198 protein-coding genes and 2 pseudogenes (1 of these 200 cut by a window edge) are annotated in these 230686 nt (G+C 33.1%); 103 read left to right on the top strand and 97 right to left on the bottom strand.

The window, feature by feature from the left end:
• The 5 genes from ACFX5F_RS05745 to glyA all read right to left on the bottom strand — a co-directional run.
• Positions 1–1511 carry the 5' portion of an ATP-binding protein gene (locus tag ACFX5F_RS05745; RefSeq protein WP_379850777.1) on the bottom strand. It extends 286 nt beyond the left edge of the window, so 1511 of the gene's 1797 nt are visible here — the first part of the coding sequence; its start codon is at positions 1509–1511; its stop codon lies off the left edge, out of view.
• A gap of 10 nt (positions 1512–1521) precedes the next feature.
• Positions 1522–1974, bottom strand: coding sequence for a response regulator (locus tag ACFX5F_RS05740; RefSeq protein ID WP_379850775.1), 453 nt, complete (start codon positions 1972–1974; stop codon positions 1522–1524).
• 43 nt (positions 1975–2017) lie between these two features.
• A complete protein-coding gene (locus tag ACFX5F_RS05735) occupies positions 2018–2578 on the bottom strand; it encodes a helix-turn-helix domain-containing protein (protein WP_379850773.1) in 561 nt (186 codons plus the stop codon).
• A gap of 201 nt (positions 2579–2779) precedes the next feature.
• Positions 2780–3373, bottom strand: coding sequence for a MiaE family protein (locus ACFX5F_RS05730; RefSeq protein ID WP_379850771.1), 594 nt, complete (start codon positions 3371–3373; stop codon positions 2780–2782).
• A 156-nt stretch (positions 3374–3529) separates the two neighbouring features.
• Entirely contained in the window at positions 3530–4804 is a 1275-nt protein-coding gene (gene glyA, locus ACFX5F_RS05725; protein ID WP_379850769.1) for a serine hydroxymethyltransferase, read from the bottom strand.
• A gap of 107 nt (positions 4805–4911) precedes the next feature.
• Between glyA and fahA the strand changes: the two genes are divergently transcribed.
• The 12 genes from fahA (at position 4912) to argH (ending at position 18315) form a co-directional block, all read left to right on the top strand.
• Positions 4912–6195 (top strand): fumarylacetoacetase, encoded by a 1284-nt coding sequence (fahA, locus tag ACFX5F_RS05720; protein ID WP_379850767.1) that lies wholly within the window; start codon positions 4912–4914, stop codon positions 6193–6195.
• A gap of 138 nt (positions 6196–6333) precedes the next feature.
• A complete protein-coding gene (locus tag ACFX5F_RS05715) occupies positions 6334–7518 on the top strand; it encodes a hypothetical protein (protein WP_379850765.1) in 1185 nt (394 codons plus the stop codon).
• A gap of 470 nt (positions 7519–7988) precedes the next feature.
• Positions 7989–8606 carry a GNAT family N-acetyltransferase gene (locus ACFX5F_RS05710; protein ID WP_379850763.1) on the top strand — a complete coding sequence of 206 codons (618 nt, stop codon included), beginning with the start codon at positions 7989–7991 and terminating at the stop codon, positions 8604–8606.
• Positions 8607–8610: 4 nt separating this feature from the next.
• Positions 8611–9804 (top strand): argininosuccinate synthase, encoded by a 1194-nt coding sequence (locus ACFX5F_RS05705; RefSeq protein ID WP_379850761.1) that lies wholly within the window; start codon positions 8611–8613, stop codon positions 9802–9804.
• Positions 9797–10774 (top strand): N-acetyl-gamma-glutamyl-phosphate reductase, encoded by a 978-nt coding sequence (argC, locus tag ACFX5F_RS05700; protein ID WP_379850759.1) that lies wholly within the window; start codon positions 9797–9799, stop codon positions 10772–10774. Before ACFX5F_RS05705 ends, argC begins: the two co-directional genes overlap by 8 nt.
• A gap of 82 nt (positions 10775–10856) precedes the next feature.
• Positions 10857–11993 carry an aspartate aminotransferase family protein gene (locus ACFX5F_RS05695; RefSeq protein WP_379850757.1) on the top strand — a complete coding sequence of 379 codons (1137 nt, stop codon included), beginning with the start codon at positions 10857–10859 and terminating at the stop codon, positions 11991–11993.
• Between the two features lie 88 nt (positions 11994–12081).
• Positions 12082–13278 (top strand): glutamate-5-semialdehyde dehydrogenase, encoded by a 1197-nt coding sequence (locus ACFX5F_RS05690; protein WP_379850755.1) that lies wholly within the window; start codon positions 12082–12084, stop codon positions 13276–13278.
• Positions 13279–13349: 71 nt separating this feature from the next.
• Positions 13350–14120 carry a glutamate 5-kinase gene (proB, locus tag ACFX5F_RS05685; protein ID WP_379850753.1) on the top strand — a complete coding sequence of 257 codons (771 nt, stop codon included), beginning with the start codon at positions 13350–13352 and terminating at the stop codon, positions 14118–14120.
• A 72-nt stretch (positions 14121–14192) separates the two neighbouring features.
• The gene (locus ACFX5F_RS05680) at positions 14193–15140 is read left to right on the top strand and encodes an N-acetylornithine carbamoyltransferase (RefSeq protein WP_379850751.1); all 948 of its coding nucleotides are present in this window, start codon (positions 14193–14195) and stop codon (positions 15138–15140) included.
• On the top strand, positions 15130–15915 hold the full coding sequence (argB, locus tag ACFX5F_RS05675; RefSeq protein WP_379850749.1) for an acetylglutamate kinase: 786 nt from the start codon (positions 15130–15132) through the stop codon (positions 15913–15915). The genes ACFX5F_RS05680 and argB overlap by 11 nt, the downstream gene beginning before the upstream one ends.
• Complete coding sequence (locus ACFX5F_RS05670; RefSeq protein WP_379850747.1) at positions 15912–16982, top strand: M20 family metallo-hydrolase; 1071 nt, start codon at positions 15912–15914, stop codon at positions 16980–16982. Before argB ends, ACFX5F_RS05670 begins: the two co-directional genes overlap by 4 nt.
• Before the next feature lie 52 nt (positions 16983–17034).
• On the top strand, positions 17035–18315 hold the full coding sequence (gene argH / locus ACFX5F_RS05665) for an argininosuccinate lyase (protein WP_379850745.1): 1281 nt from the start codon (positions 17035–17037) through the stop codon (positions 18313–18315).
• 87 nt (positions 18316–18402) lie between these two features.
• On the opposite strand, the gene ytxJ is transcribed toward argH, so the two are convergent.
• Entirely contained in the window at positions 18403–18792 is a 390-nt protein-coding gene (gene ytxJ, locus ACFX5F_RS05660) for a bacillithiol system redox-active protein YtxJ (protein WP_379850742.1), read from the bottom strand.
• Positions 18793–18935: 143 nt separating this feature from the next.
• Here ytxJ and clpB point away from each other — a divergent pair, with 143 nt between their 5' ends.
• Complete coding sequence (gene clpB, locus ACFX5F_RS05655; protein WP_379850740.1) at positions 18936–21542, top strand: ATP-dependent chaperone ClpB; 2607 nt, start codon at positions 18936–18938, stop codon at positions 21540–21542.
• Positions 21543–21687: 145 nt separating this feature from the next.
• Here clpB and ACFX5F_RS05650 read toward each other — a convergent pair whose 3' ends face one another.
• Entirely contained in the window at positions 21688–22155 is a 468-nt protein-coding gene (locus tag ACFX5F_RS05650; protein ID WP_379850738.1) for an OsmC family protein, read from the bottom strand.
• A 198-nt stretch (positions 22156–22353) separates the two neighbouring features.
• Between ACFX5F_RS05650 and ACFX5F_RS05645 the strand changes: the two genes are divergently transcribed.
• Both ACFX5F_RS05645 and ACFX5F_RS05640 read left to right on the top strand, forming a co-directional pair.
• Positions 22354–23223 carry a DUF808 domain-containing protein gene (locus ACFX5F_RS05645; RefSeq protein ID WP_379850736.1) on the top strand — a complete coding sequence of 290 codons (870 nt, stop codon included), beginning with the start codon at positions 22354–22356 and terminating at the stop codon, positions 23221–23223.
• Between the two features lie 437 nt (positions 23224–23660).
• A complete protein-coding gene (locus tag ACFX5F_RS05640; RefSeq protein WP_379850734.1) occupies positions 23661–24956 on the top strand; it encodes a serine hydrolase domain-containing protein in 1296 nt (431 codons plus the stop codon).
• Positions 24957–25002: 46 nt separating this feature from the next.
• Here ACFX5F_RS05640 and ACFX5F_RS05635 read toward each other — a convergent pair whose 3' ends face one another.
• A complete protein-coding gene (locus ACFX5F_RS05635) occupies positions 25003–25284 on the bottom strand; it encodes a hypothetical protein (RefSeq protein ID WP_379850732.1) in 282 nt (93 codons plus the stop codon).
• Between the two features lie 261 nt (positions 25285–25545).
• Here ACFX5F_RS05635 and ACFX5F_RS05630 point away from each other — a divergent pair, with 261 nt between their 5' ends.
• Positions 25546–26433, top strand: a complete 888-nt coding sequence (locus ACFX5F_RS05630) for a carbon-nitrogen hydrolase (protein WP_379850730.1) — start codon at positions 25546–25548, stop codon at positions 26431–26433.
• A gap of 2 nt (positions 26434–26435) precedes the next feature.
• Positions 26436–27479, top strand: a complete 1044-nt coding sequence (locus tag ACFX5F_RS05625; protein ID WP_379850728.1) for an agmatine deiminase family protein — start codon at positions 26436–26438, stop codon at positions 27477–27479.
• A gap of 82 nt (positions 27480–27561) precedes the next feature.
• Here the strand turns inward: ACFX5F_RS05625 and ACFX5F_RS05620 are convergent, their stop codons facing one another.
• Entirely contained in the window at positions 27562–29814 is a 2253-nt protein-coding gene (locus ACFX5F_RS05620; protein ID WP_379850726.1) for a M1 family metallopeptidase, read from the bottom strand.
• Positions 29815–30122: 308 nt separating this feature from the next.
• Between ACFX5F_RS05620 and ACFX5F_RS05615 the strand changes: the two genes are divergently transcribed.
• The 3 genes from ACFX5F_RS05615 to ACFX5F_RS05605 all read left to right on the top strand — a co-directional run bounded on the left by ACFX5F_RS05615 (position 30123) and on the right by ACFX5F_RS05605 (position 32235).
• The gene (locus ACFX5F_RS05615; protein ID WP_379850724.1) at positions 30123–30974 is read left to right on the top strand and encodes an aldose 1-epimerase family protein; all 852 of its coding nucleotides are present in this window, start codon (positions 30123–30125) and stop codon (positions 30972–30974) included.
• 24 nt (positions 30975–30998) lie between these two features.
• Positions 30999–31547, top strand: a complete 549-nt coding sequence (locus ACFX5F_RS05610; protein WP_073206278.1) for a GNAT family N-acetyltransferase — start codon at positions 30999–31001, stop codon at positions 31545–31547.
• Between the two features lie 136 nt (positions 31548–31683).
• On the top strand, positions 31684–32235 hold the full coding sequence (locus tag ACFX5F_RS05605; RefSeq protein ID WP_073206281.1) for a DUF3575 domain-containing protein: 552 nt from the start codon (positions 31684–31686) through the stop codon (positions 32233–32235).
• A gap of 7 nt (positions 32236–32242) precedes the next feature.
• Here the strand turns inward: ACFX5F_RS05605 and ACFX5F_RS05600 are convergent, their stop codons facing one another.
• Positions 32243–32473: a VF530 family protein gene (locus ACFX5F_RS05600; RefSeq protein ID WP_073206284.1), complete on the bottom strand. Its 231-nt coding sequence runs from the start codon at positions 32471–32473 to the stop codon at positions 32243–32245.
• Positions 32474–32542: 69 nt separating this feature from the next.
• Between ACFX5F_RS05600 and smpB the strand changes: the two genes are divergently transcribed.
• Entirely contained in the window at positions 32543–32995 is a 453-nt protein-coding gene (gene smpB / locus ACFX5F_RS05595; RefSeq protein ID WP_073206287.1) for an SsrA-binding protein SmpB, read from the top strand.
• A gap of 89 nt (positions 32996–33084) precedes the next feature.
• A complete protein-coding gene (locus ACFX5F_RS05590; protein WP_379850721.1) occupies positions 33085–34134 on the top strand; it encodes a Fic family protein in 1050 nt (349 codons plus the stop codon).
• A gap of 39 nt (positions 34135–34173) precedes the next feature.
• Here the strand turns inward: ACFX5F_RS05590 and ACFX5F_RS05585 are convergent, their stop codons facing one another.
• Entirely contained in the window at positions 34174–34815 is a 642-nt protein-coding gene (locus tag ACFX5F_RS05585) for a protein-L-isoaspartate(D-aspartate) O-methyltransferase (RefSeq protein WP_379850719.1), read from the bottom strand.
• A 144-nt stretch (positions 34816–34959) separates the two neighbouring features.
• Here ACFX5F_RS05585 and ACFX5F_RS05580 point away from each other — a divergent pair, with 144 nt between their 5' ends.
• The 7 genes from ACFX5F_RS05580 (at position 34960) to ACFX5F_RS05550 (ending at position 42061) form a co-directional block, all read left to right on the top strand.
• Positions 34960–35925, top strand: a complete 966-nt coding sequence (locus ACFX5F_RS05580; protein ID WP_379850717.1) for a Gfo/Idh/MocA family protein — start codon at positions 34960–34962, stop codon at positions 35923–35925.
• An 83-nt stretch (positions 35926–36008) separates the two neighbouring features.
• On the top strand, positions 36009–36896 hold the full coding sequence (locus ACFX5F_RS05575) for a 3-hydroxyacyl-CoA dehydrogenase family protein (protein ID WP_379850715.1): 888 nt from the start codon (positions 36009–36011) through the stop codon (positions 36894–36896).
• Between the two features lie 74 nt (positions 36897–36970).
• Positions 36971–38191 carry a DUF1015 domain-containing protein gene (locus ACFX5F_RS05570; RefSeq protein ID WP_379850713.1) on the top strand — a complete coding sequence of 407 codons (1221 nt, stop codon included), beginning with the start codon at positions 36971–36973 and terminating at the stop codon, positions 38189–38191.
• Positions 38192–38221: 30 nt separating this feature from the next.
• A complete protein-coding gene (locus ACFX5F_RS05565) occupies positions 38222–38884 on the top strand; it encodes a YggS family pyridoxal phosphate-dependent enzyme (RefSeq protein WP_379850711.1) in 663 nt (220 codons plus the stop codon).
• A gap of 74 nt (positions 38885–38958) precedes the next feature.
• The gene (locus ACFX5F_RS05560) at positions 38959–40320 is read left to right on the top strand and encodes an exonuclease domain-containing protein (RefSeq protein ID WP_379850709.1); all 1362 of its coding nucleotides are present in this window, start codon (positions 38959–38961) and stop codon (positions 40318–40320) included.
• A gap of 42 nt (positions 40321–40362) precedes the next feature.
• Positions 40363–41280 (top strand): tRNA (adenosine(37)-N6)-dimethylallyltransferase MiaA, encoded by a 918-nt coding sequence (gene miaA / locus ACFX5F_RS05555; protein ID WP_379850707.1) that lies wholly within the window; start codon positions 40363–40365, stop codon positions 41278–41280.
• A 40-nt stretch (positions 41281–41320) separates the two neighbouring features.
• Complete coding sequence (locus ACFX5F_RS05550; RefSeq protein WP_379850705.1) at positions 41321–42061, top strand: acyl-[acyl-carrier-protein] thioesterase; 741 nt, start codon at positions 41321–41323, stop codon at positions 42059–42061.
• A 54-nt stretch (positions 42062–42115) separates the two neighbouring features.
• On the opposite strand, the gene ACFX5F_RS05545 is transcribed toward ACFX5F_RS05550, so the two are convergent.
• The 13 genes from ACFX5F_RS05545 to ACFX5F_RS05485 all read right to left on the bottom strand — a co-directional run bounded on the left by ACFX5F_RS05545 (position 42116) and on the right by ACFX5F_RS05485 (position 54903).
• A complete protein-coding gene (locus ACFX5F_RS05545) occupies positions 42116–42829 on the bottom strand; it encodes a response regulator transcription factor (RefSeq protein ID WP_073206317.1) in 714 nt (237 codons plus the stop codon).
• A gap of 3 nt (positions 42830–42832) precedes the next feature.
• Complete coding sequence (locus ACFX5F_RS05540; RefSeq protein ID WP_379850703.1) at positions 42833–44416, bottom strand: sensor histidine kinase; 1584 nt, start codon at positions 44414–44416, stop codon at positions 42833–42835.
• Between the two features lie 59 nt (positions 44417–44475).
• Positions 44476–45072 carry a dephospho-CoA kinase gene (gene coaE / locus ACFX5F_RS05535; RefSeq protein ID WP_379850701.1) on the bottom strand — a complete coding sequence of 199 codons (597 nt, stop codon included), beginning with the start codon at positions 45070–45072 and terminating at the stop codon, positions 44476–44478.
• A 1-nt stretch (position 45073) separates the two neighbouring features.
• Positions 45074–46072: a glycosyltransferase family 2 protein gene (locus ACFX5F_RS05530; protein ID WP_379850699.1), complete on the bottom strand. Its 999-nt coding sequence runs from the start codon at positions 46070–46072 to the stop codon at positions 45074–45076.
• A gap of 123 nt (positions 46073–46195) precedes the next feature.
• The gene (locus tag ACFX5F_RS05525) at positions 46196–47002 is read right to left on the bottom strand and encodes an enoyl-ACP reductase FabI (protein ID WP_379850697.1); all 807 of its coding nucleotides are present in this window, start codon (positions 47000–47002) and stop codon (positions 46196–46198) included.
• A gap of 115 nt (positions 47003–47117) precedes the next feature.
• Positions 47118–48308, bottom strand: coding sequence for an enoyl-ACP reductase FabV (gene fabV, locus ACFX5F_RS05520; protein WP_379850695.1), 1191 nt, complete (start codon positions 48306–48308; stop codon positions 47118–47120).
• Between the two features lie 96 nt (positions 48309–48404).
• Positions 48405–50057, bottom strand: a complete 1653-nt coding sequence (gene recN, locus ACFX5F_RS05515) for a DNA repair protein RecN (RefSeq protein ID WP_379850693.1) — start codon at positions 50055–50057, stop codon at positions 48405–48407.
• Between the two features lie 55 nt (positions 50058–50112).
• Positions 50113–50997, bottom strand: coding sequence for a type IX secretion system protein PorD (porD, locus tag ACFX5F_RS05510; RefSeq protein ID WP_379850691.1), 885 nt, complete (start codon positions 50995–50997; stop codon positions 50113–50115).
• Complete coding sequence (gene coaBC / locus ACFX5F_RS05505; RefSeq protein ID WP_379850689.1) at positions 50990–52231, bottom strand: bifunctional phosphopantothenoylcysteine decarboxylase/phosphopantothenate--cysteine ligase CoaBC; 1242 nt, start codon at positions 52229–52231, stop codon at positions 50990–50992. The genes porD and coaBC overlap by 8 nt, the downstream gene beginning before the upstream one ends.
• 7 nt (positions 52232–52238) lie before the next feature.
• Complete coding sequence (locus tag ACFX5F_RS05500; RefSeq protein WP_035671643.1) at positions 52239–52556, bottom strand: DNA-directed RNA polymerase subunit omega; 318 nt, start codon at positions 52554–52556, stop codon at positions 52239–52241.
• 4 nt (positions 52557–52560) lie between these two features.
• Positions 52561–53355, bottom strand: coding sequence for an outer membrane protein assembly factor BamD (locus tag ACFX5F_RS05495; RefSeq protein ID WP_379850688.1), 795 nt, complete (start codon positions 53353–53355; stop codon positions 52561–52563).
• 131 nt (positions 53356–53486) lie between these two features.
• Positions 53487–54374, bottom strand: coding sequence for a 4-hydroxy-tetrahydrodipicolinate synthase (gene dapA / locus ACFX5F_RS05490; protein ID WP_379850687.1), 888 nt, complete (start codon positions 54372–54374; stop codon positions 53487–53489).
• Between the two features lies 1 nt (position 54375).
• Entirely contained in the window at positions 54376–54903 is a 528-nt protein-coding gene (locus tag ACFX5F_RS05485; protein ID WP_379850685.1) for a DUF6913 domain-containing protein, read from the bottom strand.
• Positions 54904–54950: 47 nt separating this feature from the next.
• Here ACFX5F_RS05485 and ACFX5F_RS05480 point away from each other — a divergent pair, with 47 nt between their 5' ends.
• Positions 54951–55751 carry a 5'-nucleotidase C-terminal domain-containing protein gene (locus tag ACFX5F_RS05480; RefSeq protein WP_379850683.1) on the top strand — a complete coding sequence of 267 codons (801 nt, stop codon included), beginning with the start codon at positions 54951–54953 and terminating at the stop codon, positions 55749–55751.
• 164 nt (positions 55752–55915) lie between these two features.
• Positions 55916–56827, top strand: a complete 912-nt coding sequence (locus tag ACFX5F_RS05475; protein ID WP_379850682.1) for a bifunctional metallophosphatase/5'-nucleotidase — start codon at positions 55916–55918, stop codon at positions 56825–56827.
• On the opposite strand, the gene ACFX5F_RS05470 is transcribed toward ACFX5F_RS05475, so the two are convergent.
• The 7 genes from ACFX5F_RS05470 to rpsF form a co-directional block, all read right to left on the bottom strand.
• On the bottom strand, positions 56813–57505 hold the full coding sequence (locus ACFX5F_RS05470; protein ID WP_379850680.1) for a lysoplasmalogenase family protein: 693 nt from the start codon (positions 57503–57505) through the stop codon (positions 56813–56815). The two genes, ACFX5F_RS05475 and ACFX5F_RS05470, sit on opposite strands and share 15 nt — an antisense overlap.
• Positions 57495–59498: an NAD-dependent DNA ligase LigA gene (gene ligA / locus ACFX5F_RS05465; RefSeq protein WP_379850678.1), complete on the bottom strand. Its 2004-nt coding sequence runs from the start codon at positions 59496–59498 to the stop codon at positions 57495–57497. Before ligA ends, ACFX5F_RS05470 begins: the two co-directional genes overlap by 11 nt.
• Before the next feature lie 159 nt (positions 59499–59657).
• Positions 59658–60131: a DUF6495 family protein gene (locus ACFX5F_RS05460; protein WP_379850676.1), complete on the bottom strand. Its 474-nt coding sequence runs from the start codon at positions 60129–60131 to the stop codon at positions 59658–59660.
• Between the two features lie 137 nt (positions 60132–60268).
• Positions 60269–63430, bottom strand: a complete 3162-nt coding sequence (locus tag ACFX5F_RS05455) for a TonB-dependent receptor (protein WP_379850674.1) — start codon at positions 63428–63430, stop codon at positions 60269–60271.
• A gap of 96 nt (positions 63431–63526) precedes the next feature.
• Positions 63527–63967, bottom strand: a complete 441-nt coding sequence (rplI, locus tag ACFX5F_RS05450) for a 50S ribosomal protein L9 (RefSeq protein WP_073206364.1) — start codon at positions 63965–63967, stop codon at positions 63527–63529.
• 65 nt (positions 63968–64032) lie between these two features.
• Positions 64033–64329, bottom strand: coding sequence for a 30S ribosomal protein S18 (rpsR, locus tag ACFX5F_RS05445; protein WP_073206367.1), 297 nt, complete (start codon positions 64327–64329; stop codon positions 64033–64035).
• Positions 64330–64334: 5 nt separating this feature from the next.
• On the bottom strand, positions 64335–64676 hold the full coding sequence (gene rpsF, locus ACFX5F_RS05440; protein ID WP_035671622.1) for a 30S ribosomal protein S6: 342 nt from the start codon (positions 64674–64676) through the stop codon (positions 64335–64337).
• 166 nt (positions 64677–64842) lie between these two features.
• On the opposite strand from rpsF, the gene ACFX5F_RS05435 reads away from it, so the two are divergent.
• Positions 64843–65538 (top strand): LytR/AlgR family response regulator transcription factor, encoded by a 696-nt coding sequence (locus ACFX5F_RS05435; protein WP_379850671.1) that lies wholly within the window; start codon positions 64843–64845, stop codon positions 65536–65538.
• A gap of 10 nt (positions 65539–65548) precedes the next feature.
• Here ACFX5F_RS05435 and priA read toward each other — a convergent pair whose 3' ends face one another.
• From priA to nadC, 4 genes are all read right to left on the bottom strand, one after another.
• Positions 65549–67999 carry a replication restart helicase PriA gene (gene priA / locus ACFX5F_RS05430; protein ID WP_379850669.1) on the bottom strand — a complete coding sequence of 817 codons (2451 nt, stop codon included), beginning with the start codon at positions 67997–67999 and terminating at the stop codon, positions 65549–65551.
• Positions 68000–68081: 82 nt separating this feature from the next.
• Positions 68082–68516: a DUF2147 domain-containing protein gene (locus tag ACFX5F_RS05425; protein WP_379850667.1), complete on the bottom strand. Its 435-nt coding sequence runs from the start codon at positions 68514–68516 to the stop codon at positions 68082–68084.
• A gap of 125 nt (positions 68517–68641) precedes the next feature.
• A complete protein-coding gene (locus ACFX5F_RS05420) occupies positions 68642–69553 on the bottom strand; it encodes a YihY/virulence factor BrkB family protein (protein WP_379850665.1) in 912 nt (303 codons plus the stop codon).
• A gap of 3 nt (positions 69554–69556) precedes the next feature.
• Positions 69557–70414 (bottom strand): carboxylating nicotinate-nucleotide diphosphorylase, encoded by an 858-nt coding sequence (gene nadC / locus ACFX5F_RS05415; RefSeq protein WP_379850663.1) that lies wholly within the window; start codon positions 70412–70414, stop codon positions 69557–69559.
• Positions 70415–70788: 374 nt separating this feature from the next.
• Between nadC and ACFX5F_RS05410 the strand changes: the two genes are divergently transcribed.
• The 3 genes from ACFX5F_RS05410 to rlmH all read left to right on the top strand — a co-directional run bounded on the left by ACFX5F_RS05410 (position 70789) and on the right by rlmH (position 72412).
• Positions 70789–71181 carry a RodZ family helix-turn-helix domain-containing protein gene (locus ACFX5F_RS05410; protein WP_379850661.1) on the top strand — a complete coding sequence of 131 codons (393 nt, stop codon included), beginning with the start codon at positions 70789–70791 and terminating at the stop codon, positions 71179–71181.
• Positions 71182–71283: 102 nt separating this feature from the next.
• Positions 71284–71775, top strand: a complete 492-nt coding sequence (locus ACFX5F_RS05405) for a CIA30 family protein (protein WP_379850659.1) — start codon at positions 71284–71286, stop codon at positions 71773–71775.
• Positions 71776–71938: 163 nt separating this feature from the next.
• A complete protein-coding gene (rlmH, locus tag ACFX5F_RS05400; RefSeq protein ID WP_379850657.1) occupies positions 71939–72412 on the top strand; it encodes a 23S rRNA (pseudouridine(1915)-N(3))-methyltransferase RlmH in 474 nt (157 codons plus the stop codon).
• 33 nt (positions 72413–72445) lie between these two features.
• Here the strand turns inward: rlmH and ACFX5F_RS05395 are convergent, their stop codons facing one another.
• Positions 72446–73066 (bottom strand): hypothetical protein, encoded by a 621-nt coding sequence (locus ACFX5F_RS05395; protein WP_379850655.1) that lies wholly within the window; start codon positions 73064–73066, stop codon positions 72446–72448.
• A 5-nt stretch (positions 73067–73071) separates the two neighbouring features.
• Positions 73072–73893, bottom strand: coding sequence for a dihydropteroate synthase (gene folP / locus ACFX5F_RS05390; protein WP_379850654.1), 822 nt, complete (start codon positions 73891–73893; stop codon positions 73072–73074).
• A 147-nt stretch (positions 73894–74040) separates the two neighbouring features.
• Between folP and ACFX5F_RS05385 the strand changes: the two genes are divergently transcribed.
• The 9 genes from ACFX5F_RS05385 (at position 74041) to ACFX5F_RS05345 (ending at position 81456) form a co-directional block, all read left to right on the top strand.
• Complete coding sequence (locus ACFX5F_RS05385; protein ID WP_379850652.1) at positions 74041–74589, top strand: DUF1599 domain-containing protein; 549 nt, start codon at positions 74041–74043, stop codon at positions 74587–74589.
• Positions 74590–74598: 9 nt separating this feature from the next.
• Positions 74599–75699 (top strand): BT_3928 family protein, encoded by a 1101-nt coding sequence (locus ACFX5F_RS05380; protein ID WP_379850650.1) that lies wholly within the window; start codon positions 74599–74601, stop codon positions 75697–75699.
• Positions 75700–75964: 265 nt separating this feature from the next.
• Positions 75965–76462, top strand: coding sequence for a TlpA family protein disulfide reductase (locus tag ACFX5F_RS05375; protein WP_379850648.1), 498 nt, complete (start codon positions 75965–75967; stop codon positions 76460–76462).
• A gap of 72 nt (positions 76463–76534) precedes the next feature.
• Positions 76535–77287, top strand: a complete 753-nt coding sequence (gene tpiA / locus ACFX5F_RS05370) for a triose-phosphate isomerase (RefSeq protein WP_379850646.1) — start codon at positions 76535–76537, stop codon at positions 77285–77287.
• A gap of 109 nt (positions 77288–77396) precedes the next feature.
• Positions 77397–78257, top strand: a complete 861-nt coding sequence (gene prmA / locus ACFX5F_RS05365) for a 50S ribosomal protein L11 methyltransferase (protein WP_379850645.1) — start codon at positions 77397–77399, stop codon at positions 78255–78257.
• Positions 78258–78268: 11 nt separating this feature from the next.
• On the top strand, positions 78269–78628 hold the full coding sequence (locus ACFX5F_RS05360; RefSeq protein ID WP_379850643.1) for a class I SAM-dependent methyltransferase: 360 nt from the start codon (positions 78269–78271) through the stop codon (positions 78626–78628).
• A gap of 289 nt (positions 78629–78917) precedes the next feature.
• Positions 78918–79193, top strand: a complete 276-nt coding sequence (locus ACFX5F_RS05355; RefSeq protein ID WP_379850641.1) for an ATP-dependent Clp protease adaptor ClpS — start codon at positions 78918–78920, stop codon at positions 79191–79193.
• Positions 79194–79503: 310 nt separating this feature from the next.
• Positions 79504–80751, top strand: a complete 1248-nt coding sequence (locus ACFX5F_RS05350) for a sterol desaturase family protein (protein ID WP_379850639.1) — start codon at positions 79504–79506, stop codon at positions 80749–80751.
• A gap of 33 nt (positions 80752–80784) precedes the next feature.
• Complete coding sequence (locus tag ACFX5F_RS05345; protein ID WP_379850637.1) at positions 80785–81456, top strand: lysoplasmalogenase; 672 nt, start codon at positions 80785–80787, stop codon at positions 81454–81456.
• Between the two features lie 46 nt (positions 81457–81502).
• On the opposite strand, the gene ACFX5F_RS05340 is transcribed toward ACFX5F_RS05345, so the two are convergent.
• Positions 81503–81916, bottom strand: coding sequence for a DUF6691 family protein (locus ACFX5F_RS05340; RefSeq protein WP_379850635.1), 414 nt, complete (start codon positions 81914–81916; stop codon positions 81503–81505).
• A 3-nt stretch (positions 81917–81919) separates the two neighbouring features.
• Positions 81920–82477, bottom strand: coding sequence for a YeeE/YedE family protein (locus ACFX5F_RS05335; RefSeq protein WP_379850633.1), 558 nt, complete (start codon positions 82475–82477; stop codon positions 81920–81922).
• Positions 82478–82670: 193 nt separating this feature from the next.
• On the opposite strand from ACFX5F_RS05335, the gene ACFX5F_RS05330 reads away from it, so the two are divergent.
• The 3 genes from ACFX5F_RS05330 (at position 82671) to ACFX5F_RS05320 (ending at position 85455) form a co-directional block, all read left to right on the top strand.
• A complete protein-coding gene (locus ACFX5F_RS05330) occupies positions 82671–83123 on the top strand; it encodes a 2-dehydro-3-deoxyphosphooctonate aldolase (RefSeq protein ID WP_379850631.1) in 453 nt (150 codons plus the stop codon).
• Between the two features lie 155 nt (positions 83124–83278).
• Entirely contained in the window at positions 83279–84097 is an 819-nt protein-coding gene (gene kdsA, locus ACFX5F_RS05325) for a 3-deoxy-8-phosphooctulonate synthase (protein ID WP_379850629.1), read from the top strand.
• Positions 84098–84363: 266 nt separating this feature from the next.
• On the top strand, positions 84364–85455 hold the full coding sequence (locus tag ACFX5F_RS05320; protein ID WP_379850627.1) for a PAS domain-containing sensor histidine kinase: 1092 nt from the start codon (positions 84364–84366) through the stop codon (positions 85453–85455).
• 39 nt (positions 85456–85494) lie between these two features.
• Here the strand turns inward: ACFX5F_RS05320 and ACFX5F_RS05315 are convergent, their stop codons facing one another.
• The 14 genes from ACFX5F_RS05315 to dnaK all read right to left on the bottom strand — a co-directional run bounded on the left by ACFX5F_RS05315 (position 85495) and on the right by dnaK (position 109577).
• A complete protein-coding gene (locus ACFX5F_RS05315; RefSeq protein WP_379850625.1) occupies positions 85495–86886 on the bottom strand; it encodes a M20/M25/M40 family metallo-hydrolase in 1392 nt (463 codons plus the stop codon).
• Between the two features lie 141 nt (positions 86887–87027).
• The gene (locus tag ACFX5F_RS05310; RefSeq protein WP_379850623.1) at positions 87028–89124 is read right to left on the bottom strand and encodes a glycoside hydrolase family 97 protein; all 2097 of its coding nucleotides are present in this window, start codon (positions 89122–89124) and stop codon (positions 87028–87030) included.
• A 142-nt stretch (positions 89125–89266) separates the two neighbouring features.
• On the bottom strand, positions 89267–91567 hold the full coding sequence (gene bglX / locus ACFX5F_RS05305; RefSeq protein ID WP_379850621.1) for a beta-glucosidase BglX: 2301 nt from the start codon (positions 91565–91567) through the stop codon (positions 89267–89269).
• Positions 91564–92271: a carboxylesterase family protein gene (locus ACFX5F_RS05300; RefSeq protein ID WP_379850619.1), complete on the bottom strand. Its 708-nt coding sequence runs from the start codon at positions 92269–92271 to the stop codon at positions 91564–91566. Before ACFX5F_RS05300 ends, bglX begins: the two co-directional genes overlap by 4 nt.
• 6 nt (positions 92272–92277) lie before the next feature.
• Positions 92278–93666, bottom strand: a complete 1389-nt coding sequence (locus ACFX5F_RS05295; RefSeq protein WP_379850617.1) for a glucoamylase family protein — start codon at positions 93664–93666, stop codon at positions 92278–92280.
• Between the two features lie 75 nt (positions 93667–93741).
• Positions 93742–94644: a LamG domain-containing protein gene (locus tag ACFX5F_RS05290; protein ID WP_379850615.1), complete on the bottom strand. Its 903-nt coding sequence runs from the start codon at positions 94642–94644 to the stop codon at positions 93742–93744.
• 18 nt (positions 94645–94662) lie between these two features.
• Positions 94663–96117, bottom strand: coding sequence for a RagB/SusD family nutrient uptake outer membrane protein (locus tag ACFX5F_RS05285; RefSeq protein ID WP_379850614.1), 1455 nt, complete (start codon positions 96115–96117; stop codon positions 94663–94665).
• Positions 96118–96121: 4 nt separating this feature from the next.
• The gene (locus tag ACFX5F_RS05280) at positions 96122–99130 is read right to left on the bottom strand and encodes a SusC/RagA family TonB-linked outer membrane protein (RefSeq protein WP_379850612.1); all 3009 of its coding nucleotides are present in this window, start codon (positions 99128–99130) and stop codon (positions 96122–96124) included.
• Positions 99131–99371: 241 nt separating this feature from the next.
• Positions 99372–102116, bottom strand: a complete 2745-nt coding sequence (locus tag ACFX5F_RS05275) for a helix-turn-helix and ligand-binding sensor domain-containing protein (protein ID WP_379850610.1) — start codon at positions 102114–102116, stop codon at positions 99372–99374.
• 97 nt (positions 102117–102213) lie between these two features.
• A complete protein-coding gene (locus ACFX5F_RS05270) occupies positions 102214–103398 on the bottom strand; it encodes an acetate/propionate family kinase (RefSeq protein ID WP_379850608.1) in 1185 nt (394 codons plus the stop codon).
• Positions 103399–103484: 86 nt separating this feature from the next.
• Positions 103485–105578 (bottom strand): phosphate acetyltransferase, encoded by a 2094-nt coding sequence (gene pta, locus ACFX5F_RS05265; protein ID WP_379850606.1) that lies wholly within the window; start codon positions 105576–105578, stop codon positions 103485–103487.
• Positions 105579–105631: 53 nt separating this feature from the next.
• The gene (gene corA, locus ACFX5F_RS05260; RefSeq protein ID WP_379850604.1) at positions 105632–106702 is read right to left on the bottom strand and encodes a magnesium/cobalt transporter CorA; all 1071 of its coding nucleotides are present in this window, start codon (positions 106700–106702) and stop codon (positions 105632–105634) included.
• A 215-nt stretch (positions 106703–106917) separates the two neighbouring features.
• Positions 106918–107520, bottom strand: a complete 603-nt coding sequence (locus tag ACFX5F_RS05255) for a hypothetical protein (protein ID WP_379850602.1) — start codon at positions 107518–107520, stop codon at positions 106918–106920.
• 170 nt (positions 107521–107690) lie between these two features.
• Positions 107691–109577 (bottom strand): molecular chaperone DnaK, encoded by a 1887-nt coding sequence (gene dnaK, locus ACFX5F_RS05250; protein WP_379850600.1) that lies wholly within the window; start codon positions 109575–109577, stop codon positions 107691–107693.
• Positions 109578–110314: 737 nt separating this feature from the next.
• Here dnaK and ACFX5F_RS05245 point away from each other — a divergent pair.
• The 3 genes from ACFX5F_RS05245 (at position 110315) to ACFX5F_RS05235 (ending at position 112497) form a co-directional block, all read left to right on the top strand.
• Positions 110315–110683, top strand: coding sequence for a VOC family protein (locus ACFX5F_RS05245; protein WP_379850598.1), 369 nt, complete (start codon positions 110315–110317; stop codon positions 110681–110683).
• 117 nt (positions 110684–110800) lie between these two features.
• Positions 110801–111475 carry a GNAT family N-acetyltransferase gene (locus ACFX5F_RS05240; protein ID WP_379850597.1) on the top strand — a complete coding sequence of 225 codons (675 nt, stop codon included), beginning with the start codon at positions 110801–110803 and terminating at the stop codon, positions 111473–111475.
• 296 nt (positions 111476–111771) lie between these two features.
• Positions 111772–112497, top strand: a complete 726-nt coding sequence (locus ACFX5F_RS05235) for a DUF6629 family protein (RefSeq protein WP_379850595.1) — start codon at positions 111772–111774, stop codon at positions 112495–112497.
• Here the strand turns inward: ACFX5F_RS05235 and ACFX5F_RS05230 are convergent.
• The 3 genes from ACFX5F_RS05230 to ACFX5F_RS05220 all read right to left on the bottom strand — a co-directional run bounded on the left by ACFX5F_RS05230 (position 112489) and on the right by ACFX5F_RS05220 (position 114914).
• Entirely contained in the window at positions 112489–113094 is a 606-nt protein-coding gene (locus ACFX5F_RS05230; protein ID WP_379850593.1) for a GNAT family N-acetyltransferase, read from the bottom strand. The two genes, ACFX5F_RS05235 and ACFX5F_RS05230, sit on opposite strands and share 9 nt — an antisense overlap.
• Before the next feature lie 222 nt (positions 113095–113316).
• A complete protein-coding gene (locus ACFX5F_RS05225; RefSeq protein WP_379850591.1) occupies positions 113317–113673 on the bottom strand; it encodes a hypothetical protein in 357 nt (118 codons plus the stop codon).
• Positions 113674–113735: 62 nt separating this feature from the next.
• Positions 113736–114914, bottom strand: coding sequence for an AIR synthase related protein (locus tag ACFX5F_RS05220; RefSeq protein ID WP_379850589.1), 1179 nt, complete (start codon positions 114912–114914; stop codon positions 113736–113738).
• A gap of 410 nt (positions 114915–115324) precedes the next feature.
• Here ACFX5F_RS05220 and ACFX5F_RS05215 point away from each other — a divergent pair, with 410 nt between their 5' ends.
• The gene (locus ACFX5F_RS05215) at positions 115325–115606 is read left to right on the top strand and encodes a DUF4242 domain-containing protein (protein ID WP_379850587.1); all 282 of its coding nucleotides are present in this window, start codon (positions 115325–115327) and stop codon (positions 115604–115606) included.
• 92 nt (positions 115607–115698) lie between these two features.
• Positions 115699–116067, top strand: coding sequence for a VOC family protein (locus tag ACFX5F_RS05210; protein WP_379850585.1), 369 nt, complete (start codon positions 115699–115701; stop codon positions 116065–116067).
• A gap of 408 nt (positions 116068–116475) precedes the next feature.
• Here ACFX5F_RS05210 and ACFX5F_RS05205 read toward each other — a convergent pair whose 3' ends face one another.
• The 3 genes from ACFX5F_RS05205 to ACFX5F_RS05195 all read right to left on the bottom strand — a co-directional run bounded on the left by ACFX5F_RS05205 (position 116476) and on the right by ACFX5F_RS05195 (position 118645).
• The gene (locus tag ACFX5F_RS05205; RefSeq protein ID WP_379850583.1) at positions 116476–116955 is read right to left on the bottom strand and encodes a hypothetical protein; all 480 of its coding nucleotides are present in this window, start codon (positions 116953–116955) and stop codon (positions 116476–116478) included.
• Positions 116956–117071: 116 nt separating this feature from the next.
• The gene (gene capB / locus ACFX5F_RS05200) at positions 117072–118334 is read right to left on the bottom strand and encodes a cysteate-C-fatty acyltransferase (protein ID WP_379850581.1); all 1263 of its coding nucleotides are present in this window, start codon (positions 118332–118334) and stop codon (positions 117072–117074) included.
• A gap of 155 nt (positions 118335–118489) precedes the next feature.
• Entirely contained in the window at positions 118490–118645 is a 156-nt protein-coding gene (locus tag ACFX5F_RS05195) for a hypothetical protein (protein WP_379850580.1), read from the bottom strand.
• 14 nt (positions 118646–118659) lie between these two features.
• On the opposite strand from ACFX5F_RS05195, the gene ACFX5F_RS05190 reads away from it, so the two are divergent.
• The 3 genes from ACFX5F_RS05190 to ACFX5F_RS05180 are packed head-to-tail and all read left to right on the top strand — an operon-like array spanning position 118660 to position 120370.
• Positions 118660–119148 carry a DUF2157 domain-containing protein gene (locus ACFX5F_RS05190; protein ID WP_379850578.1) on the top strand — a complete coding sequence of 163 codons (489 nt, stop codon included), beginning with the start codon at positions 118660–118662 and terminating at the stop codon, positions 119146–119148.
• 7 nt (positions 119149–119155) lie between these two features.
• Positions 119156–119563, top strand: coding sequence for a GDYXXLXY domain-containing protein (locus tag ACFX5F_RS05185; RefSeq protein WP_379850576.1), 408 nt, complete (start codon positions 119156–119158; stop codon positions 119561–119563).
• Between the two features lie 21 nt (positions 119564–119584).
• Positions 119585–120370 carry an NYN domain-containing protein gene (locus ACFX5F_RS05180; protein ID WP_379850574.1) on the top strand — a complete coding sequence of 262 codons (786 nt, stop codon included), beginning with the start codon at positions 119585–119587 and terminating at the stop codon, positions 120368–120370.
• On the opposite strand, the gene ACFX5F_RS05175 is transcribed toward ACFX5F_RS05180, so the two are convergent.
• Positions 120367–122751, bottom strand: a complete 2385-nt coding sequence (locus ACFX5F_RS05175) for a hybrid sensor histidine kinase/response regulator (RefSeq protein WP_379850572.1) — start codon at positions 122749–122751, stop codon at positions 120367–120369. The two genes, ACFX5F_RS05180 and ACFX5F_RS05175, sit on opposite strands and share 4 nt — an antisense overlap.
• A 134-nt stretch (positions 122752–122885) precedes the next feature.
• On the opposite strand from ACFX5F_RS05175, the gene ACFX5F_RS05170 reads away from it, so the two are divergent.
• The 5 genes from ACFX5F_RS05170 (at position 122886) to ACFX5F_RS05150 (ending at position 130081) form a co-directional block, all read left to right on the top strand.
• On the top strand, positions 122886–124394 hold the full coding sequence (locus ACFX5F_RS05170; RefSeq protein WP_379850570.1) for an FMN-binding glutamate synthase family protein: 1509 nt from the start codon (positions 122886–122888) through the stop codon (positions 124392–124394).
• 1633 nt (positions 124395–126027) lie between these two features.
• A complete protein-coding gene (locus ACFX5F_RS05165) occupies positions 126028–126612 on the top strand; it encodes a non-canonical purine NTP diphosphatase (RefSeq protein WP_379850568.1) in 585 nt (194 codons plus the stop codon).
• A gap of 197 nt (positions 126613–126809) precedes the next feature.
• On the top strand, positions 126810–128789 hold the full coding sequence (locus ACFX5F_RS05160; RefSeq protein ID WP_379850566.1) for a DEAD/DEAH box helicase: 1980 nt from the start codon (positions 126810–126812) through the stop codon (positions 128787–128789).
• Between the two features lie 87 nt (positions 128790–128876).
• Positions 128877–129644 carry a carboxypeptidase-like regulatory domain-containing protein gene (locus tag ACFX5F_RS05155; protein ID WP_131479272.1) on the top strand — a complete coding sequence of 256 codons (768 nt, stop codon included), beginning with the start codon at positions 128877–128879 and terminating at the stop codon, positions 129642–129644.
• 305 nt (positions 129645–129949) lie between these two features.
• Complete coding sequence (locus tag ACFX5F_RS05150; protein WP_379850564.1) at positions 129950–130081, top strand: hypothetical protein; 132 nt, start codon at positions 129950–129952, stop codon at positions 130079–130081.
• 267 nt (positions 130082–130348) lie between these two features.
• Here the strand turns inward: ACFX5F_RS05150 and ACFX5F_RS05145 are convergent, their stop codons facing one another.
• Positions 130349–131809 carry an aminoacyl-histidine dipeptidase gene (locus ACFX5F_RS05145; RefSeq protein ID WP_379850562.1) on the bottom strand — a complete coding sequence of 487 codons (1461 nt, stop codon included), beginning with the start codon at positions 131807–131809 and terminating at the stop codon, positions 130349–130351.
• Between the two features lie 108 nt (positions 131810–131917).
• Between ACFX5F_RS05145 and ACFX5F_RS05140 the strand changes: the two genes are divergently transcribed.
• Positions 131918–132979: a DUF3810 domain-containing protein gene (locus ACFX5F_RS05140; protein WP_379850560.1), complete on the top strand. Its 1062-nt coding sequence runs from the start codon at positions 131918–131920 to the stop codon at positions 132977–132979.
• Positions 132980–133054: 75 nt separating this feature from the next.
• Here ACFX5F_RS05140 and ACFX5F_RS05135 read toward each other — a convergent pair whose 3' ends face one another.
• Both ACFX5F_RS05135 and ACFX5F_RS05130 read right to left on the bottom strand, forming a co-directional pair.
• The gene (locus ACFX5F_RS05135) at positions 133055–134275 is read right to left on the bottom strand and encodes a 3-oxoacyl-[acyl-carrier-protein] synthase III C-terminal domain-containing protein (protein WP_379850559.1); all 1221 of its coding nucleotides are present in this window, start codon (positions 134273–134275) and stop codon (positions 133055–133057) included.
• Positions 134276–134513: 238 nt separating this feature from the next.
• On the bottom strand, positions 134514–135818 hold the full coding sequence (locus tag ACFX5F_RS05130) for an NAD(P)/FAD-dependent oxidoreductase (protein WP_379850557.1): 1305 nt from the start codon (positions 135816–135818) through the stop codon (positions 134514–134516).
• Positions 135819–136102: 284 nt separating this feature from the next.
• Between ACFX5F_RS05130 and ACFX5F_RS05125 the strand changes: the two genes are divergently transcribed.
• Positions 136103–136606, top strand: coding sequence for an RNA polymerase sigma factor (locus ACFX5F_RS05125; protein ID WP_379850555.1), 504 nt, complete (start codon positions 136103–136105; stop codon positions 136604–136606).
• Entirely contained in the window at positions 136603–137214 is a 612-nt protein-coding gene (locus ACFX5F_RS05120) for a DUF8845 family protein (RefSeq protein ID WP_379850553.1), read from the top strand. The genes ACFX5F_RS05125 and ACFX5F_RS05120 overlap by 4 nt, the downstream gene beginning before the upstream one ends.
• Before the next feature lie 29 nt (positions 137215–137243).
• On the opposite strand, the gene ACFX5F_RS05115 is transcribed toward ACFX5F_RS05120, so the two are convergent.
• Both ACFX5F_RS05115 and ACFX5F_RS05110 read right to left on the bottom strand, forming a co-directional pair.
• A complete protein-coding gene (locus ACFX5F_RS05115; RefSeq protein WP_379850551.1) occupies positions 137244–138053 on the bottom strand; it encodes a lysophospholipid acyltransferase family protein in 810 nt (269 codons plus the stop codon).
• A gap of 93 nt (positions 138054–138146) precedes the next feature.
• A complete protein-coding gene (locus ACFX5F_RS05110) occupies positions 138147–138791 on the bottom strand; it encodes an NUDIX hydrolase (RefSeq protein ID WP_379850549.1) in 645 nt (214 codons plus the stop codon).
• Between the two features lie 91 nt (positions 138792–138882).
• Here ACFX5F_RS05110 and ACFX5F_RS05105 point away from each other — a divergent pair, with 91 nt between their 5' ends.
• Complete coding sequence (locus ACFX5F_RS05105) at positions 138883–139317, top strand: DUF4268 domain-containing protein (protein WP_379850548.1); 435 nt, start codon at positions 138883–138885, stop codon at positions 139315–139317.
• Positions 139318–139387: 70 nt separating this feature from the next.
• Here the strand turns inward: ACFX5F_RS05105 and ACFX5F_RS05100 are convergent, their stop codons facing one another.
• From ACFX5F_RS05100 to guaA, 11 genes are all read right to left on the bottom strand, one after another.
• Entirely contained in the window at positions 139388–139798 is a 411-nt protein-coding gene (locus ACFX5F_RS05100; protein ID WP_379850546.1) for a hypothetical protein, read from the bottom strand.
• Positions 139799–139808: 10 nt separating this feature from the next.
• Positions 139809–140753, bottom strand: coding sequence for an NAD(P)H-dependent flavin oxidoreductase (locus ACFX5F_RS05095; RefSeq protein ID WP_379850544.1), 945 nt, complete (start codon positions 140751–140753; stop codon positions 139809–139811).
• A 15-nt stretch (positions 140754–140768) separates the two neighbouring features.
• Positions 140769–142379 (bottom strand): S8 family serine peptidase, encoded by a 1611-nt coding sequence (locus tag ACFX5F_RS05090; RefSeq protein WP_379850542.1) that lies wholly within the window; start codon positions 142377–142379, stop codon positions 140769–140771.
• Positions 142380–142506: 127 nt separating this feature from the next.
• Complete coding sequence (mnmA, locus tag ACFX5F_RS05085) at positions 142507–143694, bottom strand: tRNA 2-thiouridine(34) synthase MnmA (RefSeq protein WP_379850540.1); 1188 nt, start codon at positions 143692–143694, stop codon at positions 142507–142509.
• A 60-nt stretch (positions 143695–143754) separates the two neighbouring features.
• Positions 143755–144468 carry a toxin-antitoxin system YwqK family antitoxin gene (locus tag ACFX5F_RS05080; RefSeq protein ID WP_379850537.1) on the bottom strand — a complete coding sequence of 238 codons (714 nt, stop codon included), beginning with the start codon at positions 144466–144468 and terminating at the stop codon, positions 143755–143757.
• A gap of 179 nt (positions 144469–144647) precedes the next feature.
• Positions 144648–146552 carry a membrane protein insertase YidC gene (gene yidC / locus ACFX5F_RS05075; protein WP_379850535.1) on the bottom strand — a complete coding sequence of 635 codons (1905 nt, stop codon included), beginning with the start codon at positions 146550–146552 and terminating at the stop codon, positions 144648–144650.
• A 65-nt stretch (positions 146553–146617) separates the two neighbouring features.
• Positions 146618–148231, bottom strand: coding sequence for a CTP synthase (gene pyrG, locus ACFX5F_RS05070; RefSeq protein WP_379850533.1), 1614 nt, complete (start codon positions 148229–148231; stop codon positions 146618–146620).
• Positions 148232–148312: 81 nt separating this feature from the next.
• Complete coding sequence (locus ACFX5F_RS05065; RefSeq protein WP_379850531.1) at positions 148313–148546, bottom strand: DUF3820 family protein; 234 nt, start codon at positions 148544–148546, stop codon at positions 148313–148315.
• Between the two features lie 81 nt (positions 148547–148627).
• A complete protein-coding gene (locus tag ACFX5F_RS05060) occupies positions 148628–149029 on the bottom strand; it encodes an OsmC family protein (protein ID WP_073206598.1) in 402 nt (133 codons plus the stop codon).
• Between the two features lie 47 nt (positions 149030–149076).
• The gene (locus tag ACFX5F_RS05055; RefSeq protein WP_379850529.1) at positions 149077–151044 is read right to left on the bottom strand and encodes a LysM peptidoglycan-binding domain-containing protein; all 1968 of its coding nucleotides are present in this window, start codon (positions 151042–151044) and stop codon (positions 149077–149079) included.
• A gap of 132 nt (positions 151045–151176) precedes the next feature.
• Positions 151177–152706 carry a glutamine-hydrolyzing GMP synthase gene (gene guaA, locus ACFX5F_RS05050; RefSeq protein WP_379850527.1) on the bottom strand — a complete coding sequence of 510 codons (1530 nt, stop codon included), beginning with the start codon at positions 152704–152706 and terminating at the stop codon, positions 151177–151179.
• 206 nt (positions 152707–152912) lie between these two features.
• On the opposite strand from guaA, the gene ACFX5F_RS05045 reads away from it, so the two are divergent.
• Positions 152913–153440 carry a hypothetical protein gene (locus ACFX5F_RS05045; RefSeq protein ID WP_379850525.1) on the top strand — a complete coding sequence of 176 codons (528 nt, stop codon included), beginning with the start codon at positions 152913–152915 and terminating at the stop codon, positions 153438–153440.
• Positions 153441–153515: 75 nt separating this feature from the next.
• On the opposite strand, the gene ACFX5F_RS05040 is transcribed toward ACFX5F_RS05045, so the two are convergent.
• Positions 153516–154178, bottom strand: a complete 663-nt coding sequence (locus ACFX5F_RS05040; RefSeq protein ID WP_379850523.1) for a hypothetical protein — start codon at positions 154176–154178, stop codon at positions 153516–153518.
• A 112-nt stretch (positions 154179–154290) separates the two neighbouring features.
• Entirely contained in the window at positions 154291–154863 is a 573-nt protein-coding gene (locus ACFX5F_RS05035) for a hypothetical protein (protein ID WP_379850522.1), read from the bottom strand.
• 295 nt (positions 154864–155158) lie between these two features.
• Here ACFX5F_RS05035 and ACFX5F_RS05030 point away from each other — a divergent pair, with 295 nt between their 5' ends.
• Genes ACFX5F_RS05030 through ACFX5F_RS05005 form a run of 6 tightly spaced genes read left to right on the top strand, consistent with a single transcriptional unit; the run spans position 155159 to position 161008 of the window.
• A complete protein-coding gene (locus ACFX5F_RS05030) occupies positions 155159–155569 on the top strand; it encodes a RidA family protein (RefSeq protein WP_379850520.1) in 411 nt (136 codons plus the stop codon).
• Between the two features lie 45 nt (positions 155570–155614).
• Positions 155615–156871, top strand: a complete 1257-nt coding sequence (locus ACFX5F_RS05025; RefSeq protein WP_379850518.1) for a voltage-gated chloride channel family protein — start codon at positions 155615–155617, stop codon at positions 156869–156871.
• A 60-nt stretch (positions 156872–156931) separates the two neighbouring features.
• Complete coding sequence (locus ACFX5F_RS05020; RefSeq protein ID WP_379850516.1) at positions 156932–157936, top strand: DHH family phosphoesterase; 1005 nt, start codon at positions 156932–156934, stop codon at positions 157934–157936.
• 6 nt (positions 157937–157942) lie between these two features.
• Positions 157943–158593: a gliding motility-associated peptidyl-prolyl isomerase GldI gene (gldI, locus tag ACFX5F_RS05015; protein ID WP_379850514.1), complete on the top strand. Its 651-nt coding sequence runs from the start codon at positions 157943–157945 to the stop codon at positions 158591–158593.
• Between the two features lie 20 nt (positions 158594–158613).
• Entirely contained in the window at positions 158614–159738 is a 1125-nt protein-coding gene (locus tag ACFX5F_RS05010) for a peptidylprolyl isomerase (RefSeq protein WP_379850512.1), read from the top strand.
• A 52-nt stretch (positions 159739–159790) separates the two neighbouring features.
• Positions 159791–161008 carry a peptidylprolyl isomerase gene (locus tag ACFX5F_RS05005; RefSeq protein WP_379850510.1) on the top strand — a complete coding sequence of 406 codons (1218 nt, stop codon included), beginning with the start codon at positions 159791–159793 and terminating at the stop codon, positions 161006–161008.
• Between the two features lie 189 nt (positions 161009–161197).
• On the opposite strand, the gene ACFX5F_RS05000 is transcribed toward ACFX5F_RS05005, so the two are convergent.
• Positions 161198–161638 (bottom strand): hypothetical protein, encoded by a 441-nt coding sequence (locus ACFX5F_RS05000; protein ID WP_379850508.1) that lies wholly within the window; start codon positions 161636–161638, stop codon positions 161198–161200.
• A 1137-nt stretch (positions 161639–162775) separates the two neighbouring features.
• Positions 162776–163213, bottom strand: coding sequence for an IS200/IS605 family transposase (gene tnpA, locus ACFX5F_RS04995; protein ID WP_379850506.1), 438 nt, complete (start codon positions 163211–163213; stop codon positions 162776–162778).
• Between the two features lie 453 nt (positions 163214–163666).
• Here tnpA and ACFX5F_RS04990 point away from each other — a divergent pair, with 453 nt between their 5' ends.
• From ACFX5F_RS04990 to tamL, 8 genes are all read left to right on the top strand, one after another.
• Positions 163667–163990 (top strand): nucleoside triphosphate pyrophosphohydrolase family protein, encoded by a 324-nt coding sequence (locus ACFX5F_RS04990; RefSeq protein ID WP_379850504.1) that lies wholly within the window; start codon positions 163667–163669, stop codon positions 163988–163990.
• Positions 163991–164030: 40 nt separating this feature from the next.
• The gene (locus ACFX5F_RS04985; RefSeq protein WP_379850503.1) at positions 164031–165503 is read left to right on the top strand and encodes a serine hydrolase; all 1473 of its coding nucleotides are present in this window, start codon (positions 164031–164033) and stop codon (positions 165501–165503) included.
• Positions 165504–165738: 235 nt separating this feature from the next.
• Positions 165739–166176 carry an acyl-CoA thioesterase gene (locus ACFX5F_RS04980; protein ID WP_379850501.1) on the top strand — a complete coding sequence of 146 codons (438 nt, stop codon included), beginning with the start codon at positions 165739–165741 and terminating at the stop codon, positions 166174–166176.
• Between the two features lie 4 nt (positions 166177–166180).
• Complete coding sequence (locus tag ACFX5F_RS04975) at positions 166181–166495, top strand: hypothetical protein (RefSeq protein ID WP_073206651.1); 315 nt, start codon at positions 166181–166183, stop codon at positions 166493–166495.
• A 361-nt stretch (positions 166496–166856) separates the two neighbouring features.
• On the top strand, positions 166857–167657 hold the full coding sequence (locus ACFX5F_RS04970; protein ID WP_379850499.1) for an NIPSNAP family protein: 801 nt from the start codon (positions 166857–166859) through the stop codon (positions 167655–167657).
• Between the two features lie 167 nt (positions 167658–167824).
• Positions 167825–169507, top strand: a complete 1683-nt coding sequence (locus ACFX5F_RS04965; RefSeq protein WP_379850497.1) for a Na/Pi cotransporter family protein — start codon at positions 167825–167827, stop codon at positions 169505–169507.
• Between the two features lie 227 nt (positions 169508–169734).
• On the top strand, positions 169735–174708 hold the full coding sequence (locus ACFX5F_RS04960; protein WP_379850495.1) for a translocation/assembly module TamB domain-containing protein: 4974 nt from the start codon (positions 169735–169737) through the stop codon (positions 174706–174708).
• Positions 174709–174715: 7 nt separating this feature from the next.
• Positions 174716–177007, top strand: coding sequence for a translocation and assembly module lipoprotein TamL (gene tamL / locus ACFX5F_RS04955; RefSeq protein WP_379850493.1), 2292 nt, complete (start codon positions 174716–174718; stop codon positions 177005–177007).
• A 210-nt stretch (positions 177008–177217) separates the two neighbouring features.
• On the opposite strand, the gene ACFX5F_RS04950 is transcribed toward tamL, so the two are convergent.
• From ACFX5F_RS04950 to ACFX5F_RS04915, 8 genes are all read right to left on the bottom strand, one after another.
• The gene (locus ACFX5F_RS04950; protein ID WP_379850491.1) at positions 177218–180268 is read right to left on the bottom strand and encodes an efflux RND transporter permease subunit; all 3051 of its coding nucleotides are present in this window, start codon (positions 180266–180268) and stop codon (positions 177218–177220) included.
• Positions 180269–180460: 192 nt separating this feature from the next.
• On the bottom strand, positions 180461–181411 hold the full coding sequence (locus tag ACFX5F_RS04945) for an efflux RND transporter periplasmic adaptor subunit (RefSeq protein WP_379850489.1): 951 nt from the start codon (positions 181409–181411) through the stop codon (positions 180461–180463).
• Positions 181380–182615 (bottom strand): TolC family protein, encoded by a 1236-nt coding sequence (locus ACFX5F_RS04940; RefSeq protein ID WP_379850487.1) that lies wholly within the window; start codon positions 182613–182615, stop codon positions 181380–181382. The genes ACFX5F_RS04945 and ACFX5F_RS04940 overlap by 32 nt, the downstream gene beginning before the upstream one ends.
• Before the next feature lie 28 nt (positions 182616–182643).
• A complete protein-coding gene (locus tag ACFX5F_RS04935; protein ID WP_379850485.1) occupies positions 182644–183666 on the bottom strand; it encodes a YncE family protein in 1023 nt (340 codons plus the stop codon).
• A 151-nt stretch (positions 183667–183817) separates the two neighbouring features.
• Positions 183818–184234 carry a PepSY-like domain-containing protein gene (locus tag ACFX5F_RS04930; RefSeq protein WP_379850483.1) on the bottom strand — a complete coding sequence of 139 codons (417 nt, stop codon included), beginning with the start codon at positions 184232–184234 and terminating at the stop codon, positions 183818–183820.
• Between the two features lie 126 nt (positions 184235–184360).
• Positions 184361–185506 (bottom strand): serine hydrolase domain-containing protein, encoded by a 1146-nt coding sequence (locus tag ACFX5F_RS04925; RefSeq protein ID WP_379850481.1) that lies wholly within the window; start codon positions 185504–185506, stop codon positions 184361–184363.
• Positions 185506–186807 (bottom strand): PorY family sensor histidine kinase, encoded by a 1302-nt coding sequence (locus tag ACFX5F_RS04920; protein WP_379850479.1) that lies wholly within the window; start codon positions 186805–186807, stop codon positions 185506–185508. The genes ACFX5F_RS04925 and ACFX5F_RS04920 overlap by 1 nt, the downstream gene beginning before the upstream one ends.
• Positions 186804–187484, bottom strand: coding sequence for a response regulator transcription factor (locus ACFX5F_RS04915; protein ID WP_379850477.1), 681 nt, complete (start codon positions 187482–187484; stop codon positions 186804–186806). Before ACFX5F_RS04915 ends, ACFX5F_RS04920 begins: the two co-directional genes overlap by 4 nt.
• Positions 187485–187756: 272 nt before the next feature.
• Between ACFX5F_RS04915 and ACFX5F_RS04910 the strand changes: the two genes are divergently transcribed.
• Positions 187757–189184, top strand: a complete 1428-nt coding sequence (locus tag ACFX5F_RS04910) for an L-serine ammonia-lyase (protein WP_379850475.1) — start codon at positions 187757–187759, stop codon at positions 189182–189184.
• 22 nt (positions 189185–189206) lie between these two features.
• Here the strand turns inward: ACFX5F_RS04910 and ACFX5F_RS04905 are convergent, their stop codons facing one another.
• Complete coding sequence (locus ACFX5F_RS04905) at positions 189207–189581, bottom strand: hypothetical protein (RefSeq protein ID WP_379850473.1); 375 nt, start codon at positions 189579–189581, stop codon at positions 189207–189209.
• Between the two features lie 293 nt (positions 189582–189874).
• On the opposite strand from ACFX5F_RS04905, the gene ACFX5F_RS04900 reads away from it, so the two are divergent.
• Positions 189875–190924, top strand: coding sequence for a glycosyltransferase family 9 protein (locus tag ACFX5F_RS04900; protein WP_379850471.1), 1050 nt, complete (start codon positions 189875–189877; stop codon positions 190922–190924).
• Between the two features lie 109 nt (positions 190925–191033).
• Here ACFX5F_RS04900 and ACFX5F_RS04895 read toward each other — a convergent pair whose 3' ends face one another.
• On the bottom strand, positions 191034–191780 hold the full coding sequence (locus ACFX5F_RS04895; RefSeq protein ID WP_379850469.1) for an NUDIX domain-containing protein: 747 nt from the start codon (positions 191778–191780) through the stop codon (positions 191034–191036).
• A gap of 158 nt (positions 191781–191938) precedes the next feature.
• Between ACFX5F_RS04895 and ACFX5F_RS04890 the strand changes: the two genes are divergently transcribed.
• From ACFX5F_RS04890 to ACFX5F_RS04840, 11 genes are all read left to right on the top strand, one after another.
• A complete protein-coding gene (locus tag ACFX5F_RS04890) occupies positions 191939–194416 on the top strand; it encodes a glycoside hydrolase family 3 C-terminal domain-containing protein (RefSeq protein WP_379850467.1) in 2478 nt (825 codons plus the stop codon).
• Positions 194417–194527: 111 nt separating this feature from the next.
• On the top strand, positions 194528–195346 hold the full coding sequence (panB, locus tag ACFX5F_RS04885; protein WP_379850465.1) for a 3-methyl-2-oxobutanoate hydroxymethyltransferase: 819 nt from the start codon (positions 194528–194530) through the stop codon (positions 195344–195346).
• Between the two features lie 77 nt (positions 195347–195423).
• The gene (locus tag ACFX5F_RS04880; RefSeq protein WP_379850463.1) at positions 195424–195774 is read left to right on the top strand and encodes a four helix bundle protein; all 351 of its coding nucleotides are present in this window, start codon (positions 195424–195426) and stop codon (positions 195772–195774) included.
• A gap of 69 nt (positions 195775–195843) precedes the next feature.
• The gene (locus ACFX5F_RS04875) at positions 195844–196533 is read left to right on the top strand and encodes an RluA family pseudouridine synthase (protein WP_379850461.1); all 690 of its coding nucleotides are present in this window, start codon (positions 195844–195846) and stop codon (positions 196531–196533) included.
• 75 nt (positions 196534–196608) lie between these two features.
• The gene (locus ACFX5F_RS04870) at positions 196609–197937 is read left to right on the top strand and encodes an aldehyde dehydrogenase (RefSeq protein WP_379850460.1); all 1329 of its coding nucleotides are present in this window, start codon (positions 196609–196611) and stop codon (positions 197935–197937) included.
• The gene (locus ACFX5F_RS04865; protein ID WP_379850458.1) at positions 197928–198665 is read left to right on the top strand and encodes a nitroreductase family protein; all 738 of its coding nucleotides are present in this window, start codon (positions 197928–197930) and stop codon (positions 198663–198665) included. Before ACFX5F_RS04870 ends, ACFX5F_RS04865 begins: the two co-directional genes overlap by 10 nt.
• A 34-nt stretch (positions 198666–198699) precedes the next feature.
• A complete protein-coding gene (locus ACFX5F_RS04860) occupies positions 198700–199470 on the top strand; it encodes a DUF2189 domain-containing protein (RefSeq protein WP_379850456.1) in 771 nt (256 codons plus the stop codon).
• Between the two features lie 279 nt (positions 199471–199749).
• The gene (locus tag ACFX5F_RS04855; RefSeq protein WP_379850454.1) at positions 199750–203664 is read left to right on the top strand and encodes a PAS domain S-box protein; all 3915 of its coding nucleotides are present in this window, start codon (positions 199750–199752) and stop codon (positions 203662–203664) included.
• A 97-nt stretch (positions 203665–203761) separates the two neighbouring features.
• Complete coding sequence (ypfJ, locus tag ACFX5F_RS04850) at positions 203762–204613, top strand: KPN_02809 family neutral zinc metallopeptidase (RefSeq protein ID WP_379850452.1); 852 nt, start codon at positions 203762–203764, stop codon at positions 204611–204613.
• Positions 204614–204785: 172 nt separating this feature from the next.
• The gene (locus ACFX5F_RS04845) at positions 204786–206075 is read left to right on the top strand and encodes a DEAD/DEAH box helicase (RefSeq protein WP_379850450.1); all 1290 of its coding nucleotides are present in this window, start codon (positions 204786–204788) and stop codon (positions 206073–206075) included.
• 331 nt (positions 206076–206406) lie between these two features.
• Positions 206407–207696, top strand: a complete 1290-nt coding sequence (locus ACFX5F_RS04840) for a hypothetical protein (protein ID WP_379850448.1) — start codon at positions 206407–206409, stop codon at positions 207694–207696.
• A 118-nt stretch (positions 207697–207814) separates the two neighbouring features.
• Here the strand turns inward: ACFX5F_RS04840 and ACFX5F_RS04835 are convergent, their stop codons facing one another.
• Both ACFX5F_RS04835 and ACFX5F_RS04830 read right to left on the bottom strand, forming a co-directional pair.
• Positions 207815–208513 carry a pseudouridine synthase gene (locus ACFX5F_RS04835; protein ID WP_379850446.1) on the bottom strand — a complete coding sequence of 233 codons (699 nt, stop codon included), beginning with the start codon at positions 208511–208513 and terminating at the stop codon, positions 207815–207817.
• A gap of 135 nt (positions 208514–208648) precedes the next feature.
• Positions 208649–208768: pseudogene (locus ACFX5F_RS04830) on the bottom strand (magnesium chelatase subunit ChlI family protein); the annotation flags it as partial.
• Between the two features lie 46 nt (positions 208769–208814).
• Here ACFX5F_RS04830 and ACFX5F_RS04825 point away from each other — a divergent pair.
• The gene (locus tag ACFX5F_RS04825) at positions 208815–210323 is read left to right on the top strand and encodes a recombinase family protein (RefSeq protein ID WP_379850444.1); all 1509 of its coding nucleotides are present in this window, start codon (positions 208815–208817) and stop codon (positions 210321–210323) included.
• Between the two features lie 32 nt (positions 210324–210355).
• Here the strand turns inward: ACFX5F_RS04825 and ACFX5F_RS04820 are convergent, their stop codons facing one another.
• A complete protein-coding gene (locus ACFX5F_RS04820) occupies positions 210356–210607 on the bottom strand; it encodes a helix-turn-helix domain-containing protein (RefSeq protein WP_379850442.1) in 252 nt (83 codons plus the stop codon).
• 127 nt (positions 210608–210734) lie between these two features.
• Between ACFX5F_RS04820 and ACFX5F_RS04815 the strand changes: the two genes are divergently transcribed.
• A complete protein-coding gene (locus tag ACFX5F_RS04815) occupies positions 210735–211265 on the top strand; it encodes a hypothetical protein (RefSeq protein ID WP_379850440.1) in 531 nt (176 codons plus the stop codon).
• Positions 211266–211353: 88 nt separating this feature from the next.
• Positions 211354–211752, top strand: a complete 399-nt coding sequence (locus tag ACFX5F_RS04810) for a hypothetical protein (protein ID WP_379850438.1) — start codon at positions 211354–211356, stop codon at positions 211750–211752.
• Positions 211753–211861: 109 nt separating this feature from the next.
• On the opposite strand, the gene ACFX5F_RS04805 is transcribed toward ACFX5F_RS04810, so the two are convergent.
• A complete protein-coding gene (locus ACFX5F_RS04805) occupies positions 211862–212449 on the bottom strand; it encodes a recombinase family protein (protein ID WP_379850436.1) in 588 nt (195 codons plus the stop codon).
• 277 nt (positions 212450–212726) lie between these two features.
• Here ACFX5F_RS04805 and ACFX5F_RS04800 point away from each other — a divergent pair, with 277 nt between their 5' ends.
• The 4 genes from ACFX5F_RS04800 to ACFX5F_RS04785 all read left to right on the top strand — a co-directional run bounded on the left by ACFX5F_RS04800 (position 212727) and on the right by ACFX5F_RS04785 (position 218003).
• Positions 212727–213962 (top strand): DUF3800 domain-containing protein, encoded by a 1236-nt coding sequence (locus tag ACFX5F_RS04800; RefSeq protein WP_379850434.1) that lies wholly within the window; start codon positions 212727–212729, stop codon positions 213960–213962.
• 176 nt (positions 213963–214138) lie between these two features.
• On the top strand, positions 214139–216907 hold the full coding sequence (locus ACFX5F_RS04795; RefSeq protein ID WP_379850432.1) for a TrlF family AAA-like ATPase: 2769 nt from the start codon (positions 214139–214141) through the stop codon (positions 216905–216907).
• Positions 216908–217096: 189 nt separating this feature from the next.
• Complete coding sequence (locus ACFX5F_RS04790) at positions 217097–217375, top strand: hypothetical protein (RefSeq protein ID WP_379850430.1); 279 nt, start codon at positions 217097–217099, stop codon at positions 217373–217375.
• Complete coding sequence (locus ACFX5F_RS04785; RefSeq protein ID WP_379850428.1) at positions 217356–218003, top strand: hypothetical protein; 648 nt, start codon at positions 217356–217358, stop codon at positions 218001–218003. The genes ACFX5F_RS04790 and ACFX5F_RS04785 overlap by 20 nt, the downstream gene beginning before the upstream one ends.
• A 384-nt stretch (positions 218004–218387) precedes the next feature.
• On the opposite strand, the gene ACFX5F_RS04780 is transcribed toward ACFX5F_RS04785, so the two are convergent.
• Both ACFX5F_RS04780 and ACFX5F_RS04775 read right to left on the bottom strand, forming a co-directional pair.
• A complete protein-coding gene (locus tag ACFX5F_RS04780) occupies positions 218388–219074 on the bottom strand; it encodes a cyclic nucleotide-binding domain-containing protein (RefSeq protein ID WP_379850426.1) in 687 nt (228 codons plus the stop codon).
• Between the two features lie 1287 nt (positions 219075–220361).
• Positions 220362–221789, bottom strand: a pseudogene (locus ACFX5F_RS04775) (YifB family Mg chelatase-like AAA ATPase); the annotation flags it as partial.
• Positions 221790–222022: 233 nt separating this feature from the next.
• On the opposite strand from ACFX5F_RS04775, the gene ACFX5F_RS04770 reads away from it, so the two are divergent.
• The 4 genes from ACFX5F_RS04770 (at position 222023) to ACFX5F_RS04755 (ending at position 228310) form a co-directional block, all read left to right on the top strand.
• A complete protein-coding gene (locus tag ACFX5F_RS04770) occupies positions 222023–225013 on the top strand; it encodes an amidohydrolase family protein (protein WP_379850424.1) in 2991 nt (996 codons plus the stop codon).
• A 4-nt stretch (positions 225014–225017) separates the two neighbouring features.
• On the top strand, positions 225018–226319 hold the full coding sequence (locus ACFX5F_RS04765; RefSeq protein ID WP_379850422.1) for an amidohydrolase family protein: 1302 nt from the start codon (positions 225018–225020) through the stop codon (positions 226317–226319).
• Between the two features lie 4 nt (positions 226320–226323).
• Entirely contained in the window at positions 226324–226701 is a 378-nt protein-coding gene (locus tag ACFX5F_RS04760; protein WP_196849711.1) for a PH domain-containing protein, read from the top strand.
• Between the two features lie 283 nt (positions 226702–226984).
• Complete coding sequence (locus ACFX5F_RS04755; RefSeq protein ID WP_379850420.1) at positions 226985–228310, top strand: ammonium transporter; 1326 nt, start codon at positions 226985–226987, stop codon at positions 228308–228310.
• Between the two features lie 160 nt (positions 228311–228470).
• Here ACFX5F_RS04755 and ACFX5F_RS04750 read toward each other — a convergent pair whose 3' ends face one another.
• Positions 228471–230318 carry a CocE/NonD family hydrolase gene (locus tag ACFX5F_RS04750; protein WP_379850418.1) on the bottom strand — a complete coding sequence of 616 codons (1848 nt, stop codon included), beginning with the start codon at positions 230316–230318 and terminating at the stop codon, positions 228471–228473.
• Positions 230319–230686 lie beyond the last annotated feature (368 nt).

Below are 230686 nucleotides of genomic sequence, written 5' to 3'. Positions count from 1 at the left end.
TCTGAAGTGATGCTTATTTTAGGTATTTGCGTTTCTTGACTATAGTTAAGCGAATTACTGACGAGATTTATAAACAGTTGCTTAATCTGGAAAGGAATAGCCTTGATAGTCGGCAATTTTCCAATTTGAATCACTGCGTTTCTCTCCTCCACATTTATTGATAAATCTAGCAATGTTTCGGCTATAATTTTGTTTAAATCTGTTTCCACAAAAACTTTATCTCCTTTTACAGTTCGGGAATAGTCAACTAAGTCAATGAGCAATGTTTGCATTCTGTTAGCTGCCACTCTGACTTTAGAAAAATAGTCCCTTCCTTGCTGAGAAAGTAGATCAAATTCTTTTTCTTCTAGTCGAGATATAAACATTTGAATCTTACGAAGTGGCTCCTGCAAATCATGGCTTACAATATTGTTAAAAGATTCGAGCTCCGTATTTATATATTTTAATTCTTTATTATTTTCCTCTAGTTCAAGAGTCTTTTTATACTGATTTGTAATATCATAATTCACTCCTATTTTGATCAAATCTCCATTGCCATCCTTAGTAAAACTGCCAACACCCATGATATATTTCACCTCATTAGTCGCGGTTAAAAACCGGAATACAATAGATGTAGATTGATGATTTATCAGTGATTCTCTATGAACTTTTGTCACATATTCCAAATCATCAGGATGAAAATATTTAATCGTATTCTCTAGATTAGGTTCAAATGCGTTGGGCTCAACTCCCATAAGTCGATACAAATTATCTGAAAAAGTATAGGTGTTAGTTTCTAAATTAACCATCCAGTGCCCAAAACCAGCCGTTTTTTCAGCGGTGTTAAACGATTCATTTAGTAACTTTAATTTATCGTTTGCCTCTTTAAGGGCTTCAATGTCAATATTGGTTTTATTAAATGAAAGCAACAAAATTAAAAGTGACAGAATAATTAGTAAAAAAGCGGTCATTAATGAATCCTGAAGCTCAAATTGATGATTTGAATTTTGAAATTTAGCTTTCAATCTTTCTGAATTAATGACTTTGTACACGAACAATTTCATCATTTCAGTGTAATCATTACTTCTCTTCAACTTCAATTTAAGCCCTAATTGATCTACATTATTACTTTTAGCGGCAATTAATGTTTCTCTGAATAATTTGAACCTGTAATTAATGAGTTTTTCAAGTGTTAGAATATCTTTTTTTCTTAAGGGATCGTTAACCGTTAAGACCTTCAATTTTTTTATTCCCTCTTCAATAATTCCTCGGTTCAAAAACCGATTTTGTAAATAGGACTCGTCTTTAGTAATTATATAATTTCGTAAACTGTAGTCATAACTGTTTATTATGGATAAAAGCTTTTCTAGTTCCAGTTGAGTATCATTGGATTTTGCAATTAGCTCCAGTGTTGAAGTAAGTTTTTGCATTTGTGAAAAAAACTTAGACCCAAAATAGCAAACAACAAGAATAGCAACACCCAAGGCTAATTTAAACACTTGAGAATTTTTAAATAATTTTAAAAATTTCATTAATTTTTTATTAAATGCTAAAGAAAAACGTTTCTATATTTAACCCTGACGTGTGAAATTGCCAATTCATATTTATTACTTCCTTAATTACTTTTTTCAATGTTGAAAAGTCATTTGGTTTTTTTATATAAATATTTGCACCTTCTATAAAGGTATCTTCAATGTCTTTTTCTGACGACGATGTAGAATATATGGCGACAGAAACATCTTTAAAACGAGTATTTGCCCTAATTTCTTTCAAACATTCTATTCCTGTTTTCCCTGGCATATTTAAATCTAAAAATAAAATATGAGGCAACTTGATATCCGGTAGCACTAAATAATCCATTAAACCATTACCATTTGTAAATAAGGTCAGCTTATTATCCATCTTAAGCTCCATTATAGCTTCGCTAAAAAAAGCACGATCATCTTCGTCATCGTCAGCTAAAAGGATATGCATTGGATCTTTATGTGCAATCATATTGTATATGGTGTATTATATATTTGATTTATTCTTATTTAATTTATTCTGTATTTGATAATTTCCTTCTTTTGTCGATGACTCTTTTAAACATGGAAGGAGTTAATCCCGTCACTTTTTTAAATTGCGTTGACAAATACGCTACACTGCTATAATTTAGTTCATAAGAAATCTCTGTTAAACTTAATTTTTCTTCTATAATAAGCTTTTTCGCTCTTTCAATTTTCTGAATAATAATAAAGTTCTCTATAGATGTATAGGTATATTCAGAAAAAACATTCGTTATATAACCATATCTATAGTTCAATTTATCTGACAAATATTGAGAAATCGTTGTGTTAGGAAATTTGTCTTTATTGTAAACGATTTCAATTATTGCATCTTTTATTTTCTGTATTAATTGTGCTTTTGGGTTATCGATAATATGAATAGCAAATCTGTTGAGCGAAGTTTGAAGTTCATCAAAACTTTCCTCAGAAATATCATCACTAATTTCAATTTGACCTAAATCCAGTAATTGATAGCTTATATTTAATTTTTCTAACTGATCCTGTAATATTGTTCTGCAAGCAATATTTCCATCATAATTATAATTGATCTTCATTGCAGGTACTAATTATTAGAGTTGAATTTAAAAATATAAATGTATATTAAAAATTATAAATTGGTACCAAATTACTACTATTTAAAACCAACATTATACTATTTAAAACCAAAATCAACTATAAATAGCTGATTTTTAATTGATTTAAAGCGTTTTAAAAAAAAGATTCAATTCATAAAATTAATAAAAAAATTAAGAATTTTAGCCGTGTATGGTTTCGTTTTTTCCGTAATTTTCAATGATAGATGCCTCAAATTCGATCCATTCTCTCCATCGCTTTTCAACATCTACTCCTACTCCATACTTTCTGGCATACGTGATAAATGTTGTGTAATGTCCCGCCTCACTTTCCATTAAATCCCTGTAAAAGATAGATAATTCTTCATCTTGAATATTTTCTGAAAGCAGTTTGAAACGTTCACAACTTCTAGCTTCAATCATAGCGGAAAATAATAACCGTTCCACCAAACTGGAAACTCGGCTCCCATTTCCACTTTTTTTCATATACAAATACAATTCATTCACGTAATCATCTTTTCTTTCACGCCCCAACTTTAATCCTCGTTTGATAATGATATTATGCACTTGTTCAAAATGATCTATTTCTTCTTTGGCCAAAGCCAATAAATCCTGAACTAAATCCTGGTGCTCTGAGTTATTAGTGATAATTGTAATGGCGTTTGTGGCTGCTTTTTGTTCACACCAAGCATGATCCGTCAAGATTTCTTCAATATTTTTTTCTACAATATTCACCCATCTTGGATCAGTAGGTAATTTTAATCTTAGTACAGACATGACAAAATTTGTTTAAAGTTTGAAAAAAAATAGAGTTTAAAGTTTCATTAAAAATGAAAAAGTTTAAAGTTCAAAATTTTGTGGTACCTTTTCGAAACACAAAACTTTAAACTTTAAACCTTTAAACTTTAAACTTTAAACTTTAAACTAAAAAAATTAATATACGAAGATAGCTCTTTCGCTCATCATTTCGTTTACTTCATTAGCCACTTCTTCGATAATATCTTCATTAGTGTGATTCATTAGTACTCTGTCAATAAGTTCCACAATAGTTTCCATATCTTCTTCAACAAGACCACGAGTGGTAATAGCTGGAGTTCCTACACGGATACCTGAAGTTACAAATGGTGATTTATCATCAAATGGAACCATGTTTTTATTTACTGTGATTTCTGCTCTTACTAATGCGTTTTCAGCATCTTTTCCAGATATATTTTTGTTTCTTAAATCAATTAACATCATGTGATTATCTGTTCCGCCAGAAATAATTTCATATCCCCTTTTTACAAAAGCATCAGCCATGGCATTAGCATTTTTTTGTAATTGTAAAGCATAAGTAAAAAATTCATCTTTCAATGCTTCACCAAAAGCTACTGCTTTAGCAGCAATGATGTGCATTAATGGACCCCCTTGATTTCCAGGAAAAACAGCTAAGTCTAATAAAGAAGACATCATTCTTATATCGCCTTTGGGAGTAGTTAAACCAAATGGGTTTTCGAAATCTTTTCCCATTAAAATTAAACCTCCACGAGGTCCACGTAATGTTTTGTGAGTAGTCGTTGTCACAATATGGCAATGCGGTAATGGATCGTTCATCAAACCCTTAGCAATAAGACCCGCAGGGTGAGAAATATCAGCCAATAAAATAGCACCAACACTATCCGCAATTACTCTGAAACGCTCAAAATCCATATCACGAGAATAAGCCGAAGCTCCTGCAATAATTAATTTTGGTTGCTCTCTAGTCGCTATTTCTTGAATTTTATCATAATTTAATCTTCCTGTTTGCTTATCTACACCATAAAAAGAAGGTGTGTATAAACGTCCTGAAAAGTTTACAGGAGAGCCATGAGTTAAGTGTCCACCATGTGACAAGTCAAAACCTAAAATTTTATCTCCCGGTTTAATACAAGCATGATAAACCGCTGTATTGGCTTGGGAGCCTGAGTGTGGTTGTACATTTGCATAAGCAGCACCAAATAATTCTTTGGCTCTATCGATAGCAATTTGTTCTATAACATCAACTACTTCGCAACCGCCGTAGTATCTTTTGCCAGGATATCCTTCTGCATATTTATTAGTTAAAACAGAACCCGCTGCTTCCATTACTTCGTCACTTACGAAGTTTTCTGAAGCTATAAGTTCTAATCCGTGAATTTGTCTTTCTTGTTCTTCTAGAATAAGGTCAAAAATTTGTTCGTCGCGTTGCATTTCTTTGATTTTCGTTAATATGATGCAAAAATACAAAAAAACGTTTGGTAAATAGTTAGATTATAATATATTTGATGAGTAATTTTCAACAAAATAATTAACACATCATGCCTATAACAGCTAACGATACTAATAGAAAATCATGGCTAGAAGTCCTAGAAAACAGTGACTTTCCCATACAAAATATTCCTTTCGGGGTCTTCCTCACTAAGGAAAATGTCGTAACAGTGGGAACACGAATAGGCAATTTTGCAATCGATTTGGGTGCTTTACAGCAATTAAACTACTTTGAAGGCATTGAATTAACAGATGATATGTTCATGCAGGACACTTTAAATGATTTTATCTCTGATGGCCAAAAAACATGGAGATTGGTTCGAAATCGTATTGCGGATTTATTCGATGAAAAAAATCCAAAACTAAGAGACAATATAAAAGACAGAGATATTATAATCTTCAAAATGGAAGATGTAGAAATGCAATTGCCAGTACTAATTGGTGACTATACGGATTTTTATTCCAGTAAAGAGCATGCAACTAATGTAGGAAAAATGTTCCGTGATCCAGAAAATGCTTTATTGCCAAACTGGCTTCACATTCCTGTAGGTTATCACGGTAGAAGTTCTACTATCGTTCCATCTGGAATTCCAGTTCACAGACCAATGGGACAAACATTGCCGGCTGGGGAAACTACACCTGTTTTTGGCCCTTCCCGTTCAGTTGATTTTGAGTTGGAAACTGCTTTTATCACCACCGATGTCAATATCATGGGAGAAAACATTCCCGTAACGGAAGCTGAAGATTACATTTTCGGAATGGTTTTATTGAATGATTGGAGCGCACGTGATATTCAAAAATGGGAATATGTACCGCTGGGTCCATTCCTAGCAAAGAACTTTGCAACTTCAATTTCTCCTTGGATCGTTACTATGGATGCTTTGGAACCTTTTAGAACTAAAGGTCCTAAGCAAGAACCAACTCCGCTTCCTTATTTACAACAAAAAGGTAAGCATTCGTTCGACATTAATTTAGAAGTTGCTATCCAACCTGAACACGCAGAGCCTACGGTTGTTTCGCACTCTAATTTTAAATATTTATACTGGTCAATGTGTCAGCAATTAGCACATCACACCTCTAATGGTTGTCGTGTAAATTCTGGTGATATGATGGGATCTGGTACCATTTCAGGCCCAACCGAAGACAGTTTTGGGTCAATGCTGGAATTAACTTGGGGCGGAAAAAATCCTATCAAGCTAAAAGACGGATCTGAACGTAAATTCATCAATGATAATGATACCGTAATCATAAAAGGATTTTGTCAAAACGGACATGTTCGTATTGGTTTTGGTGAAGTTTCCAGTAAGTTACTTCCTCCATTTGTGAGAAAATAATAAATTAAAAATGCATATTTCAAAACCTAACATTTATTCTATTTTTGTTAGGTTTTTTTTTATGACAATTTTAAAAAATATTTCAATCAAAAAATAGAATTAAGACTTCAAAATACATATTTTTAATTTTTTATCCTCATGAAAAAAATTATACTTTTCTTATCTTTCTCAATCCTTGTTTCTTCTTGTGGCGTCAAGCAAACCCAAAATTTATTGAGTTCAGGAAATTATGATCAGGCAATTGATAATGCCATTTCTAATTTGCGAACCAATAAAGATAAAAAAGGAAAGCAAGATTATGTTTATTTGCTCGAAGAGGCTTTCGCCAAAGCAAAAGAACGAGATCTAAATGTCGTAAATTTATTGGCAAAGGATGCAAATCCTGTACAAATGGAAAAAATATACAATACCTATTTACAATTGAATAACCGACAGGAAAAAATCAAACCTTTGCTTCCTTTAAGATTAATTAAAGAAGCTCGAAATGCCATTTTCCCCTTTGACAACTATAACAATCAGATCATAGAAAGTAAAAATGATTTGTCCGCTTATTTATATGCGAATGCAAAAAAATTAATGACAACTTCTGACAAGATGAATTTCCGTAAGGCGTATGATGATCTGGATTATTTAAATCAAATAAATCCAAATTACAAAGACGTTTTGCAATTGATGGATGATTCGAAATACAAAGGTTCGGATTATGTTTTTGTCAATACAAAAAACGAAACAAATATGATTATCCCAGCCCGTCTGCAAAACGACTTACTGGATTTCAGCACTTACGGGCTGAATGATAAATGGACCGTTTACCACAATAACAAACAAAGAGGAATTGATTACAATTACGGAATGATGATTAATTTCAGACAGATTTATATTTCGCCTGAGCAAATAAAAGAGAAAGAATTTGTAAAAGAGCGCATCATAAAAGATGGTGTTAAAAAACTTATAGATGCTAATGGAAAAGAAGTCGTTGATGAGAAAGGTAAAGTTGTAATGGTAGATAATATTAAAACTGTAAATGCTAGTATCTACGAATTTAGACAATTTAAGTCTTGTCAGATTACCGCTAAAGTGGATTATGTAAATTACAGAAGTAACCAACTTTTGCAGTCCTTTCCAATAACCAGCGAATATATATTCGAAAACATTTATGCTACGTTTAAAGGAGACAGACGAGCCTCTGACGATAATTATTATTCCTATTTTGACAAAAGAGCAGTAGCTTTCCCTAGCAACGAACAAATGGTTTATGATACAGGTGAAGATTTGAAAGCCAAAATAAAAGAAGTTATTTCTAGAAACCCGTTTAGAAACTAATCACAGAATGATCGATTTATAAACCTCCGTGAAAATCAATTTCTCACGGAGGGTTATTATTTTAAAAAATACAACAATACCTTAATTTTTTGTTAGAAAATGTAAAACCGGTATTGTGTTATAAAAATTAGTGTACTTTTGCACTAATGAATAACACAAGTATAAATATAACTCCTATCTCACGGACAAACAAACCGACTACTTCTCCCGAAGTACGGATGCTATTAGTATAGTTTCCACAAGTCTTTTGTTTTATTTTTATTCATTTTTCATTTTACCGTTTTGAAATCACATTTATTTCCCATTGGATTAGTATATTCCAAAATCAATATTAATTTTTCATTAATATCTTGTTATTCAATTTATTGGACTATAAATTTGTATTTTAGTTTTTTAATTCAGTGCGAGAGAGAAAGTATTTCAGAACAAAATTATAACTCATTTTATAAATCAAAAATTCAACTCTTGAAATGAATATATCAATAATTATAACTCAGGAAGAGCACTATAAGTATTCACAAGAAATATGTGAAACCATTGAATTATCAGCCTTATTGAGAGGTACTGGTATTGCAAAGAGAACTCCTGAATACATTCAGAAAAAAATGGAAAGCAAAGATGCCGTTATCGCATTAGACAACGGAAAATTTGCTGGTTTTTGTTATATCGAAAGTTGGGAACACGGTAAATATGTGGCGCATTCAGGATTGATTGTTCATCCTGATTATAGAAATTTAGGTTTGGCAAAACAAATCAAATCAAAAGTCTTTGAATATTCTTTAGAGAAATATCCGGATGCCAAAATATTTGGAATTACAACTGGATTAGCAGTAATGAAAATTAATTCTGATTTAGGTTATAAACCAGTTCCATTTTCGGAATTGACGACTGATCCTACCTTTTGGGCCGGATGTAAAACCTGTACCAATTTTGAAATCTTGCAAAGCAAAGACAATAAGATGTGCTTGTGTACCGGGATGTTGTTTGACCCAAAAGAAAAACCAAAAGATCCACCAAAACATCCATTTAACATAAGAGTCCTCAATAGATTAAAATCAATTAAACAAGCGCTTTTCTTAAAAAAATAATAGTATGAAAAAAGTTGTATTAGCATATAGCGGAGGATTAGATACCTCATATTGTCTAAAATATTTGAAGAACGAAAAAGGATATGAAGTTCACACCGTTCTTATTAATACTGGCGGATTTGACGAAGCTGAATTAAACGCCATTGAAGAAAGAGCTTATGAATTAGGAAGTGCACAACATACTAATTTAACTATTGTAGATAAATATTACGATAAAGCCATAAAATATTTGATTTATGGAAATGTGTTAAAAAACAATACATATCCATTATCCGTAAGTGCAGAGCGTGTTTTTCAAGCAATTGAAGCGATTAAATATGCGAAATCTGTTGGTGCTGAAGCAATTGCTCACGGAAGTACTGGAGCAGGAAATGACCAAATTCGTTTTGATTTAATTTTCCAAACCATTGCTCCCGAAATTGAAATTATCACTCCTATTCGTGATTTAAAATTATCAAGACAGGAAGAAGTAGATTATTTAGCTAAAAACGGAGTTCATTATTCTTGGGAAAAAGCACAATATTCCATTAATAAAGGATTGTGGGGAACAAGCGTAGGTGGTAAAGAAACATTGACCTCAAATCAATCTTTGCCAAGTGAAGCGTATCCTTCTCAATTGCAAAAAATGGGTGAAGAGAAAGTGACACTTCAATTTGAAAAAGGACAGTTAGTAGGTATCAACGGGACATTGGACATTCCAACAAAAAACATCGTTGCATTAGAAAAACTGGCAAGTGCGTATGCAATTGGTAGAGATACACACGTGGGCGATACCATTATCGGAATTAAAGGAAGAGTTGGTTTTGAAGCTGCGGCACCTTTAATCATCATCAAAGCACACCATTTATTAGAGAAACATACGCTGGGTAAATGGCAACAATACTGGAAAGAACAACTAGGAAATTGGTACGGAATGTTATTTCATGAAGGACAATTCTTGGATCCTGTAATGAGAAACATCGAGGCTTTCCTAGAAGACACTCAAACGACTGTAAACGGCACCGTTATCGTTTCTCTAAAACCATATCACTTTACTTTGGACGGAATTGAATCTGAAAATGACTTGATGAATACAAGTTTTGGACAATATGGAGAAATGAACAACGCTTGGACATCTGACGATGCCAAAGGATTTATCAAAATTCTGGGGAATGCCCAAAACATATTTTCATCTGTAAATAAACTGACACATGATTAATATTGGAATAATTGGCGGTTCAGGTTACACTGCAGGGGAACTCATCAGAATATTGATGTTCCATCCCAATGCTACACTTGATTTTGTTTACAGTACGACAAACGCTGGAAAACCACTTTCGGTTGCGCATCATGATTTGATGGGCGATATCGAAATGAATTTTACCGATACTGTAAATCCAAATGTGAATGTTGTTTTCTTGTGCTTAGGACACGGTAAATCAAAATCATTTTTAGAGAATAATCAATTTGCGAGTCATACCAAAATCATCGATTTAGGAAATGATTTCAGATTGACAAAAGACAAAGACTTCGATAATAAATCTTTCGTTTACGGTTTACCTGAATTGAATAAAGCGGTTATCAAAAATGCTCAGTTTATAGCAAATCCAGGTTGTTTTGCAACGGCTATTCAATTGGCATTATTGCCTTTGGCTAAAAATGAAATGCTTACGACTGATGTTCATATCAATGCTACAACCGGAAGCACGGGAGCTGGAGTTACACCTTCGGAAACGACACATTTTAGCTGGAGATCAAATAATATGTCGCATTACAAAGCCTTTGAGCACCAACATTTGGGCGAAATAAACCAAAGTGTCAACCAATTACAAGCCGATTATACAAACGAATTAATTTTTGTACCCAACAGAGGTGATTTTGCCAGAGGAATTTTCGCAACATTATACACAACAATCGAAGAAAGTTTGGAAGATGTAGTTGCAAAATATGAGGCTTTTTACAAAGACCAGCCTTTTGTAACGGTTACTACCACTGGAATCAATATGAAACAAGTAGTTCAAACGAACAAGTGTATTATTAGTTTAATGAAAAAAGGAAACCGGTTATTGATTACTTCAGTAATTGATAATTTAACAAAAGGAGCCTCAGGACAAGCTATTCAAAACATGAATTTAATGTTTGGATTGGATGAAACCACAGGATTGCATTTGAAGCCAAACGGATTCTAAAAATTTGTTTCAAGTTTAAAGTTTAAGGTTGCGCACGTAACTTGAAACTTGAAACCTTAAACCATTTAAACAAAAAAAGAAAATGAACTTATTTGACGTTTACCCATTATACAACATCACTCCTGTAAAAGCACTAGATTGTATTATTACAGATGAAAACGGAGTAGAATATTTAGATTTATATGGTGGTCATGGAGTAATTTCCATTGGACACACACAACCTGATTATGTTGCCAAATTAAAAAATCAATTGGATAATATTGGTTTTTATTCCAATGCGATACAGAATCCATTGCAAGTAGAATTAGCAGAAAAATTAGGGAAACTTTCCGGATTAGAAGACTACACTTTATTCTTGTGCAGTTCTGGAGCTGAAGCCAATGAAAACGCGTTAAAATTAGCCTCTTTTCACAACAATAAAACGAGAGTAATTGCTTTTGATAATTCCTTTCACGGAAGAACTTCGGCGGCAGTTGCGGTAACAGATAACAAAAAAATTGTTGCACCAATCAATGCACAACAAATCGTTACTTTTTTGCCACTGAATAACATCGAGTTGGTAGAAAACGAACTAAAAAAAGGAGATGTTTCTTCTGTTATTATTGAAGGAATTCAAGGAGTTGGCGGTTTAGACCAAGGTACAACTGAATTTTTTCAGGCATTAGAAAAAATATGCGCAGCATATGATGCCGTTTTGATTTTGGACGAAGTGCAATCAGGATACGGAAGAAGCGGAAAGTTTTTTGCCCACCAACATCATGACATCAAAGCAGATATTATTTGTCTGGCGAAAGGAATGGGTAACGGATTTCCTATTGGTGGAATCTTGATTTCTCCAAAATTCACAGCGAGTTATGGATTATTAGGAACTACTTTTGGTGGTAACCATTTGGCTTGCGCCGCTGGAATAGCAGTTTTGGATGTGATTGAAAGCCAAAAATTAATGGATAACGTAAATGACGTTTACGCTTATTTTTTAGAAGCAATCCAACAAGTTCCGGAGGTAATTCAAGTAAAAGGAAGAGGATTAATGCTAGGTGTAGAATTTGATTTTGACGTAAGTGATCTTCGTAAAAAAATGATTATCGACAAACATATTTTTACAGGAAATGCAAATAATAAAAACCTATTAAGAATTCTTCCTCCATTGACAATCAATAAGGAAGCAATTGACACCTTTATTATCGCTTTAAAAGAAACATTGACGGAATTGAAATAGTTTTTTAAACATATAAGCCACATAAGCTCTTAAACTTATATGACTTATATATTTAGATTTTTTTCTAAAATAGTAAAACCAAAAACTAATGAACCACTTATTACTAATAGAAAAGCGAAATGCAGTTTTAAGTCGCATGGGCGAACTTCTTGAAGAAGAAAGAGCTAACCTTAAAACGGTGAATCAACAGGATATCAATAATTATTCTGGGGATGACTTGGCCATGGAAAAACGTTTATTGGTTGATGATGCCAAAATTGACGGGATGATTTTATCCCTGCAGCAATTAGCAAGTCAAGAAGATCCTGTTGGTATGGAGCGTTTTAATTTCGACCATGAAAACGGAATGAAAATCATCAATAAAACTGCAGCTTTTGGAACCATAATGATAATTTATGAATCCAGACCCGATGTTACTGTCGAAGCAAGTGGAATCGCTTTTAAATCCGGAAATAAAATTCTATTGAAAGGCGGAAAAGAATCCTTACTATCCAACTTAAAGATTGTGGAATTGTGGCATCAGGCTTTACAAGAAAACAATATTGCTTCAGAATGGGTGGAATATTTGAATTATAATCGGGAAGAAACGCAGTCTTTTTTGGAGAAACCAACACAAAAAGTGGATTTAATTGTTCCTCGTGGTGGTGAGCAATTGATTGCTTTTGTAAAAAAACACGCAACCTGCCCGGTGATTATAAGTGGTCGAGGAAATAATTTTGTTTATGTAAATAAGGAAGCCGATTTGAAAAAAGCGCTTGATATTATTATTAATGGAAAGACCTCAAACATATCTGTTTGTAATGCTTTAGATAAAGTTTTAATTGATACAAATATTGAAAATTGGGAAGCTTTTGCAAAGATATTAATTCAGGAATTACAACACAGAAATGTTACCGTTTTGGGAGATGAAAGTATTTCAAAAATGGCAAACGTTCCTCAGATTGAATCCGATTTAATTTGGCACGAAGAGTTTTTAGATTATAAAATTGTTATTGGAACAACCAATTCGGATCAAGAAGCAATTGACAAAATAAATAAATATTGTGGCGGACATTCGGCTTCGATAATCACAAAAAACGATACAATTGCCCAGGAATTCATGGAAAATGTAGATACAGCAGCCGTATATCAAAATGCCTCCACCCGATTCACTGATGGAGGACAATTTGGTTTAGGTGGCGAATTGGCGATAAGCACGGACAAATTACACCAACGTGGACCCATTGGTTTGCAACATTTAGTTACTAATAAGTGGTATATTTACGGGAATGGACAAATTAGATAATAGTCGTAAAGTCGAAAGCATAAAACATTCAAATAAATAAGCGAAAATTACATTGGAATAATTTTTTAAAAATGAATAATCCTAAGAAAAAAAGAATTTTATTAAAGTTAGGAAGCAACACGTTAACCAAAGAAACCAATCACATTTCGAGAGGAAAGATTGAAGACATTGGGATGCAAATAGCCGCTTTACAAGACGATTACGAGTTTATCATTGTGAGTTCGGGTGCGATTGCTGCAGCCAAACAATTTGTAAAACTGGAAAATCAAGACAAAGATGTTTTTGTAAAACAAGCATTGGCTTCGATTGGTCAGCCTCATCTGATGCGCATTTATCATGAAAATTTCAGTGATTTAGGATTGCTGATTTCACAATGTTTACTTTCTTATTCTGATTTTGAGAAAGAACAGTCCAAAGTGAATATCGTGAACACCATCAATGTTTTGGTCAAAAATAATTACATTCCTATTATCAATGAAAATGATACCGTGGCTACGGATGAGATTCGGTTTGGTGATAACGATAAATTAGCCGCTTTAACGGCCGTTTTATTAAATGTTGACATTCTTATCATTGCTACCAATACAAACGGGATTTACACCAAAGCATCCATCAATGATGCCATTCCTGAAACAATTTCTCTAGTAACCGATTTAAAAGTATTAGAAAAAGAGATTGGGGATTCGAAATCCTCGCACGGAACTGGCGGAATGCAATCTAAAATAGAAGCATCGGCAATTGCCAAAGCAGCCAATATAGAAACTTGGATTGTCAACGGATTGGAAGATAATTTTATTTTGAAAGCTTTAAAAAACGAAATACCTTTTACGAAAATAATTTAATTCGAATATTGGATTTTTAGATTGTTAGATTTTGGACAATTCATAATTCATAATTCATAATTCATAACTACAATGAACTACATCTCCATACAAAACATAGATTCGCTCGATAAATGGGTGAAACAAGCTTTAAAAATCAAGGAAAAACCACTTAAAAACAAAAAACTGGGTAAAAACAAAACCTTAGGAATGCTGTTTTTTAATTCGAGTTTAAGAACGCGTTTGAGTACGCAAAAAGCAGCTTTGAACTTAGGAATGAACGTCATGGTAATGAATTTTACCAGTGAAGGTTGGACATTAGAATTTGAAGATAGAGCTATCATGAACTCAGGTGCTTCGGAACATATAAAAGAAGCGGCAGCAGTAGTTTCTCAATATTGCGATATAATTGCTATCAGAGCTTTTGCCGGATTGGTAGATAAAGAAAAAGACAATGCCGAAACCGTTCTTATGGGTTTCTTAAAATATGCGACTGTGCCAATTGTTAATATGGAAAGTGCGACAGGACATCCATTACAATCGCTAGCCGATGCAATAACTATGGCCGAACACAAAACAGAACACCGTCCAAAAGTAGTTTTGACTTGGGCACCACATCCTAAAGCTTTACCTCAAGCGGTACCCAATTCCTTTGTGCAAATGATGCAGTTACAAGATGCAGACTTTGTCATTACGCATCCGAAAGGGTACGAATTGAATCCTGAAATCACGAAAGATTCCAAGATTGAATACGACCAAGACAAAGCTTTCGAAAACGCCGATTTTATTTATGCCAAAAACTGGAGCAATTATAACGAGTATGGTCAGATTACAAATTCCGACCCAAATTGGACTGTAACTGCCGACAAAATGAAACTGACAAATAATGCTAAATTCATGCACTGTTTGCCGGTAAGACGCAATGTAATTGTTACTGATGAAGTGATTGACAGCGAAAATTCAATTGTTATTGAACAAGCCAACAATAGAACCTATGCCGCACAATTAGTGTTGCAAAAAATATTGAAAAATGGAAAATAAAAAGCCGGTAACGATAATAAAAATTGGAGGAAACATTATTGATAATCCAACGGAATTAAAACAATTTTTATCTGATTTTTCTAAGATTGAAGGAAATAAAGTACTCGTTCACGGTGGTGGAAAATCAGCTACCAAAATGGCAGAAAGCATTGGTTTAATACCTCAAATGATTGATGGAAGACGCATTACTGATGCCGCTATGCTTGATGTAGTTGTGATGATTTATGCAGGTCAAATCAACAAAAATATCGTTGCTAAACTACAAGCTAACACTACCAATGCGATGGGGTTTTCTGGTGCTGATGGCAATTTAATTCAATCCGATAAAAGAAATCACCCAACAATCAATTATGGTTTTGTGGGCGATGTCAAAAAAGTAAATACACAATTATTAGAAACGTTGCTTTCAACTGGTATTGTTCCTGTATTTTGTGCGATTACACACGATGGAAAAGGACAGTTATTAAATACGAATGCAGATACAATTGCCAGTGAGTTAGCGATTGCTTTATCGGAAGTTTTTGATGTAACTTTAAATTATTGCTTCGAAAAATCTGGCGTTTTATATGATGCCGAAGACGATTCTTCCGTAATAGAGAACATCAATCAAGAATTATATTCCAAATTAAAAGCCGAAAAAGCGATACATTCCGGTATGATTCCTAAATTAGACAACTGTTTCAATAGTTTGTCCAAGGGAGTTCAAAAAATAAAAATTGGTCATCATCGAATGTTGCAAGACAAGACGGCATTGTACACTACAATTACACTATGAAGAGTATAGAAATCCTCACACAAGAAGCCATTGAGCTATTAAAAGCACTGATTGAAACGCCTTCCTTTTCAAGTGAAGAAGACAAAACAGCACTTTTAATTGAAAATTGGTTCAATCAAAATAATATCTCTTTCGAAAGAGAAAACAATAATGTTTGGGCTTTCAATAAACATTTTGATACCACCAAACCTACACTTTTACTAAATTCACACCACGATACCGTAAAACCAAACCAAGGCTATACCAACGATCCTTTTGAAGCCATCGTAAAAGCCGGTAAATTATTTGGACTTGGAAGCAATGATGCCGGAGGTTGTTTGGTTTCGCTTTTAGCCACTTTTGTTCATTTTTATTCGAATGAAAATCTGCCTTACAATATTGTGATAGTCGCTTCAGCCGAAGAAGAAAGCAGCGGAAAAAATGGATTAAACAGCGTATTGAAACATTTATCGGAATTGGAATGTGCCATTGTTGGAGAACCTACTTTGATGCAATTGGCCGTAGCCGAGAAGGGGTTATTGGTACTCGATGTCATCGTAAAAGGCACCGCTAGTCATGCAGCACACAACAATCCCGACAATCCTATTTACAATGCGATACCCGTTATCGAATGGTTTAACAGTTATCAATTCGAAAAAATATCGGAGGTTTTAGGCCCTGTAAAAATGACCGTAACGCAAGTAACAGCCGGAAAACAACACAACGTAGTTCCTGCGGAATGTCATTTGGTTATCGATATCAGAGTGAATGATTGCTACAATAATCAGGAAATTTTAGATACCGTAAGAAAACATTTAACTGCTGAAATTAATCCGCGTTCGATGCATTTGAATGCGTCATCTATTCCAGTTGCACACGGATTAGTACAAGCCGGAATCGCACTGGGAAGAACCACTTACGGGTCGCCTACCCTCTCGGATCAATCGGTTTTGAGTTGTCAATCCTTGAAATTAGGACCTGGTGAAACCCTACGCTCACATTCGGCAGACGAATTTATATTTATAAACGAAATAGAAGAAGGAATTCAATTGTATATCAAAATACTAACTGATTTTTTCAAACAATAAAAAACAACCCTATCAGGGTTCAAAACCCTGATAGGGTAAAAATAAATATCTTATGAAACTTTGGGAAAAAGGAATACCAACCGATGAACAAATCGAACATTTTACCGTTGGAAACGACAGAGAACTGGATTTAGTTCTGGCCAAATATGATGCCTTAGGTTCTATCGCACATGCAAAAATGTTGGGTCAAATTGGGCTTTTAACAGACTCCGAAACCGTCTCTTTAGTTTTGGCTTTGGAAGAAATAATAAAAGACGTGGAGAATGGAAAATTCGAAATCGAAGACAGCTTTGAAGACGTACATTCCAAAATCGAATATTTACTGACCGTAAAACTGGGAGACGCCGGAAAAAAAATTCATACCGCCCGTTCTCGTAACGACCAAGTTTTGGTAGATGTTAATTTATATCTTAAAGATGTAGTTAAAGAACTAAAAGAGCAAGTAAAAAGCCTTTTTGATTTGCTAATGGAATCAGCAGAAAAGCACCAGAATGTATTGTTACCAGGATACACGCACCTTCAAATTGCTATGCCGTCTTCTTTCGGAATGTGGTTTTCTGCTTACGCCGAAACTTTGATTGATGATATAACGATGTTGAATGCTGCTTTGAAAATTGTGGACCAAAACCCATTAGGATCAGCCGCAGGTTACGGAAGTTCATTTCCTATCAACAGAACATTCACCACACAGGAATTAGGTTTTGAAACATTAAAATTCAATTCGGTTGCCGCTCAAATGAGCCGTGGAAAATCAGAGAAAATGGTCGCTTTTGCTATGAGTAGCGTAGCTGCTACCCTATCGAAATTCGCGATGGATGTTTGTTTGTATATGAGTCAGAATTTTGCTTTCATCACTTTGCCTTCGCATCTTACAACAGGTTCGAGCATCATGCCGCACAAGAAAAACCCAGATGTATTTGAATTGATCCGTGGAAAATGCAACAAAATTCAAGCCTTACCTTACGAAATTACGTTAATCACTAATAACCTTCCAAGTGGTTATCACAGGGATTTACAATTGTTGAAAGAAGGATTGTTTCCAGCAATTCAAAACCTAAAAGCCTGTTTGGATATCGCAATTTTTGCAATTAAAGACATTAAAGTAAAAGACAATATACTTGCTGATCCAAAATACAATTATTTGTTTACCGTTGATACTTTAAATGAAATGGTGGTTGCGGGAATGCCTTTTAGAGATGCTTATAAAGCCGTTGCAGAGCAATTAGAAAATGGTACTTTTAAATCTCCAAAAGAAACCAAACATACGCACGAAGGAAGCATCAACAATCTATGTTTGGATGCCATAAAAAATAAAATGAACGATTCTTATTAATTCAAAACCACAATAATTGTTACAAAAAAAATCCATTCGCTTCAACGAATGGATTTTTTTATATTTCAAATTTAAATCTGTTGGTTTTTAAACTCTTTTATCTAATTCTTCTGTATCTATATCGCTGTGTGAAACATTATAAATGGCTTTTCCTTCTTTAACTAATATTAATTGTGGGGATTGATGAGTCACTCCAAAACGACTTGCAATTTCATTAGAAATAGCTCTATATTCTATTAAATCTAAAAAATAAGGTGTAACTTTATCTGAGCTATTAAACTCATTTTCAAACTGTTTCAGCGCCATCCTACTTACACTGCATCGGGTACTGTGTTTAAAAATCGCCACAGGCTTTTCATTCGACATAGCTATAATTTCGTTAAGTTGCCCTAAATCGGTTAGTTCATTCCAAGTGATTTTTTTTTCATTTAAATCTTTGTCATCTGAACTGTTAAAAACATTTTTAAAAAAACTCATAATTGTCCTGTTTTAAGACATTTTGACTTTGATACATGATAAAAATCATGAAATTTCTGTCAATTTGTCGCTAATATTGTATTGGAATATATATTGAATATTGATTCGCAAAGTTAGGTAAATAACATAAACAATATAAAGTCATGAACATAAATAAATTCACCATCAAATCACAGGAGGCCATTCAGCTTTCACAGCAATTGGTTCAAACTTTAGGCCAGCAGCAAATTGAAAACGAACATATTTTCAAGGCAATTTTTGAAGTCGATGAAAATGTAGCTCCTTTTATTTTGAAAAAATTAAATGTAAATGTTCCGCTATTTCTTCAAATATTAGACAGCACGATTCAGAGTTTCCCGAAAGTTTCCGGTGGCGAAATAATGCTTTCCAGAACCGCTAACACAACTTTGAACGAAGCAGAAATTATTGCACAAAAAATGAACGATGAATTCGTTTCCGTGGAGCATCTGATTTTGGCGATTTTTGATTCAAAAACTAAGGCTGCCCAAATCCTAAAAGACCAAGGCGTAACCGGAAAAGGATTGAAAGCCGCAATAGAAGAATTGCGAAAAGGAGAAAGAGTAACATCTGCCTCTGCCGAAGAAACCTATAATTCATTAAATAAATATGCCAAAAATCTTAACGAACTTGCCAGGTCTGGAAAACTGGATCCGGTTATTGGTCGTGACGAGGAAATTCGTAGGGTATTGCAGATTTTAACCCGAAGAACTAAAAACAACCCAATGCTCGTGGGAGAACCTGGAGTGGGGAAAACTGCTATCGCTGAAGGTTTAGCACATAGAATCGTAGATGGAGACGTTCCTGAAAACCTAAAAGATAAAATTGTTTATTCTCTTGATATGGGAGCATTAATTGCCGGTGCCAAATACAAAGGAGAATTTGAAGAGCGCTTGAAATCCGTGGTGAAAGAAGTTACTTCTGCCGAAGGTGATATTGTTTTATTCATTGATGAAATCCATACTTTAGTGGGTGCCGGAGGTGGCGAAGGCGCTATGGATGCGGCTAACATTCTGAAACCTGCCTTAGCTCGTGGAGAACTTCGTGCTATTGGTGCGACAACATTAGACGAATATCAAAAATACTTTGAGAAAGACAAAGCACTTGAAAGACGTTTCCAAAAAATAATGATCGAAGAACCGAATACGGAAAGCGCCATTTCGATTTTACGTGGTATCAAGGAAAAATACGAAACACACCATAAAGTTCAGATAAAAGATGATGCTATTATTGCAGCTGTCGAATTATCACAACGCTATATTACCAATCGTTTTCTTCCAGATAAAGCCATTGATTTAATGGATGAGGCAGCTTCAAAAATACGCATGGAAATCAATTCAAAACCAGAAGAACTCGATGTCTTGGATCGAAAAGTAATGCAATTGGAAATCGAAATTGAAGCCATTAAAAGAGAAAAGGACGAAAGCAAACTCAAAGTTTTAGGAATGGATTTGGCTAATCTCAAAGAAGAAAGAAACGAAATCTACGCCAAATGGAAATCAGAGAAAGATGTAGTTGATAACATTCAAGCAGTAAAAACAGAAATTGAAGATTTCAAACACGAAGCCGAGCGTGCCGAACGTGATGGTGATTACGGCAAAGTAGCTGAAATTCGTTACGGTAAAATCAAAGAAGCCCAGGAACGATTGGATGCATTTCAAAAACAATTGGCCCAAGATCAGACTGGAGGAACTTCCCTTATAAAAGAAGAAGTTACCCGTGAAGACATTGCCGAAGTCGTGGCCAAATGGACCGGAATCCCAGTAATGAAAATGCTTCAGGGCGAACGAGAAAAACTACTGAAACTGGAAGATGAATTGCATCAAAGAGTCGTAGGACAGGAAGAAGCCATTCAGGCCGTGAGTGATGCGGTTAGAAGAAGCCGTGCCGGACTTCAGGATATGAAAAAACCAGTGGGAACATTCCTTTTCCTCGGAACTACGGGAGTCGGCAAAACCGAATTGGCAAAAGCCTTAGCAGAATATTTATTTGACGATGAAAATGCAATGACTCGTATTGATATGAGCGAATACCAGGAGCGACACAGCGTAAGCCGCTTAGTGGGTGCGCCTCCTGGATATGTGGGTTATGAAGAAGGCGGACAATTGACAGAAGCCGTTCGTAGAAAACCGTATTCCGTAATTTTATTGGATGAAATTGAAAAAGCGCATCCTGATACGTTTAATATCTTGCTTCAAGTTTTGGATGAAGGACGTTTGACAGATAACAAAGGCCGTTTAGCCGATTTTAAAAACACGATTATCATCATGACTTCTAATATGGGAAGCCAGATTATTCAAGAGAAATTTGACAACTTAAATGGAAGCGTAGAAGCCGCAACCGAAGCTGCAAAAGTGGAAGTTCTTGGACTATTGAAACAAACGGTGCGTCCGGAATTCATAAATCGTATTGATGAGATTGTAATGTTTACGCCGTTAACCAATGAAAACATTACAAAAATCGTTGGTTTACAACTGAAAAGCGTGACAAAAATGCTAGCGCTCCAAGGCATCACTATGGACGCCACTCCAGAAGCTGTCGCCTATTTAGCTGAGAAAGGATATGATCCGCAATTTGGAGCCAGACCGGTAAAACGTGTCATTCAAAGAGATGTACTCAATGAATTGTCCAAAGAAATTCTATCTGGAAAAATAACTACAGACAGCATTGTTCTAATCGATGCATTTGATGGAAAATTAGTTTTTAGAAATCAAAGCGAATTAGTTTCTTAAGAATCGAGAATATTTAAACTTATGAAAACACTGGTCGAAAGGCTGGTGTTTTTTTATGCCATCTCATTTTTTTAGGAACAAACCGGCTGATTTAATTGCTATTCATAATTAGTATCCCAAAAAAAAGTAAAAATGCGTTCCAACTTTAATTTGCGGCCGCAATTTCACAAGTTGGAAAATGCAGAATGGGAAAATTACACGAATTGGCTATAAAACAAAGTTGGTTTGCTTTTTTATGCAAGCTAAGTGCCTCCTCTACTTTTTCTTTATTACTAATACGAACTTTAGGATTGAGTTTAATTTCAATAAAACGTCCGCTACCGTCGGCCAAGACCTCCAGAGTTGCCTCTGCTTCGTCTGTATAAGACACCACATCGATGCCATTTTGTTTACAAACATATAAGTAAGACATCATGTGACAGGAAACCACACTGCTCAATAACAGGTCTTCAGGATTGTACAAAGCAGGATCTCCTTTGAAAGCTTTAGCAGCCGAAACATGTAGAGCAGCCTTACCGTCAATAGTTATGGTATGACTTTTAGTATATGTCGTCGCTTCCTTTTTGGAAAAAAGCCAATCTAATTTGGCTTTAAATACATGTTTGAATCCCATAATTATTTTTATTTCAAAAGTAAATAAAAACAGCACCAATAATGTAGAAAGATTTTGTGTGAATATTAACTAAAAATTCACCCATTAAATAAATAGAGTAAATAAAAAAAGTTTTAGCTTCGCAGGAATTAACAAAACACGCAGCTTAAATTTTGGTAAAGCAATACCAAAATCAACGCAGTTTAAAAAACAATCAAAATGGCATCAGGTTTTTTCGCACTATTAGATGATATCGCAGCAATCATGGATGATGTTGCAGTAATGAGTAAAATTGCAGCCAAAAAAACGGCAGGTATTTTAGGCGATGATTTAGCCGTAAATGCCGAAAAAGCTTCCGGATTTATTTCGTCAAGAGAACTTCCTGTATTGTGGGCAATTGCAAAAGGTTCTTTCCTTAATAAAGTAATCATTTTACCCATCGCCTTTCTGTTGAGTGCTTTTTTACCGATTGCTGTTATAATAATCTTAGTGCTAGGCGGACTTTATTTAGCCTACGAAGGTGCCGAAAAAATATACGAATACTTCTTTCCGCACGAGCATGCAAAGCACGAAATTTTAATGGAACCGATGACCGAAGAACAAATATTAGCTTTTGAAAAGGGAAAAATAAAATCAGCCATCGTAACCGATTTTATTTTATCAGTAGAGATTGTAATTATTGCACTGGGCACCGTAATTGGGAAACCCATTTTATCACAAATTCTTGTTGTTTCCATCATTGCAATAATAGCAACGGTAGGCGTTTACGGGATTGTAGCCCTAATTGTAAGAATGGATGAAGCAGGTTTAAAACTTATTCAACTGAGTTCCAAAGAAAAAAGTTTTACAAAAACGATCGGTACTATTCTGGTACAAGCACTGCCAAAAGTCATCAAAAGTCTATCCGCTATAGGCACTATCGCCTTAATCTTAGTAGCAGGTGGTATATTTGTGCATAACATTGATTTTTTACATGATGTATTACCGCAGTTACCTTCCATTGTAACCGAATTTATAATCGGACTTATAATCGGTGGAATTGTTTTGGGAATTGTAACCCTGTTCAAAAAGATCATTGGCAAAAAGTAAGCAGCAATTCAATACACTTTAGTCGTATACATAATTTAAAAACAAGGAGAACATCAGTCGAAAGGCTGGTGTTTTTTTATGCCTTTTTTTAGGAGCAGAACTATTCTAATTTTTCAACACGAGTTGTCCCGCTGTCCGCTATATCTTTTTATAAACGCAACCCTATCGGGCTACATTTATAAAAAGGATACTTGCTCCCATCGGGGCTATTTTAGACTTTTTATTTTCCTAAAATCAAAAGAAAAAGACAAAAATAACAAATCCTACTTTTAGTGAAATAAATTGTCACACACTTTTCAAAAATAGCCAAAGAATAAAAAGTTCTTCGATGATTTGTAATAAAAATATTATTTCTATATTGGTTTGTAATTAAAATCATCTAAAAAAGGGTAGATAGAAGCACTTTTTTGCCACAATGTAATACATTTTAAAAAGACGTGAACGAAATCAAAAAAATATTACCGAAATACTCCAATGCTGAAATTGAAAAATTTGACAATGAAGATAAATTTATGGATGCCTATGTTATACTTCTAAAACAGTCTATTGAATTAATTTATAGAATTGTTGGATTAGAATACGGTGACATTGATGGTGTACCAAAAAATATCCATAGACTATTTAAAACCAACAAAATAAACCAACAAAACAAACCAACAAAATATAAAAAAATAATGCTTCTCCTTGCCTATTTTACTGTTTGCAATATAACTTATTCTCAAGCTGAAAAAGTTGATGTTGCGATAAAAGACCTGATGCAAAAAAATAGAATTGTTGGTTTGCAATTAGCCATAATTAAAGATAATGTGATTGTTAAAACAAGTCATTACGGATTAGTATCTGTTGAAGATTCAATTGCGGTTGATAGCCAAACTATTTTTAGCATTAATTCTATTACTAAAGTATTTACAGGAGTTGCGATTATGCAATTAGTCGAAAATGGCAAATTAAATCTTGACGAACCTATTTCAAAATATTTGGATAAGCTGCCTAAAACTTGGCAAAATATTACCGTAAAACAAATAGTAACTCATCAATCGGGACTTCCTGAAATTTGGGATTCACAAGGAAATATGTTCTCCGAAAATAGTGAAACTTTATTCCAAAAAATAAAAGAATTGCCTCTTATTTTTAAACCTGGAAAAGAATTCAGAGACAGTCAAGCGAATTACCTGCTCCTTGGAATGCTTATTGAAAAAATAAGTGGACAGTCATTTGAAAAATTCATTACAGAAAACCAGTATAGAAAAGCGGGAATGAAGAATTCCATCAAAGCTGGGATTGGAGATTTTTACAACATAATTAAGCACTCTGCAAAGCCCTATTCTTATTTTAGAAATAATGTTCTAACCAATGTGTATCAACCGATACCTTCAAATTTGTATCCAGCCGGCGGAATCTATTCAACGGCAACTGAAATGGCAAAATGGGTAATCGCATTACAAAGTAATCAATTAATTAATGCCGAAAATCTTAATACGCTTTGGACTCCAATACGATTAGGTAATGGAGAAATATATCAAAAAAACGGTTTTCTGAATCAAAGTTCGATTGGTTTTTATTCTTCTTCAAGAGTTAAAAAACCAGTAATTGCTTCGTTAGGTGGTAATAGAAATGCCCTGTACATTTATCCAAAAGATAATGTTTCAATAGTGATTTTGACAAATTTAGTGGGTTCTCGTCCCGAAAATTTCATTGAAGAAATAGCAAACTTATACCTAACAGAGGAATAATAACCTGTAAAAAAAAATGACTTTTCCTTCACAGGCAATTAGGACACTAAAACAACTTATAGATTCTGTGAATTGGAATCATCACACCTTGCTTTAGCATCACATTTTTGTCTGTAACACCCCAAACTGTAGTGTCTACCATTTTTTTGGATTCGGTATCTTCAAATAAAATTTTAATTTTTGAATGCTCTAAATTACCCAATGATAAAGCCCTATTGATTTCACTTATTCTAGTTTTTATTTCGTCAACATCGTCAAGAACATCTGTTTGTGGGAATTTAAGAAGAGCGATGTCTTCTTTATCGATTATTTTGAATTCTTCTGTCATAGTTGTAAAAATTAAATTAATTGTAAATTACATTATAACAACAAAGCAAAAACTTAACCAGTTTTATCAACTATAAAATAAGATACAAAAATAAAACCTCCTAATTTTTTTAATGCCAATTTTATATTAATTTTTTCTCTAGCTTAATTCGTGAAAATTCAATACAATAAACCTACAGACAATTTAAAACCTAAAAAACGCGTTGCCCCTATTTTCTACTCTTTATAAAATTCACTATTTTTGCAGTCTAAAATTTTAGTCATGCCAAATAAGAAATATAAAATAGCGGTCATTCAACTGAATCTTAATGATATTGCCGAAAACAACCTGAAAAAATGTATCAGTTGGGTTCGTGATGCCGCCAACCTTGGTGCCGAAGTTATTTCATTACCGGAATTACACAGCAGTCATTATTTTTGTCAAAGTGAAGATGTAGATAATTTTGCTTTGGCAGAACCATTGTACAGCACTTCGTTTATTGCTTTTAGCGCTTTGGCAAAAGAGTTAGGCGTGGTAATTATTGTTCCTTTCTTCGAAAAAAGAATGGCAGGAATTTACCATAACAGCGCTTATATAATTGACACGGATGGTTCAGAAGCTGGATTGTATCGTAAAATGCACATTCCGGACGATCCTCATTTTTATGAAAAATTCTATTTCACCCCTGGTGATTTGGGTTTCAAAACGATTCCGACTCAAAAAGGAAAAATTGGGACACTAATTTGTTGGGATCAATGGTATCCTGAAGCAGCTCGTTTGACGGCTTTACAAGGTGCTGAAGTGTTGTTTTACCCAACAGCAATTGGCTGGCATCCAGCAGAAAAAGACGAATATGGTGTAAACCAACATGGCGCTTGGATGAGTGTTATGAAGGGACATGCGGTTGCAAATGGCGTATATGTTGCTGCAGCAAATAGAATCGGTTTAGAACAATACTTGCCTGATACGGCAGGAATCCAGTTTTGGGGATCTTCGTTTATCGCGGGACCACAAGGCGAAATTTTGGCGCAAGCCTCACACGACAAAGAAGAAATTCTGATTGCCGAAGTAGATTTAGATTTACAGGAAAATGTACGTCAAAATTGGCCGTTTTTCAGAGACAGAAGAATTGACGCTTTTGGTGATATTACAAAAAGAGCAATCGACTAATTATGAGTACGACCAACAATAGAAGATTTCCTGCTGAGTGGGAAAAACAACAAGGTATTTTACTTTGTTTTCCACATAACGGTAAGGATTGGCCAGGAAAATACGAGGCCGTTCAATGGGCTTTTGTAGAATTCATCAAAAAAGTAGCCACTTTCGAGCCCGTATTTTTAGTGGTTGCCAATGAAACCCAAAAAGAGAAAGTCAATGCCATGCTGGAAACAGCTGATGTTGAACTAGCAAATATTTCTTATATCATTCATAAAACCAATAGAAGTTGGATGCGTGATTCGGGTCCAATTATCGTTAAAAACGGTGCCGAAAGAGAAGCTTTGAACTTTAATTTTAATGGTTGGGCGAAATATAAAAACATTCAATTAGATAAATTTGTTCCTGCGAAAGTGGGCGAATTTCTAAATATTCCCGTTACTCAAGTACTATACAAAGGAAAACCGGTAATTGTAGAAGGTGGAGCCATTGACAGCAACGGAAGAGGAACTTTACTGACTTCGGAAGAATGTTTGATGCATCCTGATATTCAGGTTCGAAATCCAAATTTCACCAAAGCAGATTACGAAGCGGTTTTCAAGGAATATCTTGGAATTACGAATGTGATTTGGTTAGGCGACGGAATCGAAGGTGATGATACCCATGGACATATCGATGATTTATGCCGATTTGTAAACGAAGATACTATTGTGACTATTGTAGAAACAGATCCAACGGATAATAACTACAAACCATTACAAGACAATTTAAAACGCTTGCAAAATGCCAAACTGGAAAACGGAAAATCTCCTGTAATTGTTGCTTTGCCAATGCCAAAACGGTTGGAATTTGACGGTTTAAGATTGCCTGCCAGTTATGCCAATTTTTTGATTTTGAACAATTGTGTTTTGGTTCCTACTTTTAGCGACAGTAATGACAGAAAAGCTTTAAACATCCTTTCAGAATGTTTTCCCGATAGAGAAATCATCGGCATTAGCGCTACTGATTTCATATGGGGCTTTGGAACATTACATTGTTTGAGTCAACAAATTCCAGAATAAAAATAAAGCATTTAGATTAAATATAAAGCATAAAAAAACGCCAACTTCACAGTTGGCGTTTTTTTAATAGAGTATTCAAAAATTATTTATCTCTTGTGAATAAGAAACTTTGACCGGGTACTTCTAAATTAAACTCAGTTTTATTTTCATTAAACTGAATGGTAAACCCACCCTGATTAGCCGAGAATTTATCCTTTCCAGCAGGCGTAAAAGTTAAATTTGATTGACCTTCAGATTTCCCTGTTAAAGCACCTTTCTCTTCAGAAAAAATAATTTTTACTGGAATTTGTTTACTTGAAAATGTACCTAAGTAAGCATCCAAGATTACATCTTTCTCTAATTCTCCTTTTCCGGCAGTCCAAGTATCATTATCTGAATTTATATCCGGGAATACGTGATTTGGATCCAATGTTACAGATTCGATTTCTTCATTTATAGTAGTTTTGAATGACCAGCTTTTATTGCGTTCCCAAATTTCTACAGGAAGAGTCACTCTAGTAACTTTACCAGATTTAGACTTAATGTCTAAAATAGAAGGAAAAGGCATTTTTTCTAAATTCTCAATAGTAATAACAGCTCCTTTAGTTGGATCATTTTTCACATATTTCACTTTAGAAACTGCTTGATCAAAACGCCAGTTATTAATAATCCAGCCTCTCCAAAACCAGTTTAAATCTTCTCCGGCTACATTTTCCATCGTACGGAAAAAGTCATCTGGTGTTGGATGTTTGAAAGCCCAACGCTCAGTATACGTTCTAAAAGCATAATCAAAACGTTCTTTTCCTAAAATTTGCTCACGCAACATTGTAAGACCTGAGGCTGGTTTGTAATATGCTAAGATACCTAAGTTAGCTTCTTTTAATCCATCTGGAGCAGAAAAAACAGGCTCCAAATCAGGATTTGTCAATCTGTTTGAAGAACGATGCAAATCTGAAGCTGGTTGTTTGTATTCTCCATTATTAAAATCAACTGAACTCAATGAGTTAATAAATGTATTGAATCCTTCGTCCATCCAAGCAAATAATCTTTCGTTTGAACCTACAATCATAGGAAACCAACCGTGACCAAATTCGTGATCTGTTACGCCCCATAAATCGCCTTTTTTAGATTCCCATCCACAAAAAACAATACCAGGATATTCCATTCCGCCTTCGTTACCTGCAACATTTGTAGCTGCTGGATAAGGGAATTCAAACCAACGTTTTGAATAATTTTCAACTGATGTTTTAGTATATTCTGTCGCACGACCATACCCATCCTGACCTTCACTTTCTACTGGATAAGCAGAGATGGCAATAGATTTTTTTCCGCTTGGTAAATTAATTTTGGCAGCATCAATAATAAAAGCAGCAGAAGATGCAAAAGCAACGTCTCTGGAATTTTTAATTTTAAACTTCCAAGTTAATGTAGCTTTTCCGGCTGGTCTAGAGCTTGCATTGGTAACTTCCGCAGCAGTACGAATCATAACCGTTTTGTCACTTGCAGCAGCTTGAGCCCAACGTTTTTGCTGTTCAGCAGTATAAACTTCTGAAGGGTTTTGTAAATCACCTGAACAAACTACAATATGATTTGCAGGTGCTGTAATCGAAACATCAAAATCTCCATATTCTAAATAAAACTCCCCTGCACCTAAATAAGGTAACGTGTTCCATCCTTTTACATCGTCATACACACACATTCTTGGATACCATTGCGCAATAGTAAAAATTTTACCGTTTTTAGTATCTAAAACGCCTGTTCTGTCTGAACCGTATTTTGGAGAAATATAAGAAAAGTCAATTTTTACTTTAATTGAAGTACCATTACCATTTAATTCTTGTGGCAAAATAATTTGCATACGAGTATCAACAATAGTAAATTTCGCTTCCTTTTCAACAGATTTCCCACCTATAGTTGCAATAACTTTGATAGATTTGATTTTATGACCTCCATCAAAATCTTCGCCGTCAGCTCCATTACGACTTCCGCTTACTGGGATAACTGAAATTCCACGAGAATCTTTTTTAAATAAATTTTGGTCAACGTTCATCCAAAGAAAAGCTAATTTGTCAGGGCTGTTATTGGTATAATTTAACGTTTCGGTTCCAATGATTTCACTGGTTTTATCATTTAAATTTGCGGTTAACTGATAATCAGCTCTGTTTTGCCAATACTTTGCTCCGGGCTGGCCACTTGCAGAACGCGTTTCTGTTCCATTTTTAGTATAAAAACCTGGTGCAAATGCATCATGATAGTCGTACTTTGATACGTTTGTTTTCGTGTCCTGAGCCTGTAGCGAGGAAACTCCACAAAATAAAGCTAAACAGAATGTAGCTTTAAAGAAATTGTTTTTCATAATTTGATTGATTTTTTATTTTTTTATTTTTTTGATTACCGATAAGTATAAAAGTGAATCCTTTTGTTACACTCTCTGTTGATATTAATCGAAGATTTATTGCTTCTCGATAACGTGAGAGTTATCTTAGTCAAATTACAATCAAATAAATATTATAATAAAAAAATAAAAAATAACTCATATTATAACAAGAAAAGAGAATTATTGAAAAGCCAATTGCTATTTAATTTAAATAGATTTTACCTGATTTATATTTTTAAACAAATTTTAAAATATATTTACATTTTAAAATTTAAACATAAACGGCTTTGAAAACAGTAATTAAAAATGCCTTTTTAACCGCTACAATAAATAGCTTTGGTGCGGAATTATGTTCGCTGAAAAACAAGGATAATAAAGAATACATCTGGGAAGGAAATCCTGAATTTTGGGGCAAGCACTCTCCTATTTTGTTTCCAATTGTTGGCACGTTAAACAGTAATTCTTATCAATATAACGAAAAAGTATATAATTTATCACGACATGGTTTTGCACGTGATATGGATTTTAAATTAGTCGATCAAAAAGAAAATTCTGTTACTTTCTCGATACATTCATCTGAAGAAACAGTAAAAGTTTATCCGTTTGAATTTGAATTGCAAATCATTTATACTTTAGATAATTATAATTTAAGCATTGAATATAAAGTTATAAACAAGGGCAATTCGAAGATGCCTTTTTCTATTGGGGCTCATCCCGCTTTTGCTTTACCAGGAAATTTTGAAGATCATTCCATTCAATTTGACAAAGAGGAATCTTTAGAGTATTATCTTTTAGAAAATGATTTAATTTCAAATCAAACAAAAAAACTAGAAACACAAGAAGGACAAATTCCGTTGACATATGAATTATTTAAAAATGACGCTTTAATATTTAAAACATTAAACTCAAAGTCACTAACTATTTTAGAAGATAGAAATCCGGTTTTAAGAGTAAACTTCAAAGATTTCCCAAGTTTAGGAATTTGGACCAAAATGAATGCTCCATTTCTTTGCATAGAGCCCTGGTTTGGTTATTCAGATACAAATGAGAATTCAGGAAATCTTTTTGAGAAGGAAGGGATTCAAGTCCTTGAAGAAAAAGCAACTTTCAGATCAGAATTTAGTGTTGAAGTTCTATAAATTATTAAAATAAATTAACAAGATATGTTGACTATAAATTTCACTCCATTTCCCATTTTAGAAACCGAACGATTACTGTTGAGAAGAGTCAACGAGAATGATGTAGACGAAGTTTTCGCTTTGCGTTCTAATCGAGAAACCATGAAATATATTCCAAGACCATTAGTAAAAACGGTTGAAGATGCTTTGGAACACATAGCAATGATTGATACAAAAATTGAAACTAATGAAGGAATCAATTGGGCAATTACATTAAAAGATGATCCGAAGCTAATAGGGATTATAGGTCATTACAGAATTAAACCTGAGCATCACAGAGCGGAAATTGGTTATATGTTGCATCCGGAATACAATGGAAAAGGTATTATTACAGAGGCCGTTCAAGAAGTGGTAAAATATGGTTTTAATGAAATGAAGCTGCATTCTATTGAAGCTGTTATTGACCCTGAAAATCAAGGATCAGAAAAAGTTTTGCAAAAATGCGGTTTTATTAAAGAAGCTCATTTTAAGGAAAATGAATTCTTCGAAGGACGCTTTTTAGATAGTGTTATATATTCTATTTTGAATAAATAGCGCTTTGAATCTTTACTAAATCATTACAGATTATTTATTACAAAAAACCGTATTAATACCTATTTGAAAGAATAATCTTTACATTTGCAACCAAAAAAATGTTACACCATTGAAAAAGCATTATTCAACCTTCATTATGAAAAATTTATTATTAGTTACTATCTTTTTATTTTCTATCCATTCCCAAAGTCAAACCTATGTAAAAGTAAATGCTTTGACTACTTTATTGGGCGTGCCAAATGTAGGTATTGAAACTAGTATTGGAAAAAAATCAACTTTACAATTAGATCTTTTAGCCTCACCTTGGAAATCCGTAGATGGTAAGCCACTTCAATTTTATATTTTTATTCCTGAATATCGTTACCATTTTAAAGAAAAATATAACGGTTTTTATGTAGGAGCACACATAGGAGCAACTGCATTTAATTTCCAAAAATGGAACTATCTAAATACTGACATGTATGAAAAGGGGTTTGGTTACGTTATAGGAGCCACAATTGGATATCAAGCTAAAATAAATGATAAGTTTCTATTAGATTGCTTTTTAGGAGGTGGAAACCAGCAGGGATTTTACCATGGCTATTATTTAAGTACCGGAGAACGCTACGAGACTGCTCAACATTGGAATAAAAGTGGCGAATGGTTACCTTACCGAGGTGGTGTTATGGTTTCCTATCGTATCCAATAAACGGAAACTATTTGGCAAATTTAGACAAAGACTGAACATACAAATCCTCAACTTGTTTTCTTGCCCAATCTGTTTTTCGTAAAAAAGTTAAAGAAGATTTTATACTGGGATTATCTGTAAAACATTTAATTTTGACTAATTCTCCTAATGTATCAAATCCATAATAATCTACTAATTGTTCCAGGATTCTTAGCAGGGTTGTTCCGTGAAGGGGATCTTTTGATTTTAAATTTTCCATTTTGCAAATTTAAGTATTTATATAAAAACAATTGGTGTTTCGTAGATTTGTTTCTACCTTTGTATTCCTATGCTGAAAACAATAAATATCTACAATAAAAGAGCCAAATTCGACTACGAAATAATCGAAACATTTACTGCTGGAATTGTTTTAGCAGGCACTGAAATTAAATCCATTCGATTAGGAAAAGCTAATATTACGGAGAGTTTCTGTGAATTTAGCAATAATGAGCTTTTCGCAATCAATACTTATATTGAAGAATATACTTTTGGTAATCAATTTAACCACAAAGCGAGAAGCGAACGTAAGTTACTTTTGAACAAAAGAGAATTGAAAGGGTTAATTAAAAGTGTTCAAGCAAAAGGACTAACAATTGTTCCTTTGAAATTGTTTACTAATGAAAAAGGAATGGCTAAACTACAAATTGGTCTTTGTAAAGGGAAGAAAACCTATGACAAACGTGAATCCCTAAAAGAACAAGATACTAAAAGAGATCTTGATCGAATCAAAAAAGCATTTTAAATAAAAAATGAAGTTAAAAATAGTTACACTTTTTTATTTATAAAAAAAATGACTAAATTTGTCAAGACAATTTTAAACTCAATCTAAAAATGAAAACACTACTCAAAAATGCAAGAGAACAAAAAGGACTCAAAACCAGAGAAGTGGCTCAACTTTTAGGAATTGATCAAGCCTTAATTAGTAAATTTGAAAGTGGCAACAGAAAACCCACCAGAGAGCAAGTTATAAAACTAGCATCGTTATTGGAAATTGATTTAGAAACAATAATGGTAGCTTGGCTAAAAGAAAAAATTCTTTATGAAATAGGTCAAGACGAATTTGCACTGAAAGCATTACTAGTTGCTGAGGAAGAGATAAGATATCAAAGTAAATCTTCAAAGAAAAAAATATCTACGACGTTACAAAAAATCTTAGATGAAATAGATGCTTTAAAAACGAAATTGGATGGTTTTCGTCAATTCGACAGCTATCGCATCGCTCAGGCATTAGAACTAGAATACACTTTTGAAAGTAACCGTATCGAAGGAAATACGATGACACTTAGAGAAACTGATTTGGTTATCAATGAAGGTTTGACTATTTCAGGAAAAAGTATGCGGGAACATCTTGAAGTGATCAATCATCAGGAAGCGATTGCCTATATCAAAGATTTGATGAAAAAGAACACTTCCATAAATGAACGAGAAGTCTTGTCAATTCACAATCTAATTTTAAGAGGTATCCTACCGGAAGATGCCGGTCGCTATAGAAAAGTGCAAGTGATGATTCAAGGAAGCAGTCATATGCCACCGCAACCGCTACTGATTGCCAAAAAAATGGAAGATTTTTTCATTTGGTACGAATCCAATAAAAACAACCTGCATCCGATCGTTTTAGCTGCCGAAATACACGAGCGTTTGGTCACTATTCATCCATTTATTGATGGAAACGGCAGAACTTCACGTTTAGTCATGAACTTAATTTTATTGCAACATGGCTACATTATAGCCAATATAAAAGGTGATTATGAAAGTAGAATGCAATACTATCAGGCACTAGAAACAGCTCAAACAAAAAATAATAAAGAAGATTTTTTGCTGTTTATCGCTGAAATGGAAAAACAAAGCTTAGAACGTTATTTAAGTATTATTGGTCAATAAAAAACCCGTCTCGTAATTTAAGCGAGACGAGTTTCTGTTTTAATTTTTATCTTCTAATAATGGTACAAATCGAAACTCTCCAAATTCATGTTTCTCAAATTGAGTTTCATTTTTTCTGATTAACAAAGTCATAATTTGCACCTCTTCTCCTAACGGAATAACTAGTCTTCCTCCTACTTTCAGTTGCGCCATCAAAGGCTTCGGAATGAACGGAGCTCCTGCAGTTACGATAATACTATCAAAAGGCGCATAACTTGGTAATCCTTTATAACCGTCACCAAAAGAAAGATGTTTGGGACGAATACTTATTTTTGGAAATAAATTGGATGTTTTTTTAAATAATTCATTTTGTCTTTCCACACTATAAACCTTGGCTCCCATTGTGCACAAAACTGCAGTTTGATAACCTGAACCCGTTCCAATTTCTAATATTTTGTGTTCTTTTTTTACTTCTAATAATTGAGATTGAAAAGCTACGGTGTATGGTTGAGAAATAGTTTGACCAGCACCAATAGGGAATGCCTTGTCCTGATAAGCATAATCCTCAAAACTGGAATCTAAAAATAAGTGTCTTGGGATTTTTTTTATTGCATCCAAAACATTTATATCAGTAATTCCTTTTTGTTCCAAAATGCTTACTAATTGATTTCGAAGTCCTTGATGCTTGGCTTTATCTTTCAAAATTTGATGTTTTATTTTGGTAAAAATAGAAAACAATTTCTAATATTAAATAAGGAATTTTAAATATTAAATTGGTTAAATAATTGTTTGATATCGTTAAAAAAGTAATCAATTTATTGCTATTTTTGTACAAATTAAATCATTATGCTGAAAATTGGAGTGTTAGGTGCTGGTCATCTGGGTAAAATACATTTGCGTTTATTACAACAATCTGAAAAATATGAATTAGTTGGTTTTTATGACCCAAACCAAGAAAATGCCGAAAAGGTTTCTAAAGAATTTGGCTACAAACATTTTAGCACCATAGCTACCCTCATTCATGCTGTTGACGTTATTGATATTGTAACCCCCACTCTTTCTCATTATAAGTGTGCCAAAGTCGCCATCAAATCAGGCAAGCATGTTTTTATAGAAAAACCGATTTCAAATACCGTTGAAGAAGCCGAAGAAATTATTGCTTTAGCAAAAGAATACAATGTTAAAGGACAAGTTGGACATGTAGAGCGTTTCAACCCTGCATTTATTGCAACTAAAAACATGATTGAGAACCCAATGTTTATTGAAACCCACCGATTAGCGGAATTCAATCCTCGTGGTACGGACGTTCCCGTAGTTCTCGATTTGATGATACATGATATCGATGCTATTTTAAGCGTCGTGAAATCTAAAGTAAAAAGCATCAATGCAAGCGGAGTTTCAGTGATAAGTGATACACCTGATATTGCTAACGCCCGAATCGAATTCGAAAATGGATGTGTTGCTAATTTGACAGCCAGCAGAATTTCGATGAAAAACATGCGAAAATCTCGTTTCTTCCAAAAAGATGCTTACATCTCTGTAGATTTCTTGGAAAAGAAATGCGAAGTGGTAAAAATGAAAGATGCTCCAGAAGTTCCTGGTGATTTTGACATCATTTTACAAAACGCTGAAGGAGTAAAAAAACAAATTTACTTTTCAAATCCAGATGTGGAACAAAACAACGCAATTCTTGACGAATTAGAGTCATTTGCTGATGCTATTAGTAATGATACAACTCCTTTTGTAACGCTAGAACAAGCGACTGAAGCATTAAGAGTTGCCTACCAAATTATTGATTGTTTTAAAAAATAAATAAAAATTCATTTAAAGTTTAAGGTTTAAAGTTGCTCAAAGGAATTTTAAACTTTAAACTTTTCAACTTTAAACCAAAAAAAATGAAAAACATAGCCGTAATCGGAGCAGGAACAATGGGTAACGGAATTGCTCACACATTTGCCCAAAGTGGTTTTACCGTTAAATTAATAGATGTTTCCGAAAAATCTTTAGACAAAGGAATGGCTACTATTGCTGCCAATTTAGACAGAATGCTGGCAAAAGGAACCATAACTGAAGAAGATAAAGCAAGAACAATTACCAATATAATCACCTATACTGACATAAAAGATGGTGTTGTAGGCGTAGATTTAGTTATTGAAGCAGCTACCGAAAATGTAGAGTTAAAACTAAATATTTTTAAGCAATTGAACGACGCTTGTTCTCATAATACGATTTTGGCAACTAATACTTCCTCCATTTCGATCACTCAAATCGGAGCAGTTGTGGCACATCCGGAGCGTGTTATAGGAATGCACTTTATGAATCCGGTGCCTATCATGAAATTGGTAGAAATCATCCGTGGTTATACTACTTCTGATGAAGTGACTAAAACTATCATGGATTTATCGGAAAAATTAGGAAAAACGCCTGTTGAAGTAAACGATTACCCTGGATTTGTAGCCAATAGAATTTTGATGCCCATGATCAATGAAGCTATTGAAACTTTATACAACAAAGTTGCTGGAATTTATGAAATTGACACCGTAATGAAACTAGGAATGGGTCACCCAATGGGACCTTTGCAATTAGCTGACTTTATAGGTCTTGATGTATGTTTGGCCATATTAAACGTAATGTACGATGGTTTCAAAAACCCAAAATACGCACCGTGTCCTTTATTGGTAAATATGGTTCGCGCAGGAAAAATGGGTGTGAAATCTGGCGAAGGTTTCTATGATTATTCTGAAAGCAAAAAAGCAGAGAAGATTTCTAAACAATTTATATAGTCTCAATATTAAAAAGTCGAAAGTCTTAAAGTTAATTTCTTTAGACATTCGACTTTAGGACTTATGACATAATTATGGCTATAATAGTTCCTTTTAAAGCAGTACGTCCTACTCGTGATAAAGTCTGCCTTGTCACCTGTCGTTCTTATGAAGAATATGTGAATGCCGAGTTAGCAGCACAATTAGATTTTAATCCATTGTCTTTTTTGCACATTCTAAAACCGGCCTATACCAATCAGGAAACTGTTTCTTTTGAAAAAAGATACAGACAAGTACATCAAAAATATCAGGAATTCAAAAATGAAATTATTTTAGTTAAAGATAATAAGCCTGCTATCTATATTCATAAGATTGTTACCAAAACACATTCTTTCACCGGAATTATTGTGGGAACAAGTGTGGAAGATTACCGCAATAATGTCATAAAAAAACACGAAGATATCCTAGCTTTCAGAGTTCAGTTGCTTAAAGATTATATGAAATATGCAGAGTTCAACACAGAGCCTGTTTTAATGACATATCCTGATAATAAGACAATAGAAAACTGGATTTATAACTGCACGCAAAAATTAGCCGATTTTGAATTCTCCACTACCAAAAAAGAGATTCATTATTTATGGAAAATTGAAGATTCATTAGAGATTAGTTGGTTGCAAAATATATTTGATAAAACAGAAAGTCTATATATTGCTGACGGACATCATCGTACGGAAGCTTTAAAATTATTATCTGAAGAAAATAAAGACCCAGAAAACACTGCAAAAGATTATATTCTAAGTTATTTAATTTCCGAAAATAACGTTAAGATTTATGAATTTAATCGACTGGTAAAAGATTTGAATGGTTTCTCAAAAGAAGATTTCATTAAGGAACTGGCTAAGAATTTTATTATTGAAAATAAACATAAACAACCTTTTCAGCCTTCTGAAAAACATCAGTTCGGAATGTATCTTGACAATGATTTTTATAGCCTAATTTTACGAAAAGAAAATAAAGTTTTCGAAACTGCTTTGGAAAGTTTAGATACACAAATTCTGTACAAAAAAGTACTTTTACCTCTTCTTGGAATCGAAGATTTACGCAATGACGAACGCATCGAATATATCTCGGGAAAGCAATCCATTTTAGAAGTAAAACAAAAAATTGATCAGGGAGAATTTGAAGTTGGTTTTATTCTCTTTCCTTCAAATATAGCAGAAATTAAAGCTTTGGCTGATAACAATTTGATTATGCCTCCAAAAAGCACTTACATCGAACCGAAGTTTAGAAGTGGTTTAGTGATTTACGAACTGTGATTTCATAAAAATAAATTAAAAGATTAAAAAATGTCGATAGCTCAAAACTTACTTTCTATAAAAGCCACATTACCGGAACACGTAACCTTAGTGGCTGTTTCTAAAACCAAACCACTTCCTGACTTGATGGAAGCTTATGAAGCAGGGCAACGCATTTTTGGAGAAAACAAAATCCAGGAAATGGCAGAGAAATGGGAACAGATGCCGAAAGACATACAATGGCATATGATTGGTCATGTTCAGACGAATAAGGTCAAATTTATGGCGCAATTTGTGAGCCTGATTCATGGAGTAGATAGTTTAAAATTACTGCAGGAAATCAACAAACAAGCACAAAAAAATAACAGAGTTATTGATTGCTTATTGCAAATATATATTGCCGAAGAAGAAACTAAATTTGGTCTTGACAAGCAGGAACTAGCTTCACTCCTATCTTGTCATGAATTTCAAGAAATGAAAAATATTACAATTGTAGGATTAATGGGAATGGCGACTTTCACTGATAACAAAAACCAAATCAAAAAAGAATTCACACACTTGAAATCTATTTTTGATGGATTGCACCCACTGAAAACTGAAAACTGTAAACTGAAAACTATTTCCATGGGAATGTCTGGGGATTATCAGCTCGCAATAGAAAGCGGAAGTACTATGGTTCGAATAGGAAGTAGTATCTTTGGGGGAAGAAATTAATTTTTAATTTCAGATTAACGATTTTTGATTTTAGATTTTTCAAAACCTGAAACCTTAAACAATAAATACAAAATTTGTACGCAATACTCGACATAGAAACCACTGGAGGACAATTCAACGAAGAAGGAATTACTGAAATCGCTATCTACAAATTTGATGGCCATGAAGTGGTGGATCAATTCATAAGTTTGGTTAATCCCGAAATCCCAATTCAGCCGTTTGTAGTTAAACTGACTGGAATCAATAATGAAATGTTGCGCTCTGCTCCAAAATTTTTTGAAGTAGCCAAACGCATTATTGAAATGACGAATGATTGCGTAATTGTAGCACACAATGCTTCTTTTGATTATAGAATTCTTCGAACTGAATTTAGACGATTAGGCTATGATTTTGAGGCAAGAACACTTTGTACCGTTGAATTGTCAAAAAAATTATTACCGGAGCAACCTTCGCATAGTTTGGGCAAACTGGTGCGTGCCCTTGGAATCCCAATGGCAGATAGACACAGAGCTAGCGGTGATGCTTTGGCAACAGTGAAATTATTTAAAATCCTTTTGGAGAAAGATTTAGAAAAAGAAATTGTAAAAGATTTCATTAAGCTAGAAATCGAAAAAGGAATCGCTCCCAAATTACTAGACATTATATCAAATTTACCCGCAAAAACCGGAACTTATTATATTCATAACGAAAAAGGCAATCTGATTTATATTGGCAAAAGCCTAAATATAAAAAAACGTGTCAACCAGCATTTCACGGGAACTACAACTAAATGCAAAAAAATTCAAGCAGAAGTTTTCACGGTAACTTACGATGAAACAGGAAGCGAATTGATTGCTCTATTGAAAGAGAGCGAAGAAATAAAAATCAATAAGCCTATTCATAACCGAGCGCAAAGGAAGAGTATTTTCCAACTGGCTTTGTATGCGGAAAAAGATGAAAAAGGATATTTGAATCTGAAATTGCAGAAAGCAGACGGTCGTAAAAAAGAAATCACCTCATTTACTTCGTTGCAAGAAGGAAAAAATGCATTGTTTAGAATTACTACGACTTACCATTTGTGTCAAAAATTAACGGGTTTATATGTCTCCAAAACAAACTGTTTTCAATACACTATAAAAGAGTGTGACGGTGCCTGCATTGGACAAATTACTCCCGAAGAATACAACACAAGAGTTCAAGGTTTCATTGACAAAAACAGCTTTGAAAATCAAAATATGGTATTAATTGATAAAGGGCGAACCATCAACGAGCGAAGTGCCATATTAATAGAAAACGGAATTTATAGAGGATATGCATTTTATGATTTGAATTGTCAAATTCACAATATTGAAATCCTTAAAAATATTATTATACCAATGCAAAATAACAGGGATACTAAAAATATCATTCAAAGTCATGTTCGAAAAAGTAAAACATTGAAAATAATCAACTTTTAAGTTTTATTTGAAGTTAATTTTAGCCATTCGTTATAACAAAATATGAAATACTTAATTACTATAGTTGGCCCTACCGCCATTGGAAAAACTTCTCTGAGCATTGTTCTAGCAGATTATTTCAAATGCGAAATTATTTCCTGTGACAGCCGACAGTTTTTCAAGGAAATGACCATTGGAACAGCAGTTCCCAACAAATCAGAATTAGCGGCTGCGAAGCACCATTTCATTCAAAATAAATCCATTTTTGAAAATTACACAGTTGGCGATTTCGAGAAACAAGCTATGGCTAAACTTGATGAATTGTTTTTGACAAATGACTATGTGATTTTAGTGGGTGGATCTGGTTTGTATGTTGATGCCATTCTAAAAGGTTTTGATGAGTTTCCTAATATTGATTCTTCAGTACGTTTAGCAGTAAATTCAAATTACGAAAAATTAGGAATTGGTTATTTACAACAAAAATTAGAGTCATTAGATCCCGATTATTTCGAAAGGCTAGCAAAGGAAAATCCACAAACTTTGCAAAACCCGCAACGAATGATGCGTTTTGTGGAAGTTTGTATAGGTTCAGGAAAACCGTATTCTTCTTTTTTAAATCAAAAGCAAAACAGTCGAAACTTCACTACCATCCTTATTGGTTTAGAGGCTGATAGAAAGATAATTTATAACCGAATCAATCAACGTGTTGATATAATGATGAACGAAGGTCTTTTGGCTGAAGCCAAAAGTTTACTTCCAAACAAAGAATTGAATGCACTGCAAACCGTAGGCTATAGAGAATTATTCAGTTATTTTTATCGTGAAATTTCATTGGAGTTTGCGATCGAAGAAATAAAGAAAAATACAAGACGATTTTCTAAACGACAACTGACTTGGTTCAAAAGAAATCAAAATACCAAATGGTTTGATTTTGAAACACCTTATGACGTTATTGTAAATTACATCAATTCAAAAAAGTAAATAAATCTAAATCTAAGAATACAAATTTATAATTATATATATGCCAATAGCACCGAATTTTACGTCCATTTTAAGTAAAGACTGGGAAATCAATTTTACACAATGTGCGCCAAATGGCTATTTAAAATATACAGACTTATGTAATATTTTACAATTAACAGCTGCCGCACATTCAGAGATTGGAGGGATTAGTTTTTTAGATATGCAGGAATTCAATCAGGCCTGGGTTTTAAGCAGGATACGAGTTGAAATCGAAGCTTTACCTAAATGGGGTGATATTGTAACGGTAAAAACGTGGATTAACTCTTTAGAAAATTCTCGTTCTGTACGTGCGCTGGAAATGTATGTTAATGGAAAGAAGATTATAGGTTCTGAGACTTTCTGGGCCGTTTTTAATACCCAAAAGCGACGTCCTGAAGCATTGACATTACCTTTCGAACATTTTGAATTGTACCCTGATACAAGAGCTACAAAGCATGGTTTTTCAAAAATTAATTTGAATCATAAAAAAGAGATTGTTTTTGAAAAAACGGTATTCTTATCCGATTTAGATATTGTAAATCATGTAAATAATGTAAAATATCTGGAATGGTGCTTGGATTTGGTTGACGAAAAACTAATTCTAAACCAAAAAATAGAAAGTTTCGAAATGAATTTTCTGAAGGAGTTATCTTTGAAAGACAACGTAATCATTCATGAGAGTTTGAATGAAACAGAAACTACTTTTAGCATTACAAAAGAGGATAAAACCAGTTTCGCTTTACAATTAAATTGGAAATAAACTACGTAAATAGTTCAAAAAAAAGATGGCTCCGATTTCTCGAAGCCATTTTTATTATGCTACTTTATTTTTTACAACGAGTCTAAATCCCTCACCATGAATATTTAATATTTCAACATCTTCATCTAATTTAAGATATTTTCTTAGCTTAGCGATGTATACATCCATGCTTCTTGATGTAAAATAGTTGTCATCTCTCCATATTTTTGTTAAGGCCAATTCTCTTGGCATCAAATCATTTTCGTGAAGAATCAACATTTTCAATAACTCATTTTCTTTCGGAGACAATTTAATAGGCTCTTCATTGTTAAATGTTAAAAAACGAAGTTTTGAATTAAAATGAAATTTTCCAATGTTAAATTCAAATTGTGCTTGTTCTGCTTTAGTATCTGAAGATTTTCTTTGAATAATCGCTTTGATTTTCATCAAAAGCACTTCAGAATCAAAAGGTTTGTTCAAATAATCATCAGCACCAGCTTTATATCCTTTCAAAACATCCTCTTTCATAGATTTTGCTGTTAAGAAAATAATTGGCACTTCATTATTCTTTTCTCTGATTTCTTTTGCTAGTGTATAACCATCTTTATATGGCATCATAACATCCAAAATACATAAATCAAAAGTATCTTTTTTGAATTTTTCGAATCCTTCCATTCCATTTTTAGCTAAAGTGACATCAAAATCATTTAGCATCAAATAATCTTTTAGCACTGCACCAAAATTCAGGTCGTCTTCAACTAAAAGTATTTTTTTATTTACATTTTCCATATTTTAATTTATTAATGGTAATTTTATTATGAAGGTACTTCCTTTTCCCTTTTCACTTTCTACATAAACTTGACCATTATGGTCCTCAACAATTCTTTTTACATAAGCTAAACCTAAACCATGCCCTTTTACATTATGCAAATCACCGGTATGCTCTCTATAAAATTTTTCAAAAATCCTTTTCTGAGCAGTTTTACCCATTCCCAGTCCATTATCCTTTACCTTAATGATGACCATATCTTTTACATTTTCTGTAAAAACGTCAATTTTTGGAACATCAGGAGAGTATTTAATCGCATTTTCTAAAATATTCACCAATACATTTGTAAAATGTACATCATTTAATAAAACAGTCATTCTAGTAGCATCATAATGCGTTGTAATTGTTCCTTCTCTGTCTTCCAAAATCAAATTAACATGCTCAATTGCTTCGTTGATGATTTCTTCTAAATTACATGACTCTTTAGCTATATCTAACTCTTTTTTCTCTAATTTAGAAATTCGCAAAACATTTTCTACTTGAGCGTGCATTCTCTTATTCTCATCTCTAATCATTTGAAGGTACCGAAATACCTTTTCTTTATCATCAATTATTTTTGGATTTTTAATCGCATCCAAAGCTAAATTGATTGTTGCAATAGGCGTTTTAAATTCATGTGTCATATTATTAATGAAATCTGTTTTTATCTCAGATATATGACGTTGCCGAATCAATTGATTCAATGCACTTGAATAAGCAATAAGAATGATTAGCGTAAATATTATCGACAGTATCGTTATACTAACGAGCTCCGATAATAAAAATTTCTTTTTATGAGGAAATGTAACCAGCAATTGATATTTACTATTTCCCTCGTTATCCGTAAAAATAGGGATTGAATAAGTGGCATTTTTATCATATTTAAAATCATCCGACTTTACCTTTGTTGCCAAATTATTACTATAAATCCCAAATTCGAATTTTGTATTTACACCGCGCTCCTCTAATTCTTTTTTTATTAGTTTCTGCAATATTTCTTTTGAAACTCTTTCTTCTAAGGGCATTGCTGAGGCAATATCTTTAAAAAATATTTCAAATTGAGCATTGTCTAAAATATCCAAATTTCCAGACTTTTCAATTCTAACATCTGGAATTAAACTTTGTTCAACACCTAAATTATCAATATTGTTGTTATTATAAACTTCAGTAACACGCTTGGAATTAAAATTCTTAAATCTTTCCGTATCAAACTTCTTATCAAAGAACGAAGAAGATATTTTATAATCCTCAGATATAATGCTGTTAGAATATATTATTGTTTTATTCGTTTTTGGATTTTTTTGAACGTAATAGAACTCTAATAAGTCATTTTTTTTAGGAATTTTTCCTGTACTGTCTTTATAATGATTGTACTTGTCATAAAAACTGTAAGCTTCTTGTTTTTGAAGTTTATCAGCAACATTACCAATAACTTGTTTGACATGAAATTTGAATTGCTCATCATTATTTTTGAATGATGTATTAAACCAGTAAACTTGAACCAATATTATCCCAATCAAGGACAAGCTCATTAATAATACCAGTAATCTAAAAAAAAGTTTATTCATCGAAACAAAATTAGTATTTTAACAATATATTAAATAATACATTAACCAAACATTAACATCTAAGTAACATTTTGTTTAATCTTTAATAATTTAAGAATTTTAACAATTTCTGACTTAGTTTCTTCAATATTTGTGTTTTTAATGACAAAATCACTTTTTGAAATGCGTTTTTCGTCATTCCACTGCATATTAATTCTTTTTAAAACCTGCTCCCGTGTGGTTTTATCTCTATCAATAACCCTTTGAATCCTTGTTTCTAATGGTGCGATGACCGATATTATTAAATCACAATTTATATAGCCGCCACTTTCAAACAAAATGGCTGCTTCGTAAATTACAAAAGGAGCGTCTTTATGATTTAATAGCCATTCCTTAAAATGTTTTTTTACGGAAGGATGAACAATTGCATTCAATTGTTCCAGTTTTTCAGGATTACTAAAAACTATTTCGGCAAGTTCATCTCTCTTTAACGTATCATTTTCAAAAACTGTATTACCAAATACAGTTCTAATAGCATTAATAACTTCTAAGGATTGCATCAGTTTCCTTGCTTCATCATCAGCAATATACACAGGAACTCCTAAAGATAGAAATTCATTGGCAATTGTAGTTTTCCCACTGCCAATACCACCTGTTAACCCAATAATTTTCGTCATATTACACTTTAAAGAATAACTCTGGAAAAGCTTTCTGTGGTTTTTGCTTCAGAATGATGATTTTTATAAATGATTCTAAAAATCCTTTTCCGTAACCATAGAATTGCTTCCAAACAGCAATTAGAGATAAATAGCCTATTTTTAGGCTCTTATTCTGGTAAGTAGACACCAAAAATAATACCAAAAAATAGCCAAAATAAAATTTAAGCAGTAAATCATGATTAAAAATCAATAATACTATTGCTAAAATAAATCCTATTAAAAAGAAGGTTGGAAAGAAAAAAGTAATTTTATTATATTTTGGGTACCAGCTATTTAAAATGGGTCTTGCTTTTCCAAATTTGTTCACCTGGACAGAAAACTTATCCCAGTCTATTCTTCGCTTGTGGTATACAAATGCTTTAGGAAAAAGTTTAGTTTCAAAACCCAAATTCCATAATCGTATGGATAAATCTGGATCTTCTCCTGGGTGAATATTTCCAAAACCTTTTGATGCTTCAAAAGCTTTTCGAGATAATCCCATATTAAAACTTCGAGGCTGAAACTTATCTATTTTTTCTGAACCACCTCTGATTCCTCCAGTTGTAAGGAATGAAGTCATGGCGAAATTGATCGCTTTTTGAATATCTGAAAAACTATCCAAGGCTTTATCTGGCCCTCCAAAACAATCAACATAGTTTTGTTTCAAAGCATTATCAACTTCTGTTAAATAATGTTTTGGAATAATACAATCCGAATCAAAAATGATAAAGTAATCGCCTCTAGCCTTTTTCATTCCATAATTTCTCGAATCTCCAGGTCCTGAATTTTCTTTGTAGTAGTAAGAAATATCTAATTTATCCCCATATTTTTGAGCAACATGTTGGCATCTTACGGTTGAGCCATCTTCAACAATCACAATTTCAAAAATTTCATTATAGTCGGATTGTGATAAACTTTCTAAAAGTTCATCTACCTCTTCTGGACGATTGTAAACTGGAATGATTAAGGAAAACAACATACTCTTGAATGTGGTATTTAGGTATTAATTGTATTGATTTGAAAATTTTAACAAATATAATCTTTATCCATAGAAAAAACCGTCAAATAGCTGTTTATGGTTCTAATGTAAATATTTTTAAATCTACTCAAACATCTCCATTACTTCCTGGCTTACTCCCATATTTGAGAACCCGCCATCGTGTAATAAATTTTGCAAAGTTACTTTTCTGGTTAAATCAGAAAACATAGATACAGTATAATTAGCGCAATCTAAAGCAGTTGCATTCCCTAAAGGTGACATTTTTTCTGCAAAAGCTGTAAACCCTCCAAAACCTTTTACACCCTGACCTGCTTTTGTGGCTGTTGGTGATTGGGAAATAGTATTCACTCTCACTTTTTTATCTCTACCAAAGAAATATCCAAAACTGCGGGCGATAGATTCTAAATACGCTTTATTATCCGCCATATCATTATAGTCCGGAAAAACACGTTGCGCTGCCATATATGACAAAGCGATGATACTTCCCCACTCATTCATGGCATCTTTTTTATACAAAACCTGCATTACTTTATGAAAAGAAACCGCAGATACATTCCAGCCTTTCTCCGTGTAATCATAATTCTGATTGGTGTAATGGTTTCCTTTTCGGACATTTACGGACATTCCAATCGAGTGCAAAACAAAATCAATTTTTCCGCCTAAAATTTCAATTGCTTTATCTACCAAATTTTCCAGATCAGTCACAGATGTTGCATCCGCAGGTATAATTTGGGAACCTGTTTTTTGAGCAAGTAGATTTATAGTTCCCATTCTCATGCCAGCCGGCGCATTCGATAGAACAAAGACTCCTCCTTCCTCATACACTCTTTCTGCCGTTTTCCATGCTATAGAATTTTCATCTAATGCGCCAAAAATAATTCCTCTTTTTCCCTTAAGTAAGTTGTACATACGACAATTAATTTAAATGTGTTTTAAAAATAATGCACCTTAATTTCGAAATGAATAAAACCATTGTGAAATTAAGATGCATTACGGAAACTAAATATTTAATTTAGTAATAGAATTAACCGATACTTTCGATGTTTACTACTTCGTTTGTATCCGCTTTATAATTTACTCCATCGACGTCAAATCCAAATAAATTGTAGAAATCTTTTCTGTATCCTTCTAAATCACCAATTTTAGATAAGTTTTCAGTAACAGCATCAATCCATAATTTAGCCACTTTTTCCTGAACATCAGGACGCATTTCTAAATCGTCGATACGAATTCTTCCTTTTTCGTCGGTTGGAATTTTCTTACCAGTGAATAATCTTTCCTGGTATAAACGTTGAATTTGCTCAATACAACCTTCATGAATTCCTTCTTCTTTCATTATTTTATACAATAAAGAAATATAAAGCGGAATAACAGGAATCGCAGAACTTGCTTGCGTAACCAATGCTTTATTTACAGAAACAAATGCTTTTCCATCAATATCAGCTAGACTGTCAGTGATTGCAAATGCAGTCGCTTCAAGATGGTCTTTAGCACGGCCAATAGTACCTTTTCTATAAACTGCTTCCGTCAATGATGGACCAATATATGAATAGGCAACTGTTGTAGCACCTGGAGCCAATAGATTTTCAGCTTTTAAAGCGTCAATCCACATACCCCAATCTTCACCGCCCATCACTGCAACAGTATTTGCAATTTCTTCTTCATTACAAGGTTCAATTGAAATTTCTGAAACTTTCCCTGAATGAAAATCAACGGTTTTATTGGTAAAAGTACTTCCGATAGGTTTCAAAACAGATCGGTGCAAAACACCTGTAACCGGATGCATACGAACCGGAGAGGCTAAACTGTAGATTACTAAATCAACTTGACCTAAATCAGCTTTTATTAAATCTAATGTTTGTTTTTTAATTTCATTTGAAAATGCATCGCCATTAACACTTTTTGCGTATAAACCTGCTTTTTGTGCTTCATTTTCAAAAGCAGCAGAATTATACCAACCCGGTGAAGCTGTTTTACCTTCAGAAGGTGCTTTTTCAAAAAATACACCAATAGTTGCTGCATCAGAACCAAAAGCACTTGTAATTCTCGAAGCCAAACCAAAACCAGTTGAAGCGCCAATTACTAATACTTTTTTAGCTCCTGCAATAGGACCTTTTGATTTAATATATTCAATTTGATTTTTAACATTTTGTTCGCATCCCTTTGGGTGAGATGTCGTACAAATAAATCCTCTCATTCTAGGTTCTATAATCATATTTTGCAATTCTTAAATTTATTATCCTTGAAATTATTTTTTGGTAATACCACACAATTCCTTTTTCTTAAAAGGAAACAAATATAAAGCTAAAAATTAATTCAGCAAGGCTTTTGCGTGATTTAAGGCCGAATCAGAAACGACTGTTCCTGATAACATTTGGGCTATTTCGACAACACGTTCCTCATTGCTCAATAACTTTAATTCAGATTGTGTGTCTTCGCCAACAGTCGATTTGAATACTTTGAAATGTGCATTTCCTTTTGCAGCAATCTGTGGTAAGTGAGTAATGGCAAAAATTTGCATTTCATGACTCATCTCTTTCATGATTTCTCCCATTCTAATTGCAATCTCTCCCGAAACACCAGTATCAATTTCATCAAAAATTAGTGTTGGTAATTTTGAGTATTGTGCAAGTATCGCCTTTACAGCAAGCATAATTCTGGACATTTCTCCTCCAGAAGCCACTTTCTTTAACAATCCAAAATCTGTTCCTTTATTCGCAGAAAACAAAAACTGAAGTTCGTCTTTTCCGTTAGGCAAATAAGTTGAAGTTTCATTAAGTTCTATTTTAAAGCGTACATTTGGCATTCCCAAAGTTTCTAAAATACTGATTAATTTTTGAGACAAAACAGGAATTGACTCCAATCGATTTTTATGAATGGCATCCGAAAAATCGTCTAACGCTCTCGTTTTTTTCTGAATTGAATTGGTCAATGCAGTAATTTCTTCTTCTAAGTTTCCTAATTCTAAAACTGAATTTTCTAAATTGGTTTGAATTCCTAATAAATCGTCCACTGTAGAAACCTGATGTTTCTTTTGCAGATTAAAAATAACTTGCAATTTTTGACTAATTAAATCCAATTGTTGCGGGTCATTAATAAGTTTCTCTGAGCATCGGTTTAGCTCGTCCGAGATATCATCAAATTCAATTGTTATACTTGTAACCCTTTCTAATAAGGAATGATATTCAGATGAAAAAGAAGCGATTTTTTGTAATGCGACTTTGATCTCTTTCAAGTTATGCAGCACTCCTATTTGTTCTTCATTGGCTATAGCCAAAGATTTATCTATTGATTCTTTTATAATCTCAACATTATTCAATTTTTCAAAATCAGCTTCAAGAACTTCTTGTTCGCCAGATTTCAACTGTGCCGCAACTAATTCATCTAATAAAAAAGTATTGTATTCTTGCTCCTTTGCTGCTTCGCTTTGTTTTTTAACCAGCGAATTAAGTTTCGATTTATCTGATTTATAGCTTTTCAAAAGATTTTGATAATCCAAAATAGTCATTTGATTATTGGCAATTGCGTCTATAATTTCGAACTGAACATTTTCATCCGAAAGTTCTTGAGTTTGTTGCTGGGAATGAATGTCAATCAAAAACAGACTCAATTCCTGCAGTTCCTGAAGATTTACAGGACTGTCATTGATAAAAGCTCTTGATTTTCCCGAAGGCAGAATTTCACGTCTAATTATTGTATCCTTTTCATAATCTAAATCATTTTCTTCAAAAAATGGGAGCAAATTATATTTAGAAATTTCAAAATGCGCTTCAATAACACACTTTTCCTCTTTGTTTTTTAAAGAAGTCAGTTCGGCTCTTTTTCCTAAAACTAGGCCTAAAGCCCCTAAAATTATTGATTTACCCGCACCAGTTTCCCCGGTAATTATTGAAAAACCTTTGGAAAAATCAATAGTTAATTTTTCTATAAGCGCATAATTTTTTATCGAAAGAGAGGTAATCATTTGATTTTTTTTTTTGATGAAGAATAATGAGTATTTCGCAAATTGAAAAAACCAATTAATACTTAATTAATGCCCATTTAGTTGAGTTCAAAGGAGATACTTTATTCAAATTTTCGACCAAATCCGTAATTGATATATTAGGGCCACCTGAGAAAATAGAAACTATCTCATCTGATTTAGCATCAAAAAATACGCGTGTTAGAAATGCATTTGGCCTTGATTTATTCAATTTGGACAAATTAAATAAAGATGCTTTTACTTTCTCTTTTGAAGCTTTTAAATCCTGACTCATCAAATCTAATCCTGAATGATAATCGAATAAGGTTTGTCTAATGTCAACAAATGTTGGAGATAATAAATCGTTTATTAAAAAGTAACGATTTTGGTTACCATCACTTTGAGTCCAACCTTTGTAACCGCCTTGTTGTGCAATATTTGATATATTTTGCGCCGTTTCAAAATAAGGATTCCCGGATTGCAATACGAAAGTCTCAGCATCCATCCCCAATATTATATTGCTATAAAAAGCTAATACAGACACTAAATTTGAATCGAAAGAAGTTGGATTGAAAATTAAATTCTCAAATTCAGTATATCGAAAACTGAAGTCTTTATCATTATAATTTAAGACAGGAGAGGAATAAGATGAATTAAAAACAGGTCTTGATGATTGTACTTGTATGGTTGCCGTGAATTGATCTGAAGTGTTAGACAGAACAGTGATGTACATTGAACAGTTAACTTTTTCGTTTTGTTTAAAAGTTTGCCCTGTCCAATCTGTTTTATTTACAAATTCGCTTACCGAAGCTTCTAAAGTTTTAAAAACTTGTTGATTGGCATTACTTAATTTTTGTGAATTTACAGTCACCGTACAATTTAACTGTTGCGCTTGTGAAAACCCAAAAGTAAGTAATAAAAGAAAAGTAATTATTTTATACATAAAAATGTGTTATTACTTTGTTTAATATATCATCAGCCACTGCTTCCTTAGATTTCAAATCCATTGGTTCAATATTAAAGAACTTATCTATAAAGGTAACTTTATTTGTTGCCTTTCCAAAACCAGCTCCTGAATCTTGTAATGAATTTAAAACAATCAAATCTAAGTTTTTTTTCTGAATTTTCAACTTCGCATTCTCAATTTCATTTTCAGTTTCCAAAGCAAAACCAATTAAAAACTGATTTTCTTTGATTTCCCCTAACGAGGCTAAGATATCCTTTGTTTTCTCCAATTCAATGGTAAAATCATCTGCACTCTTTTTTATTTTTTGCGTACCTACAATTTTCGGTCTGTAATCTGCTACAGCGGCAGCGGCAATCGCAACATCAGCATCAGCATAATATTGGTGACAGGCGTCATACATTTCCTGAGCAGAAACTACAGGAATCACTTTTATCAAAGGATTGCTTACTTTACAATGAGTGGGACCAGTAACCAAAATTACCGAAGCACCTAAATTTGCAGCGCTTGAAGCAATATCAAAACCCATTTTTCCCGATGAATGATTTCCAATAAAACGCACCGGATCTATCGCTTCGTATGTGGGACCAGCAGTAATTAATATTTTTTTTCCTTTTAATGGTAACCTACTTTCTAAATCAGCTTCTATAAATGCAATAATATTTTCCGGTTCCGCCATTCTTCCTTCTCCTGAAAGTCCACTAGCCAATTCTCCGCTTTCAGCAGGAATTATAGTATCACCAAATTGAGTCAAGGAGAAAAAATTAGCAATGGTAGATGGATGTTTATACATATCCAAATCCATAGCAGGAGCGTAATATACGGGGCATTTCGCTGATAAATAAGCCGCAATCAAAAGATTATCACAGGTACCATTTGCCATTTTAGACAAGGTATTTGCAGTAGCTGGAGCAATAACCATTAAATCAGCCCAAAGAGCTAATTCAACATGATTATTCCATTTTTCATTCTGCTTCGCCAGTTCGCCCTTTGGGCTCGGGTCATCGTCTTGATTGTAAAAGCTTGAAAAAACAGGATTTTTAGATAACGTAGACAACGTTAATGGCGTTATAAAATCCTTAGAAGCAGGTGTCATTATCACTTGGACATGTGCACCTGCTTTTATGAAAAGTCGTACTAATGAAGCTGTTTTATAGGCTGCAATTCCACCAGAAATACCTAGTAAAATTTTCTTACCGTTTAAAACTGACATTGTACTATTATTTATTTGAATCTCTGTGGTAGATTTTACCATCTAACCATTCTTGAACAGCTAAAGCATGTGGCTTTGGCAATTTTTCGTAAAATTTAGAAACCTCAATTTGTTCTTTATTTTCAAAAACTTCTTCAAGACTGTCATTATATGTAGCAAATTCTTCCAATTTTTCTGTCAATTCCTTTTTGATTTCAGAATTGATTTGGTTTGCTCTTTTAGCCATAATTGTTATCGCTTCATACACATTACCAGTAGGTTCTTCAATAACGTTTTTATTGTATGTTATTGTATTTACCGGAGCATTCGTCTTTTTTAAATCCATGACTTTATTTATTAAATTTTTGTAAATCTTTTTCAATTCGAGCTAACATTTCGTCCGCTGTCTTTTTATATTTTGAATTCGCATTAAACTTTACAAGATTTGAATGTGCTGTTTTTGCAACATTTAATCTTTCTTCCATTTTTGCAGGAATACTGTTAATTGCTAATTGGTAAGCAGAATCATATTTATAAAACAAGGCATCTTCCTTGTATGTTGTACCAGGATAATCGCCTAAAAAATTATCAAAAGCTACTATTGCAGACTTGTAATCTGAAATAGTATTATAACCTTTAGCATTTTCATACACCTTTTTTTCAATCTTTTCGGTTAGCACTTTTACAGTTGCATTTGCCTCAGCTAAATATTCAGAATTAGGATAATTATCTATAAATGCTTGCAATTTCTCAATGGCTTTAAAAGTGTCCTTCTGATCCAAGCTATATACTGGCGAAAGCATTGAATAGCTTTTTGCACCTAAGTAAGCAGCTTCTTGTATTTTTTCACTTTTTGGATACCCAGATACAAAACTTTCAAATTGATATCCTGCTAAATAGTATTGTTTGGTTTTGTAATACGATTGAGCAAACATGTAAAACAACTTTTCAGCTTGTGGTTTCCCTCTGTAAGCGGGAGCAATTTGCTCAAAAATACGTATTGCTTTGGTATATTTACCTGCCTCATACAATTTAGTTGCCATATCAAATTTTACAGCAACATCTTCGGTTTTCAATGCTTTTTGATATTCATTGCAAGAACTAAAAACAACAACAAGAAGCAATAGAGATATTATTTTTTTCATTTTTTTACTTTTTTCCTGATTTTCATAGTTTATTTTAACATAAAAAAATCATACCGAAGTTTCGGTGGCAAATTTAGTTATTAATTTAGCTACTTCAAAATATATTTTTATTTAAAAAAACATAAGGTTTATTACCCAATTTTATTGACTTTTTTAACAAACTGGTCAATTCGTTCCGTTAATGATTGATCTACTTTTATCAATGGCAAACGAACAACATTTTCAGCTATTCCCAGTGACAGAAACACTTGTTTGATTCCCGCAGGATTTCCCTGTTCAAAAATCATATCAATACAGTCATCTAAAATGTATTGCGTTTTGAATGCTTCATCTACTTTTCTATTCAAACCCAACCGTATCATTTCAGAAAATTCTTTAGGAAATCCTTGTCCAATTACGGATATAACGCCAGATCCTCCCGCCAAAACCATAGGTAAAGCAATCATGTCATCTCCAGAAATTACCAGAAAGTCTTTTGGTTTATTTTTCAATAATTGCATCGCTTGTACGATATCCCCTGCTGCTTCCTTGATGGCCACAACATTTTTAAAATCATTTGCCAAACGCAAAACAGTTGAAGGTAACATATTACTAGCCGTTCTTCCTGGAACATTATATAAAATTACTGGAATTGGAGACGCTTCGGCGACTGCTTTGAAGTGTTGATAAATACCTTCTTGCGTTGGTTTATTGTAATAAGGTGAAACAGAAAGAATTGCTACAAATGAAGATAAATCTCTAGTTTTAAGCTCCTCGACAACTTTCATCGTGTTATTTCCACCTACTCCTAAAACTAAAGGTAAACTACCATTATTTGCTTCAATAACCGTTTTAATAACTAAATCTTTTTCCTCTTGAGACAATGTAGCATTTTCGGCAGTTGTGCCAAGCACTACCAGATATTCAATTCCGCCATCGATTGAAAAATTTACAATTCTTTTCAATGCTTCTGTGTCAATTGAAAAATCTTCTTTAAATGGAGTCACAAGGGCAACACCAGTTCCTATTAATGATTGCATATTATTGTATTATATTTTGTTTGAATAATTTTAGATACCTGAATAATTCAGCTGTGAAAACCTTATAATTTTTGACATTTGTATCAATGGTCAAATGATTTAATTTTTTATCAACTGTTGAAAAACCAACTTTAAATGATGCTTTTGAATTATGAGTAATAAGCATTAATATTGCTTTTTCCACATCATAAAAGCTGATCAGTAAATCAAATTTTTCATTGATAAAATCATTTAAGTTGGGATTTATAATTTCGCCCTTCCAATTCAGATGTTTATCGCTGAAACCAACTTGTGAATTTACTTCATTTGACTTAAATCTGTCTCCGTAAACTATAACTTTAATACTTTTCTTTTCAATTCCGATTGCTATTAACTCATTAATCAGGTCCTCCTTTTCTGTGAAATGACTTGCATCAATAAGCAAACCAACAGTTTCTATTCCAACTGAAAGTATATTACTTTTTAAATCATGCAAACTGTTTTTTAATTTATTTTTTACGTATAAACCCTTTATATAATTTAAAAACATACTACTTTTACTTTGTTACAAAATTAATTAATTAAGTCGCATTTAAAATGGTAAATCTAAAAAAGTATAACGATGTTTTAAAACTTTTTGTTATATTCTTAACATTTTTTTTTATTGTTTCCTGTAGTAAACAAAATTATCACGTTTCTAAAATAGAAGGGAAACGAATTCCTATCACTGAAAAGGGAAATCTCGTTGCTATTCCAAGCGAACAGGCAAAACAAATTGAAAACTTCATCAAACCGTATCGAGAACATATTAATAAAGATTTAGACAGTGTTCTTGCCTATTGTCCTGTAACATTGGACAAAAGCTCAGGTAAATGGCAGACAACTATTGGAAATTTAATTGCTGATGTTACCCTGAAGCGAGGCAATCTAGTCTTCAATACCCGAGAAAAAAAGAATATCGATATCTGCTTACTCAATCATGGAGGTATTCGTTCTATTCTTCCAAAAGGGAATGTTACGGCAAGGACGGCTTTTGAAATCATGCCTTTTGAAAACACTATGGTTGTTATTGCTTTGAAAGGAGAACAAATTCTTGAATTGGTTGACTATTTTATCGCAGAGAAAAAACCACATCCGTTATCCGGAATCACTTTTACCATTGACAAAAACAATACAGCCAAAAATATCTTAGTTCAAGGAAAACCTATTGAAAAAGACAAAATATATTACGTGGGTACCAATGATTATTTATCAAATGGCGGTGATAACATGAATTTCTTTAAAAAAGGAGTTCAGAAATTTGATTTGGATTACAAACTGCGAAATATTCTGATTGATTATTTCAAAGAAATAGATACAATTCCTGTGGTAAATGATATCAGAATTACTGTTGAATAAAAGTTTTGAATAGCTAAAAAATAGTTCCATAAATATACAGCCCTAGCCCCGAGTGAAGTGAAAATCTTTTTTATTCGCCTTTTCGGCGGATAAAAAGATTGCAGCGGAAAGCGGGACATGAGCGAAGCGAACTGACGAAGTAAATAGCTCCAAAAAAATAAAAAATGAAAAGAAGAGATTTTATAGAAAAAACAGCTGCCAGTACGGCATTATTAAGTTTAGGTTTGTCATTGAGCAGTTTTGAATCTAAGGAAACGAAACACCTGACGATTTTGCATACCAACGACGTGCACAGTTATATTGACCCATTTCCTGCAAATCATCCCAGAAACCCAAATATGGGTGGTGTTGTTCGAAGAGCGGCATTGATTGAAACAATCAGGAAGGAAAATCCAAATGTATTATTACTTGATGCCGGCGATATTTTTCAGGGAACTCCTTATTTTAACTATTATGGCGGCGAATTAGAGTTCAAATTGATGAGTATGATGAAGTATGATGCTTCAACTATAGGCAATCATGATTTTGACAATGGAGTTGAAGGATTGTATGCCCAAATGCCTCATGCTACGTTTGAATTCGTATCAGCAAACTATGATTTCAAAAATACCATGATGGATGGTTTTGTGAAGCCTTATAAAATTTTCAATAAAAACGGAATTAAAGTGGGCGTTTTTGGACTTGGAATAGAATTGGATGGTTTGGTAGATAAAGCAATGTATAAAGAAACGGTATTTAACAATCCTGTTGACGCTGCACAAGATATGGTTCGTATCTTAAAGAAAGAAAATCAATGTGATTTAATTATTTGTTTGTCACACTTAGGATATAACTACAAAGACGAACCCAATAAACTTTGTGACTTAAAATTAGCTGCAGTTACACAAGATATTGATTTGATAATTGGTGGACACACTCATACTTTTCTAGATAAACCTACTGTTGTAAAAAATCTTGCTGGCAAAGACGTTTTAGTAAATCAAGTGGGTTGTTACGGAATTAATTTGGGCAGAATTGATTTTTATCTGGATAATAATAAGCAGAATATATCTAAAGGAACATCAATTATCGTTTAATTTTCTTAAAGACCTGTCATTTGCGATAAAGTAATTTACCATAAAAAAATACGAAAATACCTGAGTACTTATTTCGATTAGACTAAAAGCGGAAAGTGGTAGGTAAAATCCATTTAAAACATAAAAAATATCCGAAAGCAAAAAACACAACGACATTAGAAGTAAATTTAGAAAAACAAAATTGCTTTTTGAAATATATTTTACAACAGATATGCAAATCATAATACTCAGTACGATACTGTAAACTATAATAAGCGAAAAATCTGTTTTCATCTTCTCAAATGGCAAGCTTAAAATAGTAATCGATAAAACTACCATCACGATTATTATGCTTATCATGGATATCAAATCTAAAGTTCCTAACTTAATTTTTTTTATACTAGGAATAAGATGTATGATGAGAAGTAAATAAACAATCAAAAAACTAAGTACAACGCCAATTTCTGAATCCTCATAGTCCATCAAAATAAAGACATCTCCTATAAAAGAAAAGAGAAAAATTCCTCCTTTAATTAAGTCAATTTTATAATTATTTGTAGTAAGATAATAGATAAAAATTGAGGATACTACCAGAGATTTTGCGTAAATTAAATACGAATCTGGTCCTGCTAAAGTAAATACTATAGAAAGAATACTAGCTATAAAATATAATATTAGTGATGGTGTATTAGCTTTCATTTATCAGTTTCATAAAATCACCTTCAGAAATTATTGGAACATTTAATTTATTTGCTTTTTCTAATTTAGCAGGTCCCATATTATCTCCTGCAATCACATAATCTGTTTTTGCCGAAATAGAACTTCCTACTTTACCTCCGTTATCTTCAATAGCTTTTTTCAAATCCTCCCTTGAATATTTTTCGAAAACGCCAGAAACTACAAAGGTTTTTCCAGAAAGCTTATTGGTTGCATTTGGATTTATTTTTTCAACAATTTCAAATTGTATTCCGTAGCTTTTTAATCTTTCAATAATAATTCTATTTTCTATATTTTCAAAAAAATCAACCACACTTTGTGCTATTCTATCTCCAATTTCATCCACTAAAACCAAATCCATCAGTTTAGCCTGACTTAATGCGTCAATACTTTTATAATGTTTGGCTAATTTCTTAGCAACAGTTTCTCCCGCAAATCGTATTCCGATAGCATAAAGTACACGTTCGAAAGGAATTTTTTTGGAATTGGAAACTCCCTTTATCAAATTCTCCGCCGATTTTTGAGCCATTCTTTCCAAAGGTAGAATTTGTTCCACCGTCAATTCATACAAATCTGCATAATTTTGAACCAATCCGTTATTGAAAAGCAGCGCAACTGTTTCGCCACCAAGTCCTTCAATATCCATAGCTTTTCGTGAAATGTAATGTTGAATTCTTCCAATAATTTGCGGTGGACAACCATAAAAATTAGGGCAATAATGATTGGCTTCCCCTTCGCCTCTTATTAATTCCGTTTGGCATTCCGGACAATGGGTGATGTATTTAGTTGACTCCGAATTTTCGGGGCGCTTTGTAAAATCTACGGCAATAATTTTAGGAATAATCTCCCCTCCTTTTTCAACAAAAACAGTATCACCAACACGAATATCCAATTTTTCGATTTGATCTGCATTGTGCAGCGAAGCACGCTTTACGACAGTTCCCGCTAATTGCACCGGTTCTAAATTGGCAACTGGCGTAATCGCACCAGTTCTTCCAACTTGGTATGAAATTGAAACTAGCTTCGTTGAAACTTGTTCTGATTTGAATTTATAGGCAATCGCCCATCGTGGTGATTTAGCAGTAAAACCTAATTCATCCTGATAATGAAAAGAATTTACTTTAACCACTACTCCATCCGTTTCATAAGGCAGTTGATGTCTGTGAACGTCCCAGTAATCTATAAACTCAAAAACCGCTTCTAAATTACGAGCCAATTTTGCTTCTTTCGGCACCTTGAAACCCCATTCTCTAGCCGTTTCTAATCCATCAAACTGAGAAGTGAACGGTAATTTATTTCCAATTAAAAAATATAGTAAGCAATCCAGGGGTCTTTTTGCAACTTCGGCACTGTCCTGCAATTTCAAACTTCCCGAAGCCGTATTTCTTGGATTAGAATACGGTAATTCGCCAATTTCTATTAAGTCTTGATTCATTTTTTCGAAGCCGGAAAATGGTAAAATAATTTCCCCTCGTACATCAAATCTCTCAGGAAAATAACCTTTTAATTTTAATGGAATTGATTTTATTGTTTTTATATTATTGGTAACGTCATCTCCCTGAAAACCGTCTCCACGAGTCACAGCCCGTTTTAATTTCCCGTTTTCGTAAGTAATACTAATCGATGCACCATCATATTTTAATTCGCAGGTATATTCTAATGGAACATCTCCTAATACTTTTTGGATTCGTTTTTCCCAGTCCGCCAATTCATCTTTAGAATAGGAATTATCCAAAGAATACATCCTATGTTCATGAGCAACTGTTTGGAAATTTTTAGTAATTGCTCCTCCAACTCTTTGTGTTGGTGAACTTTCATCAAAATATTCCGGGTGTTTATCTTCTAAATCCTGTAATTGCTTTAATTTCAAATCAAATTCAAAATCAGAAATTGTTGGTTTATCTAACACATAATAATTATAGTTGTGTTGATTTAATTCCTCTCTTAATGTTTGAATCGTATTTTGAATGTCCATAGAAAATAAAAATTGGCTATTTTAGCTTTAGAAATAATCTACTAAAATAGCCAATTTAATAGAAACCCACATCAAAAAAATATTTTTCTTCCGATCAAATGAAAAGTGGGTTCCTGACAACCAAAATTTAAATCTTATTGGGAAGAAATAGCAATAATATTACGACTCTATAATCGAATTTATTTGTTTGTACAATAGACCATCACTCAAAAAAGCACCTTGCTGAATTAGTGCAAAAATTGAAGTGTTTCGCTCCTCTGTAAATTCTTTTTTTCCAGTTTTCATTTCAATGGTCTCTGTAAACATATTATCGCTAAGCCATTGCAATCCCTCTCTAGTCAAAAAGTCAGTTTCTGGAACTAGTGATTTTAAAACTATAGATTGAACGTGAGTATCAAAGCACTCAAAAAGGAAAATATGGTTCTTCGAAAAATGCTCTAAATAAGCTGCTTTTGAGAGAACTCCCTCCCAAATTAAATCAGAAAATACGTCCAATTCCTGTTCGGCCACTTCTGGTTTTTCTGCTTTAATTTTGTCCCATTCGGCTTTGTCAATTGCTTGAGTAGCTAAGAATGTGCTGAATTCCTGATTCAACTCTTCAAATTGTTCTTTTGTTAATCTTGAATATTTCATTGTTGTAATTTTTGCCACCAGGGCGCTGAGACATAAAGTTTTTTCGGCATTTAATTTCCGATGCAAATTTAGATTTTTTAAACCAAAAAAAAGCCTTCTTTTTCAAGAAGGCTTTCAAAATTTTTTATAATACTAATTTAGAATATATATCTAATTCCAAATTGCGCTTGCCATCTTGAAGCTAAACTAGCATCATAGTTGAAAGTTTTAGTTTGGGTACCATTAAATGTATATGTTGGTACATTTGTACTTTGATTAACTGAAACGCCTATTAGTTGAACACTTGTAGGTACTTGAACCAATCCCCAATCAGAATTCAATAAATTTCCTACATTCAGTACATCAACGCTAAATTGAATGGTATTCTTTTTATCTGAGGCGGAAGAGATTTTAAAGTTATAATCTTGCATTAATTTAAGATCCCATTTTCCTCTCCAAGGCGATAACGCTCCATAACGCTCTGCATACTGTCCTCTTCTGCCGTTTAAGTAATCGTCCTGACTGATGAATTTATCAAAAGCGGCACCTTGGCCCGCTCCAGAAAAAATCATAGTATTGATTTGAGCAGTTGTAGGAATAAAAATTAAATCATTAGCACCAGAACCATCATTGTTAATATCACCTCCATAAGTATAATTAAAACGACCTCCCTGAGCATATTCAAAGAAAGTAGATACAGTAGTAGCCCACTTATCATTTGCTCCGTATTTCCATTTTTTAGAACCAACTCCTATAAAACGGTGTGTATCTCCATATTTAGAATTTGAAAGAACATCGTTGTTTACATTCCCTAAAGCAGGATTGAAATTAAAAGCATCGCCCGTGATCTCTGCCTCTATAGAATTCACGTCTTTAGATTTCAAATAGTTATACGCTAAACTAGCAAATAAACCATTGTCAAAAGTCTTTTGTACTTTCACAGAACCGTTGAATGCACTACCTTTTTTAGAATTAGTCAAAACATAAGCGTGTGCTCTTGCAGGAAAACCATATTCATTCCAAGTACCATAGTCATTAGATCCATAAATTGGTCTGTTGTCTGCACCTACTAATTGGCTTGTTGGTTTTTTCAATCCCCAATCTTGAACATGAACAGCATTTAAATCCTTGTTATAAGACATATCTACTGTAAAAATGTAATTGTTTTCTAATTTATGATCGATACCTAAACTTGTTCTCCAAACTTGAGGAAATTTAAAATCCTTATTAACCACTTCATAGAAAAATGGATCTGTACCTCCTACTTGATTTCCAACCCAAACAAACGGAAGTTTCCCTGTAAAAATACCAGAGCCTCCACGTAATTGTGTTACCTTATTTCCATTTACATCCCAGTTGAACCCAACTCTAGGTGACCACAATAATGCGTTTCCAGGTAATTTTGTAGAATCAAAATTTACAACACTGCCATCTTTTGGATTATAATAATTAATTGTAGGAACGTATCCTTCAGAATTATCTGTGTCAATAAATTTCTGAATTAACTCAGATGTATTGAAATACAAAGGCTTATCAGCTCTTAATCCATATATTAATTTAAAATTATCATTGATATTCCATTCGTCCTGAACATAAAATGCTAATTGACCCACAGTAGTTTCAGCTAAATTCCAGCCACCATCAGTACCATCTTTTAATTTATTTTTTGCATCGAAAGTAGTTTGCGCCGCTGCAATTGCTGAAGCATAATACCCGTTTGCGATATTTGCATCGAAGCCAGCCATATCTACACTACCAAAAACATCAAAACCATATCCCTTTAAATTAAATGAATTTTTGAAAATGAATTTTTCAAAAGAGAAGCCTGCTGTGTAAGTATGATTTCCTTTTACAAAATTTAAGTTGTCTGTTATTTGAATTACTTTTTGATCTAATTTATTGTTGATTGAGAATGGCTCATGACCTGCAATAATATAAGGAGAACCATCTTTTGTTATGGTAATAACCGGAGCTGGAGCAGAAAATGGTTTTCTAAAATCATTAAAATGCGTGTATCCTGCCTGCAATTTATTTGTTACTGTTTCACTAACTTTAGAGTTCAATTCAACTAAAAAAGATTGAATTTGATTATTAATTTGGTAGCCTGATTTTTCAAATTGCATTGTATTTGCGTCAGGTCCTCTTCGGAAAATTGCAGTAGGATGCGCTGGTTTATCTTTTGAAGCATCTAGAAAATTATAAATAACGGCTAATTTATTATTATCATTTATATTCCAATCAAATTTGATAATTCCTTTGTTCGAATTTGAATTATGAGTAAAACCTTGATAAGCACCAGTATTATATCCTAACTTACCTAATTCTGTAGAAACATGCATTAAATCAGTAGCTGAAACTCTCGACTCATTTACCCCAGTTGTACTATTCCCATCATTAGCAATAACACTTGATCCTAAATCACTTCTTTTATCAATTTCATAATTGGCAAAAAAGAATAATTTATCTTTAACAATTGGACCTCCTATACTGAAACCGGCTTGCGTTTGTTCTAACGAAGGAACAAATATTTTTTCTCCTTTAACTTTACTTCCAGTTAAATCTTGGTTTCTATAAAATGAGTAAGCCGTTCCATGAAACTCGTTAGTTCCAGACTTTGTAACTGCATTAACAGAAGCTCCTGTAAACCCAGATAAAGTTACATCATAAGGAGCAGTAGCTACCTGAATTTGATCAATAGCGTCTAATGAAATAGGTTGTGAATTTGTTTGCCCTCCAGGAGTGGCTGCATCTAATCCGAAAGGATTATTAAACACCGCACCATTCAAAGAATAACTGTTATATTGGTCATTTCTACCACCAAACGAACCACCACTTGCTGAAGGTTCTAAACGTGTAAAATCCTCAGCAGATCTTGAGATAGATGGCAAAGCTGCTAATTCTCTTCGACCAATTGTAGTTTCGGCACCAGTTCTTCCACTTGCAAAAACTTTGTTTTTAGCACCTGTAACTTTTACTTCCTCAAGCTTTTGACTTTCATCTTGTAAAATAACGTCCATACTAAATGCTTTACCTAATTCAAGATAAACATCACTAAATTCTTGATTTTGAAATCCTACGTAAGTAACTGTAATTTTATACGGCCCACCTATTCTCATATTCAACAAGTTGAACCTTCCGTCTGCGTTTGACAATGCAGAGTATTTAGATCCTGAAGGAGTATGAATTGCCAAAATTGTTGCTCCCGGGAGCAATTCAGTCGAAGAACTCCGTACCGTTCCCTTAATACTAGATGTAGTCGTTTGCGCAATCATCGAATGAAGAGAAAGCACAAAAAACAATAAACTAATAACTTTTTTCATATTTTTTGTTTGATTTATTTTTGGCAAAATTAGGCAAAAAAAAACCACTCCTAGGAGTGGTTTTTGATAATTTATTAACAAACTGTTAACTAAAAATTATTTTTCAGCAACAATTTCATAAGGTAATTCAACTATCACATCTCTGTGTAATCTAACGTTAGCAGCATATTTTCCTGTACGTTTAACGATTCCACTAGTAATAAATTTTCTGTCAATTACTTGACCACCTTTTGCTAATGCTTCAGCGATATCAATATTCGTAATTGAACCGAATAATTTCTCACCACCTGCTTTTGCGAAAATTTTAATCTCAATAGCTTTCAAAGCTTCAGCCAATGCTTTTGCATCGTTTACTACTTTTTCTTCTTTATGAGCTCTTTGTTTTAGGTTTTCAGCTAACACTTTCTTTGCAGAAGAAGTAGCTAAATGCGCGTGACCTTGTGGGATTAAAAAGTTACGACCGTAACCATTTTTTACCGTTACAATATCATCTTTAAAGCCTAAATTTTGAACGTCTTGTCTTAATATAAGTTCCATGTTGTTGTCCTTTGTTATAGAAGTTAGGTTTCATGTTTCAGAAAACCAACAACCGAGTTAATTTATTATTTTAGTAAATCAGCCACATATGGCATTAATGCTATGTGACGTGCTCTTTTTACAGCTACAGACACTTTTCTTTGGTACTTTAATGAAGTTCCAGTTAAACGACGAGGAAGAATTTTTCCTTGTTCGTTTACGAATTTTAATAAGAAATCAGCATCTTTATAATCAATATATTTGATACCTGATTTTTTGAAACGACAATATTTTTTTTGTTTGTTTGTTTCTATGTTCAAAGGAGTAAGATATCTGATATCTCCGTCTTTTTTTCCTGAAGCCGATTGTTGTAATGTTGCCATGATAATTAAGCTTTTGTAGATTTTAATTTAGTTCTTCTTCTTTCAGCCCAAGAAATAGCGTGTTTGTCTAAACTTACAGTTAAGAAACGCATTACTCTTTCGTCACGTCTAAATTCAGTTTCAAAAGCAATAAGAACTTCTCCTGCTACTTTAAATTCAAACAAATGGTAGAAACCACTTTTTTTGTTTTGAATTTCGTAAGCCATCTTTTTAAGACCCCAGTCTTCTTTCGATACCATTTCAGCTCCACGACTAGTAAGAAAATCTTCAAATTTGCTTACTGTTTCCTTTACCTGAACTTCAGATAAAACGGGATTTAAAATGAAAACAGTTTCATAATGATTCATAAATATGTATTTATTTGTTAAATTGGGTGCAAAAGTAGCGAATTAATTGATATAAACAAGTACTTTTTTGCTTTATTCGTTAAACGACAAAAATAAAAACATTGGCGGTAGTTTTTTTTAAAATTTAATGTTAAATTTACTAATCCAAATCTAAAATAAAAAAATTATGAAACTTAATTGCGTAATAGTTGATGATAGTTCCATTCAAAGAATGATTATCGCAAAGTTAGTCAATAATCATACAAACTTACATTTAATTGGGGATTTTTCGAATGCAATTGAAGCAAGAAGTTGTATGTCTGTTCACAATGTAGATTTAATATTTCTCGATATTGAAATGCCCGTAATCAGCGGTTTTGATTTTTTAGACGGTCTAAAAATTAAGCCTCAAATTATTTTCATTACCTCTAAAGCAGAGTATGCAATGAAAGCCTTTGATTATGATGCAACAGATTATCTTCAAAAACCAATTGCCATAGACCGATTCAATGCTTCTGTGCGAAGAGCAATGGATTTATATTTGCTTAAAAAAGAAAATAAAGAAGAAGAAGGCGATCATATTTTCATTAAGAGCAATTTGAAAAAGCTGAAGATTTACACTTCAAAAATAAAATGGATTGAAGCTTTTGGTGATTACGTGAGAGTTGTAACCGAAGAAGACAGCAATCTGGTCCTTTCTACCATGAAATCTTTTGAAAACGATTTGTCTAAAGAAAAATTCATCAGAGTACATAAGTCATATATTATCAATATTGACAAAGTGGAGCGCTTTAACAGCAAGTTTGCTGAGATTGGAATTACAAAAATACCTTTAAGCAGAAACAAAAAAGAAGATTTAGTTAAAGCCTTATCATTTGCATAAAAAACTACTTTTAATAAAAATCGACGTTCAAGGCAACCTTTATAGCTCTGTATTGAGCAACAGCCTCAAAACTATTCAGAATCTTTTGAATTGTCTTTTTAGTGCTTATTATGGACGCCTCTTGTGGAATTTTGATAATTATTGTTCTTATAAATTCATTTCTGATTCTACTGATTGCTGGTTCTTCAGGACCTAACACCGGCATGATCAGATTTTGTGTCATCACTTGATACAACCACATAGAACCTTCTTTTAATTTATCGAAATCGCGCTGTTTTAGTGTTAGTTTAATGATTCTAAAATAAGGTGGGTATTTATAAATTTGCCTATCATACAACTGTTCCTTATACATTCCTAAATAGTCGTTATTAGTCACTTGCTGAATGGTATTGTGATTAGGGTTATAGGTTTGTATAATCACTTTCCCTTGTTTTTCAGAACGTCCGGCACGGCCAGCTACTTGCGTCATCATTTGAAAACTTCTCTCAAAAGCCCTGAAATCAGGATGATACAACATATTATCCGCATTCATGATTCCTACCAAACTCACATTATCAAAATCCAATCCTTTGGCAAGCATTTGCGTTCCTACAAGAATATCAATTTCTCTATTCTTGAAACTATCGATAATTTTCTCGAAACCAAACTTCCCTCGTGTTGTATCCTGATCCATTCTTCCCGTTTTTGAACTTGGAAAAATGGAAAATAATTCTTGTTCAATTTGTTCCGTTCCAAAACCTTTTGTAGCCAAATCAACACTGGAGCAGGAATGGCAATGCGTCGGTTTTGCCATTGTATAACCGCAGTAATGGCAACGCAATTGGTTTTTATGTTTATGATAGGTCAAACTTACATCACATTGTTGACATTGCGGTACATGACCACACGTTATACATTCTATTATAGGAGAGTAACCTCTTCGATTTTGAAATAAAATTACTTGTTCTCCTAAGGCTAAGGCATTGGTAATTTCCTCAATTAAAACATCGCTAAAATGTCCTGTCATTTTTTTGCGAAAATATTTATCCTTTAAATCTACCAATTCAATATTGGGCATCATCACATTTCCAAATCGCTCCGAAATTTCGACTAATCCAAATTTTCCCGACTTGGCATTAAAATAAGTTTCCAAACTTGGTGTTGCAGAACCCAATAAAACCTTTGATTTATGCGAATGAGCCAAAACGATGGCCGCATCACGTGCATGATAACGGGGCGCAGGATCAACTTGCTTAAAAGTCTGTTCATGTTCCTCATCTACGATTATGAATCCAAGATTATGAAAGGGCAAAAATAGGGCCGACCTCGCTCCTATCACCACTTGGGCTTTTTCGGAATTTTGTAAAACCTGATTCCAAACTTCGACACGCTCATTATTGTTATATTTCGAATGAAAAACAGCTACTTTATTTCCAAAATAAGTTCTCAGCCTTCCCACTAATTGAGTCGTCAAAGCAATTTCAGGAAGTAAATATAGTATTTGCTGTCCAGAATCGAGATATTCTTCGATGAGTTTGATGTAAATCTCCGTTTTACCGCTGGAAGTTACCCCGTGTAAAAGACAAACGTCTTTTTGAGTAAAATTTTCTTTTATTCCATCAAACGCTTTTTTTTGCGCAGTGTTTAATTGAAGTAGTTCATTCGTTATTTTACCTTTGAAATTTACGCGGTCTTCTTGAATAAAATAATCCTCAAATATTTCCTTCTCTATTAATGCCTTAACAATCGCAGCCGAAGATTTAGTAGCTTCGACCAGTCTTTTTACCGTTAATGGCTTCTTTTCAGTAGCACTCAATTGAAAATAGCTCAAAACAATTTCCTTTTGTTTTTTGGCATTTTTAAGTGTTTCAAGCAATTCACTTAATCCGGCATTGGAATCGTATTTAGAATGCAAGCGCACGTACCGAACTAATTTGGGCTTATAGCTTTCAAGCATTTCTTCCTGAAGCACCAATATATTTTTATCTATCAATTTTTGAATAGTAGGAAAGATGTTTTTCTTGTTTAAAATTGATATAATATCTTGAACTGTTAGTGAATTTTGTTGTTGCAAGGCTTGGTAAACCAGATATTCATCATCAGAAAGGAGGTTTTCGTCAACAAATAAATCTTGCTTTTGAGAAATTACCGTTTCGCTTTCCAGCAAAAGAGCACTGGGCATTGCACCGCGATAAACGTCGCCAATGGCACACATATAATAGGAAGCAATCCATTGCCAATGTGCAATTTGGATTTCGGTTACAATAGGTTTTTCGTCAAGAATTTGGTGAATTTCTTTTGCCTCGTATAATTCCGGTTTATTTTCGTGAATTTCGATAACTAAAGCCGTGTAGATTTTATTTTTACCAAAAGGTACAGCCACCCGCATTCCTTTTTTTATATAATGGAATTCGGCTTCAGAAATACTATAAGTAAAGGTTTTGGCAAGCGACAGCGGTAAAATTACTTCTACGAAATACATGTTTTTTAGTTTAATAGTTTAAAGTTTCAGGTTTAAAGTTTTCGATTCCGATTACTAAACCTGAAACTTTAAATAAACATTACTAATTTTTAACTCTGTACCAGTATTGTGTTCTTCCAAATAATGAAATTCCTACGAATCCACGAACTTTAAGTTTATCTTTTGATTCTAAAGAGATGAAACATTTATAGGTTTTTCCGTTTTTAGGATCTAAGATTTTTCCATTTGTGTATTCGTCCCCTTCTTTTGTCAAACCTTTTATGATAACCATCCCAAGAATGGGTTTATTTTTATCACTTCCCGTACAATTGGCACACACGTTATTTTTGTGTTCCAAGTCTAAAATTTCAGCCACTTTTCCGTAGATTTTTCCGGATTTTTCATAGATTTCTACTATTGATTTTGCTTTACCGGTTTCGTCATCGATGGTTTTCCATTTTCCGATAACGGTTTGATTTTGAGCATAAAAAATAGTTGTAAAAAATAATGCTGCGATAATTAAAATGTTGTTTTTCATAATGTGTTTTTTTTTAGCCCTGATGGAAGCGAAAATCCTTTCTAGTCCTGAACTTGTTTCAGGATCCTGAAACAAGTTCAGGACTAGAAAGATTGAAGCGAACAGCAGGAAATAGCTCCTAAAAACTATTCTTCTTTTTTAATTTTTAATTTGTTTACTGTAGCGTTTAATTCGAATCCCAGAAGTAATATCATACAGTTGATCCAAATGTAAAACATTAGGATTAATAATGTACCTATTGACCCGTACAATTCATTATATTTTGAAAATCGTATTACCCAAATTCCAAAAATATAGGAATCCAAAAGAATCAGAATCGTTGTAAAAACCGAACCAATTGAGATAAAAGCTCTGTTTTTGTCATGTTTTGTACCAAATTTAAACAGTATGGAGGTGGTGGCCAGTATCATGAGAATTACGAATGCATATCTCCCTAAAATAATCAATTGATTGACATCGCTAAAAACCGTTTTTTGAATAAATACCTCGAAAACTACAATTGTTGAAATGGTTACTATCAACAACAATGACAACAATAACGACATGCCTAAAGCGACTATGTATTGATGTATAAATCCTCTTTTGACAAGGACATGACGGGAGGATTCAAAGCCTCCAAGAATTCCATTCAATCCATTTGCCATCAAGAAAATAGACAATATAAAACCAGACGATAATAATCCCGAATGACTGTTGTGAAGAATATCATTGATGATTTTATAAATGGCATCATAGGTATTTGGCGGAACTCCTTGCCTCACAAATTGAAGAAAGTCATTTTGAAAACCTTCGATGGGAATGTATGGAATAAGATTTAATATGAACAGTGCAAAGGGAAATAATGCCATAAAAAAACTAAATGCAATGGCACTCGCGTGATAGGTCAAGGCACTTTCTACAATTCCCAATCCGTACAATTCTAATAAATCATATAAAGACAATCCTTGCAGCCAGGGGAGTTTTATCTTTTTTAACCCTTGGGCAAGATTCCGTATTACGGGAATTTTCTGCAATCTATTTTCTATTTCTGCTGACATAAACTAAATTGCTTTTAAACTCAAATCCATGTTATATACAGAATGTGTTAATGCTCCGGATGAAATATAATTCACACCACATTCCGCGTAATGACGGATCGTTTCTTCATTGATATTTCCTGAAGATTCCGTTAAGCATCGATCTCCGATTAAGGCCACTGCTTTTTTAGTATCTTCATAATTAAAATTATCTATCAAGATTCTATAAACACCTTCACTTTCCAAAATCTCTTTGATTTCTTTCAGGTTTCTGGCTTCGACAATGATTTTTAAATCTAAATTATTCTCTTTGAGATACGCTTTGGTTTTGGCTATTGCCAAAGTAATTCCACCTGCAAAATCATTGTGATTATCTTTCAACATTACCATGTCGTACAAAGCAAAACGGTGGTTTTCGCCTCCGCCAATTTTCACTGCCCATTTCTCACAAGCCCGGAATCCCGGAGTTGTTTTACGAGTATCAAGAATTTTAGCTTGTGTTCCTTCCAAAAGCTTTACATAAGTCTTAGTTTTAGTAGCGATAGCAGACATTCTTTGCATCGAATTGAGAACTACCCGTTCCGATTTCAAAATGGATTGGGAACTTCCCGAAACATAAAAAACAATGTCACCTTTTTTTACTGGCATCCCATCCTCAATGAAAGTTTCTATTTGCAAATTCGGATCCACAAATTGAAAAACCATTTTGGCAAAAGCCACACCTGCAATTATACCATCCTCTTTTACAAGCAACTTGGCTTTCCCTGTTGCTATCGCTGGAATACAAGCCAAAGAGCTATAATCGCCAGGACCAATATCTTCCCGAATGGCATTCTTTATTAGTATTTGTAACTCGTTTTCGAACTGTGCTTCGCTAATCATTTTATAAGAAATTTATTGGAAGGCTAAAGTAAGATATATTTTGTGGATTTGAAAATATGTGCGCTTGGTTCTTAACAAAAGAAACAAATAAATCTATTTTTAACAAAGCATCGTCCAGTGCGAAAGATGAATCTGAAACGGAATATTGAATTAGCGATTCTGCATATCAACATTCCACATAAAATAAAGAGATTAAAACGAATTAATCAGAGCTATTACTTTGGAATAAATTATTAAAATCTTATATTTGAGTTGTAAATATCAAAAAAAAACTGACTATGAAATCTTTTTTAATCCTCCTTTTTGTATCCACACTACTATTAATTTCTTGCAAAAAAGAAATCGAACCACAAAATAGCATTACTCCAACAAATATGGTTCCATTTACGGAGGTTGGTAAACAGATGCGAAATGAAGCAGCAATGACGTCCCAGGCCAAGCAAAACTCAAATGTAGTCAATCAAAATCAAGCAGTAACAGCTCCGATTTCTGTTGCCAAAGGGATGAATCCTGCGCATGGTCAACCTTTACATCGTTGCGATATAGCCGTTGGAGCACCGTTAAATTCTCCTGTTGCCGTTACTAAAAATACACCATCAACGCAGCAAATAACTCCCCAACAAAGTCAATCGGTCGCAACTGATCCGGCAAATACTGCTACAAGTACAGTAATTACAACGCCCACTCCTGAGGGAATGAACCCACCACATGGTCAAACCAACCATAGATGTGATATTGCTATTGGTGCACCGTTGCCAAAATCTTAAAGCGCTAGAGAAATTTTAAAAAATTTGAATTCACAACAATTGATTTCAGTCAAAATAAAACTGGAGCTTTCGCTTAAAGCATAATTTTAAAAAATAACCACGATGGAACCTCTTTTGATTTTCGAATTTAATTTAAACAATGACATCAGTAGTTGGAAAATTGTCAATGACGTAGTGATGGGTGGTAAATCAGAAAGTAAATTCTACCTTAATCAGGACGGAAATGGAACTTTTGAAGGCAAAGTAACCTTAGATAATAACGGGGGATTTTGTTCTGTGAAATATAATTTTGAACCAATTACCCTAAACAAAAACAAACGTATTTGTATCCGTCATAAAGGAGATGGCAAAAAGTACCAATTTAGAGTAAAGACCAATCTTGGTGATTCCCAATCTTATGTATATTCGTTCCAAACCTCTACTGACTGGCAAACCACTGAGATTCCAATTTCCGAATTGCATCCCACTTTTAGAGGTCGTAAATTAGATATGCCGAATTACGACGGCTCAAATTTAGAAGAAATTGCCTTCTTAATTGGGAATAAAAAAGAAGAGAATTTTCAATTACTTATTGATAGAATTGAGGTCTTATAATTTAAAAACTTCAAGAGACCCAATTGATCCTCTGTAAAAGTTAAATCACCATTCAGAATCCATTAAAAAAAATTAGGAAATCTATTATTTAAATGTTCCTTCCAAAGATACTATTCATAAAACCTCATAATATTCTATCTTTGCGACTCTGAAATTCCATAAAATGAACATTAAATTAATTGCTATTGGGAAAACCGATAACAAAGCTTTACAGTCCTTAATAGACGATTATACCAAGCGTTTGTCGTTTTATATTAAGTTTGATTTGGATATTATTCCTGATATCAAGAACGTTAAAAACTTATCTGAAAGTCAACAGAAAGAAAAAGAAGGTGAACTGATTTTGGCAAAAATAACGCCGACAGATCAACTTATTTTATTGGACGAAAACGGAAAAAACTTTTCCAGCGTTGGATTTTCAGAGGAATTACAAAAAAAAATGAACTCCGGCGTAAAGACTTTAGTTTTTGTAATTGGCGGTCCTTATGGATTTTCGGAAACTGTTTATGGCAAAGCACAAGGAAAAATATCGTTGTCTTTAATGACTTTTTCACACCAAATGGTTCGGTTGTTTTTTATTGAACAGTTGTATCGCGGATTTACAATTTTGAGAAACGAACCGTATCATCATCAGTAAAAAATTGTTTCAGGTTTTCTTTGTTTAAAGTTCCTAATAAATAAATTCTTGATTACTTTTCATATCTAATTTTAAACTTTCAATAAAAATTTTATCTTGAATATAACTTCCAAAACTTAAATCTTTATCAAACCTAAATAAAAAGGTAGTTGCAACATCTTTGGGTAAAACGTTGTTAATTAAATCTTGTAGTCTTTCCTTTTTGAAAACTTGATTTTCAATTAAAATCTCATTATTCTTATTGAAAAATATGATGGTTCCAATTGGTTTCTCTAGTTTGTAAAACACATTCGTAAAAGGAATAAAGGCTAAGTTTTTACCAATAGTATCAGCGTAGGAATAATAATTTTGGGCTTTTTCATTTTTATGCGCTTTTTCTTCACGCTTTTTTTGTTGCAGTTTTATGACTTCAGGAATTACCAATCTCAAAGGCAAACGTCTGTCTATGTTGAAAATCCAATTGGTTGAAATAATTTCGTTTTTCCGGTTTACTTCTGCCAAAGTATCCTTTTCCTTTGTTCTAAAAAAAATATAGATTGGCGAATGATCTTCTACATTTTTGACAATAGTTGTATGCGATTTCGGCAATAGAATATCTTCTTTGTTTCCACACGAAACAACTATAAAAAGTACAATCAGAGTAAGGTATTTCATATTTATTAATTGATTTTATTAAATAAAGTAACGCATTCCATTGCTTCTTTTACATCGTGAACACGAAGGATTTTTGCTTCTTTTGATAATGCTAAAGTATTTAATATTGTTGTTCCGTTTAAAGCTTGTTCGATACTGGTATTTAAGGTTTTATAAATCATTGATTTTCTGGAAATTCCAACTAAAAGTGGCAACTCAAGCATGTTAAACAATTCCATTTTTTGAAATACTTCATAATTTTGGTCTAATTTTTTGGCAAAGCCAAAACCAGGATCGATAATTAAATCATTGATTCCAAAACTTCTGGCTATAGAAATTCGTTCCGAAAAATAGAACAACATTTCTTTTATAATATCATCATAAACAGTTAACGTTTGCATGGTTTGAGGCGTTCCTCTCATATGCATCATAATGTAAGGAACATTATATTTTCCGATTACCTCAAACATTTTATCATCTAAATGTCCTGCCGAAATATCGTTAATGATTGCAGCACCATTTTCTATACTTGCTTTCGCCACTTCGCTCCTAAAAGTATCAATGGATAGAATTGCTTCTGGAAAATGTTTCAGAATTAAATTAATAGCTGTAACAATTCTTGAAATTTCTTCCACCTCAGATACGAACTCGGCATTTGGTTTACTGGAATAGGCGCCAATATCGATAAAGGTAGCACCCTCGTTTACCATTTTTCCGACTTGAGATAGTATCTCGCTCTCATTTTTATACTTTCCCCCGTCAAAAAAGGAGTTGGGAGTTACATTCAAAATCCCCATTACTTTGGGAGTAGATAAGTCAACGAGTTGCCCTTTGCAATTAATATTCATTATTTTAGTGTTCAGTTACAGTAAACCGTTATCAAAAAATTCTAGTTTCAAAATCATTAATCCTCATTCAACATTATTTCTCGTTCATTCTTAATTTAAAAAAAATATGCTATTTTTGAGGAAATTTTAGACAAATATACATCAATAATGAAGAATACTTCAAAGGAATACGATAACGTAATTGCGATTTGTCGTTCACTGTTTATCAATAAAATGAAAGATTACGGATGTGCTTGGCGTATTTTGAGATTGCCTTCATTGACTGATCAAATTTATATAAAAGCGCAAAGAATCAGAAGCTTACAAGAAAATGACGTTCGTAAAATTGACGAAGATGAAACAGGCGAATTCATCGGGATTATCAATTATTCCATTATGGCTTTAATCCAATTGGAATTAGGCGTTGTTGATCAACCTGATTTAGATGTTGAAAAAGCAACTGAATTGTACGATGCCAAGGTAAAATCAACCAAAAATTTAATGGAAGATAAAAATCATGATTATGGTGAAGCTTGGCGTGACATGCGTGTCAGTTCGCTCACTGATTTGATTTTGCAAAAACTACTTCGTGTCAAACAAATTGAAGATAATAAAGGAAAAACATTGGTTTCAGAAGGAATTGATGCTAATTATCAGGATATGATTAATTATGCTGTTTTTGCACTTATTCTAATGGGATTTGGAAATAAAAATTAAAATAAAACTATGAAAAATATATTTACTCAGTTCTCGCGGATTTTCGTTGGATTATTATTTATTATTTCAGGATTAATAAAACTGAATGATCCTATTGGTTTTTCTTATAAACTGGCGGAGTATTTCAGCGAACCGGTTTTTAACATGCCCTTTTTTGTGCCATTTGCATTAGCAATAGCTTTATTTTTAGTTACTCTTGAAGTTGTGTTGGGTGTAATGTTACTCATTGGTTACAAATCAAAATTTACGATTAACAGTTTGTTATTATTGATTGTTCTTTTCACATTCTTAACCTTTTATTCTGCTTACTTTGACGTAGTAAAAGATTGTGGTTGTTTTGGTGATGCTCTGCATTTAACCCCTTGGCAATCCTTTACCAAAGATGTGGTTTTGTTATTTTTTATACTGATTCTATCTTTTAATAAAAAATTGGTTAAACCGTTATTTGGAAATACTATTCAAAATATTTTGGCCTTTGCAAGTATAGTTTTATGTGCATTTATGGGATATTGGGTTATCAACCATTTGCCACTGAAAGATTTTCGTCCGTATAAAGTAGGGACTAATATCCAAAAAGGGATGCGAATTCCAGATGGCGCTCCAAAAAGTGTAGTCGAAATGGTGTTTGTCTATAAAGTAAATGGTGTTGACACCGAATTTACCGAAAAGGATTTGATGAAAATCCCAGCTGGAGCCACTTTTGTAGATAGAAAAGACAAAGTAATTACAGAAGGTTACATCCCTCCTATACATGATTTTGCGATGGAAAAAGACGGATTAGATTATAAAGGTGAATTTTTACAAGAACCAAAATTGGTTATCATGGTATCTTATGATTTAATTCATGCTGACAAAGCAGGCTTAATGAAACTCGAAAAATTAAACTTGGAAGCAAAAGTAAAAGGCTACAAAGTAATAGGTATGACGGCTTCAACCCCAGAGGATATCGAAAAGGTAAAAAAACAATTTGGATTCACTTTTGATTTTTATTTCTGTGATGCAATCGCTTTGAAAACAATCGAAAGAGCAAATCCAAGCATTGTAGTTCTAGAGCACGGAACTATTCTTCAAAAAGTACATTATAATGACATTTCAGATTTGAAATTTTAATATTTTTTAAAGTCTAAGGTTTAAAGTTATAAACACTTTAAACCTTAGACTTTTCTTCTTTTGACTCAAGAAACATTTAGGGAATAAGTGCTTTTTGAGTTTTCAATAAAAAAAACGTTTACAAATTGCATTTTAAATTTATTGAAGTCAAATTTTTATTAACTATAACGATATTATATTTGGATTTTTGATTTCTGCTTTCAAAAATTGTAATTCTATATATCTCTTTCCATTTCTTTGTTTAACTTTACTAAAATTAAAAAAAATGAAAAAAATATTCGCTTTATTCATAGCTTTCGTTGCGATTTCTTGCACGAATGCACAACAAAAAACAGCCTTTTCAAAAGAAGCTTTATCAGAAACATTATTAGCAACCAATGATAGCCAAGTTGCTTTTAAAGATATCTTAAAAAAATACAAAGGCAAAACTTTGGTAGTGGAAGTTTGGGCTTCTTGGTGTGGCGACTGTGTAAAAGCAATGCCAAAAATTAAAGAATTACAAGCAAATAATCCAGATGTGGCCTACGTATTCATTTCAATGGACAAAGCTGCAGATAAATGGAAAACAGGTATTGAAAAACACGAATTAAAAGGAGAACATTTCATGGCGAATGATCAAATGAAAGGTGTATTTGGAAAAGCGATTGATTTAGATTGGATTCCTAGATATATAATTATTGACAAAACAGGGCAAATTGTTCTATATCGTGCAATAGAGACGGATTTTGACAAAATAAATGAAACTTTAAAAAAATTGAAATAATAGTCCGTCGACGATTATTTTGATGACATAAACAGCGAAAAAACTAAAACTAAATAAAAAACACTAACTAAAATGAGAAAGAAGATTGTAGCAGGAAACTGGAAAATGCATAAAAATGCAGAACAAACTGAAGATCTACTGAATGAGCTAATCGCTAAAATACCAACAGATACAAACGCACAAGTTGTAGTAGCCCCTACTTTTGTGAACTTGGCTTCTGCTGTTGATCATTTAGAATTTACGAATATTGACGTTGCTGCACAAAATATGCATGAAGCAGAAAGTGGCGCTTTTACAGGTGAGATTTCTGCAGATATGTTACAAAGTGTAGGCGTAAACACTGTTATTCTTGGACATTCTGAACGCAGAGCAATTTTTAATGAAACTGATGCTTTAATCGCCAGTAAAGTAAATACAGCGCTGGAGCATGATATGACTGTTATTTTCTGTTTTGGAGAAGAATTGAAAGACCGTCACTCTAAAAATCATTTTAATATTGTTGAGAATCAATTGAAAGATGGTTTATTCAGTATTGAAGCTTCAGATTGGAAAAATATTGTTTTAGCATATGAACCAGTATGGGCAATTGGAACAGGTGAAACTGCTTCACCGGAGCAAGCGCAAGAAATGCACGAATTCATCAGAGAAACAGTTCGTAAAGCTTTTGGAAGTGATATCGCAGAGGATGTGTCTATCCTATATGGCGGAAGTGTAAAACCAGAAAATGCAAAAGAAATTTTCTCTAAACCAGATGTTGACGGGGGTCTTATTGGTGGAGCTGCACTAAAAGCAGATGATTTTGTAGCAATTGTAAACGCTATTTAGAAAAATAAATAAATTTGAAAAAGAGGTTTGAAAGTATTCAAACCTCTTTTTTTTTGGTTTTCATTATTCAATGGAAATAGATAATACTACCTTTGCAAAAAAAATAAACATGTCAAACATTTATATAGGCTACCATTTTACTATCGAGCCAAAAGACTCGAGCGATAGCGAACAGGCGAAGCAATTGGGTTCAGAAATATTAATTGCCGAATTGGGAGAAAAAGCATTTGAAAGTTTTACAGAAACTGAAACTGGAATATCTGCTTTTGTTCAAAAGGATTTATGGGATGAAAATATTCTTGATAATATCTATATTTTACAATCTGAGGAATTTAAAATCGAATATACTTTTGAAGAAATCGAACAAGTAAATTGGAATGAGGAATGGGAAAAGAATTTTGAAGCAATAGATGTGGAAGGGAACTGTCATATCCGTGCGCCTTTTCATCCAAAAACTGATGCCGAATTTGACATTCTAATTGAACCAAAAATGAGTTTTGGAACGGGTCATCATGAGACCACGCATATGATGGTTCAACATTTATTAGAAATAGATATTACCGGAATGAAAACCCTTGATATGGGTTGTGGAACAGCAATATTGGCTATTCTTGCAGAAATGAAAGGAGCACAACCAATTGACGCCATCGATATTGACAACTGGTGTTATTTGAATTCAATAGAAAATGCAGAACGCAATAAATGTAAACATATTACAGTTTATGAAGGAGATGCATCATTATTGACAGGTAAAAAATACGATTTGATTATCGCGAATATCAATCGAAATATTTTGTTGAACGACATGCAAAGTTATGTGGATTGTTTAAATGACAAAGGAACCTTGCTTTTAAGCGGTTTCTACGTTGAGGACATCCCATTTATCGATGCTTCTTGCACCGAAAAAGGTTTAACTTATGTTAAAAAATTAGAAAGAAACAATTGGGTTTCATTAAAATACGTAATTTAGCAGTAACTTTTATGGACACTAACAGAAGAAATCATTGGGACATTGTTTATGAAAAAAAACTACCCAACGAAGTAAGCTGGACACAAGAAAATCCTAAGACCTCCGTTGATTTTATCCGAGAAAATAATTTAGATAAATCGGCGAAAATTATTGACATAGGAGGTGGCGACAGTAGACTCATTGATTATTTATTGGAAGAAGGTTACGAAAATTTAACTGTTTTAGACATTTCATCAAAAGCATTAGAACGAGCAAAAACTCGTCTAGGAAATAAAGTAACAAAGTTACTTGGATCGTTTCAGATATCACTGAATTTATACCCAATAGCCATTACGATATTTGGCATGACCGGGCAACATTTCACTTTTTGACCACGGAGGATCAAATAAATAAATATATTGCAATTGCTCAAAACTGGATTACAGGATTTTCAATTGTAGGAACCTTTTCTGATAAAAGACCTACTAAATGTAGCGGTCTTGAGATAAAACAATATACAAAAACAGCTCTTGAGAACCAATTTAACAGCAATTTTGAAAAGGTGGAATGTAGTAATGAAGACCATAAAACGCCCTTTGAAACAATACAGAATTTTATATTTTGTATGTTTAGGAAAAAATAAATCAACTGTATTTTTATTTAAACCCAAATTATGTAAAAATGAGTACTAAAGAAAAAGTAAGAGAAAAAGTTAGCAAAAAAGAAGTAACATCTATTAACAACGAAATAGTCGTATATAATGATGATGTAAATACTTTTGATCACGTAATAGACACACTAATACGTGTTTGTCAACATACCGCAGAACAGGCGGAACAATGTTCTTTAATAGTACATTATAATGGAAAATGTACCGTAAAAACTGGTCCCTATGATAAGCTGAAGCCGCAATGCACACAACTACTTGAAGCGGGATTGAGTGCTGAAATAGTTTAATTATTGGTTTTAATGCCATATAAAAATTATTAATTCAAAATTCCAAGTTTAAAATTCGTTGAAAACATCGAGAATTAAGCTTGGAATTTTCGATTTTGAGCTTTAAACTTCAGTATTTTTTTGATTACTGTGAAAAGCAAACTTTTGAAAATATTTTTTCACAACAAAGACCAATTTATTTAAAAAGGGCAACTTCTTTTATTTTTATCAAAATCTAATTGTCCAATATTATACCGTATAAATAAATTATTTACAATACCCCTAAAAAATTTACAGTTTTATTATATATTTGAAAAAATAATAAGAGTAAATGGAAGAATACGGTAAAATTTTAGTTTTTGTGATGCCCATTTTTTTAATTTTAATCCTGTTAGAAAAACTATACGGGCACTACAAGGGAGAAAATACATCTCCTAATATGGATTCTATTTCTAGCGTAAGTTCAGGAATGGTAAATTCCGTTAAAGACGTTTTGGGCCTAAGTATTACTCTAATATCGTATGATTGGATTGCTTCAAAAATTGCCATATTCCATTTAGAGGCTACTACTATCGCTTATATTGTTGGTTTTATAGCTATTGATTTTTACGGATATTGGAGCCATCGTTTGTCTCATCAAATTAATTTTTTGTGGAATAAACATGCCATTCATCATAGCAGTGAAGAGTTTAACTTAGCTTGTGCTTTACGTCAGCCTGTATCAAGTTTCGTCAACTTATTTACCTTTTTATTGATTCCCGCAGCACTTTTGGGCGTTCCATCAAAAGTCATTTCTATTACGCTTCCTATCCATTTGTTTCTACAATTTTGGTATCATACGAAACACATAAAAAAAATTGGTTTTCTTGAAAACATTCTTGTTTCGCCTTCTCATCACAGGGTACATCATGCTATAAATCCAGAATATATGGATAAAAACCACTCTCAGATATTTATAATTTGGGACAAGTTATTTGGAACTTTTCAAGAAGAATTAGAAACGGTTCCTCCTGTTTTTGGCATAACTAGGCCAGCCAAAACATGGAATCCAATTCGGATTAACTTTCAACATTTGAGTTTATTGATTACTGATGCCTGGCGTGCGGAAAATTGGAAAGATAAATTTACCATTTGGTTTAAACCAACGGGGTGGCGTCCTGAAAATTTTGAAGAAAAATATCCCGTACATAAAATTACAAATGTTTATGATTTTGCAAAATATGGTACAAATCATTCCACAAAATTAATGGTTTGGTCCATGACTCAAGCCTTAATCACCTTATTATTTATCACCTATCTTTATAATTCTATTGCAATAATTGGTTTGCCAAATGTATTTGTATATGGCGCTTTCATCTTTGTTACTGTTTATAGTTATACGGAATTGATGGACACAAGGAAGATCTCAATATTCTGGGAAAGCATACGATTTATTTTTGGCATTGGGATTATTTCATTTTTTGGTGACTGGTTTGGTATGAATCAACTATTCCCTTATGCCAATTATATCATTATCGGATATCTTACGTTATCCTTAATAGCCTCCCTCTACTTTGTCAGTGTGAATTTCGAAAAATAAACAGTAGTTGTAGCATAATCTTAAAAACATTTCATGAGAAGTACCTTATCATTCAAAGCCTATATTGCAATTAGTTTCGTTTATCTTTTATTAATTATTATGGGCAGAGAAGACATATCTTGGTTTATAAAACCATTTTTGATACCTTTTCTTTTTCTTGCCGTTTATTCTTGCGGAGATTTCCCTTCTAAAAAATTCCTTTTAACAGCTTTAGTATTTTCTTGGATTGGAGATGTTGTTTTACTTTTTGCTGATAAAGGTGAATTGTATTTTATAATCGGATTGGTTTCTTTTTTATTATCTCACATTGCTTATATCTTATTATTCAGCAAACAATTACGAATATATTCAAATAGAAACAAGGCCATATTTTGGGCAGGCATCACTGCAATTATAGTCTACCTAATGGTAATGCTTGCTATTTTATTACCAAGACTGGGTTATCTAAAAATTCCTGTTATTGTGTATGCAATCGTTTTATCTACGATGCTTTTAGTTGCTTTTAAAGGGTATTTAAAATGGAACGGTCCCGCAAATATCTATATTTTATTAGGAGCAGTTATTTTTGTTTGTTCCGATAGCATACTGGCTTTTAATAAGTTTTACGAACCTCTTAAATTCAGTTCTCTACTAATTATGTCCACTTATATCACCGCTCAATATTTAATCGTTGTTGGTATTTTAAAATTAAACAAAAAAAAATAGCACTCTCTTTTTTGAAAATGCTATTTTGAATAACGCTTTAGGATGATTAATGAGGTAGTTTATCCTTGAATAATCCATATATAAAAGTTCCTAACAAAGCACCGAAAAAGATGATTAGGACACTCCAAAAACCAGCGCCAAGAAGAATGAATATGGGCCCGGGACAAGAACCTACAAGTGCCCAACCCAGTCCGAAAAATATTCCGCCAATCCAATAACGGGTAGAACCTTTTTCTTTGTCCTGAATTTCTATTGGTTGCCCTTTTATGTCCTTTATATTGTTTCTTTTTATAAGTTGAATACCAATGACTCCTGTAGCAATTGCCACAGAAATAATTCCGTACATGTGAAACGATTGAAATTGAAACATTTCATAAATTCGATACCACGAAACTGCTTCTGATTTGGTGAGCACAATTCCAAAAACAAGTCCTACAAGTAAATATTTTAATACGTTCATATTCTAAAAAATTAATGGTAATAAAAAATGCGCCATAATTAACCCTCCAATAAAAAATCCGATAACGGCTTTCAGTGACGGAAGCTGTAAATTACTCAATCCTGATATGGCATGACCTGAAGTACAGCCACCTGCATAACGGGTTCCAAATCCGATTAGAATTCCACCAATTAATAGAATAAGAATGCTTTTTGGAGATTGCCAAATTTGGCTTCCAAAGAGTGCATCCGGCATCAGCTTTCCGTTTGGAGCATCGATTCCTAATTGTGCTAACTGGGCAATAGTTTTTGGGTTTATACCAACATTTGAAGGATCACTCATAAAATGAACTGCTACAAAACCACCCAACATTGCACCTAAAACAACCACTAAATTCCAGCGCTGTGATTTCCAGTCAAAATTAAAAAAAGAAACATATTTCCCTGCTCCTGCCATAGAACACAACGAACGCAGATTAGATGACATTCCGAATGCTTTCCCGAAATAAATCAGACAGAGCATAATCATTCCTATTAAAAACCCGGAAACATACCAAGGCCAAGTTTGAAAAATAATATTCATATTGTTTATTTTTTTACAAAAATAAGGATTCTGCTTTTTAAAAATATCACAATTAAGGTACAATTCTTGTTATAAGTAGCGAAACCGTTTGAAGTTCTGTTTATATTTGTGGTTAAATTAGTGTTTACTATTTTTAATAGGAATAAAAAACAAAATATGCCTTGCTTCAAAAAGTAAGTAAATAAAGAAATATATGAAAAAAACGGTCCTTTTTATCGCTTTGGCAATTGTCACTGCATCTTGTGTAAGCAGTAAATCTACTTTGAAAAATGTAGATGATAACGCCCCTGTTCTCACATTATCTCAAAACAATACTTTCATAATTACGGAATACAGCAAGGACAAAAAATATGGTTATGATCAAGATTACCCCATCAATATTTTTTACCGAACTACTATAGATGACTCCATTAATCAAGAACGGTTTTTAAATGCTTTAGCAGGGCCAAAAGGCGAAATAATCAATTATACAAAATTAGAAAGCTGTTGTCCTTTCCCAACCAAAAGAACCGATTTGGGTGCTGGTTTTCTAGACGTTTATGAATTAAAATGGAATGGTCAAAAAAAACCTGTAAAACTCTATTTGAACATTTACGAGAAAGGAATTTTAATGGTGCCTGTTGGTCTAAGTTTAAAGAAAAATTAAATTATAAACGAGCCCCCTAGCCCTGATAGAAGTGAAAATCCTTTAATTTTTTTCTCTAAAAAAATAAAAGATTGTAACGGATAGCAGGAAATAGCTTCAAAAAAATACTAAATCATATTTTCTAATTACCTTTGCACTTTCAAAAAACAACTACTATGAACATACATACTATTCCACAAATCAAGCATACTGAAAGTGGTAATTTCTTTCTTCTGGCAGGACCTTGTGCCATAGAAGGAGAAGAAATGGCAATGCGTATTGCCGAAAAATTAATTGGCATCACTGATAAATTAGAAATTCCTTTTGTTTTTAAAGGTTCATTTAAGAAAGCGAATCGCTCGAGAATTGACAGTTTTTCTGGAATTGGAGATGAGAAAGCATTGAAAATCTTGGAAAAAGTATCAAAAACTTTTGGGGTTCCTACTGTAACGGATATTCATACCAATGAAGATGCCGAAATGGCTGCGCAATACGTTGATGTGCTTCAAATTCCAGCATTTCTTGTTCGTCAAACTGATTTAGTGGTGGCTGCTGCCAATACTGGAAAAGTGGTAAACCTGAAAAAAGGGCAGTTTATGAGTCCTGAAAGCATGAAACATGCGGTACAGAAAGTATTGGATTGTAACAATCAAAATGTAATGGTTACGGATCGTGGAACTATGTTTGGGTACCAAGATATGATTGTTGATTTTAGAGGTATCCCTACCATGCAACAATATGCGACTACAGTTCTGGATGTAACACATTCGCTACAACAACCCAACCAAACGGCTGGGGTAACAGGAGGAAGACCAGATATGATCGAGACTATTGCCAAAGCAGGAATTGCTGTTGGCGTTGATGGGATTTTTATAGAAACACATTTTGATCCCGCTAATGCAAAAAGTGACGGGGCTAATATGTTGCATTTAGACTACTTTGAAAATTTAATGACCAAATTAGTGGCTATCAGAAAAACTGTAAATCAGTTTTAAATTTAGTTATAAAAGCACATTGAACCATTTTATGTTCAACTGAAATATATGGGAGGCTGCCTGTAAAATGACAGCCTCTTTTTGTTTAACCCATTTTTTATTTAAATGATAGTGATACGTTTTACTTTAATTATAAATTTGCTTATATCATTGCTTTATTATAAATAATTATTAGCTAAATTTGAAATAATGTTTTTTTCTAAAATTAAACATTTCATAAAATTTGTATTGATCTAAAACCCCAATAAAAACAACTTTTAAATTCAATGACTATAAAAAAAGCAAATCCTGATCCAGACGGGACCTATCACTTTGATAATTTTTTTAATATCTCCGCTGATTTTATTTGTATTGCTGGGTTTGACGGTTATTTCAAGAGAATAAATCCCGCCGTTTCAAAAGCTTTAGGTTATTCAGAAGAGGAATTGTATGCTAATCCCATAAGTAGTTTTGTTTATGCGCCAGACCTTAAAATTACATTAGAAACGAGGGAACAAGTATACAAAAACAAGCCGCTTTTAAATTTTGAAAATCGATATTTAACCAAAAATGGAGCCATTGTCTGGTTATCATGGACCTCAATGCCTGTGGAGTCCGAAAAATTAGTTTATGCGATTGCCAAGAACATTACCCATAAAAAAAGAATTGAAGAAGAGCGCAACTTACTTCTTAGCAATCTTACGCAAATTAATAGGGAACTTACCGTTTTATCACACAAAACCTCCCACGATTTAAAATCTCCCATTAACAATATGCTTTCCGTTTTTAGTCTCATCGATGTTTCTAAAATCAATGACCCGGAAACATTGGAATTAATTAATATTCTTAAATTAACCAGTGAAAACTTAAAACAAACTTTAAACAGCTCAATTGATGAACTTATTGAAAATGAGAGTATAAATGCTCATGTAGTAGAATTGAATTTAAGTGAATCACTCAATGAAGTACTTATGTCCATAAATTCCTTGGTACGTGATTCAAAAGCAGTTATTAATGTTGATTTTTCAGTTTTTGAGAATATTAATTTTAATAAAGCCTATATGAAAAGTATTTTTTTGAATTTATTAACCAATTCGATTAAATATGCAAAACCACATCATGTACCTGTTATTACTATACAATCTAAAACAGTCAATGGAGTCAAACAATTAATTTTCTCAGATGAAGGACTTGGTTTCGATATGGATAAAGTGAAAGATAAGATTTTTGGATTGTATGAAAAATTCCACACTAACATTGATAGTAATGGTATAGGACTGTATCTAGTTTACAATCACATCACCAGTTTAGGTGGTCGAATTGCAGTTGAAAGTAAAATAAATGAAGGTGCTAAATTCACAATATCTTTTAAATACTGAGAATTTAGCATTCATAATGGACGTTATAACTTCTCATTGTTAAATTTTAGACTTAACAACCTCGATCCCACTTTGATCTATTAAGTACATTAGCGAAGCCATTGTTGCCGCTCCTAATTCTAATTCTCTTTTATTGACAGCATCAAATGTATCATTCAAGGCATGGTGATAATCAAAATAACGTTGGGAATCTGGTTTTAAACCTGCTTTCACAAGCGTTTTAGAAGTCAATGGTCCAATATCTGAACCAGCATGTCCTTTTACAAAACTATGGATTAAATACGGTTCAAAAAGATCTTTCCATCCTAGAATTTTATTAAAATTAACATCATCACTTTCTAAAGAAAAACCTCTGGGACTGAACCCACCTGAGTCACTTTCTAATGCAAAAATGTGGTTTTCTTTGTTGGCTTGAGCCAATTCTTCGTATTTTTTTCCGCCTTTACCCCCGTTTTCCTCATTCATAAAAAGTACAACACGGATTGTGTTTTTCGGTTTATAACCCAAGTTTTTAAAAATATTTACGACCTCCATACTTTGAACCACTCCTGCTCCATCATCATGAGAACCATCGGCTAAATCCCAAGAATCAAGATGCCCACCAACAACCATAATGTTTTCTGGATGTTCACTTCCTTTTATCTCTCCTATGACATTATAGGATAAAACATCATCCATTTGTTTACAGGATTGTTTAAAATAGAATTTTAATTTGGGATTACTTTTTAATTTTTTGCTCAATAATTCCGCTCCGTTTGTACTAATAGCGGCAACCGGAATGTATTGTGATTTTGGAATATCGCCATAACTCTGTGCTCCTGTATGAGGAAAATCATCCAATCGAAGATTCATAGATCGTACAATCGTACCCAAAGCACCAAATTTTGAAGCTTCTTTGGCTCCTGTAAATCTTTGGTCTACACAGCCACTATAAGCATTAAATGTTTCTATTTGTTCATTTTCCATCGGTCGGTTGAAAAAAACTATTTTCCCTTTAATTTTAGCTCCTAAAGCTTCTAATTCTGTTATGCTGTGCACTTCAATTACTTCAGCGGTAAGTCCGTTTTTTGCGGTAGCAACAGAACCTCCCAATGCACAAATAGGCACATTTATTTTAGTATTATTGTCTTGAATGAAAGCAGTTTCTTTTTCGCCACGAACCCATTTTGGCACCATCACTTCCTGAAGATAAACCCGGTCAAGCCCTAATATTTCCAATTGTGTTTTGGTATACTGAACCGCTTTCTCCGCGCTGGCCGAACCTGATAAACGAGAACCTATTTTATTGGATAAGTAATCCAACCAAGAATAGCATTTTGAGTTGGTTAATGATGATTTGTAAATTTCTTTTAACGTTTGCTCCTCTTTAGTTTGTGCAAAAAGAGTAATTCCATTCAAAAATAATACTGCCAGAAATGTTGCTTTTCTCATAAGGTGATAGATTGTGATTCAAAAATTTTGCTAACTTTTAATTATTTATTTGCATCGCAAGTTCGACATTCCTGCATAATTATATATTAAAAAATCAAAAAAAATCCTGCAAGATTTTAGATACTTGCAGGATTTGATAATTTAGTTAATTGGCTCAAAACTTATTGCTGTCCCTCCGCCTGGTGCCAAATTCAAATTAATTTTCGATTTGCTTGTTACAAGCATCGTTTTAATTTTGTAAGCGATAGGGTTATTCTTCCAATCAGCATCTTTTGCATCTTCATAAATAATCGCTTTATACTTTTTTCCTTTGGTAAGAAAATCTAATTTTATTTCCGATTTTCTAGCATTTTCATCTGTGATTGCTCCTAGAAACCAAGATTCTTTACCTTTTGCTTTTCTCGCAATTGTTAAATAATCCCCTGGTTCCGCCTGTAAATATGTACTGTCATCCCAATCTACTGCTACGTCTTTGATAAACTGAAAAGCATCTGGATATTTTTCATAATTTTCAAGTAAATCAGCTGCCATTTGAATTGGAGAATACATTGTTACGTACAAAGCCAGCTGTTTTGCTAATGTTGTATGAACTTGCTCTGTTTTATTTTTGTCATAATAACTCATTTTTATTTCAAAAATTCCAGGCGTATAATCCATTGGCCCACCCAAAAGTCTTGTAAATGGTAAGATTGTTTCGTGCATAGGTGGATTTCCTATACTCCACGCATTAAATTCAGTCCCACGAGCGGCTTCGGCAGCAACATAATTTGGATACGTTCTTCCGTAACCTGTGGGATGTGATGATTCATGTGAGTTAATCATTAATTTATAATCGGCTGCACGTCTGGCAACAAAATTGAAGTGATTTACCATAGTTTGTCCATCATGAAATTCTCCTCTTGGTATAATTTTACCTACATAGCCCGTTTTTACCGCAGGGTAATCATATTTAACCATATTCTCGAAAGCACGGTCCAAATGGCGCTCATAATTAGCAACAGAACCTGATGTTTCATGATGCATAATCATTTTCACGTTTTTTAATTTGGCGTAAGCCGAAAGAGCCGCAATATCAAAATCCGGATAAGGTGTAGTGAAATCAAAAACTTCTTCCTTCCAATTTCCGTTCCAATCTTCCCAACCTACATTCCAACCTTCTACCAATACGCCATCAAAACCATTTTTGGCTGCAAAATCGATATATCTTTTGGTGTTCTCCGTCGTTGCGCCATGCTTTCCTGAAGCTTTTGGTGCGTCGGCAAAATTAGTTGCATTTTGTGACCCTGCATAATCCCAAGTTGATTTTCCTACGTGCATTTCCCACCAAATCCCCACATATTTCATTGGTTTTATCCATGAAGTGTCATCAATTTTAGAAGGCTCATTTAAGTTTAAAATCATTTTAGACCCTACGATATCTCGGGCATCATTACTTATCATAATAGTTCGCCAAGGTGATACGCAAGGCGTTTGCAAATAAGCTTTGTCTCCAATGGCGTTAGGCACCAATTGAGCTGTTAATTTGTAATTGTTGACATCTACATTCAAATGCATTACAGGATAGTTCACAACTGCAGCCTCAAAAATATTAACATACAAACCCGTCGGAGATTTCATCATCAAAGGTGTTTGTACCATATATTTTCCAGGAATGGATTTCACACCAATACCATTATTCATGTTTATTTTAGAGTTGTCAATTTCTGAAAGCTTCGTTTCATTATACTCATATTCATTACTGTCAAAATCTCCTGGAATCCAGAACACTTTGTTATTTTCTGTCAAATTAAATTGAGTAACCTCATCGGAAATAATGAAATAATTCAAATCCGCTTGTTTTGGAAAATCATATCTGAACGCTACTCCCTCATCAAAAGCTCTGAAAATGATATTCATTTTTACATGTGTTTCTTTTTGAACAAGAGAAACAGTAAGCTCATTGTAATGATTAACAATATTAGATTGCTCTCCTAAAACTGGTTTCCAAGATTCATTGAAAGTTGCCGTTTTTGAACCAACAATTTCAAATTTAACATCTAAAGCCGGTTTATCCTTTAATTTTATTCCCAAAGCACTTTCCAAAACGACCGCTTTGCTTTTGTAATTTACCGAATAAGTTGGCTGACCATCTCCTGCTAATTTAAAATCAACCGAAATTTTACCGGAAGGAGACTGAACGCTTTGGGCACTCAACATACTCATGGTAAAGGCAAGTAAAACTGATAATAATTCTTTCATTTTGAATGTTTTTTTGAACGTACGAATATAGCAAAAATCTAGGTTTTCTAATCGCTTAACATATCACAAATTTACCTTTTTTGTTAAAAAAAACCCTCCGGTATAAATACTGAAGGGTCGTCATTAAATAAACAAACCAAATTTATTTAATCAACTCCAAACTAACTTTCTTCTCTGCATTAGAATCAGTGCCAACAAAAATTTGAAATGCACCAGGCTCAGCAATAAATTGTAAATCAGAATTATAAAACTTCAAATCTTCGACAGAAATTTCGAAGGTTACCGTTTGTTTTTCTCCTTTTTTAATAGCTATTTTTTGGAATCCTTTCAACTCTTTTATAGGTCTTGTAACTGAACCTATAAGATCCCTTATGTACAATTGAACTACTTCTTTACCATCATAATTTCCGGTATTGGTAACCTCAACAGTAACGTTTACTTTTTCGTTAAAATTTATTTTATCCGATGAAATTTTAAGATTCGAATAGTCGAAAGTAGTATAACTCAATCCAAATCCAAAAGGAAATAAAGGTTCATTTCTTTCGTCGATATAATTAGATCTGAATTTTTCGAATTTCCCTTCTTTGTTCCCTAATGGTCTTCCCGTATTTTTTTGATTGTAATAAATAGGCACCTGCCCTACACTTCTAGGAAAAGTAGCAGTCAATTTTCCTGAAGGATTTTCATTTCCAAACAAAACATCAGCAATAGCGCTTCCTGCTTCACTTCCTGCAAACCAAACATTAAGAATTGCCGGAACAGTTGCATTTTCTTGATTTAAAACTAACGGGCGACCATCAAATAAAACTAAAACCACTGGTTTTCCTGTTTTCAATAATGCTTGTAATAAGTCTTTTTGAGCTTGTGGAATTTCTAGATTGGTTCGGCTGCTGCTTTCTCCGCTCATTTCAGCAGATTCTCCAAGAGCTGCAACGATTATATCTGATTGATTGGCAATTTTCAATGCTTCCGCCAATAATTCTTCTTTTGTTCTGTTATCTCGGTGTAAAGTCTTACCAAACATTGTTGCTTTTTCTTCAAATGCGGGGTCATAATCCAGATTACTTCCTTTGGCGTAAAGTACTTTTGTAGTATTTCCAACTACCTCTTTAATTCCGGCTACTAATGAAACCGATGTTTGCATATTAGTAGCAACACTCCAAGTACCTGCCATATTTTCCTTGGCATCAGCCAATGGTCCAATCACAGCAATAGTTCCTGATTTTTTCAAAGGCAGCAATTGGTTCTGGTTTTTAAGTAAAACCAAAGATTGAGCAGCAATTTTTCTAGCTTCAGCTCTATTACTGCTTGTGAAAATTTCTGTTTTTGCTCTTTTTACATCACAATATTTGTAAGGATCTTCAAACAATCCTAAATCATATTTGGCATTCAAAATAAGTCGAACCGCACTATCAATTTGTTCGATATTAACTTTTCCTTCATCCAATGATTTTTTTAAAGTAGTAAGAAAACCTTCGCCTACCATATCCATTTCAACTCCGGCATTTAGAGCCAACGCAGATACCGTTTGCAAATCGCCCATTCCGTGTTCAATCATTTCAGGAATTCCTGTAAAATCAGTTACTACAAAACCTTTAAAACCCCATTGTTTTCTCAACACATCAGTCATCAACCATTTATTTCCAGTTGCAGGAATTCCATCAATTTCATTGAAAGATGCCATAACCGAACCTACACCCGCATCAACAGCCGCTTTGTATGGAGGAAAATAATCATTGTACATTTTTATTCTGCTCATATCTACCGTGTTGTAATCACGTCCCGCTTCCGGAGCACCATACAAAGCAAAATGTTTCACACAAGATAAAATGGTATTGTTTTTTGACAAATCATCTCCCTGGTATCCATGAACCATTGCTTTGGCAATTTGGCTTCCCAAATACGGATCTTCACCCGAGCCTTCAGAAACTCTACCCCAGCGCGGATCACGAGAAATATCAACCATAGGGGAAAAAGTCCAGTTGATTCCATCGGCACTGGCTTCTTGTGCAGCAATTTGAGCACTTCTTTCAATCAATTTCATGTCCCACGTACAAGATAATCCTAGCGGAATAGGAAAAGTCGTTTCATAACCATGAATAACATCCATTCCAAAAAGCAAAGGGATTTTCAATCGGCTTTTTTCAACTGCAATCTTTTGTACTTCTCTAATCTTCTGAACGGACTTGATATTGAATAAACCACCAACTTTACTTTCTTCAATATTTTTAGCCACATTAGAGCTATTGGCAGCTCCGGTTGTAATATCTCCCGAAGTTGGCAAGTTTAATTGCCCAATTTTCTCTTCCAGAGTCATCTTAGAAAGTAAATCTGCTACAAATTCAGTCCTTGGTTTAATTTTAACTGTTTTTTTGGCAGTCTTTTTTTGGCTGTAGCCAAAAAGTGAAAAGCCCACCAGAAGTATAATTAATTTAATTTTCATTTTATATCTGTTTTTATCTGTTTAAACATCCAATCGTAAATTTCTTGGTTGTCATATACTTTAGACCAACTATCATGTCGCGCATCATCGAAGATGGTTAGTTCGACATTGGCATTACAGGATTTTAATTTTTTATAGATCGTGATCGCATAATCGACATTGACAACATCATCTAGCAGACCATGAAAAATTCGAGTCGGTATGTTCTTGATTTTACAATCTTCTATCATTGGAACTCTATCTACAAAACCAGCAATTGGAACCAATGCAGCAAAAGTTTCGGGATGTGCAAAAGCAAGATTCCAAGCTCCCCATCCCCCCATACTCAAACCCGTTAAGTAAATTCTATTGGCATCTATATTATTTTCTTTTTGAATTTTTAAAATCAATCGATACAATACTTCTTCATTCCAATATTCATTCTCAGGACATTGTGGCGCTAATATATACGCGTCGAGCTCGTGATTTTTGATGTATTTGAAAGGACCGTGAACTTTTACTTTTTCGATATCCGTTCCTTTTTCACCAGAACCATGAAGAAAAATAATCAGTGGTTTTTTCCCTTTGGTATTTGCCGGAATGTGCAATGCATAACCTAATTCATGTTTCTCAACGATTTCGGTTTTTATTTTCCCATTAACATCTGACTGAGAAAAGGAATTCAATGAAAATAAAAAGGCAATTATTATAATTTTATACTTCATGATTCCTTAAAAATTATATTTTCCGGAATGAAAACCAAGTTTTACTAAACCTTGTTTCACCTCCGGCGAATTCATAAATAATTTCCATAATAAGCCGGTACGATAATTTTCAATCATTGGCGCTATTGTACCCTGATCGATTGCTAAATACCGTGGTGTTACCCAATTATAATGCGGTGAAAAAGCATCATAAGGTCCCGCGATTCCAACTAAAGAACTCTTTTTCTCATCATATAAATAATGTAGAAATTTCATTGATTCTGTTGGCGTATACGGAAAAGAGGATAAGGCTGCTGTTGGTGAAATTACTCCTAAATCATTATTTGGCTGATGCGCTGAATATCCTGTCGATCCGTCACTATTTCGAGAATAACTTGCCGTCAATCCCCAACATTTATCCGAATATCCATTCCATTGTTTTGGATTGGCTATGCAATATTGGTTGATGATTTTAGAATGATTTTGCGTCAGTGCCCAATAATCTGCATATTGATCCGTCAAGTTAGTAGGATCTAAACCTAAATAGGAGTATTGAGCCCAGAACAAAGGTCCTACATTACCGGTTGCTCCATTATAATTGAAAATGACTGGAATTCCGTATTGCGAACCACCATTTACTATTGCGCCATTTCTTGCCCAAGCTTGATGATACGCTGCAGCAGGAATAGGATGTGTAGGAGACGCGGCACCCATTATATAGGTAATTAAACATTCGTTGTATCCTTCCAGTTTAAAATTCATTTCCCAACCGTAAGTAGGTGACCAATGCCAGTATAACGCATTTTCGCCTTTAGTATACCAGTCCCACTCAACGCCTTTCCATAAATTATCTGCTTTAGTGGCTAAAGCCTGTTCTGCAGTAGTTCCATTTTTGAAATATTCTCTAACGGTTAATAAACCCTGACATAAAAAAGAGGTTTCTACTAAATCCCCTCCATTATCTTTTGTTCCAAAAGGAATTACCTTACCTGTAGTTCCATTTATCCAATGTGACCACGCACCGTGAAAACGATCCGCATTTTCTAAAAAAGTCAAAGCAGTTGTAAGTCGAGAAACAGCTTCAGTTCGATTAACAAATCCCCGCTCTACACCAACGACTATTGACATTAACCCAAAACCTGAACCTCCGGTAGTAACTATATTAGCTTCAAAACTTGGATCATCAGTTAGGTAACGCTCTCTTGCTAATTTTGAATTGGTTTCAGCATAATCCCAAAAATATTTGATAGCATCTTTTTGAACCTGATCCATAGCTTCGGTATCTGTTAAAACAGGTACAGGAGATGTGGGAGTTGTTGGCAATGGCGTACCTCCACCACTATTTCCTCCAGGAGATGAAGACGAACAAGAATTTAAAAAAATCACAAAAAATATTAAGTATAAACCGTTTTTCATCTTTAAAAAATAATAGGATTAATAACTAAAAAATACACACCTAGTTTTATGCAAACCAGGTGTGTCAATAAATCTTTATCTGTTATCTTTTTCTAATTTATATAAAGCAACAACTTCATTGTCAGAAAGCGCCGTTTTATAAATTCTGAACTCGTCCATTAAACCTGTATAGTTAAGCATCCAACCATCAGCAGCACCCCAAGGAGCTCCTAAATGTTGTTGAAATCCACCAATAATGAATTTTGAAACATTCGAATTAGCGAGTTCGCCATAACCAACTCCACCAGTAAGAGGATCACTTGCATATCGTTTTGCAATTGAAGCAGGCAAATCAAGCTTCTTTCCATCAATGTACATACTGTAAGTTGAACTAGTTCCACTATACGTCCATACTACATGTTTCCAAGTTCCAAACATATTAGCCAAAACATTAGCACCACTGTGTTCTATAAACTGACCTGACCAAGCAATACTGGGTGTCACATCTTTTTGAAGATGATTTTTCATTAACATAGTATTTGCTGGACCTGTACCTTCAATCAAGGAGAAAATATTTCCCCAAAAATCTGTGGTTTTTGGTAGCATAAATAACGATTGTGCTCCTCCTGTATGCGGATTTGTATTAATCCACATAGAAACTGTAATACTTTTTATATCTACCAAAGAACTGGCTACAGTACTGTAAGCTATAAAAGAATTTGAAGAACCTTTATACGCCTGTCCTTTGATTCCAGCGCCGTAACTTACATTTGTTCCAACTCCACCAGTGACACTATTTTTTGAATCAGAAATAGTATTCTCAAAACTAAATTTAGCGATCAAACTACTGGCAGCAACAGCATCTGAGTTTTCATACCCACCAATTGCCTCATAAGGAATTGGACTGTTTACTTTATCTATACTATCCTCATTACAGCTCACAAAAAATTGAGAAGCCAGAACAGAAGCAAATAAGAAAATATATTTATTTTTTTTCATTTTTACTGTTTTTAAAAATTAATAACCAGGATTTTGTGCTGATAATCCGTTTGATTGCGTAATGAATGCTTGTGGTAATGGAAACAATTCATGTTTACCGGCAACAAATGTTTTACCATCAACAGCAAACGCAGCAATGGCTTGACCCGTTCTTACTAGATCAAAAAATCTATCATGCTCGAATGCCATTTCAACTCTTCTTTCTTTCCAGATTGCTGTTCTAACAGCAGCTTGAGATGCTGCAGTTGTATTCCCTAATCCAGCTCTTGCTCTAATTTGGTTTATCAAAGGAATAGCCGCAGGAGTTTGGTTTAATTCATTTAATGCTTCCGCTTTCATTAGAATTACTTCAGCATATCTCAAATATTTGATATTCACATCAGTTTCCCAACCATCTGTAAAAGCAGAAGAATACGCTTTGTAGTTGTATCTTTCATTTTCAACAGTAACTGGAACAACTCTGCCATCATATAAAGTGGTACCTCTAAAAATGATTGTTGCATTTTTTCTAACATCGCCAGTTTCATAAGCATTTACTAAACTTTGCGATGGAGTATTGAAACCCCAGCCCCATCCACCATTACCACGAGCACCTTGTGTATTGGAATATCCTGAGATTCCTTTGGCTGGTGTTGAACCAGTTCCTTGAATTTCAAAAATTGATTCGGCATCATTTTCTCCCGCTAATCTATACATAGAAGCATAATTTGGAACAATAGAATATCCGGTAACCAAATTACAGTTGTCCACTACTTTCTGCCAGTTTTTTTGGTACAAATTTACTTTTGCTAACAATGCGTAAGCAGCTCCTTTTGAAGCTCTTCCTTTTTCAGCAGCAGCGTATTCCGATTTGTTTGGCAATGCGGCGATCGCTTCTGTCAAATCACTTGCGATAAAAGCATACACTTCGGCACTTGTTTTGCGTGTTAGTTGCATGATTCTATCTGCATCCGAAGATGGATTTGGCAAATGATCTACAATTGGAACACCACCGTACGTTTTTACCAAAGTAAAATACATAAAAGCTCGTAAAAATTTAGCTTCACCCACCAATCTCGTTCTTAAAGCAGGATTGGCCTGATCTAATTGTGGAATTATGCTCAAGGCCTGATTGCATCTGTTAATCCCTTCATAATTAGCTCCAAAAATTTCACTTGTAGATGGCGTTGACGCATTATAGGTTAATGCATCCATCAAATCTTTATCTGAACCCGTATCTCCCGGAGAAGAACCTTTATCAGCATCATCAGAAGCAATACTTGACAACCCAATCCAAGAGAATGAAGTCATGTTCCAATCTAAAAACTTACTGTAGATTGCCGTTACAAAAGTAGCTGCTCCTGCATCATTATTGAATAATGCAATATCTTTCGTAGAAATAGACTCGGTTTGATCTACATCTAAATAATCGTTTGAACATCCAGAGAAAAAGTATGCGGATAGCACAAACATTGATATATATATCTTTTTCATTGTATTAAAATTTAAAATTAGCACCAATAACGAATGATCTTAATGTTGGGTATGCATCCAACTCAATACCTTGAGTTCCGTAAGGATCCCCATTACCATTTAATTCAGGAGAAAAACCTGAGAATTTTTGCGTAATAAATGGATTAATTGCATTTACATATATTCTGCAAGCATTTAAAAATTCTCCTTTTAATGGAATTTTGTATCCAAGGGTAATATTATTAATTCTAAAGAAATCTCCAGATTCTAAATAATAAGTAGAAGCTACCGGAACTAAATTAAATGGTCCAGGATTCACTGCAGTCGTATTGTTTGGTGTCCAAAAATCTGTCGCTAGTGATTCCTCAATATTTTCTCCGCTAAAGCGTTGTGCTTTTTTACCGTTGTACACTTTTGCTCCAGAGGTGCCATATCCGTCAACGGATAAATCAAAGTTCTTGTAGTTTAAACCTAAAGTAACACCGTAGGTGGAAGTTGGTAAAATAGAACCTACATACTTTTTATCTTTATTAGCATCTAAAGCATCTTGAGTCACTTTTGCACCTGCTGCTGTGTAATACAACATTTTACCATTAGTAGCATCAAAACCAGCATAGTCATACATATAAAAACTACCTAATGGCTGACCAATTGAGGTATTATCTAATAATTTTGTCCATTGACCATTTGCTAAATCTCCTCCAGTAATTGGTGCTAGCGTAGCATCTTTCAGCCCTGTCAATTTATTTTTGTTATTAGAATAATTACCGCCAATCCAGTAACTCAAATTGTCATTTATTTTATCATCCCAACGTAAAGCAACTTCATATCCTTTATTAGATACTTCCCCAACATGTGCTGGTGAAGAATTACTTATTCCAGAAGTCAGATAAGGTTTTGTATTTAAAATAACATTAGTTGTTGTTTTATTATACAAATCGAATGAACCTTTTAATCTGTTGTTCAATAATTCAAAATCGATACCTCCAGAAGTTTCCTCGGTAATTTCCCATGATAAACTAGGGTCAACCTGAGAATTGATAGTAGTTCCTTCATACAATATTGAACCTCCTAAATAACTACTTAATCCAGAAGAATAAGCTTGATTATTGAGCGGTACATTTTGATTTCCTAGTCTACCCCAGCCACCTCTTAATTTCAATAAATTGATTCCTTTTACATCAGCCATAAAATCTTCTTTGGTAACAATCCAACCTAAACCAAAAGCTGGAAAAGTTCCCCAACGATAGTCTTTACCAAAATTAGAAGAACCATCACGTCTAATTGTACCCGTAAACAAGTATCTGTCCATTAATTTATATTGGAAACGACCAAAATAAGACGCTATTTTATTTTCATTAAAAACTTCATCTTTATAACTAGTAACCGTTCCTACATAATCAACATCTTTCAAAGACCAATAATTAGCATCTGCATTTACATTTTTTCTTGCAACAGTCAATTGTTCTCTTGCTCCTCTTACTGAAGTCTCGATACCTGCTGTTACTTCAATGTCATGAACATCTGCAAAAACCTTATTATAAGTCAGGTAATTAGATAGGTTCCAATTGAAATACTGATTTCTTCCTTTAGTCAATAAATTAATATTCTTATCAGCCGGATAGATAATAGTAGCTAACTGACCTGGATTATTATTGGATTGCCAAATGGTTTTAGTGTCTTCAAAATTGTAATTTTTCCAAGAATAATATTCCCCGTTAAACTGAGAAGTAAATTTTAATGATTTTACAATTTCATAATCTAATTTCAAACCACCTTGTAATGTTATACTTCTTTGTTGCTCATTAAAATAGTCTAATTGAGCTACCGGATTACCAACATTGTTAAAAGAAGAGCCTGATGTTCCTGCAAAACCATCGTTTCCTACATAAGAAACACCATATTGCCCATTTGAAAATCGAACAGGAACTATTGGAGACTGTTTGTAAGCATTCGTAAATGCACTTAAAGGCTTTGGTGTTGAATTCGTTGAACCAAAACTTAAATTTTGATTTAACGTCAATTTTTTAGAAAGCTTAAATTCGTTGTTATTTCTAAAAGTGGTACGGCTGTAATCTAATCCATTAAGAATTGCTTTCTCTTGGTAATTTCCTAAACTGAAAAAGTATTTAATATTTTCCGTTGATCCGGAAACTGAAGCGTTATTTTGAGTATACGTTCCTGTTCTAGTAATTGCATCAAACCAATCTGTATTAACCGGTTGATCTTGTGAAAAAGTAGTCGTTTGCAAAGCGGCATTCGAATAATGAGCATATTTATTACTTCCCGCCATTTTTACTTTTTTCAAAGGCTCCCTAAAACCGGCATAGCTTTCAAATTCAACGGAAACCTTATCGCCTTTTCCTTTTTTGGTTGTAATAATGATTACTCCATTTGCAGCTCTAGTTCCGTAAATTGCTAATGACGAAGCGTCTTTCAAAATTTCATAAGATGTAATATCATTGGTATTGATATTATTGATATTTTCAGTAGGCATTCCATCTACAATGTACAACGGAGTTCTTCCTCCCAATGCTGTACCTAAACCTCTAATAATAACTGAAGGAGCACTGCCTGGCAAATCAGAAGAAATTACTTGAACACCCGCAGCTTTACCTTGTATGGCTTGAGAAGCATTCAAAACTTTAGTTTTAGATATTTCCTCCGCTTTTATTGAACTGATTGCAGTGGTATTATCAATCTTTTTTCTGGTTCCATATCCAATTACAACTACCTCTTTCAATTCCGTGTCTTTAGATTCTTTCATCGTTATAGACATAGAAGTTGAAGTTACAGGTATTGATAAAGCATCAAAACCTACCATACTGATTTTTAACATCTCACCTACTTTGGCATTAATGTTAAAATTTCCATCAAAATCAGTATCAGCTGAAGTTTTAGAATCAGTAGCAACTATCATTGCCCCTGGAATTCCAATTCCGTTTTTATCTAATACTTTTCCCTTGATTACTTGACCAGACATATAGGCTGGAAGTAAAATGAGTGCTAAAAAGCTAAAAATAAAATTTCTCATATATTAATAATTTGTTAAAGTTAGTGGAGCCAAATTAAATAATTACAACGTTATAGTAAGCTAAATGAAGTTACTACATGAATACATCAAAATGCAAAATTGAAACAAGAAATCAATGTTTTAGAGCAGCTAAGGAAGGAAAATAGAATGATACTACATCTTAATGATGTAGTAATGATGTATTGTGATTTGATAAAAAATCATCTTAAATAATATAGTACCGATAAAAAACAATGCTTATTTATAAATTTAATAAAAATTTAGACAAATTTTCATCTTGAATTAGGTTTAGTTTCTTTCTTAATCGATAGCGGTGCAACTCTACCCCACGAAAAGAAATATTCATCATGGGAGCAATTTCCTTAGAGGAAAGATTCATTTTTAAGTAAATACAAAGCTTAATATCCTTAGAAGTAAGATTTGGATATTTCTTAGACAGATTAATTATAAATTCATTATGAATCTGGTTCAGGTTTGCCTCAAATGTTTCCCATTCATGCTTATTTACTGCATTAATTTTAATAGCTTTTTTGATTTCACTTTTGAGTTTATTGAAATCAGTTTCAGTATCTAAAATTCCTTGAATATTCTCTATCATTTCACTTTGTTTCGCAATAGAAAGTGATTTACCTGCTACTTCAGATGATTTTGATTGTAATTCAAGTTCTAAAATATGCTTTTCATATTCTTGAACATTCAACTCGTTTTCGGCTTTTAATTCCATCTCCAGAATTTTCTTTTGATGTTTTAATTCTTCTTTCTGGAATTTCAGTTTCTGAGTGTATTTTATCTTATTCCATTTATAATAAAGATATAATATCAACCCGACCAAAATCAGGTATACTAAAATCATCCAAAAAGAAAAGTACCATGCTTTAGCTACGATGAATTGAAAATTAGAAACTTTATTATAATGTAAGCCATCATTACCGTAAATAGTCAACTCATGAGAACCACTACTGAGGTTATTCAAAATAATCAATCCTTCCTTAATAGGAATAAATTCTTTAGTCCCATTTATTTTATAAAATAGATCAGGTCTCGTCGCACCATAAATCCCTGAAATCACATGTATTCTTAGCTCCGAGTTATGCTTGATTTTTGATGTGTTTTCTACCAATAAATTATCATTGAACGCTTCAATCTTTACATTAGTTGTTTCCTTATTTTTATATTTTAATTGAAGTGAAATAAAACCATCATCTAGATTTAATAGATAGCTGTCGTTATTCTTAAATACTTTCAAGTTGCCATTGATAATTTTTCCTTTATAATATTTCTCCTGAATACTATTTTTGATAAATTTAGTATCATTTGCATAAATATGATATAAAAGTCCGTCTTGAAGCACCATGAAGTTATTTTCATCAATTGCAACAATATCTGAGGCCTTTTTGAAATTCGTATTAAACAATTCATTCCCTTCTAATTGATTGGTAATTGAATTATAGGTGTACCAAAAGTTATCGATTAGAAAGAGTATTTCATTTCGAAACTCAAAAATTTTTACACCAAAATCATTTGCAATTTTGCTGCGTTGGGTAACGTTTTCAACTTTGATGGTTTCGTATGCATCATTATAAAGAATTCTGTATAAACCTCTATTATTATCAGCAGCCCATATTTCATTTTTTCTATTTTGTGCCACATATTTAATTGGCTTTTGCACTCCCTTTATGACTATCTTTTGATTCAAATCATTCGCGTCTTTATATATGATTACACCACTGTAAGTCGCTTGCAGATAGGAATTGTTAATACTACTTTTTACCAAATTCCAGCCTCCATTTATAGTACTTAATTTGTAGAACAATCCTTTCTCGTATATAAAAGTCCCCTCATTGTGACCTACGAGATATTTACTATTTATTTTACTGATATTCCAGGCTTGTCCTTGCGTATTCGGAATAAGTGAGAACTGCTTGTCCTCATATTTAAAGACACCATGATTAGAAGCCATCAAATAACCTTTTGAAGTACTAGCAACAGAATAAACAGAACCCAAAATCCCAGAACTGTCATAAAAAATAGAAATCGGAGAATTGACTTCAATGTGGGCAATTCCGTTATCCAGTCCGAGCCACAAATCACTCTCTTTATCCTGACCAATACTTAAAATAGAATTGTTCATCAAGACATTATTTCTATTGATATTTTTATAAGATCCGTCATTCAAGTCTAGAACATAAACCCCTTTATTTGCAGTCCCAATAATCAGTTTATTGTTTTTTATAAATTGAGCAACATTGATATTTGCCGCTTTCAGAATATCATTTAAAGAATTTTCCCAAGGGTTTAAAACACCATTTTCCAAAACATAAACTCCATTTTTTTTTGTAAAAAAATACGTTTTATTTTGATATTTTTGGATGCCATGAATTACATTATTTTCTAAAACAGCTAGGCCGTTTACTTTTTCAAAATGACCATTATACATTTTATAAATTCCCTTTTCTACGGAAGCAATCAAAAGCTGATTGTCTACGATAAAACAATAGGAGATGAGGAAAGAAAACTTAACTTCCCTGATGGCTCTACCATCAAACATAAAAATTCCGTTAAAGGACTGAAAGTATATAGTGTTGTTGAATTTAAATATCTTCCAAATTTCTTCGTTGTTGTTGTCATCAAAAACCTTCTTGTCTTTAGAAATTGAAACGTACTGCATCTTTCCTTCTTTTCTAAACCAATACCCAAATTCTTTGTAGGAACCAGAATAAATCTTGTCGCCATCAACCATAATAGAACGAATGATTGTTTTGTTTGGCAAAGTGTTTTTCTCCCATTTAACACCATCATATCGTAACAAATAGTAATTATTTGCAAAATACATCGCATCATCATTTCCTTGCGCTACATTCCAGATCTGGTTATCGCCCTGATAATTTGATTTGCTGTAATTTTCAACAAAAGGCAGCAACTCTTGAGAATAAAGTTGGAACGAAAAAATATACAATAGAGATATTGTGGCAATTCTTGCTTTCAAAATGTGGCGTTTTATCTTCAAATATAAAGAGATTTCTTAAATAAAGGACATAAAAAAAGCCTTTGAATCCAGAAGCCATTTTCGAATATGAAATTTTTTAATTCTTAAGTAATTCAAATACCTGATTTGCAATTTCAATTTCTTCATTAGTTGGAACGACCAATATTTTAGTTTTCGAATCAGTAGTGCTAATTTCTCGGATTTCCTTAGACCGAATTTCATTTTTGGATTCATCCAGTTTGATTCCAAAATAATCCATATCTGTACAAACCAATTTTCTAATGTAGGAGGAATTTTCTCCAATTCCTGCAGTAAAAACAATAGCATCCAATCCATTCAAAGCAGCGGAGTAGGAACCAATATATTTTTTAATTCTGTACGCATTCATAGCTAATGCCAATTGACAGTCAACATTTCCATTTTCAGCATTCAATTCTATGTCTCTCAAATCGCTGTAACCGGTAAGTCCTAGCATTCCGCTTTGTTTTTGCAACATCGTATTGACCGCTTCCAGCGAATAACCCAATGAATTTACCAGATAAAAAATCACGGATTGATCTACATCTCCACTTCTGGTTCCCATAATCAAGCCGTTCATTGGACCAAAACCTAGTGTATGGTCGATACTTTTCCCGTCCTTTATGGCAGTCATGCTGCAGCCATTACCTAGGTGAATGGTAATAATATTACTGTTTTTATCTAAATGCGCGATTGCTTTTTCCGAAACATATTTGTGACTGGTTCCATGAAAACCGTAAACGCGTATTTTATTTTCCGTCAAAAGGTAATTTGGCAACGCAAATTTGTGAGCCACTACAGGTATTGATTGATGAAAAGCAGTGTCAAAAACGGCTACTTGTTGCGCATTTTTAAAGATTTCTTCGGCTACATTTATTCCTTCTAAATTAGCAGGATTATGCAACGGAGCTAAATCAAAAAGTTGTTTGATTTTATCTTTTACTTCGGTATTAATTACTACGGTATTTGAGAAAGCGCTTCCTCCGTGAACCACTCGATGCCCTACAGCTTCAATCTCATTCGTGCTCTTAATCACTCCAACTGTTTCATCCATCAACAACTTTGCAATTTTCTCCAACCCTATTTTATGGTTGGGAATTGGTAACGTTTCTTCTAACTTAGTTGTATTGGTTACATAACTTAGGTTTGAAGTCTCTAATCCTATTCTGTCAATCATCCCGGAACAAATGACTTCGTTTAAAGGCATGTCTATTAATTGGTATTTTATGGAGGAACTGCCGGAGTTTATAATTACTATTTTCATTTAAATTTTATTAAAAGATTAAAAAATTGAAGTAATAAAAGATTAATTTTTAATCCTTTTAATATTTCAATCTTTAAATTAAAAAGCTACAATCCTTGTGCTTGAATAGCCGTAATCACGACCGTATTTATAATATCATCAACCGTACACCCACGGCTTAAATCATTTACGGGCTTATTTAAACCCTGCAACATTGGGCCAATGGCTAATGCTCCCGTTTCCCTTTGCACCGCTTTATAGGTGTTATTTCCAGTGTTTAAATCCGGAAAAATCAAAACGCTGGCTTGTCCTGCCACTTCTGAATTTGGCATTTTACTTTTTCCCACTTCCATATCTACGGCAGCATCATATTGAATAGGACCTTCAATTTTTAAGTCGGGACGTTTTTTCCTCACTATTTCGGTTGCAGTTCTTACTTTATCAACTTCATCGCCTTTTCCGGATGAACCGGATGAATAAGAAAGCATGGCTATTTTTGGTTCTATTCCAAAAGCCAAACTCGAATCAGCTGAAGAGATAGCAATTTCTGCCAATTGTTCTGCAGTAGGATTTGGATTGATAGCACAATCTCCAAAAACCGAAACACGGTCTTCTAAACACATGAAAAATATTGAGGAAACCACACTGGAATTTGGTTTAGTTTTAATGAATTGCAAAGCGGGCAAAATGGTGTGTTGCGTAGTATGTGCAGCACCGGAAACCATACCATCGGCGTGCCCTTTGTACACCATCATCGTCCCAAAATAGGAAACATCTTCCATCAAATCTTTAGCCATTCCTAATGTCACGTTTTTGCCTTTTCGCAACTCAAAATACGTGTTAACATAATCATCATAATTTTCAGATTCTATTGGATTTATGATATCAACTTTCGAAAAATCAAATTCTAAACCCAACTCAGCTACTTTATTTTCTATTTGCTTTTTGTTTCCAATAATCGAAATATCAACGACATCCATCGCTAATAATCGAGAAGCAGCAATAATTATTCTTTCGTCATTTCCTTCGGGCAAAACAATGTGTTTTCGATGTTGTCTGGCTCTTTTTACTAAGTTGTATTGAAACATTTTTGGTGTCATACCTTCAGCTTCAAAAGTAATTAGCTTTTCAGCCAAATTATCCAGGTCAACGTATTTTTCGAATGTACTGATCGAAATTTCAATTTTTTGCTTGTTGTTCGCGTAAATTTTAGATTTGATCGATCCAATTTTATTGGTGATATAATAAGTACCTTCCTCAACGGCTATAATTGGAACAACAGTAGAGAGACCTTCTATTAATTTCAGAATACTGATCTCAGGTAAGATATTCCCTGTCAATACTATTCCGGAAATAGAAGGATAATTTACGGATTCATTCGCTTGTAGCGCGCCAAGTATGATATCAGCCCTGTCTCCTGGTGTGATTACCAGACTATTTTCCTTCAAATGCAATAAATAATTGCACAATTGCATTGCTCCTACACTGAAATTTCCGGTTTGATTGTTCAAGTGTGCGGCACCAAATAAAACTTTAGCATCTAACTCATTTACAATTTCCTGAAGTGTGGGATTATTCAAATTATGGATTAAAGGAATCGAATTAACTAAAACGCTCTCCGGCAGGCTTTTTTTCAATCCATTAGTTACCAATTCTATATTATTAGGTTGTACTTTATTAGCAATTACAGCCAATACTTCAACATCCTTTACCTTAAATGAATCATAAGCAAGATAAAGACTATCAATTAACTCTTCTAATGTTTTCCCCACGCCTGAACCCACAATAATCGTTGGAATACCAAGGTTTTTGGCAATCAAAACATTCATGTCCAATTCAATAACAGTCCCCTCTCCGGTAAAACTGGTTCCTTCTACCAAAACAAAATCAAAACGCTCCTCTAATTTTTTATATTTTTCAATAATTAAATCCAGAACCTCCCCTATTTTACCTTTGTTCTTTTTTTTGATTAGTTTACTTTTTGTAATCGCGTAAGCATCTTCAAATTGAATATCCAAACCAAAATGACCAATTACGGTTTCAATATGATTATCAAATCCTCCTTCTTCGGTATCTTCTATAATTGGTCTAAAATACCCTACTTTGGCAGTCTTACCAATTAGCATACTCATCAGTCCCAAAGTGACAATTGACTTGCCGCTATTTTCTTCGCTTGTTGCTATATATATGGCCTTGTTCATTTTTTTATTTTTATATTACTTCCAAAATAAATTGGATACAATGCATTTAATTACTAAAACCAACGACGTCTCTTAAAATAAATTATCATACCTATTACCACCAAAAACATAACTGCAACAACGGTGTAATACCCATTGCGGTAATGGAGTTCAGGCATAAACTCAAAATTCATTCCGTAAACACCCACAATAAATGTAAGCGGAATAAAAATTGCCGACACAATAGTCAGGGTTTTCATAATCTCATTCATCTTATGCGTTTGCGCCGAAAAAAAGAAATTAGATGCACTTTCCAATGAACCCATATCCGATTCTATTTGTTCCAGAAGCTCCAAACTTTTTTGATGCAATCGAGTAAAAAAACTGAAATTTTCTGCTTCTATGGAATTAAATACATTATCGTCTTTTATGCTTTTAATGTCGTACAAAGAATCTCGTAACGGAATAATAGATCGTTTCAGAAAATTGAAATTATCGCGATGCTTTTCAATTCTTTCGAGAATTATTAGGTCAGCACTGTTTTTTGAAAGGTTAATCAATTCTTCTACTTTGTCCTCTTCATTCTCTAAAGTGATATAAAAATTTTGCATAATGGAATCCAAAAGAATATACAAAAGATAATCCGCTTTTTTTGTCCTGACAATTCCGGAATGCGTTCTGATTCGTTCCCGAATGTGCATGAAAAAATCACTTCGCTTTTCCTGAAATGAAATCAAAATTCCATCTTTTATAAGAAAACTGATTTGCTCCACACTAATATTATCTGAATCTCCGGCTGGCAAGAGTGATTTTATATTAAAAAATAAAGTATCTGACAATTCTTCTAGTTTTGTTCTCTTCGTGGTATTTAAAATATCGGCAAGCATGAAATTATCGATATTAAAATAATCCCCGATAGACTTCATTAATTCAATATTATTCAAACCATGAATATTCAGCCAATTCGTTTTTTGTGTATTGATATATTTATCCAGATCCGAAACTTTAAAATCCTCATATTCTGATAAATCAAAATTGTCAAAAACAAACAACTGCATTTCTGATTCGTGGCTTTTATGAACCCCGGTATACTCTAGATTATAAGGCTGCAGTTTTCTGCCTTTCTTGTATTTAATTTTTCTCATCCAAAATTGTTTATCTAGTAATATTACGAAAAACTTTTATCAATGACTGACTACTCTAGCAATTTGCCACTGATAAAAAGCAAAGATATGCAGAAATAATAATTCCTTATATGAGATTAATCATGTCTGACTTATCAAAAAACATTTATTTCTGTATATAAAAACAAACCCGACCCCTTTTTGAAAGGGTCGGGTTAAATTTCATCAACTAAAATTTATTTTTTCTTCTTCGATGGTCCGGCAGAAACGAAAACAAACTTTTTATCCGCAGTAACGTAAACCATTTTATTTTCCTTTGCTTTGTTTTTCAATACCACTTCTCCTTGCTTGTTTACTATACATTCAAAACCTTCATTTCTAATTCGGTCTATTGTTTCAGAAACGGTTTGTTTGTCATCCAAAAAATGTATTTCAGTTATTTTTGTGGTAGTTTGTTCATTCGACAGCACTTTTGTTTTTGAAGCTAATTCACAAATTATTGAAACAGTTGTCAATGCAGCCTCGGTTTTTAATTTGCTTTGCAAGGTCTTTTTTTCTTGCCAAGTTATTTTATGCAAAATAATTCCTTTGGTCATAAAAGGTTCAATTTTACATTCTAATGGCAACTTGTCTACCTCAAAACTTTTCAGTAAAATCGTGTCTTTTTTAGCTCCTTTATTGGTGATAAACAAATAAAATTTATTCTTAACCATTTCTGCCGAAACATTATCTGATTTTGCAAAAACGGAGGAAGATGTTGCTTTTTTGGCTTTATTGGTCTGGCTGAAAAGAGCCGTACAAAAAAATGACAGGACAAGAAGTAAGATTGTTTTTTTCATAATTGCTTTAGATTTCAAAGGAATTGAAAATTACAATAATATTTGATACAAAATAGGCGCATCCGTTTTTAAACAAAAAATAAATTCCATAAAAAAACCGTTCACCAAAGGCGAACGGTTTTCTAAATCAACAGTAAAAATGCACCGCAGTGCATCTCTACGGGAAATTATTATTTTACTTCTTCGAATTCAACATCTTCAACATTGTCTCCTTGTGCAGCATCCCCTTGAGGTTGCGCTTCAGCTTGACCTTGTTCACCTTGAGCATACATCGCTTCAGTTGCTTTTTTCCAAGCAGCGTTGATGTTGTCAAGAGCAGTTTGAATTGCAGGAATGTCTTGAGATTGGTGAGCCATTCTCAATTCAGTTAATGCGTATTCTACAGCCACTTTGTTTTCGTCAGATAATTTAGAACCTAATTCTTTCAATTGAGTTTCAGTTTGGAAGATCATTCCATCTGCTTCGTTCAATTTTTCAGCTCTTTCTCTTGCAACTTTGTCAGATTCAGCGTTAGCTTCTGCATCTTTTTTCATTCTTTCGATTTCTTCAGCTGTTAATCCAGAAGAAGCTTCGATACGAATATCGTGAGATTTACCAGTTCCTTTGTCCGTTGCAGAAACTTTGATGATACCATTAGCATCAATATCAAAAGTTACTTCAATTTGCGGAACACCTCTTGGTGCTGGTGGAATACCATCTAAATGGAAACGACCAATAGTTTTATTATCAGCAGCCATTGCTCTAGCTCCTTGTAAAACGTGGATTTCAACTGTTGGTTGAGAATCTGCAGCTGTAGAGAAAACTTGAGATTTTTTAGTTGGAATAGTTGTGTTAGGCTCAATAAGAGTTGTCATAACACCACCCATAGTTTCGATACCTAAAGATAAAGGCGTAACGTCAAGTAACAACACATCTTTTACATCTCCAGAAAGAACTCCACCTTGAATAGCTGCTCCAATAGCAACAACCTCATCAGGGTTAACTCCTTTAGACGCTTTTTTACCAAAGAATTTCTCTACTTCGTCAGCAATTCTTGGCATACGAGTAGAACCTCCTACAAGAATAACTTCGTCAATATCAGAAACAGATAAACCTGCATCTTTAAGCGCTTTAGCAACTGGTGCCATAGAACGTTTTACTAAAGAATCAGTTAATTTTTCAAATTGTGCTCTAGTTAATTTTTTAACTAAGTGTTTTGGTCCTGAAGCTGTAGCAGTTACGTAAGGTAAGTTGATTTCAGTTTCAGTAGAAGAAGACAATTCAATTTTTGCTTTTTCAGCAGCTTCTTTCAAACGTTGCAAAGACATTGGGTCTAAACGTAAATCAATACCTTCTTCAGCTAAAAATTCAGCAGCTAACCAGTCAATAATTTCGTGGTCAAAATCATCCCCACCTAAGTGAGTATCTCCGTTTGTAGACAATACTTCAAAAACTCCGTCTCCTAATTCAAGAACAGAAATATCAAATGTACCTCCACCTAAATCGTAAACAGCAATTTTTTGATCTTTACCTTTTTTATCAAGACCGTAAGCAAGTGCTGCTGCTGTTGGTTCGTTGATAATACGCATAACTTTAAGACCTGCAATTTCACCAGCTTCTTTTGTAGCTTGACGTTGTGCATCATTAAAGTAAGCAGGAACAGTAATAACCGCTTCAGTAACTGTTTGACCTAAATAGTCTTCAGCAGTTTTTTTCATTTTTTGAAGTGTCATAGCTGACAATTCTTGTGCAGAGTATAAACGTCCATCAATATCAACACGTGGTGTATTGTTGTCCCCTTTTACTACTTTGTAAGAAACTCTTTTTGCTTCAGCCGAAACTTCTGAAAAAGAATGACCCATAAAACGTTTGATAGAAGCAATAGTCTTAGTTGGATTAGTTACCGCTTGTCTCTTAGCAGGATCTCCTACTTTAATTTCTCCACCTTCAACAAAAGCGATGATAGATGGTGTTGTTCTTTTTCCTTCTGCGTTAGGAATAACAACTGCTTCATTACCTTCCATTACAGAAACACAAGAGTTTGTCGTACCTAAATCAATTCCGATTATTTTACCCATTTTTAATATATTTAATTTTATTGTATACTAGTTTTAATGACTCGAAGTCGATAAGTCAATCTTTGTGCCAATGCAATACACCTCCTTAAATTGTCAGTTTCTGTTAAAATTGGCGTGAAAAAATCTGACAAGATGACATTTCAGGGGGTTTGTCATTATTCTAGAAGTTGTCATCCTTACACTACGACACTAAGCATAACCGAAGCTTGAATTTATTTTAGGAGCTGTATCCCGCTATTCGCTGTATCTTTTCTTTTTTAAAGAAAAAAAGAAAAGGATGCCGCTGTTATCGGGGCTAATGAATCTGAATCCTAATTTCTAGTTGTTGTTGTTTTTAAATTACTTTTGTAGATCGGCAATAATAACTCGTAAAATTTTAGTTTTCGCTTGGTCACTTCTTTATCCAACTTGTTGAATAAGATTATCTGCTTTGCAAATCTAAATGCAAGGGCAAGCGTCCCACTGGGCCCCTAAAGCAACTTTAACAAACATTTGAAATCAATCTCGTTGACCTTTCTATTTTACAATAAATAAACAGCGATTGGTAGAGAAAAACATCAAACCAATAAAGGCGGTTTAGCTGAATTTGAGTAATAGTTTTTAATTTGAAGTTGGCCTTGAAGTCGATTCAAACAGCAGGAATCCGAAAAATAAATCTTAATTTAGTCTTTTCAAGTCTAGAATTTGCCGAGCTATCGCAAAAAAATATCCACAAATTAAAAACTAAAAGCTAAAAAATGAAGTATAAAGCTAAATCAATCAGACCTTTCATAGGAGCCAAAGATTATGAACTATCGCGTAATTTTTACCGTGATCTTGGATTTCAGGAAATCACTTTATCTTCTGAGATGAGTTATTTCAACAAGGATGACTTAGGCTTTTATTTGCAAAATGCTTATGTCAAGGATTGGATAGACAATACAATGGTTTTTATAGAAGTAGAAAATGTGAAACACTTTTGGAACGAATTAGTAGCATTAGAACTTACATCAAAATATGAGAATATTAAATTAGTACCTATCCGTGAACTTGATTGGGGAAAAGAATGTTTCTTGCATGATCCTTCAGGAATTCTATGGCATTTTGGAGAATTTACAACGAAATAAAATACAAGAGACGGTATTTTGAGCTTGCCACAATACTAAAAATCCCGCATCCATTATGCACGTAAAATGTTGCGAAACCCATAAAAATATAATTGCAAAAACAGATAACAATTTTCCATGAAAGAAATCGAAAAACTTGATAATCCAGTTTGGCATTCCTTATCCGAGAGCCATCATAGTTTTGCTATTGACTACAATACTGTAAAGTTCTACCAACCGGATTATTGTCCGTTTGGAGGTTTTACAGCCGTTGATACCACCTACACCGCTATTACTGAATATTCTAAATTAGTAGCTAATTTCTTCATTGTTGGAGAAAAACCAAAAATTCCAAATTCTTTAAAATTGAACAAGGAATTAGTTTGCCTGCAGATGGTAGTTACTAATAAAATAAACATGGAAATTAAAGAAGAAATTGTGGAGCTTGGTCCTGAACATTACGAGGAGCTTTATGAATTAATTTGTTTAGTACAACCCGGTTATTTCAAAAAGAAAACATCTTTATTAGGAAGGTATTATGGAATTTTCAAAAACAACAAACTCATAGCGGTAACAGGAGAAAGGATGAAAATGAATCACCATATTGAAGTAAGTGCAGTAGTTACCCATCCTAATCATACTGGAATGGGATATGCAAAACAACTTACGACCCATACTGTAAATGCCATTTTTGATCAAAGCAAAAAACCTTACTTACATGTAGCCGTAACGAATAGCATCGCTATTGCACTATATAAAAAACTGGGTTTTACAACCAGAAGGAAAATTAGTTTTTGGAATATAGTAACATGAATTTTTATAATTTACTGATTTTCAGTTGCTAGATTCAAAACTTATTTATACATTAGCTGTAGATGAGGAGCACTAACTGTGAAAATCCCACTACCCCCAAAATCTTATTACTATTGACAAGTTAGAAAGCATTTTAAAACTTAACTAACTTTTAGGGTACATCAACTGTTTCAATAATGATGATTAAATGCTTATAAAAGCAAATAATTATTCTTTTTATCTTCAACATTTGTGTGATACTTTCATACCAACCTACTTTAAATACAATAATTTTTAATTAATTTAAACTAAAACTTATGTGTTTTTCAGCTAGTGCCAGTTTTGGAGCGGGTATAATTCTTGCTGCGGTGAGTGTTATTTCAATAAAGGAGGTAAGAAAACCATCTCAGATTTATTTCGCCTGTATTCCTATTATTTTTTGTGTACAACAATTTGTAGAAGGCTTTTTATGGTTAGCATTGACTAAACCTTTTTTTGCACCGTTGCAACAAATCACAACGTATATCTTACTATTTCTTAGCCAGGTTGTATGGCCATTGTGGATTCCTTATGCAGCATTAAAACTAGAAAAAGAACACCAAAATATAATTTTTCAGCGAGCGCTACTTGCAATTGGTGTTTTGGTTGCTTTTTATTTGGGATATTGTTTGCTGAATTATTCTGTTGAAGCACAAATTAGCGGCTATACAATTTCCTTTGCACAAAACTATCCAATGCAATATAGTATTCCTGCTGGCCTATTTTATATTATAGCAACTGTCGCTCCGCCTCTATTTTTAACCATTAGAAAAGGCTGGTTATTGAGCATCACAATTATTATTTCCTATAGTATCACTACCATTTATTACCAAGATTACATTGTCTCAGTTTGGAGTTTGTTTTCATTATTCATTGGTGTATCCGTTTTGGTAATTATGGATGAAATTAGGTATCCGACTGCGAAAAATTCCAAATACTATTATTCGAGTGATCGCAGTAAAAATTCCAGTATCTCCAATCAGGACTTTAAAGCTTTACATTAATTGGGATTTCAGATTTTCTCTAACGCTTTCAAACCATTCGTTTCTGAGGATACTCAAAATAATGCTGTCACGACGAACATCACTGCCTAAAGTTGGCATATGATTTCTTAAGACACCTTCTACTTTGCAACCTATGCTTTTCATGGCTGCAATACTACGCTGGTTCTTATTATCAGCGCGAAACTCGACACGTTCCATTTCTAAGGTTTCGAAAGCAAATTGTAAAAGCAAAAATTTGCAGTGTTTGTTGAGTCCGGTCCCTCTAAAATTTTTACCGTACCAAGTATAGCCCAACTGCAAGGTTTTGAATGGCAAACTGATATCATAAAAACGGGTACTTCCGGCATATTTCCCTGTTTTTTTGTCAAAAACAATAAATGGGAATTCGGTTTTATTCTCTTTGGCTTTTAAGGCAATTTGGATATAGTTTTCTAAATTCTCTTTTCCGTTGGCTCTTACCAAAGAATATTCCCAAGTATCTGGTTCATTGATAGAGAATTCCAATAGGTTTTCAATGTCACTTTCCTGCAAAGGGCGCAGCAAAACAGCTTCGTTTTCAAGAATAGTATTTTGAGGAAATTCTAAAATTGCAGTCATTATTTTTTTCGCTAATTTATAAAAAATCAAACACGATTAATATCGCTTTCTCTAATTTCCCTGCGGTTTTTTAGCCCAGATGGAAATGAAAAGCCCACGCTGTAAAAAAACAATTTTTCTTGTTGTAAAAGAGCGACCAGAGGAAGCTCCTTTTAGGACTTAGAAAAATATTTTTTTTATATGTGGACTTGTAATGTAGAGCTGGATTAGCTCCTAAAAATACTATTCACTCATTTCGTCGTAACGCTCCGGAACTTGCGGATCGTAAAGCGGACATTTGAATTCAGCCATGGTATCTACCAGAAGATCCATGGTTTTACCTTCGGTACCGTAGCAATCGATTTGGATGCTTTGCGGTGTAATTTCTACTTGAAAAGCACCTTTACCATTTGGGTTTTTCCAACTATTTTCGTCTACCTTGTCCCATTTTGAAAACACCGAATTGATTCTATTGAGAATAACAATAGTAGGAAGCTGCTCCAAACCATCCACTTCTTGTTGCTCTATAATGGCTTCATAAACCTCTTGATGGTTTAGATAAATGCCTTCCAAATATCTCCAAAAAACTAGTTCGTACATTTAAAAAAAATTAAAAGATTGAAAAATTAAAAGATTAAAAAACTCGTGTTAATTAAAACTTTTTAATATTCGAAAGTTCCGTATTCGCTGGTAATCGTCAGTTTTTTTGTATCGGCTGCTTCTACTCTTCCCACGATTTGGGCATCGACTTTAAACGATTTAGAAATTGAAATAATATCTTGAGCAACAGCTTCCGGAACGTATATTTCCATACGATGTCCGCAATTGAAAACCTGATACATTTCTTTCCAATCGGTTTTAGATTGTTCTTGTATCAATTGAAAAAGTGGAGGTACAGGAAATAAATTATCTTTTATAATGTGTAAGTTTTGTACAAAATGTAAAATTTTAGTTTGCGCTCCTCCGCTGCAATGCACCATTCCGTGGATTTCGTCGGACGAATATTTATCTAGAATTTTCTTGATAATTGGCGCATAGGTTCTGGTTGGAGAAAGCACTAATTGCCCAGCATCGATTGGTGAATTTTCTACTGAATCAGTCAATTTTACCTGACCTGAATAAATTAATTCTTCGGGAACTGCAGCATCAAAACTCTCCGGATATTTGATTGCCAAATACTTCCCGAAAACATCATGACGCGCTGATGTTAATCCGTTGCTTCCCATCCCGCCATTATAGCTTCGTTCGTAAGTAGCCTGACCAAAAGAAGCCATTCCTACGATTACATCACCGACTTTAATATTAGCATTATCAATTACATCCGAGCGCTTCATACGAGCCGTAACGGTAGAATCTACAATTATGGTGCGCACGATATCACCCACATCAGCCGTTTCCCCGCCAGTGGAATGAATGGTTACACCAAAAGAATCCAGCTCTTTGATTAATTCTTCAGTCCCATTGATGATGGCTGATAATACTTCGCCCGGAATCAGGTTTTTATTTCTCCCAATTGTCGAGGAAAGCATAATATTATCTGTTGCCCCCACACACAATAAATCGTCGATATTCATAATCAAAGCATCTTGAGCAATGCCTTTCCATACGGAAATATCGCCTGTTTCTTTCCAATACATGTAGGCAAGAGCCGATTTAGTTCCTGCTCCATCAGCATGCATAATCAAACAATACTCTTCATCTTGGGTCAGGTAATCAGGAACAATTTTACAAAATGCTTGTGGAAACAATCCTTTATCAATATTTTTTATAGCGTTGTGAACATCTTCTTTGGATGCCGAAACACCACGCTGTGCATATCTTTTTGAAGTATCTGAACTCATGTAGTCTAGTTGTGTAAGCTGCTTTTTAGCAGCGGGGTTGTGCGGCAAAGATAATTATTTTTTTGGGTTTTGCCTATCGGTATTTTGGAAGTATGCATAAGAAAAGATAGATCATAGTTACTAGCAAGAAGAAAAAAAAAAGTATTGACACTGGTATTGTGGGATACAATCCGACCTCCAATGTAAATAACAGGAGCATTATGGCGACTTAGTAATTTTACAAGTATTTGACGTGAAAAAAAGTATAGTTAAAAAAAGTCTAAACCTTACAATTAAATCGAAATAATTTGATAATTTTATAACACAAATCACTAACTAACAGCTATTTAAATTTTAATTACTTAGATACTGACTTCTTAAAAATTCAAATCAGGCCACGAATAAAATAGAAAATTAAAAACCACAAAATCATGCCTAAATATTTAATTGAAAGAGAGATTCCAGGTGCCGGTAATTTGAGCACAGAACAATTGAAAGCCATTTCTCAAACTTCTTGTGGAGTATTGGGCAAAATGGGACCACAAATCCAATGGATTAACAGCCAGATAACGGCTGACAAAATCTATTGCACTTATATTGCTCCCAACGAGGAGATGATTCGTGAACATGCCAAATTAGGAGGATTTCCCGCTAATTCCATTAGCCGAATTGCTACAACTATTGACCCAACAACTGCAGAAGAAACAGTTTGATCAATCTAATCTAAAACAGTAATAGGCAAAGAAAAAAACAGAATCTTAAATAAGAATAATTCAATCCTTTATAAACAAAAAAACTAAAAAAGATGAAAAATGCAATTAACTGGTTTGAAATCCCAGTACAAAACTTAAGTAGAGCACAAGCCTTTTACGAAACAGTATTAGGAGCAAAAATGCAACCAATGGAAGCTATGGGAATGAAATCAGCTTTCTTTCCGGCAGACATGGAACATGGCGTAGGAGGCAGTTTAGTGGAGAATGAAAAGTACCAACCAGCTGATAAAGGCACTTTAATTTACCTAAACGGTGGCGAGGATTTGAGTATTCCTCTTGCAAAGGTAGAACAAGCCGGCGGAAAAGTTGTTTTACCTAAAACTTCAATAGAACCTAATGGATTTATGGCACACTTCACCGACACCGAAGGAAATAAAGTAGCCTTTCACTCTATGAAATAAAGAGGACGCGTGTCAATGAAGTGAAAACTGGCCCTTGAAAACTTTTTATTTTTTATGCAGGTCGTCAAAAAATGCTTGGCTTTTGGAGAAGGCACTGAAAAAGTCTTTTTTAAGAATAAATTATTAATAGAAAGGAGTAGAAATCAAATTTTTCTGCTCCTTTATTACAAATGGCACAAAAAGAATATGTCAACAATCCAAGTTGTTAAACAAAATTCAGAAAACTATGTTGAAAGGATATTATTTTTTTAATCGATTGAGTAGAAAAAAGGTCTCTCTAATCGTTAAATAGTATCATTCGCTCCAAACACTAAAAAAGCTATAAAACTAAAAACGCTTACAAAGGATATTTTAAAATTCTATTATAAGCGTTTTTTTTTCTAAAAAGTTCCTCAATCAAAATAAAAATTACATTTTGCAATCCACTTTTGCCAACGCTGTTTTGCCTTCAAATTTTAATTGTTTGATGTCTTTAAATATCACTTTCCCTTTGTTATCATCAACAACATCGCCATAACCTTCTACATACGCATTTCCCTTTTTCAAAAAAGCTACTTGTCGTACTGATGAAACTCCTTCGGACATAAAAGTGTAATCCGCAATAAGCGTATCGCCTTTAAGTTCCCCAACAAGCGTTCCTTCATTTTTATCTTTTTCATAGAATTTATAACTCAATTTCCCTTTAGTTACTTCTTTCCCTTTGATCGTCAAATTCATCAAAATAGTATCTTTTTTAATACTGCCACTATAACATTCATCGGAAACTGGTTCTTCAACAACTATTTTTTCCGATGCATCCGGAATTGTTTCCACTTCTTTTTCGATTTCTTTTTTACATGAAACCAGAACACTCAAAAACACGTAACCTAGTACAATTACTTTTTTCATCTTACTTTATTTACTTATTGATTAATTAAAGATACGACTTTCAAACAAGATGAATCCTAAAAAAAAAATCCATCAACAAAAGCTGATGGATTTCCTATATAAAATTAAACAGAAAACTATGCGTCCAAATCAACCGTAGTGCGCGCCGCTATCTCTTTGTAAGTACCGTTTTCTAATCTCTCACGAATTGCTTCAAAAGCAACCAATGTTTCATCAATATCAGATAAAGTATGTGAAGTTGTAGGAATCATTCTCAACAAAATAATTCCTTTTGGAATAACAGGGTAAATCACAATCGATAAGAAAATACCGTAATTTTCTCTTAAATCATTCACCATAACCATTGCTTCCGGCACACTTCCTTCAAGGTAAACTGGTGTAACGCAAGTGTTAGTATCTCCAATATTGAAATTTCTCGATTTCAATCCGTTTTGCAACGCATTTACATTCTCCCAAAGTTTGTCTTTCAATTCTGGGTGATTACGCAACAATTCCAATCGTTTTAGCGAACCAATTGTTTGAATCATAGGTAATGATTTGGCAAACATTTGAGAACGCATGTTATATTTTAGGTAATCAATAATGTCTTTATCAGCGGCTACAAAAGCACCAATATTAGCCATTGATTTTGCAAAAGTCGAAAAATAAACATCTATATCATCCTGAACACCTTGCTCCTCACCTGCTCCGGCTCCTGTTTCTCCCAGTGTTCCAAAACCATGTGCATCATCTACCAGCAAACGGAAATTATATTTTTGCTTCATCGCAACAATCTCTTTCAATTTTCCTTGTTGACCGCGCATTCCAAAAACTCCTTCAGTGATAAAAAGTATACCTCCACCATTTTCATCCGCTAATTTTGTAGCACGTTGCAGGTTTTTCTCCATGCTTTCAATATCGTTATGACGGTATGTAAAACGTTTCCCCATGTGCAAACGAACACCATCAATAATACAAGCATGTGCATCAACATCATATACAATTACATCATTTTTGGTAACCAAAGCATCAATAATAGACACCATTCCTTGGTAACCAAAATTCAATAAATAAGCTGATTCTTTCATTACAAAAGCAGCCAATTCATTTTCTAATTGTTCATGATATTTAGTTTGCCCACTCATCATTCGGGCTCCCATTGGGTATGCCGCTCCGTATTGAATTGCTGCATCCGTATCTGCCTGACGCACTTCCGGGTGATTAGCAAGACCTAAATAATCATTCAAACTCCAGTTCAAAATATCTTTTCCACCAAACTGCATTCTTGGACCCAATTCACCTTCTAATTTAGGAAAAACAAAATAACCTTCCGCTTGTGAAGCCCATTTTCCTAATGGCCCTTTATTGTTTTGAATCCTTTCGAATAAATCTTTTACCATAATATATCAAGTAATAATTTTAATTTTAAGAAGTTGCAAAAATAATTATTTAAACGGTATAAAGGTATTGAAAGCGAATTTATTTTTTTAGGGTTTATACAGATGAGTATCAGGAGCTATTTAGCTACGTTGAATCTTCAATGTCCCACTCTACACTATATTTTTTGTGCTGTCAAGAAAGATTGCTTCGTTCCTCGTAATGACAGCACAAAGGAATGCCTCAAGTAGCGAGGCTTTGGAATCACGACGATCAGGGCTAATCCCGAAGTTTCGGGACTATTGCGATGATAAACTTTGTATATTTGAATCATACAAAACATAGTTTATGTCTGACAAAATCGCAAACGAACTGCAGGAGCTACTCAAAGTCAATGTAGTTACAGCAGAAACTGCCGAAAAAATTCGGCAGTATTTCGACGAAAAACAGGAAGAAAACCAAAACAAACTTTCCTCTGTTTTTGGAATATTGGGAGCAATCTTTGTTGGACTTGGAGTTATTCTTGTTTTTGCACACAATTGGGATACTCTTTCCCGACTAATCAAAACATTACTATCTTTTCTTCCTCTGATTATTGGTCAATTGATTTGTGGATATTCCCTTTTAAAAAAATCAGAAAGTACTGCTTGGCGAGAAAGTACTGGCGTTATTTTATTTTTTGCTGTCGGATCCAGCATATCATTAATTGCTCAAGTTTATAGCATTTCGGGAGACTTAAATTCGTTTTTACTGATATGGATGCTGTTGTGCTTGCCGTTGGTTTATCTGCTAAAATCCTCAATAGTTTCACTATTATACCTTACAGGAATAACCTAATTTATGGTTGCAATGCAAATTACTTTTGCATATCCATACTAGCGGAGAATCCATTTTTGCAACAATTACTATAGCCAAAAATGGCTTTGCAAAAGTCGGCTCCATTTCTAAAACTAAACCTAAAAACACTGATTCCTATCTAAAATTAAAGGTTGGTTTTGCCCTTAATAATGATAAAATAGCCATAGATTTGCCCTTTAATCGGTTTTATATGAATGAGAACATAGCATCAAAAGCCGAAAAAATCTATCGTGAATCTTCTATTAAAAAGAAAAATGAAACCTATGCTCTAGTAGCCATAAAAAATGGTGAAGCCGTCATCAAAGATGTTCGAATCAACGAAGTTTCCATTAAAGATTTGGCAAAAAAAATAAAGAAATATCATTTAAAAGAATTATTCCTACCTTTAAAGTAGAAAAACTCAACAACATTAAAAATGTCACAAGATACAATTGAATTAAAACTCGCCGTTCTCATTGATGCTGATAACGTTCCATACAGCAATGTAAAAGGAATGATGGAAGAAATCGCCAAATTTGGAACGCCAACCACCAAACGAATTTACGCCGATTGGACCAAACCAAATGCCGGAGGCTGGAAAAGTGTTTTATTGGAACATGCTATCACCCCTATTCAACAATACAGTTACACCGTTGGAAAAAACTCTTCGGATTCAGCGATGATTATTGACGCCATGGATTTATTGTATTCGGATAAAGTGGATGGATTTTGTATCGTTTCCAGTGATTCAGATTTTACAAGACTGGCCATTCGTTTGAGAGAATCAGGAATGAAAGTCATTGGAATTGGAGAACAAAAAACACCAAATTCCTTTATTGTTGCCTGCGATCGATTTATTTACATCGAAGTTTTGGATGGCGCAATCAAGAAAAAAGCAAAAAAACGTTCGGCAGACCCTAAAAAACCCGTTGAAAAACCCGTTGAAAAACCCGTTGAAAAATCATTAAACAAAATAGATTCAGATACAATAGAACTTATAGAAACCTCCATAGAGGATATTTGTGATGATGATGGTTGGGCATTTCTTGGAGACGTGGGAAATATGATCGTAAAGAGAAAACCTGAATTCGACCCAAGAAATTATGGTTTCTCTAAACTGACACCAATGTTAAAATCGCTGACTGACATTTTGGAAATCGATGAAAGAGAATCTGATAAAAAAGGAATCAAACACGTTTATGTTAGATTGCGTTACAGTTAAACTAAATCTTTTATCATTTGAAACAAGGTTTCTTTCTTGATTGGTTTAGATAAATACTGATTCATACCAATTTCCTTAACACGCTCTTTTGTAGTTTCCATAACATCAGCAGTTACAGCAATAATGGGGATGTTCATATTTGATATTCCGGCTTCCCCATTTCTAATTGCAATCGTGGCTTCATAACCGTCCATAACAGGCATTTGAAGATCCATTAGTACAATGTCAAATTGGTTTGTCTTGAATGCATCTAAACCTTCCTGACCATTGTTTGCATAAACTACTGTGGTATTCAACCATTTTTTGGTAATCATCTTTATGACCATTTGATTGATAGGATTATCCTCAACCACTAGAATTGTCTTGCCTTCTAAGTCGTAAGTAACGGGCTCAACTATAACTACTTCCTTTTTTTCTTGTTGCACTACATCATAATCAATCGTTATCTTGCATGTTGTACCTTCATTAACTACACTATCCATTTCAACGTTTCCGTTTTGCATATCTACCACTGTTTTTACAATATAAAGTCCTAATCCGAGTCCGCCAAATTTTCGTTTATTATCAATATTATTTTGAGAAAAAGAATCAAAAATACTCTCCATTTTTTCCTTGGGAATTCCCACACCTGAATCAGAAACAGTCAAAATCAAACTAGATCTATTGTTTGGTTTCTGTTCAGCGTCAATGTGGAATTTAACAAACCCCTCAGAAGTAAATTTAATAGCATTACTCAAAACATTATTAACCACTTGAGCTAATCTCGTCACATCTCCATTCATACAATCTGGAATGTTATCCGATTTTGAAAATTGAAATTCTAATCCTTTATCGCTTGCTCTATTGTGAGCATTATTTTTTAAATGTTCCAAAACTTTAACAGGCTCAAATGATGATTCTTCCAGTTTAAGTTCGCCTTTTTCGATTTTAGAAAAATCTAAAATATCATTTACAGAACTCAATAAACTATGGGAGGAATATTTTATGATTTGGCAGTTTTTTTTGATAGTATCATCTTGCACTTCTTTAGAAATAGAATCAATTAAATTCATAATAGCGTTCAAAGGTGTTCGCAACTCATGGCTTATATTCGATAAGAAATAAGATTTTAATTCATTCATTTCTTCAGAACGTACTAATGCAATTCTATTCAATTCGTTTTTCTCATTTTTAAGATTGCGAATCAAATTTGACATCGACAAAGAAAGAAAAATAACTTCTAAACCTGTTCCTAATTTCGAACTATTTTGAGTAAAAAAATTGATAGGAAATAACCCAAAATTATATAAAATGAATATACCAAAACCGATAATCAAAAATAAAATACCTGCGGTAAAAAAAGAGTCCACCGGTTTTTTATTGTAATAAAGATAAATTATTGAATAGACAATCAGAATCAAAAATACAAGTGTAAGCACATTAACTAAAATGTAAGAAAACAACAAGAGTGAAGGAACAAAAATAACACATAACAATAAAAAAAGCAATAAGCTATAAGCTACATTGAATAGAATATAAATTTTCCTGCTATTCGCTTTAATTTTTAAAAACAATTCGCTGTATTTCCCCGATAAAAAAACAGCAAATATTGCTATGAATAATACGCCATGATTAGAAAACCACCCACCATTTGGCGTCACATACTTATAGAAAAAACCATCTAAAGCAAACTGCAACAAACCGACAAATGAAACGTACAAACTATAATATAAAAATATCCTTTCATTTAAAGCAAAATAGAAGAAGAAATAAATAACTGCCGCAATTGACAAAATCCCATAAAACATCCCAAAAAACAATTGTTCATTTGAAATCATCTTTATAAAACTTTCTGACGAATACAGCTTAACAGGAATTTTTATGACTTCGCCGTCGCTCTTTAAGTGTAAAAACAATTTAAGATTGGATTTAGGCTGAATTTCCAACTCAAAAATTGATTTTCTATTATCAAAACTACGTTCCGAATACCGCATAGTATCACCGCTTACCATTTTGACAATTTTTCCCGAAGCCACATCAACAATATATAGTTCTACCAAATCTGTAATAGGTCTTGCTGTCTCAAGGTAATAATCTAACGATTTAGTGGTCGGGTTTTTAAGTTCAACTTTAGCCCAAAAATTGTTTTCAGTAAAGCCTAAATCATCATTTTCAGTTTTTAGTTTTTTGGGATTTAAGGAGTCATAATTGGCTATTACGTCCTGAATATCTAAATTTCGCTGGCCTACATCGGCAACTGTAGTATAATTATGAAGCGATAACTCGTTAGGTAGTGAATTTTCATCAAAAATATATTGTGCAAAACTATTTGTTGAAAAGAATAAAACAAATAAAAATAGTAAAACAGTATGGAAGGTATTTGATAATTTCTGATACATCATATAATTTTAGTACTATCTATTTACGATAAAAATAATATTTTGGTTTTTTATGTGAGTCAAATTTAAGTCTTTATTTTCTGTTAAAAAAAGTTGATCTTTCATTATTCTCATTAATTTAGTACAAAAACTATATCATGCGACAAAAATTTTTCGTTTTAGGAATTGCAGGACTTATTATTTCTTTGACTATTTTTTTCTATTTTAAAGTAGGACTCGTTTTGTCAGTAGCTATATTTATCCTTATGTTAATTGGTTTTGCCAATAGTATTCAGCAGAAACATTCCATTCTTAGAAATTTTCCTGTGTTTGGCTATTTTAGATATTTTTTTGAAATGATTGCTCCAGGAATTCAGCAATATTTTATAGAGCGTTCTACTGATGGGAAACCATTTTCAAGAAACCAGCGCACTCTCGCCTATCAACGAGCCAAAAATATTGATTCAACATCTCCATTTGGAACACAACTAAACCTCAACCGCTCCAGCTACGAGGGGATCAAACATTCTATTTTCCCTACTACTGTAAATGAGGAGTTACCTCGTGTTTTAGTTGGCGGACCAGATTGTAAGCAGCCTTATTCCGCTTCCTTATTAAACATTTCTGCGATGAGTTTTGGTTCTTTGAGCGAAAATGCAATTATGGCATTAAACAAAGGAGCGCTTAAAGGAAATTTTTATCACAATACCGGAGAAGGTGGATTGACTGAATTTCATTTACAAGGCGGCGATGTTACTTGGCAAATAGGTACCGGTTATTTTGGTTGTCGTGATGACAGAGGTGGATTTGATGGTGGCCGATTTGCTGAAAAAGCAAATTTACCAGAAGTAAAGATGATTGAAATAAAACTATCACAAGGTGCAAAACCAGGACACGGTGGCGTTTTACCCGCTGCTAAAAACACGGCGCAAATTGCAAAAATAAGAGGAGTAAAACCAAATATCACTATTCTTTCTCCGCCCGGTCATTCTGCCTTTTCAGACACTAAAGGCTTAATTGAGTTTATTGCAAACCTTCGCCAACTTTCTAATGGCAAACCTATAGGATTTAAATTATGTATTGGAAAAACCAGCGAATTCGAAGCTATTTGCCAAGAAATGATTACGCAAAATTGTTTCCCTGATTTCATTACTGTCGATGGTGCCGAAGGAGGAACAGGAGCTGCACCGCTTGAATTTGCTGATGGCGTGGGAATGCCATTTGAGCCTGCACTAATTTTTGTTAATAAGACTTTAGTTCGTTTTGGTATTCGTCACAAAATACGTGTGATTTGCAGCGGAAAGGTAATTTCTGGCTATTCTATTCTTAGAGCTGTAGCCCTTGGAGCTGACATGTGCAATAGCGCACGTGGTTTTATGTTTTCGTTGGGTTGTATCCAAGCTTTACGATGCAACAACAACGAATGTCCTACAGGAGTCGCCACCCAAAATAAAATGCTTGTTAAAGGTTTGGTTGTTACTGATAAATCGGAGCGGGTTTTCTATTTTCATAAAAACACCTTACATGCCGCAAACGAACTTTTGGCGGCCGCTGGTAAAAAAAGCTTTGCTGAAATTGATATCGACATTTTTATGCGTGGAGATGAATTCTCTCATTTATCTGATTTGTATTTCCCCGATAATTTAAAAAACGTAACCTTACATTAAAAATACACCAACAAAAAGGAGGACCTTTAGAGTCCTCCAATTGTTGGTTCTGATTTACCATTATCTAACTTATACTTTTACTCGTATAGCTGACTATTGAATTATCATGTCTTATTGTAAGATTGATATACTCAAGTAATTAATCAAAACCACACTCAAAGATACAATTTACTTTTCTAAAAATATAAAGCAACCGCTATTTTAACTATTGATTAACTTATTAAGCATAAAGCATTAAGCATCCTAATTATACATCCGTTTTCCAATTATTTCAATATAATTTAAAATATCTAATACTATTTCCAATGAGACAACAAAAAAGGAGGTCTTTTTAAAGGACCTCCTATGTGATTCTGAATTACCGATATTAACTTTTACCGTTGCTGGTATAGTCTATTGTGAGTTATCAATCTCATTATCAGATTAACATTCCCAAGTATTCAATCAGAATCACATATCAAAGATATTATTTGTTTATAAAATAATCAACTGTTAATCCGCATTTAACCAATAATTAACGCCATTCATTTTATTTAAATGACAACCAACTATATACACCACACCGTTAAAATTAGTTTTCTAAAAAATTAAATTAGAAAATACTTTTTTTGGAATATAGCCACAAAAAAAGAGGCCTTTTTACAGACCTCTAGTTTAGATTTTGGTTTACTATTATCGACTTAAACCTTGCGGTCTAGTGACTATCAAATACGCTACTCTTTGCAGATGGCCGTATTCAAGAACAAATCAAAATCATACTCAAAGATACGGTTAATTTCATTTTAAAAAACATTCAAAAATGACTTTAACCTATTTTTAACTTGTTGAATTTAAATCCTTTAATCTATAATTTATTGTAGCAGTTAATCAATCCTACAAGCGTGACTAAAATCCCTAAATTAAATAAAAATTTATTATCAGTAACAGAACCTAACATTCACAATTCTGAAATACATCTAATATTAACCACAAAAAAAAGGAGGCCTTTTTAAAGGGCCCCCGATTGTTGATTTTGATTTATCATTTATCAAATCATACCGTTCAGTATGAAATAACTATTTGAATAAGCTTCTCTTTGCAGATGGTTTTACCCAAGTGATTAATCAAAACCACAATCAAAGATATAATTTATTTTAATTAAATACTTAAAAAACAACACTTTAACTATACATTAACTTGGTAGCTTTTGCGTACTTCAAAAACAAATTTTAAACTAGTTATGAAATAACCTTCGATACATTATTTATAGTACTCGTTAAACTGAATTACGTTTAGATGCAGGCACAAAAAAGGAGGCCTTTTTAAAGGGCCTCCGATTGTTGATTTTGATTTACCATTTATCAACTCATACCGTTCAGCATGAAATGACTATTTGAATAAACTTCTCTTTGCAGATGGTTTTACCCAAGTGATTAATCAAAATCACACTCAAAGACACCAATTATTTAACCTATTTTATTCAAAAACAATACTTTAACTATTAATTAACGTGTCTTTTTTAGATATTTAGTGTAGTTTTTATGAGCTGATTAGAAATATGTAATAAATGGCAGCCTACTCCATTATTGAAGGCGCTAGTGCAAGAATATCTAAAAGTATGTATCTTTGAAAAATCAAAATAAAACCAACAAAAATGCAACTCGTTTTCGCTTCCAATAACAAAAATAAAATCCTGGAAATACAAAGTATACTTCCTGCAACCATCAAAATCCTCAGTTTAGAAGACATTGGATGTTTAGAGGATATTCCAGAAACAGCAGATACAATTGAAGGCAATGCCATTTTAAAAGCCAATTATGTAACCCGTAACTATGGTTACGATTGTTTTGCAGATGATACCGGACTCGAAGTAGCGATTCTAAATGGAGAACCCGGCGTTTACTCTGCAAGATATGCCGGCGAGCAACGTAATTCTGATAATAATATGGATAAATTACTGAAAGCCTTATCTAGTGAAAACAACAGGAATGCACAGTTTAAAACGGTCATTGCTTTGAATATAAAGGGCAAACAAGAATTATTTACAGGTGTTGCCAAAGGTGAAATTACTTTAGAAAAAACAGGAAACAAAGGTTTTGGCTATGATCCAATCTTTCAACCTATTGGATACAAAGAAACTTTCGCTGAATTATCTCTGGAAATTAAAAATGAAATCAGCCACAGAGGAAAAGCGACACAACAACTAATCAATTTTTTAATAGGGAGCTCTTATTTTTGATTTTAATATATTTTTTTAATAAAAAGTTGATTTAAAAACAGTATTTTAATCGTAAATTACTCAAATGCAAAACCCAAATTTCAAACCAATTCTATAACTTTCTGACAATCAAATGGTAATAAATCATTAAATCTTAAAATAGCATTAGTTTATATCAATTATTAACAGTAATTTTGCACCCTATTTTAAAAATACATATGAATAAATTTGAACAATTAGGATTGAGTGAATCGTTACTGAAGGCGATTTTAGATCTAGGATTTGAAAATCCGACCGAAGTACAGGAGAAAGCGATTCCCCTATTATTGGAAAAAGACACAGATATGGTTGCGTTGGCTCAGACAGGGACAGGGAAAACGGCAGCTTTTGGTTTTCCAGTTATTCAGAAAATTGATGCCAACAACAGAAACACACAAGCATTAATTTTATCTCCAACACGCGAACTTTGTTTGCAGATTACCAACGAAATTAAAAACTACTCTAAATACGAAAAAGGTATTAATGTGGTAGCAGTTTACGGTGGAGCTAGCATAACAGAACAAGCGAGAGACATAAAGAGAGGCGCACAAATTATTGTGGCAACTCCAGGAAGAATGCAAGACATGATTAATAGAGGTTTAGTAAACATCTCTCAAATCAACTATTGTATTCTTGACGAAGCTGACGAAATGTTGAACATGGGTTTCTACGAAGATATCGTAAACATCCTTTCTACTACGCCAGACGAAAAAAACACATGGTTATTCTCTGCAACAATGCCTGCTGAAGTAGCTCGTATTGGAAAACAATTCATGACGGATCCAATTGAAATTACAGTAGGAGCTAAAAACTCCGGTTCTGCTACCGTTTCTCACGAATTTTACCTTGTAAATGCACGTGACCGTTACGAAGCTTTGAAACGTTTAGCGGATGCTAATCCAGACATTTTCTCCGTAGTTTTTTGTCGTACCAAAAGAGATACGCAAGCTGTTGCTGAAAAATTGGTTGAAGATGGATATAGCGCTGCTGCATTGCACGGAGATTTATCTCAAGCGCAACGTGATGGTGTAATGAAATCTTTTAGAGGAAGACAAATTCAAATGCTTGTAGCTACTGATGTTGCTGCACGTGGAATTGACGTTGATAGCATTACTCACGTAGTAAACTACCAATTACCGGATGAAATCGAAACTTACAATCACCGTTCAGGGCGTACTGGGCGTGCTGGTAAATTAGGTACATCGATTGTAATTGTTACTAAAAGTGAATTGCGTAAGATTTCTTCTATAGAAAGAATCATCAAACAAAAATTCGAAGAAAAAACGATCCCTTCTGGAATTGAAATCTGCGAAATCCAATTGTTACACCTAGCTAATAAAATTAAAGATGTAGAAGTTGATCACGAAATTGACAACTATCTTCCTGCAATTAACAGCGTTCTTGAAGATTTAACGAAAGAAGAATTAATCAAGAAAATGGTATCGGTTGAATTTAACCGTTTTATCAATTACTACAAGAAAACTAGAGATCTTTCTAATCAAGCTTCAGGTTCTGAAAGACGGGAGCGTGATGATAGAGATGGTGCTCCAAGAGAAAATAACAACGGCGGTGCAACAAGATATTTTGTAAACATCGGTTCTAGAGATAACTTTGATTGGATGTCATTAAAAGATTACTTGAAAGAAACATTAGACTTAGGTCGTGATGACGTTTTCAAAGTAGATGTAAAAGAAGGATTCTCTTTCTTTAACACTGATCCGGAACATACTGATAAAGTAATGGAAGTATTGAACAACGTACAATTAGAAGGACGTAGAATCAATGTTGAAATTTCTAAAAACGATGGTGGCGGAAGACGTGACCATAACGGAAGAAGTTCTGGCGGAGGTTTTGGCGGAGGTCGCTCTGGTGGCGAAAGAAGTTCAGCTCCAAGAAGAGAAGGTAGTTTTGCACCAAGAAGAGAAGGTTCTGGCGGTGGTGGTTTCAGAAGCGATAGAAATTCAGCTCCAAGAGAAGGTGGATTTGGCGGAAGAAGTTCAGCTCCAAGAGAAGGTGGTTTCGGCGGAAGAAGTTCAGCTCCAAGAGAGGGTGGTTTTTCTGACAGAGCACCAAGAAACGAAGATAGTTCTGACAGAGCACCAAGACGTTCTGAAGGGTTTGGTGATGCACCAAGACCAAGAAGACCAAGAAAAGACTAACATTCATTGTTAATTTTCTTATAATTATATTAGGAAACTACAAAATATTCAATCGCCTTTATTACTTTTAAAGTTTTAAATGAGTTTATGAAATATTTTGTAGTTTTCTTTTTTTTAGTACTTTCCACAGCTGCTATAGCACAAGACATACAGCCCTCTCAAAAGGTTAATGGTATTATTATCAACAACAATACGAGACAACCTTTGCCCAATGTAAATATCATCAACATTAATAAAGTAAGAGGTGCAACTACCGATTCGAGAGGATATTTCGAAATCGACGTTCAACCAAATGATACTTTACATTTTACTATTTTGGGATACCAATCTTTAAGAGTTCGAGTTACCAACGACTGGATAAAAAACAAAAGTACCAAAATACAACTTACCGAAAAAGCCATCGCGCTAGAGGAAGTAATCATCAGACCCTTTAATTTAACGGGATATCTAGAAGTCGATTCAAAATTAATTCCAACGAAAGAAAACTACCGTTATAGTATTTCCGGCTTAACGCAAGGTTACGAAGCAGGCGAATATTCTCCAAATGCCTTTGGACGAGTATTAGGCTCTATCTTTAACCCTACTGATATGCTTTATAATTTCTTTGGAAAAAATCCAAAAGAGCTAAAAAAGCTTAAAGAAATGAAGAAGGATGATACAGTACGAAATCTATTAGAATCTAAATTCGACAGGGAAACTATATCCGTACTACTTGGCGTGGATAAAAACGAATTAGCCGAAATTCTACAACGCTGCAATTATTCCGAAGCATTCATACAAACTGCAAATGATTTACAAATCATGGATGCCATAAGTGGCTGCTATGAAGAATATAAAATTCTAAAGAAAAAATAATATAACTGTTTACATTTTTGATCTAAAAATAATTTCAATGCTCAATTGCGAAAGTAGTTAGTGATTTTTATTTCAAAATAAATTTGAGTTTTCGTCAAAATTTTAATTAATCAAAAAACAAGATCCATGTCTAAAAACACTTTTCAAGCCAAAAATAAGGAGAGACAGGAACTACTTAATGACAAACGGTCGAATTAGGAGAATTTAGAATTCGGAAAGTTATTTATTCTGAAGGTTATTTTGCCAATTATTGGTGACAAAAAGTACATATTGTACATTGAGTTAAGGATAATTTCATAGGCGAAATGGAGAATGAAAAACATGTTCAACTTTCTAAAGGAATGACTTACGTTCTTTCAGCTGATTTCAGTTCTCATGACTCTTTAGCTACAAATGGAGTTCAACTATTAATTATAGACGGTGATTTTTTGAAATAATATTGAAAGAAATCAAAATATTATATACATTTACTTACATCAAAATTAAAACCAAAATTTAAATCAAATATCATGGCAAAAAGTCAAGACGCAAAGAAAACTGCAAAAAAAGAGCCTTTAAAAACGGCTAAAGAAAAGAAAGAAGAAAAAAGAGACAAGAAAAACACTCCTAAAAGAGACTAAAATTAGTGTTCAGTATTCAGATTATAGTGTTCAGTTTCGTTTGTTACTGAACACTATTTTTTTTTAAATACTGAACACTGAATACTATTTCATCGGAATATTAGCTAAAATTTCCAATACAAATTTCCAAAATTTCTGAGAAGAAGAAATACTTGCTCTTTCATCCGGAGAATGCGCTCCATGAATAGTTGGTCCAAAAGAAATCATATCCATATCTGGATAATTAGTTCCTAGAATTCCACATTCTAATCCCGCATGACAAGCCACAACTTTTGGTTTCGCCTTGTTTTGTTTCTCATAAATAGCAACAAGCACATCTAGAATCTCCGAATTTACATTTGGAGTCCAACCTGGATAAGAACCGGAAAGCTCTACTTCACAACCTACTAATTCAAAAGCGGAACGTAAAGAATTAGCCAAATCATATTTAGACGTTTCCACAGAAGAACGGGTCAAACATCCTATTGAAATTTCACCATCTTTGATGATTACTCTCGCAATATTATTAGAAGTTTCTACTAAATCTACCATATCAGCACTCATTCGATACACTCCGTTGTGTGCTGCATAAATCGCTCTAATAATTCCTTCCTGAACACCTAAATCCATAACTTTTTTCGGCAAATCGCATTTCACGATTTCTATGGTTAAGTTAGGTTCAGTTGTTTTAAATTCGTTTTTTATGTCGTTGATGATTTCCTGCATATCAAAAATATAGGCTTCGTCAAACATTTCTGAAATAATCACTTTCGCCACACTTTCTCTTGGAATAGCATTACGTAAACTTCCTCCGTTAATTTCTGCCACCTGCAAACCGAAGTTTTCAAAAGAATCGAATAACAAACGGTTCATGATTTTATTGGCATTACCCAAACCTTTATGAATATCCATTCCTGAATGTCCTCCTTTCAATCCTTTTACAGAAATAAGATGTCCAACTGATCCTTCTGGAACTTCCTCTTCATGATAACTCCTCGTAGCGGTAACATCTATTCCTCCAGCACAACCAATATCTATTTCATCATCTTCTTCTGTATCTAAATTCAAAAGAATTTGACCTTTAAGAATTCCTCCTTTTAAGTTTAAAGCTCCTGTCATTCCCGTTTCTTCGTCAATGGTGAACAAAGCTTCAATAGCTGGATGTGGAATATCATTACTTTCCAAAATTGCCATAATTGTAGCAACTCCAAGACCATTGTCAGCACCAAGAGTTGTTCCTCTTGCACGAACCCAATCTCCATCAACATACATGTCTATTCCTTGTGTGTCAAAATCAAAAACGGTGTCTGCATTTTTTTGATGCACCATATCCAAATGTCCTTGAAGTACAATTGCTTTGCGATTTTCCATTCCTGCAGTAGCCGGTTTACGGATGATTACATTACGGATCTCGTCTTCAAACGTTTCCAATCCCAGACTGTTACCGAAGTTTTTCATAAACTCAATCACACGTTCTTCTTTTTTAGAGGGGCGCGGAACAGCATTCAAATCAGCAAACTTATTCCAAAGTGCTTTGGGTTCTAAATTTCTTATTTCTTGGCTCATTTATTTTATTTGAAGTTTAAATTTTATCAAGTTCAAAGTTACAAAGTTTAAATTCTTTTCGCTACTAATTGATATTGTAATTATATTTACATTTTTAAAAGCAATCTGGTGAAACCAAAATATTTTCTTCCCCTCTTTCTTCTTGCACAACTATTTTTTCTGCAAGTTATTCCCTATTTCCCTGAATATGTGGAGCAATTTTACAGTAATGGTCTATATCCAATGATTGCTGTATTTTCGAGAATAGTTTTTGGTAAAATTCCATTTTCCTTAGGGGACTTTATTTATTTCATCACGATTTTATTTGCATTATTCTGGTTTTGGACCAAACGAAAATCCTGGAAATCAAGATGGAAAAACAACATTCTGGCTGTTGTAAGTTTTGTATCAATTTTTTATTTTCTGTTCTATATCCTTTGGGCATTTAATTATTACCGTCAACCACTTTTTGAGAAAATGGCAATCGCAAAAGAATATTCAGATGCTGATTTACTTGATTTCACTAAAAAATTAATCACTAAAACTAACGCGGTTCAAGTTGAAATAACAAAAAACGACAGTTTAAAAGTCATGTTTCCATTTACGCAAGAACAAGTTTTTGAAATGAATTTAAATGGTTATAAAAACTTGGCAGCTCAATATTCCTATTTTGCTTACAGCAATAGGAGCACAAAAAAATCGATTATCAGTTTACCATTGGCTTATATGGGTTTTAGTGGCTATTTGAATCCGTTTACCAATGAAGCTCAGGTAAATTATCTTGGACCGATGTACAGTTTTCCAATGACAACCAATCATGAAATGGCACACCAAATGGGCTATGCCAGCGAAAGCGAATGCAATTTTATTGGTTTTTTAGCATCTGTAAAAAATGATAATTTATACTTTCAATACTCAGGTTACAGCATGGCTTTGCGATATTGTTTGGCCAATTGGCAAGTTCGAGATGAAAAAATATTTAAACAATTGCTAAAAACCATTCATCCTGGAATTTTGAATAATTATAAAGAAAGCGATCATTTCTGGAAGCAATATGAAACACCAATTGAAACCGGTTTTCATGCTTTTTATGACAATTTCCTGAAACTAAATCAACAAAAGGACGGCATCGAAGGCTACAGTAAGTTTGTAAATTTGATGGTGAATTATTACAAAAAAAATGAGTTATAAGTTCTAAATGTCACCATTTTTGAACTCATAACTCATCTTATATAAACTTGTTCGCCTATTCTAGAGGCTTAATTTCTATATTTTTTCAAGTAACAATCCTGTGGCTGTAAGACCCGGGCCAAATGCCATAGCTACAATTTTAGTTCCTGATACTATACTGTCATCATTAATAATTTCATTAAAAATATGAGGAACAGTAGCGGAAGACATGTTTCCAAGTTGGCGTAATATTTCATAAGACCAACGTGCCTGATCTTTTGAAATTCCTACAGCATCCACCACATAATCAATAATTTTTGGTCCTCCTGGATGGATTGCAAAATGCATTTTGGATTTCTCTTCTTCAAGATCTACATCAACTTTGGCGCAAAGCGTTGTCAAAAAGGATTTTATGTTTTTACGAATAAAAACAGGAACCCTTTTAGAAAGCGTCATTAAAAAATTGTACTCTCCTATTTCCCAAGACATATCATCTAAAGAATCCGGAATAATAACCTCATGAGAAGCCAAAATTCTCAGCCCTTTTTTATCTTGAATAGAATAATCATTAAAAAAAGATTCTTCTTCATACAAGGAATATCCAATAAAACCGTCGCCAAAAAGAGAGCATATCATCGTGTTTGCAACCGAAAATTCAGTCAAATTTAAATGTGCAGATAATAACTCCGTATGAACCACATCAACTCTACCATGATCTCTACTACCGCTTATCAAGTGACTGGCAGTTCGTATAGCAGGGAAAGCCCCATAACATCCCATTTGGTACGAATGTGTAACCTGCGTTGTTCCCCAATTTCTATTTATTACGGCTTCTTGCGCAACACTTGGCGAGGAATAACCGGAGCATGTAACATGAACAAGGTTTTCAGGAGCAGAATTTGTTGTTGAATAAAATTCGTCAAAAACATATCCCATCTTTTCTTTAAACCATTGCATTCGGGCCCCAATTTTTGGTCCAAAAGATTCTCTTCTCGCTGATACTAAACTACCAGGAAATTGATAATCCGAAGGTAGAGTTTCGTCCATTTCATTTTCAATAAAATGTTCAACATCTTCAAAAATTAAAACTTGTCTTTTATTAATATTTTCGGCAGGAACAGAATACTTATCAACCTGATCTGATATAACCTCGAAACTATTTGATTCTTCAATAATTTCATCTCCTACTGAACCAACTAGACTTGGCTTGGTTTGAAAATGATGGTATAAAAACTTGGTGTATTGATTAAGTTTTTGTTGATCGATTAATTTCCCTACCAAAATAGGCTTGAAATTAGAAATAATAATGCTTTTCATTAATGTTAAAAATTTGTGTGAATTCCACAAACTTAATGCATAACATTATTTATAAAAACAAGTCCAATAAAAATTAAATTTAAAATAAACTAAATAATTGATTATCAAATACTTACAAATCATATAGTTTTGTTAAAATATTGTAAATCAACATATTGTAAGAATGATATCACAGACGTTTAAACGCTGATTATCAGCGATGTAAGAATGCAATTACAGCGATAATAAGTCCGGTTTTTTACACTTCATCACTGGTAAACGTAGTAAAACTTTTCTTTTTGAACGGTCGGATAATCAATCGTCCTTCACGGTCAAAGCGAATGTAGTTGTATACCCAATTGAGGAAAACTACCGCTCTGTTTTTGAATCCAATTAGGGAGAACAAATGCACAAACATCCACACAAACCATGCAAATATGCCGCTGAAATGATATTTTGGCAAATCTACTACGGCTTTGTTTCTTCCTATTGTAGCCATTGAACCTTTGTCATTGTACTCAAAAGCTTCCATAGGCTGTTTTCTAATTAATTTTATGATGTTTTTACCTAATAATTTACCTTGTTGCATGGCAGGTTGCGCCATCATAGGATGTCCTTGTGGATAATTTTCATTTTCCATTGACGCAATATCGCCAACGGCAAAAATATTGCCGTAACCTATCACCTGACTGTATTCGTTTACTCGAATTCGTTCTACTTTTTCTACCAACGATTTGGCATCCAATCCAGCAACTAATGCTCCTTGAACTCCAGCAGTCCAAATTACGGTTCCGGTTTCAAATGTCAAATCAGAATTGGTAGTAATGGTTCGTCCATCATAATTAGTTACCCGAACATTTTTCCATATTTTGACGCCCAAATTATCCAGAAATTTTTCGGCGGCAATTGAAGATTTTTCACTCATTGTGTTTAGGATTCTGTCTCCGCTTTGAATGAGATTGATTTCCATTTTATCAATATCCAAATCGGGGTAATCTTTTTGCAGAATGGCTTTTTTCATTTCGGCCAAAGCACCGGCAAGCTCTACTCCTGTTGGCCCGCCACCTACGAGTACAAAATTAATAAGGCTATTACGCTCTGCCACATCAGTGGTAAGAACCGCTTGTTCGAAGTTTTCGAGAATAAGACTGCGAATATTTAATGATTGTGGTATGGTTTTCATGCCCATACTGTTGCGTTCTATTTCTTTATTACCAAAATAATTGGTTTTAGACCCCGTGGCAATGATCAGATAATCATAACTTAATTCGCCAATTTCGGCAATGACTTTTTGGTTTTTAGTGTCTATTTCTTCTACAGAAGTCAGTCGGAAATAGAAATCATCATATTCCTGTATGACTTTCCTAATTGGATAAGCAATAGAACCTGCCTCTAACCCGCCCGTGGCGACTTGATATAACAAAGGTTGGAAAGTATGGTAGTTGTGTTTGTCTAAAAGAACGACTTGCACATTTTTATTTTTTAATTGTCGGGCCAATGCAATACCTGCAAAACCTCCTCCTATAATGACTATTCTGGGATTTTTTGATTGTGGAATGTTCATGTTTAAAAAAATTCTGATTTGTTGGTACTCAAAGATACAATGTTTTTTAATGTTGAATTTCATCAAATAGTATCGAAATTTTTGTTTTTTGGAAAAGGTTTTAAAAAAACTAAACGTGTAAATTAGCCCCGATGGAAATGGAAATCCTTTATTTTTCTGATTTTTTCAGAAAATAAAGATTGAAATGTACAGCGGGAGGGATGTTTATTATGGATTGAAGTGTTTCTGCTCCTAAAAATTATTAATATTGTAACAAAATCCACTTTTGGATTACTAACGTATATATGAGTGACAATCTAGAACAGTCTTTTGTTAAGCAGTTGCAGGAAAATCAGAATATAATCCACAAGATTTGTAGGTTGTATACTAATGGTGATGATGCACACAAGGATTTGTTTCAGGAAATCACGATTCAGTTGTGGAAAGCGTTCCCTAAATTTAGAGGAGACAGCAAATTTTCTACTTGGGCCTATCGTGTGGCGTTGAACACGGCAATCACTTTATATAGAAAAAGTAAGCGCTCAATTGCAACTATTGAGTTCGAAGGACGACAGCATTTCCTTAATGATGTGGAGTACAATTATGAAGAAGAAGAGCAGATTAAGCTAATGTACAAAGCGGTTTACCAACTGAATGATATCGAAAAGGCATTGATTTTTATGTATCTTGAAGATAAGGATTATCAGGAAATAGCCGAAACATTAGGAATTAGTGAAGTGAATTCGAGGGTGAAAATGAACAGAATAAAAGGGAAATTAAAAAAAATATTAAATCCATTAGGAATATGAAAGAGCTGGATTTATTGAAAAAAGATTGGCAAAAGAACACGGATTCTTTTGAACAGGTTTCGGAAATTGAGATTTACAAAATGATACATAAAAAATCATCTTCAATAGTGAAGTGGATTTTGATTGTAAGCATCTTAGAATTTATTGTATTAAATGGAATTGCATTTGCTCTGAATGATAAAACCTATGATGAGTTTTTGCGTTTGCATCCGTTTATCAACTTTTTAGAAAAATTTAATTATTTGGTAATTATCGTATTTATCTATTGTTTTTATAGAAACTACAAAACAATTTCAGTACTTCAATCTTCAAGAACACTCATAAAACACATTCTGAAAACCAGAAAAATTGTAACTTACTATATTTATTGGAATATTTTTATTGGAGGTTTTACGGGAGCTTTGAGCGGAATAGAAGGGTTTAATGAAGGATACAACTCTGGTAATTCCAAAAATGCAAAAGAGCTTATGGAAGTAAATTATATTACTTTGTTTTTTGTGGCATTATTAATAATGGGTTTAATCTGGCTGTTTTACAAATTATTATATGGTAGATTCTTGAGTAAACTTACAGAAAACTATACGGAACTAAAGAAAATCGATTTATAAAAAAAGAGGCTTTTAGGCCTCTTTTTTTTTTAATATTCCCATTTTCGGAATTTATTTAGCTCTTCTTGTTCTCTTATAATTTCGCAAGGAATTACTTTCAGGAAGGACGCATGTTGCTCGATAGCATATTCTACTTTTTCAACTATTTCATCGATGGTATCATTATCGTAATCAATATCTAAAGGTTCTTTGATAATAAACGACTGCAAAATTCCTTTCTTTTTCATGCGCAATCCTTTTTTGTCAAAAGAGCGTCGAAAACCGTCTATCACAATAGGTACAACAATAGGTCTGTGCTGTTTGATAATATGAGCCGTGCCTTTTCGGACTGGTTTAAAAGATTTAGTGGTTCCTTGAGGGAAAGTTATTACCCAACCGTCTTTTAGCGCTGTTCTAATATTTTCGGTATCATCTGGATTAATATTTTTCTTCTCGTGCACATCAACTCCTTTTGCTCGCCAAGTTCGTTCTACAGAAATTGCCCCTGCATAAGCCATAATTCTTGGTAACAAACCTGCCTGCATTGTTTCTTTGGCCGCAACGTAATAAATATTCATTTTGGGCTGCCACATGTAACAAACATTTTTGATGGTATCGTCACGTCCGCTCAAACTTGCATTAAAAACATGAAACATCGCTACGACATCAGCAAAATAGGTTTGGTGATTGGATATAAAAAGAACATTGGCATCAGGTAAATTTCTTATAATCTCGGATCCTTCAATCTGTAATTCATTAAATCCTCTATAACGTCTGTGAGTAATAACTCCAAAAACACGAATTAAGAATTTCTTTATAAATAGTATATGACCAAAAGGATTTCTCTTAAACAATCCCATAAATTTGTGTGTTTTTCTGTGAATTAGGTCTGCAATAATACGAAATTTATTTTTGTACTTCCGTATCAATTTCAATTCTAGAAAAAAATAAAATCAGGAATTTAAAACATCTCTTAAAACATCTTTCAACTCGCTCAACATCATGGCCGTAGCTCCCCATACGATGTACTCTTCAATTTTAAAAGCTGGAACAGTTATATCATTTGCGTAAGATGTATTCAGCTTTGCATCAGTAATAATTGTATCACTCAAAAAAACTGTTAGAGGCAATTCAATGATGTTTGCAACCTCCTTAGTATCGGGAATAAAAACAATTTCTTCCTTGCAGATAGCCAAAAAAGGATGAACCATAAAATCACTCGGTGGAATATACATTGGCGTAAAAGTCTTGATAATTTCCATACTATTGGGGTGAATCCCAACTTCTTCATGGGTTTCTCGCAGTGCTGTATTCTCGAAAATTCCATCTTGAGGTTCATATTTACCACCGGGAAATGCAATTTGAGCAGAATGTACTCCCTTGTAAGAATTTCGGACAATAAGTACCAAATGTGTTATTCCGTTTTTTGGGTAAAACAACATCATGACAGCAGCAATTTTTGGCTTTTTTATTCCAATGTCAAAATTTTTCAAACTTTCAATTCGTTCCAATGGCGCCATTTTGATATGCGAGACTTCTGCAGGAAGTTCTGCTGTCATTAATTTAGGAACATATTCTAAAAATTCATGAAAATCCATAATCAAAGTCTATTTTTGCACCACAAAAGATAATATAAATATAGTTTAGAAAATAACGCAATGCTAATTTTCTATATTAAAAGCCATTAAAATGTATAGTAAAGAAGAAACTCAAAAATTAAAGCGAGAATTCTGGGTGACATTCGCAGATAAATATCCGAGAAAATGGGTGCTTTATGATACAAAAATTAAAGATTTCTCTTTTAAATTTTATGTTGATAATAAAAAGGCACTTGTGTTAATTGATATTGAGCACCGCAGTGACGAAAAACGAGTTGCTTATTTTGAGAAAATAGAAGCACTGAAAAATATACTGGAAGAGGAATTCATCAAAGATTTAGTATTCGAAAAAGAATTCATTCTTGAAAATGGCAAAACGATTAGCCGAATTTGGGTTGAAAAATTAGATGTCAGCGTCAGTAATCGAAAATACTGGGACGATATCTTTGACTTTTACAATGAAAAGATGAATTCTTTAGAGCTTTTTTACAAAGAGTACGATGACTTTATTAAGGATATTGACTAGGGCAGTACATCAAAAAGACATTTAATATTTCTTAAATAAAAAAAGTCCCTCATACTGACTTTTTTTATTATTACATGTTGAAAATATTATAGACTATAATCCTATTTTGATAATTGACATAAAGTTGTTTTCTATTATCTTGCTTTTTTCTTGTAATAATTGAAAGTGTGCAATCTTCTCCATTATTATCTTTACAAGTAAACGAATAGACTATATCTGTATCATTTTCTTCTGTTGGCTGATAATCGATAATTTCAAACAATTGAATGGCTTGAGAATATATAACGATTCTATCTTTATTAGTATCTAATGATACTAAGATATTGACCAACCCTAAATCAGACCATTTTCCCCACTTGCCTTTTTCGTTTTTTTCTAAAACGCTAAAACCTGATGTTTTAAATTTATAATTTTGACTATAAGACTGTTGCAATCCTAAACCAAAAAAAAGCAGTATAATAAATAATTTTGTTTTAGTCATTGTGTATTAATTAAAAGTCGAATTTAGTTACCTCTTTTCTAGCATCTTCAAAATCATTCATTATTTCCAAAAGTATTTCTGCCGCTGGTTTTATTTCGTGAATTAGTCCCGCAACTTGACCTATTTCTAACTCTCCTTCGATTAAATCCCCTTCAAACATACCTTTTTTTGCCCTTGCTCTTCCCAAAAACTGAGACAACTCCTCTGTTGTTGGACATTTCTCATACAATTCTTGAAGATCCTGATAAAATTTATTTTTAATCAATCGAACAGGAGCCAATTCTTTTAAAGTTAGTTGTGTGTCGCCTTCTTTAACCGTTATGATCGTCTTCTTAAAATTTTCATGTGCTGAAGATTCTACTGAAGCGGCAAACCTACTCCCGACCTGAACGCCATCAGCACCTAAAACCATTGCCGCTAACATTCCGCGACCCGTTGCAATGCCTCCGGCAGCGATTAAAGGAATTTTGATATGTTCTTTTACCATTGGAATCAATGTAAAAGTGGTCGTTTCGTCTCTTCCGTTGTGCCCTCCAGCTTCAAATCCTTCAGCAACTATGGCATCAACACCTGCCGCTTCCGCTTTTAATGCAAAAACAGAACTACTAACCACATGTACAACTGTTATGCCTTTTTCTTTCAAAAAAGAAGTCCATGTTTTTGGGTTTCCCGCCGATGTAAAAACAATTTTAACGCCTTCATCGACTATAATTTTCATTATTTCTTCGACATTGGGATATAGCATTGGAACGTTAACACCAAAAGGTTTTTGTGTGGCTTTTTTGCATTTTTGAATATGTTCCTGTAAAACTTCGGGATACATGGAACCTGCACCTATTATACCTAAACCACCCGCATTACTTACTGCACTCGCTAATTTATAACCGCTGTTCCAAATCATTCCGGCTTGGATAACAGGATATTTAATTTTGAAGAGCTCTGTAATTCTATTCATCTGTTTAATTGTAGGTTATTGCTTTATTATTTTTCCCGTTTTAGAAAAAACACCCGACTCTAATTTATAAACGTAGATTCCTTTGTCAAGGGATTCCAAAGAAATATTTGATGTCTGACTGGTAATATCATTATCTAATATTTTTTGCCCCAAAGCAGTATAAATAAAAAATGATCCTTTATCGTGACCTCCTGGCAGAGAAATGGAAATGGAATCATTTACTGGATTTGGATAGAGTATGAAATCATTTTTTGAGAAAGCGTCCACCGAAAGTGTCAATGCCAAACTAAAATTTGGAATACCAAAACCATATTGATTGTTAGGCGTTGCGTATCTATCTCCTGATTTTATAATTAAATCTCTGATTTCCTTATTAGTTTTCAGTGGAAAAGCCTGCCAAAAACAAGCAACCATTCCTGCCATAATTGGACTGGAAAATGAAGTCCCGTTTGCTGTCACAATATTACCTAGTGCATCAGACAAAACATCAGATTGGCCTTGTGCCATAACATCCGGTTTTATTCGATTGTCACTTGAAGGTCCTATTGAACTAAATGAAGCCAATGATTTTGCAGAATTTACAGCTCCAACAGCAATTACAGAAACTGCATCAGCGGGTGCTCCAATATACGGATTTGCTGAATTCCCAGAATTACCCGCTGCTGTTACAATAATCATCCCTCTACTAAACGCAATTTCAGCACCACGTGATATAAAAGTTGTTTTACCATCCATTTCACTATACTTGTGACTATATGCCGTATTATCATATTCAAAATAACCCAAAGAGGTATTTATGATATCCACTCCCAAACTATCTGCTTTTTCTGCAGCTTCCACCCAAAGTGACTCCTCAATTGGATTTTCAGAAGTATCATCTTCTGTAATAAATAAATAGTAAGAAGCGTCTGGTGCTGTTCCTACTAATAAACCTTCTTTATAACCGCCCATGGTTGAAAGAACGGATGTTCCGTGTGAAACTCCGGTGTAAAAATCAAGGTTTCTTAATACATAATTATAGCCTCCTAAAATTTTGTTGTTGTCTTTTAATCTTTGAAAAGGTTGTACGGTATTTACTCCTGGAAAACCGGCATCTAAAACTGCTATTATTTTACCTAAACCCGTATAATTCTGCTGGTGTAATTGTTGTCCATTCAACATCTGTATTTGATTAGCCGAGGTTCCATAAGCATAATCAATTTTAGTTTTGTTACTTTTATCGGAGGTCCTAATCTTTTTTGCCTTTGCAATTTTTCCAGCTATATTCAGCGATTTGTCTGCAAAATCTATTTTATCGACAAATGAAAATGTTTTTAATGAATTTATTGCTGCTTGTGTACCACGCACATGAATACTATTCAGCCATTTTGATTTAGCCATAACAGAAATTCCAGAAACAGTTTTAACCTGATTAACATAGGATTTCTCTAAAGGAATATCTTTAGAATCTATAACTATCTTTTGAGTAGTTCTTCGATCCAAAGCTCTTTGCGAAAGCATTTGCAATGGGGTGTCAATATAAAACTGAGCATTAGGCTTTGCATTAAAATACACCCAGGCGTCTTGCTCTTGAGAAAAAACTGTTGCAGTCGCAAAAATCAAAAGAAGTAGGTAGAAATTTCTCATCGTTAATTTGTTATTGTGCCATAAAAACTTTGTTTCTCTTAAACGCACTCTATTATTTTAGAATCCATGTTATGATTTTAGTTTAAGAAAGCTATGATTTACTGCTTTTCATAATTAAAGTACTAAACTAAGAAATAACTCCCGAACCAACTAATTCATCGCCTAAATACCAAGCTACAAACTGTCCTTCAGTTATCGCAGATTGTGGTTCTTCAAACGAAACGTACATTCCGTTTTCAAACGGATGCAAAGTGGCTTTTTGCAAAGGTTGTCTGTAACGAATTCTTGCCATTACATCCATTGTTTCGCCATTGGCTAAAGCCAAATCCTTTCGAATCCAATGTACTTCCGATTTTTCAACAAACAATGCTTTTTTAAACAATCCAGGATGCTGACTGCTTAATCCAGTATAAATTGTATTAGTTACCACATTTGTGGAAATTATAAATAAAGGATCTGTTGTTCCTCCTACATTCAATCCTTTTCGCTGACCTGTTGTAAAATAATGAGCACCTTGGTGCTTTCCTACTACTTTTCCCATTTCTGGAATATAATCTATCTTTTTTGCCTCAAGCACTAATTCATCTTCAATAGACAATCCTTGTGCAATATCTAAATTGTAAACAGGACTATTTTTATCGATTTGAATAATTAATCCTTCTTTAGGTTGTAATTTTTGTTGTAAAAATTCAGGCAAACGCACTTTCCCTATGAAACATAATCCTTGAGAATCTTTCTTTTCGGCAGTAACCAAATCCATTTGAGCCGCAATTTCACGGACTTCTGGCTTCGTTAATTCACCAATTGGAAACAACGATTTTGCCAATTGCTCTTGTGATAACTGACAAAGAAAATAAGATTGATCTTTGTTATTATCTGCTCCGGCCAACAATTGATAAACGGGTTTACCGTCAACTTCGATTTCACTTTTCTTGCAATAATGACCTGTTGCCACATAATCCGCACCAAGACTCATTGCAATTTTCATAAAAACTTCAAATTTTATTTCGCGATTACAAAGTACATCTGGATTTGGAGTTCGACCTTTTTCATATTCGCTGAACATATAATCAACGATTTTCTCTTGGTATTGTTCGCTTAAATCTACCGTTTGAAAAGGAATTCCCAATTTTTCGGCTACTAAAAGTGCATCATTACTATCTTCAAGCCACGGACATTCATTAGAAATAGTCACTGAATCATCGTGCCAATTTTTCATAAAAAGACCTATAACCTCATACCCTTGTTGTTGCAACAAATAAGCAGCAACACTTGAATCTACACCTCCAGAAAGTCCTACAACAACACGCTTCATCTTCAAAAAATTATAATTTTATAAGGATGCGAAGTTACAAAAGATTTATTAAGTCCAAAGTTAATTGTTTTTGGATTTTGTTGCATTTTCAGGCTTACTCATATTGATTGTTTCGACTAGTTTTCCTTTTTCGAAAAACTGCCAAGCACCTGATTTTTTTCCATTTACAAATTGACCTTTTGAAACAATATTCCCATCCGTATCTTTAAAAACTGCTAATCCGTTGTACTCGTTATTCTTAAAAATAGATTCTTCAAGTACAATTCCATTTTCAGTATATTTTTTATAAACCCCTTCTTTCAAATTGTTTTTATAATTGATTTGTTCTGCAATCTTAGCATTAGGATAATAAACACTTCTCAGACCATCCAGCTTTCCTAGTTTATAGTTCTCGGTTGCCATAATTTTCTTGGAGGCTTGATGGTAATATTTCCAAGGACCTTCAAACAATTTATTTATCACTTTGCCCTCGCTTACTTTATTTTTGTCCTGATCATAGAATATAGTAGATGCAGAATTATCTTTGGCATTGAATTCTCTCGTGGCAATTATGGATTTTGCTTTGGTATCATCATAAAAATTAAAAACTCCAACCTCTTTACCATGTACAAAAGTCCCTTGATATTTTGGTCTTTTTGATTCTTCATAAAACCCTTTCCACAATCCATGTTTTTTTCCTTTTTCATCTAGTTTATTGAAATCTGTTTGCGCCTGAAGACAAAATACATTCAAAAAAAACAAAACAAATATTCCTTTTTTACAAAATGTTTTCATGTGTTTACATTTATTGTTTTTTATCGGTCATATTATGTAGTTCACATATCATCATTAGTGTTTCCATCTTAATTACGATGATATTTATTTCATAATTACCTTTATATCTTAACGGATTTGGATAGCTTAAATTACATTTAAATAAAAAAATCTCGAAACATATCGAGATTTTTTTATTTTTATTTCTTTTTGTCTTTTGCTTTTTGAGCTTCAGCTTGTTCCATAACTTGTTGAAGTTTTTGTTGGAACTTACCTTGTTTTTTGGGCTCTTTCAATTTGTTCTGCTGAATTTGTGCATGTATTTTGTCACTATCAACAATATAGTTTTTAATCACAAACATTATTCCTATTGTAATCAAATTGGAAATAAAGTTATACAAACTTAGACCCGCACCATAGCTATTAAAGAAAATCAACATCATAATTGGCGAAATATAAATCATGTATTTCATCATTTTTGCCATATCCGGCATTCCTTCTTGTTGTGGAGCTGCCATTTGTTGATCTCCAGAGGTCATTTTCATATAAAAGAAAATAGCAATTGCAGCCAATATTGGAAATAAACTGATATGATCTCCATACATAGGAACATGGAAAGGTAATTTTACAACTTGGTCAAAAGAAGATAAATCGTCTGCCCAAAGGAAGCTTTTTTGTCTTAACTCGAAAGCCGATGGAAAAAACTGAAACGAAGCATACATAAAAGGAAGCTGAATCAATGCCGGAATACATCCTGCCATAGGATTCACCCCAGCTTTATTGTACAATTTCATCGTTTCCTGTTGTTTCTTCATTGGATCTTTTTTGAATTTTTCCCCCAACTCCGTAATTTCAGGTCGTAATACTTTCATTTTGGCCTGAGACAGAAATGATTTATAAGTAATAGGCGACATCGCAATTTTGATAATAATTGTAAAAATAATTATCGCAATACCATAAGCAATGTAAGAACTTAAGAATCCGAATAATGGAATAAACACAAATTTGTTAATCCATCCGAAAATACCCCAACCTAAAGGAATAATTTTCTCTAAGTTTTTATCGTATGCCTTTAATGTTTTATAATCTGATGGTCCAAAATACCAACTCATTTTATAATCTATCTCACCATTTGTAAATGCTAATGGCACTTTTGCATTAAATTGTTTAATAAAGGTAGTATCTAATTTCTCATCAACAACTAATTTATGCGATTTCAACGTAGATTTTGAGAACGGAGTGTTTGTCAATAATATAGTACTGAAAAAGTGCTGTTTGAATGCAATAAATTTGACATTTTCAGGTGTTTCTTCTTTGTCTTTTCCGTCTCCTACATTGTTAAACTTTTCATCGCCATATTCATAATTCAATAAAGTGTAACGATCTTCGTAAGCGATACTTTTTTCCGTTCTGAAAGTTTTTAAATTCCATTCTAAATCCAACGGTTTAGCCGTATTCAAAACTTTATTCAATCCTTGCGAACGAATATCAAAACCAACCATATAATCGTTTGGTTTCAATATGTATTTGTATTCCAAAAATTCATTTGCTCCCGCTTTCAATTTCATAGAAAGTATTTGATCTGCTCCCACTTTTGTAAGTGTTGGTTCAAAATACAAATCTTTGGTATTTAAAGTACGGTTGTCACTTGTCAACAATTGAACATTTAAATCGGCATTATTGTCTTTTATCAATTCAACTAATTGACCTGAACCCTTCTTGAATTTTTCGAAATTTTTCAAAGTTGCTTCAACAATATATCCCCCTTTATTTGCAATTCTTAATTTTACAAATTCATTTTCGATAGTTGTATACGTTGCTTTAGCAGAAGGAAGTGTAGCTGAATAAGCAAAATTACCTAATGATTTTTGCAATTGAGCCAATTGTGTTGAATCCCCAGTAGCTGCAACTGCTACGGTAGCCGTTGCTACAGTTTTATCAGATAATTCTTTGGCTTTAGCCTCTTTAATTACTAATTCTTTTTGCGCTTTTTCTGCAGCAATAGCTTTTTCATCTGGTTTGTTTTGGTACATTATCCAAAGCAAAATTCCAAAAATCAATACAAAACCAATAATTGAATTGAGGTCTAATTTTTTTTCTTTCATTATTATATTTAAAAAAGTTTAATCTATTAGTATAAAGTTTGATGAATTGTTTCAAAAAACAAGAACTATTTTTTCTTTGCTTGAACGGCCGCTGCTACAAAACTCACAAATATAGGATGTGGGTTTGCAACGGTACTTTTATATTCCGGGTGGTATTGAACCCCAATAAAAAATGGATGATTTTCAATTTCAACCACTTCAACCAATCCTGTATCTGGATTTACTCCTGAAGCAATCAATCCCGCATTTTGTAATTGAGCAACGTAGTTACTGTTGTACTCATAACGATGACGGTGACGCTCAGAAATAGATTCTTTACCGTATATTTTATAAGCCAACGAATCTTGTTTTAAATCACATTTCCATGCTCCAAGACGCATTGTTCCACCTTTATCAGTAATGGTTTTTTGTTCTTCCATTAAATTAACAACAGGATGTGCCGTTTTTTCATTCATTTCAGTCGAATTGGCGTCAGCCAGACCTTCTACATTTCTTGCATATTCAATAATTGCCATTTGCATACCCAAACAAATTCCGAAAAACGGAACTTTATTTTCACGTGCGTAACGAACCGCTTCTATTTTTCCTTCAATTCCTCTTTCACCAAAACCTGGTGCAACAAGAATAGCATCTAAACCCGCTAATTTCTCTTGGATGTTAGTAGCATCAATATGTTCCGAATGGATTGAAATCACATTTACTTTGGTCTCATTTGCAGCACCTGCGTGAATAAATGCCTCTAAAATAGATTTATAACAATCTTGCATTTCTACATATTTCCCAATCAAACCAATATTAACGACATGTTTAGGATGTTTTAATCTGCGTAAAAAAGTATTCCAGTTTTTTAAATCCGGAGCGGCTTTTTTAGGTAAATCCAACTTCTTTAAAGCTACAATATCGAGTCCTTCTTCAAGCATTAAATTAGGTACTTCGTAAATTGTTGAAGCATCTATAGATTGTATAACTGCCTCTCTTTTTACATTACAAAACAAAGCCAATTTATTACGTAACTCCTCTGAAATTTCATGCTCTGTTCTACAAACCAGAATGTCAGCTTTAATACCACTTTCCATCAACGTTTTCACAGAATGCTGAGTTGGTTTAGTTTTCAGCTCACCAGCAGCGGCCAAATAAGGCACTAAAGTAAGATGAATAACAATACCGTTATGCTCTCCCAATTCCCAAACTAATTGACGAACTGATTCAATATAAGGCAAGGATTCAATATCTCCCACCGTTCCACCGATTTCGGTAATAACAATATCAAAATCACCTGATTTACCAAGTAATTGCATTCTATCCTTAATTTCATTGGTGATATGAGGCACAACTTGTACCGTTTTACCAAGAAATTCTCCTCTTCTTTCTTTTTCAATAACCGAAAGATAAATTCTTCCAGTAGTAACATTATTGGCTTGAGAGGTAGGAACATTCAAGAAACGCTCGTAGTGTCCTAGATCTAAATCCGTTTCTGCCCCATCATCAGTTACGTAACATTCTCCATGTTCATATGGATTTAAAGTACCTGGATCGACATTAATATACGGGTCAAACTTTTGGATAGTTGTACGATACCCTCTTGCTTGTAACAATTTTGCCAAAGATGCCGCAATAATTCCTTTTCCTAAAGAAGAAGTCACACCACCTGTAACAAAAATATATTTCGTTTGATTCATTCTGTTGTTATTGTTGTTGTTTGTATTGTAGTTATGTAAAAAACTTGGCAAAAGTACAATTATAAATTGTCAATTTGAAAATTAAATCGGTTTTGGGTACCGTTTTTTTATATTTCTAATTAACTCTTCAAGACCATTGAGTTTTAATTCGTAAATCAATTGCAACTGCTCGCCTAACTCCCCTTTTGGAAATCCCTTATTACTATACCAAACAACATAATATTCAGGCAAATCGATAAGAAACTTGCCTTCATATTTACCAAAAGGCATTTTAGTATGAGCTAGTTTAATTAGCTTTTTTTGGTTTTGATTCATTTTATTTTAATAAAAAAGCAAGAGACAGCAACAAGAAGTAAATACGCTTTCTTGTTGCTGTCTCTTGCTTCTAAACATTATTTATTTCCAGTTAAAAGTAATTCTCTTCTCTATTTCTGTATTCAAACTCATAAAAACAGGACAGGTCATTGCGGTTCTCTCCAGAATAGTTATGTCCTTTTGATCATTTGTTCCTTCCATTTCAAACGTAATTTCTATAACACCTATTCTTCTTGGTTCGGCATTCATTATTTTTGTTACGGCAGCGGTAGATCCTTTTAAATCTACATTCATATCACGAGCTTTTATTCCCATAACGGTCATCATACAACTTGCTAAAGCATTTGCAACTGTATCCGTTGGAGAGAAAGCTTCCCCTTTTCCATTATTATCTAAAGGTGCATCCGATATGATTTCATTTCCAGATTGCACATGTATTGATGACGTTCTTAAATCGCCTAAGTAAGTTACTTTTGATGTCATAATTTTATTATTATTTATTCTACTGTCCGACTAATTACTGAATATTTTTAATTTGCTTCTTTTATGGTCAAATCAGTGTCGTAGTACAAGATATAAACTCCTTTATTCGTGTAACCTCCGTCTGGTTTTTTATAATATTCAAATTTATTATCTACTTGCTCCGTTGCCATAGCATCAGCCGTTTCCTGATATGTCTTGCCTTGCGATAGTCGCATCATGGTATCAAAAGTAATATCAAAACCACGAGTCGCAAAAATATTCGGGGAAATTTTATTTATTTTTTTGAAGCTTTTTTCAAATTGCAACGCTCCTGCTGATTCATTATCACGAGTCATGGATGGATACATCATTTTTAATTTTGTCAGATTCACGAAATTTATTTCATCCGTATCTAATGTTTCATTTGGCTCTAAAATAACTAATTGCACCTTATATGTAGCCATAGAACTCATCATAGTCGCAATAGTTGCTTTTATCATACTGGTATTTCCAGTTTCCATAACCACGTAATTTATTTTGTCTTTAACGAACAAACTCTTTAAATTTTCAGCTGACAAGCTTCCGTTTGAATTAAGAGTTGAGAATCGTACGTCTTTTTGATTTTCTTTGATATACTGTATAACCGATTCTTTTTTCTTATCGATTACCGCTATTACATTTCCGCCCTTTGATCTCATATAATCAAACATTGCATTTTTAACAGCCAGAACCGTTGGAATTGTTTGGTATAAATTACTAAATGATTTTCCTACGTCTTTTGATAAAGGCGAAATTACAGGTACTTGATTTAAATTCAACAATTCTGCCGTTTTCTCTACATTACTTTGATAAAAAGGTCCAATTATCGCATTGGCATTTTCAAGATTATTTTCCTTGATTATAGAAGCTACGTTTGATGCATTTTTTGTTTCCTGAGAATCGAAAACACTCACATCAATATTAAGTCCTAGTTGTTTTGCCGAATCTATAGCTGACATAGCTCCCGCATAAAAATCCAAAGTCATATTTAAAAACTTATCTTTTTTCAACCGTATAACAGTCGAATTGATTGTATCTCCTTCACTTGTATTCATATTAAAAGGCATCAATAACACTATTTTTTTTCGGTCGTTATTCCCGCTTTTTTTAGACAAACTGCTGTATTCTTTTTTACTTTCCTGCGGCATTGACACAGTAGACGGTATTTTCAGAGTCATTCCTTCGGTTACACCATAAGCCATAGTAGGATTTAAAGCAATCAATTTCTCCTGGCTCATCCCGAACATTTTTGATAAACTATAAAGTGTCTCTTTAGATTTTACTTCATAATTCCAATAATTTATTGGGGTGGTTACTTTTACCGCAGAAGGATTTACAGTTTCCTTTTTCGATTCAGTTACTGCAGCAGTTTTAACTGCTTTTGAAACATTTCCTTTAATAATCAATTTATATCCAATGGGTAAATTAGAAACAACCTCAGGATTTTTTTTCTCTAGCTCAGCAATGGTAATTCCGTATTTTTTAGCAATAGAATACTTCGTTTCCTTAGCTAGAACTTCATGATAGACTACTGCTTCTTTTTTTACAGTTGAAGGTTTTTCAGTTGCAATCGAAGCCTTCGTTGCTGCTTTTGAAGGAATAATTAGTGTTTGTCCTATTTGCAATCCTTCTTTTTCGAGAAAAGGATTCGCTTTTTTCAATGCCTCATCAGTAACTCCATATTTCTTCTCAATACCAAAGAGCGTTTCTTTAGCTATTACCAGATGGGTTTTGGCTTGTAAATTCGTTTTAACTGGGGCAACTGTAGTTTTCTTTGTTGCACTTTTTGGAATCAACAAAATACTGTTTGGTTTTAAACCGCTTTGCGCATCGGGGTTTAATTGATATATGTCATTTGGAGTGACATTATATTTTTGAGCAATCTGAGTGATTGTTTCTCCTTTTTCTACTTTATGTGTAATGTTTTTTTCTTGTGAGGAAACACTGAACGTAAAAAACAAACAAGCCATACAAACTGTAATAAAATACTTCATCATTTTTATTTATAAAAAATTATTCACTTATTAATAACAGAACGGTATCAAATTTTATTCCAAAATCTGATACCGTTTATATAAAGGACATTAAAAAATAATTACGCTCAAAGAGAAGGAATTATATCTAAAGGTCTATTCCCATTCTATTGTTGCAGGCGGTTTTGAACTAATGTCATAAACGACTCTATTAACGCCTTTTACCTTATTAATAATATCATTTGACACTTTCATCAAGAAATCATACGGTAAATGAACCCAGTCAGCAGTCATACCATCTGTTGATTCAACAGCGCGAAGTGCAATTACTTTTTCATAGGTACGCTCGTCACCCATCACACCTACACTGTTTACCGGTAGCAAAATAGCTCCGGCTTGCCATACCTTGTCATACAATCCCCAAGATTTTAATCCGTCGATAAAAACTTTATCCACATCTTGCAAAATCTGTACTTTTTCTGGAGTAATATCACCTAAAATTCTAATTGACAATCCAGGACCTGGAAAAGGGTGTCTTCCTAATAATTCTGGATCTATTCCTAATGAAGCTCCTACTCTACGCACTTCATCTTTGAAAAGCATACGTAACGGTTCTACAATTTTTAATTTCATGTAATCAGGCAAACCTCCAACATTATGATGCGATTTGATAGTAGCTGATGGTCCTTTTACGGAAACTGATTCAATAACATCTGGATAAATGGTTCCTTGTGCCAACCATTTTACATCTTCTATAAGGTGTGATTCATCATCAAAAACTTCAATAAATACACGTCCTATAATTTTACGTTTGGTTTCCGGATCACTTACGCCGGCTAATTCAGATAAGAAACGATCTCCTGAATCCACTCCTTTTACGTTTAAACCCATCCCTTTGTATTGATCTAATACATTTTGGAATTCGTTTTTACGAAGCAAACCGTTATTTACAAAAATACAATATAAGTTTTTTCCAATTGCCTGATGCAACAAAACTGCCGCTACGGTAGAATCTACCCCACCAGAAAGACCTAGGACCACTTTATCATCCTGTAATTTTTCCTTTAATTCAGCCACCATTTCTTCAACAAAAGCATTTGGTGTAAAATTTTGAGGAACATCAGCAATTTTTACTAAAAAGTTTTCCAGCATTTTCGCTCCATCTGTCGAGTGAAAAACCTCTGGGTGGTATTGAATAGCGTATGTTGTTTCACCTTCAATTCTATACGCTGCAAATTCTACATCATGTGTACTTGCAATTTTCACTCCATTTGTTGGTAAGGACTTGATACTATCACTATGGCTCATCCAAACTTGACTATTCTCTGAAACACCTTCAAAGAAGACTTCATTTTCTTTTATAAAAGATAAATTAGCTCTACCATATTCTCTGGTGTTCGAAGCTGCAACTTCACCTCCACTAAAATGAGATAAGTATTGTGCTCCGTAACATACGGCTAGCAAAGGAAGTTTTCCTCTAATTTGAGATAAATCAGGATGAGGCGCATCTTCTCCTCTAACAGAAAAAGGGCTTCCTCCAAGAATTACTGCTTTATAAGATGATAAATCACTCGGAAAATGATTGTATGGGAAAATTTCGCAGAATATATTTAATTCGCGAACTCTACGCGCAATAAGCTGTGTATATTGCGATCCGAAATCTAAAATAAGTACGTTGTGTTGCATGCGCAAAAATACTTTTTATATTTTGAATTGAAAAATTGAATTTTAAAAATCTTCAATTTATTTTGTTCTTTGGTCATTTATAATTGCTTTTAATCTTATTAACACGACAATATTTAAAAACCAAAAGAGTTATTGTACCGTATATATTTATATTTTTGCACCTTAAATATAACAAAAATCAATCTTACACTAATAAAATAATTTAAATGAAAACAAAAACGTACACTCTAATTACCCTATTAGTCCTATTTTTAGCGTCATGCAATGTGGTAGATCAACTTTTGACCTTCACCATTTCTAATCAAACTTCTTTCACCATTGCAAGTGGATTTCCTCTTAATACCGCTTCTGAAGTAATTACGCCAGATGTTACTACAAATTCAAGTGCTGAATTTCAAAATAATAACACTAATGCTAATTTAGTAAAGGATGCACGATTAAAAGAACTTAAAGTAACCATTACTAACCCCACAGATAAAACTTTCAGTTTCTTAAGATCAATTCATTTATACATTTCAACGGATTCAACTGATGAAATAGAACTAGCTTATTTAGATGACATTAATTCTACCACTAACGTGTTAAATCTAACATTAACAGATGCAAAATTAGACAAATACATTAAAGCATCCAGCTATAAAATAAGAACAAAAGCGGTAATTAAAGAAACCCTAACCAAAGACATAACAGTAAAAGCGGATATGAAATTTAGAGTTACGGCTGATCCGTTTTAAAAAAAAATAAAGCAAAAGAAAACCCGTTGGAGATTTACGTCCAACGGGTTTTTTTATTCCTTTTATTAGGCTATTTTATTCTTTTACAAGTATAATGGTAGCTTTAAAACCCGTTCCAAGATTCCATTGACTCGAGGAAATCAAAGCTCCTTTATCGTCAAATACTTGAAATTGAGCTGTATTTGGACCCGAACTCCCTTGATTCAATGCTTCAAAATCTATTTTATTGAATCCTTTTTCCAAGACTATGTCAAAGCCTTTGTAATCACTGTCCAAATTCACTTGGTATTGAATCACTTTGTCATTCAAATATACCCGAATCTGATCACCATCAACATAAGCTGCATCTCGATAAAGTACCTTGGCAGTAACCGAAGCAGTTTTAAAATCACCTAAATTTTGATTTCTCCTATAAACCGTTCCTTCTTCGTTATCCACCTTTTTATTGAGTTTATCTCTATAAACGTCTCCTGGATTAATAAACTCATTTTTAATAACCATTGAAAAATTGCTAGCAGGCGTCAATAAAGAATTGGGCTTTGGCTTTATAAGATCCGGACTTTTAAAAACATTTGGCGTCGTTATAGGAGGCGAAGTCGATTCCGGTGGAATCACTTTTTTTATTTTTGAAGTTCTATTTATCGGCGCAATCGCCTTAAACTTATTGGAATTAAACTCACTTTGAGCATAGCCATTTAGTGTAATACAAATCATTATAAACAACAAAACCTGTTTCATATACTATCAAAGTTATTTAATCATTTTTTTTAATTTTAAAACTACTACTTCACAACAGTAAAAATCCAATATAACATTTAGAGTTGCAGTAAATCAATTTAGAACCTCTATATTATTCTTTCATTAATATAATGGTTGCCTTATAACCCAGCCCAATATTCCATTGATTTGATGCCTCAACCGTACCTTTGTCATCATAAACCTGAAATTCTGCCGTATTAGGTGCAGCAAAGCCTTCGTTTAATGCTTCAAAATCTATCTTGTTAACGCCTTTTTCCAACTTGATTTCAAAGCCTTTAAATTCTCCATTCAAAATAACCTCAGGCTGAATCATCTTATCGTTTAAATATACTCGAATCTTATCGCCATCCACATAGGCGGCATCACGATATCTTACCTTGGCTGTAACTGAATTCGTTTTGAAATTACCTAAATTCTGATTTTTTTTATAAACCTCTCCTGGAATAATAGCATCATTTTTGGGCACAATAAAATCATTCTTGGGAATCTCAGCCGGTACATAAGGTTTAATTTCGGGCAAATTTACCTTTGACGGAGTTAATTGTTTAACTTTCAGACCCTTATTTTTAGGCGCAACCGCTTTAAATTTTTTGCTAAATTCGTTTTGCGCATATCCACTCAAAGACATACCAACTATCATTATTAAAAATAGAATCCTCTTCATTGCTTGTATTTTAATTTATTTACTGCTTATTTTTTTTTAAAAATAAAAAAACTGATGGCATTAAATCACAAACGTCTTGTAATTTAACTTTCATTTATAACATTCAATTATCAATTTTATTACATTTAAGAACATTTAATTTCCTAGAATACCTTTATAAAAATTGAACTTTTTAATTAAAAACCAGCATTTTTTATTTTACTATTTTTTATAAATTGCAAAAAATATACCAAAAATTTGAAATCAATTTTAAACCTTGAAAATCAAGCGCTATTAACCACCTAAATAAGTAAAAATGAAAAGAGAAAATATATTGACAGGCTCACCGTGGGAAGATAAAATGGGCTACTGTAGAGCAGTTCGTATTGGAAATATCATTGAAGTCTCCGGGACAGTGGCAATTGTTGATGGCGAGGTTGTAAAAGCTAATGATGCGCATGCTCAAACACTAAACATTCTTACAAGAGTAGAGAAAGTGCTCGAAGATCTTAATGTAGGAATGAAAGATGTTATTCGCACTCGAATATTTACTACTGACATTAACAACTTTGAAGCTGTTGCTTCTGCTCACGCTAAATTTTTTAAAGACATAAAACCTACCACTGGTTTTTATGAAATCAGCAAATTGGTAGGTCCTGAATATCTGGTAGAAATAGAATTTACAGCTATAGCCACTGAAAAACCATTAATTCAAGAAGGATTGTAATACTTTAGCAAAAAAAAATCCGAGTCAATTCTAATTTTGAATCTAATGAATTTAGAAAAAATAAAAAAAATCATATTTCTTGCCGCCAAATGGATTTCCATTTGCACATTAATAGGACTTTTTTCAGGCACGGCTTCGGCATTTTTTTTGGTTGCTTTAGAATGGGTTACACAAACTAGAGAAAACAACAATTGGATTATTTGGCTTTTGCCAATAGGAGGTCTGATTATAGGATTAGGCTATTACTATTTGGGCCAAGAAGTGGTAAAAGGCAATAATCTGTTACTAGAAGAATACGACAATCCTAAAAAAACCATTCCTCTAAAAATGGTGCCTTTGGTACTTATTGGAACATTAATCACCCATCTTTTTGGAGGTTCCGCAGGTCGTGAAGGAACAGCAGTACAAATGGGAGGAGCAATAGCCGATCAATTCACAAGCCTTTTCAAACTTGATAATTCGGAACGAAAGACAGTCCTGATTTTAGGAATCAGTGCCGGGTTTGCTTCCATTTTTGGAACACCTTTGGCGGGAGCCTTATTTGCTTTGGAAGTTTTATATTTCAGTAAAATTAATTTCAAGAGTATTGTCCTTTCTTTTATAGTGGCTTACGCAGCTTATTTTACGGTCGAGCTTTGGCAAGTAGAACATACCCTTTACAGCATTCCTGTTGTTCCTGAAATTACTTTCATCAACTTACTTTGGACGATTTTCGTCAGTTTGTTATTTGGCTTTGCCGCCATGCTATTTTCCCGAAGCACCCACTTGTGGCAAACTTTATTTTCGAAAACGATACCGTTCCCCCCGCTTCGTCCTTTTATTGGCGGAATTATTCTTGCAGCTTCAATTTATTTTATAGGTACCACTAAATACATCGGTTTAGGAATTCCAATGATTGTTGATGCCTTTTCGACTCCAAATGCTTCCTATGATTTTCTAATTAAAATACTATTTACTGGTTTTACACTTGGTGCTGGCTTTAAAGGTGGTGAAGTAACTCCACTTTTCTTTGTTGGAGCCACTTTAGGAAGTGCTTTATCAGTAGTCGTTCCTTTGCCTATCGCACTTTTGGCCGGAATGGGATTCGTCGCCGTTTTTTCGGGAGCAACCCATACACCTATTGCCTGCACTGTAATGGGACTAGAACTTTTTGGAATAGAAAGTGGTGTTTTTATTGGCATCGCTTGTTTAATCGCATATTTTTCTTCGGGATCTGTGGGGATTTACCAAGCCCAGATTGTAAAAGGTCCAAAATACCGTTTATACCAAAAAATTAAGAATAAAGATATTGACCTTTTATAATAGGTGAAAATCGTGTTAATGATTTCAACTTTACATTAAAAAAATGTAATTTCGCAATCTATGAAAATACAAGACATTCAAGCGATACAGTTGTTATTATCAACTCCAAAAAAAATTGCCATAATTCCACACCGAGGCCCTGATGGCGATGCTATGGGTTCTACTTTAGGACTGTATCATTTTTTATTAAAAAATAACCACCGTCCGGTAGTGGTTTCTCCAAATGAATTTCCTGATTTTCTGGCTTGGATGCCGGGATCAGAAACCGTTAAAATATACGAAAAAGACAAAGAAAACTGCACTAAAATTCTTGAAGAATCAGAGCTAATTTTTACTTTAGATTTTAATGCTTTACACCGTACAGGTGAAATGGAAAAGGTACTTGAAAAACTAACCGCTCCGTTCATCATGATTGACCATCATCAAAAACCGGATGATTACGCTGCATTTATGTATTCAGATACTTCTTTTGGATCTACTTGCGAGATGTTATACAACTTCATTTGTCTTCTTGGGAAAAAAGCAGATATCGACAAAACTATTGGGACTTGTATTTACACCGGAATTCTTACGGATTCAGGCTCTTTTCGTTTCCCAAAAACAACCGGAACAACGCATCGAATTATTGCCGAATTAATTGATTTAGGTGTTGAAAACACGGAGATTCCAACTTTACTTTTTGACAACAGTTCATACGGGCGTTTGCAATTGTTAGGTAGAGCGCTACAAAACATGAAAGTAATTCCAGAGCATAAAACAGCCTATATAACATTGACACAAGACGAATTAAACTCTTTTGATTATGTAAAAGGAGACACAGAAGGAATCGTAAATTACGGATTAAGCATCAAAGGAATTAACTTTACCGCAATTTTTATTGAAAACAGAGAAGAAAAAGTAATTAAAATTTCATTTCGTTCTCAAGGTGATTTTGATGTCAATCAATTCGCAAGAGATCATTTCCATGGTGGCGGTCATCGCAATGCTGCCGGTGGAAAATCAGAACTTTCCATGGAGGAAACGGTAAAGAAATTTGAAGATTTAGTACAAAAATTAACCCTGTAATACATTATGAAAAATAACCATGCACTTGCAATTGTATTATTATTAGCACTATTAATTTCCAGTTGCAAACAACATCAGGAAGCCAGAAGACCTATTTCACAGGCTTCGGGTAGTTTTATGAAAAAATCGATAGCCCGAAATAAAAAATTAATTTCTGGCGAAGAAGCACAAATTGATGCGGTAATTAGAAGAAATTCAAACATAAAATTTATCGCTTCTACAAAAGGATATTGGTATTCTTACATCACAAAAAACACACTGGACACTCTTACTCCCAAAAAAGGAGACGTTGCATTCTTTGATTACGAATTAAAAGATTTAAAAGGAAATGTCATTTATTCAGAAGTAGAATTGAGACCTCAAATATATTACGTTGACAAACAAAATATTATGATGGGATTGAGAGATGGGATAAAATTAATGCATAAAAAAGAAAAAGTAAATTTCCTTTTCAATTCACACATGGGCTTTGGTTATCATGGTGACAACAAGAAAATTGGCACAAATCAGCCTTTGCTTTGTATAGTGACCTTGCGTGATTTCATACCAGAAGCAGTCTATAAAAAACAGAATGAAATTAAAACAACTTCACCCGCTCCTGTATCTAAACCAGAAGTCATTACCGAAACCACACCAAAAGATACTGTAACACAATAAAAAACAAATATAAAATTCACATGAAAAAAAGCATCCTTCTAGTATTCCTTGTAATTGCATCATTTTATTCTTGTAAAGAAGAACATAATAATCTTCCTGATGGTTTGTATGCCAAAATTGAAACCAACAAAGGGGATATTATTGTACAATTAGATTTTGTAAAAGCGCCAATCACTGTTGCTAATTTTGTGACGCTTGCCGAAGGAAAAAATGAATTTGTCACCAATGAAAACCTTAAAAACAGACCCTTTTTTGACGGATTAAAATTTCACCGAGTAATAAAAGATTTTATGGTTCAAGGTGGAGATCCATTAGGAACGGGATCTGGTGATACAGGATATAAATTTAAAGATGAATTTTCTGATTTAAGATTCGACAAAGCTGGTGTTTTGGCTATGGCCAATAATGGTCCGACGACTAACAGCAGCCAGTTTTTCATAACACACGTTGCGACTCCGTGGTTAGACGGTAAACACACTATTTTCGGCCATGTTGTCGAAAAAGGAATGGAAGTAGTCAACAAAATTGAACAAAATGATTACATGAATAAAGTAACCATTATCAGAAATGGCGAAGCGGCAAAAAAGTTTGATGCCGTAAAAAAATTTCATGATTATTTTGCCGTAGAATCAGAAAACCAAAAGAAAAAATTGGCTATTGATGCCGAAAACAAAAGAGTGTATGACACAAAATACAAAGAGGTACGCAATCAAAAAATAGCCTATTTTGCAGAATTAAAAACGAAGGCAACGATAACTCCTACTGGTTTAAAATACGTTATCATTAAAAAAGGCGGCGGTAAAAAACCAACTAATGGAGCTAATGTATTTATTCATTATGCAGGTTTTCTTGAAGATGGCGAATTATTTGACGCAAGTATTGCAGAAGTAGCTAAAACTTTTGGTAAATACGACGAGAATAGAGCGGCACAAAACGGATACCAACCAATCCCTTTTCAGGCAGGGAAAAAAGATGGCATGATTCCTGGTTTCATTGAAGGATTAGAACAATTATCTTTTGGAGATAAAGCAGTAATTTTTATCCCTTCGAGATTAGGTTATGGAGCAGCTGGTGCTGGTGGGGTAATTCCTCCAAATGCCAATATTATTTTCGAAATCGAATTATTAGAATCAATGCCCAAATAATATTTTACAACAATTATAATTCAAAATTTGTCAGACTTAAATTATTAAGAAAATGAAATCTAAAATTCTACTTTTATTATTTTTGGGCGTACTCAATATGCATGCCCAAGTTAAAAAGAAACCAGTTACAGGTAAAAAACCAATAACTGCAGTTAAGGTAACTCCAAAAATCCCTGTAACTACCGAAGGGATTTTTGCAACAATTTCAACTACTAAAGGAGATATTGTAGTTCAATTGGAGTATGCAAAAACACCGGTAACCGTAGCGAACTTTATCGCTCTTGCTGAAGGAACAAACACTTATATTTTAGACGATAAACTAAAAGGTAAACCTTTTTTTGACGGTTTAAAATTTCACAGAGTCATCAAGGATTTTATGATTCAGGGTGGTGATCCTTCAGGAAATGGATCTGGTGGACCCGGTTATGCGTTCAAAGATGAATTTACAGATTTGAAATTTAATAAGGGTGGAATTTTGGCAATGGCTAATTCAGGACCAACAACTAATGGCAGCCAATTTTTTATTACCCATAAAGAAACGCCTTGGTTAAACGGAAAACACACTATTTTTGGTCATGTTACCCAAGGAATGAACATTGTGAACGGGATTGCTCAAAATGATATAATCACTAAAATCACAATCATCAGAAAAGGACTTTTAGCTAAAAAATTTGATGCTCCAAAAGTATTTGCAGACTACTATGGCAATAAAGCCGAAGATGCTAAAAAACAAGCATTGATTGATGCCGAAAATCAAAAAAAGCAAACTGAAATTCAAGCAGAAAGCAAAAAAGCATACACGCAACAATATGCGCCCGTTATTGCTGCAAAAGTAACCTACCTAGCAACTGCAAAAGCAGGAGCAATTACAACGGCTTCTGGTTTAGCGTATAAAATAGTTAAAAAAGGAAATGGAGTAAAACCAGTTGACGGTTCCACTTTCTACTTTCATTATGCAGGATATTTTGAAGACGGAACCTTATTTGACAGCAGTTATGAAGACGTTTCTAAAGCCTATGGGAAATACGATGCCAACAGAGCCGCTCAAAACGGATACCAGGCTTTTCCTTTTGAAGCGGGTAAAAAAGACGGTATGATTCCCGGATTCATGGAAGCATTAGCACTAATGTCATATGGAGACAAAGCGGTGATTTTTATCCCCTCTAAATTAGCGTATGGAGAAAGAGGTGCCGGAGGAGTTATCCCACCAAATACTAACCTTGTTTTTGAGTTAGAAATGTTTGAAAAACAACCTGTAGCAAAACAGTAAACTTCAAAAAGTATTAAATAAATAAACCCGACAATTTACTTTGAAAATTGTCGGGTTTATTTATTAATTTATTTCGATAAAACTTAATTAATCAAAAATGCAACACACATAAAAGACAGATTAAAAAAACATTTTAAAAATTAGTTTTCTCTGCAACAGCTTTGCGCTATCAGCCATAAATCAATACTATTACTTCTTCCCAAATTTCCAATCGAATTCATCTTTTTGATTGATAATAGCACCAATCTCAAACTTTACCACCTCATCAAATTCCGTTTGAAAGATAATCCAATTGTCTTCGTTAAAATAGTTTTCAAAAGTATCAAATTCCTCTTGTGTGAATTTAATCAGTCCTTTTGGAGCCAATTCTTTTTTAACTTCACTAATTTTTTTATTGATAATTTTAGTCCCGAATAATTCCAAGTCCGGACTCGAAGCTACAATATAACCTAATTTCAAATCTTCTTCAACATAGAACGTCAAACGCACTTTCAATGCATTATATGCAAAAATCACATTGTTGTCTTCGTCTTTATAATTCCGATCCGGATTACCGTAAACAGCGGTAACATCATTCTGTTTCATTCCGAAAAGGAGCTTATCGATTCCGTTTTTTAAGTTGATTTTCATATTCTTTAATTTTGTCGCAAAGTTCGCAAAGTTTTTCGCAAAGTGCACTACCTTTTTTGTTTAAAATTACTTCGGACACCAGCACCAATTAGCCTCCCAATCTTTATAATTTGGGCGTGACCTCGTTGCAGAAAGTATAAATACAAATCCTGTTTTTTATAGCAACAAGGTCGGGCTATCCGCTGCAATCTTTTATTCTCGCTGCGCTTCATAAAAGGATTTTCACTGCTATCCCTCACGAGAAAATGGTAATAACAGCCGAAAATTACACCCACTTAATTACAAAAAGGATCCTGCAAATAAGAAGGTCTTTGACGATTTGTAAGAAAAAAACGTTATATTTGAATTTAAATAATGTGAAACAAACCTTCGCCAATCTACCAATATGTGGGTGCGTATAAGAAGGTTTATTATGCCTGTATACAAGTTGTAGGCAATGTTGCCAAAAAACCGAATTATATGAAAAAAGCATTAATTTTCTTAATTTGAGTTATGATTAGCTGTAATTCAACTAAAGAAATATCAAATTTAGAAAAAGAAAAAATAACTTCTGAACTGGATTACATCTTTAATATTGACTAAAAATATAGTACAGGAACTCCTTCTGAAGACCTTATTAAAAAATCTGGATTAATATAAGCGTGGAAAATTTTTACATTAGAAAGAGATAGCGTTGACCTCGCTAATCAACAAAAAATCAAAAAAATAAATTCAAAATATGGTTATTTAGGATTTGATAAGGTTGGTGGAGAATACTCAGAAATATTCTGAATTACTATCCAACACGCCGATAATGACGTTAAATTTCAACAGAAAATGCTTAAACAATTAGGAAAGGAAATTGAGAAAAATAACGCAGAAAAATCTAATTATGCAATGCTATAAGACAGAATTGCAATTAACCTAAACCAAAAACAGAGATTAGGTTCGCAACTTATTTACAATAAAGCAGGACAAGCAATTCCTAAGAAGGGATTACTTGATTCACTAAATGTTGATAATTTGAGAATTAAATATAATTTACCTCTATTTAAAGAATATTATAATTTCATGACAACATTACATTTTGAAATGACTAAACCACTATGGACTGAAAGTCCATAGATTTGGTTGTCAGACTTAAAGTCTGCATGGTTGCTAGTCTTCAATTATGAAGTTATCATTATTATTTTCATTCGGGTTTCTGTGATGTTCCAAATATTGATTTACCATTTCATCAGTGATATTACCCGTACTCCAACATCCAAAACCTATTGCCCAAAAATGACGTCCCCAATATCTTCTTTTTAGGTCTGGGAATTCAATTTGTAGTTTTCTTGAAGAACGTCCTTTCATTAATTTAACCAAAGTGCTTACATCTTGGGATGGGCGATATTCAATGTGCATGTGGACATGATCTTTTGATACAACTCCCTTTAGTATCTGAACTCCTTCTGCTTCACATATTTGTATCAAAATAGTTCTACAACGCATTTTTATATCACCTTGCAAAACTGCATACCTATACTTTGTAGCCCAAACTATATGAACTGATAATCTTGATACTGTATGTCCATTTGTTCTTTGAAAATCCATATTCAAATGTACATTTTTAGAAGCTAAAAGCGAAATGCACTAAAGTGCATAGTTTTAACTATTTTTGGGACCAATAAAGATCTGTTTTTAAGACAAGGAATGAAAGAACCAAAACTGTATGAATAAAAATACTGCCTACAATCGAGTAGACGGCTCCGCCAGAAACTGACGGAGTGCGTCTCTCACACCACCGTACGTATGAGTCTCGTGTACGGCGGTTCGCAGAGTGATGGGTTGAGTTCTATGTAAATCTCCAACATTGATCGATAGCCTTTCTTCTTAAGTAGCAGTAGGGTAATTGTAGTGGTAAGAATTGGACTCTGAGCGATTCACCAGCCTCCTTTTTTTTTTTTGGTTCTGCTTCAAGCACAAGAATGGTCTTTATGAACTTAGTGACTACAAATCAAATAAAAAATCAAACTCAATATATCTAAATAACAAAATAAAGAACAAATGAAGAGTTTAGATTTACAAGAAATCAAAGAAATGGCGTTAAAAATTAGAGAGCAATACCATCAACTGGAGAAAACCCACCACGGCAGTAAATGGACGGTAGAAGAAGATGCTTTGGCTTTTCTTACTGATGCGGGATTGGTAGGACGTCACACCATGTCACAACAAGGTCGTTGGCCAAAAGGAAATACAAACCCTGAACTGCAGCATAAATTAGGTGAATGTATTTGGTGGCTGACAGTACTTGCTAACCGAATGGACATAGACATTAATGAATCAATCGAATCTTTCTTGATAAAAACTGAAAAATTATTAGCGGAATAAAAATTATAAAAAAAATCAATCACTTAAACCAACAATCATCATGAAACAACTTTCAAAACATTTTGCAGTAAAGACAATCCTAATTGCTTTATTCATTCAACTCGCGACAGTAGCCGTCTCCATTGGGCAAACCAAAACGGAGCAAATCGATAAATTGATGAATCTATACTCGGACTACGGGCAATTTAACGGTTCTATCCTTGTCGCTGACGCTGGTAAAGTCATTTATAAAAAGGGATTTGGAATGGCAAACATGGAATGGAATATTCCGAATCAACCAGATACCAAACACCGGTTGGGTTCCGTTACCAAACAATTTACTTCCATGTTGATCCTTCAATTAGTCGAGCAGGGAAAATTAAAGTTCGATGCTCCTATCGCAACATATCTTCCTGATTATCCTAAAGCATCAGGTGATAAAATTACTATTCATCATTTGCTGACACACACATCAGGAATTCCAAATTATACTTCGTTTCCTAATTTTGTAAAAGAATTAAGCATCAATCCTTACAGTCCTGAAGCATTTGTAAAAAAATTCGCTGACTTACCGCTGGAATTTACCCCTGGCGAAAAATTTGCCTACAGCAATTCCGGTTATTTTTTATTGGGGTACATCATAGAGAAGGCTTCCGGCAAAACTTACGAGCAGTTTTTACAAGACAATATTCTTACGCCTCTTAAAATGACTAATACTGGATTCGATCACCATGAAACTATTCTGAAAAACAGAGCTTCTGGTTATGAGAAAAATGGTAAAAATTATCTTAATGCCAGTTATCTTGATTTATCTATCCCCTACGCTGCGGGTTCTTTGTATTCAACCGTAAATGATTTGTATTTGTGGGACCAAGCACTTTACACAGAACAATTACTTTCGAAAAAAAATAAAGATTTATTGTTTAATCCCTACATACCAGCAGGACCTGGACATTATGGTTACGGATGGTTTATCAATAAGGCTTTTAATGGAGAAAAGAATGACAGCTTAACGGTTGTTGAACATGGCGGTGGAATAAATGGATTCAACACTTTGGTTTCCCGAATTCCGTCTGATAAAAATTTAGTTGTTTTGTTAAATAACACCGGAGGTGCAAAATTAATCGAGATGAACACTGCTATTAGAAATATCCTTTACAATAAACCGTACAGTATGCCTAAGAAATCATTGGCCATTGCTTTCGTAGACGTTATTCTGGAAAAAGGAATTGCATCCGGACTTACTTATTTTAAAGAAAATAAAAATTCAAGTGTCTACGCTATCAACGAAAATGAAATGAACAGCGCCGGATATCAATTATTACAAACCGGAAAAATAAAAGAAGCGATAGAAGTTTTCAAACTAAATGTGGAAGCTTTTCCGCAATCAGGAAATGCTTACGATAGTTTGGGCGAAGCCTATTTGAAAAATGGAGATAAAAAACTTGCGATTATAAATTATAAAAAATCCGTGGAGCTTGATCCTAACAATGCAAATGGAAAAAAAGTATTGGATGAAATTTCCAAACAATAAATTATTAAACCTTTTTTAAAAATCAAAAAAACTGCAATTTTCATTGCAGTTTTTTTATAATCAAACTTCGATTGTATTGTTTTCAATTACATATAGGTATTATCGTATTTTGTTAAAATTACCCGAAATTATAAGCAATTATTATTTTCTTACCTCCTTTTTTTTGTATTTTCGATTTTCTAAAAAATTATAGTGCTTTCCTAATCTTGGAATCTGCTTTAAAATAAAAACAATAATGACATTATTTAGCAAAGAATTATCTTTTCGTTGGTCAGACCTTGACCCTAATTTTCATGTGCGACACAGTGCCTATTATGATTTTGGTGCTCAACATCGTATTGAAATTCTGGAAAGCCTGGGTTTAACCATGAAGGTTTTGCGATCACAAAATTTTGGTCCCATATTATTCAAGGAAGAATGCGTTTTTAGAAAAGAAATAATGCTTTCGGATAAAATAGTTATGCATACCAAAATTTCTAAAATGAGACCCGATGCTTCCCGTTGGTCCATTGTACATGAATTTATTAATGACGAAGATAAACTTTGTGCTATAATTACCGTGGATGGTGCCTGGATGGATACAAAACTGCGCAAAATAGCCAACCCAACACCCGAAATAGCGATGGACGCTATTCGTAATTTCCCTAAAACTAATGATTTTCTAGAACTTTAAATTTATGAAACAATTTTTTAAAATTGCCAGCTGCTTACTAATTGTAATGGCACTGGCTGTAAGCTGCAGTCCCTTGATAAACGCAAACACCACTGATTTCACCACTGGAAAAGTGCAGGAAATCGTAGCGGGCAAAGACGGTTATACCGCCAAATTAGCAGCAACCGACAATTCAATTTATCTAGTGACTATCAGTCGCGCCAATTTATTTGAACCAACGCAATATAGACAGGTTTCAACTGGAGAAACTATACAAGTGAAAGGGGATGTTTTTAAAATTTCAGGCGTTAATCATATGACAGTGCGAGTGCTGAAGTAACGAAAAACAAAAAGATTGTAAATCAAGAATTAAAAAGTCAGTAGAACATGTTCTGCTGACTTTTTTGCATTTATCAAATATTTTTCTACAAATTAGTTCTGCTTCGATTAAAAAGTCCAACAATAAACAAAAGAACAATAGCGCCTAAAACCGCTCTACTTGACAAATTACAACAATCGGTTTCACCACCGCCAATACCAAATCTGGTACCTAAACAAACTCCAGAAAAACTCTAGCAATCATGATTGTTTTATTAATTATATTCTATTTAAATAGGTCGAATTGAATAGTTCAAAAAAGTAATCCTTTTTTCATACTTTTATAGACGAAATGTTATTAATTTCTAACTGAAAAACAAAATATGAAAACAACAAAATTACTATTCTTGGTAATTATCGGACTGTCCATCTGCAGTTTTAAGACTGTAACTTCTGATTCTAAAATCGTAGTTCAATCAAGCGAATTCTACCAACTCAAAACCTACGTTTTAAACACGGAACAACAAGTTCAAACCACCGAAAAATATTTAAAAGAATCCTATTTACCTGGATTGAAAAAACTGGGAATTAAAAATATTGGGGTTTTCAAACCAAAGCCAAATCCTAATGACACCCTTAAAAAAATTATTGTTTTAATTCCATTCTCGTCCCTATCTCAATTTCTTGGAGTAGAAGAAAAATTAGCTAAAGACAAATCTTATTTAGCCACCGGAACAGATTATTTGAAAGCGACCTATAATAAAGCACCTTATGTGCGTATCGAATCTGTATTATTGAAAGCATTTGCAGATCATCCCATTTTGACAACTCCTGTTTTGAATAGTCCAAGAGCAAACAGAGTTTATGAATTAAGAAGTTATGAATCAGCAACAGAAGCAATTTATAGAAATAAAGTGGATATGTTTAATGCTGGTGGAGAAGTAAAACTCTTTGAACGCCTTACATTTAATCCGGTTTTTTACGGCGAAGTAATTTCGGGAGCCAAGATGCCAAACCTGATGTACATGACTACTTTTACAGATCAGGAAAGTCGCGATGCACACTGGAAAGCTTTTGTAGATTCGCCAGAATGGAAAGGGCTAATCGCTATGGAAAAATACAAAAACAATATTTCCCACATCGATATCACTTTTTTATACCCAACGGATTATTCCGATTATTAATCCCTTAGATGCCTTGAAGTAACCAAAACTACAACCCTGAATAAGTTGTAGTTTTTTTTATAAAACAACGAAACAATATTCATTTCAAGACTTTATAAAGATAAAAATGAACGCTATACGTATAATAAAGCCATTAAATTTAAGTATCTTTATTCCTATATACTGCTATGGATACCTTCAATCATTTCTTAAAACTTGCAGGTGGGATTGGTTTATTCCTTTTTGCTATGTATCTGCTGGAGGAATCCCTAAAAAATCTTTCAGGACGACGCTTCAAACTTTTTTTGCAACACATAACAAAAAATAAATTTGGCGGTGTTATTGGCGGTGTATTCATAACAGGTATTCTTCAAAGTAGTTCTATGGTTACATTGATGCTACTAGCTTTTGTAGGTGCAGGGGTTTTCAGTATGAGAAACGCTATGGCAATTATCTTAGGTGCAAATCTGGGAACAACAGTTAATAGTTGGCTAATTGCAAGTCTCGGTTTTAAAGTGGATATTGAAGTAATTGCGTATCCTACAATATGCTTAGGAGGTATATTTCTTATCCTTTTTAGTAATCGCAAATCAATGAAATACCTTGCCTATTTCCTTTTTGGTTTTGGTTTACTTTTCATTGGTCTTTCCTTTATGAAAACCGCAATGGAATCACAAGTACAGGATTTTGATTTTTCAAAATATGTTGAAATGCCAAAAATCGTTTTTATATTTATTGGTTTTCTAATTACACTTATTGTACAATCCAGCTCTGTAACTATGGCCCTTACGCTTAGTGCGCTTAACGCCGGCGCGATTAGTTTTCCTATTGCGGCTACAATTGCACTGGGATCAGAAACGGGTACTATCATTAAAATTGTTTTAGGAGCTATTGGCGGCAATGCTTCAAAAAAACGAATTGTACTGGGTAATTTATTTTTTAATATTTTTATTACGGGGTTGGCTTTTTTATTTTTGAATCCACTTCTTCTGTTGATTACTGATGTTTTGAATATAAAAGATCCGCTAATAGGGCTAGCCACTTTTTCCAGTCTGATTAATTTTGTAGCCATTCTTATTTTTTTTCCAATACTGAATTCCTTCACAAAGTTTTTGGAATTATTTTTTAAAGATACCGATGCAGCTTCGGCTGCATTTATTAGTCATGCTACAATCAAAGAACCTGAAACTTCCCTTGATTTACTCCGTATGGAAACAAAATATTTCATACACAATTCAATGGTATACAACTTGGAACTATTCAAAATTGACACCTTGACGCTTCGTGAAAATGATGACTTTAAAACAATCAATGAAAAAAGAAATTTCTTTTCGAAAACTACAGAAGAAAAATACGAATTTCTGAAGCAATTACAAGGTGAGATACAATCGTTTTATTTAGAACTACGAACACAAGTAGAAGGAGAACAACAAGCGCAACTCAACCAACTAATTTCAGCTGTACGCAGTGCCATGCATGCTGTAAAAAGTGTGAAAGACATTGGAACAAATATTACAAACCTCCGTAATTCGTCAAAAGACATCAAGTACAATTTCTTTATACATCATAAAAAAGAAACCGAAAACTTATACCTTGAACTTTATTTAATGCTTACTCAAGTTACAAAAGCAAGATTTGAAGAATTACAGCTTCTATTTGATTCTATCCAAAATAATTACACTACCGCTCTCAACACTTTTTATACCGAAGCCGTAAATGCTCCTATTGAAAAAATAGATATAACGACTGTCATCAATTTTAACAGAGAATTATTCACCTCTAATAAAGCAATGGTTATGGCTATAAAAGAAATAGTTTTAGATGAAAAACAAGCTGAAATTTTCAATGAGATTCCAAAATATAAGACTTAAATAAATATCCATTCGTTTTCTTGACTCTAAACAATTGTTTAATAGTTAGTTACTAATTTTTAAAATTATCTCCAACCTTATTTAATCCAAAAATTTTACAATATTTACTCAAAAATTTATAAGGTTTTTCTAATTGAAATTTACATCTTTGTAGATTACTCGATTTTAGATTAAAATTGTTAATCTGGTTTAAATTGGTTATTTTTAAACCTTAAAAAACACTTCATTTGAAAAACTATTTAAAGAAAATTTTAAAAATTTTCCTTTGGACATTAGGAGCAATCATACTTTTGCTTCTTTTGCTAATAGCCATTATTCAAATTCCTTCCGTTCAAAACTATGCTAAAGAAAAAGCAGTAACCTATCTTGAAGGTAAGATTAAGACCAAAATTACTATTGACACTTTACAAATTGGATTTCCACAAAAGATAATACTCAAAGGTGTTTATTTTCAGGATCAAAAAAAAGATACGCTTTTAGCCGGACAAAAATTGGCCGCTGATATTAGTCTGCTGCAATTAATGAATAACAAAATTGAGATCAACTCGCTCGAACTTGAAGGAATTACGGCTAATTTAAATAGAGATACGAAAGCAGTCTTTAATTTTGAATATATCTTCAAAGCTTTTGCTTCACCAGAGAAACAAAAGAGCGATTCTCCTCCGATGCAATTTTCAGTATCCGAAATTAAGCTGGACCGAATAAAATTTAACTATAATGATGCCGTTACAAAAAATGATTTAAATGCTAATCTTAATCATTTTGAAACAACTGTAAAAACGTTTGATTTAGACCAGATGATTTTTGAAATTCCAAAAGCTAAAATTAATGGTTTACGGTTTAAATTAAAACAAGGTTTGGTTCAAATATCCAATAGGACCAAAATTGCTGCTATAAAAAATGCACCGGAATCCATCTTAAAATTAAAACTGGGAGAAATTGATTTTGCTAAAATTGATTTTGATTACGAAAGTGACGAAACCAAATTATCAACTAAATTTTATTTAAAAAAACTATTAGCTAAAATTGATAAAATTGATTTTAACAATCAATTATTATTATTTGACAGTATTGATTTAACCGGTGCAGAAGGAGAATTAGCTTTTGGTAAACTTGACCCAACAACTGCAAAAAAAGAAACTAATACTGAACCTAGCAACTGGGAAGTCAAAGTAACTAAAACTGAGTTTAAACGAGTGAACTTCCGATATGACAATAATAATATTGACAGAATAAACGAAGGCATCGATTACAACCATTTAGATTTTACTAAATTAAACCTACAAGTAGATGCTTTGTATTACAATCCGGAAAATATTTCCGGGGATGTAAATTCATTAACATTTAGAGACAAAAGTGGTTTAAACGTTCAATCGTTTAATGCTGAATTTTTCTATGGTAAAAAGAATGCTTTTCTTAAAAAATTATATTTAAAAACGCCTCAGACTGAATTGAGAGATGAAATTCTTATAAGTTATCCTTCCATTCAATCCTTGGTTAAAGATCCAGGGGAATTAGGGATTACAGCTAACTTGAAGAAAAGTAAATTGGGTATTAAAGATATTTTGCTTTTTGCGCCCATTTTAATAAAAACGAATCCTTTCATGAGTTATCCCAATGCGATACTGCATGTAAATGGTAAAGTGTCGGGAAAATTGAAGAATTTTGCGTTTCCAGGTGTTGAAATCAGCGGTATCGGAACTACGAAAGTGGCTGCTAGCGGAAGAATCATTGGTTTGCCGGACGTCAATAAAGCGTACTTTGATTTGAATATTAAAGATTTGCAATCCGGTTCTAAAGATCTCAATGGAATTTTACCTCCGGGAACGATTCCAAATTCAATACAAATGCCTTCAAAGTTCAGTACAGTAGGAACTTTCAAAGGAACTATTGCTAATTTTAATACAAATTTGAAATTGGTAAGTAGTTTTGGAAACGCAAAAATCAATGGTACATACGACCGCAGAATAAAAAATTACGATCGATATGATGCTAAAATGGAACTGACCAATTTTGATTTAGGGAAATTTATCAAAAAAGATTCTATTGGAAAAGTCACTTTAAAGGCGAACATTAAAGGAAGTGGTTCTAATCTAAAAACAGCTACAGCTTCCTTGAACGGAACGATTCAAAAAGCGTACTATAACAAATATACGTACCATAATTTGAGTGTAAAAGGGAATATTCGTAACGGAAATTTCAACGCAACTGCGGTTGCAAAAGATCCTAATCTGACTTTTGATTTGGTTAGCAGCGGAAGTTTTAGAGACAAATATCCAACCGGAAAATTAAAACTGAATATTGATATCGCGGATTTGGAAAAACTAAATCTTCACGCTGGTCCTATGAAAATTAGAGGCGTTGTTGATGCTGATATTCAATCTGCTAATTTAGATTATCTTAATGGTACTCTAAATGCGCATAATATTGCCATTGCAAATGCAAAAGAACAATTTGTAATAGATTCAATAAGCGTAGTTGCAACATCCACTTCTGAAAAGAATTCATTAGTATTGAAATCTCCGTTTATGGATGGAGAAGTAAACGGGAAATACAAGTTATCAAAAATAGCGACAGCCTTATCTAATTCTATAACGAAGTATTACGACAGTAAGCCAAATTCAAGAAAAATCGCTGTTGAAAAACAACAGTTTGCTTTTAAAATTGGTGTAAAAGACAGTCCTATTTTATTGAAACTTATCCTCGAATTGAAAAGTCTAGAGCCTATTAACATCAATGGAAGATACAATTCTGTCAACGATTCTATAGTTCTGAACGGTACAATTCCAAAATTAATTTACGGAGAAAATACGATAACAAATGCCGTATTTAAAGTTGACACTCAAGATAAAGCTCTCGTTTATAGTTTAATTGTAGACGACATCCAAAACAAGCAAATTCAGTTGCCTTACACCAATATTTCGGGGAAAGTACAAAACAACATTCTGGATTATACGCTGCAATTAAAAGATGTAAAAGACGTAGAACGATACATAATAAGTGGAACTTTGCAAGCAAAAAACGGAAATAACGAAGTAAATCTTGACCCAAGTAATCTATTACTTAACTACGAAACTTGGAAAATAGCACAAGATAATTTAATTCGTTTTGGCAAAAGAGGAATTTACGCTGATAATTTCGAATTGAGTAAAGAGGGAAGCAGCATCAAAATACAATCACAATCTAACGCTACAAATGCACCGATCGCAATTGATTTCAAAGATTTTGACATCAAAACCATTACTAGTATAGTTGAAAAACAGGATTTACAAATGAGTGGTAAAATCAATGGAAATGCATTGGTTAAGAATGCAACTACATCTCCACTTTTTACTGCGGATTTAAACATTGAAAATTTTACTTTCAAAAAAGATACCGTTGGTAACATTAATATAAAAATAAACAACGTTTTTGCTAATAGATACGATGCGGTAATTTCGATTACAGGCCAGGGAAACCAAGTCAATTTAGACGGAAATTACAAAACAACTGACAGTAGTTTTGATATGAATCTCGCTATTGAAAAACTGAACCTGAAAAGTATTCAAGGTTTTACATTGGATAATATAAAAGAAAGTACCGGATTTTTTAGTGGTAATTTCAAGATTACAGGGAATACGTCTCAACCTAAAGTTGTTGGAGAGCTACAATTCAATGAAATTGGCTTCAAAGCCACGCAACTCAATTCAAAATTCAAGTCTGCAAATGATAAAATTGTATTTACTGGTGACGCGATACTTTTCAATAATTTCATTATAAAAGACGAGAAAGACAATGATTTAACTATTAACGGAAAAATTAACAGTACCAATTTCAGCAATTTTGGTTTTGATTTAGCGTTGGACGCAGACAATTTTAAAGCTGTTAATTCTAAAGCGAAAGATAATGCAATGTATTATGGCGAACTGTACTTAGATAATCATTTAAAAATATCAGGGAATTTAGACAATCCTATAGTAGAAGGTAATATTAAAATTAACAAAGACACTAAATTCACTATTGTTTTACCACAATCTGACCCCTCAATAGCGGACAGAGAAGGTATTGTAGAATTCATTGATCAGGACAATCCACAATTAATGGGGGAAATAGCTCTGGCAGAATTTACTAGCGACTCTGAAATAAAAGGAATCAATGCTTCTGTGAATATTGAAATAGATAAAGAAGCCGAATTATCTTTGGTTATTGACAAGGCAAACGGTGATTTCTTAAAATTAAAAGGTGAAGCACAATTGAATGGAGGAATTGATCCATCCGGAAAAACAACGCTGACCGGACGATATGAATTATCCGAAGGAAGTTACGAAATGAACTTTAATGCTATTAAGAGAAAATTTGATATCAAAAAAGGTAGTTATATTTTGTGGACTGGTGAGCCAACCACCGCCGACATTAGTATCACTGCAATTTATAAAACAGAAGCAGCACCAATTGATTTAGTAAATGATCAATTAGGAACTGTAACTGCAGAAGTTAGAAATACCTACAAACAAAGAATTCCTTTTGAAACCAGATTAAAAATGACTGGTGAACTGATGAAACCCACTATTTCGTTTGACATCGTTTTACCAGAAGGAAACAATAGCGTTTCAACCGAAATCATCAATGCTACACAAGCCAAACTGACTCAGTTGCGCCAGCAACCGGATGAACTGAATAAACAGGTTTTTGCCTTATTACTACTGAATCGTTTCATTGGAGAAAATCCATTTGCAAGTGAAGCAGGAAGACCAAATGTTTCTTCACTGGCGAGAGAAAGTGTCAGCAAAATTTTATCGCAACAACTTAATAATCTGGCCGGCGATTTAATCAGCGGTGTAGAACTTAATTTTGATTTAAATACATCTGACGATTATACAACGGGACAAAAAGCAAATAAAACTGATTTGAATGTTGGAATTTCTAAAAAATTGCTGAACGACCGATTGAAAGTTACTGTTGGAAGCAGCTTTGGAATTGAAGGTCCACAACAAGTTAATCAAAATGCCAATAATATAGCGGGAGATGTTTCTATAGATTACCAGCTTTCGAAAGACGGCAGATATAAAATGCGAGCATACCGTATCAACAAATACCAAGTGGCACTTCAAGGTGAAGTTGTAGAGACTGGAATTGCATTTATAATCACATTGGATTACAACAAATTCAAGGAATTGTTTGGAAAAAGTAAAGCGCGAAAAGCAGCTAAAAAAAATAAATAATAAACTCATGAACAAGAGCCATTTACTATATTTCCTTTTGCTAGCATTGTTTGCATTTTCCTGCAGTAACACAAAATTTTTACCCGAAGGAGAACTACTTTATACTGGAGCGACAGTAAAAGTGGAAGGAAGTGAAATCTCTAATAAAGAAAAAAAAGCTTTAAAAACAGCCTTAGAAGATATTCTTAGACCAAAACCAAATTCTTCAATCCTGGGATTAAGGCCTAAATTATACATTTACAATTTAGCGGGAACACCTAAAAAAGAAAAAGGATGGCGCTACTGGTTGAAAACTAAAGTGGGTGAAGCGCCCGTTTTATACAGTAAAGTTGATTTAGAATACAGCAAAAGTGTTTTACAGAACTTCTCAGAAAATAGTGGGTATTTCAATACTAAAACTTCCGCAGATTCAACCCGACACGGTAAAAAAGCAACTGCAGAATATGTTGTCAAGCCTGGTAGACAATATAAGATCCGAGAAGTAAAATTCCCAATAGATTCTGCTGTAATATCTAGTGCTGTTCGAAATACAGAAAGCACAAGTTTGCTAAAGAAAGATAATGGTTATAGCCTTGATGCGATAAAACTAGAAAGAATTCGCATAGATGCCAGACTAAAGGAAAAAGGCTTTTTTTACTTTAACCCGGATTATCTCAAAGTACAAGTAGACAGCACTGTTGCAGATCATCAGGTGGATCTTATCGTAAAAGTAAAAGACGAAACTCCAAAACTGGCTGAGATACCATTTAAGATTAATAAAATTATCGTGTATCCAAATTATACCATTGGTTCAGACAGCATTCGACCTGATTATAACGCAATCAAAAAATACAACGATTTTACGATTATAGATCCAGAGAATTTATTCAAACCTAGAGTTTTTGATCGTACCTTGTATTTTAAAAAAGAAGATTTATACAATCGTACCAACCATAATTTATCCTTGAACAGATTAGTTAATTTAGGAACTTTCAAATTCGTTAAAAACCAGTTTAAACCTTCTGATACCTTAGGGAATTATTTGGACGCGTATTATTATCTCACGCCGTTACCAAAAAAATCACTTCGTTTAGAAGTCTTGGCAAAAACCAATTCTGCTAATTATACCGGAACCGAATTAAATATAAACTGGAGTAATCGAAACACTTTCAGAGGTGCTGAATTACTTACCATAAGCGCTTTTGGTGGCGTTGAGGTGCAGGTTTCCGGACAGAATAACGGATTTAATGTATATCGCGTTGGAACCGAAGCTAATTTAATTTGGCCACGAGTAGTAGCACCATTTAAAGTGAATTCGCCAAGCGGTTTTGTACCAAAAACAAAAGCTACTCTTGGATATGAATTTCAAAACCGAATCAAATTGTATTCCTTACAGACCTTTAAAGGTTCGTTTGGCTATTTGTGGAAAGAAAATGAGCGAAAAGAACATTTATTGAATATCACTGAGATTACTTATGCAAGTCCGCAAAATGTAACTCCATTATACCAGGAACAAATTGCAGCTAATCCTTCTTTAGGGAAAGTAATTGAGAAACAATTAATCTTTGGTCCTACGTATTCTTATACCTACACCAATACATTAGAGAAAAGAAAGAAAAACACATTTTACTATAAAGGAACTTTAGACTTAGCAGGAAACATTGCAGGATTGGCCACAGGAGCGAACATCTCAAAAGGAGAAACAATTAAACTGTTTGATGTTCCTTTTAGCCAATTTGTAAAAATAGAAAACGATTTTAGACACTACTTGAAATTAGGCCCAGATTCACAACTTGCCAGCAGAATTATTGTGGGTGCTGGATTTGCTTACGGAAATTCGAATGAAATGCCATTTATAAAGCAGTTTTTTATTGGTGGAACTAATAGTTTAAGAGCGTTTCGGGCTCGTTCTATAGGTCCCGGAACTTATGATGGTACTGCCACAACGAGTAGTTTTTTAGCAGATCAATCAGGAGATTTAAAAGTGGAGTTCAATACGGAGTATCGAGCAAAAATTTATGGTCTGGTAAAAGGTGCCTTATTCCTAGATGCGGGAAATATTTGGCTGTTACAAGATAACCCTGAAAAACCAGGAGCTAAATTTTCTAAAAATTTCATGAATGAAATAGCGGTTGGAACCGGAGCCGGATTGCGTTTTGATTTCTCTTTTCTAATTCTGAGAACAGACTTCGCCTTCCCTATTCGGAAACCTTATTTGCCGGATGGGCAACGCTGGGTTTTAGATCAAATCAATTTTGGAAGTAGCACGTGGAGAAAAGAAAATTTAGTTTTCAATTTGGCTATTGGATATCCTTTTTAGGTAGAAATTAAGGCAATAAAAACTTTTTAGAAAAAAGTTCCATTAATTTTTGGTTGAAAATTTCAACACTTTTAACAAATTTATTTGGAACATTCGTAAGTACCACTAAATAAAAAACATTTAATTTAGCTTACTCTCCTATAAAAGCTATATAATTATTTACTGTAATTTGTATTTATTTAAAAATGAACAATTTAAATTGAAATAAAATTAATTAAAGTGAGTAAAATGTTTTTCATTCTTGAAAACTAAACACAATAAAGTAGGCAATACAACCAATAGTAAAGGCATTGCAATAATAAATCCTCCAATCACAGCAATAGCTAGTGGCTGATGCAATTCTGAACCCGTTCCAATTCCTATTGCTAGTGGAAATAAGGCTATAATTGCTCCAAGCGCGGTCATTAATTTAGGACGCAAACGAGTGGAAATTGAATAAATTATAGATTCATTTACATTCCGTGTCAATTTAAAAGTTTCTCTAAATTGTAAAAAAGTAAAAATAGCATTCTCACTTATTATTCCTACTATCATAATAATTCCTGTGTAACTCCCCACGTTTAAAGGCGTTTGCGTTAGAAAAAGCAAAATATAACTTCCTGCAATTCCCAGTACCGAAATTAAAAGGATTACCAATGCCACTCTAAAATCTCTAAATAGAAATAAAATAACACCAAAAACCAATAAGGAAGAAGCGATTAATATCATCAATAATTCCTTGAAAGATTGTTGCTGCTCTTTATAAGCTCCTGCGTATTCTATATAATAACCACTTGGCAAATGAATATTACTTTTAACTTGTATTTGAATATCCTTCATCACACTTCCTAAATCTCTATTATCCAGTCTTCCGGTTACAACACTTATCATTTGAAGATTTTCACGTTCTATTTCAGCCACTCCTTTTTGAGCTGAAATAGCAACTAAACTCGAAATAGGAATCGATTGACCATTAGGTAAAAATAACTGCAATTTTTTGATATCTTCTAAACTTCTTTTTTCTGAATTTTTATAGATTAATCGAATGGGAATTATGCGTTCATTGTCTAATAAATTCCCAATAACATTCCCTTCAAGCGCAGTTTGCAACTGGAATTGCAAGTCAGCCGGAGTGACACCATATTGTGCTAACTGACTATAATTGGGCACAATATTTATAGATGGCCCAGCCAAAACAATACCATCAAATACATCAGCAGTACCTTTTACTTTTTCAACTATTGCATTTACTTTTTTGGCTATTTTTTGTAATTCTGCTTGATTACTGCCAAATATCTTCACTTCAATTGGTGAAACAGAACTCATTAAATCACCTAACATATCCCCTATTACCTGACCAAAATCAATACGCAAAGCGGGCTGAGTCGCCTCTACTTTTTGTCTGATTTCATCAATAATATCATTGCTGGTTTTACTTCGGTCTTTTTTTAATTGAATCAAATAATCCCCGCGATTGGGTTCCGTTATAAAAAATCCCATTTGTGTTCCTGTGCGGCGACTGTACGCTTCTACTTCAGGAATTTTTATAATTATTTTTTCCACTTCTTTGAGCATTCTGTCTGTTTCTCCCAGTGAAGTTCCTGGTGGACTTTCATAATCCAAAATGATGCTGCCTTCATCCATTTCTGGTAAAAAACCAGTTTCTAAATTGGGAAGAATAATAAAAATAGAAAGCACCAGAATGATACAAAATGAAATACTAATTATGGGTTTTCCAATAAAATAAGCGACCCAAGTCTGCGTTTTTACATCATGGATTTCAATTTCTTTTTTCGTTTCCGAATTATTTCCTTTTTTGGAAAGCAATAAATAAACTACCGGAAGTAACAGCCAAGTCACAAAAAAGGAACAGACCAAAGTGATTATCATAGTATCTGTTAACACTTTAAAATACGAACCCGCAACACCGCTCATCAATACAAAAGGAATAAAAATCACAATCGTACTTATGGATGAACCCACCATTGCCGGGAATAAATAGTGAATCGCTTTTTGCAAAAGCGAAACCGTAGGCTCATCAGGATGTTCCTCGTGCGTTCTATGAATTTGTTCTACAACTACAATCGCATCGTCAATAATTAATCCTAAAGCCGCCGCAATCGCGCCTAAAGTCATAATGTTAAAAGTTTGTCCGGTTAAGTACAAAACAATCAATGTTAACCCTAAAGTAACGGGAATAATAATCAAAATAGTGGCACTGGCTTTCACCGATTTCAAAAATAAAACAGCAACGATTATGGCTAACAAAAGCCCTATTAACAAACTATCCGTTACACTTTTTACAGCATCATTTACAAAACTGGCCTGCTCATAAAATGGGGTTATTTTTATGTTTTTCGGAAGGATTTTTTTCAATGATTCCAGTTTATCATGCATCGCCTCTGATAGTGCAATCAAATTTGAATTGGGTTGCTTGAGAACGGCAATAAGAATACTCTCTTTACCATTCGCATTTACTTTTATGTATTCTTTAGCTTCCCGAATTTCAACAGCAGCAATATCTTTTAAGGTTACAATTCCTTTTCCGTTGTTACGAATTACCAAATTTTCCAGTTCGTCCTTTTTATCAACCTGGGCATCCGTAATCGTGAGATATAAATAGCGGTAATCCGATAAATACCCATTGGATTTAATAAAATTAGTTTGACTTAAAACTTGTGTGATAGCATCTGGTGTAATTCCTAATGCTGTCATTTTTGTAAAATCAAGTGACAACCAATATTCTTTTTCTTTTCCGCCAATAATCCTAATCTCAGAAACACCATCAATTTGAGAAAGGAAGGGTTTTATCGTATAATTGGCTATTTTTTTGAGTTCAATAGCGGATAGACCTTTTGCTTCGATAGCATATCCAATTACCGGAAGAATGGAAGGATTCATTTTTTCGACCGAAATTTGAGTATCAGGCGGAAGATTATTTTTTATCTGATTGATTTGCTCTTCTATTCTGGTTTTGCTCAAATCGATATCCGATTTCCAATCCATGAATGCCGAAATCTCACAACTTCCTCTACTGGTTGTACTTCTGACCGTTTTTAAATCTTGAACTTTTTTAATGGCATTTTCCAACGGTTTTGTAACCGTAATCATCATTTTATCGATGGGCTGTTGTCCGGCATCAGCAATGATCTTTATTTTTGGAAAAGTAATTTCGGGAAACAAACTGGTTTGCATTTTAGAATAAGCAAAAAAGCCTCCCAAAATAATTAGAAAAATTATGGCACTCAGTCCGTTTTTATGTTTGACAAAAAAGTTGTTCATTTTATATTTTTGAATTGCCGTTGGCTTTAGCCAACGTTATTGTTGATGTACAGTCATTGGCTTTAGCCAAAATTTAGGTGTTATTTTGGCTAAAGCCAATCAACTTACTCATCCCAATCCGCTGGTTAAAACCAGCGGCAATTGACGAAAAAATTACACGGTAATTTCAAAGACTCAATGGTATTACACTCATTATTTTTTTATCACTTTTACCTTAATTGTATCTGCAACACCATAATTTCCTGAAAGTAAAATTTCATCTTCTAAAGTTAAAACAGGCGATAGAATTTCTACTTTATCTGCCGTTTCTACTCCTTTTTTTATCGGTATTTTTATGGCTGTATTAGGATTAATCAGTTTCATAATCCAAAAATCCGTTTCCGTTTCATTACTCAAAACGGCCGCTTTTGGCAACGAAATCGTTTTTGGATTGGAACTTTTATTAATTCTGACTTTTACAATTAAATTCTCTGGAATGTCATGTTTACCAATGACTTTTAGAATCACACTTTGCGTTTGAGAAGTGGCATCAACGGTAGGCATGTATTTTTGAACTTTCGCTTTTATCAAAGTACTATCCGGTAGGATTACCGTTAGTTCTTCATTGATTGAAACATATTTTTTGAACTCATAAGGCAAACTCAGAACAATCGCAAAACTATTGGAATCATTAATCGTTACTAAGGCATCCCCATCCTGAACGTAATCACCTTGTTGCACATTAACTGAAGTTACAAAGCCATTTGTATTTGCTCTAACTTTTATGGCTCCGCCAAAGTTTAAACTTGGGTCAATTTTATTAATCGTATTCCCTAACACTTTTGCCTCACGAGTTTTTATCGAAAATAATGCTGCCCCGTTAGAAACATAATCATTGGGAGCCACATTAACGGAATTCAAATACCCTGTGGCATTTGCTTTTATAACATTTTTGACCAAATAAGTTGCTGTAGCATTCAGATCAATATAACTTTCAATTGAATGGGTATCAATAGTCGTTAAGGTCACAGGAACACTCGCGTCAATTACTTTTTTGGCTTCGTTGCTATTTTTACAGGAAATAAAAAAAAGCGCTATTAGGATAAAAAATAGAATTGGTTTCTTCATAGAATTAGTCATTAAAACTCCAATAATTAATTTCATTTATGATTTGGAGTTTGGTGCTGTTATTTTGGGAAATGGCATTTTTGATTGCTATTAAATTGCCAACAGCAATACTATATTCGGTAATTTGTGCATCGCCGGTAAGCAATAATTTTTTATTGGCTTCAATTAATGCATCAGCGATAATAAGCTGCGATTGCAACTGATTTTCTACAGCTGCTGATTGTTTCAGTTTCAAATTCAACATCAATAATTGTTGTTTGTATTGTTTATTGAAATTGTTTTTATAGGCTAAATTAGTAGCTAATGCCGCATCATTTTTTTGATGCTGCAAAGTACGTTGGTTTCCATCATAAATAGGAATTGAAAGTCCTAAACCCACACTAAATCCAAAATTTTTATAGGCCTGATAGGCAAAACTGGAATTATAACCTGCATCACCTAATAAAGACAAGGAAGGTTTATAGCTGTAATCAATGAATTTATTTTGATTTTGAAGTTTCAGGCTGTCCACTTCAAATTGTTTCAAAAAAACTATTTTATCCGAAGGTTGAATATTTTTCAAAGTAATTTCAGGCTTTTTTAAATTAATAAAAGTCGTATCGGTTTCTCCTGAAAGGTAATTCAACAAAGCCAAATCATTTTGATATTGCTGTTTTAATTGTAATAAGACCAAATCCTGCTGCTTCACAGTTGCGCTAAAAATCAAATAATCCGTTTGTTTGTAAACTGCGTTTTGGGTTAATTTTTTTAGGATGCTTGTTTCCTGTTTTAAAAGAGTTGCAATTTTCTGGTTGAAACCAATTTGTTCTGAACTTGCCGAAGCCGAAATGTATTGAGCAACAATGGTTTTATTTAAATCTTTTAAAGTGATTTTTTGATTCAAAACCAAAGCTTCTTTTATCAATTGAAACGAGTCTGATTGCGAATTGATTCTGTTTTTCCCAATTATTTTCTGGTTAATACCTACCAAAGCAGACACGGATTGCCCATTACTTAAAGCTGAATCATAGCCAAAACCATTAATTATAGGCGCATAATTACCATTCAAATTTCCAGTAACTTGTGGTTTATAAACTGCGCGATTCAATAAACTATCCAGTGTAGCCGATTTTATTTGGTTGCTGTAATCTTTAATTAAAGGAGAATTATTTTGTGCTTTAGTAATAAAGTAATTCAAATCCTTTTCTTGCGAAAAAGATTTGAAACAAATAAAAATAAGTAGTAAAAGCTTCCATTTCATTGGATAAATTTAGATAAAAAGAATGAAACTATTTAGAAATTGGTTCAACAACTAAAACAACGAAAGAATTAGTCGCTATTCCAGCCCGTGGTTTCGGGTTTTCTGTCGTTGGTTTTTGTTTTGCACCAAAATCTGTTGTAGACAAATACAATTGATTCGTAGTTTTATTTAGTGCAATGGTTCTGGCTTCTTTTTGAGTTTTTACAGTCTCCAGAACTGAAAAAGTATTTGCATTACCCTCTTTTACAACCGTAATGGTTCCTTCGCCATTAGAACTAAATATAAGATTCTTTTTTGGGTCAAAAGCAACGCCGTCACAACCAGCACCAATTGGTAAAGTCTTTATTATTTTCCCATTTGTAGCATTAACAACGATCATTAAATTATTGCTGCAAACAGAAAATAATCGGTTCGTAACTAAATCTATTGCCAATCCTGATGGTTCATCTCCAGGAGCAATACTCCAGGTATTTACAACTTTTAATGTTGAAGCGTTTATTGTTTTTATTTCGTTTTTATCTTCAATATTCACATAAATTAACCCTTTAGTATTGCTTACTGAAAACTCTGGTTTTCCACCCAATGGAATTGTTTTCACTACTTTATTTGTATGGGCATCAATAACCGTAGCATCATTACTTTCAGCATTGTAAACAAACACTTTTCGAGAAAATTGATCGTATAAAATGGCATCTGGTTTAATTCCTGCAATTTTTACTTTTTCAAGTAATTTAAATGTTTTCAAATTGACTACTGTAATAGAATTGTCTTTTCCGTTGCTGATAAATGCTTTATTGAGATCATTGGCAACCGCAATTCCATGAACTCCTTTTGTATCTGGAATAGTAGCTATTGTTTTATCTGATTTTAAATCAATCACATTGACCATATTTCCGTGTGAAACAAATAAATGTTGCGCCACATCATCAACAGCGAGATAATCCCATCCATCATTGCCAGAAGTGCTGATTTTTTTGGATAATTTATAGGTTTGGCTGTAACTATTAGAAATAGAAGCAATAATTATAAATGATAGTAGTATTTTTTTCATTTGAAAGAACTTTTAAAGTTAATTTTACGAAACAAATTTCAGCTGTAATTCTATTTTAATTCTATGGAAACCACAACTCGTTACATAATTAAAAAGAGTTGGATGTAACACCCAACTCTTTATGGTATAAGTTTATTAAAAAAAGTAAAAATTACTCTTTTATGGACATCCCATTTTCTTTAAAAGCTAGGCTTTTACTCTTCATCCCTTTTTTTAAATCTACTTCATAGATTGTCCCGTGTTTCGAACTTTCTGTTTTGTCCGCTTCTGCAATTTTCCAATCACTATATTTCGATTTTACAGCGGCTAAAACCGCTTTTGGTAAATTGATAGCTTTAATTTCTCTTTCCGTTTCCAGCCAGGTTCCATCTTCTGAAAAATTAGCAGAAATCCTGCTTCCTTCTAATGTGAATTCTGCTTCCCATTCTTTTGGCCCTTCAACTCCCCAACTTATCTTTGTTGCAGTAGGAAATTTTTTAGCGAAGGCTTTTTTTACTACATCCGGTGGAGTTCCTGCAAATGCACAACTGCAAATAAACACAATTGACATAATTAATAATTTTTTCATTTTTTTTTGATTTAAAAGTTAATTGCAAATAATTTTACACTACAAATATTAAACACAATTCTATTTTAATTCTATGCTAATAAATTGCAAATCATAATATTAACTTAATAAATCAATTAACTAAAACTACATTTGGTCAATTATTTGCAAAAATACTTCCTGCCAATAATTAGGATGATACGAGGTTTCTGTATCGCCAAAACGGACTATAATAATATTCTTTTCAGGATACATATAGAGATATTGACCAAACAAACCAACGGCAAAATAACTGCCATATTTAAAAGGTCCTATTCCCCAATTATTATTATAAAAGTGTTTATTATTTCCGGATGGATCAGAATGTGTCGAATATTCAACCCATTTTTTAGAAACAATTTGTTTTCCATTCCAGTTCCCCCCATTCAGATAAAGTCTGCCTAATTTAGCAAAGTCAATGGCTCTTGCTTGTAAACAACAAAAAGATTTTTCAATTGCTTTATCATCTTTTCGGTCTAAACTCCATGCCGCTGGCGCCTCCATTCCTAATGGCTTCCAAATTTTATCTTCCAAATATTTAGAAATAGTACCTCCAGTCACTTTCTCAATAATATATCCTAAAAGCAATGTATTCTCGCTGCTATATCTAAATTTAGTGTTAGGTGGACATTCAAGAGTTAAGTTAAGCATTCTTTCCCTTAAATTATCACCCCAATAAAACTCTGCATTATCAGATGCAGGATTTAATTCCCGATCCGTAAACCGTATACCGGAGGTATGTTGCAATAAATTTTTAATGGTGATTTTCTCCCAACCTATTTTATCATTAAATTCAGGTAAATAATCAACGATGAAATCGTTCTCACTTTTTATTTTTCCTTCATCAATTGCTATTCCTATTAATGTAGAAACAAATGGTTTGGCCATTGAAAAGGAGGAAACAAATGAATTTGAGGTATAGCCTTTATTGTATCTTTCGTAAACAATTGTGTCATTCCGAATAATTAAAAATGTTAGCGTTTTATGCAAAGTTGCAAAACTATCCAAGCTTACATTTGTCGAATTAAAATCCCGATTGATTACTCCTATTTTTGTTCCTAACTGATACTCTTTGTTGGATTTATAGAAATTATAAACGGGACCTTCATTATTTACTACTCGTTGCGGAAAATGTTTGTAATCCCCTTGACTAGGAATCCCTCCATACCTCAAGGATCGAAATACATCACAAGAACTTAACGTGCAAAATAATACAACGAGAAAAAAATAGTTAAAAAGCTTTTTTGATTTCATTACGCTAACTCTTTTTTATTTAATTCATTAATATTGTCTTTTGTCAAAATAAAACAATGTTTACCACTAGTAAATTTATAATTAAATACCAATCCGCTTACCTCTGCAATTTCTTTTACAATAGACAATCCAAGGCCTAGTGATTCTTGGGAAGTAGAGTTCTTATGAAAACGTTCAAATAACTGATTATCAATTGGGTTGTTAACCCCCAAATTTGAGATTGTAATTTTATTTTTCTCTATAAAAATTTCAATATTTCCACTATTAATATTATGCCTAATTGCATTTTGTAATAAATTATTAACCAATACTAAACACAAATCAGCATTCATCAAAACACAAAAATCGTTTTCAATATTTTTTATTATCTCAATTTTATTGGCTTGAATATGCTCTTCAAAAAAGACTAAGGAGTTATCAACTGTATTTTCAAAAGATACTTTTTCTGTGGTATTAAATTGTCTGTTTTCAATTTTGGTAAGTAATAGAAATGTTTTGTTCAATCGAATTATTTTAGAGCAAGCATAATCAATTGCTACTATTAATTTCATTTCATTCTCTTTCAAATTTTCAGATTGAATAAGTAAATCAATCTTAGATTTTATAACAGCTAATGGCGTTTGAATTTCATGCGAAGCATTTTCAGTGAATTTCTTTTGGCTATTAAAATCAACTATCATTTTTTGCATCATAACGTTTAAGGAAAGATTCAATTCATCAAATTCGGTTACCGATGTACTTGCTAAACGTGGAATTACATTATCACTGACACGAAATTTCTTTAAATTGGACACTGTTTGATAAAAGGGTTTCCATACTGTTTTTGAAATCCAAAAATTTATAATTAAATAAGTCACAAAAAGCAAAATCAATAAAATAACTAACGAAGTAAAAATACCTCTGAACAATTCGTTATATTCTAATGTGCTTCTCCATATTTTAATGGAATAATTAGTGTTTCCAACTTTAAAAACAGAAGATAATAATCTGTTTTCTGCCAGTTCATTTTCTTTTTTATCAAAAATTAAAGTGTCCGAAAAAACAGGTGCAGGTATTTTGAAAGCATTTATTTTAGCTATTTTTTTAATTGTAGCTTCACTGCTTTTAGTGATTATTTTCAAAGAAATCGTGTCATTCTCTTTTAAATAATTTTCAATTAGCTCTTTGCGATTTAGCAATAGTTCGTTATTACTTTGTCTAACCTCTCTAGTAATAATATGAAAACAAATAAATCCTGATAGAATTAATATCGGAATACTAAAAATAAAATAATACAAACTTGTTTTAGCTAATAGTTTCATTCTTGAGTTTTAAAATTGTAACCTATGCCATAAATAGTTTGCAAATAATCTTCACATTTTTTTTCCAATAATTTTTTGCGCAGATTTTTCACGTGATTGTATATAAAATCGAAGTTATCTAATCTATCGGAATTATCACCCCAAAGATGTTCTGCCAGCGCACTTTTGCTCACTACTCTATTTTTATTAGATATAAAATAAAGCAATAAATCATATTCTTTTGACGTCAAAATTATATCTTGATTGTGAATCAAAACTCGTCTTTCGTTAGGTAAAATTTTTATTTCATTGATACTAATTTCCAAATTCCCATCAAAACTTTTTCTTCTGATTAAAGCTTTAATTCGTGAATTAAGTTCCGACAAATGAAAGGGTTTTGGAAGATAATCATCTGCTCCAAGGTCTAAACCATTTACTTTATCATCAAGAGAATGTTTCGCAGAAATTATTATAATACCCGCTTTAGATTTTTTTAGTTTAATTTCTTTGAGTAAATCTAAACCTGAACCGTTTGGCAAAGTTATATCTACCAAAATACAATCATAATCGTATATCGCAATTTTCTGTTGCGCATGATAAAAATCAGGAGAAATTTCAACAATATTCCCTTCCATTTCAAGATATTGTTCAATGCTTTTTTGTAATTCTGGCTCGTCTTCTATTAGTAGTATTTTCATAGGTAACGTAAAAATAAAGCTAAAATCTATTCAAATTCTGTTTTTTAAATAAAGTTAAGAGATTTCAATATTTTATAATTCAAAATTAGCTCAACTAACCAAAATTTCAAAGTGCCAACTATGACTCCCATCTCGACCTCCTATTTATTTACGTTATTGAATGATTAGAATACAACATAATATCTTGCCAAATATTTAATAAAACTCCATTTTCAAACCTTTTCATTGCTACATTCTATTATCTTTGTTTTAAATAAACCTACTGATAAATTATGGAAGAATGTATCTCTGTTTTTGATATGCTTAAAATTGGTGTTGGACCATCTAGTTCTCATACACTTGGGCCTTGGCGCGCAGCAGAACGTTTTCTAAGTGAATTGCGAAATGAAAATTTAATACATAACGTAAACCGAGTAAAAGTAGATTTATACGGTTCCCTTTCTCTAACTGGTAAAGGACATGCTACCGATTTAGCGTTAATGCTAGGTTTAAGTGGACAAGATCCTGAAATTATTCCTATTGAAAATATTGCCGGAATTACAAAATCAATTGAAGATAAAAATGAAATCAATTTAGGAAACGAAATAGTGATTCCATTCTATTTTCTGCAAGACATTGTTTTTAATAAAAACTTCCTTCCCTTTCATGCCAATGGACTGACTTTTACTGCATATACAACTGATGAACAAGAATATTCAGCAACCTACTACTCCATCGGGGGTGGATTTGTAGTAAAAGAAGAACGTATCAATGCCAAAAAGAAAATTGCCATAAAATGTGCTTTCCCATTTCCAATTGACAAAGCCGAAGAATTACTGAATTATACAATTGCCGAAAATAAAAAGATATCTGAAATCGTTTACGAAAACGAGAAATCAATGCGTTCCGAGGAAGTTATTGATCACGAATTGATGCGTATTTGGCATACGATGTTAGAATGCATGTACATCGGCTGTCATTCTGAAGGGATTCTTCCTGGCGGATTAAATGTACGTCGACGAGCATTTGACATGCACCAAAACCTAATTGGCTTAGCCAACTATAATAGCCCTCAAACCTGGCTGGAAGAAATAAGAAAAACCGAAGTCAAATTTCGCCAAATCCTTCAATGGGTCAGCTGCTTTGCACTTGCAGTAAATGAAGTCAATGCCGCTTTAGGACGGGTAGTTACTGCACCTACAAACGGAAGTGCTGGCGTTATTCCCGCCGTTTTAATGTATTATTTGGTTATTGAAAATCATAATGCTGGGAAAAAAGAAATCAAACAATTCTTGATGGTTGCCGGAGAAATAGGAAGCATTTTCAAAAAAGGTTCCACAATTTCAGCTGCTATGGGCGGTTGTCAGGCTGAGATAGGCGTTTCTTCTTCTATGGCTGCCGCTGCTTTATGCGAATTAATGGGCGGAACACCAGAACAGGTTTTAATGGCTGCCGAAATTGCCATGGAACATCATCTTGGTTTAACCTGCGATCCAATTGGTGGATTAGTCCAGATTCCATGTATTGAACGAAATACAATGGGTGCTATAAAAGCCATTAATGCCGCAGAATTAGCCTTATCAACTGACCCAAAAAATGCCAAAGTCCCTTTAGACAAAGTGGTCGATACCATGTGGCAAACCGCAAAAGATATGAATAATAAATACAAGGAAACTTCCGAAGGAGGTTTGGCCATTGCAGTGAATTTAGCCGATTGTTAAAACAAATTATTTTGAGTGCCAGTTATAACTTCGTAGATTTTCCCACAGTCAAATAAATATGATTATTCGGATAGAGAAATTCCATCTTGGTATTTTGTTTGTTTACTTTCATCTCTACTTGTCCTTGTTTATTCTCTAAAGTATAAAGCGTATAATCAGGATCAGGCGAATAGGTCTCAGAATGAATTATTTTATACGATAATTTTATATCAGTAAAAAAGAATACTACGTCATTTTTTTGGGTATCCAAGAATACAAAAGAATATTCATTTCCTGAAATATCACATTGTCCATTATTGAAAGGTAATTCATCTACGCAATAACGCTGAACATTAAATACGTGTTCTTGAGAATACACACTACCAGTTAACAGTAGCATTCCGATTATTTTTTTCATACTTCGTGACTATTTTTTTCATTATTAGAAAGCCAAATACCTCTTTTTCTTCATAAACAAAACATATGCCACAAAAAAACACTTCCCTTAGGTCCTAAAAAAAACTTTGTAAAATGCAAACAGAAATTTTAAATTCTCATCAAATTGCAATATGCTCCATCACCTATTTTTATAAAAAAAATCGTTCCTTTGAACGGTGGTAAAATTCAATACTGTTATAATAAAATGTCGTAAAGCATCTTAAAGAATTAATTTCTGTTAGAGTTTCCAAATCAAAAATAATTTATTAAAATATGAATATAAAAAGAGACATCAACGCATTAAGAAGAAAATTAATGCGCAGTTTAACTAAAAATATTGGAACTTCTCATTTTGATCCAAATACTGATTTCACGAAAGTTACCATAAAAAAAATTTTAATTTGCAGACCAAATCCCAGATTAGGAAATCAACTGTTAATCACTCCACTTGTTCAGGAAGTCATTGCAACTTTTCCTGAATGTGAGATTGATCTATTTGTAAATGGAGGTTTAGCAGCAATTGTTTTTGAAAATTACAAAAATGTCAAGGGAATAATTCAACTACCCAGAAAACCTTTTAAAGAGTTAATAAAATACACTAAAGGATGGATAGCACTAAAACAACATAATTATGACATAGTGATTAATGTGGTTGAAGGGTCTTCATCAGGGCGATTGTCAGCACAGTTTGTCTCTTCAAAATACAAGTTTTTTGGTGATGATATTGAAGAACTTCAACTTAAATATGAAGATTACAAACACATCGCTAAACAACCAGTCTATAACTTTAGACATTATATGACCAAACTAGGTTTTAATGAAAGTGACAAACCAATTCCCTCCTTAAATCTAATGCTAAGTGCTTCTGAAATTGCTGAAGGACAAAAACTGTTGCAAGACATCGTGAAAAATGACAAAAAAACGATTGCCATTTTTACTTTTGCAACTGCTGAAAAATGCTATTCAGAGTCATGGTGGGAAACATTTTATGACAGATTGAAAATAGAATATCCAAATTACAATATAGTCGAAGTTTTACCTGTTGAAAATGTTTCGCAAATAGGATTTAAAACACCTACATTTTACAGTAAAGATGTCCGCGAAATAGGGTCTCTAGTCGCAAATACTGCCGTTTTTATTGGTGCCGATAGTGGAATTATGCATTTAGCCAGCGCCGCACTAACCCCTACAGTTGGCTTGTTTTCAGTGACGGATATAAAGATGTATGCGCCTTATAACAATAAAAGTGTAGCAATAGATACTAATTCTAGTTCTATTGATGATTGGATTAACATATTGAATAAAATTATTAAAAATAGCTAGTAGCATAGCACGCTTAAAAGACAAAAATCCATTAACTAAAAAAGAAGCCAATCAGCTTCTTTTTTAGTTGTAACGGGTTAATAAATAACTATTCTCTTTTTCGTTTTTATTACCAACCGTTATTTAATCCTTCTTTTAATGCTTTTTCATATTTTTCTATATCAAATTGGTAGAGGTCTGGCGCTTTATGAGCTCCACCCTTTCTGCTTTCATCCAATTTGATTAGGATATCATAGCGCAACATTTTTCTGTAAAAATTACCGCGATTTAATTTTTTTGCTAAAATAATTTCATACAATTTTTGCAGCTCAGGCATAGTGAATTTTTCTGGAAGCAAGTTGTAACCAATCGGTTTGTGATTCAATTGCTTTCGCAGGGTAATTAGTGCTTTATCAAAAATACTTCTGTGATCCATCATAAAATTGGGCAGTTCCTCTATTGATTTCCACTCACAGGCATCAGAAATATCATCCATAACTAAATTTACTTGGTGAAAATCGACCAAAGCATAAAATCCTACGGAAAGAAATCGTTGTTTATTCCATAACGTGTCCGGAAATTCATCAAAAACACCTCCCGATCGATTCAATTCGCTGAAAACTTTGAATTCTTGCAAATAAATATTTTCTGCACCAGTTCTACTATATAAAATTCTGTTAGCCGCTTCCATAAGATTTTCTGTCTTCAAAACATATCCTCCTGGAAGAGCCCAAAGATCTTTATCTTTTAACCTTGTAACCAATACTTTTAAAGTAACGTCATGAAATCCAAAAACGACACAATCCACAGATAAATTCGGAATATAGATATCCCAAGCTTTAGCTGATTTTTCCTCTATTATTTTATTAAATTCCATTCTTTTTTAATTGGTTGCGAAAATACGAATAAGATTATAATTTTTACTTTAAAAACTGATAATCAAAAAAATAAATTATTTTTTTTTGCAAATATTGAAAAAAATAATTAATATTGCTTCATAATGAAGCAATAAAAAAATTACAAACAAAAAACTTTATGAAAAACCAATCAATTAAGAAATTAGCAAAAATCTCGCTACTTTCTACTTTAGTATTAACCGCTATTTCCTGGAATGAACATCCAAACGATATCAAGACTGAAAAACAACCGATTATTATTGTAAACGGATCAACTTTTAAAGATTTAAACAAAAATGGAAAACTTGATTTGTATGAAGATTACCGTCTTCCTGTGAATGAAAGAATCAAAGATTTGATAAAGAAAATGACTGCTGATGAAAAAGCAAGTATGCTTATTGGAATTGGTATGCCAGGATTTGATGCTGTTACGTTTAAGTTTACAACAGAAGGCTTTCAAGGAAAAGTACCGGGAGCTGCGGGCGGAACTTATGAATTAAAACGATTAGGAATCCCTACCGTAGTGGTGTCAGATGGTCCAGCGGGTCTGAGAATTAATCCAAAACGAAATAATGACAGTAAATACTATTATGCAACTGCATTTCCTGTAGGAACTTCATTGGCATCTACTTGGAATACGGAATTAATAAACAATGTAGGAAAAGCAATTGGTAATGAAGTAAAAGAATATGGTGTTGATGTTTTACTTGGACCTGGAATGAATATTCACAGAAATCCATTATGCGGTAGAAACTTCGAATATTATTCTGAAGACCCATTGCTTACGGGAAAAATCTCGGCAGCAATTGTAAACGGTATTCAATCAAATGGTGTTGGAACTTCTATTAAACATTTTGCAGCCAACAATCAGGAAAGAAATAGAATGGGTATTAATGCTCATGTAAGCGAAAGAGCACTGCGTGAAATTTATTTGAGAGGTTTTGAAATTTCAGTAAAAGAAGCACAACCTTGGACTATAATGTCGTCTTATAACTTAATTAATGGTACTTATACTTCTCAACGAAAAGATTTATTAACTACAGTTTTAAGAAATGAATGGGGATTTAAAGGTCTGGTAATGACTGATTGGTTCGGTGGGTATGATGGATTTGGTGGCTCAAATGGCCCATTTTCTCCAAATTCAGTGAGTAACGTTACAGCGCAATTATCAGCTGGAAATGATTTATTGATGCCTGGAGTGCCTTCTCAAAAACAAGCAATTTTAGACAACATGAAAAGCGGAAAATTATCTGCAGCAGTTGTTAATACAGATTTAACTCGAATCTTAGAATTGGTAATGAGATCACCATCAATGAACAATTACAAATATTCTGATAAGCCAAACTTAAAAGAAAATGCAGAAGTAACAAGACAAGCTGCTGCTGAAGGAACAATTTTATTGAAAAATGAAAAAAATACTCTGCCATTTACCTCTAAATCTGCTCCGTTAGCCATTTTTGGATTAACTTCTTACGATTTTATATCAGGCGGAACAGGGAGTGGTGACGTTAACGAAGCATACACTATCTCATTAATTGACGGATTAACTAATTCAGGATTTGCAATAGATAAGGAGCTAGAAGGCTTGTACAAGCCTTATGCAGCAGATCAAAAAGCAAAAGAATTGGAACGTCGTGAAAAGAATGGTGGATTATTGGCTACTCCAAAACGACTTTTGGAATTGGAATTAAGCAAGGAAATTATTGAAAATAAAGCCAATTCATCTGAACTTGCTTTAATCACAATAGGAAGAAATGCAGGTGAAGGTGATGACAGAAAAGTGGAAGACGACTTTAATTTAGCCGCTGACGAAGTAAATTTAATCAACAGTGTTTCCCAAGCTTTTCACGCTAAAGGCAAAAAAGTTGTTGTTGTATTGAATATTGGTGGTGTAATTGAAACTGCTAGTTGGAGAGACAAAGTAGATGCAATCCTTTTGCCTTGGCAACCGGGTCAAGAAGGTGGAAATTCTGTAGCCGATGTTTTCTCTGGAAACGTAACTCCTTCCGGAAAATTAACAATGACTTTTCCAGTAAAATATGAAGACACGCCTTCATTTAAGAATTGGATAGGAACACCTGCTGAAAATCCTACAAGTGTATCGTATGAAGAAGGTGTTTATGTAGGATATCGATATTTTAATACTTTTGCTGTGAAACCTTCTTATGAATTTGGTTACGGATTGTCTTACACTACATTTGAGTATTCTACTATTAAATTAAGCGAGCCAACATTCACAAATAAAATGAATATTTCCGTTACCATTAAAAACACTGGAAAAAAAGCAGGAAAAGAAGTCGTTCAACTTTATTTATCAGCTCCTTCAAAAAAAATTGATAAACCAAAAGAAGAATTAAAAGCGTTCGGCAAAACCAAAACATTACAACCGGGAGAGAGCCAAACGATTACTTTGGAATTAAATGCTAAAAATTTAGCCTCTTTTATTCCTGGCAAAAATGCTTGGATAGCCGAAGCAGGAAAATACAAAGTTTCCGTAGGTTCGTCTTCATTAGATATTAAAAAATCAGCTGAATTTACTTTGGCACAGGAAAAGATTGTGGAGAAAACGAATCCTGCATTTGATCTTGATGTGAAATTTAATGATTTGAAACACTGATTCTTTAAAAAATTAGTCTCTTTTATAAATGGATTCGATGAAAGTCGAATCCATTTTTTTTGTTTCATAACAATTTGTTTCACTACTTTTACGACTCATAAAAACACCACTATGTCTGTCGCAAAAAAAGATTACAAGAGAATTACTACCAAGTCATTAATTGAAATGAAAGCTAATGGAGAGAAAATTTCCATGCTGACCGCTTATGATTATACCATGGCTAAAATTGTTGATACTGCTGGAATCGATGTTATTCTTGTTGGTGATTCTGCATCGAATGTTATGGCGGGTCATGAAACTACTTTGCCAATTACTTTAGACCAGATGATTTATCATGCTTCCTCAGTAGTGAGAGCAATAGAAAGAGCATTAGTCGTGGTTGATTTACCTTTTGGAAGTTACCAATCAGATCCAAAAGAAGCGTTGCGTTCTGCTATAAGAATCATGAAGGAAAGCGGTGGACATGCCGTAAAACTTGAGGGAGGAAAAGAAATTAAAGATTCAATTAAGAAAATATTAAACGCAGGGATTCCTGTTATGGGACATTTGGGTTTAACTCCCCAATCTATTTATAAATTTGGAACATATACGGTTCGCGCTAAGGAGGAAGAAGAAGCTGAAAAGTTAATGGAAGATGCTAAATTGCTGGAAAAGCTAGGTTGTTTTGCCTTAGTTTTAGAAAAAATTCCCGCTCATTTAGCTGAGAAAGTGGCACAAAGTATTTCGATTCCCGTTATAGGAATTGGTGCCGGTGGCGGTGTTGACGGTCAGGTTCTTGTAATACACGACATGTTAGGAATGAACAATGAATTTAGCCCTCGTTTTTTGAGAAGATATATGAATTTATATGAAGGAATGACTACTGCTATTGGTCAATATGTTGCTGATGTAAAATCAAGCGATTTTCCAAATGCGAATGAACAATATTAAATTAGACATCTTAGATTATTAGACTTTTAGATTATTGGATTGTTAGATTATTGGATTGTTAGATTAAAAAAATAGAAATGCATAGATTTAAGGATTTAGAAATTTGGAGACTAAGTAGAAAATTTTGCTCCGATATTTATATTGTTACAGGAAATTTTCCTGATTCAGAAAAATTTGGACTAACAAACCAACTTCGCCGTGCTTCAGTTTCTATTCCGTCTAATATTGCAGAAGGTTGTTCAAGAAGCAGTAATAAAGATTTTTCTAGATTTCTAGAAATTGCAATTGGTTCAATTTATGAAATTGAAACACAATTGTTAATCGCTTTAGATTTAGGTTATAAAGAACAAATAAAACTTGATGAACTGTGTTTTAATAGTGATAGAATTCTGAAAATGCCTTCAAAATTTCGTTCCACATTAAAATAGAATTATTAGGAAAATCTTTTAATCTAAGATGTCTAAAAGTTTAAAAAATCCAACAATCTAAAAATCTGAATGAAAATAATTTCGAACAAAAACAACCTCCAAATTCTTCACGAAGACAACCATCTAATAGTGGTCAACAAGCGTGTAGGTGATATTGTACAAGGCGATAAAACTGGCGACAAACCTTTGAGTGAGGTGGTAAAGGAATATATAAAAGAGAAGTACAACAAACCCGGAGAAGTTTTTCTGGGTGTTGTACATCGTTTAGACCGACCAACTACTGGAATTGTTGTTTTTGCCAGAACAAGCAAAGCTTTGACCAGAATGAATGAATTGTTCAGCAACCGCGAAACGCAAAAAACATATTGGGCAATTGTAAAAAACAAACCTGAAAAAAGTGAGGATAAACTTATCCATTTCTTGAAAAGAAATGAAAAAAATAATAGTTCAAAAGCGCATATCAAAGAAGTTCCAGAAAGTAAACTAGCTAGTTTGGATTATAAAATATTCAAAGAATTAAATAACTATTTTGCTCTGGAAATCAATCTTCATACCGGAAGACACCATCAAATCAGGGCACAACTTTCTGCCATTGGTTCACCTATAAAAGGAGACTTAAAATATGGTTTTGACAGAAGTAATCCTGATGGAGGAATACACTTGCATGCCAGAAAATTAGTTTTTATACATCCCGTCACCAAAGAACCTATAATTATTATTGCCCCTACCCCCTCTGATTCCATTTGGGATGCGTTATGATTTTTTTTGTAAGAATGATTCATTATGTAAATTATAAAAATTAACTTGCATAGCCCTAAATAAATTGTGTGTCCAATGAATTACAAAACGAATATAGCAACTAGAAAAGAAGCTTTAACAAAGTTACTGAATGTCATTATCACTCATGAAAATGAAATTATTGAAGCTTTATATAGTGATTTTAGGAAACCTGCTTTTGAAGCGGTTCTCACAGAAACGAATTATGTAATTTCCGAGTTAAAAAATACCATTAAAAATTTGCACAAATGGGCAAAACCAAAAAGGGTTTTCCCATCAATACTTAATTTTCCCTCGACGGATTATATTTATAAAGAACCTTATGGCAAAGTATTGATTATAGCTCCTTGGAACTATCCTTTTCAATTAGCGCTTTGCCCTCTAATTTCAGCGATAGCTGCCGGAAATCAAGTGGTTTTAAAACCTTCTGAGCTTACTCCAAAAACATCAGAAATAATCACAAAAATAATCGAAAAAACATTTCCGGTTAATCACGTAGAAGTTATCGAAGGCGGCCTTGAAGTCTCTCAAAATCTGCTATCTCAACGCTGGGATTATATCTTTTTTACGGGTAGTGTTCCTGTGGGGAAAATCGTGGCAAAAGCCGCAGCCGAAAATCTAACTCCCGTAACACTTGAACTTGGAGGTAAAAACCCTTGTATCATTGATAATACTGCCAATTTAAAGCTGGCTGCAAAAAGAATTGTTTGGGGGAAATTTATAAATGCAGGTCAAACGTGCATTGCACCAGATTATATCTTAATTCAGAAAAATATGAAAAGTCATTTCGTAGATTTCCTAAAATTAGAAATCACGAAAGCCTATGGTGAAAATCCAAAATCATCCCCAGATTATGCCAGAATTGTAAACACAAAAAATTGGCTTCGATTAGCAAATATGATTGATGATAAAAAAGTGATTTTTGGCGGTCAGATTGATATTGAAGATCGTTACATCTCTCCTACTCTTATTGATGAGTCCAGTGTGGATACTTTGATTATGAAAGACGAAATTTTTGGTCCATTACTGCCTATTCTTTCTTATGAAAATGATGCCGAAATAAATATTGTGATTTCGAAATACGAAAAACCATTATCATTATATGTCTTTACCGAAGACAAGAAGTTTGCACAAAAAATAATTAAACAGTATTCTTTTGGAGGCGGTTGCATCAATGATACCGTTGTACATTTTTCTAATAAAAGACTTCCTTTTGGCGGTGTTGGCCATAGCGGAATTGGTGCATACCACGGGCGTTTAAGTTTTGATACTTTTTCTCATAAAAAAGCAATTGTAAAAAAAGCAAATTGGTTAGATTTACCCATGCGTTATGCGCCTTATAAAGACAAGTTGAATTCAATTCAAAAATTATTAAAATGGCTGTAACCAATGAAAAATCGGTAAGTGAAGCTATAAAATATAGGCGATCGGTTCGGGTTTTTAAAAATGAACCTATTGATGAACAAAAAGTAAAAGATTGCATACATTTAGCCACACTTGCAGCAACAAGCAGTAATATGCAACTTTGGGAATTCTATCATATTGTTTCTGCTGATATCATAAAAAAAATTGCCGTTGCCAGTTTTGACCAAAACGGGGCTAAAACTGCTCAACAGATAGTAGTTGTTGTAGCCCGAAAAGATTTATGGCGAAAAAGAATGCATGCTAACATATCTTTTTTAAAATCCCAGTTTGGTAATAAACCCGAAGCGGAATATTCAACTAGAGAAAAATTTGCTCTGAACTACTACACGAAAATAATACCTACAATTTATACTGATTTTTTAGGGATATTGGGAGGCATAAAATTTCTTGCTTTTTACATCATCGGATTATTCAAACCCATTTATAGACAGGCCAGACAAAGTGATATGCGTATTGTAGCTCACAAAAGTGCCGGACTTGCCGCACAAAATTTCATGATTAGTATGGCAGCCCTAAATTATGATACGTGCCCAATGGAAGGTTTTGATTCTATTAGAATTAAAAAAATACTAGATATACCTTCTGCTGCTGAAATTAATATGATCATTGGATGCGGACTCAGAGACGAGCAAGGAATATATGGAGAACGCTTCAGAATTCCTTTTGAAGAAATCTATCACAAAATATAAACACTTAAAATAACAAACTTAAACCCTAAATTAAATGATGAAAACTACAAAGGAGAAAATAGAAGAAATAAAAACCAATGGTTACCACATAGATTTTGCAAATGTTTTTAATCACGCGTTTGAAAATTATAAAAAAATTGCCTTGTATGCCGGTCTGATGATTTTTGTATTCGCAATATTATTAGGATTTCTAGTTGGCGGAATACTAATCTTTACTTTTGGCGTTTCCGCACTAAACGAAAAAATGCTAACAAATTTAACAGAAGAAAATTTCACTGGTGTTTACATGGTACTATATTTAGCAATTTCAATAATGTTAACTTGCCTTTTCACACCATTGTTTGCAGGATTAATTAAAATGGCCCATTGTGGTGAAAAAGATGAGGAATTTCACGTTTCTACCGTTTTCGAATACTATAAAAATCCGTATTTTCAAGAGTTAGTCATTGCTTCCTTAATAATTACAATTTCTACCACTATTTTGTCACAAATATTTAATTTAAGTGGAATTAAGATAATCGGTGCATTATTTACTGCACTAATTTCATTTTTTACAATCCTTACTATTCCACTTATTATTTTTGGTGATTTAAAAGCTATAGATGCTATAAAATCCAGTATCATCATCGTTTCAAAAAAACCCCTTATACTCTTACTATTAATGGTTGTAAGCTATATCGCTTCACTAGTCGGATTTATTGGATGCTGTATTGGTATATTTTTTACTGTACCTTTTATGTATTCGATGTATTATGCAATTTACATTTCAATTATAGGAATAGATCCAGAAAATGAATTGGAATAAATAACTAAAAATTTAAAATATGCTTTTTATCAAAAACACAATCTGATCTTTTTTAGGTTGCGTTTTTTATTAAAAAAAATTATATATTACCCCAAAATTAAGATAAGATCATAAATCTATTCTTTTTAACCTAATATAGATATCCCTATGGTATTGCACTATAGCTCATTATTATTAACGAAACCTAATCTGTTTTTTTTTAGCTGGTTTTATAATTTTAGAATTACAAATCATTTTTTACTAATTAAATCACTGATTAATAACCATCTAAATTACTGGATGATAATTCCTATTATCATTTTAATGATTTTTTTGTTGACTTATAACTTTTCAAAAATTAAAACATTACTATACAGCAAGTCGATAGAGAAAAATTACAAAGAAAATTTAAGAAATAAGGAGTACCAAATCTATCTTTTGTTTTTAGGAATAATACTACCTATATTAGAAATTAATTTAGAAATTTTTAGGGTCAGACCTAAAAGCTTACTGCTTGTAAATGTGGGGATTGGTTTAGCATTATTAATACTCTATTTTACAAGTATAAAGTCAGTTTTTATCTTTAGAAATATTAAAAATATTTTCATAACTATATTTCTGCTCTATTTTGGTTTAATTTGTAAAAACCTAATTTTTACGCACGCCGATATTATCCCGATGGTAGCTTTTGTGGTTACTTTTTTCTTTTCCTACAGCATTCTAAAACCAACAAAATTGTATTGGTATTATGTTGGATTTGTTCTGCTTTTCCTTTTTACAGTGTTGGCATTTTCACTTGTACCATTAAAGACCATAGTTATATTATTTAATTATACTTTATTGACTTTTATTTTAAACTACATCAGATTTATCTCTGCTTTAAATATAAAAGATAAATTTCGTTTTAATGATGAAATTATAAATAAAGGAAATTCACTAATTATTGCTACAAATAAAAAAGGAGAAATTGTATTTTGTAGTGAAACGATCACTCCAATTTTAGGTTACACAATTCCTGAAGTAATGGGATTAGGATATTGGAACCTGACAGAAGACGCTGGATTTGTTGGCGAAAAATATCATTTGAACTTTAATGACGATCAATTATTTATCAGAAAGTCAAAATGTAAAAATGGAGAATACAAATACATTCAATGGAAAGACAAAAAGTTTTCTAATGATTTAATTATTGGAATAGGTCAAGATGTAACTAACGAAATTCATATTCAGAATCAATATAAAAACTTAATTCAATCTGCTACCGATATTATATATGAAGTGAATGAAGAGGGCAATTTCACCTTTATTAATGATTTTACCATTAAAATTTTAGGGTATGAAGAAAATGAAATTCTAAACCGAAATTATTCTGAATTTATACGAGAAGACTTCATCCAACAAATGATGCAGTTTTATGAAAGACTGGAAGACAATGAAAATAATTTCCCTACAATCGAAATTCCTTTAGTTAAGAAAACTGGAGAAATAATATGGATCTCCCAAAAAATTATTATTCGTAGAAATGATTTTAACCAAATTGTAGGTTACTCCGGTATTGCAAGAGACATCAGTAAATTTAAGGATATTGAAACTGAAAATAAAATTAGAGAGAAAAAAAATTACGAATATAACAGGACAATAAAAAGCTTGTCTACCACTAATTTTAATGATTTTCAAAGTTTAGAGGATAGCTTAAAACTAATAATCGAAGCGGCAGCAAAAGCTTCTAAGTGCAATCGAGTAAGCTATTGGAAATATACAGAAGATACAATCACCTGCGAAAATTTATATGATTTAGATACCAATTCGTATAGCAAAGGCGATGTTTTAGAAAAAGAAAAATATCCAATTTATTTTGAAGTAATAAAAAGTAGGAAACAAATTTGCGCTGCAGACGTATTTACTAAAGTTGGGCTGTCAGAGTTTACACAAAATTATTTTTTACAATATAAAATTAAATCGCTGCTCGATATTCCGTTGTTCAGCAATGGCGAACTGATAGGAATTTTATGCCTTGAGTCTAACAAAGTTAAGATAAATTGGGACAATGAGGATATTAATTTCGCGAGATCTATTTCAGATATTATTTCACTGACTACGATTTCCCACAGTCGCTATGAAGCTGAAAAAAAATTAGAATACAAAAGTGAACTACTATCAGCACTGACTTTATGCACGGAAAAATTACTAAATAGCAATGATATCAATGATATTTTCTCTGATGTTCTTGTTATAATGGGAAAAGCGACTAAGTCGCACAGGGCTTATTATTATGAAAATGATCCGGAAACACAATCTATCAGTCAAAAATACAGATGGATTATTCATAATATCAAATTAACCGACAATAATATAAAGCTACAAAATTTGCCTTACTCTTTTTTTGAGGAATTATTGACCCCACTTTTGAATAATAAAATTTATGAAGCAACGGTTCCAAAAATCGAAAATGAATCTTTAAAAAACAAATTGCAGCAAGTGGATGTGACTTCTCTTATCCTTTTTCCCATTTTTGTGAAAAATAAATTTCACGGATTTTTAGGTTTTGACGATACTTACAATGACCGACAATGGAATGAAGATGAAGTGAATATTTTACAAACGTTATCCCGAAATATCGCTTCATCGATAGAAAGAATCACTAATGAAATAGCAATTTATGAAAGTGAAGAAAAATTTAGACTACTTGCGAACAATATTCCCGGAACCGTTTATTTATCAAAATACGATACGAACTTAACTAAAATTTATATCAACGACGAAATTGAAAAATTAACGGGTTATCCAAAATCAGATTTTCTCAATAATAAAATGTCATTTATAGATTTAATTTATCCTGAAGATAAAGAACGAACTATTCTTGAACAGCAAAACGCTATAGAGAATGGCAAACAGATACATTTAACCTATAGAATTGTACATAAAAGCACTACTGTTATCTGGGTAGAAGAATTTGGAGACGTGATTTACAAAGAAGGAAAAATTGCTTTTATCGAAGGTATTTTTATTGATATTACCGAAACAAAACAAACCGAATCATTTATTAAAGCCAAGGAATTAGCGGAAGCCTCAAATAAAGCAAAATCAGAATTTCTTGCAAATATGAGTCACGAAATCAGAACTCCATTAAATGGAATAATTGGTTTTACAGATTTATTAATGAAGACAAATCTTGGTAAAACCCAAGAAAAATACATGACCACAATAAACCAATCTGCTAAATCATTATTAGATATTATAAATGACATTCTTGATTTTTCTAAAATCGAAGCTGGAAAATTAGAGTTACACATCGAAAAACAAGATGTTAAGCAGGTATTAAGTCAAATGATTGATTTGATATTATATGAATCAAATCAAAAAAAATTAACTTTAGAACTGAATATTGCATTAGATGTACCTAAATATTTTTGGACAGACAGCGTTCGTTTAAAACAAATCTTAATCAACCTGTTGTCAAATGCTGTAAAATTTACGGAAAAAGGCTCTATCAAATTAAATGTTTCAGTAGCTGAAAAAACAGGGGATTCTAGAGCTAAAATACTTTTTTCAGTTGTTGATACCGGCATTGGCATACTGGAAGAGAACAAGAAGAAAATATTTAAAGCCTTTTCTCAGGAAGATAACTCAACGACCCGAAAATTTGGCGGAACTGGATTAGGTCTTACTATCTCTAACCAATTATTAGGTTTAATGAACAGTCAATTACAATTAGAAAGCACAGTTGGGTTTGGTAGTGCCTTTTATTTTTATTTAGATTTAGAAATCAGTAATCTGATATCTGAGAACGATAATCAAATTACTATTCCCGATACTACCAGTGAGAGTCCTATTAAAAACAATCAAAAAATTAAAATAATGCTTGTTGAAGATAATAAAGTCAACATGTTATTACTTAAAACAATTATTAAAAACCTATTTTCAAATGCCACTATTTTTGAAATCCCAAATGGAAAAGTAGCTGTCGATCAATTTGAAATTATTAATCCAGATATTATTTTTATGGATATTCAAATGCCAGTATTAAATGGGTATGAAGCTGCAAAAAAAATACGAAATCTAAAATCCGGTCAAAATGTCCCAATAATTGCAATAACAGCAGGCACTGAAAAAGAGGAACGAGACAAATGTATATCGGCCGGAATGAATGATTACATTGCAAAACCCATAATAAAAGGAATTATTGAAGAAGCTATTTTGAAATGGATTAAATGATTTATAAAGATTAATTTATTGTGAAAATTTATCCTAATTAAGAAAAAACAATCTAAATTAGTGCTTATTTATAAAATATTACTTAATACATTATATTATGAAATGGCTAGGAAGTAGAGAAAGTGACAACGTAGAAGACCGCAGAACATTATCCGGAGGAAAAGTAGCTGTAGGTGGTGGAATAATCGGAATAATAATTTTATTATTGAATGTTTTTGGAGGTGAAAATGCACAGCTGGTGACCCCTGTTTTGGAACAAATGCAAGGTACCCAATCCGCGCAAACAGAATCCGGGATTCCTTTAACTAAAGAAGAAGAGGAATTAGGTCATTTCGTAAAATCAATTCTCGCGAAAAATGAGGATACTTGGGGCAAAATTTTTGCTGAAAATAATAAGGAATATATAAATCCAAAACTAGTGCTTTTTAGAGATGGTGTTCAAACCGCTTGTGGAGGAGCATCCTCAGCTTCAGGTCCATTTTACTGTCCTGAAGATCAAAAGGTATATATGGATTTGGGGTTTTTTGAAGAATTAAAATCAAAATTTGGTGCCAAAGGAGGTGATTTTGCGATCGCCTATGTAATTGCGCATGAAATAGGACATCACGTACAAAATTTGTTAGGAACCTCAGATAAAATGAGACAAGCCCAAGAAGGAAAAAGCGAAGCTCAAGCTAATAAATTGTCGGTGGCGCTTGAGTTACAAGCTGATTTTTATGCAGGTGTATGGGCGCATAATAACAAACAGTATATAGAAGAGGGCGATATCGATGAAGCTTTAAGCGCAGCCAATGCGGTAGGTGATGATGCCATACAATCAAAAATGCAGGGTCAAGTTGTTCCCGATTCATTTACGCACGGAACTTCTGAACAAAGAATGTATTGGTTTAAAAAAGGATATGAAACGGGTGATATCAAACAAGGAAATACCTTTGATGAAATTAGATAAATCAAGATTCATTTAGAATTTAAAAATCGGGATAGTTTCCCGATTTTTTTTGGGTCATGATTTTAATTGAACAAAATGAAGCAATAAAAAGCAGATCGAAAAAATTAGCAGTACCTTGCGACCAATTAAAAAAGTAACCTAAATAATAGTGTTTACTTTATAAACACCATTTATGTCATTTAACTCATTAGGCTTATCTGATGCTTTATTAAAAGCCATCAGCAAAAAAGGATATACAACCCCATCTCCAATACAACAAAAAGCAATTCCACCCATTTTAGAAGGTAAAGATGTTTTAGCATCTGCACAAACAGGAACAGGAAAAACAGCCGGTTTTACGCTACCTATTTTACAAATATTATCACAAGGTCAACAATTGCGTCAAAGACCTATTCGTGCCTTAATATTGACGCCAACAAGAGAATTAGCAGCACAAATATTAGTCAATATAAAAGAATACAGTGAGTTCTTAGACTTGCGAAGCACCGTTATTTTTGGTGGTGTAAACCAGAATCCACAAGTGACACAACTGCGTCAGGGAGTTGATATTTTAGTGGCCACTCCAGGTAGATTAATCGATTTGCAAAACCAAGGTTTAATATCACTTGCTAAAGTTGAAATCTTAGTTTTAGATGAAGCAGACCGTATGCTGGACATGGGTTTTTTACGAGATATAGAACGAATCTTAAAAGTATTACCTACTAAAAGACAAAACTTACTGTTTTCGGCAACCTTTTCAAAAGATATCAAGAAATTGGCCATGGGCATTTTGCACCATCCCGTTCATGTTGAAGCAACTCCGGAAAACACAACCGTGGATGCTATTATTCAAAAAGTATATCCTGTTGCCAAAGAGAAAAAAACAGAACTCATCATTAAATTGATCACTGAAGGAAACTGGAAACAAATTTTAGTTTTTACCCGTACTAAACAAGGTGCCAATAAACTGACGGAAAGCATGATTAGCGCTGGCATTAAAGCAGCTGCCATTCACGGAAATAAAGGGCAAGGTGCACGAACCAAAGCATTAGCGGGTTTCAAAGACGGAAGCCTAACCGCTTTAGTCGCTACAGATATTGCAGCACGAGGTTTAGACATTCCATTATTACCACATGTGGTTAATTTTGAATTGCCTAACATTCCTGAAGATTACGTTCACCGCATTGGTAGAACCGGAAGAGCCGGAGCCAGTGGAGAAGCTATTTCTTTATTTAGTCCAGACGAAACGGTCTTTTTACGTGATATCGAAAAATTAGTTGGCTTGAAATTGCCGAAAGAAAACATTAGAGGTTTTGAGCCAGATCCTAACGCTTCAACGGAACCAATTAAACAAGGTCAAGGAAGACAACAACGGAATTCAACTCCTAAGCAGCCAAAAACCGAAACTACAAACCGCACCAGCAACAATAGTTTTGGTCCAAGACGTCCACAACAAAATAATGACCGACGTTCTAATAGATAACTAATTTTTATTCTTTTTTAGGAGCAGTATGATTTCGTTTTTTTAGAACGTATTTCCCGCTATACATTACAAACCTAGTAAGAGCTGAACACCAGCTCTTACTAGGTTTTTCATTTCTATCGGGGCTATTGAGAGCGTTTTACTTTCATAATAGCATTTTGCAAATTGATTTTATAAATTTACAATTGCCAAATGATTTGTAAGAAAAAATGAATATATTTGAAGTAAATAGTATGACCGTTGTGATACATATCTACCCTAAATTTGGTGGCTTTGTATGATTTTGTCATATATATAAGTTCGCAGAAATTATAGAAAGACACGACAACGAATGAAAAAAATTATATTGACACTAATCATTTTGACATTTTTCAACTACACAAATGCTCAAAAAATATTAACTTCTGACATTACTAATTTTTGGACTGCATACGATAGTATCCAAAAAGCAAATAGTAATAAAAACGAAATTCTTGAAAACCTGTTTTTGAATAAAAAAACGGAAGGATTAAATGCGTTTATGCAAATTAAAAAATTTGACAAAGATGATTATTTAAAAGCATTTGAAAAATATCCACAGTTTTGGAACTCAATCAGACCAAACACGTTAATTGATGCGAAAAAAATAAAAACAATCAACAAAGCTTTGACAAAGTTGAAAAAGCTTTATCCAAATAATTCTAAAGGAAACATTTATTACACAATCGGAACGCTAAAATCTGGAGGGACAACAAATGATGAAGATTTACTTTTAGGAATTGAAAAAATCGTAGGAAATGAAAACACAATAGTTTCAGAATTTGAAAATGAAAATCTTAAAAAAATGTTTCAATTTTCAAAGACAACAACAATTGAACAAGTTACAATTCACGAATTTGTTCATACATTTCAAAATGACGGCGAGATTAATGTTTTATCAAAAGCAATAAAAGAGGGTTCTTGTGATTTTGTAGCGGAATTGACTTTAAACAAAAAATTCAATTCTCATTATATTGATTATGGATTTAAAAATTACGAACAAATAAAATTCCAATTTAAGTCCGAAATGTTTAGTCAAAATTTCGGAAATTGGTTTTATAATAGTGATCTAAGTAAAAATCCAGATTTAGGATATTTTGTTGGGTATGTAGTTTCAAAAAAGTATTATGAAAACTCTAAAGACAAAAAAAAAGCAATAAAAGACATTATTGAATTAGACTTTAATAGTGAACTTGCGGTTCTACAATTTTTAGAAAAATCGAATTATTGTGAAGGCAAAATAAATGTAGAACAAATAAAGTCAGCATATAAAAACAAACAACCAAAAATTATTCGCATAGTTGAGTTTGATAACGGAAATCAAAATATAAACCAAAACATAAAACAAATTCAGATTGTGTTCTCAAAACCAATGAACGAGAAAATTTCTATAAATTTTTCAAAATTTGGGAAAGAACATTTTCCATTAAAAAACATTGTCGGTTTAGACGAAACTAAAACAATCTTAACACTAGAAATTATTGACTTAAAATTCAATACAGAATACGACTTTTATGTTACAGACCGGGGAACCAAATCAATTGACGGTTATCCTTTTGCAGAGGAAGAATATAAAGTATCATTTAAAACTAATCATAAATAACTTCTGCTAATCGAGTAGACGGCTCCAACGGCTAGCGCATTCTTTGATAAAAAACAACTGAAAACTGTTGTTTCCAAATACAACAATAATGTAAAGCATTACTTTACAAATTAGTATTCTATTCATACGTACTCAAATCTAGATTAAGAATAGTACCTACTCTGCTAAACTCTTCATTAATCTTTGCATTCAAGATAAGTGGTTCATTTGTTATTGGATGATTAAAAATTAACTGATGTGCATGAAGCATCATTCCTTTCAGTTCAAAATGCTCCAACCATAATTTATTTTGTTTGTTACAACCATGTGGCCGACTTCCTAAAATGGGATGAAAAATATGTTTGAAATGTTTTCGTAATTGATGCATACGCCCAGTTTCAGGAATTGCTTCTACCAAACAATATCGTGACGTTGGTTTATTGTTAAATTCTAACTCAATTTCGGTACTTTGCAGTCGATGAAAGTAGGTTACTGCATTTTGTATAATGCCATCATCATTGGTTAAATCATAATCAATCGTTAGTACTTCGGGCGACCAACCACGTAAAATTGCTAAATATTTTTTTTCGACTTCACGTGTAGCAAAACGATCATTCATAATTTTTAAAACGGCTGCATCCAACGCAAATAACAAGACACCAGATGTTTTGCGATCTAACCGATGAATAGGATAAACGTGTTGCCCTCCTATTTGATTTCTTAATTCTTGAATAGCAAACACTTTTGCATCGCGCGCATAAAATGATTTGTGGACCAACAATCCACTTGGTTTATTAATTGCTATAATATATTCGTCTTGGTAAAGAATTTCTAACATTTGGCAAAAATAAAAGAGATTTCTATCGAAATCTCTTTTTTGACATATTTATTTCTATACTTTTCTTTTTTCCTAGCTAGCGCAATCGTATTCTCAATTTTGCAGCCGTGAAACATCTAAAATCTGAAATCTATTTTAGCCCAACCAACCATCACGATCCAAACTTCTATATTGAATGGCTTCAGCAATATGGCTGGAAACCACTATTGGGGCAGCATCAAGATCAGCGATCGTGCGTGCTACTTTAATTGTTTTTATTCAAATATTGCAGATTTTGCATTACATTTATAAAAAATAATTAATGGAAAAAGCAGTTATATACGTTAGGGTTAGCACCTTAGACCAAAACACAGATAGGCAAATTTTTGATTTAACAAACTATTCAAAACAATTAAATCTAAAAATTGATAAAGTTTTTTCAGATACCATAAGTGGATTTAAAAAAGGATTTGATGATAGAGAGCAGTTTAACTTAATGCTTGAATATATTAATAAAAATCAAATTAAAAATATATTAGTATCTGAATTAAGTAGAATTAGTAGACAATACATTCACACAGTAAATTTTATACACAACTGTAGTGAAAAGCTAATAAATATACATATCCAAAAAGAAAACCTTTCTACACTTAACAAAGATGGAACAACTAATGGAATGGTTCAAATGATGGTAGGTTTGCTATCATCCATATCCTCTCAAGAATCAGCTACATTGAGTTATCGTATAAAATCAGGAAAACGTTCAGAAGCATTAAAAGGGAACTCTTATCATGGTCAACTTTATGGATATGATAAGATTGACGGACGTCCCGTTATAAACCAAGAAGAAGCAATCTTTGTAAGAAAGATGTATGAAATGCTTTTACAAGGTTTTGGCTGCCGTAAAATTGCGACATATTTGACCGAAGCCAAAGCGGGTCAAAAGGTTTGGTCAAGTGCGACGGTTCATTCAATAGTAACAAATCCTTTTTTTAAGGGTAAGAGACGTTTTAAAGACATAATTATAGATGTTGACGCAATTGTATCAGAACAAGTTTTTAATGAAGCGCAGACGTTCATAAAGAGTCGTTTTAGATTTGTTAGTGATTCAAAACATACCAATCCTTTTGCTTCATTTATTTTTTGTGAGTGTGGGGCAACATTTCTTCAAACTATTATTAAAAAAAATAGAACTGATTTGTATAAATGTAGTGCTTCTTGCGGAGTTAAAAGTATTAATAGGCCATATTTAATCGATGAAATAAAATCACTTTTAGAAACCAATGCTAAATTGACTAAAGACAAAGAAGTTAGGGCAAATTTCAATTTTAAAATCAAATTAAATAAAGCCACTCTTTTAAAAAATGAAAATCGACTGCTATTACTTGAAAAGATGTCTCAAAAGAACTATGATTTATACACATCTGAAAAAATAAAGGAAAGTCAATTTGACAAGGCTTTACTAAGATATGAAGATGAAGAATTGAAATTAAATCAAATGAACACTAAATTGATTGAAACTAATAAAGCAATAACAAATAGTTTACAAAATGAAATTCTACACTACAGTGATAATTTAGAAATATTAAAAAATCAAATATTACCAATTCTTGATAAAATTGTCATAGGAGAAAAGCATTGTACTGTTCACATGAAAGGATTTTCAATGATGTATTTTTATATCTACAGAGGGCATGAACTTCAAAGTTATAGAAATCATTTAAAGAAGCATGGCAGTAATGTGGCATTTAAACCCTCGTTAAAAATTGAAGGACTTGATGAAGATACACAAATGTTACTTGATAATTATTTAGATTTAAATCCATATTAATAATTTATTAAGACCCTGTCCCTTTTTTATAATCAGAAATCAAAAAGCGTTTTTAAATCTACGTCAAGTGCTAAAGAAAGCTTTATGGCAGTAGTAAGAGTTATATTGGTTCTTGCATTTTCAATTCTAGAAATAGTTGTTTTTTCAATAAAGGATTCAGAGTTCAAATCATTCATAGCAGTTGCCAAATCGAATTGGGTCATTTTTTTCGATTCCCTAATTTTCTTTAAATTAATTCCGAATTGCTTTTTGTAAAATTCGATTTTTATTGACTCTGTTGACATACTTGTCAATATTACTCGTTATATTTACCCATTGAGTAAACATAAATGTCAACATGTAAATTTAACCACATGCATAACATTTAGATGCTTAAAATCTAAATCATTAAATATTAACAAATTAAAAAGAATGAAAAATTCAAAAAAAATTATTACAATTTTATTATTAGCATTGACATTTAGCATGACTGCTCAGGTAGCACCAACAACAGGTGAAAAAGTTCTAGAAGTAAAAGAAAGTCATGAAGGAGAATATTTGCAAAAAATAAGCCAAAAAGGATTTTCAGATGTAGTAATAAAAGCATTAACAGAAAGAGTACCTAAAAAATTAATTAAATATGGCTTTACCGATATATCAATTATTGAAGTAGGTCAAGTCCCTGTTCCCGAGGGATGGGCAACAAAATTAGGTAGTCTAACATCAAATAAATCTGTTGGTAAAGGTATGTTACAACAAGCTAAGACTTATAGTGAAATAGAAGCCGCAGTAAATAAAATGTATCAACCCGAAGATACCGATGGAGTTGATTGGAAATTCCAAGTAAATTTTATTGATAATATTTCAAAAGAGGAGTTCAAAATTAGAATAAACATGATGTCTTATAACCCTTTGTATATAATTAAAAAAAGTGATTTAGTAAAAGATTTAAGTAAAAGCTAAAGAGCTTAATCGGAAATTCAAATAGAGTAACTTACTCATTTTAACTATCTCTATATAATTAAAAATTAAATTATTAATAAAATTAACCATGAAAAAAATATTTTTAGGAGCTATCTTATTATTTAGCATAATGAGTTGTACACAACAATCTAAGTTAGAAAAATTTGTAGAAAAAACAGTAAAGGATAAGTTAAATGACCCTGATAGCTTTGTCTTAGTTAGTTTAAATCAAGAGAAAACTGATGTAGTCAATATTCTTTTTGAAAAAAATAAAGAAGAAGTAAAAACGAGAAAATTAAATTATGAGAAATATGGTGATGCCGATAGTGCTAGTAAATATGCATTAGCAAAGAAAATTGAAAATAATGTAACACAAGTTAATAATGGAAGTATGGTTTATGTATCATATACATATCGTGCAAAGAATTCATTAGGTGGTGTGGTAACGGACACTAAATTTTCTTTTATTGATCTTAGTAAAATTTAAAAGTAAAATTAAAAGAAAAAAAATAGACACTCAAAAGGTGTCTATTTTATTTTTGTATTGTACTTCAATACTCTCTTTACTACCATACAGTAATGAATGAATGTATTGATTAAATTAATGTTTTAATCTTTCGGATTGTATTTATTGAAAGGTCAGTCATTTTATTCAATTGACTTAATGAGAAGGATTCATTTTTGATTAATTTTATTTCTGCTTTGTATTTGCTTAAGAAATCGTCATTTGATTCGGTAATACCTTTTATTCTTCCTTTGTACTTTCCTTGCAACTTAGCAATTGCAATACCTTCTGCTATACGTTCTTTGATCGATTCTCTTTCAATTTGTGATACGTTTGCCAATAAGTCACATATCATTTTAAAAATTGGATTTGGTTTATCTTCTATTCTTGAATGCAATCCTAGATTCTCTATAATTAGATTTACACCCTCTGTGTTCAACAGTTCCATTGTGGATTGAATGTCATAAGCATTACGCCCTAACCTATCAACAGATTGAACGACAATTGTTTTAATCGCTCCACTTCTTACATCCTCTAATAATCTTTTTGCTTCTGGTCGTTCTGTAAATGGAATTACTCCTGAGATGGTATCGAAGTATTCAATCATTGAGGAATCCTTCTGTCTTGCTTCATTTTGTCCGCTTGTTGAGATTCTAATATATTTTGCTGTTGTTATCATTTTTTTTTGTTTTTATTAATAGTGTAAATGTAAGGTATTTCTTTCTGAATTGTATCAAAAATAGGGTAATATCTTTTGATATAGTAAAAAATTAATGAATACGTTCTTGACTTAATGAGAAATCGTATCAGTTTTTAGGTATAGTTTAAAACTGATACGATTGTATTATTAAAGAAAAAAATTAAAAACTAAAGCTTTAATGAATACAATAGGAAGTCCATTTGTTGATTTGTAATATTTTTATCATACATTAGCCAAATAAGCACCAGAGCTTTTTATGGCACAAAGCCAAACTAAATTAGATGGATTGGAGCCATTTTATGGCTGGTATATGCGAGTTGTGCTAATTATAAAAAACTGCTTAAAAAGAACAAATTCTATGATAACAGCATTTGCAGATGAATCCGGAAACAATTCCTTCAAATTTGATTCACAAGGAAGTCATTTTATTGTTGCCACTGTAATTTGTAATTCTGAAAAAGTACAAGATTTAGAAAAGCAAGTTGATATAATTAGACAAAACCATAATTTCCAAACTGGAGAAATTAAATCAAGTGGCGTTGCTGGCAATCATAAAAGAAGACTCAATATTCTAAATGATATCGTTAAGCTTGATATTTCTGTGTATGCAGTTATAGTAGACAAAAGAGAACTTAAAGGGCAAGGCTTCAATTATAAAAAATCATTTTATAAATACTTAAATAATTTATTATACAAAGAACTGTTCAGAACTTTTCCTCAATTAGACTTATTTGTAGATGAGCATGGAGGAAATGATTATATGCTTGAATTTAAGAATTATGTCTATAAAAACCATCAGAAAAATCTATTTTCAGGATCACAATTTGGAATACAAAACAGTAAACAAAGTAATTTAATTCAAATTGCAGATTTTGTTGCTGGAACAATCGCCTACATCTACGATGAAACTAAAAAATCAGAATATAGCGAAGAATTTAAAACTGTATTAAAACCGATAGTAAGCGATTTCAATTTTTTTCCAAAGGAATACAATTTTAAAGAATTTAATGAGTCAAATACTGATGAATCTTATTCGCCACTAATTGCAGAAGTAAGTATATTGAGAATTAATAATTTTATTGAAAAAGAAGTCGGCAACGACCAACAAAAGATTGACCAAATTAACTTCTTAAAATTATTGCTTTTATTCCAAAGAGTATATTACAAATCAAGATATATTTCCACGAAAGAGATTTTTAATCACTTAAGCCAAAGCCGAGAATCAAAATTATCGGAAGAGTATTTTAGATCCAAAATTGTAGGTAACCTGAGAGATAATGGAATATTAATCTCTTCAAGTCCAAAAGGTTATAAAATCCCAACAACTGAAAAAGATTTATATTCTTTTATAAAGCATGGTAATCGAATAATTTTACCGATGCTAAATAGAATTAACGAAATGCATAAAGCAATTATGTTAGCATCAGGTAATAAACTTGATTTATTAGCAAATGAAGAATTTAAAGAACTAAAGAAAATAATAAATAACTAGGTACAACAGCTACTACAACGGATTTGGGCAATTGGCTTAATGGAAAGATGGTCTTGTATTTGGGAAGATATGGCAAATCCGAATAATGGGCTTAATTTAGTCCCAAACCCGCTGTAGTACCAGAACGTTGTACCGCATTATAAAAAACGTGAAAACATTAGAGAAAAATCGAACATATGAATAAAAATTACCCTAAAGGTTCAGAATGGAGAAAATGGGATTTGCACGTACATACACCTTCATCTATTTACCATAGATACGGGCCTAATTCAGAAGAGACTTGGGAAAATTTTATGAAAGACATTGAAAATATTCCTTCTGACTTTGCTGTACTTGGAATAAATGATTACTTTTTTATTGATGGTTACGAAAGATTAATTGAGGAAAGAAAATCAAACAATCGCTTAAGTAACATTGACTTAATTTTACCTGTAGTCGAGTTCAGAATAGACAAATTTGCTGGAATAGATTTCGGTAAATTGAAAAGAATAAATTTACACGTAATATTTTCCAATGATTTACCACTTGAAACTATAAAAAGTCAATTTCTTCAAACATTAGAACAGAGTTATTCTCTTGAATCAGGAGAACAATGGACAAGGGCAATAACAAAAGAAAGTATTGAAGAGCTCGGTGCTAAAATAAAAAAAGGTGTTCCTGCTGAAGAACTTTTTAAATATGGAACCGATTTAGAAGAAGGGTTCAATAATCTAAACGTAAGAGAAGACAAGATTTTTGAAGCTTTACAAAAAGACTGCTTCAAGGGAAAATATATTATTGCTATTGGAAAAACTGAATGGGGAGATTTAAAATGGACTGACGCTTCGATTGCAACGAAAAAATCAGTAATAAATAAAGCAGATATTGTGTTTACTGCTTCCGAATCAATAGAAGCTTTTAATAAGGCCAAAGAACAACTAACAGCACATAAAGTAAATGATTTACTTCTTGATTGTAGCGATTCGCATTACTTATCCTCTTCCTCTGACAAAGATAGAATTGGGAATTGTTTTACTTGGATTAAAGCTGACCCTACTTTTGAAGGACTTATCCAAATTCTTTACGAACCACAAGAAAGAATTAGAATATCTGATAAAAATCCTAATCTCGAATTTGACAAACCATACATTTCTAACATTAAATTTAAAAATAACTTAAATGTTTTTAAAGATGAAGATGATCTAAGTTTTAAACAAAATGAAGGCATTCCACTAAATCAAAACTTAGTAACAATCATCGGAGGACGTGGAGAAGGAAAAAGTATGCTTACGGAATATCTAGCTAGTAGTTTCATAGGACAAGAGCATTCAAAAGAAGGCATATTTAATAAAAATGGTGAAGTCAACTTATCATATCATAAATCTAACCAATCAGAAGATGACATTATAAACTTTGACTTAACAGAAGATAAGAAGGCTGTAGAGTTTATTTATATAAATCAAGGTCGATTAAAAACATTAGTTGAGAAAAAAGACAAACAATTTCAACTTGCTAATTCTATAAGAAAACTAGCAAAACTTACGGAACCAGAATTTAATAAGCAACTTGACAAGCAAATCCTTGAGAACTTGGAAAGCTTCCACGAACTAAATCGCTTTTTTAAAACAAAAGATGAAGATAGAAACTTTATTAATTCAATTGAATACTTAGAGAGTCAAGAAATAGCGATTAATGATTTCATAAGCAATATTACTACAAGTGAGAACAAAGACAAATTAGAGAAATACTCTGAAAATCTTAGGAATAGAAACAATCTGAATTCTAAGCTCAAAGAATTAAATGAGTTTGAAGAAAAACTAAATAGTTCAATTGAGAAATTAAATCTAGAAATCAGTAGGATTAACGGTGAAAACTCTATGATATCCATAATTGAATTATCTGCTTTAAAGAAACAATTTGATGAAATAATTGCTTGGAAGTCTACATTGCTAAAAGAGGTTGAAATTATTTCAGTTACTATTTCTGCCGTAAAAGAAGAATTTAAAGACTATAAAGGTGATTTAACTACATTACTTAATGATATAGATAAGTTTCAGAAAAATTTATCTCAAATCCGCGAGAATATTACGATTTCAAAATCAAAAAAAGAACAATTAACGGAATTTAAAAAAAGGATATTCTTTTCAGACCCTGAACAAATTTCATTGATTGATAAAATTAAAATAGACTATGAATCACAGGTTTCTGAATTACTGAAAAATTGGGAAGATTTCAAAGATGTAGACTCTAAGGAACGATTAAATCCTTCTCAAAAAGCAATTATGAAAAATTTATTAACAGACCTTGAAATAGAAGTCAAAATAGATTTTGATATTGATAAATTCTACAGCTTAATATACCATTCAATAGATGGTGCAAAATGGAGAATAAAAGGAAATATTGAAGCGCAAAAAAACGCATTTGGAGTTACGGATTTAGATTCTTTTTACGATTTTATTAGAACTAAGTATCTAGATTTTTATGAAAGCGATAATATCCATAGTAAAACTTTAAAAGATATTTTCTTTAAGGAATCAGAGCGTAAGCAGTTCTTGAAAGTATTCCCAATACTTAAATACAAAGGAAAAGATTTAAATAAAATTTCTGTCGGACAAAAAGGAACAGTATATTTAAAAATGATGCTTGCAACAGAAGCATTTTCTAAACCAATAATATTTGACCAGCCAGAAGATGATTTAGATAATGAATTTATAATGCAAAATCTTATCTCATTATTTAAAGAACTAAAACAATATAGACAAGTAATTATTGTAACTCATAATGCCAATTTAGTTGTAAATGCAGATGCAGAACAAGTGATAATTGCCTCAAATGTTGACGGTGCATTAAATTATGTTTCCGGGAGTTTAGAAAACCAATTAATAAATTCAAAAATTTGCCAAATACTTGAAGGCGGAGAACTTGCATTTGAAAAAAGAAGAAGAAAATACCAACAAATACAATAATAACGCGGTACAACAGCGGTTTTGATATAGTGGGGTTTTAGTGGAATTATCGTTTCGCATTAAGTTTCCGTTAAGCCGAAAAATTAGCGGCTTCGATTTCCCCACCATCTCAAAGCCGCGACACGTTGGCGCTAAGCTATCCGCAGTACGAGAAAAATTAGTGTTTTGAAATAAACAATTTATATATAAATGGCAAAAAAGAAAAACTTTTTCGAAAAACCATGGACGCAAATTACTGGTGTTATCATTATAATAATAACTATTTTAGGAGGTGGTTATGCAGCTGGTGCTTATCAAGAAAAAATTCAATGTAATCTTGATAAAAATATTTTAGTTATTGAATATCAATCTAAGCTACGTGATGAGTTGAACAAACAAAAAGAGTGTGAAACTAATAGAAACAATAATAATAATGCTGCGTTAACTGAAATAATAAATATCATAAGAAATGATGGAACAAAAAAATAAAATATTCAACAATATAGTTCTCATTATGATATTATTAGGGTTATCACTATATAGTTTACAAACTTACTTTTATAATATTGAACTTAATAAAAATGTAACGGATAAGGACAAAATCCTTGGAGATTTATTATTGAAAGATTCTATTCATAATCTTTCTGAAAAAAAGTACTCTGAAAATATTCAAAAATATGTTGAAGAGTGCAGTTTTATTGTTGATGGAAAAACAATTTCATCCCAAGAATTAGTCAACATTGTACAAAAACTTTATAATGAAAGAGATAATCTTAATTACGAAAAAGCTATTAAATCCGATTCTCTAAAACAATACATTCATCTCCAAAAATTTGACGAAAATCTGAAAGATGATTGTTTAAAAATTGTTCGACGACGTACGGATTCTCTTCAATTGTATATGGCAATGTTTGAAGTGATTGAAAAAAAATACAAAACAAGAGTTCGTGCCCGAATTGAAGGGAGTAATTTGGTTTTCTCTACACCAATAAATAAAATAGATTCTGCTTTAGCAGTTTATAAATATTACAAACATAAGTTAAAAGTCGATAAAAATGTATTTACAGTTGAAATAGATCCTGATAACCCTTATTCTGAAAAAAACCAAAAAAAATAGTAAAAAACCAAAATAGCCTACCGCTAACAGCCACTACAACGGATTTGGGCATTAGGCTTAATGGGAAGTTGTTTGTATTTGGGATATAACTCTAAAACTGATACGCTCTGAATTAATCTTATTTCATACAGTATTATTAAACTGTATGAAATAAGATTGTTATAACTTATTTTTAGAGCATCAATGATTCAATAAAGTCTTGTTTTATAAGCTTTCTGATACACCTATTTAGACATTCTCACAGCTTGTTGCCTTATTCGCTAAAAATCAATTACTTACTAATTCGCATCGAGTAACAATTAAATCATCCATCAGTATAACTGTAAAAAGTATGATTTTTATAACCAACAATTTTAGTATATTTTAATTGTTACTCGATGCGAGTTAGTACGTATTTAGAGCTACTACTCCTTTGTTTTTGTACTCTCCATAAAATAGAGTATGTACACCACTATCTTCTTTGTTGTCGTAATCTTCTCTTAAACCATTTTTCAACGTGAATCCTTCACAAACCATCTCGGTAGTATTACCGTTCTCAATTGTCTTAAAAATTATGTTATATTTCTTGTTTGAATTCAAAGCCTTTGAATTTACATGATTTAGAACTTCACCAATTTTTAACGGTTTGCTCTTTACTTTATCTGGTTTTTTTCTTGTCGTTTCTCTAAAATCTTTTTGAAATTGACTCATCTCAATTGGCTCTATGAATTCATGTTTTAAAAGTGATGCGAAAATTGGACGATAATAAAGTGGCTGATTTTTTCTATGTTCACTATCAATTACAGTAAGTTTTCCTTTTACCTTGCACATGACCTCTATCAAATTTAATCTTTCAAGTTCATTACGTTGTTTGATTAGTGTAGGCACTGTAATTCCTAGTATTCCTCGAAGTTCTTGATTCGTAATATATTGATACTCCTTTTTATTAAAGACTTTATGTCTCTCAAGAATTATATACAACCATACTCTCAATGGCATCGTTAACCATTTTGAATTCATTATGGTTGAATGTCTTATATTAAAATCCTGTTTGGGCGTTGCTTTTGTATATTCTTGACGTTCTTGTGTCATAGTTCGTATTTATTTTTTGTATTTATAAACGTTTATGTTAAAAATTGTTATCGTTGCTTAACTCAATGATAGCAAGTGCTAACAAGTTTAGTGGTAAAGAAACTTTAGTTTGTTAAAAATTGTTATCGTTGCTTAGCCCAATGATAGCAAGGGATAATAAATCTGGTAGTAAAGAAACTTAACATAAATATATAGCATATATTATTGTCTTTGTTCTTTCAGAACTCAACAATAAAAAAACTATATAATAAACATAAATATTTATCATATAGTTTTTTTATTGTTGAGTTCTTTCAGAACAGGATTTTTTTATGAATTTCTAGAATGCTGCAGTTATATAATTTTGATCTTCAAGTGTTTCTAATTGGAGTGAATAGAAGAGGTGTTCATATCTCTCGTCTACTTGTTCCACTTCTTGAATCTTCCCATTTATCGATGCATGAACATTTATCAACCCTTTGCCTTTTAGACGTTTAAATGATTCATTAACAATTTTTCTTGAAAATGAATAAAATCGTATAATTTCTGTAAAATGCATGGCTTCTGGGTATGAGTATTGTTGCTCCTTAATGATTGTAAAAAGTATAAACTTTTCGCATCGTTTCATTGTCTTAGAATTAAACAACATCTCGTAATTAGCGAACGTAAGTACGAAGTTATTATCTGTGTTTACTTTTTTTTTCATTGTAATTAATTTATTAGTTTAAAATTATTTGGTTTTAAAAACCACTTTCTTATCACTATGTATTGAGTGAAAATAACACGCTGTTTATCAGTGGTTTGCAAATATTAAATTATTTAGGATTTTGTCTTGCCTTATGATTCCCAACGGGATAAACATATCGGTCAAAAAATGAACTTTTAAGAAGTTCAAACAAACATTGTGAATCCTAATTTATGTAGACTTTACGTTTGTTTATTCAAGGCGTTTTAAATGTCGTATAGCGTCTGCAAGCAATTATTTAATTGTTTTGACACATTGACTTTGTTTAAATTTTATGCGCTTTAAAACCATGGTAAATGAGGTCAACTAAACAAGAATGGTTTCTTTAGTGCTTGGTACTGTGTTATACATATTACCAAGCACTAAAATTTCTGTTTAAAAAAATTAGGTCTAATATTAAATGAAGGTTTATAATGAGTTTTAAGGGGCGTTATGATATCTTTAAGTGATTATTTAATGAATTCAACACATAGAGTTAATTTTAATAAATCATTCGTTAAACGGTGTCAATAAGTGTAAGCTGTTTATTTAATTCAATTCTGCAATATTCCAAATAATTCTCTTTTCAAAATACGATCATAAGCTCGAGCCGATAAATTTAATCGTTCCATTGCGGTTTTCAACAATTGTTTGGAAACATCATCAAGAGCGCAATGTTCCCGAATGTGTTTGGTATTCATCTGGGCATTGTAATGGATATTTTGCATTTGCTCAAAGCGTTCCGTTTGGATTTCGCGAGCAGCCGTGACTCTTTTTCGAATATCGACGCTGCTTTCTGCTTTTAGGTCTTCCGATAATTTTTCGAAAGGAACTGGCGTTACTTCAATATGTATATCAATTCGATCTAATAAAGGTCCTGAAATTTTACTTAAATACCGTTGCATTTCGTGTGGCGAAGAAGTTTGTGGAGAATCCGGATCGTTAAAAAAACCACTTGGACTTGGATTCATACTCGCCACCAGCATAAACGACGATGGATAAGTAACTGTAAATTTAGCTCTGGAAATCGTAACTTCTCTATCTTCTAATGGCTGACGCATTACTTCCAACACATCACGTTTGAATTCCGGTAATTCATCCAGAAACAAAACGCCATTATGCGCCATGGAAATTTCGCCGGGCTGCGGATAACTTCCTCCTCCAACTAATGCGACATTAGAAATAGTATGGTGCGGACTACGAAACGGCCTTTGATTCATCAAACCTACTTCCTTCAGTTTACCGGCCACGCTGTGAATTTTTGTTGTTTCCAATGCTTCACGCAAAGTCATAGGCGGTAAAATACTTGGTAAACGTTTGGCAAGCATCGTCTTCCCTGCTCCTGGAGGACCAATTAGAATAATATTATGTCCACCCGCAGCAGCAATTTCCATACATCTTTTTATAGACTCCTGCCCTTTCACATCACTAAAATCGAACTCGGGAAAATCTAAATCTTTATAAAACTCAGCGCGGGTATCAATAGTTGTTGGTTCCAGAGTCCCTTTTCCATCGAAGAAATCAATAACTTCCTGCAGATTTTCTACTCCATAAACATCTAATCCTGATACAATTGCAGCTTCTTTTACATTTTGCTTTGGAAGAAAAAACCCTTTAAATCCCTCTTCTTTTGCTTTTATAGCTATTGGTAAAGCGCCACGAATGGGCTGTAAACCACCATCAAGTGAAAGTTCGCCCATGATGATGTATTTATCAATTTCATCCGCTTTTATTTGACCCGAAGCAACTAGAATTCCTATGGTTAAAGTCAGGTCGTAAGCGGAGCCTTCCTTACGCAAATCAGCAGGTGCCATATTGATCGTTATTTTTTTTCCAGGCATAGCGTACCCATTATTCTTCAAAGCAGCGGCAATTCTATAACTGCTTTCTTTAATCGCATTATCTGGCAAGCCAACTAAATGATAACCAATCCCTTTATCAATATTTACTTCAACTGTAATGGTTGTTGCTTCAACTCCAAAAACGGCACTTCCGAAAACTTTAACTAGCATGTTTGTTAATTTTGTATGAAAATTAGTAAAAAAAATTCTAATACATGGAAATAATTAAACATGATTTAACAAAATACCCAAAAACCAACTAAATGTTCACAAAAAGAATTAAAAAGTCAAGATATAAACTGAATTAAATCCATTCAGAAAATAAACAAATGTTAAAATCAATTATATGTAATGTTTTACTTATTCATTTTCATATTTTTAGAGAATATTTACAAAACCAAACCATGAAAAAAATCTTACTTCTACTATTTTTTAGTACTTTATTACCCAAAATTTATGCCCAAGAATATTTCCCAAATAATGAAGGTGTTAAAAACACGAACAACAATTTTACCGCTTTTACTAACGCAAAAATTTATATAACACCTACACAAATTATTGAAAACGGGACTTTACTAATTCAAAATGGTAAAGTAATTAGTGTTGGCAATAACAGTATAATACCTAAAAACTGCACCACAATTAATCTGAATGGTAAGTCGATTTACCCATCCTTTATTGATATATATACGAGCTTTGGAATTGAAAAACCAAAAAACAATTCTAGTTCGGGCAGAAATCCTCTGTATGATTCTAAAAAAGAAGGCCATTACTGGAATGAAAATATTCGTTCAGAAGTTAATGCTTATGAGAGTTTTAACTATGATCAACCTAAAGCGGAAGAATTACTTAAAGCAGGTTTTGGAGTTGTTGGTACGCATGTACAAGATGGAATTGCTCGTGGCACAGGAACATTGATAGCTTTAAACAACTTTGATAAAAGTACTCGGTTACTATCCGAGAAATTGACTAATCATTTTGCATTTACGAGAAGCGCAGTAACCAATCAATCATACCCCAGCTCATTAATGGGAATGATGGCCTTGCTACGCCAGATGTATTTAGATTTAGATTGGTATAAGAATGGAAATTCTACAACCAAGGATGTATCCTTAGAAGCCCTTGCCAAGAATGAGAATTTAATTCAAATATTTGATTCGGGTGATAAATTAAATAGTTTACGCGCTTCAAAAATAGCTAAGGAATTTGGTTTGAACTACGTTTTGAAAGGTATTGGAAATGAATTTGAAAGAATTGAAGAAATAAAAAAAACAAATTCAAAATTAATCATCCCGATTAATTTCCCCGAAGCATATGATGTTTCCGACCCGAACCAAGCCAATCAAATGGAATTGAAAGATTTGCGTTTTTGGAACCAAGCGCCTACAAACCTTAAAGTTTTGTCAGATAATGGTATTGTGTTCGCTTTGACTACTGACAAATTAAAAAAAGTAGAAGATTTCAGAATCAATCTATTAAAAGCCATAAAATATGGTTTCGATAAAACCAAAGCATTAGAAGCATTGACCACAATTCCGGCTTCGATTTTAGGAAAAAGCAATGAAATAGGAAGTTTAAAAACAGGAAGCTACGCGAATTTTGTAATAACTTCAGGTGCTATTTTCGATGAAAAAACAACAATCTATGAAAACTGGGTTCAAGGTAGCAAGTATGTTATCAACGATATAACGATAAAAGACATTCGCGGTGATTACGACTTGACTGTAGCTAATCAACAATACAAATGGAAAATTAGTGGGGAAATCACTGCTCCAAAATCGATAATTACAACGCTTGATTCCAAAAAAGTTAGTTCAAAACTATCGGTTTCAAATAATTGGATTTCAACTGTAATGAAATCTATGGATTCAACAAAAACAACTTTCTCCAGATTAATTGGATACATCGATGACATCCAATTACTTTCAGGGAAAGCAATTTTATTCAATGGAAATGAGGTAAAATGGTCTGCAGTACGAACCGCTCCTTTTATAAAGCCGATTGACTCCTTGAAATTAGAAAAAAACAATACGATTATTGCAACTACATTCCCAAATGTGGCTTATGGTAATTCAAAAAAACTAACTCCGCAAACTTTATTGTTTAAAAACGCCACTGTTTGGACAAATGAAAAAGAAGGAATTTTAGAAGAAACAGATGTGTTGGTCAAAAACGGCAAAATTGCATCAATAGGAAAAAACCTTTCTGATGCATCAGCCACAGTTATCGATGCAAAAGGAAAACATTTAACAAGCGGAATCATAGATGAACACTCGCATATCGCTATTTCAAACGGAGTTAATGAAGGAGGACAGAATTCTAGTGCCGAAGTAACGATTCAGGATGTTGTTAATTCTGAAGATGTGAATATCTATAGAGATTTAGCTGGAGGTGTTACCACTTCTCAATTATTGCATGGCTCTGCAAATCCTATTGGAGGACGCTCCGCAATTGTAAAATGGAAATGGGGATTATCCGCAGAAGAAATGCTGTACGAAGACCAACCCAAATTCATCAAATTTGCTCTGGGAGAAAATGTAAAACAAGCCAATTGGGGAATTGTAAATCCAACGCGTTTCCCACAAACTAGAATGGGCGTTGAACAAGTTTTTACCGATTATTTCCAACGTGCAAAAGAATATGATGCTACTTGGAAAAATTATAAAGTAAGTAAAGGAAAATCCAAAGCGCCTAGAGTAGATCTGGAATTACAAACTTTAGTCGAAATATTGAATAAAGAACGCTTTATTACTTGTCACTCTTATGTTCAATCGGAGATTTTAATGATGATGAATGTAGCTGAAAGATTCAATTTTAGGATGAATACTTTTACCCACATCCTTGAGGGTTATAAAGTGGCCGATAAAATGAAAGAGCACGGAGTTGGTGCTTCTACTTTTGCAGATTGGTGGGCGTATAAATTTGAAGTAAATGACGCAATTCCTTATAATGGACCAATTCTTCACAATGCAGGAGTTTTAGTAGCATATAATTCAGATGATGCTGAAATGTCAAGAAGATTGAACCAAGAAGCTGCTAAAGCTGTAAAATACGGAAATATTTCAGAAGAGGAAGCTTGGAAATTCGTGACTTTGAATCCCGCAAAACTTCTACATATTGATAATAAAGTAGGAAGTATAAAAATTGGAAAAGATGCTGATGTTGTATTGTGGAACAATAATCCTTTATCCATTTACGCTAAAGCAGAAAAAACAATAATTGAAGGTGTAATGTATTATGATCTTCAAAAAGATGAAGAACAAAGGGTCGCTATTGCCAAAGAAAGAAATGAGTTAATCGGACAATTATTGCAAGAAAAGAATAAAGGAATGATTACTCAGGAGCCTAAAAAAGCAGAAAAGAAAGAATACCAATGTGATACTTTAGAAAATTAAAAAAATGAAAAATATATTTATACTATTGTTGATATTTTGTTTATCAATAATTACGAAAGCCCAACAAACACCAGCTCCAAAGCAATCAAAATCAATTTTAATCTTAAATGGCACTGCTCATATAGGTAATGGAACAGTTATTGAGAACAGTGCAATAGGATTTAAAGATGGTAAAATCACATTAGTCGCAGATGCCCGACTAATACGATTAGCCGAAGGTGCCTATGATGTTACGATTGATGCCAGTGGCAAGCAAGTTTACCCCGGATTTATTGCACCAAACTCAACTTTGGGTTTAGTGGAAATTGATGCGGTAAAATCGTCTGATGATGAGGAGGAAATTGGAAGTATTAATCCGCATGTCAGAGCTATTATTGCTTATTCTGCTGATTCAAAAGTTATCGAGACTGTCCGCCCAAACGGTGTTTTAATGGCTCAGATTACACCTCGTGGTGGAAGAATTTCAGGAACTTCATCTATTGTTCAGCTTGATGCATGGAATTGGAAAGATGCAGTTATCAAAGAAAATGATGGAATCCACCTTAATTTCCCTTCAAGTTTCTCAAGAAGTGGTTCTTGGTTTGAACCTGGTACAATTGAAAACAATAAAGACTACGTCAAACAAATCTCGGAAATAACAGTTTTTTTGGCAAATGCAAAAGCGTATTTAGCAGACAGCTCAAAAGAGAAAAATTTAATTCTTGAGGCAACCAAAGGTTTATTTGATGGAAATCAAACTTTATTTATTCATGCCAATGAAGAAAAACAAATTATTGACGCTGTTCAGTTGGCGAAAGAAAATGGCATTAAAAAAATGGCGATTGTAGGCGGATATGAAGCATACAAAACAGCGGCTTTGTTGCAAAAAAATAATGTAGGCGTGTTACTAAAGCGCGTTCATGATATGCCAGAAAATGACGATCAGGATGTTGATTTACCTTATAAGAATGCCAAGTTACTAACCGACCAAGGTGTTCTTGTAGGTTTAGAGAATAGTGGTGATCATGAAAGAATGAATACCCGAAATTTGCCGTTTTTAGCAGGAACTTGCGCTGCTTACGGACTTAACAAGGAACAAGCCTTGCAACTAATTACATATAATACTGCCAAAATACTAGGAATCGACAAACAATGTGGAACTCTAGAAGAAGGGAAAGACGCTACATTGTTTATCTCAGATGGCGATGCTTTAGATATGAGAACAAACAAATTGACAAAAGCTTTTATTCAAGGAAGAGCTATAAGTCTGGAAACACACCAAAGTCAACTGAATAACAGATACAAGGAAAAATACAATCAAAATTAAAATCATGGGACTATTTAATGCCATTTTAGGCAACGCATCAGAAGTTAATATCGAAAATATTTCAAGAGAATTTGAACCTATTTTGATCGATGGGGAGATAATTGAGAAAGCATATAAACTTATTCGGGATATGTTTATTTTCACAAATAAACGTTTAATTTTAGTGGAGAAACAATTGGTTGGAACTAAGGTTGATTATATGTCAATCCCTTATTCGAGTATCAAAAAATTCTCCAAAGAAAGTGCCGGAATATTGGATATGGATGCTGAATTAAAAATTTGGTTAAACAGTGAAAGTACGCCAATTTCGAAACAATTTGGAAAGGGAAGTAATAATATAAATGAAGTCTATAAAATTTTAAGCCAACATATTTTAAAATAATATTATTTTCTAATTTTATAAGAAATGTATCAATTGATGTATCATCATATTGATACATTTTTTTTATCCTTACAAATCATTAAATTTATAATAATTTCCAAAAAGGCGCATTGCTTATAAAATAAGGATTAATAAATTATTAAATTATACATTTAATTCTAACATACCTATAAAATAACAGGGGCTAAATTGAAAAATTAATAAAAATAAAAAAATATACCTGTTTTTTAATAGGGGTCAGCAATCATTTTATATTTTTATCCAAAATTTAAAAGTAAAACCTATGCGAAAGATTATTTTAAGTGTGATATTAATCACAATTCTAGTATTATCCATTTTTTCAATTCATCTTTTTGTTGAATCTACTACACTAGGCGCTCACGTTGTAGCATTAAAATTAGATACTGGAAATACCGCTTGGATGATAGTTGCCACAGCTCTTGTATTATTAATGACTCCTGGACTTGGATTCTTTTATGGTGGAATGGTAGGTAAAAAGAATGTAATTAGTACCGTATTACAAAGTTTTATGGCTATGGTTATAGTAACAGTTCTATGGGTTGTTGTTGGCTTTGGATTGTGTTTTGGACCAACAATAGGCGGATTTATAGGAAATCCTATGCCGAACTTATTTTTTCAAGGGGTAAGTGCTAATACTGCTTGGGAATTGGCTCCCACCATTCCAATGATATTATTTGCTTTATTTCAAGCAAAATTTGCAATTATTACACCAGCTTTAATAACAGGAGCTTTTGCAGAACGTGTTCGTTTCTGGGCTTACTTGTTATTTATGGTTTTATTTATATTATTCATTTATGCTCCACTGTGTCATATGACTTGGCATCCAGACGGATTATTATTCGGGTGGGGAGTGCTAGATTTTGCTGGAGGAACCGTAGTTCACATGAGTGCAGGATGGGCTGCTCTTGCTGGTGCAATATTCTTAGGAAAAAGAAAAGTACAAAAGGCAAATCCAGCTCGTATTACCTACGTATTATTAGGAACAGGATTATTATGGTTCGGTTGGTTTGGTTTCAATGCAGGTTCTGCTGGGGGAGCTAGTAGTATAGCCGCACAAGCATTAGGAACTACAACAGTTGCTGCTGCTTCTGCTGCGATGGGATGGGTATTTCTTGATAAAATCCTTGGGCATAAACTTTCAGCAATGGGCGCTTGTATCGGTGCAGTTGTCGGTTTAGTAGCGATTACACCTGCCGCAGGATTCGTAAGTATCCCCCATGCGATTGCTATTGGTATTATTGCCAGCGGGGTTAGTAATCTTGTGGTTAGTAAATTCCCTAAAGGTAAAATTGATGATGCCTTAGATGTATTTGCTTGTCACGGTGTTGGTGGTATGGTAGGTATGCTTTTAACAGGTGTATTTGCTTCAAAATCAGTAAATACAGTTGTAGGAGACCACCAAGGTTTAATTTTTGGTGATGCTACTTTGTTTTTAATTCAATTAAAAGCATTAGTTCTCGTTTCTATATTTGCATTCTCAGCTTCCTATGCTTTATTCTTTATTGTAAATAAAATTACGCCTTTAAGAGTAACGGAAGAAAAAGAAGAATTGGGTTTAGATATTTCTCAACATGGAGAATATTTGTAAATCACTTTTGAAAAAAAACATACACACTCTGAAATTAAATTTTTAGAGTGTGTGTGTGTTTTTAATTCATTTCAATAATTCCCTATTTTGTATTCTTTTTAATCTACTATAGATGTCTGAACAATTTTAAAATACAACAGCAAATCTTTGTAATAATTGCTTATTTTAAAATAGAAAATTCAATTTTAGAATCATTATATATTCGATGAGTCTGTTTTCTAAAATCTTCAGGTTTAGCATAAAATATATTTTCTACAAAAGTTTGTGGATTCAAATCAATTAATGGAAACCAAGTACTCTGAATTTGGATCTGGATTTTATGTCCCTTTTTAAAAGTATGAAAAACATCCTGTAATTTGATATTTACCGCTGTTTTTTCATTTGGAATAAAAGCTTCTGGATTTGAAAAACTATTTCTAAAACGTCCTCGCATCACTTCACTGCGCACCATCATATGATAATTGCTCATCTTCAAATACGGCGCAATTTCCTTTGTTTCTGGCTCATCTTTAGGAAAAACATCCACTACTTTAACAATCCAATCAGCATCCGTACCAGTCGTAGAAACTTGAAGTTTAGCCATTATTTCCCCTGCTAATGTGGTGTCGTCATTTAAAATTTCAGTTTCAAAAACCACAACATCAGGACGTCTTGCCGCAAAGCGCTGATCATCGGTCATGTATTTCCTTGGCGTTATTCCTTTTTGATTGATATCTTCAGATGAAGGAACCGGTTTTTTTGGATCACTTATAAATTCTTCGAAAGCAAAGTTCTTATTCCCCATTTTTGACAGTTGACTGCCTTGCAAAAAGAAATCTTGTTTTTCAACTTTTTGAGGTGGCCATACAGAAAAAGTCTGCCATGCTTTTTTCCCAGTATCAAAAACATAGGCTTCTGGCAATTTATTTTCCCCTTTTCCATTATTTTTTAAAAAATGACGAAAGAAATTAGCTTCAATATTTTTTTGATAAAAACCAGAAATACTGTCGCCAAAATTAATATTACCAATTATTTGTTGAGCCGAATTTCTTGCCCAATCGCCATGACTCCATGGACCCATAACAATAGTATTGTAATTCTTACTAGTCTTTTCAATGGTATTATAAGTGTTTAATGGTCCGTATAAATCTTCGGCATCAAACCACCCTCCTACTGTCATCACAGCTGGTTTAATATTTTTTAAATGTTGAAGAATTCCTCTTTTTTGCCAAAAACTATCGTAGCTGGAATGCTCTTTTAGTTGTTGCCAAAATTCATTTTCTTTTCCATAGTAGGTATCTAAATTCGACAATGAGCCTGCATCTAAATAAAACTGATAATCATCAGCCGTTCCCGTATTTGGAAATTTATACCAAGCCTCCGTAGTTCGTTTTTCTTTTTGAGGTCCAAATAATGGTGTTACTTTCCAATAACTCAATAAATAAGCACCGTTATGATGAAAATCATCAAAAAAGAAATCAGAAATGCAAGCCTGTGGAGAAACCGCTTTTAATGCCGGATGATTGCTCAGCAAAGAATAAGTGGCGTAAAATCCAGGATAGGAAATTCCCCAAGTTCCTACATTACCATTATTATTAGCGATATTCTTTACAAGCCAGTCAATGGTATCATAAGTGTCCGAAGCTTCATCAATATCTTTCTTTCCTTTTTTATTTGGAATGAAAGCACGCATGTTATCATACAATCCATCACTCATAAAACGGCCCCGAACATCCTGATAAACCACTATATATCCCTCTTTCATCATAGTTTCGCTTGGGGAAATACTTTTTTTGAACTGGTTTTCGCCATAAGGTGCACAATTATAAGGCGTTCTTTGCATGATAATCGGATACTTTTTAGAAACATCTTTAGGAGAATAAATACAGGTAAATAATTCTGCTCCGTCTCGCATTTTGATATGCACTTCTTTTTTGGTGTAATTTTCCGAAACATAGTTTACTTTTTCATTTTGGGAGTACAAAACCACACTCATTAAAAAAAGAGAAATACCGAATAGTTTTTTCATGATTTTTTGTTTAAATAATTTTTAAAGATAAAAAATCTTGACAGATATAATAGGAGTTAACTTATTTTTAAAATTTTCTTATCAAGTGTTTATATTTTTTATTCTGCAATTTTTGATTCCAAGTAAATACTTAATTAACAATAACTATATAATGTTTATTTTAGTACATGACAAAAAACATATTTCATTGGAAATAAATAAAATAAAGAATTTAAAATTAGGATAAAAGACTGATATTCAATACATTAAAGAATTATTACGACATAATTTTTCTAATGAGGAACACCAGTCTCGAGGGTAAAGATATAGCATTAATCACGGTTTTACAAGAGCATTTTAAGGGAGATGTCAATTTAGCAAGGGTCAAG

It is taken from the genome of Flavobacterium zhoui (assembly GCF_042787235.1).
Lineage (GTDB): Bacteria > Bacteroidota > Bacteroidia > Flavobacteriales > Flavobacteriaceae > Flavobacterium > Flavobacterium zhoui.
This window is presented reverse-complemented; position numbering and strand designations above follow the sequence as displayed.

Coding starts and splice junctions, on each gene's coding strand:
- ACFX5F_RS04750 (WP_379850418.1), bottom strand. CDS start 230,318: ATGAAAAAACTATTCGGTATTTCTCTTTTTTTAATGAGTGTGGTTTTG.
- ACFX5F_RS05460 (WP_379850676.1), bottom strand. CDS start 60,131: ATGAAATATTCAAGATTAACAAAAGAACAATTTGAAGAGTTGAATCAG.
- ACFX5F_RS04905 (WP_379850473.1), bottom strand. CDS start 189,581: ATGAAAAAAATAATCGGAATGCTACTGTTAACTGGTAGTGTGTATTCT.
- ACFX5F_RS05435 (WP_379850671.1), top strand. CDS start 64,843: ATGAAACTTAATTGCGTAATAGTTGATGATAGTTCCATTCAAAGAATG.
- ACFX5F_RS05065 (WP_379850531.1), bottom strand. CDS start 148,546: ATGAATCAAAACCAAAAAAAGCTAATTAAACTAGCTCATACTAAAATG.
- pyrG (WP_379850533.1), bottom strand. CDS start 148,231: ATGAATCAAACGAAATATATTTTTGTTACAGGTGGTGTGACTTCTTCT.
- ACFX5F_RS04890 (WP_379850467.1), top strand. CDS start 191,939: ATGAAAAACCAATCAATTAAGAAATTAGCAAAAATCTCGCTACTTTCT.
- kdsA (WP_379850629.1), top strand. CDS start 83,279: ATGAACATACATACTATTCCACAAATCAAGCATACTGAAAGTGGTAAT.
- ACFX5F_RS04985 (WP_379850503.1), top strand. CDS start 164,031: ATGAAACAACTTTCAAAACATTTTGCAGTAAAGACAATCCTAATTGCT.
- ACFX5F_RS05645 (WP_379850736.1), top strand. CDS start 22,354: ATGGCATCAGGTTTTTTCGCACTATTAGATGATATCGCAGCAATCATG.
- ACFX5F_RS04975 (WP_073206651.1), top strand. CDS start 166,181: ATGAAACAATTTTTTAAAATTGCCAGCTGCTTACTAATTGTAATGGCA.
- ACFX5F_RS05240 (WP_379850597.1), top strand. CDS start 110,801: ATGAAAGAAATCGAAAAACTTGATAATCCAGTTTGGCATTCCTTATCC.
- ACFX5F_RS04840 (WP_379850448.1), top strand. CDS start 206,407: ATGAAAAAAATTATATTGACACTAATCATTTTGACATTTTTCAACTAC.
- ACFX5F_RS04895 (WP_379850469.1), bottom strand. CDS start 191,780: ATGGAATTTAATAAAATAATAGAGGAAAAATCAGCTAAAGCTTGGGAT.
- ACFX5F_RS05475 (WP_379850682.1), top strand. CDS start 55,916: ATGAAAAGAAGAGATTTTATAGAAAAAACAGCTGCCAGTACGGCATTA.
- rplI (WP_073206364.1), bottom strand. CDS start 63,967: ATGGAACTTATATTAAGACAAGACGTTCAAAATTTAGGCTTTAAAGAT.
- ACFX5F_RS05405 (WP_379850659.1), top strand. CDS start 71,284: ATGGAACCTCTTTTGATTTTCGAATTTAATTTAAACAATGACATCAGT.
- ACFX5F_RS05180 (WP_379850574.1), top strand. CDS start 119,585: ATGTCACAAGATACAATTGAATTAAAACTCGCCGTTCTCATTGATGCT.
- ACFX5F_RS04800 (WP_379850434.1), top strand. CDS start 212,727: ATGGCACAAAGCCAAACTAAATTAGATGGATTGGAGCCATTTTATGGC.
- coaE (WP_379850701.1), bottom strand. CDS start 45,072: ATGACGAAAATTATTGGGTTAACAGGTGGTATTGGCAGTGGGAAAACT.
- ACFX5F_RS05480 (WP_379850683.1), top strand. CDS start 54,951: ATGGTAAATCTAAAAAAGTATAACGATGTTTTAAAACTTTTTGTTATA.
- gldI (WP_379850514.1), top strand. CDS start 157,943: ATGAAAAATAACCATGCACTTGCAATTGTATTATTATTAGCACTATTA.
- ACFX5F_RS05270 (WP_379850608.1), bottom strand. CDS start 103,398: ATGAAAATAGTAATTATAAACTCCGGCAGTTCCTCCATAAAATACCAA.
- ACFX5F_RS05345 (WP_379850637.1), top strand. CDS start 80,785: ATGAGAAGTACCTTATCATTCAAAGCCTATATTGCAATTAGTTTCGTT.
- ACFX5F_RS05710 (WP_379850763.1), top strand. CDS start 7,989: ATGAATATATCAATAATTATAACTCAGGAAGAGCACTATAAGTATTCA.
- ACFX5F_RS04825 (WP_379850444.1), top strand. CDS start 208,815: ATGGAAAAAGCAGTTATATACGTTAGGGTTAGCACCTTAGACCAAAAC.
- ACFX5F_RS05230 (WP_379850593.1), bottom strand. CDS start 113,094: ATGACTGCAATTTTAGAATTTCCTCAAAATACTATTCTTGAAAACGAA.
- rlmH (WP_379850657.1), top strand. CDS start 71,939: ATGAACATTAAATTAATTGCTATTGGGAAAACCGATAACAAAGCTTTA.
- miaA (WP_379850707.1), top strand. CDS start 40,363: ATGAAATACTTAATTACTATAGTTGGCCCTACCGCCATTGGAAAAACT.
- dnaK (WP_379850600.1), bottom strand. CDS start 109,577: ATGGGTAAAATAATCGGAATTGATTTAGGTACGACAAACTCTTGTGTT.
- fabV (WP_379850695.1), bottom strand. CDS start 48,308: ATGATTATAGAACCTAGAATGAGAGGATTTATTTGTACGACATCTCAC.
- ACFX5F_RS05545 (WP_073206317.1), bottom strand. CDS start 42,829: ATGGAAAATGTAAATAAAAAAATACTTTTAGTTGAAGACGACCTGAAT.
- ACFX5F_RS05195 (WP_379850580.1), bottom strand. CDS start 118,645: ATGATTCAAATATACAAAGTTTATCATCGCAATAGTCCCGAAACTTCG.
- ACFX5F_RS05605 (WP_073206281.1), top strand. CDS start 31,684: ATGAAAAATTTATTATTAGTTACTATCTTTTTATTTTCTATCCATTCC.
- ACFX5F_RS05375 (WP_379850648.1), top strand. CDS start 75,965: ATGAAAAAAATATTCGCTTTATTCATAGCTTTCGTTGCGATTTCTTGC.
- folP (WP_379850654.1), bottom strand. CDS start 73,893: ATGAATATTAATTGCAAAGGGCAACTCGTTGACTTATCTACTCCCAAA.
- ACFX5F_RS05385 (WP_379850652.1), top strand. CDS start 74,041: ATGAAGAATACTTCAAAGGAATACGATAACGTAATTGCGATTTGTCGT.
- tpiA (WP_379850646.1), top strand. CDS start 76,535: ATGAGAAAGAAGATTGTAGCAGGAAACTGGAAAATGCATAAAAATGCA.
- ACFX5F_RS05035 (WP_379850522.1), bottom strand. CDS start 154,863: ATGAAGAGGATTCTATTTTTAATAATGATAGTTGGTATGTCTTTGAGT.
- ACFX5F_RS05360 (WP_379850643.1), top strand. CDS start 78,269: ATGGACACTAACAGAAGAAATCATTGGGACATTGTTTATGAAAAAAAA.
- ACFX5F_RS05295 (WP_379850617.1), bottom strand. CDS start 93,666: ATGAAAAACGGTTTATACTTAATATTTTTTGTGATTTTTTTAAATTCT.
- pta (WP_379850606.1), bottom strand. CDS start 105,578: ATGAACAAGGCCATATATATAGCAACAAGCGAAGAAAATAGCGGCAAG.
- ACFX5F_RS05570 (WP_379850713.1), top strand. CDS start 36,971: ATGGCTATAATAGTTCCTTTTAAAGCAGTACGTCCTACTCGTGATAAA.
- ACFX5F_RS05215 (WP_379850587.1), top strand. CDS start 115,325: ATGCCTAAATATTTAATTGAAAGAGAGATTCCAGGTGCCGGTAATTTG.
- ACFX5F_RS05100 (WP_379850546.1), bottom strand. CDS start 139,798: ATGACTAAAACAAAATTATTTATTATACTGCTTTTTTTTGGTTTAGGA.
- ACFX5F_RS05220 (WP_379850589.1), bottom strand. CDS start 114,914: ATGAGTTCAGATACTTCAAAAAGATATGCACAGCGTGGTGTTTCGGCA.
- ACFX5F_RS05730 (WP_379850771.1), bottom strand. CDS start 3,373: ATGTCTGTACTAAGATTAAAATTACCTACTGATCCAAGATGGGTGAAT.
- guaA (WP_379850527.1), bottom strand. CDS start 152,706: ATGCAACACAACGTACTTATTTTAGATTTCGGATCGCAATATACACAG.
- fahA (WP_379850767.1), top strand. CDS start 4,912: ATGCCTATAACAGCTAACGATACTAATAGAAAATCATGGCTAGAAGTC.
- coaBC (WP_379850689.1), bottom strand. CDS start 52,231: ATGTCAGTTTTAAACGGTAAGAAAATTTTACTAGGTATTTCTGGTGGA.
- ACFX5F_RS05090 (WP_379850542.1), bottom strand. CDS start 142,379: ATGAGAAATTTCTACCTACTTCTTTTGATTTTTGCGACTGCAACAGTT.
- ACFX5F_RS05485 (WP_379850685.1), bottom strand. CDS start 54,903: ATGTTTTTAAATTATATAAAGGGTTTATACGTAAAAAATAAATTAAAA.
- ACFX5F_RS04855 (WP_379850454.1), top strand. CDS start 199,750: ATGATAATTCCTATTATCATTTTAATGATTTTTTTGTTGACTTATAAC.
- ACFX5F_RS05355 (WP_379850641.1), top strand. CDS start 78,918: ATGAGTACTAAAGAAAAAGTAAGAGAAAAAGTTAGCAAAAAAGAAGTA.
- ACFX5F_RS05135 (WP_379850559.1), bottom strand. CDS start 134,275: ATGAAAAGCATTATTATTTCTAATTTCAAGCCTATTTTGGTAGGGAAA.
- ACFX5F_RS05105 (WP_379850548.1), top strand. CDS start 138,883: ATGTATAGTAAAGAAGAAACTCAAAAATTAAAGCGAGAATTCTGGGTG.
- yidC (WP_379850535.1), bottom strand. CDS start 146,552: ATGAAAGAAAAAAAATTAGACCTCAATTCAATTATTGGTTTTGTATTG.
- ACFX5F_RS04965 (WP_379850497.1), top strand. CDS start 167,825: ATGGATACCTTCAATCATTTCTTAAAACTTGCAGGTGGGATTGGTTTA.
- ACFX5F_RS05020 (WP_379850516.1), top strand. CDS start 156,932: ATGAAAATACAAGACATTCAAGCGATACAGTTGTTATTATCAACTCCA.
- ACFX5F_RS05380 (WP_379850650.1), top strand. CDS start 74,599: ATGAAAAATATATTTACTCAGTTCTCGCGGATTTTCGTTGGATTATTA.
- ACFX5F_RS05125 (WP_379850555.1), top strand. CDS start 136,103: ATGAGTGACAATCTAGAACAGTCTTTTGTTAAGCAGTTGCAGGAAAAT.
- tnpA (WP_379850506.1), bottom strand. CDS start 163,213: ATGGATTTTCAAAGAACAAATGGACATACAGTATCAAGATTATCAGTT.
- ACFX5F_RS05160 (WP_379850566.1), top strand. CDS start 126,810: ATGAATAAATTTGAACAATTAGGATTGAGTGAATCGTTACTGAAGGCG.
- ACFX5F_RS05690 (WP_379850755.1), top strand. CDS start 12,082: ATGAACCACTTATTACTAATAGAAAAGCGAAATGCAGTTTTAAGTCGC.
- ACFX5F_RS04940 (WP_379850487.1), bottom strand. CDS start 182,615: ATGAAATGGAAGCTTTTACTACTTATTTTTATTTGTTTCAAATCTTTT.
- ACFX5F_RS05395 (WP_379850655.1), bottom strand. CDS start 73,066: ATGAAATACCTTACTCTGATTGTACTTTTTATAGTTGTTTCGTGTGGA.
- tamL (WP_379850493.1), top strand. CDS start 174,716: ATGAACAAGAGCCATTTACTATATTTCCTTTTGCTAGCATTGTTTGCA.
- ACFX5F_RS05210 (WP_379850585.1), top strand. CDS start 115,699: ATGAAAAATGCAATTAACTGGTTTGAAATCCCAGTACAAAACTTAAGT.
- ACFX5F_RS05530 (WP_379850699.1), bottom strand. CDS start 46,072: ATGTTGTTTTCCTTAATCATTCCAGTTTACAATCGTCCAGAAGAGGTA.
- nadC (WP_379850663.1), bottom strand. CDS start 70,414: ATGATTAGCGAAGCACAGTTCGAAAACGAGTTACAAATACTAATAAAG.
- ACFX5F_RS05280 (WP_379850612.1), bottom strand. CDS start 99,130: ATGAGAAATTTTATTTTTAGCTTTTTAGCACTCATTTTACTTCCAGCC.
- priA (WP_379850669.1), bottom strand. CDS start 67,999: ATGTATTTCGTAGAAGTAATTTTACCGCTGTCGCTTGCCAAAACCTTT.
- ACFX5F_RS04770 (WP_379850424.1), top strand. CDS start 222,023: ATGAAAAAAATCTTACTTCTACTATTTTTTAGTACTTTATTACCCAAA.
- ACFX5F_RS04790 (WP_379850430.1), top strand. CDS start 217,097: ATGGCAAAAAAGAAAAACTTTTTCGAAAAACCATGGACGCAAATTACT.
- ACFX5F_RS05740 (WP_379850775.1), bottom strand. CDS start 1,974: ATGATTGCACATAAAGATCCAATGCATATCCTTTTAGCTGACGATGAC.
- ACFX5F_RS05715 (WP_379850765.1), top strand. CDS start 6,334: ATGAAAAAAATTATACTTTTCTTATCTTTCTCAATCCTTGTTTCTTCT.
- ACFX5F_RS05170 (WP_379850570.1), top strand. CDS start 122,886: ATGCGACAAAAATTTTTCGTTTTAGGAATTGCAGGACTTATTATTTCT.
- ACFX5F_RS05150 (WP_379850564.1), top strand. CDS start 129,950: ATGGAGAATGAAAAACATGTTCAACTTTCTAAAGGAATGACTTACGTT.
- ACFX5F_RS05630 (WP_379850730.1), top strand. CDS start 25,546: ATGCCAAATAAGAAATATAAAATAGCGGTCATTCAACTGAATCTTAAT.
- argC (WP_379850759.1), top strand. CDS start 9,797: ATGATTAATATTGGAATAATTGGCGGTTCAGGTTACACTGCAGGGGAA.
- ACFX5F_RS04845 (WP_379850450.1), top strand. CDS start 204,786: ATGTCATTTAACTCATTAGGCTTATCTGATGCTTTATTAAAAGCCATC.
- ACFX5F_RS04835 (WP_379850446.1), bottom strand. CDS start 208,513: ATGTTAGAAATTCTTTACCAAGACGAATATATTATAGCAATTAATAAA.
- ACFX5F_RS05410 (WP_379850661.1), top strand. CDS start 70,789: ATGGTTCCATTTACGGAGGTTGGTAAACAGATGCGAAATGAAGCAGCA.
- ACFX5F_RS04935 (WP_379850485.1), bottom strand. CDS start 183,666: ATGAAAAAAATACTACTATCATTTATAATTATTGCTTCTATTTCTAAT.
- ligA (WP_379850678.1), bottom strand. CDS start 59,498: ATGGACATTCAAAATACGATTCAAACATTAAGAGAGGAATTAAATCAA.
- ACFX5F_RS05290 (WP_379850615.1), bottom strand. CDS start 94,644: ATGAAAAAAAATAAATATATTTTCTTATTTGCTTCTGTTCTGGCTTCT.
- bglX (WP_379850621.1), bottom strand. CDS start 91,567: ATGAAAATTAAATTAATTATACTTCTGGTGGGCTTTTCACTTTTTGGC.
- ACFX5F_RS05155 (WP_131479272.1), top strand. CDS start 128,877: ATGAAATATTTTGTAGTTTTCTTTTTTTTAGTACTTTCCACAGCTGCT.
- ACFX5F_RS05040 (WP_379850523.1), bottom strand. CDS start 154,178: ATGAAACAGGTTTTGTTGTTTATAATGATTTGTATTACACTAAATGGC.
- ACFX5F_RS05285 (WP_379850614.1), bottom strand. CDS start 96,117: ATGAAAAAGATATATATATCAATGTTTGTGCTATCCGCATACTTTTTC.
- ACFX5F_RS05235 (WP_379850595.1), top strand. CDS start 111,772: ATGTGTTTTTCAGCTAGTGCCAGTTTTGGAGCGGGTATAATTCTTGCT.
- ACFX5F_RS05095 (WP_379850544.1), bottom strand. CDS start 140,753: ATGAATAGAATTACAGAGCTCTTCAAAATTAAATATCCTGTTATCCAA.
- ACFX5F_RS04805 (WP_379850436.1), bottom strand. CDS start 212,449: ATGATAACAACAGCAAAATATATTAGAATCTCAACAAGCGGACAAAAT.
- ACFX5F_RS04915 (WP_379850477.1), bottom strand. CDS start 187,484: ATGAAAATACTACTAATAGAAGACGAGCCAGAATTACAAAAAAGCATT.
- ACFX5F_RS04910 (WP_379850475.1), top strand. CDS start 187,757: ATGGAAGAATGTATCTCTGTTTTTGATATGCTTAAAATTGGTGTTGGA.
- ACFX5F_RS05120 (WP_379850553.1), top strand. CDS start 136,603: ATGAAAGAGCTGGATTTATTGAAAAAAGATTGGCAAAAGAACACGGAT.
- ACFX5F_RS05335 (WP_379850633.1), bottom strand. CDS start 82,477: ATGAATATTATTTTTCAAACTTGGCCTTGGTATGTTTCCGGGTTTTTA.
- ACFX5F_RS04920 (WP_379850479.1), bottom strand. CDS start 186,807: ATGAAACTATTAGCTAAAACAAGTTTGTATTATTTTATTTTTAGTATT.
- ACFX5F_RS05350 (WP_379850639.1), top strand. CDS start 79,504: ATGGAAGAATACGGTAAAATTTTAGTTTTTGTGATGCCCATTTTTTTA.
- ACFX5F_RS04810 (WP_379850438.1), top strand. CDS start 211,354: ATGAAAAAAATATTTTTAGGAGCTATCTTATTATTTAGCATAATGAGT.
- ACFX5F_RS04795 (WP_379850432.1), top strand. CDS start 214,139: ATGAATAAAAATTACCCTAAAGGTTCAGAATGGAGAAAATGGGATTTG.
- ACFX5F_RS04860 (WP_379850456.1), top strand. CDS start 198,700: ATGATGAAAACTACAAAGGAGAAAATAGAAGAAATAAAAACCAATGGT.
- prmA (WP_379850645.1), top strand. CDS start 77,397: ATGTCAAACATTTATATAGGCTACCATTTTACTATCGAGCCAAAAGAC.
- ACFX5F_RS05705 (WP_379850761.1), top strand. CDS start 8,611: ATGAAAAAAGTTGTATTAGCATATAGCGGAGGATTAGATACCTCATAT.
- ACFX5F_RS05670 (WP_379850747.1), top strand. CDS start 15,912: ATGAAGAGTATAGAAATCCTCACACAAGAAGCCATTGAGCTATTAAAA.
- ACFX5F_RS05205 (WP_379850583.1), bottom strand. CDS start 116,955: ATGAAAAAAGTAATTGTACTAGGTTACGTGTTTTTGAGTGTTCTGGTT.
- ACFX5F_RS04760 (WP_196849711.1), top strand. CDS start 226,324: ATGGGACTATTTAATGCCATTTTAGGCAACGCATCAGAAGTTAATATC.
- ACFX5F_RS04900 (WP_379850471.1), top strand. CDS start 189,875: ATGAATATAAAAAGAGACATCAACGCATTAAGAAGAAAATTAATGCGC.
- smpB (WP_073206287.1), top strand. CDS start 32,543: ATGCTGAAAACAATAAATATCTACAATAAAAGAGCCAAATTCGACTAC.
- ACFX5F_RS05110 (WP_379850549.1), bottom strand. CDS start 138,791: ATGGATTTTCATGAATTTTTAGAATATGTTCCTAAATTAATGACAGCA.
- ACFX5F_RS05145 (WP_379850562.1), bottom strand. CDS start 131,809: ATGAGCCAAGAAATAAGAAATTTAGAACCCAAAGCACTTTGGAATAAG.
- ACFX5F_RS05635 (WP_379850732.1), bottom strand. CDS start 25,284: ATGACAGAAGAATTCAAAATAATCGATAAAGAAGACATCGCTCTTCTT.
- ACFX5F_RS05565 (WP_379850711.1), top strand. CDS start 38,222: ATGTCGATAGCTCAAAACTTACTTTCTATAAAAGCCACATTACCGGAA.
- ACFX5F_RS04970 (WP_379850499.1), top strand. CDS start 166,857: ATGAAAACAACAAAATTACTATTCTTGGTAATTATCGGACTGTCCATC.
- ACFX5F_RS05735 (WP_379850773.1), bottom strand. CDS start 2,578: ATGAAGATCAATTATAATTATGATGGAAATATTGCTTGCAGAACAATA.
- ACFX5F_RS05610 (WP_073206278.1), top strand. CDS start 30,999: ATGTTGACTATAAATTTCACTCCATTTCCCATTTTAGAAACCGAACGA.
- ACFX5F_RS05650 (WP_379850738.1), bottom strand. CDS start 22,155: ATGGGATTCAAACATGTATTTAAAGCCAAATTAGATTGGCTTTTTTCC.
- ACFX5F_RS05080 (WP_379850537.1), bottom strand. CDS start 144,468: ATGAAAACATTTTGTAAAAAAGGAATATTTGTTTTGTTTTTTTTGAAT.
- ACFX5F_RS04780 (WP_379850426.1), bottom strand. CDS start 219,074: ATGACACAAGAACGTCAAGAATATACAAAAGCAACGCCCAAACAGGAT.
- ACFX5F_RS05190 (WP_379850578.1), top strand. CDS start 118,660: ATGTCTGACAAAATCGCAAACGAACTGCAGGAGCTACTCAAAGTCAAT.
- ACFX5F_RS04950 (WP_379850491.1), bottom strand. CDS start 180,268: ATGAACAACTTTTTTGTCAAACATAAAAACGGACTGAGTGCCATAATT.
- porD (WP_379850691.1), bottom strand. CDS start 50,997: ATGTATAAAATAATTACTTTTCTTTTATTACTTACTTTTGGGTTTTCA.
- panB (WP_379850465.1), top strand. CDS start 194,528: ATGTCTGTCGCAAAAAAAGATTACAAGAGAATTACTACCAAGTCATTA.
- ACFX5F_RS05130 (WP_379850557.1), bottom strand. CDS start 135,818: ATGAACATTCCACAATCAAAAAATCCCAGAATAGTCATTATAGGAGGA.
- ACFX5F_RS04990 (WP_379850504.1), top strand. CDS start 163,667: ATGAAGAGTTTAGATTTACAAGAAATCAAAGAAATGGCGTTAAAAATT.
- ACFX5F_RS05165 (WP_379850568.1), top strand. CDS start 126,028: ATGCAACTCGTTTTCGCTTCCAATAACAAAAATAAAATCCTGGAAATA.
- ACFX5F_RS05695 (WP_379850757.1), top strand. CDS start 10,857: ATGAACTTATTTGACGTTTACCCATTATACAACATCACTCCTGTAAAA.
- ACFX5F_RS05580 (WP_379850717.1), top strand. CDS start 34,960: ATGCTGAAAATTGGAGTGTTAGGTGCTGGTCATCTGGGTAAAATACAT.
- argB (WP_379850749.1), top strand. CDS start 15,130: ATGGAAAATAAAAAGCCGGTAACGATAATAAAAATTGGAGGAAACATT.
- ACFX5F_RS04980 (WP_379850501.1), top strand. CDS start 165,739: ATGACATTATTTAGCAAAGAATTATCTTTTCGTTGGTCAGACCTTGAC.
- ACFX5F_RS04815 (WP_379850440.1), top strand. CDS start 210,735: ATGAAAAATTCAAAAAAAATTATTACAATTTTATTATTAGCATTGACA.
- ACFX5F_RS05600 (WP_073206284.1), bottom strand. CDS start 32,473: ATGGAAAATTTAAAATCAAAAGATCCCCTTCACGGAACAACCCTGCTA.
- capB (WP_379850581.1), bottom strand. CDS start 118,334: ATGGTAAAAGATTTATTCGAAAGGATTCAAAACAATAAAGGGCCATTA.
- ACFX5F_RS05055 (WP_379850529.1), bottom strand. CDS start 151,044: ATGATGAAGTATTTTATTACAGTTTGTATGGCTTGTTTGTTTTTTACG.
- glyA (WP_379850769.1), bottom strand. CDS start 4,804: ATGCAACGCGACGAACAAATTTTTGACCTTATTCTAGAAGAACAAGAA.
- proB (WP_379850753.1), top strand. CDS start 13,350: ATGAATAATCCTAAGAAAAAAAGAATTTTATTAAAGTTAGGAAGCAAC.
- ACFX5F_RS05315 (WP_379850625.1), bottom strand. CDS start 86,886: ATGAGAAAAGCAACATTTCTGGCAGTATTATTTTTGAATGGAATTACT.
- ACFX5F_RS05010 (WP_379850512.1), top strand. CDS start 158,614: ATGAAAAAAAGCATCCTTCTAGTATTCCTTGTAATTGCATCATTTTAT.
- ACFX5F_RS04785 (WP_379850428.1), top strand. CDS start 217,356: ATGATGGAACAAAAAAATAAAATATTCAACAATATAGTTCTCATTATG.
- ACFX5F_RS04930 (WP_379850483.1), bottom strand. CDS start 184,234: ATGAAAAAATTATTAATTATGTCAATTGTGTTTATTTGCAGTTGTGCA.
- ACFX5F_RS05025 (WP_379850518.1), top strand. CDS start 155,615: ATGAATTTAGAAAAAATAAAAAAAATCATATTTCTTGCCGCCAAATGG.
- ACFX5F_RS05420 (WP_379850665.1), bottom strand. CDS start 69,553: ATGTCAGCAGAAATAGAAAATAGATTGCAGAAAATTCCCGTAATACGG.
- ACFX5F_RS04870 (WP_379850460.1), top strand. CDS start 196,609: ATGAATTACAAAACGAATATAGCAACTAGAAAAGAAGCTTTAACAAAG.
- corA (WP_379850604.1), bottom strand. CDS start 106,702: ATGAGAAAAATTAAATACAAGAAAGGCAGAAAACTGCAGCCTTATAAT.
- ACFX5F_RS05005 (WP_379850510.1), top strand. CDS start 159,791: ATGAAATCTAAAATTCTACTTTTATTATTTTTGGGCGTACTCAATATG.
- ACFX5F_RS04945 (WP_379850489.1), bottom strand. CDS start 181,411: ATGAAATTAATTATTGGAGTTTTAATGACTAATTCTATGAAGAAACCA.
- ACFX5F_RS05045 (WP_379850525.1), top strand. CDS start 152,913: ATGAAAACAAAAACGTACACTCTAATTACCCTATTAGTCCTATTTTTA.
- ACFX5F_RS05680 (WP_379850751.1), top strand. CDS start 14,193: ATGAACTACATCTCCATACAAAACATAGATTCGCTCGATAAATGGGTG.
- ACFX5F_RS04865 (WP_379850458.1), top strand. CDS start 197,928: ATGGCTGTAACCAATGAAAAATCGGTAAGTGAAGCTATAAAATATAGG.
- ACFX5F_RS05030 (WP_379850520.1), top strand. CDS start 155,159: ATGAAAAGAGAAAATATATTGACAGGCTCACCGTGGGAAGATAAAATG.
- ACFX5F_RS05625 (WP_379850728.1), top strand. CDS start 26,436: ATGAGTACGACCAACAATAGAAGATTTCCTGCTGAGTGGGAAAAACAA.
- ACFX5F_RS05470 (WP_379850680.1), bottom strand. CDS start 57,505: ATGAAAGCTAATACACCATCACTAATATTATATTTTATAGCTAGTATT.
- recN (WP_379850693.1), bottom strand. CDS start 50,057: ATGATTACCTCTCTTTCGATAAAAAATTATGCGCTTATAGAAAAATTA.
- ACFX5F_RS05000 (WP_379850508.1), bottom strand. CDS start 161,638: ATGAAAATCAACTTAAAAAACGGAATCGATAAGCTCCTTTTCGGAATG.
- ACFX5F_RS05175 (WP_379850572.1), bottom strand. CDS start 122,751: ATGATGTATCAGAAATTATCAAATACCTTCCATACTGTTTTACTATTT.
- ypfJ (WP_379850452.1), top strand. CDS start 203,762: ATGAAATGGCTAGGAAGTAGAGAAAGTGACAACGTAGAAGACCGCAGA.
- ACFX5F_RS05310 (WP_379850623.1), bottom strand. CDS start 89,124: ATGAAAGAATTATTATCAGTTTTACTTGCCTTTACCATGAGTATGTTG.
- ACFX5F_RS05330 (WP_379850631.1), top strand. CDS start 82,671: ATGAAAAAAACGGTCCTTTTTATCGCTTTGGCAATTGTCACTGCATCT.
- ACFX5F_RS05320 (WP_379850627.1), top strand. CDS start 84,364: ATGACTATAAAAAAAGCAAATCCTGATCCAGACGGGACCTATCACTTT.
- ACFX5F_RS05540 (WP_379850703.1), bottom strand. CDS start 44,416: ATGAATAAACTTTTTTTTAGATTACTGGTATTATTAATGAGCTTGTCC.
- ACFX5F_RS05575 (WP_379850715.1), top strand. CDS start 36,009: ATGAAAAACATAGCCGTAATCGGAGCAGGAACAATGGGTAACGGAATT.
- ACFX5F_RS05225 (WP_379850591.1), bottom strand. CDS start 113,673: ATGTACGAACTAGTTTTTTGGAGATATTTGGAAGGCATTTATCTAAAC.
- ACFX5F_RS05340 (WP_379850635.1), bottom strand. CDS start 81,916: ATGAACGTATTAAAATATTTACTTGTAGGACTTGTTTTTGGAATTGTG.
- ACFX5F_RS05525 (WP_379850697.1), bottom strand. CDS start 47,002: ATGTACAACTTACTTAAGGGAAAAAGAGGAATTATTTTTGGCGCATTA.
- ACFX5F_RS05495 (WP_379850688.1), bottom strand. CDS start 53,355: ATGAAAAAAATAATATCTCTATTGCTTCTTGTTGTTGTTTTTAGTTCT.
- rpsR (WP_073206367.1), bottom strand. CDS start 64,329: ATGGCAACATTACAACAATCGGCTTCAGGAAAAAAAGACGGAGATATC.
- ACFX5F_RS04875 (WP_379850461.1), top strand. CDS start 195,844: ATGAAAATAATTTCGAACAAAAACAACCTCCAAATTCTTCACGAAGAC.
- dapA (WP_379850687.1), bottom strand. CDS start 54,374: ATGCAATCATTAATAGGAACTGGTGTTGCCCTTGTGACTCCATTTAAA.
- rpsF (WP_035671622.1), bottom strand. CDS start 64,676: ATGAATCATTATGAAACTGTTTTCATTTTAAATCCCGTTTTATCTGAA.
- ACFX5F_RS05115 (WP_379850551.1), bottom strand. CDS start 138,053: ATGGGATTGTTTAAGAGAAATCCTTTTGGTCATATACTATTTATAAAG.
- argH (WP_379850745.1), top strand. CDS start 17,035: ATGAAACTTTGGGAAAAAGGAATACCAACCGATGAACAAATCGAACAT.
- ACFX5F_RS05500 (WP_035671643.1), bottom strand. CDS start 52,556: ATGGATTTAAAAAAGACGAATGCTCCGGTAAATACAATAACATACAAT.
- ACFX5F_RS04880 (WP_379850463.1), top strand. CDS start 195,424: ATGCATAGATTTAAGGATTTAGAAATTTGGAGACTAAGTAGAAAATTT.
- ACFX5F_RS04820 (WP_379850442.1), bottom strand. CDS start 210,607: ATGTCAACAGAGTCAATAAAAATCGAATTTTACAAAAAGCAATTCGGA.
- ACFX5F_RS05590 (WP_379850721.1), top strand. CDS start 33,085: ATGAAAACACTACTCAAAAATGCAAGAGAACAAAAAGGACTCAAAACC.
- ACFX5F_RS05620 (WP_379850726.1), bottom strand. CDS start 29,814: ATGAAAAACAATTTCTTTAAAGCTACATTCTGTTTAGCTTTATTTTGT.
- ACFX5F_RS05060 (WP_073206598.1), bottom strand. CDS start 149,029: ATGACATCAAAAGTAACTTACTTAGGCGATTTAAGAACGTCATCAATA.
- ytxJ (WP_379850742.1), bottom strand. CDS start 18,792: ATGAGTTTTTTTAAAAATGTTTTTAACAGTTCAGATGACAAAGATTTA.
- ACFX5F_RS05245 (WP_379850598.1), top strand. CDS start 110,315: ATGAAGTATAAAGCTAAATCAATCAGACCTTTCATAGGAGCCAAAGAT.
- clpB (WP_379850740.1), top strand. CDS start 18,936: ATGAACATAAATAAATTCACCATCAAATCACAGGAGGCCATTCAGCTT.
- ACFX5F_RS05255 (WP_379850602.1), bottom strand. CDS start 107,520: ATGAAAAAAACAATCTTACTTCTTGTCCTGTCATTTTTTTGTACGGCT.
- ACFX5F_RS05300 (WP_379850619.1), bottom strand. CDS start 92,271: ATGAAGTATAAAATTATAATAATTGCCTTTTTATTTTCATTGAATTCC.
- ACFX5F_RS05455 (WP_379850674.1), bottom strand. CDS start 63,430: ATGAAAAAAGTTATTAGTTTATTGTTTTTTGTGCTTTCTCTTCATTCG.
- ACFX5F_RS04755 (WP_379850420.1), top strand. CDS start 226,985: ATGCGAAAGATTATTTTAAGTGTGATATTAATCACAATTCTAGTATTA.
- mnmA (WP_379850540.1), bottom strand. CDS start 143,694: ATGAAGCGTGTTGTTGTAGGACTTTCTGGAGGTGTAGATTCAAGTGTT.
- ACFX5F_RS05550 (WP_379850705.1), top strand. CDS start 41,321: ATGCCAATAGCACCGAATTTTACGTCCATTTTAAGTAAAGACTGGGAA.
- ACFX5F_RS05425 (WP_379850667.1), bottom strand. CDS start 68,516: ATGAAAAACAACATTTTAATTATCGCAGCATTATTTTTTACAACTATT.
- ACFX5F_RS04765 (WP_379850422.1), top strand. CDS start 225,018: ATGAAAAATATATTTATACTATTGTTGATATTTTGTTTATCAATAATT.
- ACFX5F_RS04925 (WP_379850481.1), bottom strand. CDS start 185,506: ATGAAATCAAAAAAGCTTTTTAACTATTTTTTTCTCGTTGTATTATTT.